This window comes from Dietzia sp. 111N12-1, assembly GCF_001658045.1.
Lineage (GTDB): Bacteria > Actinomycetota > Actinomycetes > Mycobacteriales > Mycobacteriaceae > Dietzia > Dietzia kunjamensis.
Genome location: NZ_LSSV01000027.1, coordinates 1 through 230,686 on the forward strand (window position 1 = coordinate 1; position 230,686 = coordinate 230,686).

Consider the following 230,686-nt stretch of genomic DNA (forward strand, 5'->3'; position numbering starts at 1 on the left):
GAACTAACGGAGATGCCCACTAGCCGGGACGGCCGTGAACGGGCGCGGCGACTCCAGCACCCTGCCCACCGCGCGCACCACGTCCGCCGGCTGCAGGAGGACCCCCGAGAACGACAGCGCCGCCTGCGGGTCCTCGAGTTTGTCGAAGAGCATCGGGGTCCAGATGCCGTCCGGGCAGATGCACGAGATGTCGATATCGTCCACCCCGGCCAGCCGCAGGTCGGCGGCCGTGCTGGAACTGAAGCCCATCACCGCGTGTTTGGACGCCGCGTAGACGGCCTCGCCCGGGACCGCGGAGATCCCCGCCAGCGAGACGATGTTGACGATGTGCCCGCCACTGCCGGTCGCGCCGGTGCCCGGGATACCAGCGCTGCGGCCGCGCATGGCCTCGATCGCGGCGACCGTGCCGTTGATCGTCCCCAGCGCGTTGACGTCCAGCATGAGCCGCCGCTGGTCGTCGGTCTGCTCCCACGCCGGGCCGGTGAGCAGGACGCCGGCGTTGTTGACCCACACGTCCACGCCCCCGGTCTCCGCGACCAGCCGGTCCCGGGCCTCGTCGACCTGCCCGCGATCGCGGACGTCGACAGCGGCCCAGAGCGCACCCCGCCCGATCTCCGCGGCCGCCGTCCGGGACGACTGCTCGTCCAGATCGGTGATCATGACGCGATACCCGCGGTCGGCCAGCAGGCCCGCGATATCTCGGCCCAAGCCGCGACCGGCCCCGGTCACGAGCGCGCTGCGGGTCCTCGTCGTCGTCGTCTTCACTTCCCGTCCTTCAGGCCGGAGCGGAGTTCGCCGTAGGAGATCCCACCGTGGCAGTACGTCGGCACCACCGGCCAGAAGCGCTTCCACGGCGCCAGCTCGGTGGAGGGCAGGATCTGCAGCCAGCGCGGGTCGGCCGGGCACGGGTCGGCGAGGGTCTTCTCCTTGATCATGGAGTCGTACTGGTCCAGCGCGTCCTCGAGGGTGTTGGCGTTGGGGCAGATCTCGCGGCCGTACTCGCGGTGGTAGCGCCGGACGCCGGGGATCTTCGACAGCTCCGGCTGCCAATTGTCCAGGGAGATGCCGTTCTCGGAGGACACCCATACGCCGTCCGGGGTGTTGATGACCAGCGAGTGGTTGCCGTCCGTGTGGCCGGGCGTCCACAGCAGGGCGATGCCGGGGCCGAGCTCGATGTCGCCGTCGAACACGGCGAACCTGTCCCGGTGGACGCCGTCGAGTCCGCCGGAGACGTACCAGGCCCATTGCATGGGGTGCAGGTCCTCCAGGGTGGCCAGTTCGCGGCGGTGCACGAGCAGCTGCGCGTCGCCGAACAGGGCGGTGCGCGGCGTCGGCTCGCCGGCGATCACCTCGCTCGAGCCGAGAATCATCCGGGGGTCCTGCACGTGCAGGTGGTCGAACGTGAGGAAGTCCACGTCCTCCGGCCGCAGCCCCACCTTGGCCAGGGCCTCGCCGGGCTCGTTGAAGTACTTGAGAATCGCCTTGCTGGCCAGGCGGCCGCCGGGGACGGCGTCGACCAGCCTCTCCAGATTGGCGTAGAACGGCGCCTTGGCGGAACCGGCGGGGACGGTCGGCTCGAACACCAGGGTGCGGGGCCGACCGTTCCAGTCGTCGTACTGGACCACCACCATGCGGTTGATCATGGTGACCAACGGCAGGCTGGGCACCGACACCGCGTTGTCGAAGGCGTACTTGACCGGGTACGGCGCCCCGGCCACGTCGACTGACCGCACCGCCCGCACCTGCCCCTGCTGCACGAACCGCTTCTTGTACTCGGCGGCCGCCGAGCGCACCGCCCTCAGCCGCTCGCCCCGCGGCCACACGTCGTGGACGCCGTCGAATTCGGGGATCGGCCGCGCGCCGATCTGCTCGAGCATGGGTCCGGACACCTGGTCCGAACGCGGTGGATCTTCGCGCAGCATCGTTCGCTCCTCCTCGCCGATGGGGTGGCCGCCCGGGGGGCGCCGGTCGTTCCCGCGGTCGACACCAGCATCCGGTGTCCAGCGGCGGGAAACTTGTGTCAGGGCGACAGGTTGGTGGTCCGCCTCAGCTCCCCGGGGGACATACCGAACCACCGGCGCGCCGCGTGGCTGAGCGTGGCCTGCTCGGCGAAACCGACCAGGTCGGCGATCTGGGTGAAGGACAGGTCGCTGGTCGTGATGAACCGGTGCGCGCGATCCCGACGCAGGTCGTCGACGACCCGGCCGTAGGTGGTGTCGACGGCGGCGAGGCGACGTTGCAGCGTCCGCGGGTGGAGCAGGAGCGCCCCGGCCACCTCGACGAGGGTGGGGACGCGGCCGGGAAGGCGCTCCCCCACGAGGCGGCGCACCTGGTGAGCCACCGAGTCCGACGGGTCGGAGTACGAGCCCGTCAGGTGATCGAGGGCCGCGCGACGGAGATCCTCATCCGCGGAGGCGAACGTGGCATCCAACATCCGACGGTCGACGCACAGCGCGGCCGCGGGCCGGTCGAACTTCACGTCGACGCCGAAGAAGCCCAGATACCGGCCGACCGGCGAGAGTGGTCCGTGCGGCACCTCCACCGACCGCAACCCGGTGGACTGCCCGACCAGATGCACGGCCACCCGGTAGAACACCCCCAGCCCCAGCTCGGCGGCCTGCGGCGAGTACGGCGACTCGGTCAGTTCCTTGCGGTACGTCAGGGCGATCACGCCGCGCCGGCCCCACGGGTCGTCGGCGACCTCGATCCTCAGCGCGGGGCTGTGCACGAACATGAACCGAGCCGCGCACTCCAGTGCCTCCGCGGGGGTCTGCGACGATCCGATCGCCCGCGCGATGGGGCCGAGAATCGTCACGTCCTGCCGTTCGGCCAGCCGCAGACCGAGGTCCGGGCAGCGCAGGTGGGCTGCCGCCACATCGAGCATCCGGTCGTGGTCGGTGATCGACAGCAGCCCGTCCTCGTCCGCCAACGTCTCTGGCTCGATGCCGAACCGCGCGAGCAGCCGATCCGGATCCCCGCCGAGTTCGGTGACGAGCTCAGCGAACCCGCGCAGGCTCGCGGCGCGGATCAACGGCTGCATCGACGTCGCCTGTCCTTTCGCGTGCGGAGTCCCCGAGGAGCCGCGGTCGAGGACGTCTCCGCGGAGCCACACGTGGTTCGACCATCCTCGCTCCACCTCGCCCCGACGTCCGGCCCTACCCGCCGCCCCTGACCTCGATCAACTCCCACTGCCTCACCGGGCCGGGGGCGTGGGCCCGGCACATCGTGAAGATCGGCTCCGAGTAGGTCTCGCGCAGCCACACCTCGACCGGACCGCGCGGGCCCTCGAGCGTCACCTCGACGTGCTCGTCCCGTTCCACGACGCGGACCGGGGCGAAGGCGTCGATGCGGTCGTCGGGCACCACCGCACGGGCATGGTGCTGGGCGCTCTGCACGGCCGCAGAGTGGCTACTCCGTCCACGCAGGTACCGCTCGTCGACCCGGCCCTCCGTGTAGCGTGCGACGATGTCTGCCGGATCCTCCGCCTGGTCGACGCGGCCGTAGAAGAGGCCGTGCGGCAGGACGAGCATCGTCGCGGCGAAGCGGTCGCCGCCCAGGTGAGAGCACTCCCAGGTCGCCTCCGGGTACCGCTCGGCGATCCGCGCCGCGGCCGCTCGCCCCCGAACCGCGCAGCACTGATCGTGCTTGCCGTGCGCGCACACCGCGACCAGCGGCTCCGCTGACGGGGTGCCGGCGGAACCGTCGAGGGGGATCTCGGCGTACCCGACCGGGCCGTCGACCTCGCCCCACCGCAGCGACTCGTGCCCGGGCCGGGCGTCGGCGAGCGCCCACCGCCAGCGTGGCTCCTCTGTATGACGACGACGACCCGGCCTGCGGATCGCGGCAACCCGGACATCGGCCTCCTGGGCACGCCCGGCGATCTCGCGACCCAGCTCGGGCGGAAGTAGACCCGGCGAGTCGAGCAGCGCCGAATACCCCCAAGGGCCGGCCAGCTCGACCATCAGCCATCGCAATCCCCGGGAGCCCGACCCGTCCAGGGGATCGCCGCGGCGCAACGACGAGTCACTGCACGGTTCCCAGTCCGCAGTCCTGCTCACAGCGCCACCACCACGCCCTCCCGCAACAACCGCCGGAGAACCACCAGGCCGTCGTCGGCATCGAGGCCGGGCAGCGTGCCGGCGCTGACGGGGTCGCCCTCAAGGACGGCGCGCAGGGCGGAAGCGCACACCGCCGGGAAGGTGACCGACTTGGTGGGCAGCCGCAATACGACCGTGTCGGCGGCGGCGGCGGAGTCGGTGCAGTCCACCCGTGCGTGGAGTCCCTCGCGCAACCGCAGCCGAGTGTCGGCGTCGAGGGCCGCAACGGCATCCAGGGTGGCCAGCGGGCGGATCGCAGCGGGTCGGGTGAGATCGAGGTACTTGCCAGCCAGCGCGTCGCCGGCGAGAGCGCTGAGCTGCTCCTGCTTCTCGCCGATCAACCGGGCCAGCACGTCGAGGACCTCGCGGGCGTGGGGCTCCGCGCGCGCGGCATCGACCGGGGCAAGCCCGAACGGCAACGACGCCCGCAGCTCCTCCTCCGAGGCCAGTGCCTCGATCATCGCCGTGGCGACGTCGTGCCCGGTGAGTGGCGCCACGCCCACCGTGAGGTGGATGGAGGTGTCACCCTGCGCCTCGGCGGAGTGGATCCAGCCGCGCGGCAGGTAGAGGCAGTCCCCCGGCTCGAGCACGGTGTCGATGACCGGCTCGTCCTTCGCCCGTTCGGCGATCGCCTCGCGGTGATCGGTCCACGGCTGATCCGCAAGCGGATGGTGGTGGACGGGCTCGTGCACCCGCCACCGCTTGGTGCCGGACACCTGGAGCACAAAGACGTCATGGACGTCGTAGTGCGGATCGAACCCGCGATTCGCGGGCGGGGTGATGTAGGCGTTGGTCTGCACCGGATGCCCGATGTCCGAGGTCATGCCCCGCACGAAGTCGATGATCGGCGGCCAGAACCGGTGCAGACCCTGCAGGACGAGCGTCGCCCCGGCGGCGTACTGCGTGAGCACGCCGTCGGGGTCGAGCTGATCGGCGATCTGCGCCCCGAAACCCGCGGAGCGGGTAAAGCACGCCCGGTCGACGAGCGTGCCCTCCCGCGCCATCCGGACGAACGGCGTGCGCACCCCGCGTTCGGCGATGATCTCGTCGACCATCCCGGGTGAGAGCAGGTCGGAGTAGTCGCGTGGCAGCTCGGCCGCCCGGGTCAGCAGGGGCCGCTGCCCCCACACCTGAGCCGCGAACTCATCCGAGCCGCACGCGACGCACCGATGAAGCGCCCGCAATTACTGGGTGCCGTCAGCGCCGCCGTCGGCACCATCCGGGTTGGAACCGCCGTCGGCCACCCCTTCGCCGGTGTTCGCGGAGCCATCGGCGGAACCGTCCGCGCCGCCGTCGTGGCCGTCCGGGTTCGAACCGCCGTCAGCCAGGCCCTCGCCCTCGCCCTTCATGTGGTGGGCGGATCCGTCGGCGCCGCCGTCGTGGCCGCCCGGGTTGGAACCGCCGTCGGCGATGCCCTCGCCCTGAGCGCCGGACGTGGTGATGTCGTCGTCGTTGATAGCCATCTGCGTTCCTCTCGTCGGTGCAGGCGTGAACCTGCAGGGAGTCGTGCGATCTGGCCACGTGTTCCAGCAGCAGGCCGGGACACGAGGGGCGTGCAGTTCCACTATGGCACTGGACCGGCCTCTATACGACCGAAGCCGCCGCCGGTTCGGCGTGACCGGGCGACTGCATAGTTTCCGAGCGGCGGCGGGCCTCGTCGTCGTCGATCTATCCCCGCGCTACCCCGAACTCGCGGTCGACCCGGGACGGGTGGGCATCAGAGGCTGACGCCGCCGGGGCCCCGGCCCAGCGCCTCGGTGACGGAGGCGAACATCGTGGTCTTGATGGCGCCGAGAGTGGTGCGGTCCTTGCCGAGGATCGGCTGGAGACGCCCGAGCGCCGCAGTGACGATCTCGGCCTCCGCAGCGGTGTCGTCGACGAGGCCCGCGGCCTTCGCCTCGGCACCGGGGTAGCGGTGGCCCGTGCTCATCGCGGTCATGGCCGTCTGCGGGGTCGTCTTGGCCTGGATCAGCGCCGCCATGCCCGGTGTGAACGGGATGTTGATGTCCACCTCGGGGAAGCAGAAGTAGCCGCGGTCGTCGCGCATCACCCGGTAGTCGTGGGCCATCGCGAGCATCGCGCCGCCGCCGAAGGCGTGCCCGTTGACCGCGGCGACCGTCGGCAGGGAGAACGTCAGGACACGGGAGAACAGCTCGTGGACCCGGCCGACGTACCAGTCGAGGCGGTCGGAGTTGGCCATGAGCCAGTCGAGGTCGAGACCGTTGGAATAGAACTTGCCCGACCCCACGGTGACGAGCCCCTTCGCGGACTGCTCGACCTCATCGAGGTGGGCGTTGATCGCGTCGAGCCGGTCCGGGGAGAAGCGGTTCTCGTCGTTGCCGAGCGTGAGGACGGCGATGTCCTCGTGGTGGGTCAGGGTCGGGGTCATGCGTGGTCCTCTCGGGTGGTGTGGTTGTGGGGTGTGGGTGGGTCGGTCGGCGGCGGGGCGGTCGACCGCTACTCGTGTAGGAAATCCTGGATCCACCGGCGAATGTCTGCCAGGGTCCCCGCATCCACCTGGCCGGCATGGCCGACAACACGCTGGCGCGAAAGTGTGCGTATCTGCTCGGTCATCGCCCAGGAGTCGCGATCGAACACGTCTCCACGGAGCAGGACGTGGTTCGACCATCCGCGATCCACCGACGTCACCGGAACCACCATCACGAGAGTATCGGCGAGGGAGATGTGCGCGCGCGACGAGACCACCACCGCGGGCCGGCGACCACTGTGCTCACGACCCGCCACGGGATCGAGGACAACCCATATGACCTCCCCGGGAGTCGGGTCAGGCATCCTGCGCCCGCTCCCACCACTCGGATTCCTCGCGGTAGGACGCCAGATCTTCTGGCGATGTCGCGTCTATCTCCGCACGCAGGCGCTCGAGCCGTCGTTGCTTCTCGGCGAGTGAGGCGAGATACGCAAGATGGTCGCCCAGCGTGCGGTGCTCTTCGGCGGCCTGCCTCTTCAGAAGATCCCGGAGGTCGCGACTCACCTTGATCGTCGTGTGGGACATACCGAAAGTATGCCTTTGGTCATACCGCAGAGATAGCGAACTCGTCGCCCCCCGACGCACGAGAGCCGCCGCCCGGTCTGCGTGACCGGGCGGCGGCTCTCGTCTGTGTGCGACTGCGGGGCCTCGTCGTCGTCGTACTCCCGACCGGCTCAGCGCGCGACCGGCCACCCGACCAGCAGGTGCGCTACTTGACCAGCAGCTCCGCGATCTGGATGGTGTTGAGCGCCGCGCCCTTGCGGAGGTTGTCGCCCGCCACCATGAGGTTGAGGCCCTTGTTGCCCTCGATCGACTGGTCCTGGCGGATCCGGCCCACCAGCGACTCGTCGATGCCCGCCGCGTCCAGCGGGGTCGGCACGTCGACGACCTTGACGCCCGGCGCCTTCGACAGCAACTCGCGCGCCTGCTCCGGCGTGATGTCCTTGTCGAACTCCGCATTGATGCTCAGCGTGTGACCGGTGAACACCGGCACGCGCACGCAGGTGCCGGCCACCCGCAGCTCCGGCAGGTCGAGGATCTTGCGCGACTCATTGCGCAGCTTCTGCTCCTCGTCCGTCTCCTCGGACCCGTCGTCGACGAGCCCACCCGCGAGCGGCAGCACGTTGAACGCGATCGGCGCGACGTACGGCCCGTGGTCGTCGACCTTCAGCGCCGAGCCGTCGTGCACCAGCTCGTGGCCCGCGCCGACGTTGCCGGTGATCTGGTCGTTCAGCGTGTCGACGCCGGCGAGCCCGGAACCGGAGACCGCCTGGTACGTCGACACGACCAGACGCTTGAGACCCGCCGCGCCGTGCAGCGCCTTGAGCACCGGCATCGCGGCCATCGTGGTGCAGTTGGGGTTGGCGATGATGCCCTTGGGCGGGTTCTTCGCCGCGTCCGGGTTCACCTCGGAGACGACGAGCGGGACGTCGGGGTCCTTGCGCCACGCGCTGGAATTGTCGACGACGACGGCGCCGGCCGCCGCGAACCGAGGGGCCTGCTCCTTCGACATCGTGCCTCCGGCGGAGAACAGGGCGATATCGATCCCCTCCAGCTCCTCGTCGGGCGTGCCCGCGGTGTCCTCGACGACGATGTCCTCACCGCGGAACGGCAGCGTGGTCCCGGCGGACCGGGCGGACGCGAAGAAACGGACCTTGTCAGCCGGGAAGTCCCGCTCCTCCAGCAGGGCACGCATGACGCGCCCCACCTGGCCCGTGGCTCCGACTACGGCGACAGTGGTCATCTCTGAGGTCAACTCCTGAAAGGTTGGTCCCGGCCCGCCGCGGACGGGTTCTCCGCCCTGCGCTCGACCGACCGGCAGTACCCCATCCTACCGGGGTCGCCCAGCTCGGACAGCGGCGTGCGTCACACCCGGCCGCGCTTCGGGCACAGACACCACGCAAGGCGAGGCCGGGGCGGAGCGCGGGCGGCGGGGCACGCCCCGCCATCCGGTCGCTCGCCCCCCCGGCCTCGCCGTCCGGCCTCGCCGTCCGGCCTCGCCGTCCGGAGGAATTCGCCTGTATCGGCCGAGTGGCGTTGCGCGAATTCCTCTTCTCGGCGAGGACCGCGGTGCTCGCCGAGGGGGTCGACGTGCTGGGCCAGAGGCCGTGGCATCGCTATCCACACCCCTCGGCCCCATCCACAGGTCGACGCGGATCCCTGCTCTGCGCCCCTGCCAGTCAACGTCCGCTTGGCAAGGTCACGGTCCGTGAGCGCAGAATCCCGCACCGCCCCCATCCGCACAGCCCCCATCCGCACCCGCGACCTGCGGCACCTGACCGGAAGCCGCGTCACGAACCGCGGTTACACCCGCCTGCACCACGGACTGTGGGTCCGGGACCACGTGCACGTCGACGCCTGGGCGCGGGCCGAAGCGCTCATGACGCTCTACCCGGACGCAACGTTGACCGGGTGGATCGCAGCCACGCTCTATGGGCACGACTTCCCGCCGCGCGAGTTCGCGGACGATGTGGTGGCGCCGGGCCGGCGGATCGAACGGCCCGGGCTGGCGGGCTGGCAGTACCGGATCCCGCCCGAGCACATCCACGTGCTGACGTCGGGACGCTCCCCCGACATCCGCATCGCCAGCCCCGAGTGGGTCTTGTTCGACATCGCTCGTCGCGAACCGCGCGTCGAGGCCATCTGCGCGCTCGACGCCTCCACCACCATGGGCGTCCTACCGATCAGCCGCCTACCGGCCCTGGTGGAGGACATGCACGGCGTCCGCGGTCGCCGGACTGTTCTCGAGAGGCTCGAGGAGGTCGACACAGATGCCGAGTCGCCCTGGGAAACCCGGACGCGGCTGTTCCTACTCGAGAACGGCCTGACCGGATTCGTTCTGCAGCACCGGGTGCCCGAGTTCAGGTATCGCCTGGACATCGCCTGGCCGGAGTTGAAGGTGGCGGTGGAATACGACGGAGGGGACCATCGCACGAAAGAGCAGCAGACAAAGGACGAGATCCGACGGAACCGGCTTCGGGCGGCCGGCTGGTACATCGAGGTGGTCACCGCGACCTCGCTCGTCCGCACCCCCGGCGAGATCCTGGCCCACGTGCGCGCAGCCCTCCACCGCCGCGGCTACGGGAGCTTTCGCGGCTGAACCGACCGATTCGGACGACGAGCCGCGGCGGGTGATCGCCGAGCAGAGGATTTCGCACTGAGCCACTCGGGCGATACAGGCGAATTCCTCTGCTCGGCGGGGCGCCGGGTGCGCAGGCGCCGGGTGCGCGGGGCGCGGGGCGCCGGGTGCGGGGGGCGCCGGGCGCCGGGCCGGCCTGGCTTGGGGCGGGCCGGCGGAGGGGTCAGGTCAGCGGCCGGTGCCGGCGTAGACCTGCGCCTCCTCGTCGCCGCCCAGCTCGAACGCCTTGTGCAGCGCGCGGACACTGTCGGGCAACTCGTCCTCCCGAACGAGCGCCGAGATGCGGATCTCGGAGGTGGAGATGAGCTCGATGTTGATGCCGGCCTCGGACAGCGACTCGCAGAACGTCGCGGTGACGCCCGGGTGCGACTTCATGCCCGCGCCGACGAGGGAGACCTTGCCGACGTTGTCGTCGTAGAGCACCTGGTCGATACCCAGATCGTCCTTGGCCTGCGAGAGGACCTCAACGGCCTTGGCACCCACCTCGCGGGGGCAGGTGAAGGTGATGTCGGTCTTGCCCTCCGCCTTGGAGACGTTCTGCAGGACCATGTCGATGTTGATCTCGGCGTCGGCCACCACGCGGAAGATCTTGGCCGCGTACCCCGGCTGGTCGGGGATGCCGACGACCGTGATCTTGGCCTCCGAGGCGTCGTGAGCGACTCCGGTCAGGACTGCGTCTTCCACGGGGATGTCCTCCACTTTTCCGGCCACGAGCGTGCCCGGGTTGGTCGAATACGAAGAGCGGACGCGCAGCGGCACGTGATAGCGGCGGGCGAACTCCACACTGCGCAGGTTGAGGATCTTGGACCCGACGGCCGCCATCTCCAGCATCTCCTCGTACGAGATGGTGTCGAGCTTGCGGGCATCGGGCACGATCCGCGGGTCGGCGGTGTAGATGCCGTCCACGTCCGAGTAGATCTCGCACACGTCCGCACCCAGGGCCGAGGCCATAGCGACCGCGGTGGTGTCGGACCCGCCGCGACCCAGGGTCGTGACGTCGCGGGTCTCTCGGGACACCCCCTGGAAGCCCGCGACGAGGGCGATCTTGCCCTCGTCCAGCGCCTCACGGACGCGCCCCGGGGTGATGTCGATGATGCGGCTGTTGCCGTGCCTGGTCGTGGTGATGATCCCGGCCTGGGATCCGGTGAAGGAATAGGCCTCCATCCCGAACGAACTGATGGCCATCGCGAGCAGCGCGTTGGAGATGCGCTCCCCCGAGGTCAACAGCATGTCCATCTCGCGCTGCGGAGGCGAGGGACAGACCTGATCGGCCAGATCGAGTAGCTCGTCGGTCGTGTCGCCCATCGCCGAGGCCACGACCACGACGTCGTTGCCCGCCTTCTTGGTCTCCACGATCCGTTCGGCCACCCGACGGATTCGTTCTGCGGACTCCACGGAGGAGCCGCCGTACTTCTGCACTACGAGTGCCACGCGGTCACACCCTTCCGGTGTTGATCGGCTTACCGCAGACCTACTTTACGGGAGGTGTTTACTCATCAGGGATGAGTGAAATCTGGGCGGCAGTGATTCTCGCCCTCGCGTCCGCCCTCAGCCAGGCCTTCGGAACCGTCATGCGGCACCGATCCCCCCAGCGTGCGAAGGGTCGACACGAGGGTCACTTCAACGTGCTCGCGAGCCGGTACTGGTGGACCGGCATGGTCATCAGCCTCGCCGGATTCGCGTTCCAGGGCCTCGCGCTCGCGTTCGGATCGCTCATCCTCGTCCAGACGATCACCGTTCTCTCACTGACGTTCGCCCTCCCCCTCGGCGCCTGGGTCACCGGTCGGCGGGTCACCAAGACCGAACTCTTCTGGGGGTACGTCCTGACGGGATGCGTGATGGTGCTCGTCATCTACGGACGGCCCACCGGAGGAGACGCCCACCCGCCCTGGTGGCAATGGGCACTCGCGTGCGCGGGCGGACTCCTCGTCGTCGTCGTCCTCCTCGGTGTCTCCCGCAACCGCCGCTCCAACGGCAACCGTGCCCTCCTGCTGGGCGTGGCCGGCGGCACCGCGTTCGCCTACGTCGCACTGCTGACGAAGGGCGTCACCGAGCGGTTCCACGACGGCGGACTGTTCACCGTGGCCACGACCGGCGAGGTGTACGGACTGGGGGTGGCCGCCGTCGCCGCGCTGACGCTGCAGCAGATGTCGTTCTCGGCCGGCGCGGTGCACCAGGCCGTGCCCGCCTCCACGGTCACCACCCCGGTCGTCTCGCTCGGCCTGGGCGTGGTGGTGCTGGGCGAGTGGTTCTCCGTCGACGGCGCCGCGCTGATGCTCCTGGGCGCCACCCTCACCGTGATGGTGCTCGCGACGGTGCGGCTCGCGCACAAGGAGGTCGACACGGCTCCGCCGATCCCCGACCACCGCGCGCCGAACCGCCGCGCCTCGGAGTGACGCGCCTCCGAGTAACGCCCCCGGTGCACGCCGCGACGTCCTCACCATGAGGACCCATGTCGAGCGGCCCGAGAACTCCCCACCATCGCCTAAGCTGAGCTTCATGCGCCTCACACGTCACAGTGGCCCCGTCCGTCCCGGCCGGTTGGCCGCAGCGGTGGCCGGCATCGTCGGGACGGTGGCCGCGTCGCTCGCGGTCGCGGCACCCACGGCCGGCGCGGTAGTGAACGGCGCCCCCTCCGGCCCCGCCCCGTGGGCCGTGCAGATCACCGTCTTCGACGGCGTCCTCGGCGCCCCGTGTACCGGCGTCGTCATCCACCCGCGCTGGGTGGCCACCGCCGCCCACTGCGGGCCGACGAACCCCGACGCGTACACCCTCGGATTCGGGAACCTCGCCACCGTGCCCGGGGGCTTCGGTTCGACCGCCCCACTGGCCAGCCCGAGAATCGTCGGCGCGTTCGGCTCCCTCGACACGGGCAGCCTCGGTCGTCACACCCCGGCCGCCGCCTACAAGGCCCCCGCCGGGGACTTCATGCTCCTCAAGCTCCGCCACCCCGCGCCGTCGCCGTCCGTGCGGCGCGCCGGCGTCGACCCCGGCCCCGGCGACGTCCTGCGCTTCCACGGTTTCGGCGAGACCGAACCCCTCGGGATGCGCTCACCCGTCCTGCGCACCGGCCTGACCCGCCTCGAGCGGATCGAGGCGCGACCCGGCTCCCGCGTCGGCCACTCCCACACCATCCAGGGCGGATACGGGTACGGCGACTCCGGCGGACCCGTCTTCCAGGGTGACCGACTGGTGGGCGTCCACAACGTCTCCGACCGCGCCCGCCGGCAGCCCGACGGCACCATCCCGGCCCGGTACGAATCGATCCCCGCCCAGAACGGCTGGATCGACTGGATGATCGCCAACCGATGACCCAGGTCACGTGGCAGTGCCGAACCCCCCGGGTTTTTGCCACACTGGACAAATGACCCCGCCGGAGCTCGTCATCCGCCGCGCCGCGCGTGCGGACGTGGACCTCGTGCTGTCCGCGGGTGACCTGCTCAGCACCCCGCCCACCGCGGAATGGACCACGGACTTCCTCGACCGAGGTTCCAACCTGCTCGTGCTGGCGCTGCAGGACGAGGTGCCGGTCGCGATGCTCGTCGCGGTGGAGACCGGGCACCTCGGCGCCAGCCCCGACCTGTTCGTCTACGGCATCCGGGTCCGCGAGGACCTGCGCGGCCGCGGCATCGCCCACCGACTCGTCGAGAAGGCGGTGGAGGTGGCCGAGGAGGCCGGCTGCAGCAAGGTGTGGGGATCCATGGTGGTACCCGACGACCTCACGCAGAACCCGCCGGCGGCACCGCCCGAAGGGACCACAGCCGAGTCCTCGACGTTCGTGATTCCGATTCCGTGACGTCCCGCGGGGATGTGTATGATGGCCCGCATGCAGCGCGTGCTCCTTCTTGGGTGCCGCGGCGGGGCCCGCTGAGACGGACCGGCTCCCCGTCGCGGGATCTCGTCGCGCCGGTCCGATCCCTGCCGATCGCCCCCCTAGGAAGTTGAGCCACTGCAATGAATCCCGCTGATGCCTTCGTCTCGTCGTCGTCGACCCTGACTCCCCCCTCCAAGCCCGGCCGCCCCGACCAGCCGTCGTGGAACAAGCAGCGCGGCTCCTCGATGCCGGCGCACCGGTACCGGCCGTTCGCCGAGGAGGTCGAGGACGTCTCCCTGCCCGACCGCACGTGGCCGGACAAGATCATCACCCACGCCCCCCAGTGGTGCGCCGTGGACCTGCGCGACGGCAACCAGGCCCTGATCGACCCCATGAGCCCCGCGCGCAAGCGCCGCATGTTCGACCTGCTCGTCCGCATGGGCTACAAGGAGATCGAGGTCGGCTTCCCGTCCGCCTCGCAGACGGATTACGACTTCGTCCGCGAGATCATCGAGGACGACGCGATTCCCGAGGACGTCACCATCCAGGTGCTGGTCCAGTGCCGCGAGGACCTCATCCGCCGCACGTTCGAGGCGTGCGAGGGCGCGTCCGACGTGATCGTGCACTTCTACAACTCGACGTCGATCCTGCAGCGCAAGGTGGTCTTCCGCAAGGACCGCGAGGCCATCAAGAAGATCGCCACCGACGCCGCCGAGCTGGTCACCACGATCGCCAAGGACTATCCCGACACCAACTGGCGCTGGGAGTACTCGCCCGAGTCCTTCACCGGCACCGAGCTGGCGTTCTCCAAGGAGGTGTGCGACGCCGTCACCGAGGTCGTCGGCGCCACCCCCGAGAACCCGATCATCCTCAACCTGCCGGCGACCGTCGAGATGGCCACGCCCAACGTGTACGCCGACCAGATCGAGTGGATGCACCGCAACCTGGCGAACCGCGAGTCGACCATCCTGTCGCTGCACCCGCACAACGACCGCGGCACCGGCGTCGCCGCCGCCGAGCTGGGCTACCAGGCCGGCGCCGACCGCATCGAGGGCTGCCTGTTCGGCAACGGCGAGCGCACCGGCAACGTCTGCCTGGTGACGCTGGGCATGAACATGCTCACCCGCGGCGTCGACCCGCAGATCAACTTCTCCGACATGGACGAGATCCGCCGCACCGTCGAGTACGCCAACCAGCTGCGCGTGCCCGAGCGCCACCCCTACGGCGGCGACCTGGTCTTCACCGCGTTCTCCGGCTCGCACCAGGACGCCATCAACAAGGGCTTCGACGCCCTGCAGGCCGAGGCCGACACCCGCGGCGAGGACATCACCGACATCACGTGGGAGGTCCCCTACCTGCCGGTCGACCCCAAGGACGAGGGCCGCACCTACGAGGCCGTCATCCGCGTGAACTCGCAGTCCGGCAAGGGCGGCGTCGCCTACATCATGAAGAGCGACTACGGCCTGCAGCTGCCGCGGCGCCTGCAGATGGAGTTCTCGCAGCTCGTCCAGTCGGTCACCGACTCCGAGGGCGGCGAGGTCACCCCCAAGGCGATGTGGGACATCTTCTCGCTGGAGTACCTGGACCGCGTCTCGCCCATGGAGCGCATGTCGCAGCACCTCGTCCCCGCCGAGACCGATGACGGCGAGGACGCCATCGAGGCCGTCATCAAGTGGAAGGGCGAGACCCGTGAGCTGGCGGGGTCCGGGAACGGACCCCTCGCCGCGTTCGTCGCCGCCCTGAACGAGATGTTCGACGACGAGGTACGCATCCTCGACTACTCGGAGCACGCGATGACCTCCGGGGATGACGCCACCGCGGCCGCGTACGTCGAGGTGCAGTTCGGCAACCGGGTCTTCTGGGGTGTCGGACGAGCCGGTTCCATCACCACCGCCTCCCTGCGTGCCGTGGTCTCCGCCGTCAACCGCGCCTACGCCGACGAGGCCGAGGGCGCCGAGGCCGTCGGTTCGGTCGAGGGCGCCCGCACCTGGGCCCCCTGACCGGCTGACGTCGGCTGGGCCGGCGCGCCGGGTGGGCCCGCCGCGCGGGTGGTGCCCGCCCCCGGGTGGGGTGGGCCCGCCGCGCGGGCGGTGCCCGCCGCCCGGCCATCGACAGGACCGTTCCGCACACATCGCCCGAGAGGCTGCGTGCGGAACGGTCTTCTCGTCGCGCGTCGGGGCGCGCCCGAATCGTGGGGCAGCACAAGGCGTTTGGCCTCATCGCCCGGGCGGACGCCGCCACATCAGTCACATCACCCTCAGATATCCCTCCGGTAACGAGGGTCTCGATTCGGTCACGTCAAACGCGTAATGTAGCGGCGGGCCGTGCCGATAGGTATGGGTCGGCCCTTCGCAAACCTCAGTCTGGAGCCCGTATGTCCGTGACACGCCGTGGATTTCTCACAGCCGCATCCGTCGGCGTGGGCGTCGCCGTCGCCTCCACCGTCCGAGGTCCCGTCGCCGGGGCCAATCCCTTCACCACCGGCTCGCTCGGCGTGGCCCAGGACCTCATGCAGTCGGTCTCGACCGGCAGCGGGATGATCCAGCCCAACGGCACTCTCGGCTACGTCGGCGTGACGTTCCCCAGTGCCGAGGAGATCGTCGGCCGGATCCGGTTCGCATTCCCCGACGGCTCGGTCGGCGACTGGCTCCCGCTCGAGGGGATGGACTCCGCCCCGGACGCCGGCAGCACGCCCGCCTCCGAACTCGTCGGCGCGCCCGATGGTGCCGTGGGGTACGAGGTCGACGCGCCCGCGGGCGCCGAGGCGACCGTGTTCGACGACGGCCGCGGCACCCCCCGCAACTACAGCCTCGGCAGCGTCGGCCTGGCGGGCCTACCGGTCATCCCGCGCGCGGCGTGGGGTGCGGGCGATGTCGCGGGCTTCCGCTGGGCGCCCTCCTACTTCCCCGCGCAGTCCATCACGATCCACCACACCGCCTCCCCGGTCGGGCCGGACCGTGCGGCCAGCGTGCGGGCGATCTACAACTACCACGCCAACACCGTGGGCTGGGGCGACGTCGGGTACCACCTGCTCATCGACCCCGAGGGCCGGATCTACCAGGGCCGCGGCGGAACGCCCGTCGGCAACCCCGTCTTCCAGTTCCCGCCGGTCGCCGGGATCGCACCGCCGGTCGTCACCGGTGGCCACGTGGGCGGATTCAACAACGGCAACATCGGTATCAGCCTGCTCGGTGACTTCACCGGTGCACCGCCGACCTCGCGCGCGGTGGGCGCGGCCATCGACTGCGTGCGGGCGCTGTGCAACGCCACCGGCATCAACCCGCGCGCTGGCATCACCTACCGCAACCCGCAGGGCGGGGCCACCCGGCCGATGATGGCCGTGTCGGGCCACCGCGACTGGGGCGGGACCGCCTGCCCGGGCAACTCGTTCTACCCGCAGATGCAGTTCATCCGCGACCAGGCAGCCCGGGGCTGGGCCCCGACCGCCGTCTCCTCGGCGGCGTTCGGCTCCTGACCTGAACCGGTCGGCGCCGCCCGCCCCCCCGCGGCGTAGCCGTCGCCGCCGAGCAGAGGATTTCTACTGCATCGCCCGAGTAGCGGGTGCGCGAATTCCTCTGCTCGGCGGGCGGGTGCCCGCCCGGGCGCCGCTCAGCCGCCGCCGCCGCTCGGTCGCGGGCGGGTGCCGGCCCGGCGGGTGCCCGCCCGGGCGGCCGGCGCTGGGCCGGGCCGGGCCGCCGCCGCTCAGTCGCGGGCGCGGCTGGGGACCAGCATGCCGAGAACCCAGTTGACCAGGCCGATCACGATCGCGCCGAAGAACGCCGCCCAGAACCCGCTGACCACGTACGCGGCCCCGAAGGGCTGGAGCGTGGTGGTGATCCAGCCGGTGAGCATGAGCATCAGCGCGTTGACCACCAGCAGGAACAGGCCCAGCGTGAGGATCGTCAGCGGCAGCGACAGCAACTGAACGATCGGTTTGATCACCGCGTTGACGAGGGTGAACACCACCGCGACGACGAGCAGCGCCGTGATGGTGGGGACGTTCACCTCGTTCTCGATGTCGCCGGCGCCAGAGGCTGCGGCCCCGGAGATCTCGTGCAGGGTGATGCCCGGCACGATCAGCGTCGCCACCCACAGGGCGACGGCGTTGACGATCAGCCGCAATATCAGCGCCATCGAATGGTCAGCTCCTCACGTACTCGTCGGCCACGTCGAGTGCGCGGTCGAAGATGTCGAGGCCCTCGTTGGCCTCGTCCGGGGTGATGATGCACGGCGGCACCACGTGGAATCGGTTGTAGTTCATGAACAGCAGCAGGCCGTCGGACTTTGCCTTACCGAACGTGCGGGCCATGGCCTCCGATGATCCACCGTAGGGCGCGAGGGGCTCGCGTGTCTCGCGGTCGGCCACCATCTCCACGGCCCAGAACACGCCGAGGCCGCGGACCTCGCCGATCGACGGGTGCTTTTCGGCGAGCTCGCGCAGGCGCGGGCCGATGACGTCCTCGCCGATCATCTTCGCGTTCTCGACGATCTTCTCGTCGCGCATGAGGTTGATCGTCGCGACCACGGAGGCGCAGGCCAGCGGGTGCCCGGCGTAGGTCAACCCGCCGGTGTAGGGCGTGGTCTCGAAGGAGGCGGCGATGCGGTCGTGCAGGATGACGCCGCCGAGCGGGACGTAACCCGAGTTCGAGCCCTTGGCGAAGGTGATGAGATCGGGCGCCCAGTCGTCGTCGCCGGAGCGGAAGTGGTCCAGGGCGAGCCACTCGCCGGTGCGGCCGAAGCCGGACATGACCTCGTCGCAGATCATGACGATCCCGTACTTGTCGCAGATCTCGCGCACACCGCGCAGGTAGTCGGCGGGCGGCACCATGATGCCGACCGTGCCGGGCACCGACTCGATGATGAGGGCGGCGAAGTGGTCGGGGCCCTCGAGGCCGATGAGCGAGTCGAGGTGCTCGAGCGCCCGGTCGCATTCCTGCTTGTCGTTCTCGGCGTAGAACTGCGAGCGGTACAGGAACGGGGCGTGGAAGTGCACGGCGCCGGTGTTGCCCATGTCGTTGGCCCAGCGGCGGGTGTCACCGGTGAGGTTCATCGAGGTGGTGGTGGCGCCGTGGTAGCTGCGGAACGCCGACAGGGTCTTGTGGCGGCCGGTGTGGCGGCGGGCCATGCGGACGGCGTGCTCGACGGCCTCGGTGCCGGCGTTGGTGAAGAACACGCGGTTCATCCCGGCCGGCGCGACCTCGGCGACGAGGCGGGCGGCCTCGGCGCGGGCGGCGTTGGCGTGTGCCGGATTGATGGTGCACAGCTCGGCGGCCTGGTCCTGGATGGCCTTGACGACCACCGGGTGCTGGTGGCCGATGTTGGTGTTGACCAGCTGCGAGGTGAAGTCGAGCAGCCGGTTGCCGTCCCCGTCGGTGAGGTGGCAGCCCTCGGCCGCGGTGACGACCATCGGGTCGCTCGAGCCCCAGGCCGACCACGGGGTCAGGACGTGGGCGCGTTCCTTCTCGTAGACCTCACGGGCGGCGGCGTTCTGGGGTGCGGGCACTTGCGGTACTCCTGTGGTCGACGACGGTGGCCGCCGCCCATCATGTCAGTTCCGCCGCGCCGCCTCGGACCAGCGCCCCACGATGCGGAACGCGGGGGTCTGGAGGCGCGGAACGCAGGCGCCGAGCAGCACGGAACGCGGGGGGCTAGAAGAGCGCCCCCTGCGCACTGTCCACGGCCTGGGCCCCGGCGACGGACCGCCCGGGCGCGACGGCGGCGAGCATCTCCTCGAACCGCGCGTACGGCACCAGCTCGAGCCCCTTCTTGCGGGCGAACGCGGTCCGACCCCGCACGGCACCCGGTGCGTCGCACACTGCGAGGGACGTGCGGGACGAGATGCGGTCGGCGACGTAGAGACCGGAGTCGACGACGAGGCCGGCGATCTCCTCCGGATCGCGGTCCACGTCCTGGGTGAAGACCACCTCCATGCCCTGCACCAGCCCGCCGCCGCGCTTGAGCCGCCCGGCCGGCCGCCACAGCCTGGGGGCGGCGAGGGCCTCCGCCCACACCGTGGACACCAGGTAGCCGGTCTCGGGATGCGCCACCATCGCGTCGAGTTCGCGCACCTTCGGCTGCACGTCCTTGCCCCCGGCCACCTCGAGCAGTCCGGCGAACACCCCGGCCAACACGAGGGCGTCATCGTGGGCGTCGTGCGCGGCCCGCTGCTCCACCCCGAAGTGCGCGGCGAGCGTCGACAGTTTGAGGTCGGCGGTGGACAGGTGCAGCCGACCGGCGAAGTCCAGGGTGCAGAGGAACCGCTCGAGCGGCGCCGGGAGACCTGCCCGGCGGGCCTCGGCCGCGAGGAACGACGCGTCGAAGGCGGCGTTGTGGGCGACGACCGTCCTCCCGTCGAGCACCCGGTCCAACTCGGCGGCCACGTCCGGGAAGCGTGGTTTGCCCGCGAGGAGTGCCGGGGTGAGGCCGTGCACGTGGACCGGCCCCGGGTCGACGCCCGGATTGAGCAGGGTCGTGAACTCCTCGACCACCTCGCCGTCGTCGTCGATCACCACCGCGGCCACCGACAACACACGGTCGACCGCCGGCGTCATCCCCGACGTCTCGACGTCCACCACCACCCAACCTGCCATGCCCATCATCGTCCCAGACCCCTCCGACATCCCGGCCGTCACCGTCGCAGGTCACGGCGTTCACACCGCGTTTTCCGCCCGGACGCCCACGGGCGTTACTGTCTACGCCGTTCGATCAGCCCCGGCCGCGAGGTCCGGTCCGACCCAGGAGGCCCCGTGCGGCGGTACCGGCCCGACACGCCCGCGGCGCGGCTGCGCGACGCCCACGCCCACGCCCGCGCGCGGCGCGCCACCCGTCTGCCGATCCGCGTGGCGCTGGGGTCGTCACTCACGGTGTGCCTCGCGGCGCTGGTCGGGGTGGCCGTCACCGCGCCCGGCGCCACCACCGCGCGCCACTCCGACCCGGGCGCGTCGGCCGTCGGCGCGGCCACGTCGCCCACCGCCTCCTCCCCTCCGGACGGCCGGGTCGCGGATCCGCTCCGGCTCGTCCGGCCGCTGCCGGCGGGGTGGGTCGAGGTCGGCCCTCTCGTGGCCACCGCGGTGGCTGACGCCGCGGACGCCGGCCACGAACTCGCGGCGTGCGTGATGGCGATCGACTCCCCCGACGAGCGCGTCGTGTGTGCCGGCGGCGACGAGCCCCGCTACGCCGCGTCGGTCATCAAGGTGGCCTACGCGGTGGGGGCGCTCGAGGCGTGGGAGGCCGACCCGTCGGCGCAGACCCCGTACGGACGGCTCGGCGACCTGCTCGAGGCGGCCATCACCGTCTCGGACAACGACGCCGCCAACGTGCTGTACGACCTGTCGGTGGACGGCCCCGCGGCCCCCGACACCACCGCCCCCGTCAGCGCGCTGGGCGACATCGCCGACCGCGTGGGCCTGGCCGAGCAGTTCCACACAGGCGGCGCGTTCCGCTACGAGTGGACCGGCGACTGGAGCCACGTCACCCCCCGCGGCAGTGTCCGCTACCTGGCCGAACTCGTCCGCGCCGCCGACGGGCGTGCTCCGCAGGGCGAGGCGCTGACCTCGCCCGCCGTCGCCCGGATCGTGCTGGACGCGATGCTCGCGCAGGAGCGGCGGTGGAAGCTCCCGGACCGCCTGCCCGCGGGGACGGTCGCCAACAAGACCGGCGAGACCGACACCGAATCGCACGACATCGCCGTGGTGAACACCGCGAGCGGCCGCTATGCGATCGCCGTGATCGCCTCCGCGGACGGGATGTCCAACGGCCCCGACGTGGTCACGGCCGACCTCGGACACGACGTGGTGACCGCGCTGGGCGGTGCGGTGCGGTTCTGAGGCGGCCGTGCTGCCCGGGCGCCGCGCTGCCTAGACTCTGCGGCATGAGTTCCCGCGCGATCACCGCACTCACCCCCCGCGGCCGGGTGGCCGTGGCCGTCTCCCGGCTGGCGACCTGGGCGTCCCGGGTGTCGGGGCGCGGGTCGGGCGGGATGATCGGCGGCCTGGTGGCGCTGAAGCTCGATCCGGGCCTCATGCGCCAGCTCGCGGCGGGCCGGCGGACCGTGCTGGTCACGGGGACCAACGGCAAGTCGACGACGACGAGGATGGTCGCCTCCGCCCTGTCGACCGTGGGCCGGGTCGCCTCGAACGCGAACGGCGACAACATGGACGCCGGGATCGTGTCCGCTCTCGGGGCCGACCGGGTGGCCGGGTTGGCCGCCATCGAGGTCGACGAGCTCCACACGCCCGCGGTCGCGGAGAACACGGCGCCCGAGGCGATCGTCCTGCTCAACCTCAGCCGCGATCAGCTGGACAGGGTCGGGGAGATCAACGCCATCGAGCGCCGGCTGCGGGCCGGGGTGGCCGCGCAGCCGCAGGCGACGGTGGTGGCGAACTGCGACGACGTGATGATCACCTCCGTGGCGTACGACAACCCGTCCGTGGTCTGGGTGGCCGCAGGGTCCGCGTGGGCGGGTGACTCGGTGAGCTGCCCGCGCACCGGCGAACCCATCTCGCGGACAGTGGACTCCACCGGGGCCGTGCGGTGGCGGTCCGAGGGCACGCTGCCCGACGGCCGGACGTTCGAGCGGCCCGAACCGGACTGGTGGGTCGACGACGAGGCCATCCACGGGCCCGACGGGTTCAGCGCCCCCATGAGTCTGGCCATCCCGGGGCGGGCCAACCGGGGCAACGCCGCGCAGGCCGTCGCCGCCGCCGTGGCTATGGGCGCCGACCCCGCCGCCGCCGTCCGGGCGGTGGAGCAGGTCGACGACGTGGCCGGACGCTACTCGACCGTCGACGTGGACGGGCGGGCCGCCCACCTGCTGCTGGCCAAGAACCCGGCTGGTTGGCAGGAGGCGCTCGGCATGATCGACCCCTCCGCCGACGGTCTGGTGATCGCGGTCAACGGGCAGGTCGCCGACGGCGTGGACCTGTCGTGGTTGTGGGACGTGCGCTTCGAGAGCTTCGAGGGCGTGACCGTGTACGCCTCGGGCGAGCGCGCCGCCGACCTGTCGGTGCGGCTAAGTTACGCCGGGGTCGAGCACCAGCTGGAGCCGGACCCGCTGACCGCGATCCGCCGCTGCCCACCCGGGCGCGTGGAGGTGCTGGCCAACTACACCGCGTTCCGCGATCTGGGGCGGGCGATCGCCGCTGTCGGGCCCCGCACCGGGGCCGGGGCCGACCGGAAGGAGCAGCAGCGATGAGCGAGCAGAACACTGGCGCGGAGATCCCCGGCGCGGGCTGTTCCGGGACGAATCCCGACCCGCGCAACGCCGGGGGTCGCGACGCCGGCGCCTCGGCCTCACCGCTGGACACCGTCGCCGCGGATTCGGCCCGGCCCTCCGAGTCGACCGTGCGGATCGGCCTGGTCCTGCCGGACGTCATGGGGACGTACGGCGACGACGGCAACTCGTTGGTCCTGCGCCAGCGCCTGAGGTGGCGCGGATACGACGCCGAGATCGTGCGGATCACCCTGGAGGACGAGGTCCCGGACTCGTGCGACCTCTACACCGTGGGCGGTGGCGAGGACGCGGCGCAGAAGCTCGCGTCCCGGCACCTGACCGCGTCGCCGGGGTTGCAGCGAGCGGTGGAGCGCGGCGCGCCGGTCCTGGCGATCTGTGCCGGGATGCAGGTGTTCGGCGAGTGGTTCGTGGTCTCTGACGGATCCCGTGCGCCCGGCCTCGGCCTGCTGGACGTCACCACGACGCCGCAGGCCTCCCGCTCGATCGGCGAGTTGGTGGTCGCGCCGCAGGTCGCGGGCCTGACGCAGCCGCTGACGGGCTTCGAGAACCACATGGGCGCCACCGTCCTGGGCCCGGACGCCGCCCCCCTGGGCCGCGTGACCTCCGGGGTCGGCAACGGCGTCCCGGCCGGCCAGCAGGTCCCCGCCGGCGGGCTGGTCGAGGGCGTGGTGCAGGGGTCGATCATCGCCACCTACATGCACGGGCCGGCGCTGGCCCGCAATCCCGAGCTGGCCGACCTCCTGCTGTGCCGCGCGCTGGGGGTGGACTCGCTGCCGCCGGTCGAGGTCCCCGCGGTCGAGCAGCTGCGCCGCGAACGGATCGCCGCCGCCCGGCGCTGAGCCGCCCGGCGGTCCGCTCGCCGGATCGCGATCTGCTCCCCGGGTCGCGATCCGCCCTCCGATCTGCCCCGAGCCGCCTCGATCCGCCCTCCGAATTTTGATACGCGCTGCGGCGCCCGCGGGCGGATCGCATACCGAGGGGCGGATTCGTGTCGTGACCGGGAGGTCGTCGGCGTCCGGGGGTGGCGATGCCCGCGGACGCCCGATCGCCCGGCGGGTCGGCGCCTCTGACATACCCTCGGTGACATGTGTGAACACCACGGCGCCGCCACCCTCACCGGGACCGTGTCCCCGCCCGATCCCGCCGTCGAGGCAGCGCAGGTCCGCGCGTTGTGGGAGCCGCTGGGGCTGCCGGGGGTCATCGACGTGCACACCCATTTCATGCCGACGCGGGTCATGGACAAGGTGTGGAACTACTTCGACGCCGCCGGCCCCAAGATCGGGCGTCCCTGGCCCATCACGTACCGGGAGGCCGAGGACGAGCGGGTCGAGCGGCTGCGCTCGTACGGGGTGCTGGCGTTCTCGTCCATGCTGTACCCGCACAAGCCCGAGATGGGGGCCTGGCTCAACGCGTGGGCCGCGGAGTTCGCCTCCCGGCACCCGGATTGTCTGCACACGGCGACCTTCTATCCCGAGCCGGCGGCGGCCGACTACGTCCGGGATGCCGTCGACGCCGGGGCACGGGTGTTCAAGTCGCACATCCAGGTGGGCGAGTACGACCCCCGTGACCCGCTGTTGGAACCGGTGTGGGGTGTGCTGTCCGAGGCGCAGGTGCCCACGGTCATCCACTGCGGGTCCGGGCCCGTGGCGGGCGAGTTCACCGGACCTGAGCCGGTGGCTGCGGTGCTCGAGCGGTTCCCCGAGCTGCCGCTGATCGTCGCCCACATGGGCATGGGCGAGTATCCGGAGTTCCTCGATCTGGCCGAGCGGTACCAGAACGTCTACCTCGACACCACGATGGCGTTCACGGACTTCGTCGAGGAGACCATGCCGTTTCCAGAGGACGAGCGCGGTCGCCTGGCCGATCTGGGCCACAAGGTTCTGTTGGGGACGGACTTCCCGAACATCCCGTACCCGTACGCGCACCAGCTCGAGGCCCTGGCCGGGCTCGGGATGGGCGACGACTGGCTACGGGCGGTGTGGCACGGAAACGCCGCGAGGCTGTTCGGGCTCTGACTCCGCGCCCGGGTAGCCGATCTCCGGGCTCGGTGCGGGGTCGGCCGGGGCCGGGGCCCACGCGTCCGGGGCAGGCGGGGTGTCCTGGGCGGGCGCCGAGTTCGGCGCGGGTACGGCGGGCTGCGCGGGGTCGATCTGCTCGGGGCGCAGCACGCCGCCCGACCGGGGGGCCTGGGCGGGCCCGCCCGAGAGGATGCGGCGCCCCGACAGTGCGCTGCCGAGGGTGAGCTCGTCGGCGAACTCCAGGTCGGCGCCCATCGGCAGGCCGGACGCCAGGCGGCTCACCACGAGATCGGGGAATGGCCGCAGCAGACGGGCCAGGTAAGTGCTGGTGGCCTCGCCCGTGGTGTTGGGATCGGTCGCGATGATGATCTCGGCGATCTCCTCGCCCTCGGCCTCCCCGCCGACCCGCCGCATCAGGCCGGCGATGCGCAGCTCGTTGGGTCCGATGCCGTTGATGGGGTCGAGCGCCCCGCCGAGCACGTGGTAGAGCCCGCGGAACTCCCGGGTGCGCTCGATGGCCTCGATGTCCTTGGGCTCCTCGACCACGCAGATGAGCGTGGGGTCGCGGCGCGGGTCCGAGCAGATACGGCAGCGCTCGGCCGCCGCGACGGTCCCGCAGTCCTCGCAGTAGGTGACGCCCTCGACCACGGCCTGCAGCGCGGAGCGGAGGCGTTCGACGGAGTCGGGCTCGGCCTGCAGCAGGTGGAAGGCCAGGCGTTGCGCAGACTTCGGACCGATGCCCGGCAGCTTGCCGAACTCGTCGATCAGGTTCTGGACCGGTCCCTCGTACATCGCGCTTTCCTGTGCTCTTGCTGTCCCGACGACGGCTGCGTCGCCGGGTGGCGGGTCCGATTACGAGTCGGAACCCGGTGGCGGGGCCCGGAACGTGCCGGGCTCCGCAGGCTCACATTCCCAGTCCGCCCATCATGTCGCCGAGGCCGCCACCGGAGGCCAGCGGGCCGAGGCGGGACTCGGCGAGCTCCTGCACCTTGGTGTGGGCATCGCCGAACGCGCCGACGAGGAGGTCCTGCAGCGTCTCGATGTCCTCGGGGTCGACGACCTTCGGGTCGATCGTGACGCCGGTGACCTCACCGGTGCCGCGCATGGAGACGGTGACGAGTCCGCCGCCTGCCTGACCGTCGACGGTGCTCGCGGCGATCTCCTGCTGCGCCTCGGCGAGCTGGGCCTGCATCTGCTGTGCCTGCTGGAGCAGGGCGTTCATGTCGGGTCCGGGCTGCATGGCGGGGTCCTTTCGGCGGTGTGCGGGGCAGTGCTGAGTTCATGGCTGGTGTTCAGGCCTGACCCTGCCGGGGCGGCCCCGGTCGGTCGGTTCCCAGCGTAACCGTCCGGTAGGACACCGTGCCCCGGCGCGCGGCGGGGCGGGTGGGTCAGCGCTCGAGCGGGCGGGCCCCGAGGTGCTCCTTGAGCAGGGCCAACGCGATGTCCTCGCCGGTCCGGTGGTCGAGGTTCTGGGGGCCGCTGCGGGCCTCGTCCACCATCTCCTCCTCGCTGACCGGCTGCGGGGGCGGGCTGTTGGGCTCGCCCGGTTCCGGCTCCGGCTCCTCGGGCGGGGGCGGGATGTCGTCGTACCCGCCGCCCGAGCGACCGCCGCCCTGGCCCTGCCCCGCGTCCGCCCCGCGCAGGCGACGCTCCCAGCCCCGCGGCTCGCCCTGCTGGGGCGCGCCGGGGGCGTCAGTAGGGCCCGCGGCGGATCCCCGTCCGGGTGCTGGAGGCGACGCGTCGGCGGGAGCCGCGGTGTCCCCGGCTGCCGCGGACGCGGAGCCCGACGTGCAGCGGATGGTCCAGTCGCCGCCCACGACCTCGGTGATCGAGTCGGTGATGGCGGTGGCGTTGTGCGGCTGCGAGAGGCGCTTGGCCAGCGGCGCGTAGTCGTGCACCAGGTGGATCACCCGGCCGTCCACCCCGGCGACCGTCGCGCCGGCGAGCATGACCTCCACGGTGCGGGTGCGGGTGCGGACGGCGTCGCGGATGGCGGGCCAGGCCCGGCGGATGTCCTCGGCCTCGATCCCGGGTGCGCCAGCCGCGAGCGCGGACGCCGCCTCGGGCTGCGGCTCCGGGTCCGGCCCGGACGACGCCTGCTCCGGAACCGATGCTGGCGGCACGGGTGCGGACTGCTCGGTCGCGGACTGCTCGGTCGCCGCCGCGGGCTGTTCGCGCCACGGGTCGTCGGTCTGCGCGGGCGCGGGCGCGGGCGCGGGCGGGGGCGGGGCCGATGCGACGGCAGGAGTCGCGTCTGCGCCGGCCGAGGCTTCCTGCGCAGGCTCCGGAGCGCCCGCTTCGGCGGCTGGCGCTGTGGTCGCCGTGCCGGGATGAGCGGCGGGTGCGGCGGGAGCGGACGGCGCGGCGGTCGGCGCGTCGGGACCTGCGGCGGGCTCGGATGCCGGCCCGGGCAGTACGTCACCTACGGGTTGCTGCTCGGAGGTCGGCGGCTGGGCCGACTGCGGGGGCTGTGCCGACTGCCGCGACTGAGCGTGCTGCGAGGACTCCGACTCGGGAATCTGGTTCGCCGCGATCTGCTCCGCGACGGACCCGGCGGGCACGGCCGGGGCGGCGGGGTCGTCTGCCACGGCGGGCTCGTTCGGCGCTTCGGTCCCAGTCGGCGCTGCGGGCGCAGTCGGCGCGGCGGGTCGGCTCGGCGCGGGTTCGGCGGCGGCGTGCGGCGGCTCTGGCGCGGACGCCTGAGGCGGAGTCGGAGTCGAAGCCGGCGTCGGAGTCGGAGGCGGAGTTGAAGGCGCAGCTGCCGCCGGAGCCGGGGCCGCAGCCGGGGTCGCACCCTGGCCCGCCGGCGCGGGAGTCTGCGGCGTCGGCTGCTCGGCAGCGGGCGCGGCCTGCTGCTGCGACCGGCGCACGAACTTGGGCCGCCCCTCGGCCTGGCCGGCAGCCTGCGGCCCCGGCCCGCCGGCGGAGTCGGGGCGGGACTCGTCGTCGTCGCCCCGAGGCGCCCCTCCCGGCGCGGATCCACCGCCACCGACGGCACCCGCCGCGGCGGCCGGCCGCACGGCGCCCGACTCGAGCGACTCGACACGCTGCAGCAGCGCGATCATGGAGTCGTCCGCCGAGGGCAGGAGCAGCTTGGCGCAGAGGATCTCCAACAACAGCCGGGGCGAGGTGGCCCCGCGCATCGACCCCATCCCCTCGTGCACCATGTCGGCGCAGCGTGCGAGGGTGGCGGGCCCGATGTTCTCGGCCTGACGCCGCATGGTCTCGGCCTGCTCGACCGGCGCGTCGACGAGCCCACGCTCGATCGCCTGCGGCACGGATTGCACCATGATGAGGTCGCGCAGCCGCTGCAGCAGATCGGCGGCGAACCGACGCGGGTCGTGCCCGGCCTCGACCACCTTGTCGACGGTCCGGAACAGCGTGGCCCCGTCGCCGACGGCCAGCGAATCCACCGTGTCGTCGATGAGCGCGACCTCGGTGGCCCCGAGCAGGCTCACCGCGCGCGGATAGGTGATGCCCTCGTCGCCGGCGCCGGCCATGAGCTGGTCCAGCACGCTGAGCGTGTCGCGCGGCGATCCCCCGCCGGACCGGATGACCAGGGGGAACACGGTCGGCTCGACCTGCACACCCTCCTGCTCGCAGATCCGCTCGAGCAACCCGCGCATCGACGTGGGCGTGAGCAGCCGGAAGGGGTAGTGGTGCGTGCGGGAGCGGATGGTGGGCAACACCTTCTCCGGCTCGGTGGTGGCGAAGATGAAGATGAGGTGCTCGGGCGGCTCCTCCACGATCTTCAGCAGCGCGTTGAAGCCCGCGTTGGTGACCATGTGGGCCTCGTCGATGATGAGCACCCGGTACCGCGACGACGCCGGGGCGAAGAACGCCCGCTCGCGCAGATCACGCGTGTCATCGACACCGCCGTGGCTGGCCGCGTCGAGCTCGGTGACGTCGAGGGTCCCGTGGCCGCCGGGCGCCAGCGCCACGCACGAGTCGCATTCGCCGCACGGGTCGGCGGTGGGCCCCTGCACGCAGTTGAGCGAGCGGGCGAGGATGCGGGCGGACGAGGTCTTGCCGCAGCCGCGTGGGCCGGAGAAGAGGTAGGCGTGGTTGATACGACCGGAGGACAAGGCCACCGAGAGCGGTTCGGTGACGTGCTCCTGGCCCACGACCTCGGCGAAGGAGGCGGGGCGGTACTTCCGATAGAGAGCCACGCCTAGAGGGTACCCAGGGGGTACGACGACGAGGACTTCCGCTTCCGACGGCGATCACGCGTGATCCGGGATGGGCCGAAATGACCGGAGGGGCCGCGTCATACGCAGCCCCTCCCGACGTCCCTCGCGCGCGGATCGGGCCCCCTCAGACCCCCGCGGCACGGTTCCCGAACCGATATCGGACACCGGCCCCTCACAGCCCCTCAGCTGTCTCCGGTGTCCGCATCCCTCTAGCTCGGACGACTCCGATACAACCAGACGGCCCCGGCCCGGACAAGACCGCACTTGCGTTGACCATCGCTCAACAACGCGGGTGAATTACATTCATGCAGGTGACAGGGTTACCTAAGCTACGGACTCCCGCATTCACACTATGGGAATGTGTCAGAGATCACGGACGGGCAGACGTGCTGGTCACCTGTCGATTCCCGGGGCGAGGAGGCGAGATCGGGAGCGCGGTCCGTTAATGGCCGTCGTTAACGCGGATCGTGCAGTTGTTACACACCGCCCGAGCCGAGCGATCGCTCAGTCGGCGAGCGCCGCGCGGCAGGCCGCGAGAAGAGCGCACAGGCCCACGACATCCATGGCGGTCTCGACCTCGGCCAGGGGCGGGAGCGTGGGCGCCAGACGGATATGGCGGTCGTCGGGATCCTTGCCGTACGGGTACGCGGACCCGGCCGGCGTGAGGGCCACCCCGGCCTCCTTGGCCAGGCGGACGGTCTCGGTGGCGGTGCCGTCGACCACCTCGAGGTCGATGAAGTACCCACCCTCGGGCCGGGTCCAGCCGGCCACGTCGTACTCGCCGAGCCGGTGGGCCAGGGCTGCGGCGGCGGCCTCGAACTTCGGCGCGATGACCTCGCGGTGGCGGAGCATGTGGTCGCGCACCCCGTCGGCGTCACCGAAGAATCGGGCGTGCGCGAGCTGGTTGACCTTGTTCGGCCCGATGGAGCGCACGGAGGTGTGGCCGAGGTACCAGTCGAGATTGGCCCGCGAGGCGGAGAAGAACGACACGCCCGCGCCGGCGAACGTGATCTTGGAGGTCGAGCACACCTGCCAGAAGCGGTTGGGGTGGCCCGCCTCGGCGGCCAGCGTGTCGACGTCCGGGACCTTGGGGAAATCCTCGGTGAGCGTGTGGACGACGTAGGCGTTGTCCCAGACGATCCGGAAGTCCGGGGCGGCGGTCGCCATGCGCGCGAGGCGGGACACGGTGTGGTCGTCGTACACCGCGCCGGTCGGGTTGGCGAAGATCGGGACGCACCACATGCCCTTGATGGACGGGTCGTTCGACACGAGACGCTCGACCTCGTCCATGTCCGGACCTGTCGGCCCCAGCGGCACCGGGATCATCTCGATCCCCAGCGCCTCGGTGATGTTGAAGTGGCGGTCGTAACCGGGCACCGGGCACAGCCAGCGCAGGACCGGCTCGTCCTTCCACGCACGCTGGGAGTCGGGCGTGCCGAAGAGCATGGAGAACGTCAGCAGGTCGTACATGATCGACAGGCTCGCGTTGTCCTGGGCGATCACGCGGTCGGCCTCGACCCCGAGCAGCTCGGCGATGATCGACCGCAGTTCCGGCAGTCCCGCCCCGCCGCCGTAATTGCGGACGTCGGTCTTACCCGCCGCGTGGTCGCCCTCCCCCGGCAGCGACAGCAGCCGCTCGGACAGGTCCAGCTGTTCGGGCGAGGGCTTTCCGCGAGTCAGGTCCAGGGCCAGGCCCTTGTCGGCCAGCGCGTCGTACTCGGCGGCCAGTTGCGACTCGAGTCGGGCGAGTTCGTCGGCGGGGAGATCGGACAGTGCCACTGTGGCCTCCGGCGGGATCGACAACTTCGGTGTTGGTGCCCTAAGACATGTCCCAAGACATAAGGGGACCCCGCGCACCCGCCAGAGCCCGCTGACCCTTGCTGCCTTCCGGCCCTGGGGGAGTTCACAGGATGGACGCCGCGCGGGGTCCACGGACGAGTCTAACCGCCCCGCCTCCCGCGCCGCACCCCACCCGCCTCCCGGGCAGCGATCCGAGCCCGCTCGGCCCCGCGGTTTGCCTCTGCTTGCGCGTCCTGGGTATTCTCCTCCACGGAGGATTCGCCTAGTGGCCTATGGCGCTCGCCTGGAACGCGGGTTGGGGTTTATAGCCCCTCAGGGGTTCAAATCCCCTATCCTCCGCCGCAGACGCGGCCCGGAGCTCTCGAGCCCGGGCCGCGTCGCTCATTTCGGCCACGCCCGGCCCGACCGGAGGCCCGCTCTCGCTCCCGCGACCACCCACGCTCGGTAGGCTCGCGATCGTGACCGAGACCACGGGCGGCCGGACCGTTGACGACGACGTCGCCCTGCGGGTGCTCGTCTACAGCCACGACGCCGCCACCCGCAGCCGCGTGATGTCCGCCCTCGGCACCCGCCCGCACCCGGACCTGCCCCGGCTGACGTACCTCGAGGTCGCCACGGCCCCGGTCGCCCTCGAACACCTCGACGCGGGCGGGGTCGACCTGGCGATCCTCGACGGCGAGGCGACGCCCACCGGCGGACTCGGCCTGGCCAAGCAGCTGCGGGACGAGCTCGACCGCTGCCCGCCGGTGCTCGTCCTCATCGGCCGGGCGGACGACCGCTGGCTCGCCGACTGGTCCCGCGCGGACGCGTCGGTCCCCCACCCGATCGACCCGCTGCGCCTGCGCGACGCGGTGAACGGGCTCCTCGCCCCCGCCTGACACCGGCCCCCGCGGCCGCGCGCACTCTTCCCCCCGCCCGCGGAGCACGACCGAGACGCCATCTGTCCGAACCCCCGACGCACGTCAACACAGTGTGAGTAGAGTCACAGTTGCGGGCCGCACAGTGAACGGCCCGCCGGGGAGACGGACGACCGGACCCCATCAGCGCCGGTCGCTCGAACCCCCCTGCGGTTGCAGTAGAGGCCCGCCTACAGGCGGCTTCTCATCACAAGCGCGAGGAGTGACGCCGACGTGAACGAATACGTGCCCATCCTGGTACTCGGGGCCCTGGCCGTCGCCTTCGCCGTCTTCTCCTCGGGCGTGTCCTCCTTCGCGGGGCCCAGCCGGTTCAACCGCGCCAAGCTCGAGGCCTACGAGTGCGGCATCCAGCCCACGCCGCAGCCGGCGGGCGGCGGCCGCTTCCCGGTGAAGTATTACCTCACCGCGATGCTGTTCATCATCTTCGGCATCGAGATCCTCTTCCTCTATCCGTGGGCCGTCCACTTCGACCAACTCGGCGTGTTCGGGCTGGCCGCGATGGCCCTGTTCGTGTTCAACGTCTCCGTCGCCTACGCCTACGAGTGGCGCCGCGGCGGACTGAGCTGGGACTGACCCGGCGAGTCGGAGAGGAGCGCCGAGATGGGACTCGAGGAGAAGGTGCCGGCCGGCTTCCTGCTGACCACGGTCGAGCAGCTGGCGGGCTACATGCGCAAGGGCTCGCTGTGGCCGGCGACGTTCGGTCTGGCGTGCTGCGCGATCGAGATGATGTCCACGAGCGGTGGACGCTACGACCTGGCCCGATTCGGCACGGAGGTCTTCCGCGCGTCCCCCCGGCAGGCCGATCTCATGATCGTCGCGGGGCGGGTCTCGCAGAAGATGGCCCCGGTCCTGCGCCAGGTGTACGACCAGATGGCCGAGCCCAAGTGGGTCCTGTCGATGGGCGTGTGCGCGTCATCGGGCGGGATGTTCAACAACTACGCGATCGTGCAGGGCGTCGACCACATCGTGCCCGTCGACATCTACCTGCCCGGATGTCCGCCGCGGCCGGAGATGCTCATGCACGCGATCATCACGCTGCACGACAAGATCCAGAACATGCCGCTGGGCGCGAACCGGGCCGAGGCGATCCGTGCCGCGGAGCAGGCCGCGCTCGACCAGCGTCCGCTCATCCCCGTCGAGGGGATGTTCCGATGACCGATCGTCGCCCGGACTCCGGCGCCGCGGACCGCGACCGGGCCCCCGACGCACCGAACCCACCCGACCGCACGGACAGCCCTGACGCGGACACCGTCGGCGTGCGCCACGGCATGTTCGGCGTCCGCGGCTCCGGGGACACCACCGGGTTCGGAGGCCTCGTGCGCCCCAAGGAGATGCCCGGCAGTACCCCACCGCCCTACGAGGACGACGACGACGAGGTCATCCGAGCGCTCACCGCGGCCCTGCACCAGCGGGGCGGGCCGAGTTTTCAGGAGGCCGTCGAGAGGGTCGTGGTCCACTGCGGACAACTCACCCTGCACGTGGAGCGGGAGCACCTACCGGCGGTGGCCCTGACCCTCAGGGACGCCCCGGACCTGCGGTTCGAGATGTCGTTGGGCGCGAGCGGGGTGCACTACCCCGACGCCACGGACCGGGAGCTGCACGTGGTGTATCCGCTGCAGTCGATCACCCACAACCGCCGCGTGATGCTCGAGACGTCGGCCCCGGACGCAGACCCGCACATCCCCACGCTCACCCGCGTGTATCCCACGGCGGACTGGCACGAGCGGGAGACGTACGACTTCTTCGGCGTCGTCTTCGACGGCCACCCGTCGCTGACGCGGATCGAGATGCCGGACGACTGGGAGGGCCATCCGCAGCGCAAGGACTACCCGCTGGGCGGGATCCCGGTCCAGTACAAGGGCGCGACCATCCCGCCGCCGGATCAGCGGAGGGCGTACTCATGACCGCCGATCGCACCCGCGCGAGGCGCTCGGCCCGTGCCGACCGCGCCGCGGACTCCGACACGATCCTCACCGCCTCCGGGCAGGACTGGGACGCGATCAGTGAGGCGGCGCGCAACGCCGACGACGACCGCATCGTGGTGAACATGGGCCCGCAGCACCCGTCCACGCACGGGGTGCTGCGGCTGATCCTGGAGATCGAGGGCGAGACCGTCACCCGGGCGAGCTGCGGCATCGGCTACCTGCACACGGGCATCGAGAAGAACCTGGAATACCGCTACTGGACCCAGGGCGTGACGTTCGTGACCCGGATGGACTACCTGTCGCCGTTCTTCAACGAGGTCGCCTTCTGCCTGGGCGTGGAGAAGCTGCTCGGGATCACCGAGCAGGTCCCGCCGCGGGCGTCGGTCATCCGGGTCATGCTCATGGAGCTCAACCGGATCTCCTCCCACATGGTCGCCCTGGCCACCGGTGCCCTGGAGCTGGGCGCGAGCACGCCGATGCTGTTCGGGTTCCGCGAGCGCGAGCTGGTCCTGGACGTCTTCGAGGTCATCACGGGTCTGCGGATGAACCACGCCTACGTCCGGCCCGGCGGGGTGGTCCAGGACCTGCCCGACGAGGCGGTCCCCCAGGTGCGCGAACTGCTCGAGGTGATGCCCGGGCGGATCCGCGAGATGGAACTGCTGCTGCGGGAGAACCCCATCTGGAAGATGCGGCTGCAGGACGTCGGCTACCTCGACCTCACCGGATGCATGGCCCTCGGCGTGACCGGCCCTGTCCTACGGGCGACGGGCCTGCCGCACGACGTGCGCCGGTCCGACCCGTACTGCGGGTACGAGGACTACGAGTTCGACGTCATCACCGGGTCGGCGAGTGACTGCTACGACCGGTTCGTCATCCGGGTAGACGAGATGAAGGAGTCGCTGAAGATCGTCGAGCAGTGCCTGGACCGGCTCGAACCGGGACCCGTGATGGTCGACGACCCCAAGATCGCCTGGCCCGCCCAGCTCAAGGTGGGCCCCGACGGGCTCGGCAACTCCGCCGAGCACGTCCGCACGATCATGGACAGCTCCATGGAGGCACTGATCCACCACTTCAAGCTGGTCACCGAGGGTTTCGCGGTCCCGCCGGGCCAGGTGTACGTGCCGGTGGAGTCCCCGCGCGGCGAACTGGGGGTGCACATGGTCTCCGACGGCGGGACCCGCCCGTACCGGGTGCACTACCGCGACCCGTCGTTCACCAACCTGCAGGCCGTGGCCGCGATGTGCGAGGGCGGGATGCTTTCCGACGTCATCGCCTCGGTCGCCAGCATCGACCCCGTGATGGGAGGGGTGGACCGATGAGCAGCATGGAGTCGACGAGTCGCGAACCGGTCTTCCTGCAGTTCGGGCAGCAGCCGGACGAGCCGGGGGCGATCGTCCGGCCCGACGCCCGCCGGCACTACCCCGACGACGTCCTGGCGAGACTGCGGGCCGACGCCGAGGTGATCATCGCCCGCTATCCGCAGGCCCGGTCGGCGTTGCTGCCACTCCTGCACCTCGTCCAGGCCGAGGACGGGCACCTCACGCCCGCCGGCATCGAGTTCTGTGCCCTCGCCGTCGGACTCACCTCCGCCGAGGTCATGGCCGTCGCCACGTTCTACTCGATGTACCGACGCACGCCCACGGGCGACTACCTGGTCGGGGTGTGCACAAACACACTGTGCGCGGTGATGGGCGGCGACGAGATCTACGCCGACCTGCATGACCACCTGGGGCTCGACGGGCCCGGTACCACCGACGACGGCCGGGTGACGCTCGAGCGCATCGAGTGCAACGCGGCCTGCGACTACGCCCCGGTGATGATGGTCAACTGGGAGTTCTTCGACGACCAGACCCCCGCCTCCGCCCGGCAGGTCGTGGACGACCTGCGGGCCGGCCGGACGGTGACCCCGACCCGGGGCGCGCCGTTGTGCACGTTCCGCGAGACCTCCCGCCTCCTCGCCGGTTTCCCCGACACCCGCCCCGGCGCGAACGACGGCGCCCCCGGCGACGCGACCCTGGTCGGGCTGCGGATCGCCCGCGAACACGACATGCGCGCCCCCGCGGGGCCGGACGAGTCCACTGAGCTGCCCTCAACCGAGCCGGCCACCACCGAGCCGACCACCACCACACCGGACGAGGAGGCCTGACATGCCGCTCGCGCCGTACCTCAGCCGCTACTGGGACGCCCCCGACAGCTGGACGCTCGAGACCTACCTGGACCACGACGGCTACACGGGCCTGCGCAACGCCCTGGCCACCGGACCGGACGAGGTCATCTCCACCGTCCTCGACGCCGGCCTGCGCGGCCGTGGCGGCGCCGGGTTCCCCACCGGCCGCAAGTGGGGCTTCATCCCGCAGGAGACCGGCGAGTCGGCCGACGGCTCCGACTCCGGCCCGGGCACGCAGGCCTCCGCGGCCGCCAAGCCCCACTACCTGGTGGTCAACGCGGACGAGTCCGAGCCCGGCACCTGCAAGGACATGCCGCTCATGATGGCCACCCCGCACGTGCTCGTCGAGGGCATCATCATCGCCGCGTACGCCATCCGCTCCTCGCACGCGTTCATCTATCTGCGCGGTGAGGTGGTGCCCGTCCTGCGCCGCCTGCAGGTGGCGGTCGCCGAGGCCTACGAGGCCGGGTACCTCGGCCGCGACATCCTCGGAAGCGGATTCGACCTCGAGCTGATCGTCCACGCCGGCGCCGGCGCCTACATCTGCGGCGAGGAGACCGCCCTGCTCGACTCGCTCGAGGGGCGCCGCGGCCAGCCCAGACTGCGGCCGCCGTTCCCCGCCGTCGCCGGCCTCTACGCCTGTCCGACGGTGGTGAACAACGTCGAGTCCATCGCCAGCGTCCCGTCGATCCTCCAGCACGGGCCCGAGTGGTTCCGCTCGATGGGCTCGGAGAAGTCCCCCGGCTTCACCCTGTACTCACTGTCCGGGCACGTCACCCGGCCCGGCCAGTACGAGGCCCCGCTGGGCATCACCCTGCGCGAGCTACTCGACCTGGCCGGCGGGATCCGCCAGGGCCACACCCTCAAGTTCTGGACCCCCGGTGGTTCTTCGACCCCGCTGCTCACCGACGCCCATCTCGACATGCCGCTCGACTACGAGGGCTGCGCCGCCGAGGGCACCATGCTCGGCACCAAGGCGCTGCAGATCTTCGACGACACCACCTGCGTCGTGCGAGCGGTGCTGCGGTGGACGGAGTTCTACGCCCACGAGTCGTGCGGCAAGTGCACCCCCTGCCGCGAGGGCACGTTCTGGCTGGAGCAGATCATGCACCGACTCGAGGACGGCACCGCCACCGCCGACGATCTGGACCGACTGCTCGACATCTCCGACAACGTCGCCGGCAAGTCGTTCTGCGCCCTCGGCGACGCCGCCGCGACCCCCATCATCTCGTCAATCGCGCTCTTCCGCGACGAGTACCTCGCGCACATCCCGGATGGCTGCCCGTTCGACCACAGCCGCTCCACCCTCTTCGACCGGACCGACCGTGCGGGCGCCGGCTCCCGGCGTCCGCCCGTGCGGCCGGCCACTCGACCGGACCCCACACGACCGGATCCCACACGACCCGAGGAGGTGGCCCGATGACCTCCGCCCGGTCAGGTGTCCCCCGCGACGCCCGCGGTCCCGACCAGGAGCCGGACCATGGCCGCGCCAAGTCAGAGCGCGCCAAGTCAGAGCGCACGGACGATCTCGTCACGCTCACCGTCGACGGCCGCGCGGTCTCTGTGCCGCCCGGCACGCTCATCATCCGCGCCGCCGAGCGGTTGGGCGTGCAGATCCCCCGCTTCTGCGATCACCCGCTGCTCGAGCCGGCCGGGGCGTGCCGCCAGTGCATCGTCGAGGTCGAGGGCGCGCCCAAGCCCGTCACCTCGTGCACCACCCCGGTCACCCAGGACATGCAGGTGCGCACGCAATTCACCTCCGAGATGGCCGACAAGGCCCAGCGCGGGGTGATGGAACTGCTGCTCATCAACCACCCGCTCGACTGCCCGGTCTGCGACAAGGGCGGCGAGTGCCCGCTGCAGAACCAGGCCCTGTCCAGCGGCCACGGGCGGTCGAGGTTCACCGAGGTCAAGCGCACGTTCCCCAAGCCGATCGCCATCTCGTCGCAGGTGCTGCTCGACCGCGAACGCTGCGTCATGTGCGCCCGGTGCACCCGCTTCTCCGAGCAGATCGCCGGGGACCCGTTCATCGACCTCTTCGAGCGCGGCGCCCGGCAGCAGGTCGGGGTGTACGGCGACGAGCCGTTCGAGTCCTACTTCTCGGGGAACACTGTCCAGATCTGCCCGGTGGGCGCCCTGACCGGCGCGCAGTACCGCTTCCGCGCCCGCCCCTTCGACCTGGTCTCCAGCCCGGCGGTCTGCGAGCACTGCGCCAGCGGTTGCGGGCAGCGCACCGACCACCGTCGCGGGAAGGTCCTGCGCCGCCTCGCCGGCGACGACCCCGAGGTCAACGAGGAGTGGAACTGCGACAAGGGCCGGTGGGCGTTCACCTACGCCACCCAGCGCGACCGCATCACCACCCCCATGGTCCGCGGCGAGGGCGGCGGGCTGGTCCCGGTCCCGTGGTCCACCGCCCTGGCGACCGCTGCCCAGGGGTTGGCCGCCGCCCGCGGACGGGCCGGGGTCCTCACCGGGGGGCGGCTCACCGCCGAGGACGCCTACGCCTACGCCAAGTTCGCCCGCACGGTGCTCGGTACGAACGACGTCGACTTCCGCGCCCGCCGCCATTCGGCCGAGGAAGCGGACTTCCTGGCCGACCGGGTCGCCAGGCGCGGCCCGGGCGGCGGGTCGGAGCAGGGATCCGGCGGCGGTCCGGGTCAGGACAGCGGGCCGGGCCAGGACGGCGGGCCGGGCCAGGACGGCGGGGCCGTGACCTACGCCGACCTCGAGACCGCACCCGCCGTGCTTCTCGTGGGCTTCGACCCGGAGGAGGAGTCGCCGATCGTGTTCCTCCGCCTGCGGCGGGCCGCGCGCGACCACGGGCTGAAGGTCTTCTCGATCGCGCCCTTCGCCACCCCTGCCATCCGCAAGACCCGCGGCGCTCTGCTGCCGACCGTCCCCGGGGCGGAGCCCGAGGTGCTCAGCGCCCTCGCCGTCGTCCCCTCCGAGCCCAGCGGAACCGGGCCCTCCGCGACCACCGACCCCACCCGCGGCGCCCTGCCCACTCTGCTGCGCGAGCCCGGCGCGGTCATCCTCGTCGGCGAGCGGCTCGGCGCGGTGCCCGGCGGGCTCACGGCCGCGGCCGCCCTCGCCGACACCACCGGCGCACGGCTGGCGTGGATTCCCCGGCGAGCGGGTGAGCGCGGGGCGCTCGAGACCGGGTGCCTGCCGGGACTGCTGCCCGGCGGCGCCTCCGTCACGGACGACGACGCCCGGCGGGCCCTCGCCGAGCTGTGGCGCTGCGACGATCTGCCCGCGACGCCCGGCCGGAGCACCGCCGAGCAGCTGGCCGCGGCCGGCTCCGGCGAGCTCGGGGCCCTGGTCGTCGGCGGGGTCGAGGCTGCCGACCTGCCCGACCCGCGCGCCGCGCTGGATGCGGTCGACGCCGCCGGCTTCGTCGTGAGCCTCGAGCTGCGCCGCAGTGAGATCACCGATCGCGCCGACGTCGTTCTGCCGGTCGCGGCAGTCGCCGAGAAGGCGGGCACGTTCGTGAACTGGGAGGGCCGGACCCGCCCCTTCGCCGCCGCCCTGACCGGTACCGATGCTCTGCCCGACCACCGGATCCTCAATGCCCTGGCCGAGGAGACCGGTGCCTGGTTCGGCCTGGCGGACGTGGAATCGGTGCGCCGCGAGATGCAGGCCGTCAGCCACGCGCTCCGCCCCGCATCCGCCTATTCGGATCCGCAGCCGCGCCCCGGCAGGGCGTCTCGCACCGACCGGAGCGCTGGCGAGACGCCATCCCCAGGAGCGGCTGCGGGGTCGGCGGCGTCGGCGGGAGCGGCTGCGGGGTCGGGGGCATCTGCGCGGGCGGCTGCGGGTCCGGAGCCCGGCGCCGGGCAGGCGGTCCTGGCCACGTGGCGGATGCTGCTCGACGACGGTCGCATGCAGGACGGGGAACCGCACCTCGCCGGCACCGCCCGCCGCCCCGTGGCCCGCCTGTCGCCGACGACCGCCCGCGAACTCGGAGCCGCCGACGGCGACCCGGTGACCGTCTCCACCGACCGCGGGGCGATCACCCTGCCGCTGGCCGTCACCGAGATGCCCGACCGCGTGGTCTGGGTACCGCAGAACTCGCCCGGGTCCGCCGTGAACGCGACTCTCGCCGCCGGCGCAGGCGACGTGGTGTCCATCGCGGCCGGGGAGGTGGCGTCATGACCGGGGTCGCGGTGAACGGGCCCGCCGTGCTCGCCGCCGCGGACCTGTCGACCACCGGCGCCGACCTCACGGCCTTCGGTACGGACCCGTGGTGGCTGGTGTTGGCCAAGGTCCTCGCGGTCTTCGTGTTCCTCGTGGTAACCGTGCTCGCGGCCATCTACCTGGAGCGCAAGATTCTGGCATGGATGCAGATGCGCATCGGCCCCAACCGCGTCGGCCCCGGTGGGATCCTGCAGAGCTTGGCCGACGGCGTGAAGATCGCCCTCAAGGAGGGATTCATCCCGGCCGGGGTCGACAAGCCGATCTTCCTGCTCGCACCGGTCATCGCGGTGATCCCGGCGTTCATGGCGTTCGCGGTGATCCCCTTCGGGCCCGTGGTCTCCGTCTTCGGCCACTCCACGCCGCTGCAGCTCACGGACCTGCACGTGGGAGTGCTCTACATCCTCGCCGTCACCTCGATCGGGGTGTACGGGATCGTGTTGGCGGGCTGGTCCTCCGGCTCGACCTACCCACTGCTCGGCGGCCTGCGCTCCACCGCCCAGGTGATCAGCTACGAGATCGCCATGGCGCTGTCGTTCGTCGGGGTGTTCCTCTTCGCCGGCACCATGTCGACGTCGGGGATCGTCGCCGCCCAGTCGCAGGTGTGGTTCGTGTTCCTGCTGCTGCCCTCGTTCGTCATCTACGTCATCTCGATGGTCGGCGAGACCAACCGCGCCCCCTTCGATCTGCCCGAGGCCGAGGGCGAACTCGTGGGCGGGTTCCACACCGAGTATTCCTCGCTGCGCTTCGCGATGTTCATGCTGGCCGAGTACGTCAACATGACCACAGTCTCCGCGCTGGCGGCCACCCTGTTCCTCGGCGGCTGGCAGGCCCCCCTGCCGTTCTCGCTGATCGACGGCGCGGATTCCGGGTGGTGGGCGCTGCTGTGGTTCGTGGCCAAGGTGTGGGCGTTCATGTTCCTGTTCATGTGGCTGCGAGCCACCCTCCCGCGACTGCGCTACGACCAGTTCATGGCCTTCGGCTGGAAGGTGCTCATCCCCGTCTCGCTGGCCTGGGTCATGTCGGTGGCGACCATCCGGGTGATCGTGGGCCCCGGGTCCGCTCTCCTCACGCCCGCCATGGTGATCGCGGGCCTGGTGGCGGTGGCGGTCATCGTCGTCGTCCATCGGTCCCGATCCCGGCGCGGCGGCCGGGCCACGCCCACCCGCGGCGACTCCCCACCCGCGTCCGTCACGCGGGGCGCGCGCTTCGACCCCACGGCCGGAGGGTTCCCCGTCCCGCCGCTCCCCCACCAGCGCGCCGCGCTGGGCCGCTTCACTTCTGCAGACTCGCCCCCCAGTCAGGAGGCCCGCCATGCCTAGGAAGTCACGGTCCCGGGTTCCCGGGTTCCTCGAACCGCTCGCCGGGTTCGGGGTGACGTTCTCCACGATGTTCCGCAAGGCGCACACCGAGCAGTACCCGGAGGAGAAGGTCCCCACCGCGCCCCGCTACCACGGGCGACACCAACTCAACCGCTACGCCGACGGGCTGGAGAAGTGCATCGGCTGCGAACTGTGCGCATGGGCGTGCCCGGCGGACGCGATCTACGTCGAGGGCGCCGACAACACCGCCGAGGAACGCTTCTCCCCCGGCGAACGCTACGGGCGGATCTACCAGATCAACTACCTGCGCTGCATCGGCTGCGGCCTGTGCGTGGAGGCGTGCCCGACCCGGGCGCTGACCATGACGAACGACTACGAGATGGTCGACGACAACCGCGCTGACCTCATCTACGAGAAGCACGACCTGCTCGGACCGATGCTCGCCGGGATGGTCCCCGCCCCGCACGACATGTACCCGGGCGCCGACCACTTCGACTACTACCGCGGAGAGATCACTGGCTCCGCGCCCGAGCAGGGTGAGCCGTACGAGCCCGGTGAGGCCGAGCCGCGCGGTGCGACCGCAGCCGGCTCGCGCGCGCGCCGCGGAAGGGGGGCCTCGTGACCACCGGGGAGTCCGTCCTGTTCTGGGTGCTGGCCATCATCGCCGTGGCCGGGGCGCTCGGGGTGGTCTCGGCGACCAAGGCGGTCTACTCGGCGCTGTGCTTGGCCGCAACGATGGTCTCGCTCGCCGTGCTGTACATCGCGCAGGGGGCGGTGTTCCTGGGCGTGGGCCAGATCGTCGTCTACACCGGCGCCGTGATGATGCTGTTCCTGTTCGTGGTGATGCTGATCGGGGTGGAGTCCTCGGACTCGCTGGTCGAGCGGATCCGGGGGCACCGGGTGGCGGCCATCGTCGCCGGCCTGGGGTTCGGCATCCTGCTGGCCACCGGGCTGGCGCGGGCGCAACTGCCGCCGTTCGCCGGGTTCGCCCCCGGATACTCGGACGTCCCCGCGCTGGCGGAGCTGCTGTTCTCCCGGCACGTGTGGGCGTTCGAGCTCACCGGGGTGCTGCTCATCATCGCCACCCTCGGCGCGATGGTCCTGGCGCACCGCGAGCGCTTCACCGGGCGCCTCACCCAGCGGGAGATGTCGCAGCAGCGTTTCCTCGACTGGCAGGCCGACGACTCCGCCCGCGTGACCCCGCTGCCCAGCTCCGGCGTGTACGCGCGCCGCAACTCCGCCGACATGCCCGCCCGACTGCCCGACGGGTCCGACGCCCCCGACTCGGTGAGCGAGGTGCTGCGGCGCCATGCGGCCGATCGCGCGGACGGTCCCGACGAACTCGGCAGCGGCGGACCCGGCGAAGGGGGCCGACGGTGAACCCCGAGTACTACCTCTACCTCTCGGCCGTGCTGTTCACCATCGGCGCGGCCGGGTTCCTGCTGCGGCGCAACGCCATCGTCCTGTTCATGTGCATCGAGCTCATGCTCAACGCCACCAACCTCGCCCTGGTGGCGTTCGCTCGGATGCACGGCGACGTCACCGGCCAACTCTTCGCGTTCTTCATCATGGTCGTGGCCGCCGCCGAGGTCGTGATCGGCCTCGCGATCATCATGGCCATCTACCGCTCCCGCCGATCGGCGTCCGTCGACGACGCCAACCTGCTCAGGTACTAGGGGGGGACGACGATGACGACGACCGTGATGACGACGACGACAACGACCGCAGCCGCCCTCGCCCCCGCCGTCGCCGGGTCCGCGCTCTGGCTCATCCCCGCACTGCCGCTGTTCGGTGCGGCGGTCCTGCTGCTGCTCGGTCGCCGCGCGGACGGGTGGGGCCACCTGCTCGGGTGCGCGACCGCGCTGGCCTCATTCGCGGTGGCGGTGTGGCACCTCGTGGCCATGACCGGCCGCGACGCCGCCGACCGCGCCGCGGGGCAGACCCTGTTCGAGTGGGTCTCGGTCGGCGAGTTCCAGCTGGACTTCGGCCTGCGCCTTGACGAGCTGTCCATGGTGTTCGTCCTGCTCGTCACCGGCGTCGGGCTGCTCATCCACGTGTACTCGATCGGCTACATGGCGGCCGACCCGGCGCGGCGCAAGTTCTTCGCCTACCTCAACCTGTTCCTCGCGGCGATGCTGCTGCTGGTGCTGGCCGACAACTTCCTCGGCCTCTACCTGGGTTGGGAGGGTGTCGGCCTGGTCTCCTACCTGCTCATCGGGTTCTGGCAGCACAAGCCGTCCGCCGCCACCGCGGCGAAGAAGGCGTTCGTCGTCAACCGCGTCGGTGACATCGGTCTGGGTGTGGCGCTGATGGTCATGGTCACCCAGCTGGGCACGCTGTCCTACGAGGGCGTGTTCTCCGCGATCGGTGGCGGGGCGGCGGGCAGCGAGGCGGCGGTAGCCGACGGCGGGGCGGTGAGCTCGGGGCTGGTCACCGCGCTCGGGCTGCTGTTGCTGCTGGGCGCGTGCGCCAAGTCCGCCCAGGTGCCGCTGCAGTCCTGGCTCGGCGACGCGATGGAGGGCCCCACCCCGGTGTCGGCCCTCATCCACGCCGCGACCATGGTCACCGCGGGCGTCTACCTCATCACCCGGTCCAACCCGATCTACGACGCGACCCCGACCGCGCGCGCCGCGGTGATTGCGGTCGGCGCCGTGACGCTGCTGTTCGGTGCGGTCATCGGCTGCGCCAAGGACGACATCAAGAAGGTCCTCGCCGCCTCCACCATGAGCCAGGTCGGGTACATGGTCATGGCCGCCGGCTTCGGGCCCGCCGGATACGCACTGGCGATCATGCACCTGCTCACCCACGGCTTCTTCAAGGCCGGCCTCTTCCTCGGCGCCGGTTCGGTGATGCACGGGATGAACGACGAGGTCGACATGCGACGCTACGGCGCCCTACGCGCGGTCATGCCGATCACCTTTGCCACCTTCGGACTCGGCTACCTGGCCATCATCGGCGTCCCACCGTTCGCCGGGTTCTACTCCAAGGAGGGCATCATCTCCGCGGCGTTCGACGTGGGCAGCGAATCAGCTGCGGGTGGGGGGCCGGGCGCGGGCTCACTGATCGGCTACCTCCTGGGGGCGGTGGCCCTGCTCGGCGCGGGCCTGACCGCCTTCTACATGACCCGCGTGATGATCCTGACCTTCTTCGGGCCGCAGCGCTGGGCCGACGACGCCCACCCCCACGAGTCGCCGGCGATCATGACGGCGCCGATGATCACGATCGCCGTGGGATCGGTGCTCTCGGGTCTGCTGTTGTCGCTCGGCGGGCGGCTGCAGGACTGGCTCGCCCCGGTCGTTGGCGAGCACCACCCGGAGCACGTCCTACCGGTGTGGCTGGTCACCGCCGCCTCCCTGGTCGTGGTGGCCGTTGGCATCGCCCTCGCCGTGCACCGCTACGCCCGTAGTGAGGTCCCGGCCACCGCCCCCGCCGGCTCCGCTCTCACGCGGGCCGCGCGCCGCGACCTGTACGCCGACGACCTCCACGAGGCGGTGTTCATGCGACCCGGCCAGGCCCTGGTCGCGGGCACGGAGGTGATCGACCGGCGGGTCGTGGCCGGGGCGGCGACGGGCGTCGGCGCCACCCTCGGGGAACTGTCCGCCCGGACGAGGCTCCTGCAGTCCGGACTCACCCGCTCCTACGCGCTGTACATGCTGATCGGCGCGGTTCTGGTGATCGCCGCGATGTTGGGGGGTGGCGTGCTGTGACCGGCCCCGGACTGCTCACCGCGCTGTGGCTCACGCCCCTGGTTGGCGCCCTCGTCGTCGTCGTCCTCCCTGCGAGCGCGCGCCGCGCGGCGAGGCCCCTCGCCCTGGTCACGTCCCTGGTCGTCCTGGGGGTGGCCGTCGCGCTGGCGGTCGGGTTCGAGCCGGGCGGCGAGACCCACCAGTTCGTCGAGTCGCGGCCGTGGATCCCCGCGTTCGGTGCGACGTACACGCTCGGGCTCGACGGCGTGGCGCTCGTGCTGGTGCTGCTCACCGCCGCGCTCATGCCGCTGCTCCTGCTCGCCGGATGGCGTGACACCGACGGGCCCGGCGGCGAACGCGCGGGCGGCACCGGCGAGAACCTGCGCGACGGCCGCAGCCCGGACGGTCGGCGCACGCAGGCGTACCCCGCGTTGATGCTCGTCACGCAGGGGCTCGCGCTGGTGGCGTTCACGAGCCTCGACGTGCTGCTGTTCTACGTGGCGTTCGAGGCCATGCTCATCCCGCTGTACTTTCTCATCGGGGGATTCGGAACAGGCGCGTTCGGAGACAGCGGCGCGGACCGGGCGCGGGCGGCCGTCCGGTTCCTCCTCTACAACCTGCTCGGCGGGCTCGTCATGCTGGCCGCGGTGCTCGGGCTCTACATGTACACAAACCGGGCCGGACTCGGGCCCGACGGCCGCGGCACCTTCGACTACCGCCTCATCACCGACGCCGTCGCCGACGGGCGACTGCAGATCCCGCCCGGCGCGATGCTCCTGCTGTTCGCCGGGTTCACGTTGGCGTTCGCGATCAAGGCCCCGCTGTGGCCGTTCCACACCTGGCTTCCCGGGGCCGCCGTCGCCGCGACGCCCGCCTCCGCGGTGCTCATGATGGCCGTGGTCGACAAGGTCGGCACCTTCGCGATGCTGCGGTACTCGCTGCCGCTGTTCCCCGAGGCAGCGGCGACCGCGACGCCCGTGATGGTGACGCTGGCGGTGATCAGCATCGTCTACGGCGGCATCATGGCCATCGCCCAGACCGACCTCCTACGCCTCATCGCGTACGCGTCGATCTCCCACTTCGGGTTCATCGTCCTGGGCGTGTTCGCCGCGACCGAGCAGTCGGCGGCCGGGTCCACGCTGTACATGGTCAACCACGGCATCGCCACGGCCGCGCTGTTCCTCGTGGCCGGGTTCCTCGTCCGGCGGCACCGGATCCGCGAGATCGGCTACTACGGCGGGGTGCAGCAGGCCGCGCCCGTGCTCGCCGGGGTGTTCCTCATCGCCGGGCTCGCGACGCTGTCACTGCCCGGGCTGGCCCCGTTCATCAGCGAGTTCCTGGTGTTCGTCGGCACGTTCGAGGTCTACCCCGTCGCCGCCGTACTGGCGACGGCGACGTTCGTCCTGGCGGCCGTCTACATCCTGTGGACCTACCAGCGGGTGATGGGCGGGCCCCTCGCGCCGGGGTTGCGGTCCACGCCCGACCTCACGACCCGCGAGCGCGTGGTGCTGGCCCCGCTGGTCGTGGCGCTGATCGTGCTGGGCTTCTACCCGCAGCCGGCGCTCGACGTGATCGACCCGGCGGTCGCCGAGACCGTCACCCACGTGGAAGGTGCCACCCGATGACCCCGGACATCGCCTACTCCTCGCTCCTGCCGCTGCTCGTGGTGCTCGGGACGGCGATCGTCTCGGTGCTCGTCGAGGCGTTCGCCCCCGCCCGACACCGCTACGCCGCGCAGCTGGTGCTGTACCTCGGCGGGCTCGTCGCGGCGCTGGTGACGGTGGTCCTGCTCGCCGGGACGCGGATAGTGACGGCCGGCGGCGCCGTGGCCGTGGACGGGCCCGCACTGTTCCTGCAGGGGGCGACGGTCCTCGTGGCGATCGGGGCGGGGGTGCTCATCGGGGAACGCTCCCGGGTGGGCGCGGCGGCCGGGGCCTCGTCGGGTTCGGTGGGCGCGGCGGCCACTGCCCGCCGCCCGGTGCTCGCGGGCTTCGCCCCGCAGGCCGCCCTGGCCCCGGGCGGCGACGCCGAACGCGAGGCCGAACGCGCGGGCGTCTCCCAGACCGAGGTCTTCCCGCTCGCACTGTTCGCCACGGGCGGGCTCATGCTGTTCCCCGCGGCGAACGACCTCATCACCCTGTTCATCGCGCTAGAGGTGCTGTCCCTGCCGCTGTATGTGATGTGTGGCATGGCCCGCCGGCGGCGGCTCCTCTCCCAGGAGGCCGCGGTCAAGTACTTCCTGCTGGGGTCCTTCTCCTCGGCGATCTTCGCCTACGGCGCCGCGCTGATCTACGGGTACGCCGGAACCGTCGAATTCGGCGGCATCGCAGCAGTGGTCGCCGCCGAGGGCGGCAGCTCGCTGGCGCTGATCGGCGTGGCGATGATGTCGGTGGGCCTGCTGTTCAAGGTCGGGGCCGTGCCGTTCCACACCTGGACCCCCGACGTCTACCAGGGCGCGCCCACCTCGATCACGGCGTTCATGGCCGCCGGGACCAAACTCGCCGCGTTCGGTGCGATCCTGCGGTTCTTCCACACCGCCGTCCCCCGCCTCGAGGACGACTGGGCGCCCGTGCTCTGGGTGATCGCGGCGTTGACGATGATTGTCGGCACGGTCGTCGGAGTCACGCAGAACGACGTCAAACGCCTGCTGGCCTACTCCTCCGTCGCGCACGCCGGATTCCTGCTCACCGGGGTGCTCGGCCCTCCGGCGGCCGGTACCTCCGCCGTGCTGTTCTACCTCGCGGCGTACGCGGTGAGCACCGTCGGCGTGTTCGCGGTGGCCGGGCTGGTCCGCGCGCCTGACGGCGCCGAGATCACCGACCTGCAGGCCTGGGCCGGGCTCGGCCGACGTCAGCCACTGGTGTCGGGCGCGTTCGCACTGCTGCTGCTCGCACTCGCGGGCATCCCGCTGACCAGCGGGTTCATCGCCAAGTTCGCGGTGTTCTCCGCAGCCGTTGCCGGCGGCGCGGTGAGCCTCGTGGTGATCGGCGTGCTCACGAGCGCGATCGCGGCCTCGTTCTACGTCCGCGTGATCGTGGTGATGTTCTTCCGCGATGCGGGCGAGGTGGACTCCGGAAACGAGCGTTACGGCTCTGCAGGCGCCGGCGAGGTGGCGTTCGCGCGCAGGCCCGTCACGTACGCGGTCGTCGGCATCGCGGTCGTGGTGACGATCCTGCTGGGGATCGTGCCGCAGCCACTGCTCGACCTGGCCACCGCGGCGGCCGCGTTCGCGGGGTAGGAGTTCGCGGAGAGGAGGCCGAGTTGGCGGAGTTCGCGGGGTAAACAGCCATCCGGCCGTCAGTAGCCGCGTCGACAAGAGTCTTTCACCCGTATCGGTCGAGTAGCAGTGCACGAAACACTCTTCTCGACGACTGCCGCCCGCTGCCTGCCGCCCGCCGCGCCCTCGGAGCCCGCCGCGCCCCCTACTCCCCCAGGCCCAGCGGGGTGGCGTCGAACTCCCCGGACAGCGCGGACACCGACCGAGCAAGCCGGAGGTCGCGCTGGGTGACGCCGTCGACGTCGTGGCTGCGGAGGTCGAGGGTGACCTCGTCGTAGCTCCACAGCAGGTCGGGGTGGTGGTCCTGCGAGTTCGCGGCCTGCCCGATCGCGGCGACGAGGTTGATCGCGGCCTGCGGGGTCTCGCACACGGCCGTGTAGGTCAGCGACCCCTCCGAGAAGGCCCAGCCGGGCAGATCGGCGAGGCCTTCGGCGATCTGCTCCTCGGTCAGGCGGGTGTTGTCGTCGGCGGCGGGGCGGGCGTTGTCGGCGTCTGCGCTCATGCCGTCCAGTCTGGCACCTCCCGCCGCACCCGGCACTCCCGCCGGGGCGCGGGAACTCATCGCCGCGCCCGCTGCTTCCCGCCGGGGCGCGGGAAATCTCCGCCGCGCCCGGCGCTTCCCGCCGCGTCGGCCCTTCCTGGTGGCGCGGCCTACCCTGTGGGAGTGAAATCCCCCGCCAGCTCTCTACCTCCCGGCGCCGGCCGGTACGCGCCCAGCCCGTCGGGCGACCTGCACCTGGGGAACTTGCGCACGGCGGTGGCGGCGTGGGTGCTGGCCCGCGATTCGGGCCGGGCGTTCCGGATGCGCGTCGACGATCTCGACGCCGCCCGCGCCCGGCCCGGGGTGGCCGAGCGTCAGCTGGCGGACCTGGCGGCGATCGGCCTCGACTGGGACGGCGAGATCATGTGGGAGTCCGAGCGGGCGCACGCCTACGCCGCGGCGGCGAACCAGCTGGCCGATCAGGACCTGGTCTATGAGTGCTACTGCTCGCGCCGCGAGATCGCCGAGGCCCCCCGCGCCCCGCACTCCCCGCCCGGGTCGTACCCCGGAACGTGCCGCGACCTGTCGGAGGCCGAACGGGAGCGTCGCCGGGAGGCACTCGGCCCGGGGAGGGTGCCGGCGCTGCGACTGCGCGCGACGGTCGCGGAGTTGACGATCACCGACCGGGTCCACGGGCCGTACACGGGCGTCGTCGACGACGTGGTCCTGCGCCGCGGTGACGGCGTGTGGGCGTACAACCTCGCCGTCGTCGTCGATGATGCCGAGCAGGGCGTCGACCAGGTCGTGCGCGGCGAGGACCTGCTCTCCTCCACTCCCCGCCAGGCCCACCTGGCCGACCTGCTGGGCCTGCCGCACCCGGAGTATGTGCACGTGCCGCTCGCGGTCAACGCCGCCGGTGAGCGTCTGGCCAAGCGGGACGGCGCGGTGACCCTCGCCGATCTGGCGCAGGAGGGGACGACGACGAGGGCCGCGGTCGCCCGGATCGTGGCCTCACTCGGTGGGCCGGAAGGCGCGGACTCGATCGAGGCGCTGCATGGGGTGGTCACCACCGAGTCCTTGCGGTCCGGCCCCTGGGTGGTGGCCTGATCGGCCGACGCGCGCCCAGCCCGGCCCGACCGCCCCATCGAAAAGAGCGTTCCGCCCGGACCCACTCGCACAACGCGTGCGGAAGCGACTTGTCGATCAACGGGGATGCGGCGCGACGCGGCCTATTCGGCGGGTAGGGATTCGGCATCGCTGCGGGCGGGCGCGGATAATCGTCGTTCGTGACCACTTCCTCGCAGAATTCCGACCAGCTGGGGACTGGGCGGCCGGACGGGAACACTCCCGAGCCGGCGCCCAGTACCCCTTCCACCGCGACCCCTTCCACCGCGTCCGCCGCCTCCGCCGGTCTCCCCGGCCGCGCCGTGTTCGCCACGGTCGCCAGCCCGTACTACGGCTATCTCATCGCCCTGTTCGTCGGCGTGATGCTCATCAGCAACGTCACCGGGACCAAGGGCGTCCTCCTCTTCCCCGACCTGAGCTTCGAATTCGGGTTCCTCTCGATGGACGGGCTCGTCACCGACGGTGCCTTCCTGCTCTTCCCGCTGGCCTACGTGCTCGGCGACGTGATCAGTGAGGTGTACGGCTTCAAGGCGATGCGCCGCGTCGTCCTCTCCGGTTTCGCCGTGCTGGCGTTGGCCGCGTTGAGCTTCAGCCTGACCGTGCAGTTGCCGCCGGCCGACTTCTACGAGAACCAGGACGCGTTCGAGGCCGTCGCGGGGGTCATCCCGCAGTTCTTCCTCGCCGGCCTGGCCGGGTACGTCGTCGGCGAGCTGCTCAACTCCTACGTCCTGGTGTGGATGAAGCGCCGCACCGGTGAGCGGAGCCTGTGGGCGCGGCTCCTGGGGTCGACCGTGGTCGGCCAGCTCGCCGACACGCTGGTGTTCTGCACGATCGCGGCTCCGGCGCTGGGCATGGTACTCGGCTCGGGCGACTACTGGAACTACGTCGTCATCGGCTTCGTCTGGAAGACCCTCGTCGAGGCGGTCCTGCTGCCGGTGACCTACGTGGTGATCGCGTGGATCAAGAAGCGCGAGCCCAGCTATCAGGCTGCACTGTCGGGTTCCGCCCTGTCACACTCGGCGGTATGACCTCCGCTGACCGGGACGCAGACGACGGGCGCGACGCCGCCCGACCAGCCGCGGTGACGGTGCTCGGCGCGACGGTCGACGACCAGACCAGGTGCATCCACTACCGCGGCCCGCTCGACATCGTCGCGATCCGATTCCACTGCTGCGGCGAGTTCTATCCCTGCTTCCGCTGCCACGCCGACGCCACCGACCATGCGCTGTCGGTGTGGCCGCGGGACGAGTTCGACACCGATGCCCTGCTCTGCGGCGCATGTTGGAGCACGCTGACCATCGCCGAGTACCAGGCCACCGACGCCTGCCCGGCCTGCGGCACGGCGTTCAACCCGGGCTGCTCGCTGCACTACCCGCTCTACTTCGAGTCATAGGTCGAGTTCAACGGCGCGCGAAACTCCTCGACCATGCGTGCTGCCAGGACCAGGTGAGCCCGGATCACGCCCGCGAGTTCGTTCTCGATGCGTTCTCGGGGCAGGTCCCGAGCTCTGGCCCCCTCCGGCAACCTGTCAGCCACCCGTTGTAACCCGTCGTTGTGGACCCCGCCGCGTCGCTGTCTCCACGGGTCGGAGAGCACGTCGAGGATCGATGCCCGGAGCGTCGCGAATGCCACTGGGTCCGCCCCGTACGCGGCTCTGTAGATCCCAGTCGCCACCGAGACCCGGGGCTCCTCCTCCTCTAGTTCGGCGATCAGTTCGTCGTCTTCGTCGAAGTACGCCGCCTCGTACAGATCCTTCTCCTCCTCGAACTCTTCTACACCTTGCTCGAGCACCCCGGAGAGAATCTGGTCGGCGGCCACCAGCTGTGGCCACCTAACCATGAGCTCGTCGAACTCCAGATCCGCCATTCTGCTGATCAGTCGCCGAACCGCGGCGTCATCCCCGGCCAGCGCCTTTCGTAGCGCCTTCTCCGCGAGGTTGAACGCGGCGGTCTGCCACGTCTCACTCTTTTCTGAGCTATCGCGTACCGGACTGTGCAGGAGGACGCCCAACGGCGAGCGCCTCTCGAGGTCGTCGTGGGGGTGATCGTTTCTGGTCTGGTTCGTCATGCGCGCAGCGTCGCACGCAGCACCGACACCTACGAGTCGCCTCGGTCGTGCGGAGCTCATCAGCTGGTCGACCAAGACCGACGTGTAGGCCCGCCTATGTCGGTTCCTGCGTCATAGTGACGTATGGCCTCACCCCGCGTACCCGCCGCACTCGCACTCCTCACCGCCGCACTGCTCCTGGCGGGTTGCTCGGGTCAGAGTGAGGATCCGCCGGTCATCAGCACGCAGGGAACCGGCATCGTCACCGGTTCTCCCGATACCGTCACCATCGTGCTCGGCGTCGAGACCCGGGCATCTGACGCCAGCACAGCGCTGACCGACAACGCGGAACGCGCCCGATCCCTTATCGAGACCATCAAGGCCCAGGGCGTCGAAGAGGAGGACATCGCCACCAAGAACCTGTCGGTGCAGCCCAATTTCCTGCCCAGCGGCAGCATCGACGGATACATCGTCACGAACCAGGTGACGGCGACCTTGCGCGACGTCGACAGGAGTGGCGATCTCATCGATGCAGCGGCGGGCGCCGCCGGCGACGCGATCCGGGTTCAGCAGTTGACGTTCTCCATTGACGACGACAGCGACCTCGGGGCCCAGGCCCGGGCGCAGGCGGTCACTCGAGCTGAAGAACAGGCCCAACAGATCGCCGAGGCGGCCGGGGCGGAGTTGGGGGCGGTGCAGTCGATCACCGAGGTACCGGAGACCGAAGCGACTCCGTTTCCGGTCTCGAGGTCGTTGGCAGACGGCGCAGCTTCGACGCCGATCGAGGCCGGTAGCCAGGACCTCACTGTGTCCGTCTCCGTGACCTACGAGATCAACTAGCTGATCCCGCCGACGGATACGGGCGGCCGGGCGCCCTGGCCGCGCGGCCAGGGCGGCCAGGGATCAGCGTCCCGAGTAGTACCGCCCCAGGAACTGCTCCTTGTAGGCCACGTACTCGTCGGGTCCGGCCGCCATCGCCGCGCGCACCTCGTCGACCAGCCGCACCACAAAGGCCAGGTTGTGCAGGGTGAGCAGGGTGGAGCCAAGGAACTCCTTGGCCTTGAACAGGTGATGCAGGTAGGCGCGGCTGTACTCGCGCGACACCTCGGACGGGCCCTCGGGGTCGAGCGGGGTGTGGTCGTGGCGGAACTGGGCGCGGGTGATGTTGACCCGCCCGTCCAGGGTGTAGATCCCGCCGTGGCGGGCCAGCCTGGTGGGCGCCACGCAGTCGAAGGTGTCGGCGCCGTTCTCCACGGCGGTGAAGATGTCGTCGGGCTCGCTGATGCCCAACAGGTGTCGCGGACGGTCGTCGGGCAGTTCCTCGGTGCACCAGCCGACGATCGTTCCGAGGTTCTCCTTCTCCAGCGCGCCGCCGATCCCGTAGCCGCCGAACCCGCGCCGCCCCTCGGCCTCGGCGCGCTCGCTCATCTCCACGAGCCCGCGCACGGCCTGCCGCCGCAAATCCTCGAACTGTGCACCCTGGATCACGCCCCACAGTGACTGCCCCGGCCGGTGCCCCCGCTCCAGCGACAGCCGCTCGTGCTCGTCGAGGCAGCGTTGCGCCCACCGTCGGGTCCGCTCCACCGAACTCTCCTGGTACTTCCGCGTGTTCATCAGCGTGGTGAGCTCGTCGAACGCGAACAGGATATCGGCGCCCAGCGAGTGCTGGATGCTCATGGACACCTCGGGCGAGAAGCGGTGCCGGGAGCCGTCGAGGTGCGAGGTGAAGGTGACGCCGTCCTCGTCGACCTTCGCGAGCCGGCCCTGCCCCTTGTTGGTGGCCGCGTCGTCCGGTGTGGCGCCGGCCGACATCTCGATGACCTTCTTGAACCCCACCCCGAGGCTCATCACCTGGAAGCCGCCGGAGTCGGTGTAGGTGGGCCCGGACCAGCGCATGAACTCCCCCAGCCCGCCGGCGGCGTCGACGACCTCGTGCCCGGGCTGCAGGTACAGGTGGTAGGCGTTCGCCAGGACGGCCTGGGCGCCGGTGGAGCGGACCTGCTCGGGGGTCAGCGTCTTGACGGTGGCCTTGGTGCCGACGGGGATGAACGCCGGGGTGGCGATGTCACCGTGCGGAGTGTGGATGACACCCGTCCGCCCGCCTGCCGTCCCGTCGAGGACCATCCGCTCGCCCACGTCGAAGGTGGTCGCGCGGGTGGTGGGCGTGGCGTTGTCCGGCATCACTCCATCGTGGCATGGCGGTCGCGGATTGCGGACGTGACCCTAAGATGGAGAGGTACGTCGGCATGGGGGGCGTAGTCGTCGGCGTCGGAGGGCGCGACGTGCGCGCCCGAGAGTACGACGACGAGGTGGGGCGATGACCACATCAGGTGGCCGTAGGCTCTCCAAGCACGAGCGCCGTTCCCAGCTGATCGTGTTGGGGATCCGTTTGCTGGAGACCGTGCCTTTCCATGCCCTGTCGCTGGACGACGTCGCCGAGCGGGCCGGGGTGTCCCGCAGCCTGCTCTTCCATTACTTCCCCACCAAGCTGGATTACCTCACGGCGGTCGTGCGTGCAGCGGCCGACCACGTGCTGTCGCTGACCGAGATCCCGGTGGGCGCGCACGCCGAGGACAGCACGCGCGCGATCATCACGGCGTTGGTGCGCTACATCCAGCGGCGGCGGGACAACTACGTGGCGGTCCTGCGGTCCGGCAGGGCTGTGGATCCGGCGTTGGAGAAGGTCGTCGACGGCATGCACCGCACGATCAGCCTGCGGATCCTCGACAGCCTCGGGGTACACGACCCGGACCCCCTGGCGCTCGCTCTCACGCGGGCGTGGTTGGCCGGCACCGAGGAGTTGGCGTTGCTGGGTGAGGAGTCGGGGCTGCCGCAGGACACGGTGATCGATGCGGCACTGTCGACCCTGAGCTCGGTCGTGACGCTGCCGGACTTCGCCGAGGAGTCCTCCGACCACGTCTGACAGCGCGTCTCGACTGCGCCCGCTCCTGCCCCACACACAGCCGCCCGCCAGCATGGCGTCTCGCACCTGCCCCACACACAGCCGCCCGTCGCCATGGCGTCTCGCACCTGCCCCACACACAGCCGCCCGTCGCCATGGCGTCTCGCACCCACCGCGGGGCAGGCGAGACGCCATCGTCAGGGGCGGCTGGCGCGGGGGCGGCTGCCGAGGGGGCGGCCAGGCGCGGGAACGGCTGCCACGGGCGAGGGGGCGGAATGACGAGAGCCCCGGACCTCTCTCGAGATCCGGGGCTCTCCCCGTGGCGGTGGCGGTGGGATTTGAACCCACGGTTGGGGGTTACCCAACACAGCATTTCGAGTGCTGCACCTTCGGCCGCTCGGACACGCCACCGCCGATTAGGCTACTTCACGCATGGCCCCAGACGAAAATCGCCAGGCCAGAGGCGAGGAGTCAGCTGCTGCAACTCACTTGTCGTTGCCGGTGAGCTTGCTCGCGGCCTCGTTGGCCTTGTCCTTGAGCTTCTCGGCACCCTGCTTGATGCCGGCCTCGCCCTGGTCGGCCTGGCCCTCGGCCTGCAGGTCACGGTCTCCCGTCGCGGCGCCGGCCGACTCCTTGGCGCGGCCGCCCAGCTCCTCGGCCTTGTTCGAGAACTTGTCTCCCACTCCCATGTGGTGCTCCTCTCGATCGCGGCGCCGGGGTCCGGCACCTCTCACGACCCACGGTACGGAGGTGCCGAGCCGGCCTCCACCGCGAGCGGGTCACGATCGGGTCACCGACGGGCGCCCCGCCGCGGACCCCGGCACAGCCGCCGTCATCGACGAGCGCGGAAGAAACCCTCCAGGACGGCCGCACACTCGTCCTCGAGCACACCACCCCGCACCTCTGGACGGTGCACCAGACGTCGGTCGCGGACGACGTCCCACAGCGACCCACACGCCCCGGTGCGCGGCTCCCAGGCTCCGAAGACGATGCGGCCGACCCGCGCCGCGACCGCCGCCCCCGCGCACATCGTGCAGGGCTCCAGGGTCACCACGAGAGTGCAGTCCTCCAGCCGCCAACCGTCGCCCAGGACCCGCGCGGCCTCGCGGAGCGCGATCACCTCGGCGTGCGCGAACGGGTCACCGTCGGCCTCCCGCCGATTGGTGGCGGCGGCCAACTCCCGACCGTCGGGGCCCAGCACCAGCGCGCCGACGGGCACGTCCTCGGCCGGGGCACCGCCCGCCACGGCCAGGGCGCGCCTCACCAGCATCTCGTCGGCCACCCGCGCGGAGCCCCGGTGTTCGGGGTGCGCTGACCCCGGGGGCACCGAACCGGCGGGGTTCACGGGCACACCGCGGTCACGGACACGGCGCCGTCACGACCCGTGGCTCACGAGTCGGGCTGGTGCCGCTCGAACTCGTCGCCGAAGCCCATCCGCTCGGCCACCGACTGCAGCTGCTCGTCGGCGTAGAGGTCGGTCTCGGAGACGATGATCTCCAACACCCCGGCGGGCAGGCCCATGTCGTCGAGGATCGCCATGTCGCCCTCGCCCCACGGGTCGGTCTGCTCGAGCTCCTCGTCGGTCATGTCGGGCACGTCCACGTTGAGCTCGTCGAGCACATCCGCGGCGAGGTCGTAGTCCAGCGACGCGGTCGCGTCCGAGAGCATGAGCCGCATCCCGGACGGGCCCGGGCGCAGGATCACGAAGAACTCGTGGTCCACGTCGACCAACCCGAACGACGGCCCCTCCGCGCGCAGCGACCGGACCTGCCGGGCAGCGTCGTCGAGACTGGTGAGGGCGGCGTCGTCCAGACGGGTGACCTGCCAGGAACCGCCGTCCTGGACCACCCCGAGTGCGATGCCGGTGACCGAGTCGTCGTCGGAGTCGCGGGAGGTTCGGTCGGAGCTGCTGGGCATGAGCTCAACCGTAGTCTGCTGTGAGAACCTTGTCAGGTGACGGTGACGGCGGACGTGTGCGTGCTCGGGGTCGGCCTGATCGGCGGCTCACTCCTGCGGGCCCTCGGCCCCGATCGGACCTTCGGCTGGAACCGCTCCCCCGCCGGCGCCGAGGCCGCCACCGCCGCCGGTTTCGACGTCACCACGGATTTGCCCACCACGCTCCGCCGGGCTGCGGAGTCGGATGCCCTCGTCGTCGTCGGCGTCCCCCTCCCCGCCCTCGAGTCGGTCCTGGGCGCGGTGGCCGAGCACGCACCCACGGTCGCCCTCACCGACGTGATCAGCGTCAAGGGCCCCGTCCTGGAGGCGGTACGACGGCACGGACTGGGGGCGCGGTTCGTCGGCGGGCACCCCATGGCCGGCACCGCCCACTCCGGCTGGGACGCAGGCGACCCCGACCTGTTCCGCGGTGCCACGTGGCTCATCGCGGCCGACGACGACGCCGACCCCGACACCTGGGGACGAGTTGCGCGGCTCGCGCTGGACAGCGGCGCACGGGTGGTCGCGGCGACCTCCGCCGACCACGACGCGGCCGTCGCCCGGATCTCCCACCTGGGGCACGTGCTGGCCGAGGCGCTCGCGCTGGCGGGCGGCCGGGGCGGGGACCTCGCGCTCTCGTTGGCGGCGGGGTCGTTCCGCGACGGCACCCGCGTCGCCGGGACCGCACCCGATCTGGTGCGCGCGATCTGCGAACCCAACCGGGACGCACTGCTGGACGTGCTGGACGAATGCCTTGCCGACCTCGCGGCCGCGCGGGCGGCGCTGGCCGAGCGGGGAACGCTGGGGCCGCTCGTCGACGACGGCCACCGCGCGCGGCGCTCCTACGAGGACGCGCAGGCAGATCGCACCGGCGGGGATCGCCGACCGGCGGAGGTCACGCCGGGGGCGGCCGGGTGGCTCGAGGCGCTCCGCGAGGCGGGCGCCGCGGGCAGGGAGGTCCGGCTCGCCGACAGGCTCTAGAGGCCCGGCGGCAGGCCGTTCAGGCCCTTCGGCTGGCCGTTCAGGCTCTTCGGCTGGCCGTTCAGGCCCTTCGGCTGGCCGTTCAGGCTCTTCGGCTGGCCGTTCAGGCCCTTCGGCTGAGCCCCGGCACGTCGATGATCACGCCGTCGGCGTCGACCGTCGCGCTGGTCGACGCGGTGGCGGTGATGCCGTGGACCTGCTCGTCGTCGCTGGAGAGCGTGACCGTGTCCTCGGTGACGTCGAGCGTCATGGAATCCACCGACAACACCCGCACATCCTCGGAACCCGGCTGCGCGTGCAAGCCCAGGCGACGGATCATGACGCTGGCGAAGAACACACTGTAGGTGATGTCCACGTCCACCACGCCGTCGCCGCCCACGCGGGAGCGGGTGCCGGAGGAATCCTCGAGCAGCCAGGCCCCCTCGTCGTCGCAGACCAGGTCGATCGTGCGCTCGTACTCCTCCGTGGTGAGGGTCAGCCACACCCGGCGCAGGGTCGTGTCGGCGCCGAGTCGAGCCTCGTACTCCACGGTGAAGGCGGGGTTGTCCGGGCCGGCGGCGGCGACGATCCGACCGCGGGCGCGGCTGGAATCACCCTTGGGGTCGACCCTGACCTGCTCGATCAGTCTGCCGTTCTCGGATATCCACGTGTACATACGGGTGACCGAGGCGCGGTGCGCTTCGGGCTGCGGCGAGGACGTCTCAGAAGCGTTCACAGCCTCCACGGTAGGAAAATCTCCACCAAAACGCACATCTGAGTCCCGTTAACCTCCTGCCCACCACCCGTCACACAGGCGGATCCGGCCCCCGGACGGCCCTGAGGAGGAACTGAGGGCCCGGGACGGCTGCAGGCGCCGCCGGCCCGCAGGCCCGCAGGCCGGGCTCAGCGTCGCCGCAGGTCCACCCGCGCACGGCGCCACGGGTACAGGGTGACGTTGCGGGACCGCGGCCACTCGCGACCGCTGCCCACCGACTCCAGGCGGTACCGCTCCAGCAACTGCCGCAGGATGACCTGGCCCTCCATCATCGCGAACGATGCCCCGATGCAGCGGCGCGCGCCGCCGCCGAACGGCAGCCACTCGGTGGGCGTGGGCACCTCGCCGAGGAACCTCCCCGGGTCGAAGTCACGGGGTCCGGCGTAGGTGGCCGCGGAGCGGTGGGCCAGGACGATCGACGGCGAGATCGTCACTCCCCGCGGGTAGGTCCGCCCGCCGACGGTGGCCGGCTCCTGCAGCTCCCGCATCACCATCGGCACCACCGGATGCAGCCGCAGGACCTCCTTGAGTACGGCGTCGAGGTACTCCGACCCGCCCTCGGCGATCTCGGCCACACACCTGTCCTGGATGCGCGGGTGGCGGGCCAGTTCCAGCATCGACCACGCCATCGCGGTGGCCGTGGTCTCGTGCCCGGCCGCCACGAGGGTCATGAGCTGGTCGCGCAGCTCCTGGTCGGACAGTCCCTGCGCGTCGGCCGCCGAGGCGCGGACGAGCAGCGCCAGGAGGTCCCGCCGCTCGGACAATCCCGGGTCGAGGCGGGCCGCGGAGATCTCCTCGCCGAGGAACTCGTGGATGGTCTCCAGGTCGCGCACCTCCCGGCTCCACGGCCACCGCCGGCGCAGCGCGGGGATCCCCAGGCCGATCATCACCACCGGGCCGGCATCGACCGCCCGGGCGACGATCGGCCGCATCCGGTCCAGGCGCGCCGAGTCCGTCACCCCGAAGACCACCCGCAGGATCACCTCGAGCGTCAGCTGGTTGAGCAGCACGTGGGCGCGGACGCGACCCGACCGCGGCCAGTGGTCCAGCTGTTCGCGGGTGACCTCCTCGACGAGCGTGCGGTAGCCGTCGATCTCGCGCCGCCCGAACGCCGGCGCCAGCAGCCGCCGGGCGCGCGCGTGCTCGTCACCGTCCTGGAGGAGCAGCGAGTGCTCGCCGAGGAGGGGGCGGAGCAGGTCGTTGCCCTTGCCGGCGTGGAAGACCGACGGCGAGCCGGCGAACACGTCCTTGATCTGCGCGGGCTCGGACACCGCGACGACCTTGCGCCCGGCGGGCATGAGATCGAGCGTGAACGGCACCCCGTAGCGCCGGGCCGCCGCCGGGAAGACGACGGCGGGAGCCGACAGGGCCAGCACCGCCTGCAGGATCCGCGGGAGCCGGGGGCCGGGTGGGAGCCCGTCCCGCCCGGCCCCAGCCTGCATGGTCGGGCCGGGGCCCGCGTGACCGTGTGCCGGGCCGGGGCCCGCGTGACCGTGTGCCGGGCCGGGGCCCGCGTGACCGTGTGCCGGGCCGGGGCCCGCGTGACCGTGTGTCGCCTCGCTGCGCATGCGCTCACCGTACGAGTCGGCACGCCCCCGCCGCAGCGGGATCGGTGATGCCCGGCGTCCGCCCGCGCACCCCTGCGTCACCCGCGGGCAGCCGGACGTTCACCGGTATCGCCACCTCGTCGTCGTCGATCAGGTCTAGCGTGGACCACATGGCCGTGCTCCCCGTGGACCTGGACTCGACGCCCGACGACATCGCCTCCCTCCTCGCCGTGGACGCCGCCGTCCGCGCGGCGGTGGGCCTCGACCACCACGCGCCCGCCACCGGCGCCCTGCACTGGTCGGTGGACGAGGGGATGTGGATGGCGTTGCTGCGACCGGGGCCCGGGCGCGCACTCCTCGCCGGCTGGCACCACGAGTTCTCGCTCACCGAGGGCAGCGGCACCGCCGGCGAGGCCGGCACCGACCTGGTGGGGGACGCCCCCGGGTGGTGGCGCCGCGGCGTCGAACACGCCCGCACCCACGACGCGTGCCTGGGCTTCCTGTACGGGTGGGACGGGTCACGGTGGTGGCGACTGGACCAACCCACCGACGACGGCTTCGACCCCGAACTGTTCCCGGTGACGCGGGCCGCCCTGCGCGACATCGTCGACGAACTGGCCGACGACACCCTGCTCGACGCCCCCGACCCCGATGCCGTGGAGGCACTGCTCACCGCCGGGTCCGCCCTCACCGCCGTCGAGCTCGGCGCGGTGCTCCACGCCCCCGACGGCTGGCCCGACGTCGACCTCGACGCCGGCGCCCGGGCCGCCCGGGAGTTCCGCTCCGCGGTCCCCGCCTGAGCCGGCGGCCCGTCCAGCGCTGTAGAAAAAACGCTGGTAAGGATAGCCTTTCGAGGCTTGTCGGCGACTCCGGGGAGTCCTACCGTAGGGGCATGAGCGTCCCCGGTCCGGCACCACACAGCACGGTGGAACCCCACGACTCATCGGTCGGCGGCAAACTCAACTGGCTGCGTGCCGCGGTCCTGGGTGCCAATGACGGACTGCTCTCGACCGCGGGCCTCGTCCTGGGCGTCGCCGCCGCCACCACGGATCGCCCGGCGATCCTCGTCGCCGGCATGGCGGGGCTGGTCGCGGGCGCGAGCTCGATGGCCATCGGCGAGTACGTGTCCGTGAGCACGCAACGCGACACCGAGAAGGCGCTCATCGAGAAGGAGACCCGCGAGCTCGAGGAGGCACCCGAAGCGGAGTTCGACGAGCTCGTGGGCCTGTACACGGCCAAGGGGCTCAGCGAGGAGACCGCCCGGCGGGTGGCGGAGGAGCTGCACGCCGACGATCCCCTGGCGGCCCACCTCGATGCGGAACTGGGCATCGACGCCGAGTCGTTGACCAACCCGGTCAGCGCCTCGATCTCGTCCGCGATCTCCTTCGCGCTCGGTGCCGTCATCCCCCTGCTCGCCGTCCTCGCCCCGGCCACGCTGAGGGTTCCGTTGATCGGCGTCCTCACGGTGGTGGGGTTGATCCTCGCCGGGTACGTCTCCGCCCGACTCGGCGACGCGGATCCCCGCCCGGCCGTGCGCCGGCTCGTGATCGGGGGCGTCGCGGCCATGACGGTGACCTACGGGATCGGCCTGCTGCTCGGGACCAGTGTGACCTGAGCCGTGGGGCGCCTCCGCTGTTCGGGCCCGGGACGCGGGGGGATCGCCTGCATCGGAGGCGCGGACTCTGTAACCATGGTCCGGTGAAGAGACTCGGCTACGTGGCGGTGAGACGCCTCGCGCTCGAGATCATCGGGTGGACGCTCATCGTTCTCGGCATCGCCGCACTGTTCCTCCCGGGTCCCGGGCTCCTCATGCTGTTCGCCGGGACGGTGGTGCTCTCACGGCAGTACGAGTGGTTCGACCGGCGACTGCTGTCGATCAAGCGCGTCGCCATGGAGGGCGCCTCCCGCGGGGTCCAGTCGTGGCCCAAGATCGCCGGGTCACTGCTCGGCGTGGCCTGGCTGATCGGCCTGGGGATCTTCTGGGGGATCGGCTCGGCGGTGCCGACCTGGTGGCCGCTGTCGGCCGACCTCTGGCTCATCGGCGGCTGGGGCACCGGCGGCACCCTCATCTTCTCGGGCCTCGTCGGGCTGGCGCTGCTCGTCTACGCACTGCGTCGGTTCCGCGGCAGCCCGTACGACCACGAGGCGGAGGTGGTGCACGACCACCAGCGCCGCGAGGAGCGGCGCCGGGCGCGGGCCGCGCGGCGGCTCGCCCACGCGGCGGCGCGCCGCGCCGATCCGGGCGTCACTCCAGGCTGAACCGCTCCTCGCCGCCCACCTCGACCATCCGCTGCTGCCCCCGCACGCACACGCACACCGGGGTCGCGTCGATCACGCCGTCGCGGTGACGGATCACCACCTCGTCCCGCATCACCGTCACCGTGAGCGGCGATCGCAGGTAGGTCATGTTGAACGAGACCCCGTCGATGCCGCCGGGCAGATTCGGGTCGAACTGCAGCATCCCGCTCTCGACCCGCATCCCGGCGTAGAAGCGCTGCACCAGGTCGACCGTGCCGGACATGACCCCCATGTGGATGCCCTCGCGGGTCGTCCCGCCCTGGATGTCGTGCACGTCGCTACCCAGGGCGACCTTGAACCGCTCCCAGGAACTGTCCGGGTCGAAGCGGGCGAGGACGCCGGCGTGGGTGATGTAGGACAGGGTCGACCCGTGGGAGGTGCGGCGGTCGTAGTAGTCGATCGTGCGCTGAGCGGCGTCGTCGGGGAACTCGTACCCGAGCCGCTTGAACACCCGGCGCAGCTCGTCGTCGCTGAACAGGAAGAACAGCATCACCGCGTCGGCCTGCTTGGCCAGTTTGTACCGGTCCGGGGTGTCACCCTCGGCCTTGAGGATCCGGTCGAGCCGCTGGATGTTGCCGTACGTGGCGCGGTATCCCTCCCAGTCCAGCTCCTCAAGCTCCTCGTAGCCCTCGAACTGACTGATGATCCCGTCGTGGAACGGGACGAACATCTTGTGACTCATGTCCTTCCACCGGGCGATCTCCTCGTCGCGCAGTTCGAGCCGGGCGCGGACGGCGCCGGCCTGGGGTGCCGGCAGCAGGTCGAGCAGGTGGGCGGCGATGTCGCAGATCCACGCCACGAAGACGTTGGTGTAGGCGTTGTTGCGCAGCCCGCCCTCGGACGCGCCCGGGTACTTCTCGTGGTATTCGTCCGGGCCCATCACGCCGTGGATCTCGTACCGCCCGCGTTCCGCGTTGAAGTGCGCGATGGATGACCAGAACCGCGCGATGCCGAGCATCATCTCCGCGCCCCGGAACTCGAGGAACATCGTGTCCTCGGTGAGGGTGACGTACTGCCACACGTTGTAGAAGATCGCCGCGCTGACGTGGCGCTGGTTGTGCGACAGGTCGATGTCCCACCGCCCCGACATCGGGTTGAGGTGGAGTTCCTGGGTCTGCTCCGTGCCCAGCGATCCGCTCTGCCACGGGAACATGAACCCCTCGTACCCGGCCGACGCCGCCGCCACCCGCGCCTCGGACTGCCTCCGGTAGCGGTACATGAGCAGGCTGCGGGTCACGGCCGGGAGCCGGAAGGTCAGGAACGGGAAGACGAACAGTTCGTCCCAGAACACGTGGCCCCGGTAGGCCTCGCCGTTGATCCCGCGGGCGGGCACGCCGGCGTCGAGGTCGGAGGTGTTGTGCGAGCACGTCTGCAGGATGTGGCTGATGTGCACCCGCAGCAGGTGCTGGGCCTCGTCGTCGCCGAACACGTGCAGGTCACACGCCTGCCACAGCCGCTCCCACGACTCGCGGTGGTGCGCGTACGCCGCGTCGAACGGTCGCGAGCGCGACGCCGACCGTGACGCGCGCAGGAGCGTGTCCCCCGTGGCCGGGTCACGGGAGGTGAACAGGGCGACCGATTTCTCGATCGTCGTGGGGACGTCGCGCTCCAGTTCCACGTGGAGGGTCTGCTGGATGTAGTCCGCCGTCCGGAAGTCGGAGCGGGGCACCTCGCGTTCCCGGCCGCCGGTCGAGACGAGGGTGCGTGCCGCGACGCCGACGTTCACCTCGGACTGCCGGGTGCGCACCTTGAGCGCCATCACCTCGGGCTGCGGGAACACCGTGCTGCCTGGCCGGAGGTGATCGCTCTCGAGTTGCCGGTAGCGGGGCACTCCGTCGTTGGTGACGCGCCCGTCGAGCGCGCTCACGATCTCCGCCTGGCCGGACCAGTTCAGCGGCGTGATCGTCCACTCGAGGTAGGCGTGGTGCATGCTGGCCATCGACGCGAACCGTCGGCTCACCAGCTCGGTTTCCCGTCCCTCCCGGTCACGGAAGCGGATCTGGCGGGTCATCAGCGCCGAGCGCAGGTCCACCCGGTGGCGGTACTCGAGGATCTGCACCTCCGAGAGCCGTAGTACCTCGGCGCCGCCGATGCGCAGCTTGAGCGGCAGCCAGTTGGGGAGGTTAACCAGGTCCTCGTTGTGCACCGGCACGCCGCCGAGCATGGTGGTCGCGCGGTTGTAGAGGCCGTGCACGTAGGTGCCCGGGTAGTGGACCCCGTCGTTCTCCTCCCATTCGGCGGCGCCGCGGGTGGACATGTACCCGTTGCCGGTCGAGGTGAGGGTCTCGCGCAGGCCCTCCTCACCGGGGTCGAACCCGTCGTAGGACAGCGAGAAGGCGTCGTCCTGCCCGCCCGGGGAGGCTGCACGTCCGGTCTGTGAGGTGGTCACACGCCCGACCCTAACCAGTCCGTCGGCTCCTCGGCGGCGGTCCGGCCGGACGGCTCGGCGAGATCGTCATCCCGCCGAGACCCGCCCCGCGCGGGTCTACGATATGATCTACGTCACAGTCGGGACGGTTCGGGGCCGCGCCGCGATCCCTCTTGTCGACCGTCTCCGTCCGACAGGGGTTCATCATGACCGTTCAGCTCATCGAGATCACCGAGGACGTCGCCGACCGGCTCCAGGTCCTCACCACACCGACGGCCTGTCAGGTCGGCGATGCGCGCATGATCATCATCGATCTGCTCGGTTCCGGGCCGTCGTGGCCGTTGTCCGTCCTGGTCGACCACGTCTGCACCTCCTACGAGGCCCCGGACGGCGAGCGTCTCATGGTCGACCTGCGCGACCGCGAGGGCCTGGCCGACCACCTCCTGCGTGACGAGCCCGCCCTGCGCCACGTGACGTGGGTCCGCGCCACGCGCCAGGCACTGCGCGAGTTGACCGACGCCGGCGAGGTGGTGTGGAGCCTGCCGTCGGACGATCCGGACGAGGTCGACCATCCGGAGGTCGAGGTACTGATGTCCGGCGCCCAGCCGCGCGCGTTCCGCGTCTACGTCGGCGATCCGCTGCCCGACGGCTCGGTCTCCCTGCGGTAGCGGACGGCCACCGCGAGCATCACCGCGCCGACGGCGATGAACGACAGCACACGGAACAGTCCCGGCAGGGTGGCCAGGTCGAGCAGGAGCAGCTTCGCCAGCGCGAGGGAGCCCAGGACGAACCCGAGTCGACGCGCATCGGCGATCCGCGGGTTCGCGGTGAGGACGAGCCAGGCCGCGCAGCAGATCCACAGCACCGTCACCACCAGGTGTGCGGCGAGGAACCCGTTCCGCGCCACCCCGGTGAGGTCACCGATCACGACGCCCGCCGCGACCACCATCACCGAGAAGGCCGCCAGGGCCACGACGGCGCCCACCATCATCACGCGCGTCGACTCGCGGGGCAGGCGGCGGCGCGCCCACCACGTCACGGCGACCGCCAGCGCCGTGATGGCGAACGCGGAGACCACGTCCCAGTAGGTGAACTCGCGGACCGCGAGCCGGTCGCTCAGTACGAGGTGCGGTCGGTTGACGGCCGCGTAGACGAGCACGGCGATCACGGAGGCGGCCGCGGCCACCAGGTCCACCCAGCGTCGTCCCCACAGGCCGGCGGACACGACGTACGCCAGGGCGCTCAGGGTCAGAGCGAATCCGGTGAGCTCGCGCCCTCCCAGTTCGACCCACGTCAGTAGCAGGAGCGCGCTCCCGACGAACCCCGTGACCGCGGCCAGCAGCACGTGCGCCCTGTCGCGGCCGGTACGGCCGGCGAGAACCGCGACGGCGAGGTAGGCGGCGGCGAGGGCCAGCCCGACGGGCCAGCCGGGCCGGAGGAGGTGGGTGGCCGGCAGGAGGGCGAGGGGCAGGGCGGTGGGGACGACGACGAGGGCGGCGTTGGCGAGTGCCGGGCGGCGGTGGGCGGTGTCGTACCAGGCCACCCCGACGCCCACGGCGGCAAAGACGAGCGAGGTCGCGATGAGCGCGATCTGTTCGCCGCGGCTGTGGAGTGCGGCCTGCGAGAGGTAGCCGGCCAGCAGGAACCCCGGTAGGACGGACCACACCACGCGGACGGCTGCCCCGAGTTCGGCGGCGAGTACCGCGGTGGCGATGCCGACGATCGCGACGAAGATCGGCAGCTCGACACCGGTGGAGATGAGGGGCGCCAGGAGCATCGTGCCGGCCGAGACCAGGCAGGCCAGCAGCCCGGAGGACCAGCGCCCCGCGAGTGCCATCCCTCCGAGGGCGAGCCCGCCCACGAACATGTACGCGGCCGGGACGGGGATCCACAGGTAGAGCGTGGTGCTGGCGATGACGTCGAGCATCGCCGCTGCCAGGCCCGTGCCGACCAGGGCCAGTGCGCCGGGGTTGACCGGGGTGCCGTCGGGGTCGGCGGCGGCCCGGGGGTCGGTGTGGGCCGCGGGGTCGGTGGTGGCGGATTCGTGGCGGGACTGCAGTCGCAGGCCGAGGCCGACGAGCACCACCGCCAGGACCGCGGCGGCGACGACCCGCGCGAGCGGCGGGAACAACCCCGCCTGGATGGCCACGACCAGTAGGAACGCGATGCCGGCGAGCATGACCGACCCGCCGATCGCGGCGATGACGGTGGCGGCCGTGATGCGCGGCCTCCGCCGCGGCGACTGGCGCGGCGCCGCATCCCACGGTTGCCGCCACGGCCGGTCGGCCTGTTGCCACGGCCGGTCGGGGTGCGCGGGCGGCGGCCCGTACCGCCCCGCGGGGTCGTCCTGTCCGGGTGGCCGCCAGGGCCCGCCCGGACGTGCCGGGGCGGGCACAGGCTGCGAGGGAGCGCCAGCCGGGGCCGGGGCGCCAGACGGGGCCGGCGTCACCGGGTGCGGCGTCCCCTGAGGCGGCGCGCCCGCACGCCACGGCGACTCCGCCGGCGACTCCCCCGGCGACTGTCCGCCCACCGCCGGACCGGACTGTCGGGCGAGTGCCGACAACCCGGCCCGGACCTCCCCGACCTCTGCGGTGATGCGTCCGAGACGGGCGTCGAGGTCGGCGAGGGCGCGCTGCAGGTCGGACTGCTGGGGGTTCACCCCTGAATCATCTACCGCTCCGTTGCGAGCGTCCATGCCCCTCTCCCCTGACACCTCGACACGGAGCGCCGTCCCGGACTAACGACTCCGCCCGCCGGGCCGATAGATCAGAATGAGCTACGGGCCCGGACGGAGCAGGCATGAGTGAGAACATCATCGGCGTCGAGGGCGGAACCCCGATGCACTTCATCTCCGAGGGCGGCACCCTCTCTTGGCACCACCAGTCGGCCGAGACCGAGGAGACCACAGCGTGGTGTGGCGAGGTCGTGGACGTCGATACCAGCGCGGTCACTGCGTGGGAGCCGATCTCCCTCAAGGGAACGCTGTCCTGCCCCCGGTGCGGTCTGGCCGGCGGGGTCCTCGAGGGCACGTTCATCCGCGTCTTCCGGCAGGAACCGGGCCAGACCCGGGCTGAGGCATTGGCGGCCTACCACAGGTACCGCCTGGGGCCTCGCAGGATCTGGTCCCCGAGCGACCCCCGATCCCCGGGGGCCACACGCTGGTCCGTCAGCGCGCGGGGCCGGGAGGGACGGGTTCATATCCAGGATCCGCCCGAGAACATGGATCCAGACCAGACCGAGGAGTTCGCGAAAGCGCTCCTGGCAGCGGCCGAGCAACTACGCGCGTGGAAGGCAGGCGTCGATCGATAGCCGCTCGAGTTCGCGTGACCCGATACCCGGGTAGCCGTGGCAGATGTCCCGCCACTGCGCCGGCACGGCCGACGCACCCCAGCGCGCGCCCAGCAGGCCCCCGGCGATGGCGGCGACCGTATCGGTGTCGCCTCCGATCCCGATCGCCGTGACCAGTGTGTCGGCGAGGTGCCGCCCGGGATAGGCGGCGGGGATCGGCGTGTGGCGGATCGCCGACCACGCGGCCTGCAGCGCGGCCACCACCCAGCCGTTGCGGCGGAACCGTTCGGGCGGCCCCTGTTCGGCCTCGTCGATGCAGGCCTCCCAGTACTCCCGGTCCGGCCCGTCGAGGTGCGCCAGTCCGCCGCGGAGGTCCAGAACCTGCTCCCGCACGGCGCGGTCGATGGCCAGCGACCACAGGACGCACGCCTGGGCGGTGCGCGGGTCGGAGTGGGTCAGGTCGCTCACGGCCGTGGCTGCCCGGACGATCGCCCCGGTGTCGCCGAGGTGGGCCAGGGCGACGGGTGCGGTCCGCATGAGGGAACCGTTGCCCGCGGAGTGGTGACTCCGCCTGAAGTGCTCCTCGGCCGCCTCCCGCGCGGCGGCGGCCGTCGGCGCGGGCCCCGCGGCCCGCAGGACCGCGGCGGTCTGGTTGCCGATGTCCGGCGGGCCGGAGTCGTACCACCGCCCGAAGTTGCGGGTGACCTCCGAGAGCGCCTCGTCCGTGAGCAGGCCCCCACCCCTGGCGGCCACGTCGAGCACGCACCACGCCATGGACGTGTCGTCGGTCCACTGTCCGGGCGCGAACCCGCCCAGTCCGCCGCCGATCATCTGCGGCCCCTCGGGACCGAGCGGCGCGGAGCCGTACTCGTATCCGGCGCCGAGGGCGTCCCCCACGGCGGTACCGAGCATCACCCCGGCGACCCGGTCGTCCCACCCCCGGTCTCCACTGCCCGTCATCACGCCACCTTCCCTCCGAGCCGGTACGCCAGCTCATCCCGGTTCTGTTCGAGGTCCTTCGCGAACGCGCGGAGCATGCCCTCGATGTTGTCCGCCGAGAGCGGGCGCGCGGGGACGGTGATCCGCTGGAACACGTCGCGCCCGCTGAGGTACCAGGTGCTCCACATCCCCTTGCTGCCCGAGCAGATCCACCTCGACCGCGGTGTTGCGACGGCTGTACACGCCGCGGACCACGAGGGCCCAGGCCTGGACCAGCCCGCCGTCGGGGCTGAAGATGACGAACACCGTGGTGCCGGCGACGGTGAAATACACGTCGCCGTCGTCGTCGACGCCCGGCTCCTGCCCGAACATCCTCCCCACGGCCTCCACCACCACCGGACGCAGCGCGTCCGGACCGCCGCGGACCCCACCGTCCGTACGGCCGTCCGGCCCACCCGGCGCGTCCGCGTCCGCGAGCCCCAGGGACTCCGCCAACTCGGCTGCTCCGCGTCCGCTCGCGCGGGCCGTGAACAGCTGGGGGTGCGGCAACCGCAGGTCCTCGCGCGCCACGCGGACGATCGCGTCCGCCAGTGCGAACGCCCCGTCGGCGCCGGCGCTGGCCACGACCTCCTCGGCCGCCGTGCTGCCGGCGATCCCGCGGGTGACCCACATGAATCCCCGACCACGGTCCGACCGGACGACGAGCTGTTGGCTCCATCCCTCCGGCCCGGGCGGGGCCACCAGCGCCAGCGCGTCACCGTCCCCGACAGCACCGATCCGCAGGATCAGCGTGTCCAGAAACACGCCCCAGGCGCACTCGGTGGCCTCGCCGCCGACCCCGTCCATGCCGTCGTCTCGTCGATTTCCCATGACCCCTCCACTCCTTTAGCACTCCAGGCGCGCTAAATATTAGCACGCCAATCGCGCTAAAGTGAAGGCCATGTCCGATCTCGATAAGTTCCCCCGGCCCGCCGTGGCCGTGGACCTGGCGATCCTCACCGTGACAGGGGTCGGCGGCACCGACCCCGAGCTGCGGATATTCACGCAGTCACGTACCGATCCGGACGGTCGCGCGCTCCCGGGCGCCTTCCTGCGTGAGCGGACGACCGTCGCCGAGACCGCGGACCACGTACTCCGCGAGAAGGTGGGGATCGCGCCGCACGAGACCATCCGTCCGCGCCTACTGCGGCTCTTCGACGACCCGGAGCGCGACGGGCGGACGTGGGCCGTCTCCGCCGCCCACGCGCTCCCCCTGCCCGAGTCCGCGCTGGCCGGAGCGAACGGCGAACTCACCCGCGTCACCGCGGACGGTCGGCTCGACGGCATCGAGTCGCTACTGTTCGACCACGACGCGATCGTCGACGCCGCGATCCGCGACGTCCGCGAGCGCTACGAGATCCGCCTGCGCTACGTCGACGTGGGCCCCGACCCCGACGGCTTCCTGGCCGAACCGTTCACGCTGCTCCAACTGCGTCGCGTGCACGAGGCCGTGATCGGCGAGGAGCTGCACAAGGACAACTTCGCGCGCCGGATGCGACCGCACCTGGAACCCGTCCTGGACGACGACGGCGAGGTGGCGCTGTCCACGGCCCTACGCGGTCGCCCGGCCGCGCTCTTCCGGCGCGCGCGCTGAGGCGTCCCGCGCCGCCCGCGACCGCAGCACCAGGGTCACGCCGACCGCACTGATCGCCATGCCGACCACGGCCGGGAGGGTGATCGGGACACCGAACATGAGCCACACCCAGACCATGGTCGTGGGCGGGGTGAGGTAGAGCAGCACGCTCGCGACGGTGGCGCCACGGGTGCGGGTGACAAAGACGAAGAGGACGTACCCACACAGGGTGGACAGGAACACCAGCCAGGCCACCGCCGCCCAGAAGTCGGGTTCGGCCACGGGCGCCGCCTGGCCGGTCACCAGAGCCGCGGACATCAGGGTGACCCCCGCGACGACGGACTGCATGGTGATCGACTGCAGCAGCGTCTCGGAGGGCCGCAGCCGCTGCGTGAGAACCGTGCCCGTGGCCAGACTGAGCATGCCCGCCGCCGGGAACAGGTACGCCCACCACGGGGCGGCGCCCGCGTCGAGACCGCCGGAGACCACCACCACGACGCCCGCCATCCCCAGCACCATGCCGACCCACATGCCGGCCGTCGTGCGCTCGCCGAGGACCCTGCCCGCCACCGTCGCCACCAGCAGTGGCTGGAGCGCGGCGATGAGCGCCGCGGTGCCGCCGTCGACGCCCCGGGAGACCCCCTCGAAGATCATGAACAGGAAGAACGCCTGACTGAACAGGCCCAACACCGCCTGCCGCGTCCACGCCGCGCGATCGTTCAACCGCACCCCCAGCACGAGGCAGACGGTCACCAACAGCACGCCGAGGATCGAGAACCGCCAGCCCAGCAGCTGCAGCGGGGTCCCGTCGGCCCGGATCCCGAGTTCCGCGCCGACATAGCCCGAGCTCCACATGAGCACCAGGGCCACCGACGCCAGATGGCCGGCGTTGCGGCGGAGCGCCTCTCGCGCGGGCTGAGCCATCGGCACAGCCTACGAAGCGGCCGACCTCGTCGTCGTCGTACTCTCGCGTCCCACCCCCGGCCCGTGGCCGTTCACCCCTCCGCGCTCACTCCTCCGCGCTCACCCCTCCGCGTCGACGATCACCGTCCCGGCCTCGAGCCGGGTGTTCGTGGGGCCGCCACCGCCTCCTCGAGCGACGACGGCGCGCGGTCAGAGGTCGGACTGTGGTTTCTGTCGCGGCTCCGGGACGGGCCCCACTCGTCGGGCGTGGGGGAGGCGGTCGGGTCCATGGGATTCGCACTCGCGGTCATCGGGGTGTGCATCCTTATCGGCGGGACGCGGCTGCGGTGGCTGTTCCGGCCGGTACGGGTGCTGGGCGCGATGCCCCTGACCGCGTACACCGCACATCTCCTCGTCTGGGCGGCGTGGATCGCCATCGCGCGCGCCGAGGGCCGACAGTTCGACCCGATGGACGACTTCCGCGCCCTGGACCCGTTCTGGCCGATGACTCTCGGGGGGACGGCCGGGTGCGCCCTCTGGGCGGTGTTCGTCGGGCGAGGCCCCCTCGAGACAGCCGTCTCGCGGCGCGCGGTCGCGGACCTTCCTCACCGTATGCGTCGGCACGAAGTATGAAGGACTTATTATCGACGGTGTTGGTCGGGCTCTCACCGACCATTACCCCCCGATCCACCGAACCCGAAGGTGACTCCATGACCAACACCCGCGTGCCCCTGCGGCTCTCCGACGCCCCTCGCTCCGACGACGGCTACTACGGCCCCGACAGCATCTCCTGGCGGGTGTTCTCGGACCCGGCCTCGGGGCTCGGCGCCAAGAACGCGCTCTTCCTCCAGATGCTCGAACCGGGCATGATGACCCACTTCGATCGGGTCTCGCTGACCAGCGAGGGCGCCGACGAGATGGCCGCCCGGTTCGACCGCACGGCCGCCTACCTGCGGGACTCGGTCTTCGCCGACACCGCCCACGCGGACGCGGCGGCCAAGCGCGTCGACCACCTCCACGAGATGGCGACCTGGACCAACCCGGAGAGCGGAGAGGTGGAGGAGGCCAAGCAGCCGGAATGGATGCGGTGGACGTGGTGGACGTACATCTGGTCGGCCGTCCGGGGCTACCAGGAGTTCGGCCCCGGCCTGAGCGCCGCGGACGCGGACCGCCTGGTGATGGAGTCGCACATCGGCGCGGACAAACTGCACGTCCCCGGCCCGCACCTCGAGACCTTCGCAGCGGTCGACCAGTACGTCACCGAGGGCCTCGACACCAAGGCGTTGACCATCTTCGCCGCGATGGCCGGCCACTCGCTCCGACACCCGGACGCGAAGGGCCCGGTGGCCAGGTGGGTCACCCGCCAGATCCTCAACGGCGTGCTGTCGCTGCTCCCCGATCAGGCCAAGCTGTTCTTCGCCGTGGAGGACCGCAGCGCCAAGGAGTTCGCCCGCGGGGCCCGGTTCACCAAGCTCGTCGCCACACTCGCGCGGAAGAACCGGACCGCCGAGGACCTCATCGCGCAGGCGATCGGCGAGTCCGTCGCGGCGCCCTACCAGCGGGTGCGGGTCAAGAAGACCAAGGCCTCGTCGGCTTCCTGACGCGTCGACCGCGAGATCCCCCACAGGCCCGACCCCGACAGTGCGCCGGGCCGCGGCCTCCCGACCTGCGGTGCCCTGCACACCGTCTTCAGGGCACCGCAGGTCAGAGCCGGTCGATGGCGGAGTGTCACGGTGCAACGGGCGACGCGAGGGGGCCCGCGCCGAGGTTGTGCCCCATTTACATAGTGTGTGTCACACACTATCGTGTGCCGCATGGGCGACGACGTGGACGCGGCACTGGGCACCCACCTGCAGGAACTCCGGCGCGGGTCGGTCGTCCTGGCGAGTCTGCTGGCCTGCCGGACGCCCAGGTACGGGTACGCCCTGCTCACCACGCTGGCCGAGGCGGGAATCGCCACCGAGGCCAACACCCTCTACCCGTTGCTGCGCCGCCTCGAGGGACAGGGCCTGCTCACCTCGACGTGGCGGACCGAGGAGCCCAGGCCCCGCAAGTACTACGAGACCACCGCGCTCGGCACCGAGACCGCCGAGCGCCTGCACGCCGAGTGGCTGGCATTGGGTGCCGGCTACACCGATCTGCGGAAGGCGGACGAGTGATGTCCACACTGACCGATCGCTACATCTGCGAGGTGGTCCGCCACCTCCCCGAGGACCAGCGCGGCGACATCTCCTCGGAGATCGCCGCGACCATCGCCGACATGGTCGCCGCCGAACCCGACGCCGGGAACGACGCCAGCGGGGCCGAGCCGGCCGGGACCGCCGACCGCGATTCCGCCGAGCGCGCCGTCCTGGCGCGACTGGGCGACCCTGCCGAACTCGCACGCCGCTATGCCGGCACCCGCCAGTACCTCGTGGGCCCGGACGTCTACCCGGTCTGGGCCCGGGTGCTGCGATGGCTCCTGCCCGTCGTGGGCGTCATCGCCGCCCTGGCCGGCGGCATCCTCTACGTCTCCACCGCCGCGGAGCCGGCGCTCGGCGGCCTCATCGGCCAACTCGTCAGCTCCGTCGCCGCCGCCCTGCTGTGGGCATTCGCGGCCTGGACGCTCGTTGTGGTGATCATCGAGCGGACGACCCCGGAGGGCGAACGCAGTCCGTTGACCCTGACCCCCACCTGGGACCCGGCGCACCTCGACGGGCCCCGGGGCGGGGCGGACACCCGCGTTGACGCAATCGTGTCGCTGGTGATGCTGGCCATCCTGGTCGCGGTGCCGTTCGTCCCGTCGACGTTCCTGTACATCGGTCATCTCAACGTCGGCGAACCGCTCGTGAACCCCGCCATCCCCACCGGGTGGCTCACGGGGTACGTGCTGCTGATCGGAGCGCTGGCGCTCGTCCAGGTGTGGCGCCTGGTGAGGCCGGGCAGGTCACCGGCGCGGCTCGGCATCGACGTGGTGGTCGACGTTGTCTTCGGCGTCTTCCTCACGGTCCTGGTGCTGAGCCACGACTCGGTGATCCACCCCGATCTCGTCCCGGCCGACGGCGGTACGGCGGCCACCGCGATCCGATGGAGCGTCATCGCCACTATCTGGGTGATCGTGGTCTGGGACCAGGTCGAGACCCTGCGCGCATACCGGCGGGGGGCCGCGAACGCCGCGTGAACACCGCAGGCCGGAAATGGCGAACGCCCCCGTCCGCGTGGACGGGGGCGTTCCCTCTGTGCGCCCGAAGGGACTCGAACCCCTAACCTCTTGATCCGTAGTCAAGTGCTCTATCCATTGAGCTACGGGCGCAATATTCTTCTGTCGTGCCAGCTATCCGGTCACCCGGATCCCCGGCATGGCGGAGGCGAGAGGATTTGAACCTCCGGTCCCCTTTGAGGAGGACAACTCATTAGCAGTGAGTCCCATTCGGCCGCTCTGGCACGCCTCCTGGAGGCTCTGCTGAGCCAACGAGGAATTACAGTACACACAGGCCGGGCCGGTGCGCAAAACGGCCGGACACCGGGCCCGCGGGGGGTGGTCCTACCCTGTAGTCATGTCCCCCGACGTGCGCAGCGACCTCGACGCCATCCCCGCCTACATTCCGGGCGCCTCCGTACCGGGCGCGGTCAAACTCGCGTCCAACGAGACCACCGCGGGCCCGCTCCCGAGCGTGGCGGCGGCCATCGCCGAGGCCGCGGCGGGAGCCAACCGCTACCCGGACATCACCGCCGGCGCGCTCGTCGACCGGCTCGCGGACTTCCTCGACGTGCCCACCGAGAACGTCACCGCCGGCTGCGGCTCGGTCGCCCTGTGCCAGCAACTGGTCCAGGCGGTGTGCGCACCGGGCGACGAGGTGATCTTCGGCTGGCGGTCCTTCGAGGCCTATCCGATCATCGCCCGCATCGCCCACGCGGTGCCGATCGCGATCCCGAACCGGGCCGACGGATCACTGGACCTCGACGCGATCGTCGCCACCGTGACCGCCCGGACCCGGCTGATCTTCGTCTGCACGCCCAACAACCCGACCGGCCCGGCGGTGACCCGCGCCGAACTCCTCGCGTTCCTCGACCGGGTCCCCGAACGCGTCACCGTGGCCCTGGACGAGGCCTACTACGAGTACATGCGGTCCGAGGACCCGGTCGACGGCGTCGCCGAGGCGATGTCGCGGCCCAACGTGGTCTCGCTGCGCACCTTCTCCAAGGCCTACGGCCTGGCAGGCCTGCGCGTCGGTTACCTCGTCGGCCCCGTCGGCCTGGTGGTGCCGGTGGCGAAGATGGTCGTCCCGTTCTCGGTGAGCTCCCTGGCGCAGGCCGCCGGCATCGCCTGCCTCGAGGCCGGGGACGAGCTGCGGGCCCGCACCGACGCGGTCGTCGCCGAGCGCTCCCGCGTACGGGATTCGCTGCTCGACATGGGGCACGCGGTCCCGGACACCCAGGCGAATTTCGTCTGGCTCCCCCTCGGGGACGCCTCGGCGGACTTCGACGCCCACTGCCGCGAGCACCTGGTCGTCACCCGCTGCTTCGCCGGGGACGGGGTTCGGGTGTCCATCGGGGATCCAGCGGAAAACGATCGATTCCTCACTGCCGCCCGGAATTTCGTGACCAGAACGTAATGCTCCCGGCGGGGTCCCGTGACCTCGCGAGGGCAGCATGGTCCGGGTTTGGGGGAGCAGGTCACGATCTCGCGCTCCCCGGATCGCGGGGTCTGCGAGTCCCCGCCCTTCTAGGAGACGATGTGCAGCAGAAGAGTTCAAGGCACGAGGTGAACTCCGCAGCTATCCACACGTCCAGAACGGACCGCGTCGGGCCGGTCGCTTTCGCACTGTTCGCGGCCGTGGTCCTCGTCGCAACCCTCGCCTCGCCGCCGCGTGCCGACGCGCAGACCAGCAGTCCCTGGAGCCCGGCGGCGGAGACCCGGTCGGTCCGCATCCTGGGGATCGGGGAGTTCTCCGGTGCGCTGTCCCGGCCCGTGGGGTTCCAGGGCGAGCTCCGTGACGGCTCGGGCAACGTCCGCCCCGCCGGTGGCGGGCCACACCTCGCCGCCACGGTCGGGAAGCTGCGCGACCAGGCCGAGGACTCACTGCTGCTCGCCACCGGCGACTCGATCGGCGGGACCGCCCCCGAGGCCGCGTTGCTGGGTGACCGAGCGACCATCGAGTACTTCAATCGGCTCGGTGTGGACGGGGCCGGCGTGGGACGACGCGAACTCGAGAAGGGCGCCGACCACGTCCGATCCCTGGTCACGCCGGGGTGCGTGACCGAGCGGGATTGCCGAGTCGATCCCCCGCTCCCGCCGTTCCGCGGGGCGGCGTTCCCGTTCCTGGCGTCCAACGTCATCCCGTCGCCCGATTCGGCCCCCACCTTCCCCTTCGCGATCCACCGTGTCGGTGACGTCCGGGTGGGGGTCGTGGCGGTGACCTCCCCGTCGACGTCCGTTCCGGAGACGACCACGCGGTTGGCCGACCCCCTCCGCGCGATCGACGAGACCGTGGAGTCACTGCGGTTCCTGGGCGTGGAGGCGATCGTCGCCATGGTCCAGTCCGACGCCGTCCACGACAATCTCGACCCGGCGGCCTGCCCCGACGAGCTCACCGACTTGGATCTGGTCAAGCAACTCAACCCAGCCGTGGACGCCCTGATCGTGGGAGCCTCCGGCGGCCCGGCCACCTGCCGCGTCTTCGACTCGGACAACGACGAACGCGTCGTCGTGGCCCCCGCGTCCCACGGCCGGTCCGTCACCGTCGTCGACCTGGCGGTCGACCCCTCCACGGGCGATGTGATCCGGCCCCAGACGTCGGTGTTCAACCAGACGGTCAACCTCGACATAGAACCCGATGCCGGGACCGAGGAGCTCGTACGCCAGGCCCGGGCCGCCGCGGCGCCGCAGGCCCGCGAGGTCATCGGCACCGCCGACGAGACCATCGAGCGGGACATGGACGCGAACGGCGAGTCACCACTGGCGGACCTCATCGCCGACGGCCAGCTCCACGCCGCCCGGGGCCGGGGCGCCGACCTGGCCCTGTCCAACCCGGACTCCCTGCGCACCGACCTCCCCGCCGGTCCCCTCGACTACGCCGACCTGCACACCGTGCAGCCCTACGGGGATCGCCTCTACCTGGTCACCGTGACCGGGGAGGAACTCCGCGCGGCCTTCGACCACTTCGCCGACGACATCGGCCGCAACGGCCCGGCGGTCTCGTCGAACGTGCGCTACACCGTCGACCTCCGCCGCCCGCCCGGAGCGCGGGTGTCGGAGATAATTATCGACGACGAGCCCGTCGACCCCCGGCGCGAGTACACCGTCGTGGTGAACGAGTTCCTCTCCTCCCCCGAGTGGGACGGCTCAGTCCTGGCCGAACGCGGGGACCGCCGCGAGGCCGGGGTGACCGATCTCGACGCACTGCGTCGCTATGTGGCCGAGGAGGGCCCGCTGAGCGCCCCCGAGACCGGCCGGATCAGCGTCGTCGGCTGACGAGGCCCGACAGTCGCACCGGCTCGCCGCGAGCCGGGCTCGGCACGGCACGCCGGGGGCCGACACGGGGGGCACCTCTCAGCGCCGCAGGCCTGTCAAAGAGTAAGATCGGCTTCACTCTCCGAGATTTCGGTCGCCCCCGTCCAGTGCGCCGTGCCCACCCAAGGAGAAAAAAGGTATCCCGCCTTATTGACTCCTGAGGAAGTGGTGGCCATGTCGTCGCGAAGACCCGTCGTGGGACCGAGGCACTTCCTCATGCGTGGTGCGGCCCTGGTGGGCGGCGCTCTCACCCTGGTCGGCTGCATGACGACGACCGCCATCCCGCAGGTCGACCCGACCTACGCGGGAACCGTCCGACTGGACGAGGTCACGGTCCAGCGTTTCGAGTACCCGACCCGGGGTTCCGACGCCGATCCCGAACAGAACTGGGCGGACTTGTACCTGCCGTCCGGGGCCCAGGGGGTCGACACCGTCCCCCTCGCGGTCCTCATCCACGGAGGGGCGTGGCAGAACCAGCTGGGTGCGGACATCTTCGATCCCCTGGCGCGCGAGTTGGCGAGCCGCGGGATGGCGGTCTACAACGTGGAATACCGCCGGGTCGGGTCCGGCGGCGGCTGGCCCGTCACCTTCCGGGACATCGCGGACGCGCTCGACCACGTGGTCGAGGTGGACCGGCGTTTCCCCCAGATCACGACCGACGACGAGGTCGTGGTGGGCCACAGTGCGGGCGCGCAGCTCGCTGTGTGGGGCGGCACCCGCCACCTGCTCGAGGACGACGAGGTGGGCGCCAAGCCCGCGTTTCGGCCCACGCGCGTGATCTCGATAGCCGGACCACTGGACATGGTGTACGCGGCGACCCACGGGGACGACAGGATCGTCACGGCGATCGGCGGGACGCCCTCCGAGTTCCCGTGGCGGTACGCGTCGGTGGACCCCATCCAGAACATCGACACCGGCACACCGGTCGTCGCGATCCACGGCAACCGCGACGCGACCGTCTCGGCGGAGAACTCCCGGCGCTACGTCGAGGAGGTCACCCGCCAGGGAGGGCGCGCCAAACTGGTCCTGCTCGAGGGTGAAGACCACGTCTCGATCGTGTCGGGCAAGTCCCGCTCGTACCCGCGGGTGCTGGAGATCATCCGCTACGTAGCGGCAGCGGACCTGCAGGAGGCGACCGCCTGAGCCGGCCCTGCCTCGAATCGGGCCCGCGCGGATCGGACCTGGGCGGAAGTGGAGGGATTTGAACCCCCGGTGCTGTTTAGGCACGCTCGCTTTCAAGGCGAGTGCATTCGGCCGCTCTGCCACACTTCCCCGCCGCCTGCCGCGACACGCACGACCGCGTGGTTCCACGTGGAACCCGCGTTGACGACGCCGTTCATCGTAGTGGACCGCGGGCGTGCGCACCCAGCCCGCCTGCCCTCGGGCCTCCATCCCGGCTACCGTCGGAGGACATGAAGGCAATCGCATATGACAACGGCCCCGACACCCTGCGCCTGACCGAGGTCGACGACCCTGTCGCCTCCGCCGGCGAGGTACTCATCGATATCGCGGCCTCCGCGGTGAACCGGGCCGACCTGCTGCAGTCCAGGGGCCACTACCCGCCGCCGCCCGGCGCCTCGGAGATCCTCGGCCTCGAGTGCTCGGGCCGCATCTCGGCGGTCGGCGAGGGCGTGGAGGGCCTGGCAGTGGGCGACGAGGTGTGCGCGCTGCTGGCCGGCGGCGGGTACGCCGAGAAGGTGGCCGTCCCGGCCGGGCAGGTCATGCCGGTCCCCGCCGGGGTCTCGCTCCACGAGGCCGCGTCGCTCCCGGAGGTGGCGTGCACCGTGTGGTCGAACCTGGCCATGACGGGCGGGCTCGGCCGCGGCGTCCTGGCCGCGCAGGCCCGCTGGGGCGACACCGACCTCGGCGCCCCGCGCGTGCTGATCCACGGCGGCGCCGGCGGCATCGGCTCGCACGCGATCCAGGTGTGCCGCGCCCTCGGGGCCCGCGTCGCCACCACCGCCGGCGGGCCGGAGAAAGTGCAGATGTGTCGCGAACTGGGCGCGGACCTGGTGATCGACTACCGGGACGAGGACTTTGTCGAACGGGTCAAGGACTGGACCGACGACGACGAGCGCGGCCGCGGCGTCGACCTGATCCTGGACGTGATGGGCGCGAAGTACCTGGAGGAGAACATCGCCTCCCTGGCGCCGGACGGTCGCGTCATCGTCATCGGCCTCCAGGGCGGAGTCAAGGGTGAGCTCAACCTGGGCAGGTTGCTACCCAAGAGAGCCGGCATCCTCGCGACCAACCTCCGGGCCCGCCCCGCGGACGGCCCCGGCGGCAAGACCGGAATCTGCCGGGAGGTCGTGGACCAGGTGTGGCCGATGGTCGCGGCCGGGGACGTCACCACCCGGGTCTCCCGCGAGATCCCGCTCGACCGGGCCGCAGACGCACTGGCCCTGCTGGAATCGGGCGAGAGCCACGGCAAGATCCTGCTCACGGTCGACTGAGGCGGTCCAACACCTCCAGGGTCTCGTCGCACCAGCCCACCCACGCCTGTTCCGCCTGGATGCCCAACTTGAGCACCTGGTGCTGGAGCGCACCCCGGACCTCGACGGGGTCGCGGTCCGCGAAGTCCTGCTCCTCGATCTCCCGGTACCGCCGCAGATTCTCCACCCGCTGGCGGCGGTGGTACCCGAGGGCTCGCCGAAGGTCATCCACCCTGCCAGTGGCCGCGGCCGCGCGGACACGGACCGCGAGGCTCGAGCGCATCGGTTCGGGCTCGTCGTCCTCCCCGATCCACTCCACCAGCAGGTCCCGGCCGGTGTCCGCGACGGCGAACCTCCTGGGTTGTCCCCGCCGCGGCGGTCCCTGCTGCGGCAGCTCGTGGATGAGGCCCGCGGATGCCAGCCGATCTAGCTCCCGGTAGATCTGCTGATGGGTCGCGGGCCAGAAGTACCCGATCGACTTGTCGAACCGGCGCGCGAGTTCGATGCCGCTGCCCTCCCGCTCGGTGAGGGAGGTGAGGATCGCGAACTTCAGCGACATCGGGTCAGCGGGTCGCGGGCAGACCCGCGGTGAGGGCCGCCACCGCGTCGTCGTACTCGGACCGCAGCCGCTCGACCAGTTCACGGACGGTGCCGACCGCGTCCACCGCGCCTACGCCCTGACCGGCGCCCCAGATGTCGCGCCACGCCTTGGAGTCGGCGGTCCCCCCGGAGCCGAAATCCATGGCCGAGGGATCGGACTCGGGCAGATCGTCGGGGTTCAGGCCGGCGGCCTCGATGCTGCCCCGCAGGTAGTTCCCGTGGATGCCGGTGAAGAGGTTGCTGTAGACGATGTCGCCGGCACCGCTGTCGACGATCATCTGCTTGTAGGCGTCGGTGGCGCGGGACTCCTCGGTCGCGAGGAACGCCGAACCCACGTAGGCGAGGTCGGCACCGGCCGCCCGCGCGGCGAGGATCGAGCGACCGTGGGCGATGGCCCCGGACAGCAGCAACGGGCCGTCGAACCACTCGCGGATCTCGCTGATCAGCGCGAACGGCGACTGGGTGCCGGCGTGTCCCCCGGCGCCCGCGGCGACCGCGACGAGCCCGTCCGCGCCCTTCTCGACGGCCTTGCGGGCGAACCGGTCGTTGATCACGTCATGCAGGACGATGCCGCCGTACGAGTGGACGGCCTCGTTGACCTCCTCGCGCGCACCGAGGGAGGTGATGACGATCGGCACCTCGTGCTCGACGACGGTGGCCAGGTCCTGCTCGAGCCGATCATTGGAGCGATGGACGATCTGGTTGACCGCGAACGGGGCGACGTACCGGTCGGGATTCGCGGCGGCGAACGCCTCGTTGCTCTCCCGCACCTGCTCGATCCACTCGGCCAGCGCCGACTGCGGCCGAGCGTTGAGCGCCGGGAACGACCCGATCACCCCCGCCTGACACTGCGCTGCCACCAGCTCGGGGCCGGAGTAGATGAACATCGGCGAGGCGACCACCGGGACGGTGAGCGGGCCGGCGAGCACTGAGGGAAGGGCCATGAGCAGTCCTGTCGTGAGCGGGGCGGAGCAGACTTCTCCCCCGACCGTACGGTCGCGCCGACTTTTGTGCAACTAGTTGCACAAAGCGGTTGTGTCGCCCTCAGCGGCCGGGCCGGTAGATCTCCCGGGCGAGGCGCTCCGCGCCCTCCACGAGTGCGGCGACGGCGGCCGGATCGATGCCGCCCGCCGCGGGCACCCCGGAGACGACGGAGCGCGGGTCCTCGTCCGCCGGCACCGAAGTCCACTGCGACCCGGCAGCGAGCAGCGAACCGTGCTTGACGTCGTAGTAGGCGGACCCCGACCGCAGTGCCACCCCGGAGGCCCCGCGGGCCGCTGCGAAGAGATGCGGATGGAAACGGGTGGTCAACCACACCTGTCCCGGCCGGGCGGGCAGACCCGTTGCCCACAGTTCCTGGAACGGCACGAAACGCGCGCGGGGCAACCGCAGGTCGGCCAGGGCGCGGCCCACCTCGTCGTCGTCGCCGTCTCCACCCTCCCCACCGCCGGCACCGGACGCGGCCGCCGCGCGCGCACACACCCTGTCCCACACCACCCGGTCCCCACCGGGGATCGACTCGACGACGGTGATCCGCTCGCCCGGCACCGCCCACGCCGCGAGGATCCGCGCGATGGTGTCCGCGAGGACCTCCGGCTCCACCAGGTCGGACTGGGCGCACAGCACCAGGTCGCGGCACGCGTACGGGTCGGGCGAGTAGACGGGGTGGTCACCGGCCTCGACGCCACCCGCCGCCGACAGGGCGAGCCAGCCGTCGTCGGCCACGTGGCGGACCGGCACCCCCGTGCCCGTGAGGAGCTCGAACGAGTCGGCGTCACGGACGGTGACCAGGTCGTAATCGCGCAACGCCCCCGCCAACCGTCCGGCGTCCCCGCACGGCACGAACCCCTGACCGGTGGCCACCACGCGCGCGCCCGCCGCCCGGCCGGCCTCCCCCGCCGCCGCGACCACGCCCAGGTGATGCGGCCACAGGTCGTTGACGTAACCACCGCCGATGAGGTGGACGACCGACGCGCTGCGCAGCAGGTCGATTCCCGTGGCCAGGGCCGGACGCAGCCCGGGGTCGCCCACCGCGGCGCGGCAGAACCCGATCGCCTCGTCGGCGCCGGCGTGCTCGGAAGCCAGGCGCCACAGGGTGTCGGTGAAGAGCACGTCCGGGTGCTCGGAATGGTGCAGGACCGCCGCCTGGCCGGGCGTGTGGCAGTCCACCACGACGGGCGTCCCCGGCAGTGCGTGCCGCAGGTAGCGCAGCCACCCCGCCAACAGCTGCTCGTCGCCGTGGTTGGGGTGACCGGCCGGAGCGACGAGGTACACGGGCCGCTGGCCCTCCCGCGGCCGGCCCCACCGGGCGTCCGCGGTGGCGCGCGCGGCGTCGAGCCGGCGACGGGCCCGTCGTCTCAGGCGGGCGGCGGGCGCGGCTCGGCGAGTCGGCGTCATGACGTCAACCCTGCCGCACCCCCGTGGCGCCCCGCCTCCCGGGTCAGACCGCCGCCGGCCGCCGGACCGGACTGGGGGTCAGATCGGTGGGATCAGATCCGCACGAGCATCTTGCCCACGTTCGCGCCCTTCATCAGATCGAGGAACGCGTCGACCGAGTTGTCGATGCCGTCGACGACGGTCTCGTCGAACACGATCTCGCCCGAGGCGACCCACGGGCCGACCTTCTCCGCGAACTCCTTGAACAGATGCATGTACTTGTTCACCGTGAAGCCCTGCAGGGTGAGGCCGCGGGTGATGGCGTGCCACATGTTGTCCGGCCCCGGCGCACGCTCGGTGGCGTTGTAGGAGCTGATCGCGCCGCACAGGGCCAGTCGGCCCCCGTCGTTCATCAGGTCGAGCGCGGCCTCGAGGTGGTCACCGCCCACGTTGTCGAAGTAGACGTCGATACCCTCACCGTCGCGGGCGCCGAAGTGCCCCCGCAGGAGCTCACGGACCGAGCCGTCCTTGTAATTGATCGCGGCGTCGAAGCCGTAGCGCTCCGTGCACGTGGCGACCTTCTCCGCGCTGCCGGCCGAGCCGATGATCTTGGACGCGCCCTCGAGCCTGGCGATCTGGCCCACCGCGGAGCCGACGGAACCCGCCGCACCCGAGACGAACACCGACTCGCCCGCCCGGAACCGTCCGATGTGCATGAGGCCCACGTACGCCGTGAGCCCGGTGGTGCCGAGGATGCCCAGGTACGCCGAGACCGGCACGCCGTCGATCTCCTCCACCACGCGGAACTGCCGACCGTCGGCCTGCGCGACGTCGCGCCACCCCAGGTCGTGCAGGACCACCGCACCGACGGGGTGGGCGTCGGACCGCGACTCGACGACGCGCCCCACCGCGGCACCGGTCATGGTCTCGTCGAGCTCGAACGGCGGGATGTAGGAGCGCCCCTCGTTCATGCGGCCGCGCATGTAGGGGTCCACGGAGACGTACTCGTTGGCCACCCGCACCTCGCCCTCGGCGAGCTCGGGCAGGTCGACGGTGACCGTGCGGAAGTTGTCGTGGGTCGGCCATCCACGTGGGCGGCTGGCGAGCTGGATCTGCGTACTGGTCGTCATCTCTACTGTCTACGCGCACTCGCTGCGGGGCTGCCACCGCCGGCCGCTCTAGTAGGCTTCCCGATCGTGCAGGACCAGCCCCTTCCCGATCCCACCCCGGCGACGCTCCCCGACGAGCGCGTGCGCGGCGAGATCGTCAACGACTCCCACACCTTCCGCCGGGCCATCGCCGACCTGCGGCAGGGGCTCAGCCAGCGCGAGCTGTGGTTGTCCCTGGGATGGCAGGACATCAAACAGCGCTACCGGCGGTCCACGCTCGGACCCCTGTGGATCACCATCGCCACCGGTGTCATGGCCGTCGCGCTCGGCCTGCTGTACTCGATCCTCTTCCAGATCCCGCTCGCCGAGTTCCTCCCGCACGTCACCGTGGGCCTCATCATGTGGGGCTTCATCTCCGGGTGCATCAAGGAGGGCTCCGAGGTCTTCATCGCCAACGAAGGCCTGATCAAGCAGTTGCCCAGCGCGTTGAGCGTCCACGTCTACCGCCTGGTCTGGCGGCAGTTCCTGTTCCTGTGTCACAACCTGGTGATCTGGGTGGTGCTCATGCTGGTCTTCCCGCGCCCCCTGGGCTGGGACCTGCTGCTGTCCGTCCTGGGACTGGCGGTGCTCATGATCAACGGCGTCTGGGTGGCCATGCTGTTCGGCATCCTCGCCACCCGGTTCCGCGACATCGCGCCGCTGCTGGACTCGATGGTGCAGCTGCTGTTCTACATGACCCCCATCGTCTGGACCACGCAGACGCTCTACGAGCAGGGCGGGGAGATCGCCGAGCGGGCCCGGATCGCCGAGCTCAACCCGCTCTACCACTACCTCGAGATCGTCCGCGCCCCCATGCTCGGGGAACCCACCGCCGCCTATCACTGGTGGATCGTCCTGGGCTGCACCGCCGTCGGTCTGGTCCTCGCGTTCGTGGCCCTGCGCCAGTTCCGCTCCCGAGTCCCGTACTGGGTGTAGGAGATATATCCCATGAGCTCCGCTGTCCCCACGCCCGGCGGCGTGTCCATCGACTGCGTGGACGCCTGCGTCGACTTCCCGATCTTCGACGCCAAGTCGCGATCGCTCAAGAAGGCCGTGCTGGGATCCGCCGGCGGCGCGATCGGCCGGAACGCGTCCAACGTCGTCGTCGTCGAGGCCCTCAAGGACATCACCCTCTCCCTCCGGGAGGGCGACCGCATCGGGCTGGTCGGCCACAACGGGGCCGGCAAGTCCACGCTGCTGCGCCTGCTCTCCGGCATCTACGAGCCCACCCGCGGGGCCGCCCGGATCCGCGGTCGCGTGGCGCCGGTCTTCGACCTGGGCGTCGGCATGGACCCGGAGATCTCGGGCTACGAGAACATCATCATCCGCGGGCTGTTCCTCGGGCAGACGCGCAAGCAGATGAAGGCGAAGGTCGAGGAGATCGCCGACTTCACCGAGCTCGGCGAGTACCTCGACATGCCACTGCGCACCTACTCCACCGGCATGCGCGTCCGCCTGGCGATGGGGGTGGTGACCTCCATCGACCCCGAGATCCTGCTGCTCGACGAGGGCATCGGTGCCGTGGACGCGGAGTTCATGAAGAAGGCGCGGGTCAAGCTCGCCGAGCTGGTCTCCCGCTCCGGCATCCTCGTGTTCGCCTCACACTCCAACGAATTCCTCGCGCAGCTGTGCGACTCGGCCATGTGGGTCGACCACGGCCGGATCCGCCAGCGCGGCAGCATCGAGGAGATCGTCACCGCCTATGAGGGCCCCGAGGCCGGGCGCTCGATCGGCGAGTACATCGGCAGGATGCACCATGAGGACTGAGCGGCAGGGCGCGGGCCGCCCGGGCGGTGCGGGCGACACGCCCGGGTCGGACGCCCCTGCGGTGATGGGCTCGGACCTGCGCGCCCAGAATGGTCCCGACACGCAGCACAACCCCGCCGGAAGCGAGCATTCCGCCAGCGCAACCCAGCGGGGCGGCGACGGGCGGCGCGTCGTGGCCGTGGTGGTCACGCACCGCCGGCTGGAGCAGCTGCGCGCCTCGCTCGAGGTGGTGTGCGGCCAGACCCGCCCGATCGACCACCTGGTGGTGATCGACAATGCCGACGAGCAGGCCGTGCGAGAACTGGTCGAAGCCCAGCCGGTCGAGGCCACGTACATCGGCTCCACGCACAACCTGGGTGGCGCGGGCGGGTTCGCACTGGGGATGCTCCACGCCCTGGCCACCGGGGCGGGCCTGGTGTGGTGCGCCGACGACGATGGCCGCCCCGAGGGGCCCGAGGTGCTGGCGACCCTGCTGGGCTGCATGGACCGCCACGGGCTGGCCGAGGTGTCGCCGGTGGTGTGCGACCTCGACGATCCCGACCGTCTGGCGTTCCCGCTGCGGCGCGGCCTGGTGTGGCGACGACACCGCTCCGAGCTGTTCACGGTCGGCGGGGCCGGTGGGACGGGCGGGGCCGGTGGGACGGGCGGGCCCGCAGCACCGGCCGAGGACCTGCTGCCCGGCATCGCGTCGCTGTTCAACGGCGCGCTGTTCACCGCCGACTGCCTGGACCGGGTGGGCGTTCCGGATCTACGGCTGTTCATCCGCGGCGACGAGGTGGAGATGCACCGCCGGCTCGTCCGCTCCGGCCAGCCCTTCGGCACCTGCCTGACCACCGCCTACCTGCACCCGCAGGGCTCGGACGAGTTCAAGCCGATCCTCGGCGGCCGGATGCACACCCAGTTCCCCGACGACCCGGTCAAACGCCACTTCACCTACCGCAACCGCGGGTACGTGCTCACCCAGCCCGGCAATCGGCGACTCATCCCCCAGGAGATCCTGCGCTTCGGCTGGTATTTCCTGGTGACGAGGCGCGACCCGGCGGGCCTGCGCGAGTGGCTGCGACTGCAGCGGATGGGCGCCGGCGAGCGGTTCGACAAGCCCGGCGGCTGACCCACGAAATCCGCTACCGCGAATCCGGATCCGCTATGCCGATTGGACTCGCGGATCCGGAGGTGGAGTAGCGGATTTTGGCAGGATGGGTCCATGACCGACTGGATCGCCCTGCAGTCCCGCGCCGCCGACCTCTACGACGAGGTCCTGCCCGCCATCACCGACTGGGACGCCGCCACCCCCTGCAGCGACTGGACGGCGCACGAGGTGCTGGCCCACGTGGTCGACGAGCAATTGTGGGTGCCGGGGTTGCTGGCCGGCGGCACCGTCGACGAGGTGGCCGACGATCTGGAGGACCGCCTGCGTCGGCTCCACGAGGCGACCGGGCCGGAGCTGGTCACCGACTGGCACGCGATCCGCCCGCCGGTGGCGGCGGCGTGGCGAGGGACCCCGGACGACGACGAGGTGCACCTGTCCTACGGGCTGGCGCCCGCGAAGCACTACCTGGCGCAACAGGTGTTCGACCTCGCCGTCCACGCGTGGGATCTCGCCGTCTCCCAGCGGATCGACCTGCGGTGGGGCGACGAGCTCGATCGGGCCGTGCTGGAGTTCGTCCGGGCAGATCTCGCCGACAACCCGGCCCCGGAACTCTTCGATCCCCCGGTGCCCGGCTACGAGGGGCCGGACGTCCCCGCCCGGGACACGGCGCTGGCGCTGACCGGACGCGATCCGGGGGCGTGGCCCGTCAGGCCTCTCTGAGAGCAGCCATCGGGCACTTCGCGACGGCCTTCCGTGCCCGCTTCTCGTGCTCCTCGGGGACCTCATCGACGATGACGCGCACCACCTCGTCGTCGTCCCCCAGCTCGAACACTGCGGGGGCGAGCCCGACGCACACCGCCTGGCCCTCGCACCGGTCCGGATCCACGATGATCCTCATGACGTGCCTCCTCGTCGTCGGCCACGATCGGTTCCGTGGTCGGACCCCTGAAGTTAGACAAATCGGTGCTTTTTGTCTAGGGAATTCGTGTTTTCGTCACCGGATCGCAGCCGCCCCGAACTGATCCGCCGGTAAGTTAAGCTCGCCCCGTGCCCAAGACGCTGCTGCACCGATACACCTCGAGCCCCCGGGCGTTCCCGGTCCTGGCCTCGCTCTATCCACCCCTGCTGGGCTCGGGGATCCGCATCCGCCACGTCGCGCCGGACTGGACCCGCGGGGAGCTCGACATGCACGTGGCCCCGTGGACGGCCAACACCAACGGCACCGCGTTCGGCGGCGCGCTGTTCGCCGCCACCGACGTGCTCTACGGGGCGCTGCTGTCCGGGCAGCTCGGCACCGGTTACCAGGTGTGGACCAAGTCCGCGACGATCGACTTCCGTACCCCCGGACGCGGTCGTCTGCGGTGCGTCGTGGAGGTCCCCCGCGTGGAGGCCGACTCCATCCGTGAGCAGCTGACCGCGCGGCCCCGGACGAGCATCGTCCACACGGCCCTGGTCACCGACGCCCGCGGCGGGACGGTCGTGGAGGCCCGGCACACGATGTCGATCCGCCGCAGGGATTGACGGGCAGCGGTCAAAACCTCCGCCGGGGGTCTCCCGCCGCCGGACACGGGTAGGATAATCCGGTCCCAGGCCCTCCCCGGAAAGGAACCCCCGTTGGGAGCCACCCCGCTCGCATGGTCGTTGTCAGTCGGCCTCATCATCGCCCTGTTGCTGTTCGACTACTTCTTTCACGTGCGCAAGGAGCACATCCCCACCCTCAAGGAGTCGGCCATCTGGTCCGCGCTCTACGTGGGGATCGCCCTGATCTTCGGCGGCGTGGTGTGGATCTTCGGCGGCACAGACATGGGCGTGGAGTACTTCGCCGGGTACATCACCGAGAAGGCGCTCTCGGTGGACAACCTGTTCGTGTTCCTGCTGCTGCTCACCAGTTTCAAGGTGCCGCGTGCGGGCCAGCAGAAGGCACTGCTGTTCGGCATCGTGTTCTCGATCATCGCGCGGACCGCGTTCATCTTCGTGGGCGCCGCGCTGCTCAACAAGTTCGCCGTCCTGTTCTACATCTTCGGCCTGTTCCTCATCGTCACCGCCGGACGTCTGCTGGCCGAGGACGACGAGGACGACGACGCCGACAACGTGGTGGTGCGCCTGGCCAAGCGATTCATCCCGGCCACCGACCACTACGACCACGACAAGCTGTTCACCATCGAGAACGGCAAGCGCGTCATGACGCCGATGATGATCGTCATGGTCGCCATCGGCGGCACCGACATCATGTTCGCGCTGGATTCGATCCCCGCGATCTTCGGTCTCACCCAGAACGTCTTCATCGTCTTCACCGCCACCACGTTCTCGCTGCTCGGCCTGCGCCAGCTGTACTTCCTGCTCGACGGCCTGCTCGACCGGCTCGTCTACCTCAAGTACGGGCTGGCCGCGATCCTCGGCTTCATCGGCGTCAAGCTCATCCTCCACGCCCTGCACGAGAACAACCTCCCGTTCATCAACGGTGGCGAGCACGTGGACGTGGTGGAGGTCCCCACGTTCCTCTCGCTGGGCATCATCGTTGGTGTGCTCGTGGTGACGGTCCTCGGCTCCCTGCTCAGCCCGGCCGGCAAGGCGCTCACGGTGCTCGGCAACCTCAAGCGACACTCGCTCGAATACCTCGACAAGGACTTCGTCGACGATCCGGTCGAGCGGGCGAAGCTGTGGGCGAAGATCGTCGAGAACGAGGACAAGCTCAAGGACATCGAGCGCAAGTACTTCGGCAGCGAGGGCGACGTGTGGGAGCTTGAGCAGCTCCTGCGGAGGGTCTGGGACGAGCAGGGCCGCTACGAGAAGGCGACCGACTACACCCGCTGACGCCGGCGGCGGGGCCGGGCCTTACCGGGGCTTCCTCACCGGGGTTCCTGACCCGGGCTCCTCACCAGGGGCTGCCTGACCACATGCCGTGCGGATCCACCGCGCCGTCCTCGCGCAACGGGGACCGGACCTCCGTCGATGGCCAGCGCGACCTCAGCACCGCCGCCGCGCGGTGCCCTTCCCCCCGACCTCCCGGAGGCGTGAGCGCGGCTGGCCCGGCAAACGGAGCGGGCACAGCGGACGGAGCGGGCGCCGCGGCCCCCTCCGGAGAGACGGGTCCTCGGACGACGATCACCGTCCATCCGGCCCGACGCAAGTGCTCCCGGTAGCGCTCGGCGGGTCTCCCGAACGACGGGGCCCGCCCGCCGGGCGTGAACACCACGCACCGGTCGAAGGGATCGGCGAGCGGCAACTCCACCGTGAAGTGCCCCAGCCGGACCGTGTGCCCGTGCCCGAACGTCCCGCACCCCGCCGCCGCCAACTCGAGCCGGGCCCGGGTCGACGCGACCGATCCCGAGAGCGGATCCGCCGCCCCGGCGACCTCACGGAAGGCCCTCGCACCACGCCCGGCGGGATGCCCGGCGGCGCCCGACAACTGGCCCGGCAGTTCGGGCAGCATCCCGCACAGCCGCTCCACCGCGACGACCGCGTCCTCGAACGACAGATCTCCGGCCAGGTCCCGGCAGGTCCGCAGCGGGGTGGTCACACGCAACCCGTCGATCTCCGTGACAGCGGACGGGGGCATCGAACCGTAGCGGTACACCCTGCCCGGACGCGACCTGCGCGTCGACGGCAGCCAGATCTCGGGTGGCGCGTCCGCGGGCGCGGAGTCGTCGCCCCACAGCAGGGCGGCGCTGCGCCCGCGCAGCACCCCTCCGGGCCAGGTCCGCGCCAGCGCGACGCTGCGCATGCGGAGATCGTCCCGTTGGTCCTCCCGCCGGTACATTCCGTGCCAGATCCGCCGATAGCGCGCGCGGTCAGCGGGATCCGGTACCGCGACGGCGAGTTCGGCCGTGGTCAGCGGGCCGGGTGGCAGAACGCCCCGTGCACCCCGTGTTCCCTGTGCGCCGCGGCGGATTCTGCCCGGTGGTGGCGGGTCGCCGGCCACCGTCTCCGCACCGCGTCCTCCCGCATCGAGGACTCGGGCACGGGACGCATCTGGGATCTCCATACCCGTCACTGTGGCGCACGGAGCCGTTGCTCTAGGGCCGGGAAGCCGCCTTCCGGGCGGCGTCTGTGGAGAACGCCACACCTGTGGAATCTCACGACCCACCGCTGTTACACGCAGCTAGCTAACTCGACTCATCGTCCGCCGAGGATCAACCTGTCACACCGACTCACAGACGGAGGAAAAGATTCAGAAGGAAATCGTCGTTCCCGAGGACATGGCCCACTTGGTGGAGCGGTTCAACTACTCACCGGCAGTGAAGGTCGGCAGCCTGATCTACTGCTCGGGCCAGGCCGGGCGGGACTCGGAGATGAACGTCATCGACAGCAGCCTCGAGGATCACTTCGTGGCGGCCTGGGAGAACCTGGGCACGGTACTCCGGGCCGGCGGGTCGGATTTCGAGCACATCGTGGAGATGACCACGTACCACGTCGGTCTCCAGGACCACCTGCCCCTGTTCCTCGACGTCCGCAGCCGCTACATCCCCCGGACGGACGTCCCCACGGCGTGGAGTGCGATCGGCGTCAGCGAGCTGACGTTCCCCGGCCAGCTCGTCGAGTTGAAGGCGGTGGCCCTGGTGCCGTGATCGACCGCCGGCCCCCTAGGGGTGGTGCTCGCGGAGATAGGCGGAGAACACCTGCTCCGGCAGACCACCGCGGTGCAGGAACTGCTGGTCCAGCGTCACCGCGAGCCGCTCCAGCGCCACTGCGAGCTGGCGGCGACCCAGCTCCACGGCGGCCGGCGACCCCGCCGGGCCGGGTTCGGACAGTCGCACCGCGCCGGCCAGCTGTCGTGGCAGCGACAGGTCCGCGAACTGCTCGCGGAAGTAGAAGCCCTCGGAGTGCTGGAAGAAGTCGATCCGGACCTCCTCGACCCTGTCGGCCACCGCCGTCAACTGCGCACACACCGGCTCCGTCGACAGGTCCGGGATCCGTCCCTGGAAGTCGACCTCGTCCAGACGCGACAGTTCCTGCGCCAACGCCCGCCGCCGCAACAAGGGCGGATACACCTGGTTGAACCAGGTCAGGGCCCCGGTGAGCAGGGCGAACCCCGTCAACGCCTGGAACGGTGTGATCCACCGGACCCACGAATCGGAGGGGACCATGTCACCGAACCCGAGGGTGGCCAGGGTGACGAACGAGAAGTACAGGGCCTCGACGAACGCCGGGAGACTGTCCGGATCGATCCCGTCGGAGTAGGTGAAGTCCGCGGGCACGTGCGGGTAATAGATCACTCCCCAGCCCAGTCCCTGGAGCAGCACCCACAGCAAGATGACCGTCACCAGGGCCGCCGGACCCACCGCGCTGCCCACCCGATGGCCCGTCGCCCGGGACACCCGCCAGATCCCCGCGAACACCCAGGGACTCAGGTACCCGGTGCCCCCGGGGTGCATCAGCGTGTGGAACACGTCCATCAACACCACCACGATGAGCGCCACGCCCACCACCGTCAGCACGATCTCGACCATCAACCCACCCTAGGCGGCGAGCGGACGGCGGGTCAGAGTCCGTACAGCCGCGCCCAGTTCTCCCGCGCGGTGAGCTCGGCCTGCGCGGCACGCCACCGCTCCTGGGCTGCCGGGGCCTCCCGGACGAACCTGGAGAGCAGTGCGACCAGCCGCTTCTGCAGCTCGGTGGCCCGCGCCGGGTCCACCTTGCGGTGGTGCACCCCCGTCTGCGAGGCGTCGGTCACGTACACCTCGTCGAACAGGGAGACGTGCCACCAGGCCGCGTCCTCGTAGGGGATCGCCACCACGCCGCGGCGCTGCCGGCCCAACTTCTGCACGAGCAGCCGCTTGGCGAGCACCTGGTCCTCGCGGTCCTCCCTCGGGATCCCCACCTTGCGCTGGACACCGACCCCGGCGGGCAGGGCCTCCACCCCGAGCTTGGCGGTCTCCGGGTACCGCGCGCGCTCGGCGCGGATCGCGGCCAGCGCGGCCTGACCGCCGTCACCGACGCCGTGGGTGCCGTCGGGCCCGTCGAGGAACGCCTCGATCCCGCGCAGGCGGGTGGCGGCGAGCCCGTACTGCATGGCCGCCACCGCGCGCAGGACGCTCCGGGCGAGGTTCTTGGCCATGTCCTTGGGGTCGATCCCCTGCCGGACCGCCGCTGTGGTCAGCGAGTTGCGCAGGGAGAAGAACTGGCCGAAGTCGTCGCCGTCCTTCCAGTAGAAGTCCGCGTGCCACACCGCCGCACCCTGCAGGGTGCACGTGGGCATCCCCGCCTGGCGGCAGCGCAGGCCGTACTCGATGTCGTCCCACTGGAAGAAGTACGGCATGGGGAGTCCGACCCGCTCCACGGCCTCGCCGGGGACGAGGCAGGACCACCACGCGTTGTACTCGGCGTCGATCCGCCGCTCCTGCCGGCCCGCGACCACCGACTCGTCACGCAGCGCGAACTCGTCGGCGTCCAACCCGCCCCGGAGCTCGTCGAGCTGCGTCCGTTCGGCCGAGACCAGCAGGTAGTCGGGGTTGAACAGGTAGAGCATCTGGGCACCCACGAGCATCGGCTCGCGGGTGACGGCGGCGAAGGCGAACAGCCGCAGTACCGTCTCGGGCTCCACCCGGACGTCGTCGTCCATGAGCAGCACGTCCACCGGCCCCGGGCCGTCCGGTGCGGTGGCCTCGTACAGTCCGCGGCTGAAGCCGCCGGCACCGCCGAGGTTGGGCTGGCGGAGGTAGTGCAGCCGGTCGCCGAACTCCTCCGCCGCGTGCCGGAACGGATCGCGGGTCTCCACCAGATCGGTGCCCTGGTCCGTGACATAGAGGTCGTCGATCAGGTCCGCGACGAGGGGATCCGAGGCCAGCGAGTCGACCGTGGCCGCACAGTCATCCGCCCGGTTGAACGTGCAGATGGCCACGGCGGCGCGGCGGGCGGGCCTCGTCGTCGTCGTACTCCACTCCACCTCCGACACCGTCGCGGGCGCGTCGACGGCGTGCACCTCCAGCCACATCGCGCCACCGTCGGTGAACGCGTCCACCGGCACGTGCAACACCGCCATGCCGTCGCCGTGGTGGTGGACCACCTCCACCGTCCGCACGTGGGAGCCGATGTCGGAGGCGCGCACCAGCACGTCGACCTGCCCGACGGTCTCCACCGACACCCGTACGGTCAGCTCCGTGACGACGGTCCAGCGCTGCCAGTAGGACGCCTCGAACCGGCCGAAGTAGGTGTTGGTGTCGACGATCGCGCCGGGCTCCAGGTGCAGCTCGGTGCGGGTGCGGCGCACCACGCCCCGCGTGATCCGCGAATACAGGTCGTCGTTGACCCACCGGCGCGGGCCGGAGAACAGGGTGCGCTGGAGCAGCAGGTCGCGCTCGGGCCGGTCGGTCCCGGTGTCGGCGTCTGTGGTTGTCACGGTGGGGGCGTCCATGGGGCGATGCGCTCCTGGGAGTCGGTTAGGCGGTGCCGTCCAGGCTAGCCCCCGGGCCGGGGGGCGCCGCCTCGACGACCGGTGAGTCGGTGTTCGGGGGTTGCCCCGGCGGTGTCACCGGGGGGATGCCGGGTGGCGGGGGCAGCGGCTGGTGGTCCGCGGGCACCGGCAGGACCTCGTACAGGCGGGCGCCGGGAGTGGCCTCCACCAGCCGCAGGTTCGGGTTGAGGTGCAGTCCGATGAACCCACCCGGCCGGCCGGGCCCGCCCACGGACTCCGTCCCGACGATCACCCAGCGCACGTCCCGGCGCTGCATCTCGCGGGTGACGGTCGGGTCGAAACCGTAGCGGTTGACCGAGGTGTACAGCGTCATGCGGTCGGCGCCGACCTGCGCGACCGGGTCGTCGGCGAGCGGCGCCCCGAACACCACCGGCACCCCGTGGAGCGCGTAGACCCAGGCGGTGCCGTCGAACGGGTCGTTCAGGGCCACCCCGCCGTCGTACCTCTCCCCCAGCGCGTCCAGCACGAGCCGCTCGTCGGCGGTGACCGCGGGCCCGTCGGCGTACCCCCAGGCGGTGAGGTCCCGCGCCATCACCGCGTGCCCGGAGGCGGTGAGCAGGGCCAGCGCAACTGCCACGGCCACGCCGACCCGGGCCGCCGGCCGGCGCAGCGACCCGCGCGGAACCAGCGCCCGCACGCCGGCCCCGGCCAGCACCGCCGAGGGCAGGACGAGCAGCGACGCGAACCGGTAGAAGTCGTCCCACCAGAAGCCGGTGAACGTCCGCACCCAGTCGCCCCGGACGGCCGCGGCCAGGACGTACAGGGTCCCGTAGACGAGGAGCGCGGCGACGGGGGCGGCGAGCGGGCGACGCCGCCGCGGGTCGGCGACCGCCGTCGCCAGTCCCACGATCACCGCCACGGCCATGCCCACCGAGGCCACCGCCGTGGGACCGAGGTCGAGCACCGCGGCGACCGCCCGCGCCACACCCACCTCCCGTGGCCACGAGAACCCGGCGAGCGACTGGGTGGTCCCGGACGACACCATGCTCACCGACCACCCGACGTACGCCCCCGCGGGCACGGCGGCCAGGACGAACGCGCCCAGCACCGCCAGCCGCGGGCGCAGGCCGGGAGCGGCGGCCAGCCCGGCGAGGGCCTGCGCGGCGAGCGGGATCGCCGCGGCCAGTGCCACCGACGGGTGCACCGACCACGCCCCGGCCATCCCGGCGCCCAGGAGCAGCGCGTGCGCGGGCATCCGGGACCGACGGGCGGCGAGGTGCTCACCCAGCAGGAGCAGTCCGGGGATCACCGCGACGCCCAGCGCGAACGGCAGTACGGGTCCGCGCACCAGGGCGAGGTACGGGAACGTCCACGCCGACGCGGCGACCGCGGCGGCCGCCACCGCCGCGAGTCGGGACCCCCCGCAGAGGCGGGCCGCCAGGACCGCGACCCCCAGCACGAACACCACCCCGGTCGCCGCGGAGACGGCGCCCAGGGCCTCCGGCAGGCCGCCTCCGGGCAGCCCGACCAGCAGCGACGCGAACGCGTGATAGGTGTCCGGGTAGAAGAAGTGCGGGTTGGCGGGCTGGCTCACCGGCGCGAGGTCGGTCAGGCCGGCCCGCCCGGTCTCGGCGATGAACCGGGTGGCGCCGCCGTGGAAGATGGCGTCCCAGCCCTGGGGAATGGCGGTGAGACCGCGGGTGGCGACGAGGATGTGGGCGACCGGGATCACCGCGAGGACGACGACGACGAGGTCCGCCACCCCCGGGCCCGGCCCGCCGCGGCGGGGGTCGTCGTCGTCCTCCCCCTCGCCACGCCGCCACGTCTCCCGGTCGGTGACCCGGGACGCGATACCCACGACGACGGCGCAGACCAGCGCGGCGAGCGCAGTCACCCCGGCCGAGACGACGCCCCAGCGCAGGTCCACCGCGGCGGTGACCGCGCTGCCGACCGCCACCACCGCGAGCGTCAGCGCCGGCCCGGCCGCCACCGCGTCCCGCCACCGGGTGCCGGCGGCCAGGCAGACCACCGCCCCCGGCAACACCACCAGCGCCACCGCGGCGAGCAGGACGAGCGCGACCGTCACGGTGCTCAGCGCACCCGGAAGATCACGGTCCGTTGGACGATGAAGTTGGTGACCGTGGCGACGCCCTGGGCGATGACGTAGGCCACGGTCGTGGCCCAGAACGGGCTCCAGTCCATACCGAGGAACCACGGTGTCAGCACCATGAACAGGCCCCACTGCACGCCGAACATCAGCGCGTAGAGGCCCATCGTGGCGATGAACCGGGCGCGCGACGGCTCGGCCTGGAACGTCCACCGGCGGTTGAAGGAGTAGGCGGTGAGCGTGCCGGCGACGAAGGACAGCGCCTTGGCCGTGCCGTAGTCCAGGCCGAGGACCCTGAGCAGCTGGAGGAGCCCGTAGTCGACGATCGCCGACAGCACGCCGGTCAGGAAGAACCGGACGGCCTGCGTCTTCAGGTCGGTCGGGCGGGCCGGGTCGGACTCGTGGCGGGCCTCGAGGGGGTCCACGGCGCCCCGCAGGGAGTCGAGGACGGAGTCCTCCGGCGGGTCCGCCGGGCTGCCGTGGATGGGTCCGCCGCTGGATGTCGTCACGCGACCAGGGTAGATCGCCGGCCGAGGGCACGGCGTCACGCACTGCCGAGGGGGACACTGGAGGCGTGAACTCCCCCGACCCCGCCGCCCGCCGCCGCGTCCTGGTGGTGGACGACGAACCCCACATCCGCCGTGTCCTGCGCGGGTATCTGGAGGCGGACGGTTTCGCCGTCGACGAGGCCGGTACCGCGGCCCAGGCCCGGGAGCTGGTGGGCGCCGCAGACCTCGTCCTGCTCGACATCGGACTGCCCGACGGGAACGGCCTCGACCTGCTGCGCGACCTGCGGGCGGTGTCACCGGTGTACGTGATCCTCGTGACCGCCCGCGCCGAGGAGGTCGACCGGCTGATCGGCCTCGAGGCCGGGGCCGACGACTACGTGGTCAAACCCTTCAGCCCCCGCGAGGTCACGGCCCGCGTCCGCGCCGTCCTGCGCCGGGCACGCGAGACGGGTCCGGTGGTGGTCGCCACGCCGCCGCTCACCGTCGGTGCGCTGACCGTGGACGTCGGGGCGCGCGAGGTCGCCGTCGACGGATCGGCGGTCCCGCTCACCCCGATCGAGTTCGATCTGCTGGCCACCATGACGGCCGCCCCGGGGCAGGTGTTCAGCCGCCGACAGCTCCTCGACGCGGTGTGGCAGGACGGGTACTTCGGGGACGAGCGGGTGGTCGACGTCCACGTGCGCGGGTTACGGCGGGCCCTCGGGGACGATCCGGCGGCACCCCGCTTCGTGGCCACCGTGCGGGGCGCGGGCTACAAGGTCCTCCGGCCGGCGGGTCACGGGGGTGCGCGATGATCCGGACCCTGCGCGGGCGATTGTTCCTCTCCCACCTCTCGGTGGCCGTGGTCGGTGTGATCGTGGTGCTGGTGGTGGTCCGGCTGACGGCTCCGATGCTCTTCGACGACTCGCTCCGGCCCGGCGGTCCCGGTGGGGTCGGTGGGGTCGGAAACCGCGGCGCCGGCCCGGGTCTGCGCTCGACCGTCGCCGACGCGGTCACCACGGCCACGGTGTGGGGGGCGGTCGCCGGCGTCGCGGTCGCGCTCCTCGCCGCCGGGATCGTGGGGAGCCGCATGCTCCGGTCGCTGGCGGAGGTGGGGGCCGCCACCACCGCGATAGCCGCCGGGGACTACACCCGCCGCATCACCCGTCCCCCCGAGCGGGAGATCGCGGCCCTGGCCGACGACGTGACGACGCTCGCCCGGACGATCGACCAGACCGAGGCGCGCCGGATGCGTCTCATCTCGGAAGTCGCACACGAGATGCGCACGCCGCTCACCGTGATCGACGGGTACGTGGAGGGCATCGCCGACGGCGTGTTCGGCGTGGAGGAGTTGCGTCACGTGCGTGCCGAGAGCGCCCGGCTCCGGCGCCTCTCCGAGGACCTGTCGACGCTGTCCAGGGGCACCGAGGGCCGCCTCGACCTCGCGCCGACGGTCACCGACCTGGCCGAACTGGTGCGCCTCACGGTCGAGCGGCTCCGGCCCCGGTTCGCCTCGACGGAGGTCGACCTGCGGGTGGAGTTGCCCGACGACGAGGTGCGCCTGACGGTCGACCCGGACCGCGTGGCGCAGGTCGTCGAGAACCTGGTGGTCAACGCACTGGCCGCCACCGAGCGCGGCCGGGTGACGGTCTCGGTGAGCGGCACCTCCGGCGGGGCGGAGATCACCGTCGCCGACACCGGCATCGGCCTGGACGACGACTCGGCCGAGCGCGTCTTCGAGCGGTTCCATCGCGGGCCCGGCGGACACGCCGGCGGATCCGGCCTCGGTCTGACCATCGGACGCCAACTGGCCCGGGCCCACGGGGGCGACCTCACAGTCGCCTCCCGGGGCCCGGGCCAGGGGTCCACCTTCGTGTTCAGCCTCGCTCGAACGCCGCCAGGTGCTTCTCCGATCCGTCCCTGAGGTGCTCGTACACCGCGTCCAGATCGGGTTGCTCGGTGGCCGCCATCGCGGCCTCGAGATCGGCGATGTCGCGTCGCTCGAGCTCGGCGCCCACCGCCAGCGCCTCGGACTTCGAGGTCAGGCCCCGCTCCAGCCAGTCGTCGTACAGCTCCTGGAGCTCCGGGTAGTCGTACACTCCCGGGGTGGAGCCGACCGACGGGTCGGGCAGGTCGTGGTTCGCGAGCAGGGTCGCCGTGGCCTCACCGTGCCGGGCTTCCGCAGCCGAGATGTTGTCGAACCGGCGGTCCGGCCACGCCTCGCCCAACGCCACGTACAGGTCGTGGGCGAGCCGCTCCTCCTCGCGCATCATCGACAGGGTCTCGGCCTCCTCGGCCGACAACGTACCGGCGGGCGCGGGGACCTCGAGCCCGTGGCCCTTCTCGCCACGCTGGCCCTTCTCGCCACGCTGGCCCTTCTCACCCTGCGGGGCCTGCTGGCCCGCTCCGCCCTGGCCCTGCCCGCCATGGCCCTGTCCGCCCTGGCCCTGCTGTCCGTGGTGCCCCTGGGGGCCTCCCGTCTGCTGCTGTGTCGCGACCGTCGCGACCCGGGTGTCCTCCGCGGGCCCGTCGGACCCGGCCAACGCGTAACCGCCGACCCCCGCCACCGCCAACGCGCCGACGGCCGCGACCGCGCCGATCGAACGACGGATCGTCCTGTTCGAGTTCGTCTTCATGATCCTCACCTCGTCCTGCCCCGCGGGGGGCCTCGTCTGCCGGTTCGTCCGACACCTCGATTCCACCGCCTCCGCATGAGGCACCCGAGAGGTCTCCGTGAGGATCCGGTGAAGATCGTCACCCACTTGCGTGCAGGTCTGCGACGTGCCATTCTTTGTCCACCGCGGGCACACCAGCCCGCTTCTGGTCGAACCGGAAACGGCACATCCGCCGACTGCGTTCGATTCCGCGGGAGCGATCCGTTCCGGCCACCCCATCTCACCCGGCGCCCTCACCACCAGGTCCGCGCCATTCCCGGGTAGCCGTCGTCGCCTCCACCCAACGCATCCGAGCACGGCTCGTCGTCTCGTCACCAGTGGACGTGGCGGCTGTGCAGCTCGCTTCCCGACCAGGAGGAATCCCCATGTCGCAGTACCGAAATCCCGCCATGAACAACGCGCCGACCGCGTTCTCGTACACGCCGACCGGCCGGGCCATCCCGCCGTCGTCGCCGCTGCGGACTCCGAACCGTCGCCCGGTCTCGCCGTCGTACACGCCCACCGGCCGCGTCGTCCTGTCGACGCCGGCCACCCGCGGCTCCGCCTGAGCGCGAGCCCACCGCACCGCTACTCGCGCGCGGCGCCCACCGTCCGGCCCACCGGCCGACAGTCGGGCGTCGTGCGCGAGGCGTCTCCCGGCTACAACCGGTCGGCGGCCACGAGACGGGTGGTCACCACCAGGGCTATCGCGCCACACGCGAGGATCCCGGTCGAGACGAACAGTTGCATCACCCCGGCCTCCCACGGACGGGCACCGCCGAGCACCATCCCGACGAACGCCCCGGGGATCGTGACCAACCCGATGGTGCGCGTCTGGTCCAGCGAGGGCTGCAGGGAAGTCGCCGCCGCCTCGCGGCACACCATCATCCGCGCGGGGATGTCCGTGAAGCCGAGCGACAGCGCGGCCTCCACCTCACCGTGACGGGTGGCGAGTTCGTCGTGCGCGCGGCGGCCGGACAGGCCCGCCACCGCCATGGCGTTGCCCAGGAAGATCCCCACCACCGGGATGACCGACAATCCGTTGGGGCGGACCACCCCGGCCGCGAGCAACCCCAGGACGATCACCGCCGCCGGCAGAGCCACCGCCACCGCGCACCACAGCGCATCACGCACGGTCACCCGCGCCGCACCAGCCTGAGGCGCGCTGCGCTGCGCCAGCCTCCGGGCCGCGGCCCACGAGGCGACGGACGCCATCACCACCGCGAATGCCGCCACCAGCCACGGCCGGTCGGCCACGTACCCGATGATCAGCGAGAGCGCCACGAGCTGGACGGCCGCGCGGATCGACGTCCACGGGATCTCCCACTCCTGCCCCGTGCCGCCCAGCCACGCCGCCGTCGCGCCGATAACCACGAACAGGACGACGGCCACCGCCAACGCCGGCCCGATCTCGATCATCGTCGACCCCACGTGGGAGAGCCTACGACCGACCCGCCCCGACCGGGAGGGTCCGGCGAGGTCGATGTGCCGACCGCCCGGTGGCCATGTCCGAGGCGCGCGATACCGTACGCGCATGAGGTCGCGGCGTCCCCTCCGTCCCGCCCGCGCAGTCGCCGCGGCAATCGTGTCCCTGGCCTGCGTGGTGGTCGGGGTCCCGTCCACCGCCGCGATGCCGGCGCCGGCGCCCGGGTCCTCGCCCGCGGCGCTGCCCGATCCGCTGGCGGCGTTCCGACCGGCGCCCCCGCACGAGCGCACGCCAGAGCGGTATCTGCCCAGCCCGTCACCGGATCCCTGGTACTCCGCACCGCCCGAGGTCGATCCCGCCACCGCCCCCGGGACGATCCTCGACACGAGGCCGGTGACGATCCCGCCGCACAACGTCCGCAACTTCGGCCGGGGCTGGCAGGTGCTGGTCCAGAGTCTCGACTCGCACGACCGACCGCAGCAGATCGTCTCCACCATCATCGAGCCGGCCACCCCCTGGGCCGGGCCGGGTCCGCGACCGCTCGTGTCGTTCAACGTCACCATCGATTCCCTCGGCCTGACGTGCATGCCGTCGCACACGCTGCCGCACGAGCTGAACCTCGAGATGCCACCGTTCCTGCAGATCCTCGCCGACCGCGGGTACGGGCTGGTCGTGACCGACTTCCAGGGACCCAAGGCCGCGTACGCGGCCGGACGGGCCAACGGCCGGGCGGTCCTCGACGGGATCCGAGCGGCCCGCGCCTTCGTCCCACCCGGAGACACCGGCCCGATGTTCGTCGACTCGCGGGTCGTCCAGGTCGGTTACTCCGGCGGCGGTATCGCCACCGGCTGGGCCGCCCAGCTGCAGCCCGTCTACGCGCCCGAGTTGACCGGTGTGCTCGTGGGGTCGTCCGTGGGCGGTGTCCCCGCCGACTACTCGGAACTGTTCGACACGATGGACGGCAACCTCGCCTCCGGGCTCTACCGAGCAGCGGTACTGGGGATCGCGCGCGAGTACCCCGAGCTGTACACACTGCTCAGCGACGCCGGGGACGTCGCCGCCCACGGGCTCCGCGACTCGTGTGCCGCCGCCAACACCGCGTCGGGGCTGTTCCCCGTCCCGCTGGCGACGCTGATTACCACCGACCCGCGGACTGACCCGACCGTGTCAGAGGTGCTCGCCCGCAACCGGCTGGGCACCGCCGACCCGGCCCACGGCGCGGACCCGCGCGAGGTGCCGACCGGCCCGGTGCAGGTGTGGCACGGGGACGCCGCCGCGCCGATCGGGCCCGGCCCGGGCTCGTCGCGGGGTCCCGGAGACCCGTTCGTCCCCGAATGGACGGCCCGGCAGCTGGCCGACGAGTGGTGCGCGGCCGGTGCCGACGTCGAGTACACGCCCGTTCCGGGCGAGCACATCCTGGCCGCCTACACCGCGGTGGGCCCGGCGCTCGACTGGGTCGACGACCGCGCCCGCGGGGTCCCGTTCACCACCGGCTGCCGATAGCGTCACCAGCGGTCGGGCGCGCCGGGGGCGTTGCGGACGTCACGCCGGGGCCGTCGCGGGGTGGGTCGGGAGCCGCTGAGCGGTACCCTCGACCCTGTGAGCACCGCCCAGAACTCCTCCCCGGCCCAGTCCGCCCTGGACACCGAACTCAAGCGCCTCACCGGCTGGGGGCGCACCTCTCCCGCGATGAGCCACGTGCTCACCCCACGGTCCGTGGAGGAGATATCGGCAGCCGTGGCGGCGGTCAACGACGCCAACGCGTCGAGCCCCGCCCACCTGCACCGCGGCGTGGTGGCCCGCGGGCTCGGTCGCTCCTACGGCGACAGCGCCCAGAACTCCGGCGGTCTCGTGCTGGACATGAGCCACTTCAACCGCATCCACGAGCTCAACGCCGAGAAGGCGCTGGCCGTGGTGGACGCGGGCGTGAACCTCGACCAGCTCATGCGCGCGGCCCTGCCGTTCGGCCTGTGGGTTCCGGTGCTCCCGGGCACCCGGCAGGTCACGGTCGGCGGCGCGATCGGTCATGACATCCACGGTAAGAACCACCATTCGGCCGGGTCCTTCGGCAACCACGTCACCCGCATGGAACTGCTCGTCGCCGACGGCCGGGTGCTGACCCTGGAGCCGAGCGGTACCGCCGACGACCCGGAGGGCACCCTGTTCTGGGCCACGGTCGGCGGCAACGGCCTGACCGGCGTGATCCTCAAGGTGTGGATCGCCATGACCCGCACCGAGACCGCCTTCTTCCTGGCCGATTCCGATCAGACCGGGTCGCTCGACGAGACGATCGCCCTGCACACCGACGGTTCCGAGTCGAAGTACACCTACTCCTCGGCCTGGTTCGACGCGATCAGCGCGCCGCCGAAGCTCGGCCGGGCAGCCGTGTCCCGCGGGTCGCTGGCCACCCTCGCCGAACTCGAGGAATACGCGCCCAAGCTGGCGAAGAACCCCCTGGCGATGGACGCCAAGCCGCTCATCACCTTCCCGGACATTTTCCCCAACGGGCTCGCGAACAAGTACACCTTCGGCCCCATCGGCGAGGTGTACTACCGGCTCGGGGTCACGTCCCGGAACCAGATCAAGACGCTGCCGGCGTTCTACCACATGCTCGACCTGTTCTCCGAGTGGAACCGGGCCTACGGGTCCAAGGGATTCCTGCAGTACCAGTTCATCGTCCCGCCCGGCGAGGTCGAGGGCTTCAAGGAGATCATCGGCGACATCCAGCGCTCGGGGCACTACTCGTTTCTCAACGTCTTCAAGCTCTTCGGCCCGGGAAACCAGGCGCCGCTGTCCTTCCCCATGGAGGGATGGAACGTCTGCGTGGACTTCCCGATCAACAGCCGGCTCAACACGTTCGTCAACGAACTCGACGCCAAGGTCATGTCGATGGGCGGCCGCCTGTACACGGCCAAGGACTCCCGCGTCCCGGCCGAGCGCTTCCACGCGATGTACCCTCGGATCGATTCGTGGATCGCCACCCGCCGGGGGATCGACCCGAACGGCGTGTTCGTCTCCGACATGGGGCGTCGCCTCGAGCTGATCTGACGGTCGACCGGGGCGGGGCCTCCCCGCCGCCGCCGCCCGGCTCCACGGCCGCGACGCGCCTCCGCCGGGGGACCGCCGGCGGGGGCTACACACGACCCCGGCCCGGCGTCACACTGGAGGATGTCCTCGGACCACGAGCGTCTACCGACGCGTCCGAAATGGAGCCCGCCATGATCCTCCGCGCCGCTGTCGCCGCAGTCGCCCTGATCGTGACCACCCCGCCCTCGGCGGTGTGGGAACGGTCCCCGAGCAGACCGGCCCCGTCACCCACCTCGGTACGCCCACGGCCACGCGCACCGCGCCGAGCCGGGCCCGGACGACCTCGATTCATCTGATCCGGGCGGCCGGGGGCCGGCCGGACCGGGCCACCGCGCAGCGGCCCACACCGCCTCGCGCCCGTCCCGATCCACCCGCCACCCGTGAGGGGCGCAGCAGCGTCGGACCCCCTCGGTAGACTCCTGCCCATGATCAATGCCGTCGGCGTCCCCCAGACCCTGCTCCTCCTCGGTGGTACCTCCGAGATCGGCCTGGCCATCTGCGCCGAGTACCTCCAGCAGGGCCCGATGCGCGTGATCCTCGCCTGCCTGCCCGGAGACCCGGGGGTCGACGACGCGCGCGCGGAGATGACCGCCGCCGGTGCGAGCGCGGTGGAGGTGGTCGACTTCGACGCCGCCGCGACCGAGTCCCACCCGGCCGCGTTCGAGCAGATCTTCGCCGGCGGGGACGTGGACGTGGCGATCGTCGCGTTCGGCCTGCTGGGTGAGAACGAGGAACTCTGGTCCGACCAGCGCAAGGCCGTCCAGATCGCCCAGATCAACTACACCGGCGCGGTCTCGGTGGGCGTGTTGCTCGCCGAACGGATGAAGTCGCAGGGTTACGGCCGGATCATCGCCATGAGTTCGGCCGCGGGTCTCCGTGCCCGCCGCTCCAACTTCGTCTACGGCTCCACCAAGGCGGGGCTGGACTCCTTCTACACCGGCCTCGGGTACGCGCTGGCCGAGCACGGGGTGGACGTCCTGGTCATCCGGCCCGGCCAGGTCCGCACGCGCATGTCGGCGCACGTCAAGGAGGCGCCGCTGACCATCAACAAGGACGAGGTCGCCCGCATCGCGGTGAAGAACGCCGGAGCCGGTAAGGGCGCGGTCTTCGCACCTGCCGCGTTCGGCGGGGTCATGGCCGTGCTCACGCACGTCCCCCGCCCCATCTTCCGCAAGCTCCCCTTCTAGGGATGCCGGTGGCGCTCCGGGGGCTCGGCCTGGCCGGCGCGGCGACGCTGCTGGCCGCCGTCGTCACCGCGGTCGTCCTCGCCGGGTTCTCCCTCGTCTCCTTCCCCGCCTACGGCAACTCCAACGTCCTGCGGGCGCTGACGGTCGTCGGTCAGGTCGCCGCCATCGCGCTGGTGGTGCTGGGGATACTGTCCGTACGCGCCGGCGAGCAGCCGGGCGGTCGGTCCGCGCTGGTCCGTCTGGGTAAGCTCGCGGCCCCCACCGGCTCCGCGTTGCTGGTCGCCGCCACACTGGGGATCCCGCTCGCCGCATCGCGGTTGTACCTGCACGGCGTGAGCGTGGACCAGGAGTTCCGCACCCAGTTCCTCGGTCGCTCGGCGACCTCGCTCGGACTGCCCGACATGGCGTACGCCGACCTGCCCTCGTTCTATCCGTCCGGCTGGTTCTGGCTGGGCGGGCGGTTCGCCGACCTCGCCGGCCTCGAGGGCTGGGCGGCGTACAAGCCGTGGTCCATCCTCTCGCTCGCGATCGCCGCCGCGCTGGTCACCGTGCTGTGGACCCGCCTGTTGCGCACCGACCTCGGGGCGGCGGTGGGACTGGCGTCGACCTCGATCATGCTCGCCTACGGCAGCCCCGAGCCCTACGGCGCGATCGTGGCGCTGTTCCTCCCGCCTGTGCTCATCCTCGCGTGGCACGCCGTCAACCCCACGGCGCGGCACGCCGGTCGCGGTGCGGCCCTGACCACCACCCTGTTCCTGGGCGTCTCGGCCAGCATGTACACGCTCTACACGGGTCTGGCGGCGGGCACCGTCGTACTCATGGCGCTGGTCGCGACCGTCACCGCCGTGTTCGCCGGCCGCCGCGCCGACCGTGCGGAGGACCGTGGGACCGACCGCGCCGACGGGGCACATCCCGCCCGTGAACCCCTCCCGCTCTGGCTGCCCTCGGTCCGGCTCGCGGCGATCGGGTTCGGCTCCATCGCGATCGCGCTCATCGTGTGGGCGCCCTATCTGCTCGCCGCCCTGCGCGGAACCCCGGCCGACTCCGGGACGGCGATGCACTACCTGCCCGACGCCGGCGCCCGCCTGCCGCTGCCCATGACCGCCGGCGGCCTCACGGGCTGGGTGTGTCTGGCCGGTCTGGTCTGGATCGTCGCCCGAGCGTGGACCTCGCGCCGCGCTCAGGCGCTGGGCCTGGGCGTGGTGGCCGTCTACCTGTGGTGCCTGGCCTCGATGGCGATCACCGTCCTGGGCACCACCATGCTCGGTTTCCGCCTCGAACCGGTGCTCATCGGTCTGCTCGTGGTGGCGGGCGTCTTCGCGATCACCGATGTCGCCGGCCTCGCCGTGCGCCTCGCCGGGCGCCAGAACGGCACCGACCGGCCCGCTGCGGAGGCGGCCGACCGGCGTCGCCGGGCCACCGCGGTGGTGGGGGTCCTGGCCTCACTGGCCGCACTCGCCCACGCTCAGGGCATCCCCGATCACCTGCACGAGGAGATCCGGCTGGCCTACACCGACACCGACGGTCACGGAGAGCGGGCGGACCGCTACCCGCCCGGGCCCGAGTCCCACTACGCCGAGGTCGACGAGACCATCCGGGAGGCGTTCCCCGGCCGGAGGCGGACCGACCTCGTCGTCGTCAGCACCGCCGATGCCTTCCTCGCCTACCACCCGTACCTGGCCTACCAGGCCGTCACCTCCCACTACGCCAACCCCCTGGGGCGGTACGCCGACCGCAACGAGGCCATGCTCCGGTGGGAGGACGCCACCAGCGGCGCCGAGCTGCACGCCATGATGGACCAGACCCCGTGGCGCGGCCCCGACGCGATCGTCACCCGCCGGTCGGGCGACGGATACGCACTGCGCCTGGCCGAGGACACCTACCCCAACGACCCCAACGTGCGACGGTTCGGCGTCACCATCCCCGCCGAGGCCGTCGAGGGCCCCCACTTCGAGGTCCACGACGTGGGCCCGTTCGCCGTGATCGTGGTGCGGTGATCACGTGGTGACGACGCGGGGAGCGGGTGACGGCCGCGGGTCCGGTGACGACCCGGGAGCAGGGACCGTGCCAGGGGGTGACGACGACGAGGTGCGCGACACCGACCGTGAGCGTCCCCTCGGACTGCACCCCTACCCCGGAATGGACCGCCACCGCCGGTGGGCGATCATCACCGGGTTCCTCGGTGCGTTCCTCGCCGTCCTCGCCGGGATACTGCCCGTCGACCAGGACACCACCCGTGTGCAGTGGACGGCCGGGCCCGACTACGCCCCGGTCACCGCGCCCCTGGTCTCCGGGCGGCCGCTCGACCTGACGATCACCGCCCCCTGCGCGCCGCTGGCACAGGTGCCGGAGAACACGATCGTGTTCTCCACCCTCCCGCAGGACGCCCCCGGGCGGATCTCCGACGGGCTGGTCGTCCAACGCGTCCGGGACGCCGCGGGCGATCCCGTCATCGAGGTCGCGGTCCGCAACATCACGCTGCTGTCCGTGCCGTTGTCGACCCTGCGCGACCCCGCGTGCGAGACGCTGCACGTGCGCGCCGAGACCGGGATCCTCACCGCAGAGTTCACCGGCCTCGAACGGGACCCCGATGACGCCGACGACGCCGTGCGCGCCGCCGTGCCCGGAAGCATGCGGCCGCAGGTCACCGGCGTCTTCACCGACCTCACGGCCGCGACCGCACCCGACGGGCTCGGTGAGTCGACGGTGGAGGTGACCGTCGACTCCCGCTACTCGTCCAGCCCCACGCTGCTCAAGCTGGTGCTGATGGTGATCGGCGTCCTTGCCACCCTCGCGTCCGTGGTGTTCCTGCACCGCCTCGACGGCATCGACGGCCGCTCGGGTCGACGGTTCGTGCCCCGGTCCTGGTCGCGACTGTCCGGGGTCGACGGCGTGGTGATCGGCGTCCTGGGTTTCTGGCACCTCGTGGGCGCCAACACCTCCGACGACGGCTACCTGCTGACCATGGCCCGCTCCGCCGGGCCCAGCGGATACATGGCCAACTACTACCGCTGGCTCGGCTCCCCCGAGTCCCCGGTGGGGTGGTACTACGAGATCCTGCGGGTGTTCGCCGAGGTGTCCACGGCCAGTCCCTGGATGCGCCTGCCCACCCTGGTGTGCGGCATCCTCGCGTGGCTCATCATCAGTCGGGAGGTCGTGCCCCGGTTGGGTCGACTCGCGCGCACCTGGCGCGGCCCGCGCTGGACGGGGGCCGCCCTGTTCCTCGCGTTCTGGATGGCGTTCAACAACGGGCTGCGGCCCGAGCCCGTGATCGCGCTGGGCGCCCTGCTCACCTGGTCGCTGGTGGAGCGGTCCATCGCCACCCGCCGCCTCGTGCCGGGCGTCGCGGCGATCGGTGTGGCCGCGTTCTCCCTCGGTGCCGGCCCGACCGGGCTGATGTGCGTGGCGGCGCTGGCCGCCGGCGCACGCGAGTTCGTCCGCATGGTGCGCCGCCGCGCGCAGGTGGTCGGATGGGCGGCGATCCTCGGACCCGTGCTGGCGGTGGGCCTCGCACTGCTCTACACCGTGTTCGCCGACCAGACCCTGGCCGCGGTCCTCGAGGCCACCCGCATCCGCACCGAGCTCGGTCCGAGTCTGCCCTGGTACGGGGAGAAGGAACGCTGGGAGGCACTGTTCGGGGTCTCCGCCGACGGCGGGGTCGCCCGGCGCTTCCCCGTCCTGCTCATGCTCATGTGCCTCGTGCTCGTCTCGGCCGTGATGCTGCGGCGTGGGCGGATCCCCGGCGCCGCCGCGGGGCCGTCCCGCCGGCTGATCGGCGTGATCGCGGGATCGTTGCTGTTCCTGGTGTTCACGCCCACCAAATGGACCCACCACTTCGGGGTGTTCGCCGGACTGGCCGGAGCCCTGGCGGTGCTGTCCGTGATCGCGCTGCGCTCCTCGACGGTGTCGCTGAGCCGGAACCGCTGGCTGGTGTGGGCGGCGCTGTGCCTCGTCGTCGGACTCTCCACCGCCACCGACAACACCTGGTGGTACGTCTCCGACTACGGCATCCCCTTCTCGGACTCCTTCCCCGCCATCGGCGGGGTGCAGATCCAGTACGTCGCGTTCGTCGGCGGATTCGTGTGTCTGCTCATCGCCGGGCTCATCCACTCCGGGATCCTGCCCGACGACCCCGGCGCCGCCCTCCGCGTCCGCATCAGACAGGCGGTGCCCTTCCTGCGCACGCACGCCGACACCCCCGCGTCGCGACGGCGGGACGGCGGCTCCGGGGACACGGCCCGCCCGCGCCGCCACGCCGGGATCGGCGGCGCCCCGCTGACGGTCGTCGCGTTCTCCGTGGTGATCTTCGAACTGTCCTCCGCGGTCATCGCCGTGTTCGCCCAGACCCCGGCCTACACGGTCGGGCGCGGCAACATGCGCGCCCTGGCCGGCGAACCCTGCGCGCTGGCCGACTCGGTGCTGGTCGAGGAGGACTCCAACGACGGACTGCTCGGCGCCATCGGGGCCGGGCCGGAGATCTCCCTCGGGGCCGGCGTGGTCAACGGCTTCGCCCCCAACGGTCTGCCGGACTCCATCACCGTCGACAGCACCGAGGCCTCCGGCTCCCTGGCGACGTCCGAGACCGGCGAGCGCGACCCCGGCGACGGCGTGGACGCCGGCACCACCGGTGGCCGCGGCGCCGTGACCGTCAACGGCTCCACCGTGGCCCTGCCCTTCGGCCTCGACCCGGACACCACTCCCGTCCTCGGTTCGTACCGGCGCGGGCCGCAGGTCGCCGCCGAACTCACCAGCGCCTGGTACCAACTCCCCGCCCGCAGCCCCAACCGGCCGCTACTCGTCATGGCCGCCGCCGGCCGGATCGGGAGCGGCGACCTACGGATCGAGTACGGACGCCCCGGCCGGGTCGGCCCCGCCGGACCCACCGATTTCGAGGTCATGGGGTCCATGTCCCCCATCGACATCGGGCCGGCCCCCGCCTGGCGCAACCTGCGCATCCCGCTCGAGTCGATCCCCGCCGAGGCCGAGGTCGTCCGCGTGGTCGCCACCGACGGCAACCTCGATCCCGACCAGTGGCTCGCTGTGACCCCACCACGGAACCCGCGCCTGCGCACCCTCGACGAGGTCGTCGGCCACACCGACCCGGTGCTCGTCGACTGGGTGGTGGCACTGGCGTTCCCGTGCCAGCGACCGTTCGTGCACAACGGTGGCGTGGCGGAGATCCCCCGATACCGCATCCTCGCCGACCGGGAATCCTCCTCCGCCGCGAACTGGTGGCAGAGCGCCGGCGGCGGCGGACCCCTGCTGTGGACCACCCAGACGGTCGAGGCGATCACGGTCCCCACCTACCTCGACCACGACTGGTCGAGGGACTGGGGTTCGCTCCAGCGGTTCGAACCTCTGGACCCGCAGGCGAGTCCGGCCGAACTGGTCCGCGGCAGCGAGTTGCGGTGGGGCTGGACCACGCCGGGTCCGATGAAGTGATCGTCGCCTAGAATCGGTCGTCGTGTCAGACTCCTCGCCGGCCCCGTCCCCGGAAACCGCCCCGGCCACCGGCCCGGTGGCCGGCTCGGTCGCCGCCGACTCCCGCGTCAAGCGACTCCGTCTCATCTCGATAGTCAGCGGGCTCCTGGGGACCCTGTGCTTCCTCTCCCTGCCGTTCCTGCCGGTCGAGCAGACGACCTCGACCGTGCAGTGGCCGCAGAACGGGTCCGTCGACTCGGTCACCGCCCCGCTCATGGCGCACTCGCCGCAGCGGTTCACCGCCACCGCACCGTGCACCCTGGTCGCGGATCTCCCGGAGGACGGGGGCATCCTGCTGGCCACCGCGCCCGCCGGCGGCGAGGAGGCCGGCGACCGCGCACTGTTCGTGCGCGCCTCCGCCGAGACGGTCGACGTGATCTCGCGCAACCGGGTGATCGTCTCCGCACCGCGAGACCGCGTGGAGGCCGGCGACTGCACCCGGCTCAGCGTGGTCGCGGCCCCCACCTACGTGGAGGCGGCGTTCGAGGGGATGGACGATCCCGCGGCCACCCGCAGGGTGGACGCCGAGGACCTGCGCCCGATGGTGGTGGGCGTCTACACCGACCTGCCCTCGGACACAGCCGTGCCCGACGGTCTCGGCGCCACCGTGGAGGTCGACTCCCGGTTCACCACCGACCCCACCGCCCTCAAGTGGGCCGCCATCGTGATCGGCCTGCTGGCCACCGCGGTCGCCCTGTGGGCCCTGCACGCACTCGACCAGACCGACGGCCGGCGCGCCCGCCGCTTCCTGCCGCGCGGCTGGTTCAAGATCCGGCCGCCCGACGTCGTCGTGATCGGCACACTCGGCATCTGGCACTTCATCGGCGGCAACACCTCCGACGACGGCTACATCCTCACGATGGCCCGCGCCGCCGACCCGGCCGGGTACATGGCCAACTACTACCGCTGGTACGGGGTCCCCGAGTCGCCCTTCGGCTCCCCCTACTACGACCTGCTCACGCTGTTCGCACAGGTCTCCACCGCCAGCCCGTGGATGCGCCTGCCCGCGCTCGTCGCGGCCATCCTCTGCTGGCTGGTCATCAGCCGCGAGGTCCTGCCACGCCTCGGCCGGGCCGCCCGCACCACCCCGGTGGTGCTCTGGAGCGCCGCCGCCGTGTTCCTCGCGTTCTGGATGGCGTTCAACAACGGCCTGCGGCCCGAGCCCGTCATCGCGCTGGGGGCCCTGCTCACCTGGGTCTCCGTCGAACGGGCGATAGCCACGCGCCGGATGCTCCCGTTCGCGATCGCGGTGATCATCGCCTCGTTCTCACTGGCCACCGGCCCCACCGGCCTCATGGCCGTCGCCGCCCTCATCATGGGGCTGCGGGCGGTCGTCCGCACCGTGGTCGTGCGCGGCCGCCGGATCGGCTCGTACCTCGCCCTGATCGCCCCGGTGCTGGCCTCCGGCACCATGGTGCTCATCGTCGTCTTCGGCGTCCAGAACCTCGCCGCCGTCCTCGAGGCCATCCGCGTCCGCGGCGAGATCGGCCCCAACCTCAACTGGTTCGAGGAATTCGTCCGCTACTACTACCTGATGATCCCCACGGTGGACGGGTCCCTCGCCCGCCGCCTGCCGGTCCTGCTCGTGCTGCTGTGCCTGGCGCTGGTGATCGGCACCATGCTGCGCCGCGGCAAGGTGCCCGGCGCAGCCTCGGGACCGGTCTGGCGCCTGGTCGGCGTGGTCGTGGGCACCGCCTTCTTCATGATGTTCTCGCCCACCAAGTGGACCCACCACTTCGGTGTGTACGCCGGCATCGGCGGGGCGATCGCCGCGTTGGGCGCCCTCGCGATCTCCGCGTCCGCCGTCCGGACGGCCCGCAACCGCACGTTGTTCCTGGGCGTCATCCTCGTGGTGGTCGCGCTCGCCTTTGCGGGCCCCAACGGTTGGTGGTACGTCTCCAGTTACGGCATCCCGTGGTGGGACAAGGCACCCAGCGTCCGCGGCATCGACGCCGCCACTGTGCTGCTCGCCCTGGCCGTGCTCACGTTCGCCTTCGCCGGCTGGCAGCACCTCCGTCGTGACTACATCGGTGAGCACGCGCCCCGCACCTCGGCGGGTCGTCGCCGGGTGCGGACCTTCGCCGCCGCCCCCATCGCGGTGGTCGCGGGACTGCTGGTGGTCTTCTCGTTCGCCTCGTTCGCCAAGGGGATCCACAAGCAGTACCCGGCCTACACCATCGCCGCCGGGAACGTGTCCGCGCTCGCAGGCAACCCTTGCATGCTCGCCGACCGCGTCCTGGTCGAGCCCGACGCGAACGCCGGCATGCTGGACCCGCTCGACGCCACCCCCCTGCCCGACGGGTCGATCGACCCGCGGGACCGGGCCGCCGCCCTCGAGGCCGGGGAGAACACCGCGTTCACCCCGGACGGTGTCGCCCCGGACCTGTCGGCCGACGCGGTGGTGGCCGACCCCGGCGCCGCCAACACCACCTCCGAGCCCGGCGGCGGCCCGTCGGTCAGCACCGGGGAGAGCGCCGGCACGGCCGGCGGCCGCGGGGCGGAGGGCGTGAACGAGTCCACGGTGGCCCTGCCGTTCGGGCTCGACCCCGCCACGACCCCGGTGCTCGGGTCGTTCTTCGTGGGCCCGCAGCGGGAGGCGAGCCTGGAGACCGGCTGGTACCGCCTGCCCGAGAACCGCGAGTCCCACCCGCTCCTGGTGATCTCGGCGGCCGGCCGGATCGGCCGCTACGACGCCGACGGGCTCTACGAGTACGGCCAGGAGGTCGTGGTCGAGTTCGGCCGGTCCGGCGACGCCGGGGTCGACACGGTGGGCGAGCCGGTGGTGCCGTTCGACATCGGTCCCGCGCCGACGTGGCGCAACCTGCGGGTGGACATGCAGGACGCCCCCGCCGACGCCGATGTCATGCGGGTCCGGGTCGACGACAACGACCTCACCCCCGAACAGTGGACCGCCATCACCCCGCCGCGCGCACCCGAGCTCGTGACGGTCCAGGAGATGGTCGGGTCGGAGTCGCCCGTCCTGCTCGACTGGGCGGTGAGCCTGCAGTTCCCGTGCCAGCGGCCGTTCGAGCACTACGCGGGTGTGGCGGAGTTGCCGGAGTTCCGGATCCTGCCCGACCGTCCGCTCGCCGTGAGCGCCACCAGTACGTGGATGTCCTACGAGGCCGGTGGGCCGCTCGGGTGGATCGAGACCGCCCAGCGTGCCCGGACGATCCCGTCGTACCTGCGCCACGACTGGAACCGTGACTGGGGTTCGATCGAGGCGTACACGCCGCTGGGCACCTATCAGGAGGACCCGCCGGCGCCCGCGGAGGTGACCACCGGGACCGAGACCCGTTGGGGCTGGTGGCAGCCCGAGGGGCCGATCCTGGTGACCGACCCGGAGTAGGCCGCACCGCGGTACCGGGAGAATGTGGTGTGCCGACACGCCCACCGTGGGTACCGTGTCGGCTATGAGCATCTCAATGACCCGGTACGCCGCTTCGGCCGCGATGGCCCTCGCCCTCGGGGTGTCGACCGCATGCTCGTCCGACGACCCGGAACCGGATTCGACCAACCGCGGCGGAGGAGAAACGGACGGTCAGACCTCGGTCGAGAACGTCTTCATCGCACCCGCCTACGCGATCGACTGTTCGCTGCAGGTGGACGCACCCGCTCAGCTGAGCTTCACCGCGGTCAACGACAGCTCCACCGAGGCGGAGACTCTCTCGGAGATCACCAGCCCCGCCGCGGAGCGGGTCGAGATCGACGCCCCCGCGGGTGCCCTCGAAATCGCCCCCGAGTCGTCGATCGCCGCCGGTCAACCGGTGGAGAACGTCGAGGACGCCGACGCACCCGACCGGCCGTTCAGGTCCTTCATGTTCGGTCTCGACGACAGCGCCGAGCCGGGGAAGTCGATCCCGGTCACCTTCACCTTCGAGCGGGCGGGGGACATCACCCTCCAGGTGGCCGTCGACGCCTGTCCGAACCAGTCCGAGTAGCCGCCCAGTCGACCCCGCCCGCGGCGGTCACATGGGCGCGATGGGGTGCTTACGCGGCGGCTCGTTGCTGATCTTGTCCCGCAGCTGGTTCAGCGCACCGCGCAGCACCAGGCGGGTCTGCGACGGCTCGATCACGGCGTCGATGTACCCGCGCTCGGCGGCGGTGTACGGGGTCGCGATGAACTCGTTGTACATGTCGACGAGCTGCTTGCGGAGCTTGGGACCCTCCTCGGGGCCCGCCTCCTCGATCTGCCGACGCTGCAGCAGGTCGACCGCGCCCTCGGCACCCATCACCGCGATGCGCGCGGTGGGCCAGGCGAAGTTGAGGTCGCCACCCAGGTTCTTGGACCCCATCACGGCGTACGCGCCGCCGTAGGCCTTGCGCACCACGAAGGTCACCTTGGGCACCGAGGTCGCGGCCACGGCGTATCCCATCTTGGCGCCGCGGTGGATGATGCCGAGTTTCTCCTGCTGGACGCCCGGGAGATAGCCGGGGGTGTCCACCACGTAGACCAGCGGGATCGAGTAGGCGTCACACAGCATCATGTGCCGCGTCGCCTTCTCCGAGGCGTCGATGTCCAGCGAACCGGACAGGTGAAGCGGCTGGTTGGCGATGACGCCGACGGACTCACCGTCGACACGGGCGAATCCCGTGATGATGTTGGACGCGAACTGGCCGGAGGTCTCCACGAACTCGCCGTCGTCGAACATCCGCAGCAGCACATCGTGCATGTCGTACGCGGCGTTGTCCGAGTCCGGGATGATCGTGTCGAGGTGCAGATCCGACTCGGTGCGCACCGGCTCGAGCCCCGGGTTGATCCGGGGAGCCTTCTCCGCCGCCGAGGACGGCAGAAAGCTCAGCAGGTTGCGCACGTACATGAACGCGTCGTTCTCGCTCACGGCCACGTGGTTGACGTTGCCGTTCTTGGCCTGCTGCAGGGCCGAACCGAGATCCTCCATGGAGATCTCCTCGCCCGTGACCTGCTTTATGACGTCCGGGCCGGTGACGAACATGTACGCCTGGTCCTGGACAGCCACGACGAAGTCGGTGGTGACGGGAGCGTAGACGGCGCCGCCGGCGCACTTGCCCAGCATGATCGAGATCTGGGGGACGTAGCCCGACGCCGGGTACTGGCGCTTGGAGATCTCGGAGTAGTAGGCCAGCGAGGTCACGGCGTCCTGGACACGGGCACCACCGGAGTCGTTGATGCCGATGATGGGGCACCCGATCTTGATCGCGAAGTCCATGATCGCGCAGACCTTCTTGCCGAAGCCCTCCCCTACCGACCCGCCGAACACCGTGTTGTCGTGCGCGTACACGGCCACCGGGCGACCGTCGATGGTGCCGCGGCCGGTGACCACGCCGTCACCGAACGGGTTGTCCGGGCTACCGGGAGCCTTGGCCAGCTGGCCCATCTCCACGAAACTGCCCGCGTCGAGCAGTAGTGCGATCCGCTCCCGCGGCGGGGTGTGCCCCGCGGCGTCGCGGCGGGCCTTCGCCCGCTCGCTGCCCGGGTCCTTGGCCTGCTCGGTCTTGACCCGCAGTTCCGCGAGCTTCTCCGCGGTGGTCTTCGCCGTCACGCGTCTGTCCCCTTCCGTACACCCGCGTCGAGCTCGGTGAGCCGGCGCGCCAGATGCTTACCGACGGTACCGACCACCGGTTCGTCGACCATCGCGAGGTGGTCCCCGTCGAGCTGGACGACCTCCAGGTCGCCGACGATGCGGGCCCAGCCGCCGTCCGGGTCGATGTGTGCGTAGCGGGGCTCGAGCTCGATCGCCCCGTCGTGCATCCGCTCCGCGCGGTACAGCACGAACGGCACCTCGGCGCCGACACCGGCCCAGGTGGACAGGTCCGCGCTCTGCAGGATCCGGTTGTCGACGAAGCTGGCCCGCTGGTGTTCGATGACACCGCCGCCCATGGCGTTGGCCTCGGCACCCAGCGCCCCGAGCAGCATATCCAACACGCCGTCCTCACCGTGCTCGGCCAGGAAGTCCCGCGGGACCTCCACGTCCAACCCGTAGGTGCGCTTGGCGAACTCCGAGTACCGACGCCACCGGGCCTCGGCCTCGTCGAGGGTGTCGGGGATCGGCTCCGACGGCTGCACGGTGTCCAGCAGGACCACCAGCGCGACCTCGTCGCCAGCGGCCCGCAGTTGCCGGGCCACCTCCACGGCCAGCGCGCCGCCGAAGGACCAGCCCCCCACGGCGAGCGGACGGCCGGCCGCGATCTCGCGGATGCGGTCCAGGTAGCTCGCGGCCCGCTCCTCCAGCGGCCCCTCGACGCGCTCGACGCCGTACACCGGGGTGTCCGCGCCGAGTCGGTCGACCAGCGGCTCGTACACGAACGACGACCCGCCGGCGGCGTGGAACAGGAACAGCGGGGTGCCCTCGGCCGACCCCTCGGCCAGCACGCGGATGTTGCCCTCCACCGCGACCTCGGTGAACGGACGGAGCAGATCCGCGACTTCGGCGATCGTCGTGGCACCGGCGACCTGTGCGGCGGTGATGTCGCCACCCGAGCGGGCGGAGAGCCGCTCGGCGAGAGCGACCCGGGTCGGCTCGTCGACCGGGGGCAGCGGCCCCGTCACGCCGGGTGCCGCGGCGCCGGTGACCACGGCCCAGGCGCCGAACGCCATGCGCTCGGTGTCGTCGCGGGGCGCGATGGCGACCGCGGCGTCATCGCCGCCGGAGCCCTCCTCGGACGCCGGCGCGTCGCCGCGCAGTGCGGCCACGTCGACGGCGCCCTCACCGCGGGCCTGCTGGGCCGCCAGGTCGCCGACCTGATCCGGGTTCTCGACGGCGAACCGCACCATGTCCGCGACATCGTCGAGCGACGCGTCGCGCATCGCCTGCAACTCGAGCGGCGGGATGGCGAACTCGTGCTCGACACGGTTCTTGATCCGCACCGCCATGAGCGAATCCAGGCCGAGATCGAGCAGCGGTAGCTCCCTCGGCAGGTCGTCGGGGCTGTATCCCATCGAGGAGCCGATGATCCGGGCCAGGCGGTCACCGATCGCTTCGCCGGAGTCGGGGTTCCAGCGGGTGTCGACCTCGTCGTCGTCGTCCTCGTCGTCGACCACCGGCGCGTCGGACTCACTCGACACGTAGTGCTGCTCGGGCGCGGAGTCCGGGGCGATGGGGGCGCCGCCGGTCACGGCGCACTCGGCGACCAACACGAACGCCGCGGTGGCGTCGCCGGCGCGGGCGTGGACCTGCACCGACGCGCCACCCGGGTGCGGGGTCATGGTGGTGGTCACGGAACCGGCGGCCGGCAGCACGCCGGGCCGGTTCACGGCGGTGAGGGTCGCACCCTCGAGCACCGACGCCGCGGCGGCGGTCATCAGCGCGTCGACGCTGGGCACCACCTCGGCACGGACCTGCCACGCGTGTCGACCGTCGGGCAGCGCGACGTGCGAGCCCGGCATCCGGCCCTCGCTCGACCCGCCCCCGGCGGTGACCTTGGGCCACAGGGTGCGGCGCTTCCACGCGGTCCCCGGCACCGGCGCGTACCGGCCGGGGCCCGTGACGTAGCCGTGGATCATCTCCACGACGCTGGGCACGTCGATGGTGTGACCGTGCACGTACAGCTGCGCGACGGCGTGCAGGAGCGTGTCGGCCTCGGACTCCTTGCGCTTGAGCGTGTGGAGGAGGTTCGGCTCCATGAGCCCCGCGTCGAAGCAGGTCGCGGCCACCGACATCGCCGCCACCGGGTTGGGCGCGAGCTCGAGGAACGTGACGTACCCGGCCTCGACGGCCTTGCGCACGGCGTGGGTGAACCACACGGAGTGCCGCATGCCCTTGACCCAGTACTCCTCCGCGTGGACCGGCTCGTGACCGGCGCGGTAGAAGGTCTCGCGATCGACCGAGGAGAACAGGCCGGAGGTGAGCTCGCGCGGCTCGAGACCCGCGATCTCCGCGGCCAGCTCGCCCAGGAGCATGTCGACGTCCGAGGTGTGCCCGGCGCCGCGGACCTGCAGCTGACGGGCGAACTTGCCCTGCTCCTCGACCCACGCGACGAAGTCGGCGACGGGCTTGGCACGGCCGCCGACCGTGGTGTGGGTGGGCGCGGCGTAGACGGCGGGCTCGATGGAGGCGAACTGCGGGTTGTCGGCGATGATCTGCGCGATCTCCTCGGCCGAGTACTCGACCAGCGCCATCGCGCCGGCCTCCTCCTCCGAGACCTGCCCCTCGGCGTCGCCCATGAGACGCGAGCGCACGCAGATCACGCGGACGGCGTCCTCGAGGCCGAGGCCTCCGGTCGCGTACGCGGCGGCCACCTCGCCCATCGAATGCCCGATCACGGCCTCGGGCTTGGCTCCGAGCGCGCGCAGGGTGTCGACCAGCGCCACCTGGATGGCGAAGATCCCGACCTGGGAGTTCTCCAGCTCGTACGTCTGGGAGTCATCGAGGATCAACTCCGCGATCCGGTAGCCGGCCTCGAAGTCGATGAGCTCGTCCACCGCGTCCAGGCACGAGGCGAACAGCGGGTTGGACAGGTACAGCTCCTTGGCCATCTTGCGGTGCTGGGACCCGAAGCCGGAGAACACCCACACGTCACCGGTGCCGGCGGGGGCGTCGGCGCTGAACACGCCCGGCCCGGGGTCGCCGGCCGCCAGCGCGCGCAGGCCCGCCACGAGCTCGTCGCGGGTGTGGCCCACGACGGCGCCGCGGGAGCGACCGTGGTTGCGGGTGGCGAGGGTGCGGGCGACGGCGCCCAGGTCGACCGAGTCGTCCTGCGCCTCGAGCCAGTCCGCGATCTGACCGGCCGTGGACTTGCGGCGCGACGGCAGGGAACCGGAGACGACGAGCACGGTCGCGGGGGCGCCGGGGACGGAGGTGCCGGTGGTGGCCAGCTCGTCGGCGTTGCGCTCCACGGCCTCGGCCACGCAGCGTGCGATGTCGTCCGCGGCGGCCGGGGTCGCGGCGGCCGGGGCCTCGGGGGCCTGGGCTTCGGCGGCAGGGGCGTCAGGGGTGGCGACCTCGGCGGCCCGGGCGTCGGAGACGGAGTCCTCGTCGACCGTGGTCCCCTCCGACGCGCGGACCGGCGCCGGCTGGTACTCGGCCACCACGACGTGCGCGTTGGTGCCACCGAACCCGAACCCGGAGATGCCGGCCAGGGCGCGCCCGCTGTAGCGCGGCCACCCGGTGGTCTCCGTGACCACGCTCAGTCGCGCGGCGTCGAAGTCGATGTACGGGTTGGGGCCCGCGAAGTTGATCGTCGGCGGCAGGGCGTCGTTGGTCATCCCGAGGATGATCTTGGCGAGGCCGGCGGCCCCGGCGGCGGACTCCATGTGGCCGAAGTTGGTCTTGGCCGAGCCGAGCAGCGTGGGGCGGTCGGCCTCGCGGCCGCGGCCGAGCACCTGGCCCAGTGCGGTGGCCTCGATGGGGTCCCCGAGGATGGTGCCGGTGCCGTGCGCCTCGATGTAGTCGACCTCGCGCGGGTCGACGCCCGCGTCGGCGTAGGCCTGGCGCAGGACGGCGACCTGGGCGTCGGGGTTGGGTGCGGTCATACCGTTGGAGCGACCGTCCGAGTTCACGGCGGACCCCTTGATGACGGCGAGGATGTCGTTGCCGTCCCGTTCGGCCTCCGACAGGCGCTTCAGGATGAACACTCCCCCGCCCTCCGACCGGCAGATGCCGTTGGCATCGGACGAGAACGCCTTGATCCGCCCGTCGGGGCTGAGCGCTGCACCGGTCTTGGCGAAGCCCATGGTCGCGGCGGGCGCGAGCATCATGTTGACACCGCCGGCGACGACCAGGTCCGATTCGTGCAGTCGCAGCGAGTTGACGGCCTCGTGGATCGCCACCAGGGACGTCGAGCAGGCGGTGTCCAGCGTCATGGACGGGCCGCGGAAGTCGAACGTGTACGAGACCCGGTTCGAGATGATCGAGTTGGAGGCGCCGGTGACCGCGTACGGGGAGGCCGCAGCGGAGTCCGAGGTGAGGAACACCTGGTAGTCGCTGGAGGACGATCCCATGAAGACGCCGACCTCGTGGCCCTTGAGGTCACTGGCCGGCAGGTGGGCGTTCTCCAGGGCCTCCCAGGTGAGCTCGAGTGCAAGCCGCTGCTGCGGGTCGACCATCTCGGCCTCGCGGGGGCTCATGCCGAAGAACTCGGCGTCGAAGTCGCGGACCTCGGCGTCGTCGAGCCAGCCGCCACGATCGGGCGCCTCGGACAGCACCTGCTGGACGTAGGCGTCGCCGGACCACTCGGACCAGCGGGTCGCCGGGCGGGGGGTGGTGGCGTCCCGACCGGAGGCGAGTAGCTCCCAGGTCGCCTCCGGGGTGTCGGCGCCGCCGGGGAAGCGGGTGGCGAACCCGATCACGGCCACGTCGAACTCCATGCCCGCGCCGCGGTCACGGAACGTGTGGAAATCGGTGGGCGCCTCGGATTCGACCGGTCCGTTGACGACGTACTCGGCCAGCGAGGCGATGGTGGGGTGCTGGTAGGCGACGGTCGCGTCGAGTGGTCGACCGACGAGGTCCTCGAGGTCCGCGGACAGAGACACCGCGTCGCGGGACGACAGGCCGTATTCCTCCAGCGAGCGGTCGTCGGTGACCTTGGAGATGTCGAGCCCGGTGGCCCGGCAGACCCAGCCCCGCATCCATTCGCGGAGCTCTACTACCGTCATCTCGCTCTGTGCCATCGTCCTGGCTCGCCTTTCCTCGGGTGTCGTCCGGTGTGTCCCGTCGCGGCGGGGCACCCGTGGTGCTTGAACCGGCCCGGCCGGGCGGACGCTACTGCGCCGGCAGGTCCGGGAAGGCGGTCTGCTGGTGACCCCCGCGCAGGGTGCCGTCCACGTAGGCCGCCTTGCACGCGCGCCGCGCGATCTTGCCGCTGGACGTGCGGGGGATGGATCCGGCGGGGACCAGCAGCACGTCCTGGGCGGTGACGCCGTGACGTGCCGAGATCGCCGTGCGGACCGCGTCCGCGATGGGGCCCGGGTCGGCCTTGCCGGCGCCGGGTGCGCGCTCGCCGACCACGACGAGCGTCTCCGAGGAGTCATCGGCGGCGATCTCCGCGCCGTTACGCGCCTCCATCGGCAGCTGGTTGGCCGGCACCGAGAACGCGGCGACGAATCCGGGGCGCAGCGCATCGGAGGCGCCCTGCGCCGTGTTCTCGAGATCCTGCGGGTAGTGGTTGCGGCCGGCGACGATCACCAGGTCCTTGACGCGGCCGGTGATGTACAGCTGACCGTCCACATAGGCGCCGTAGTCGCCGGTGCGCAGCCATCGAGCGTCGGAGGGCACGGTCCCGAACTCCCGGACCGTGCGGGACCCCTCCTCGAGGCACTCGACGAGCCGGTTGCCGAAGGTGGCGTCCGACTCCTCGGGGCGCCCCCAGTAGGCGCGACCGACGTTGGTCCCGTACAGCCAGATCTCGCCGACGCGCCCTTCGGGCAGCTCCCGCCCGGTGCCGTCGTGCTCACCCGTGGCCTCGTCGATGTTCGCCTCGACGATGGTGGCCCACTGGCTCGGTGCGACGTACCCGCAGGCGACCTGCGGGATCGCGTCCTCATTGCCTTCCACCTGCGCCGGGTCGAGGACGGTCATGACGCCCTTGTTGAGGTCCGACCGGTCCACATGGATGACGATCGCCTCGTCGTCGCGGCGCGGCGAGGAGACGAACAGGGTCGCCTCGGCCATCCCGTAGGACGGCTTGATGACGGTCGGTGCGAGCCCGTAGGGCGCGAAGGCCTCGTTGAAGGCACGCATCGAGGCCGGGGTGACCGGCTCCGAGCCGTTGATGATGCTGGTCACGCCCGACAGGTCGAGGGTCTCGCCGTCCCTCGGCAGCCCTCGGCGTGCGGCGTGCTCGAACGCGAAGTTGGGGGCGGCGGCGAACACCCCGTCGCCGTCCGACATCGCGCCCAGCTGCGAGACCCAGCGACCCGGGCGCTGCACGAACGCGCGGGGGCTCATCACCGTGATGGTGGCCCCGCCCATCGCGGGCAGGATCACCGTCAGCAGGCCCATGTCGTGGAACAGCGGCAGCCAGGTGACCCCGCGGGACGCGCGGGTCAGCCCGAGCCCGTCGAACAGCTGCATGACGTTGGTGACCACGTTGCGGTGGGTGATCTCCACACCGGCCGGCACGCGGGTCGAGCCGGAGGTGTACTGCAGGTAGGCGATGTCGTCGGCGCCGAGATCCGGTCTGGTCCACCCCGAGCCGAGCTCCGCGGGGATGGCGTCGACGGCGACGGTGCGCGGACGCTCGCGCGCCGGCAGGGAGCGGAACAACGTCCGGACTCCGGCCGCGGATTCGGTGGAGGTGAGGATGACCGCGGGCGCGCAGTCCGCCAGGACCGCGTGGAGGCGGTCGTGGTGACCGGGCTCGTCCGGGTCGAACAGGGGCACCGCGATGAGCCCGGCGTGGATGGCCGCGAAGAACGACACGATGTAGTCGAGTCCCTGCGGCGCGAGGATCGCGACCCGGTCCCCCGGCTTCGCGACCTGCTGGAGACGGGCGGCGATGGCGTAGAGCCGATCACCGAACTGCGACCACGAGAGCTCGTGCACCTCGCCGTCGCGGGAGGACGAGTAGTCGATGTAGCGGTAGATCAGCCCGTCCTCGGCAGGATCCTCGCGGGCGGCGGAGACATTGGCTTCGACGAAGTCGACAAGGGTCGTGCGATCAGGGATGACGATCGCCCCACCGGCGTCGTGGTACTGCTCGAACTCCACGTTGCTCCGTTCCGATCCGTCTTACGTTGGTCGACGTCGTCGACCACGGAAATGCCGGGTGCACTGACGACAAGCTTGGTCGATCCTACAGCGTGCCCCAGAGCGCATCCGAACTCCGAATCATCCGGCTCGTCAGGCGTGTCGCAGGCCGAGCCCTCCGGAGGACGTGGACGGGTCACCCGTGGGCGATCTCCGGGGCGGCGTCGACGAGCTCACGCACGTGCCCGATCGTCCACTCCGGGACCGTCGTCCCCTCGATCACGTCCGGATTGGTCGCGTACATGGCGTGGATCGCGTTGTTGGCGACGAACTCCTGGAACCGGGCGGCGCCGTCCACGACGTTGAGCGGGGCGTTGCAGATCAGGTCTCGGGAGTCGCAGATCTGGGCGGTCCTGTCGCCGAGTTCGCCGAAGCCACCCGGGCGGGGCCCGGTCATGGTGGCGCCGGCGATGAGCTGGGTGAGCCCGGTGGCCGGCTGTAGGGAAATCTCCATCCCCTGCCCGTTTCCGGGCGACAACCCCGGCGACTGACCCTGGCCCGGCACGCGGCGGCCGTCGGCGATGAGGACCGATCCCCGGACCAGGTCGGCGGGCACCGGCCCGTTGCCGGTACCGATCTCGCTGGTGAGGTCACCCGCGATCACCGCACCCTGGGAGAAGCCCAGGAGCACGAACGACGTGTACGGGCACCGCTCGTGCGTGGCGGCGAGCTCGGCGCGGGCCCTCTCGGTGCCCTCCGCCCGGCTCTGGTCGTAGGGGATCTCGTTGGGCGCCTGCGGGTTCCTGAACTGGGCCACGTAGGGAACGGTGAACACCTCGAGCCGGTCGTCCGGGTACTGCTCGCTCAGCGGGTCGGTAATCGTCCTCAGCAGGGCGTTGGGCAGGAAACCCGGGTTGTACGGGTCGTCGGTGGGGCTGCTCTCCCAGGTCCCCGGCACGGCGACCATCTCCACGTCCGGACAGTCCGCGGGCTGGGTCAGCTCCGGCTCCCCCGGGCCGGGCAGGGGCCCGTCGGGACCCGTGGGCAGCCCACGATTCCCGATCCACCATCCGATGCCCAGCACCAGCAGGACCACCAGCACGAGTGCCCCCAACGAGCACCCGAGACGACGGCCTCTCCCACGACGCATTCCGCGAGCCACGATACGAACTCCTTCCCGGCCTCCCCGCTCGACTGGGGCGGGTGGCCGACGACCGGTCAACGCCCCGGTGGCGCTGCGGGTTCCGGGAGCACCCGAAGGGTGTCCCGTCTCACCCGGGGGCGACGCGTGCCGGATCCTGACGGGCCCGGCGCCGCGGCGCAGTGTGCAGTGGTCGGACTACGGACAGAGCTGACCCGCCGAGGCGTCCACCACGACGCGGGAGAGCTCGTCGACCTCGCGATCCGAGTACCCACCCGCCGAGATCTGACCGGCGACCGCGTCGGCGATCGTCGTCGTCTCGTCGGCGGCGCCCCCGGTCGTCCGGATGCGGCAGATGGTGTTGCCGGCGGCGACGAGCGAGTCGGAGAGGTCCGCGGTGTCGATGCCCTCGCTCTCCAACGCCGCGAGATACCCGCGCTCCCGTGCGCCGACGGCCGGGGCGGTGTACCCGGAGGCGTCCGGATCGACGGGTGCGGGCGCCTCCGTGTAGCGGCCGGAATCCTCCGTCGCGGGAACGCGCGACACCCCGGGTGATCCGCTGCCGCCCGGGGGCGGGGCCAACGTCTCGGAGTCGGGCACGCCGGAGACCGTCGAGTCCCCTCCGCCGCAGGCGGTGAGCATCCCACCGCCGACGAGCAGCGCGGCGGTCAGCGTCGCCAACCGGGTTCTCACGACGAGATCTCCGCCCGGCCACCGCTCACGGTGATGCGGCCGCCCTCGAACTCCATCTCCTGACCGTCCCTCGTGGTGCGCAGCGGGCCGGTCGGGTAGCCGAGCCGCCCACGTTCGTAGTCGACCGTGCCCCAGGCGTCGAACACCGGCCCACGGGGGATCACGTGGGCCCCGGTGCGCGGGGACCAGTAGATGTACCCGCCCTGGAACCGGCTGAACGCGCCGTCCCGGGTGCTCAGGGCGATCTCGTCGGTGGTCGGGTAACCCAGCTCGGAGTTCTCGGCGCCGGCCTCGCGATAGGTCTCGAGAATCTTGCCCTCGACGACCTTCGGGCCCGTCTCCTCGGACCAGTAGACGGTCCCGCCCTGGAAGCCCTGGACGACACCCGGCTTGTTGGGGTTGGTGATCTCGTCGGTGGTCGGGTAGCCGAGCTCGCCGCGCTCGGCGCCGCGCTCCTGCCACATCGCCCGGATGCCACCGCGGACGGCGTGCGACCCGGTGGTGGGCGACCAGTAGATGACGCCGTTCTGGAAGGTGGAGAACCGGCCGCGGCCGTCCGGGGTGGTGGTCTCGCCCGAGGTCGGCAGCCCGAGCACCCCGTCGGGGCCGCCCTCGGCCTGGTAGGCCGCGCCGATCGCCCCGAGGACCGAGTGGGCCCCGGTCCCCTGCGACCAGAAGGCGCGCCCGAAGCGGAAGTCGGTGGCCTTGCCGCCGCGGACGTCGTACTCGCCGGTCAGACACGGCCCCAGGCCGGGCTGCCGCTCGGCGAGGCGTGCGATGTCGCCCTCCGCCGCGCACGGCTTCTCGACGTTCTCGATGCCCACCGCGGCGGCGAACTGCGGCCATGCCTGGGTCATCTCGAACTGCCAGTACGGCCAGGTGTGCGTGCCGGACGGGCGGAAATTGGCGGTGACCTCGACCCCGGCGGCGCGGGCCCGGTTGACGAAGGTCTGCGTGGTCATCCGGGAGAGCAGCTCGAGGCCGTAGCCGGGGAAGTTGGTCGGGATGTCCGGCAGGCCGGACGGCTGGTCCCAGGGCCCGGTGTTGCCGCTGCCGGCGGAGACGTAGACGCTCTGCCCGCGCATCTTCTCGGTGTGGAGCTTCGGGTCCTGTTCCTGCCAGCGCCGGGACCCGAGCGGGCCCCACATGTTCTCGGCCGGGTAGCCGCCGGCGTCCTGCATCGCCACCTTGACGGCCTCGGGCATCCCGAAGCTGGTGGTGTCGAGGAACCCCGAGTAGCTGGCGGCGAAGTCGAAGTGATCCGGGTAGCGCTGCGACAGCATCATCGCGGCCGTGCCGCCCATGGACAGTCCGGCGACGCCGTGCTTGTCACCCACCCGCCAGTCGCGGGCCAGCAGCGGCGGCAGTTCCTGCATGAGGAACGTCTCCCACTGGTAGGCCGAGCCCTTGGCGTCGGAGACCCAGTCCGTGTAGAAGCTCGACTCGCCACCGACGGGCAGCACGATGACCGCGTTCTTGGCGTCGAAGAACTGCGAGATCTTGGTCTCGAGCGTCCAGCCGCTGGCGTCGTCGCGGGCCCGCAGCCCGTCGAGCAGGAGCAGGGACGGGTAGGTGCGCTCGGGGTCGGCGTTCCACTGGGCCGGGAGCATGAGCTGCACCTGGATCGCCTGTTTCATGGCCGGCGACCGGACCCAGAGCGCCACCCGGTTGGCGGACTTCCACTCGACCTTGTCGAGCCGGACACCGGACGGCGGCGTCGACGGCACGCGCAGGGTAGGCGCCTCGGGCGCAGCGGCGGGACTCTCCGCGAGGGTCGACCGCGCCGGGCCCTCCGCCGGGCTCGTCTGCCCCGGGGTCGGCCGGGACGGCGTCTCCTGTGCCGCCGCGACGGGCGGGAGGACGAGACCGGAACCCACCACGGACGCCACGAGGGGAGCCGCGAGGAGGGACGCCCACCGGTGCCGGGGGCTCGCGTCTGAGCTGGGGGTCGCCATGTGTTGTTCTCTTCCTTGCCGCGTCGTCTCGCCGAATAGTTAGTGGGCGCGCGTCAGAACGACCCGCGCCACATGTATCCGGAGCCCGGGTCCGTGGTGCGCCCGCGGGTTCCCCTCCCGCGGCCGAACCCGGTGGTCAGATGCGACCGGGGCCCCGCACGAGAATCTACGCGCGGGGCCCCGGTGTGACGGGTGAGGACTCGCTGTAGCCAGCCGAATCCGTGCCTATTTCAGTCGATTCAGTACCCGGCCCATGCGAATGCGTTCATCTCGGGAAGGATCTGCGCCGAGCGGGCCGCGATGAGGTCGTCGTTCCAGTAACCCCAGCCGTGGATGCCGGTGGTGCGGTACTCGAACGTGGCCTTGTTCGGCGCGGCGTTCATGGTGTTCTGGAACGCCAGCGTCGAGCCGCGGGACAGGCCCTCGAGGATGATGCCGTTGAACGTGTTGAACACGGCCTGCAGGCTGGAGGGCTGGTCGTACCGGCCCGGGATCGCGGACCCGGCGGTCACGTACATCGGGATGTCGCGCAGCTTGGCGGCGTTGAGCAGCGGGTCGTGCTCGCCCCACTTGGGCGAGCCCGGCAGACCCCACATGGCGAACGGGTCGCACTTGCACTGGTCGAACATCGCCAGCGGGATCATGGTGTACATGCCCGGGGCCGTGGGGTTCATGTAGCCGGAGAACACCGAGACCTGCTTGAACTGATCGGGGTGCTTGGCGGCGAGCATCGCGGCCGCGGAGCCGCCCATCGACAGACCGGCCACGGCGTTGTTGTTCGGGGCCACCCCGAAGTGGGCCTGCAGGTAACCGGGGAGCTCCTCGGTCAGGAACGTCTCATACTTGTATTCGAGCAGGTTGCCGCCCAGGTTGATGGGCCGCTCCCAGTCGGAGTAGAAGGACACCTGGCCGCCGACGGGCATGACCAGGGTGATGTTGTCCTGCAGGAAGATGCGCTGGGCCTGGGCGTCGTGGGTCCACGCGTTCCAGTCGTCACGGGCGCGCAGTCCGTCGAGCAGGTACAGACCGGCGTTGCCGCCGAAGCGGGCCGGCTGGACCTGGACCTTGATGTCCCGCTTCATGGCCGGCGAGTAGACATTGCACAGCTGGACCCAGGAGGCGACCGGGTCCCACTGACAACCGGGACGCAGCCAGTTACGGAAACCCACCGGGTTCTCGTCACCACCGGCCGGCCGGAACGCGGGGGCGGCGGGCGGCGCGGCAGCCGAGCCCGCGGACCCGAGGCTGGCCGACGAGCCCTGCTCGGTCGCCTGGGCGCCGGCCAGGGCCGGGGCGCCGACGACGAGCCCTGCGGCCGTCGCCAGTGCGGTGAGCCCGGCGGCGAACCTGCGCCGGAGGGTGGAGTGGGACATTCGTGTGTTCCTTTGTTCGTTCCTGGTGCCCGGGAGGGCATCGGTGACGTTCATCGGACCGGCCCCACCAGGGGAGGACCGGAACTGCGACATCGAGTTCATCGATACTGTCGCGCACTTTGGGGCAGGTGTTACAGGTCGGGGACCGTTTCGACCCCCGACTGTTACCGTTTCGAGACAACAGCGTGCGCCACACTACCGAGTGCCCTGATACTTCTCCACTTCCTCCGGCATCGGCAGCCCGCACCTCTGGACCTCGTACGCAGGGATTCTGTTGATCCTGTACTCGGCGTATGAGAATGCGTTCACCACGTTGGACCAGCGCCTCTCCAGGGTCAACGGGGCCGTGTAGGACTCGATGAGCGCCTGCGTGGCGGGGCACTGGAGTGCGACCTCGGCCTGGTTCACCCAGTTGACGTCGATCCACCGCGGGAAGTTGACCGGGTCCTCCACGACGCCGGTGCGCGCGAGCACCCAGTCGTACGGCAGGAACTTGTCGTGCCCGATCCGGCCGTCCTCCATGCGGTCCGTGTGCGCGGCCAGCGGCGAGGCGAGCCCGACGGTGTCGTAGACGTCCACGTCGAGCGGCAGGTTCATGCTGGTCATGCCGAGGTTGAGGAACACCACCGTCTTGACGGGCTCCTCCGGCAGCTCGAACGGTGCCAACCCGGGCATTGGTCGGTCGTAGGACACCACGTCCCACCGGTCCTGGAACCCCGGCACCGGGAGGAACACCGCGCCGGTCCGGTTCCGGGTGACGTCGTTCACCAGGGCCCGCATCCGTGGGAAGTCCAGATAGTCCTCGGCGAGCAACGGGTGCCTGTGCCCGGTCCGCTGGATGTAGAACTGGCGCTCGTCGACGATCCCCGCCGACGTGATCGACTCCGGTTCCTCCCGGAACGGGTCCTCGGTGACCTGGACGGTCACCGCCCAGCCGACGACGACGAGCCACGCAGCCGCGATCGCCGGGACCGCCACCCGGCGCACCGAGGCCTCCGCGGACCCGCCGGCGGGACCGACGGGGAGGGGCACCACCGAGACCGGCAGGAGCAGCAGGAACAGGGACGGCAGCAGCACACGGCCGTGCATGAAGTCGCCGCCGACGCGGATGACGTAGAGCAGCATCACCAGTGCCACCACGAGGAACACGATCGTGACGACCGGGGTGGAGCGGGCCCGGCGGCGCAGCCGCGGCAGGCGACCGCCCTCGTCGTCGTCGTGGTCGTCGGCGTCGTGGTCGTCGGCGCCCCCGCCATCGCCGCCACCGTCGTCGCCCCGCGGATCCGCTACCGTCCCTCGGGATCCGCTACCCGAATCCGGGTAGCGGATGCGGAGCGGGAGTAGCGGATTTCCGGGGCGGGGGGCCAGGCGGGCCCAGAGGGCGACCAGCCCCGCGACGAGCACGGCGGCCAGCGGCACCAGCAGGACGTACGGCGACAGCAGGTTCCACAGGTACTCGGCGCCCTTGTCCCACTTCGACCCGCCGGCGTCCTTGGCCACGGCCGTGAGCGGGTACGGCAGCGCGTAGAACGACATCCGCCAGACCTGGTAGACCACCGGGACCGTGCCGGCGAGCACCACCAACCACCCGAGGTGACGCCACGACTGGTGGGCGACGGCCATCAGCGCCAGGAACGCCGCCGCGGCCAGCGCCATCTCGGGGCGCACCAGGGGGCCGAGCCCGGCGAGGAAGGCGATCGCGGCCGTGCCCGGGGCGGGCAGGCCCAACCGTCCCTCACGATGGGGCGCGCGGGCCCACAGCTGCAATCCCAGCCACATGGCGCCGATCCAGCAGATGACCAGGCCCGTCTCGAGACCCGAGGTGGCGAAGTCGCGGGCCGGGGGCAGCATCACGTAGACCAGCACGCCGAACGGCAGCAGCACCATCGGCCCGCCGGCGGGTGCACGGCGGGTGCCGCGGTACATCACACGGGTACCCAGCATCGCGCACACCACCGCGAGCATGCTCAGCGTGAGCGCCACGCCCAGGACGACCAGTTCGAGCCGGTACCCGACGAGCTCGTGGACGCCGTAGATGAGGTACGTCCACAGCGTGGAGGTGTTGGACTCGACCCGCTCCCCCGCGTTGAACACCGGGCCGTTGCCGGCGATGAGGTTGCGGACGGTGCGCAGGACGATGAGGCCGTCGTCGGCGATCCACCGGCGCTGCCAGGCGCCGGCGAAGAAGACCGCCACCACCACCACGACCCCGGTCCAGAAGACCGTCCCGGTGCGCCCGAACCGGCGCGCCGCCGTCACCTGCGACATCGTCCGTCCGCCGGACTCAGGCGATCGACGGGACGATATAGACGCCGATCACGACGGTGAGGACCCACAGCGCCGCGAGGACCTGCAGGACGCGGTCGCCGAGGGCGATGTCCTCGGGCTCGCCGGCCTGCGCGGCGTCGACGTCGACCGCGTAGCGCAGGACGGCGATGGTGAACGGCACGATCGAGATCTGCAGCCAGATCGCCGCCCCGTTCGGCTGCGTCGGGTCGGAGCCGCGGTCGTACGCCCACAGCGCGTAGCAGAGCACGAGCACCGTCGCCGAGAGCGTCCAGACGAACCGCAGGTAGGTGGGGGTGTAGCTCTCCAACGCCTTGCGGATCTTGGCGCCGGTCTTCAGGTGCAGGCTCAGCTCGGCGTAGCGCTTGCCGGCGGCCATGAACAGCGAACCGAACGCCATGACCAGCAGGAACCACTGCGAGATCTCGACCTCGGCGGCCGCGCCACCGGCGACCGCGCGCAGCAGGAAGCCGGAGGAGACGAACGCGATGTCGAGCACCGGCTGGTGCTTGAGCCCGAAGCAGTACATGAGCTGCAGGACGATGTACACGGCCACGACGATCGCCAGGGCCGGGTGCGCCAGCAGCACCGAGATGGCGATCGACGCGATGATGAGCACCACCGCCATGCCGTACGCCAACCCCACGGGCAGGACGCCCGCCGCGATGGGGCGGAATCGCTTGGTCGGGTGGGCGCGGTCGGCCTCGACGTCCAACGCGTCGTTGATGAGGTACACGCTCGAGGCGGCCATGCAGAACGCCACGAACGCGATGAACACCGAGAACAGGACGCTGCCGTCGGTGAGGGTCTGGGACCCGGCCGCCGCGGGCGCGGCGATGACGAGGACGTTCTTGACCCACTGACGCGGCCGGAGCGCCTTGACCATGCCGTCGAGGAGGTTCTTGGGCGGCGCGCCCTTGGCATCCTCCTCCGCCTCGGCGATGTCGTCGATCTCGTTGGCGGTGTGCGGTTCGGCGCCGAGGAGGTGGTGGTCTGCCCCGCCCCGGGTCACCGGCGCTCCGGACTGATCGGTCATCGCTTCTCCTCGCGGTTCTGGGTGACGCCTGGGCCCGCCGCGCCGTCGCGCAGTGTCTCGGGCAGCACGCTCTGGACGGCGGCCGAGGGCCACACAGCGCGGGTGAGCGCAGCGCAGCCCGCGCCGACCGCGGCGCCGGCGAACACATCCGAAGGGTAGTGGACTCCCAGCACCAACCTGGACGCCAGCATGACCGGCACGAGCGCCGGCGCCACCGGGACCCCTGCCACCGACCCCGCGAGCAGCGCGAACGCGGTGGTCGACGTGGCGTGGGACGACGGGAAACTGAGCTTGGAGGGGGTACCGACGCCGACGGTCACCGCGGGGTGGTCCGGTCGCCGCCGACGGATGACGCGCTTGACGACGACGGACGTGGCATGGGCGCCGAAGCTGCCGACGCCGACCATCGCCCACCGACCGCGGCGGGCCGGATCGACGGCCATCCCCGCGGCCGCGACCGCCATCCACCCCAGGGCGTGCTCCCCGACATGCGACAGTGTCACGGCCGCCTCCCGGGAACCGGGCACGGCCAACAGCTGACGCTGGATCGCCGCCAGCAACCGGACCTCGCCGGTCGGTACGGGGATCTCCACGGCGGGATCGGACACCACCGGATCAGGATTCGAAGACACGGCCCCAGGCCTCCTTGGTCACGAGATCGGCGTGGGCGTCGCGGTAGCGGCGGCGCATCTCCGGGAATCGGCGGAACAGCTCACGGTGCACGGCGGCCGACTCCTTGAACAGGGCGGCGGCGAGGTCGCGGTCGCGCTTGCGGTAGACGACCCCGCGACCGTCGGCGGTGGTGACGGTCGCGCCGTCGACCCTGCTGAGCGAGTACCAGCGGGCCTCGATCGGCGGGAAGTTGGCCTGCGGCACCTCGTGGTGCGTCTTGTCGTCCCTGCTCAGGGTGTGGGCAAGGCCCCGCGCCAGCGCCACCGCCTTGCGGACCGGGCCGCGGGGCTCGGAGTGGATGCCGGCCGGGCCACCCGACGGAGCGGGCAGGTCGACGGCCGACGGGATGACCACCGCGTCGGGGAACTCCGCCCGCATCGCGCGCACCTTGGGCAGCGCGGTGGGCAGCAGTTCGTACAGGGCCTCCGGCCCCTTGAGGAAGTCGCGGATGGCCTCGATCTGGATGGCGACCGTCGAGTACTCGAGGCACACCAGGTGCTTGACCAGCGCCTTGAGGCTGGACTGCATGATTCCCCTGTGGTCGCCGTCGTGGTACATCGATGCCACCACCAGGCGGTTGCGGAGGTGGAAATAGGCCTGCCAGTCGATCGCGTCGTCCTTGTCCGACCACGCCATGTGCCAGATCGCCACGCCGGGCATGGTGACGGTGGGGTGTCCGGCCTGCCGGGCGCGCAGCCCGTATTCGGCGTCGTCCCACTTGATGAACAGCGGGAGCGGCTGCCCGATCTTCTCGGCGACCACGCGCGGGATGAGGCACATCCACCAGCCGTTGTAATCCACGTCGATGCGGCGGTGCAGCGGCTTGGGGTTCTCGCGGTCCGTCAACTGGTAGCGCGAGAAGTCGTAGTCGTAGTCCGCGTGCGGGGCGGCGGTCCACATGAAGTCGTGCGCGCCCACCACCTCGCCCATGGTGTGCAGGTGGCTGCGTTCCTGCAGGTTGAGCATCTGCCCGCCGACCAGCATCGGGACGGTGGAGAAGCGTCCGAACGCCAGGGCCCGCAGGATCGAGTCGGGCTCGATCTCGATGTCGTCGTCCATGTACAGGATGTACGGGGAATCGGTCAGCCTGCGCGCCTCGTACATGATGCGGCTGTAGCCGCCCGAGCCGCCGAGGTTGGGCTGGTCGAAGATGTGGAGTCGGTCCCCGAGGAACTCCGCCGCCTCCGCGAACCCGGGCTCGTCGCGGACCTTGCGGTCGCCCTGGTCGGGCATGAGGACGGCGTCGATCACGGCGTCGACCTCGGGATCGGAGGTCAGTGCCCGCAGCGCGGCCACCGCGTCGCCGGGCCGGTTGAACGTGGGGATGCCGACGGTGACCCGCCGGTCGTTGGGCACCTGCACCGCCGGGTCGGGCGTGCCGTCCGGGCGGGCGTCGGGACGCGTGGACGGCGCGTCGACCGAGGAGTACCACCCGCCGGCGAGCAATTCCACGTCCGTGTCGGAGGTGAGGTCGAACCAGATCCAGCCGCCGTCCTCGAACGGGCCCAGGTCGCAGACGAATTCGACCGTCGTCACCTGGTCGGCGCGGCCCGGTTCACCGACGACGTCACCGGTGACAGCGATACGCGAGCCGTCGATCTTGGAGCGGTACAGGTCCACGCGACCGGAACCGCGCACCGTCAACCGGAGGACGACCTCGCCGAGGACGGACCAGCGCCGCCAGTACGCCGCGGCGAACGCGTTGAAGTAGGTGGCGAACGAGACCTCGGAATCGGCCCCGATCCGCAGCGAGGTCCGGGCGGAGGAGTGCGCGCGCCGGACGTTGGTGGGCGCCTCGGCGAGGTAGAGCGAGCGCACGTCGAGCGGCTCACCGGCCCGCGGCAGGATGACGCGTTGGAGGCATTCCCGGCCACGTGGAGCGGAGAGCGCGACGACCGACCGCTCGATCTCGTCGATCAGTTCGTGGTGGCCGTGGTGTTCCATGTGTGCCAGTCCCCGTCCCGACGGCCGGGGGCCGCCCTCATCAGCCTTGCTGCGCCTCGCCCTGCCCGCACGGCGGGCAGGAAAGCCGGGTCGATCGTACCCGTCGGGGCCGTGATGCCCAGTCCAGCACGCGCCGGGGCCCACCCGGGCCGGCGGAAGAAGTAGGTTCGTCCCATGCACCTCACCGGATCCGCCCGCCGCCGCCCGACCGTCCGCACCGCCCTGGGGGTGCTCGCCCTCGCCACGCCCCTCGCGCTCGCCGGGTGTGGCTCCGATGACGCCCCGTCCGACGGCGCGGCGACCACCGGGGCGACCGAGGCGTCGCAGTCCGAGGGCCGCGAGTCCGGCGGCTCCGCCGGGGGCGCGGTCGAGTGCCCGCCCGCCGAGGGCGCAGCGGAGCGCACCACCTCGTTCGACTCGGCCCCGCCGATGTGCCTGACCGGCGGCGTCGACTACTCCGCGGTCATCACCACCGACGCCGGCCCCGTCACCGTGGACCTGCTCGAGGAGAAGGCCCCGGAGACGGTGAACAACTTCGTGTTCCTGGCCCGCAACAAGTACTACGAGGGCATCACGTTCCACCGGGTCATCCCCGGCTTCATGATCCAGGGCGGCGACCCCCAGGGCACCGGCAGCGGCGGCCCGGGATACGAGTTCGCCGACGAGCTGCCCGAGTCCGGCGAGTACGAGATCGGGTCGTTGGCCATGGCCAACGCCGGACCGGACACCAACGGCTCCCAGTTCTTCATCGTCACCGGCGACTCCGGCGTCTCCCTGCCGCCGGACTACAGCCTCTTCGGCACCGTCACCGACGGGATGGACGCCGTCACCGCGATCGAGGACGACGGCAGCCCGCAGGGCCGGCCGCAGACGCTGCACACGATCGAGTCCGTGGAGATCGTCGAGGGCTGAGCCGACCCGGGCCGGGCGGGCGGTGCCGAGGCTCTAGTACCCGCTCGATCCGCCGCCGCCCGAGAACGACGCGTTGGAGTAGCCCGTGTTGGTCGAACTCGCGGATTGCGCCGCCTGCACGTCGTGCGCGTGCCAGCTGGAGACCACGTAGTACGGGACGAAGCCGTTGTAGCCGTAGCCGGCCCGCCAGTCGCGGTCGTACAGCCGGGGCGCGTGGCGGTCGCCCGCGTCCTTCGCCGCCTCGACGTCCGCCATCTCGCGGGCCCGGATCGCCTCCACGACGAGCCGGTAGTCCACGACGAGCCGGGCGTAGCGGCCCATGAAGTCGGGGTCCTGCGTATCCCGGGCCAGCTCGTCGGCGCGGGCGTCCAGGGCCCGGGCCTCGGCGGCCAGTCGCTCGTCCTTCGTCCCCAGCGCCGCGGCGAGCATGTCCTCGTGCAGCTCGCCCAGCTGGCGGCGGCGCACGTCGGCGTCGCCCTGCTCCATGCGGAAGAGCTGGTCGATGTTCTGTTCCGCCGTGATCATCTGGTCGACAGTGGTGTGGGCGGTGTCGATGTCGCCGGCCTTGCCCCGGAACTCGGCGTCCGTCGAGTCGGGCCGCAGGTCCCCGATCCGGCCCATGACCTCATCCAGCGCGAGGAACCGGCCGCGCACGTCCTCCCACTGGGAGCGCAGCTCGTCATCGGCCAACGGGGAGGTGAGCGAGTTGGCGCGGATGTCCAGCCCGCTGAGCTCCCCCGCGACCCGTCCGTATTCGCGGGAGACCCGGTCGTAGCGCTCCCTCGCCGTCGTCGCCTTCTTCTTGCGGCTCGCCGCGACCCCGGCCCCGACCGCGCCGGCGACGACCACCCCCGCCCCGGCGAACGCCCACGGCAGCCACGCCGGCGCGGGCTCGGGCTCCGGCGCCTGCACCGTGGGATCGGCCGCCGCCTGCGCACCCGCCAGCAGCCCGACCGCGTGGTTCTCACGCCGCATCGGGTCCTTCATCGCCTCGAGTGACCCGTCGAGGTGACCGCCCTCGAAGAGGTCGAGCGCGGCGCACACGTCGTCACCGCAGTAGATGCCGACGTCACGCGCCTCCGTGTCGTTGGCCACGATCAGGGTCCCCGGCGCCCACTTCTCCCTGTCCTCCGCCACGAGGTCCGGCCGCTCGGCCTGGGCGAAGCGCTCGGTGGTGTCGTTGAGGTTGTCGCCGTCGTCGTCGAAGACCAGGTACTCGACGCGCGCGACCTGCGGCGGGAACGCGATGCGTCCGGTCTCGGTGCGGAGCAGGTCCTGGTCCCCGGGTGAGAGCACGCCCGCACGGTCGGTGATGCCGACCTCGACCGTCTGCGCCGGGGCCTGCGTCTGCGCCGGGGCCGGCGCGGGGGCGGGGGCCGGCGCCTGCGCGCGGGCCGGCGCGAGCGGGAACAGCAGGAGCAGCAGGGCCGCGACGCCGGCGAGCACCACGAGCAGGCGCAGGGCCGGGGCGGTCGTCGTCCGTGTCATGACCCGAGCCTAGTGCCGCAGGTGGTCGGTGGCGCCCGCGATCGTCGGCGATAGTCTCGACCGGGTGTTCGTCCTGGAAACGCTCATCGCCCTCACCGTCGCCCTGACGACCGCGTTCGGCGGCCTCGTCGCGGAGGACCTCATTACCCGAGACGCCTCGTGCACGATCTCCTCCGTGCCGGACCTGTGGTCCGAGGCCTGCACGTCCCCGTCCCGGCTGGGCTGGTTCATCGGCACCCTCGTCGTGCTCGTCGTGGCGATGGCCCTGCGGGCATGGCTGCTCGCCCACAACGGCACTCTGTACTACCTGCGCCTGCTGCCGGCCGAGAGCGCGGACCGGATGCGCGCCGCGGTGGACGTGGCCAACGCCCGCAGCCTGGGCTTCCGTTCGGCCACCGGGTGGTTCGGGACCGCGAACGAGGTGGTGGACCTGCGCCGCGAGGTCGACCACGTCTCCGACGAGCTCGAGCGGGCGATGAACGACGACGACGACGCGACAGGCTTCGTCCTGGCCCCCAACCTCGCGTTCCCGGCGGCGCTGGCGGTCGGATACGACGTCCTCCTGCGCGAGCGCACCCATCTCGCCGAACTGCCGGTCGAGGCCCGCAGGCGTCGCCTGCCCGGCGGCGACACGGGCGTGCGGACGGTGTACTTCGACGACGGCGACGACATGTGGGCCGAGCGCCGGTGGCGGTCCCGCCGCAGCCAACCCGGAGCCGAACTGTCGATGGTCACCCTTCCCGCCGGGTCGGCGACCGCGGCGCGGGCCGATCGGACCTCCGTGCGGACGGTCTGGCTCTCCCTCCAGCTGGACGGGGGCGGTCCGGTGTCCGAGGTGGACGCGGGGCATCCACTGCGGGAGGCGGCGGACCTCGTCGTCGTCGTCGGCCCCACCGACGGCGGACCCGCCACCGGCACGAACGGTGACCGCACGGGCGACGCCGGCCCGGGAGCAGCCCAGACCCTGGTCCCATGGACGCTCCCCGCCGGACGGTGGTACCCGGGCGCGAGCGGGCGACAGATAGACCGGCGGGCCTTCGCTCGGCTCGTCGAGGAGTTGTCCGGCGCGGTCGAGCAGGTCCTCGACGACTACCCGGAGGCGCAGGTCCTGCTGTCCGGTCGGATGCCACGGAGTGTGGCGTTCGCGCTGGGCTACGTGATCTCCCAGCGCAAGGACGACCGGATCGAGGGCAAGCGCGCGGCCCTCCACCCGACCCGGGCCGACGACACCCGCGCCGAGCGCGCCCAGGCCCTGGCCGAGAACGAGGGGCTGAGCTCGCTGAGCCGCTTCTGGACCTCGGTCACCCCGGTGCTCGAGCACCTCGGCGAGGCCAAGCCCACGCTGGTGCACATCGCCCAGCGCGACGCGGTCGTGCGTGGGCTCGTCGCCCCGGCCGGCCGCACCACCGCCGAATCCGCTACCCCGACTGGGGATCCGCTATCCCGATAGGAGTAGCGGATCCCGATTCCGAGTAGCGGATCCTGGGGGTGAGGCACGCGGTGCGGGCCCGGCGCCGCGGCGAGCAGGCTCAGCCCTCGAGCGCGGCGCCGTCCCGCAGGTGCGGCGCCAGGGTGTTGTCGAACATCGTCAGCGCCGAGGCGATGGCCATGTGCATGTCGAGGTACTGGTAGGTGCCCAGGCGTCCGCCGAACAGCACCTTGTTGGCGGCGGTCTCGGCCTTGGCCCGCTCGCGGTAGGCGGCCAGCCGCTCGCGGTCGGTGGACTCGTTGATCGGGTAGTACGGCTCGTCGTCGCGCTCGGCGAAGCGGCTGTACTCGCGCATGATCACCGTTTTGTCGGTGGGGTAGTTCTTGCGCTCGGGGTGGAAGTGGCGGAACTCGTGGATGCGGGTGTAGTCGTATTCCGCGTCGTTGTAGTTCATCACCGGGGTGCCCTGGAAGTCGCCGGTGGGCAGGACCTCGGTCTCGAAGTCCAGGGTTCGCCAGCCCAGCTCGCCGTCGGCGTAGTCGAAGTACCGGTCCAGCGGGCCGGTGTAGACCACCGGCGCGTCGGGGCTGGCGGCGCGCACGGCCTCGCGGACGTCGAACCAGTCGGTGTCGAGCACCACGTCGATCTTGTCGTCCGCGGCCATGTTCTCCAGCCAGGCGGTGTAGCCGTCGACGGGCAGGCCCTCGTGGGTGTCGTTGAAGTAGCGGTTGTCGAACGTGTACCGCACGGGCAGGCGGGTGATGTTGCCGGCGGGCAGGTTCTTGGGGTCGGTCTGCCACTGCTTGGCCGTGTAATCCTTGATGAACGCCTCGTACAGCGGGCGGCCGATCAGGGAGATGGCCTTCTCCTCGAAGTTCGCCGCGTTCTCGGCGGAGAACTCGGCGGCCTGCTCGGCGATGAGCGCGCGAGCCTCGTCGGGCGAGTAGTAGCGGCCGAAGAACTGGTTGATCAGGCCCAGGCCCATGGGGAACTGGTACGCCGTGCCCTTGTGCATGGCGAACACGCGGTGCTGGTAGCCGGTGAAGTCGGTGAAGCGGTTGACGTACTCCCACACCCGCTCGTTGGAGGTGTGGAACAGGTGCGCGCCGTACTTGTGGATCTCGATGCCGGTCTCCGGCTCGGGCTCGGAGTAGGCGTTACCGCCGATGTGGTGGCGCCGATCGAGCACCAAGACGCGCTTGCCGAGTTCGGTCGCCGCCCGCTCGGCGACGGTCAGGCCGTAGAAGCCCGACCCCACCACGATGAGGTCGTAGGTGTCCCACTGCCGTTCGCCTGCCATAACCGTCGGGCCTTTCCGTAGTACGTCGCCGCGGTGTCAGCCGGGTAGTGCGTCCGCCGGCCGCTCGCCTGACCGCGCGCCGGTCGGCGCGGGTGCGGGTCCCAGGGTATCCGGCGGGTCGGGGGTGGGTTCAGGGCACGCCGACGACGACGAGGTGGACGATTTCTCGAGACGACCGCGGTGACCCACGGTGCAGGTGGGGCGTCGGTGCCGTCGTACGCCGGTTCGAAACTACATCCCTGTAGTCCCAATATTCACGTCTTTATCACTTGGTTTCACGAGTTTCTTGGATAACATTGACCCCGTTCGTCACATTCGTCCCAGTGGTCGCGCTCCGGTGCGGCCTCCGGGCAGTTGTGCCCCGCAGGTGAGCAGCTTCGGGACACAGACATCTGATCTGGAGAAGCCCTTGAGAACACGACGCCGCCCCCTGTACGTCAGTGGTCGACGCCGGACCCTCGCCCTGGCGGTGGCGGTCGCGGCGTCCGTCGTCACGCCCCTCGCCGTCTACGGGGCGGACCAGGTCGTCCAGTCCGGCGACGACATCGCCACCACCGCGGGCAGCGCCCTGCCCACCGCCGAGACCGAGGTCCCGCTGGCCGAGGCACCTCCGGCCGTCGGCGTGGAGACCGACATCGCCTCCGGAGGCACCACGGTCCGCCAGGTCACCTCCGACACACCGTTCTCGATGGCTGGCGTCACCTGGAAGGGTCACAACCCGGCCGCCGTCGCCACCCTGCGCGCCCAGAACCCCGACGGCACGTGGGGCCCCTGGTACGAGGCCGAGTCCACCGACGGCAAGGGCGAGAGCGTCACCGGCACCGGCGGCACCGAGCCCGTCTACCTGGGGACCGACACCACCGCCGTCCAGATCACACTCTCCGGGATCGACCTCGCCGACACCTCGCTGGCCGACGCGCCCGAGGTCACCGTCCCCGACGACGAGGCCGCCCCGGCTCCCGCGGAGCCCGCCGAGGACGTCGCGCCCGCCGCTGATCCCGGCGCCGCTGACGCGGACGTCGCGGCCACCCGCGCGGCCGGACCCGCCGCCCCCCGGACCTCTGCTCCCGCCGCGCCCGCCGGCCCGACGTCCGAGCCGGCCCGGCCGGCCGCCGACGGTACCCCGCCGGTTCCGACCCGGTACGCGGACATCAAGCCCGTCGCCGAGACCTCGGGCCTCCACGCCGGCTCGGGCAGCACCGATTCGATCGAACCCGCCTCGGTCAAGGCCGTCCTGCTCTCCCCCGACGACACCCCGACGCCCGATCCCGAGGCGTTCGCCGACATCACCGCCTCCGGCGGCAGCGGCACGCACGGGGACATCGCGGCCAGGCAGCCGTCGATCATCTCCCGCTCCGGCTGGGGCGCCGACGAGTCGATCCGCTGCCGCAGCGCGAGCTACGACCCCACCCTCGCCGCGGCGGTCGTGCACCACACGGCGGGCAGCAACAACTACTCCCGCGAGGGGTCGGCCAGCGTCATGCGCGGCATCTACACGTACCACGCACGCACGCTCGGCTGGTGCGACGTCGGATACAACGTGCTGGTCGACAAGTACGGCCAGGCCTTCGAGGGCCGCCACGGAGGACTCAGCCGCAACGTCCAGGGCGCCCACGCCGGCGGCTTCAACGGCAACACCTGGGGCATCTCGATGATGGGCGACTACTCGACCGTCTCCCCGTCCGACGCCACGATCCGCAAGGTCGGCGAGATCATCGGCTGGCGCCTGTCGGTCGCGGGCGTCGACCCCAAGGGCTCCGACACCCACTACTCCGAGGGCACCTCGTACACCAAGTACTCGTACGGCACCGCCGTGCGCCTGCCGAACATCTTCGCCCACCGCGACGTCGGCCTCACCACCTGCCCGGGCAACTCCGGGTACGCCAAGATGGGCCAGATCCGCGACATCGCGGCCTCCTACGCCAAGAGCGGCGGGGGCGGCGCCCCGGCCCCGACCCAGCCGAGCCCCAGCCCGGGCACGGGCGGTGGCACCGGTGGCGGCGGTGGCACGGGAGGTGGCACCGGTAGTGCGGATCTCCCGTCGGTCATCACCCAGAGAAGCGTCCAGGAGGCCGTGAACTCCGCATTGCGGACAGTCCTCACCGGCGGCAAGCTCGATCCCGCGACCCTGACCCGGATCCTCACCGGCGGCAAGTCGCTGTCGGACATCCCGCTCGACGCGGGGTCGGTGCAGGACGCCATCGGCCTCGACGCGGGCTCGGCGCAGAACCTACTCAGCCGCGACTTCTCCGGCCTCGCCCAGAAGCTGTCCGGCCCGCTCGGCAAGGCACTGTCCGGAGTCCAGCGCTTCGGCGACGTCTCCCTGGTCAAGCACGAGAACGGCGCGCTGTACTCCTCCCCCGAGACGGGCACGCACCCCGTGTGGGGCGTGATCGGTGACGCGTGGGCCGCCCAGGGCTTCGAGCACGGTCCGCTCGGACTGCCGGTCTCCGCGGAGGCCGAGCGCGCCGACGGAACGGTCGCCCAGCGGTTCGTCGGCGGCACGCTGGTCTACGACCCGGCGACGCGGGAGCTCACGGTCGAACCGAACCCCTGATCCTCGGCCGGCGCCGCCCGATCACCGGGCGCGCGCCGGCCGACCACATCGTGCGGACCGGGTCCCACCAGGTGTGCACCCCTCCTCCACCCGGGGCGGCGTGCACACCGGGGAAGTGGTGGGGACCGGTCCGCATCCCATTTCGACCCATTTCGACAGGGCCCCGGTCGGGTCAGGCGCTCAGCCCCACCAACGCCGTAGGACGTGCGCGATCCCGGCTTCGTCGTTGGTGAGCGTGACCTCGTCGGCGGCCGCGTGCACGGAGGGGATCGCGTTGCCCATCGCGACCCCGTGATCGGCCCAGCGCAGCATCTCCAGATCGTTGGGCATGTCGCCGAACGCGACGGTGACCGGAACCGCGTCGGACGGGACGGCCGCGCCGGCCGCCGTCCCCGCCGCGATCCGGGACAGCCCACTCGCCTTGGTCACACCGCGGGCCGCGAACTCGATCAGCCCGTCGGTGGTCGAGTAGGTGAGATCCGCCAGGTGGTCCACCTCCCCGCGCAGTGCCGCCACCATGTCGGCGCTCGGCATACCGGGGACCCGGGCGAGCAGTTTGAGCACCGGCTCGGAGAGGACCTCGTCGTGACCCACCTCGAGGTGCGCGGGATGGATCCAGGCGTGTTCGTAGTCCGGGCTGGCCACGAAATCGGCATCCGCGGCGTCGGCGCCCAGGCGCTCGGCCGCGATCCCGCTGCCGGGCAGCAGCCTGCGCAGCACCTCGTCGATCGCGGCGAGCGTTTCGGGATCGAGAAGACTGGTGGCCAGGAACTCGCCACTGTCGGTGTCCATGATGACGGCGCCGTTGGCGCAGACCGCCAGGGGCGCGACGGGCAACTGGTCGACCACCTGGGGCAGCCAGCGTGGCGGGCGTCCGGTGGCCAGGACGAACGTGGCCCCGTCCGAGACGAGGTCCGCCACGACGGCCCGGTTCGCGGCCGGGACGAGGTGATCGTTGTCGATCAGGGTCCCGTCGACGTCGGAGGCGACGAGCAGCGGTCGGGAACGGGTCACGGAGCGTCCGGGCCCGCCGGTCCCTCCGGCTCGTCACCGGCACCGGCATCCGGGTCGACCGCATTCCGGGCACGGCGACGCATGCGTTCCGCGTGCTCGGCCTCGTCCAGGGCGGTGGCCTCCTCCAGCGTGGGAGCGGAACCACCGAGGCGGGCGGGCACCCAGTTCGCGCCGGCCGGGTAGGCGCCGTAGCGCTCCGCGTACTCCTGTTGGAGGCGCTCCAGGGTGGCCTGGATGCGGGAGCGCAGCTCCTCGGTGCACTCTTCGACGGGCTCGTAGGCCCGCATCGGCTCGCCGACCTCCATCATGATCGGCACCTTGGGGCGCAGGAGCTTCTTGGGCAGGCCCTTGGTCCACACCCGCTGCGATCCCCACAGGGTCACGGTGATGATGGGGACGTCGGCCGCCAGTGCCATCCGCACCGCACCCGACTTGAAGCCCTTGACCTCGAAGCTGCGGCTGATGGTGGCCTCGGGGAACACACCGACCAGCTCGCCGGCCCGGAGACGGGCGACGGCCTCGTCGAAGGACGCCTTGCCCGCCGTCCGGTCGACGGGGATGTGCTTGAGCTCGCGCATGATCGGCCCGGACACCTTGTGGTCGAACACCTCGACCTTGGCCATGTAGCGGATGAACCGCTTGTGCACGCGCGCCGGGATGCCGCCGTAGACGAAGTCGAGGTATCCGGTGTGGTTCATCACCACCACCGCTCCACCGACCTCGGGGAAGTTGCGCTCCCCGCGAATCGTGAGGTCCAGGCCCTGGACCTTGAACATTGTGCGGGCGAACCCGATGATCCCCGTATAGAGCAGCTCCACGGCCACCAGCGTAGCCGCCCGCACCGACACGGGTGCCCGCCCCTGCCGGTAGGTTCGGCGGGGTGGATGACGCCCCCTTCGATTCGGTCGACCCGGTGGCACGCAGCCGCCACTACTCCTGGCCGGCCCTGCCAGATGCTGCCGCGCCCGGCGCGCACGCGGGTCTGGAGGCACTGCGCCTCATCATCGACGGCGAGCGACACCTCTCCCCCGGCGCACACACGCTCGGCGTCCGCTTGTCCGCGGCCGAGGTGGGCGCGGTGACCATGACGGCCGAGCCCGCGGAGTGGGCACTGAACAACGGCGGGACGGTCCACGGCGGGATCGTCTCCGGGTGGGTGGACACGGCGCTCGGCTACGCGACGGCGACGGTCGTGGAGGAGGGCGTCGGCTACAGCACCCTCGACCTCACCGTGCGGTACATCCGGGCGCTCCGGTTGGAGCGCACGCCCGCCACGATCCGCGCGGAGGTCGAGCACGCGGGCCGGTCGACGTGCGTGGTGCAGGTCCGGGTCACCGACACCGACGGCCGCACGTGCGCCAGCGCGAGCGGCGTGATGATGCTGTTCCGCCCGTGACCCGGGCGGCGGCCCGCGAGGCGCCCGGGGTCAGCGGATCGGCTCGAGCACGTCCTTGCCGACGAACGGCCGCAGCGCCTCCGGCACCACGACGGAGCCGTCGGCCTGCTGGTGGTTCTCGAGGATCGCCACCAGCCACCGCGTCGTGGCGAGGGTGCCGTTGAGGGTGGCGGCGGTCTGCGTCCGACCCTCGTCATCGCGGTACCGCACACCCAGGCGGCGGGCCTGGAACGTCGTGCAGTTGGAGGTCGAGGTGAGCTCGCGATAGGTGCCCTGGGTGGGGACCCACGCCTCGCAGTCGTACTTCCGGGCCGCCGAGGAACCGAGATCGCCACCCGCGATGTCGATGACGCGGTACGGCAGACCCATCGCCCCGAGCATCTCCTTCTCGAACCCCAGTAGACGCTTGTGCTCGGCGTGGGCCTCCTCGGGCTTGCACCACGAGAACATCTCCACCTTGTCGAACTGGTGGACGCGGATGATGCCGCGGGTGTCCTTGCCGTGGCTCCCGGCCTCGCGGCGGAAGCAGGAGGACCAACCGCAGTACCGCTTCGGCCCGTCCGACAGGTCGAGGATCTCGCCCTGGTGGTACCCCGCGAGCGCGACCTCGGACGTGCCGACCAGGTAGAGGTCGTCGGCGTCGAGCTTGTAGACCTCGTCGGCGTGCGCGCCGAGGAACCCGGTGCCCTGCATGATCTCCGGTCGCACCAGGACGGGCGGGATCATCATCGTGAAGCCGTTGGCGGTGGCCTTCTGCGCCGCCAGCTGCAGCATGCCCAGCTGCAGCAGTGCGCCGTAGCCGGTGAGGAAGTAGAAGCGCGCGCCGGAGACCTTGGCACCGCGCTCCATGTCGAGCAGCCCCAGGCTCTCGCCGAGCTCGAGGTGGTCCTTCGGTTCGAAGTCGAAGGTCGGGATCTCGCCGACGCGCTCGATCTCCACGAAGTCGTCCTCGCCGCCGGCGGGCGTGCCCTGCTCGACGACGTTGGACAGGAGCCGCTGGAGTCGCTCGACCTCCGCCGCGGCGGTCTTCTCGGCCTCCTCGGCGTCCTTGACCGCCTGCTTCAGCGCGCCGGCGGCCTCGAGCAGCGCGGGCCGCTCGTCGGGCGAGGCCTGGCCGACCTTCTTGCCGTGGGCCTTCTGCTCGGCGCGGGCACCGTCCGCGGCCGCGATCGAGGACCTGCGGGCCTCGTCGGCGGTGAGGAGCTGGTCGACCAGCGACGGGTCCTCACCACGGGTGCGCTGGGAGTCGCGGACGACGTCGGGGTTCTCGCGGAGCAGCTTGAAATCGATCACGCACCTCAGCCTAGCGGCCCCACCCGACCGGCCCGAGCCGCGACCGTGACCGCGGATGGATCAGACGCCGAACAACTCGAGGAAGGCGTCCTTCTCGAACATCCGCGCGGTGTCGACCGCGGTGGGCGTCCCGCCGTAGGGGTCCGCACCGGCCTCGAAGAGCGCGCGGACGACCTCGCCGTATCCCTTGAACACCGCTCCCGCCAGCGGCGTCTGGCCCCGGTCGTTGGCGCGGTCCACCTCGGCGCCGCGCTGGAGCAGGGCGCGGACGGTGTCCGGGTGCCCGTTGTAGGCGGCGAGCATCAGCAGGGCGTCGCCCCGCTCGTTGGTGAGGTCCGGGCTCACCCCGGCGTCGACATACGCCGCGAGCCGCTCGGTCTCGCCGTCGCGGGCCAGCTGGAACAGCATCTGCGCGAACTCGAGGACCTCCGGGTCCACCCCGTCCCGCGGCGAGCGCACGTCGCCGTCCGCACCGGCCGGCTCGTCGTGGTTCTGTCCGCTCATGCAGAGGATCCTATCGGGACCGCGCGATTGCGGCATCATGGAAGGCGATGACCACTTCCACCCGATCGTCGCGCCGTGGTCGATCGCTGCTCCGCACACGGGGCGCGGTCATGGCCTCCCTCCTCGCCATCCTGTCCGGCGGGGCGGTCACCGGTGCGCTCATGGCGTCGGCGATCAACGATCCCAACTCCTCCCGCGCCGAACGCATCGCGGCGGTCGTCCCGCAGGTCGACCCGCGCACCCTGTCCGGGCCCGCGTACGCCGAAGCCGCGCCGGGCACCTGCCTGACCTGGTCGCTGGACGCCGCGGACCGCGTCACCTCGTTCGACACGGTGGACTGCTCCGAACCGCACCGGTTCGAGGTGGCGGCCCGGATCGACCTGTCGGAGGTCCCCGGTTTCGGGGAGAGTGCGCCGCTGCCGGTCAGTGCCGAGCTGGCGCCGGTGGGGACCGAGCGCTGTCTCCCGCTGATCTCCCGGTACGCCGACGGGCGCGAGGTCGATCCCGGCGGCCGCTTCACCGGGCTCGTCGTGCCGCCCTCCGAAGAGGGCTGGGACAAGGGCGACCGGAGCGTGCTGTGCGGTGTCGCCGCCGCCGAACTCGACGGACGCTCCGCCCTGTCGACGGGCACGTTCGCCCAGGCAGACCAGCACCGCCGATGGGAGCCGGGTACCTGTCTGGGCTTCACCGACGAGGGCCTGCCCGGCGCGACCACGCCCTGTTCGGAGGACCACTCGATCGAGATCGTCGCCGACGTGGACGTCTCCGCCGTGTTCCCGGAGGGGCCGGTCCCGCCGGACCCCCGACAGCAGTCCGAGCTCACGGCCGACGCCTGCCGGGAGGCCGGTGTCGCCTACCTCGGTGACGCCGAGGCACTGCGGCGGACGACCCTCATCTCGACGCTGGTCAACCCGATCACGGAGGTCTCGTGGCAGACGGGTAGCCGGACCGTCAACTGCGGGTTGATGAAGGCCGCGGAGCCCGGCCCGTTCGCGGTACTCCGGGGATCGGCGCGCCAGGGCGTGCTGGTCGACGGAGCCACCCCGGTCGCTCCCACCACCACCCAGATCCCGCCGCCGGGTCAGCCGCCGGGGGGCGTCCCCGGAGCCCCGACCGACACGGGCCAGGGCACGGTGTCGGTACCGGTGCCCGGCGGGACGCCGTGAGCCTCCGCGTCACCGAGACGCGATTCGAGGAACTGGTGGACGACGCGTTGGACTCGGTGCCCGACGCGCTGTTCGAGGCGATGGACAACGTCGTCGTGCTCATCGCCGACCGCCACCCGGACGAGCCCGACCTGCTGGGCCTGTACGAGGGGGTGGCGCTGACCGAGCGTGACACCACCTACTCGGGGTTCCTCCCGGACACCATCACGATCTACCGGGGCGCACTGTGCGCGTTCTGCTCCACCGAGGAGGAGCTGGTCCACGAGGTGGCGGTGACGGTGATCCACGAGATCGCGCACCACTTCGGGATCGACGAGGAGACGCTCCACGCGCTCGGCTGGGGCTGAACTCGATCGGGGCTGAACTCGATCGGGGCTGAGCCCGCCGCCGTCAGTACCCCGGCCGCCCCAAGTGGTCGCCCCACCGATCGCACGCCCAGCCGCCGCCATCCGGCGCGAGCTCGATGACCCCGCAGTTGGGGATCCGGTTGTCCAGCGCCCACTGCGAGGGGACGGCGCCGGCGAACACGGCGAGCATCCGCATGAGCGTGCCGTGCACCACCAACACCACGTCCACGGCGTTGTCGAGATAGGACTCGCGCAGCTCGGTGATCAGCGGCATCGCCCGGTCCTGCACGTCCAGGGCACTCTCGCCGTCGGGGAGCCGGGCGTCGAGGTCGCCGAGTTCCAACCAGTCACGCACCACCCGGTTGTAGGCCAGGAGCGCCTCGGTACCGGTCTGCATCTCGTAGCGGCCGGCCTGCACCTCGTGGACGCCGGGCACGGCCTGGGTGGGCAGGGCCATCTCCCCGGCGATGAGCCCGGCGGTCTCGCGGGCGCGGGCGGCCTCGGAGCTGAGCACGACGGACGGCCTGATCCCCGACCCGGCCAGCTCCCCGCCCACCAGCCGTGCCTGATCGCGGCCGAGGTCGGTGAGCGGCGCGCCGGGCAGGGCGGTGTCGAGGGCGCCGGCGACGTTGGACGGGGTCTGCCCGTGGCGGACCAGGTGGAGGCGGGCGCTCACCCCGCGTCCTCCCCGCGTCGCAGGCGCGCGAGCCAGTCGATCTCCTCGGCGCGGTCCGGTGGGGGCGCACCGGCCTCACCGCCGCCGGCGACGGGCCACGACCCGAGGTAGCGCAGGTCGGCGGTCCGGTGGCGCAGTGCGACGAGCGCCTCCGCCACCGCGGGGTCGTCGATGTGCCCGACGAGGTCCACGTGGAACAGGTAGGTGAACCGCTCGACGCGGGTGGGCCGGGAACCGATGCGGGTGAGATCGATGTCGCGGATCGACAGTTCGGTGAGCGCCTGAACCAGCGAGTTGGGCTCGTGGGGCAGCCCGAAGATCACGCAGGTGCGGTCGCTGCCGGTGCGCGGCGGCGGCGCGGCGGGCCGTCCGACCAGCACGAACCGGGTGCGCGCCCCGCCGATGTCGGCGACGTTCTCGGCGAGCGGGACCAGTCCGTTGATCTCGCCGGCCCGGCCGGGCGCGGCGGTGGCGTCGGCGGTGCCGGCGGCGACCTCCTCGGCGCCGGCGGCGGTGGAGGAGGTCGTCTCGATGTGGGCCCGGGGCAGGTTCGTCCCCACCCAGCGGCGGACCTGCGCGGCGGCGACGGGGTGGGTCCGCAGGACGCGCACGTCGTCGGCGGCGGTGCCGGGCCGGACCAGGATGGAGAACACCACGTCGAGTTCGGTCTCGGCGAAGATCTGCAGCCGGTCCCCCACCGCGAGCGCGTCGCTGGTGGGGTTGACGGTGCCGTCGACGGAGTTCTCGAACGGGACGCACGCGTAGTCGGCGGTGCCGGCGCGGACCATGGCCAACGCCTCGTCGGGGGTGCCGGCGGGGACCGCCTCGGCATCGGCGAGCAGCGCCGAGGTGCGCGCGTCTGCGCGCAGTCGGTGCAGGGCGGCATCGGTGAAGGTGCCGGGCGGGCCCAGGTAGGCGACGGTGACCACGACGACAAGACTAGCCAGCGTCAGGGACCGTCGGCCGACGCGAGGTCCGCCGAGACGGCGTCGACCCGCCCGTCGGGCACGAGGGCGCACGTGACCACGTCGCGGATCGCCTCCCGGGCCGACCTCGACAGGCCCAGGATCCGGGCCGGGTCCGGTCCTGCGAGCGCCGCGCGGACGTCCGCCCCGGTCATGGCGGCCACGGCGCCGGCCAGAATGGCCCACACCTGGTCGGCGTCGGCGCAGCGGGGCACCAGGCCGGAACCGAACCCCACCCCGGAGTGGGCGGCCACGGCGAGCAGGTCCGCGAGGTGGTCGGCGGCGGGCCCGGGGCCGGCCAGCCCGGGGGCCACGTCGACGACCGCGGGGGTTCCCGCGGCGAGCACCCCGGCCACCGCGTCGAGCGCGGGCAGGCCGGTGGCGGCCGCGGGTTCCACCTCGACCGGGGCGGGCGCCGACCACCGCGCCAGGGCCGACACCATCGACGCCTCGTCCACCACGAGGTCGTCCAGCAGATCCGGCCCGGAGGGACCGCGACCGAGCAGTTCGAGCGACACCGTCATGGCCTCAGGTCTACACCCCGCGCGATGACCTCAGGACCACACCCCGCACGTTGCTACGCTCTCCCCGATGGGTACCGACGACTCCCCCGTGCCCGAGTACGCGGCCGACTACACCCCCGCACCGGACGACGCCCCGGACGCCTCCCACCTCACGCCCGAGGAGAAGCGCGGGCCGCGCACCGTCCACGTGGCACTGGGGTTGCTGGCCGCGTTGCTCGTCGCCGCCGTGGCCACGAACCCCGCATCGGTGCTGCCCCGCGACTCGACCCTGGCCGGCACCTACTACGTCGACGAGGGCTCCGGGCTCGAGTTGCAGGTGCCGGTCGGCTGGCGTGTGATCGACGACCCGGAGTTCGGCAGCGTGCAGCTGCGGCCGGTCGGCACCGGTCGGGCCCTGGACACCCGCATCCTCGCCGGGCCCCTGGAATCCGGGATCGCCGCCGCCGCGATCACCGATGACCAGGGGGCCGCCACCGCGCTCGCGGAGACCATCCAGTTGTACGTCCTGGGCGTGTCCGGGACCCGTGACGAACAACGGATGGCCCCCGTGGACAACGAGGCGGGGACGGGCGCCGCGATCTCCTACGTGGTGGTCCCGGACGGCATCCCCGACCAGGACTCCGGCGGCCTGGTCTACACCGCTGTCTTCGGTTCCGAGGACAGCCGGTGGTGGGTGGCGTACGTGACCACCGCGCAGCAGTCCGCTCCCGGCGTCCGGTGGATGGACCGGATCGTCGACCATGTCCGGCTCCCCGAGTGACCGCGTGGCGGTGAGCGGGTCGATGCCACCGGCTTCCGGCGCGGGACGGGTCCGCGCGGCTCTCTCGCCCCGCGAGGCGTTCGCCCGGTATGCGGCTCGGTTCGACCCGGTGACCGACCCCCGTGTCCGCCGGCTGCTGGTGGCCGAGCTCGTCGTCGTCCTGGCCGTCACCTTCGGCCTGTCCGGCGCCTACGCCGTCCTCGACCTGGTCTCCGCGCTTCTCGCACCGGCGGACCTCGGGGAGCAGACCGCCGCCCTCAACGTCTCACGCTCGGAACATCCGTGGCTCGACCTGGCCTACCAGGCGCTCGGGGTCCTGCGACTGCTGGCGTGGGCGCTGCTGCCGCTGGTGCTGCTCGCGCATTCCGGGCTCGGCGCACGGGCCGTCGGGCTGGTGCGCGACCGTCCGGGCCGTCAGATCGCGTGGGGGCTCGCGCTGACCGCCGTCATCGGCGTCCCCGGGCTGGCGTTGTACCTCGGCGCGGTCGCCGCCGGCGTTAATCTGCAGGTGTCGGCATCGGGCCTGGGCGAGACGTGGTGGCGACCCGTCGTGCTGGTGCTGTCCGCCGCCGGCAACGGCGCCGCCGAGGAGATCCTCGTGGTGGGGTACCTGCTCATCCGGCTGCGCCAGCTGGGGGTGCCGCCCGCACTGGCCCTGGCGGCCAGCGCCCTGCTGCGCGGGTCGTACCACCTCTACCAGGGGTTCGGCGGCGGGCTCGGGAACCTGGCGATGGGTGTGGTGTTCGCGTTGTGGTGGATGCGGACCCGCCGGCTGTGGCCGCTCGTGCTGGCGCACACGCTGCTCGACGTGGTCGCGTTCCTCGGCTACGCGCTGCTCGCCCCGCACCTGTCGTGGCTGTGACCGCCCGACTCGTCGCTGTGACCGCCCGGCCGCCGCTCCGCGCCCACCACCGCTTCAGGTGCGCTGCCCGAATGGTCCATTCGGGCAGCGCACCGGGCCGGATTGCGCACATAGGGGCAGCACACCCCGGCGCAGCGGGGCGGCCCCCGCGGTTGTGACGCGTGTCCCGCCGGGGCCGTGGGACCCGCCGACCGCGGCACCGGGCAAGTAGAGTCCGATCCCATGACCGACGACTCCAGGCGCCGGCACCTCACCCCGGAGGAGGCCGCCGAGCTCCGGCGACGCGCGCGCGAACGCCGTGGCTACGCCGACCCCGGCGCGCCGCGGGACCCGTCGGCCAGGCCCGACCGGGGCGATCGGGGCGCCCGGCGGGACCCTCGAGACGCGGGCCGTGAGCGTCCGGTGGGTCGCACCGGCTATCAGCCACGCCAGCAACCGGAGCCGCTGTCCCCGGAGGAGCGGGCCCGCTACGCCGCCCGGGACCGCCGCGACCCGCGCGCCGGACGCGACCCCCGCGACCCGCGCGCCGGGCGCGACCCCCGCGACCCGCGCGCCGGGCGCGACGCCCGCNCGACCCACGGCAGCCCGCCGGTGCCCGGGCCGGCTCGCGCGACCCCTACCGGGGGGCCGTCGACCGCCGCGGCCGGCGACCCGACCGTCGCCCCCCGCGCGGAGCGGCGGGGACGCCGCGCGGCCCCCGCAGCCGCCGCACCCCGCGGCGCCGGATCGGGCCCCTGCGGATCCTCGGACTGGTGCTGGTCGTCGTGCTCACGCTCGGGGTGGTCAGCGTGCTGTGGGCGGACTCGAAACTGCAGCGGATCGACGCGCTGACCGACTACCCGGGTCGAGGCGGCAACACGCCCGGCACCGTCACCCTGTTGGTGGGCACCGACTCCCGCGAGGGATTGACCGCCGAGCAGCAGGCCCAGTTGTCGACCGGGTCCGAGTCGGACGCCGGCGGCAAGCGCACCGACACGATGATGCTCGTCTACACCCCCCGCGGCGGGGACCGGACGATGCTCATCTCCCTACCCCGTGACCTGCTGGTCGACATCCCCGGTTACGGCGAGAACAAGCTCAACGCGGCCTACACCTTCGGCGGCCCACCCCTGTTGGCGCAGACCCTGGAGCAGCAGTCCGGGGTGCGGATCGACCACTACGCGGAGATCGGGTTCGGTGGCTTCGCCGGGATCGTCGACGCGGTCGGCGGCGTGGACATCTGCATCGACGAGCCGATCAGCGACCCGCTCGCCGGACTCGACCTCGCCGCCGGGTGCCAGACGCTCGCCGGCCCGCAGGCGCTGGGCTTCGTGCGCACCCGCTACGGCTTCGCCGAGCAGGACCTGCAGCGCGTCCGCAACCAGCGACAGTTCCTCGGCGCACTCATGCGCAAGACGCTCTCGCCCGGGAACCTGCTCAATCCGTTCACGGCCGTTCCCCTGGTGAACTCGGCGTCGGAGGCGGTCACCGTGGACACCGGCGACCACATCTGGAACCTCGCCATGGTGATGCGTCGACTCAGCGGTGACCCGCTCACCGTGACCGCACCCCACGACGGGATGGCCTCCGGCTCGGTGGGCTCCTACCTCGTGTGGGGTCCCACGACGACCGGGTTCTTCGACGCGGTGGCCTCCGGGCGGACCCCGGGACCGGAGTTCCTCGACACCGGGCCGTGAGCGGCGGAGCTCAGCCGGCCGGGGTGATGGAGACGATCCCCCACGTGCCGCCGGGGTTCTCGGCCACGCGGACGCGCTGCCGGATCAGCACCGGGTCGGCCCCCGGCGGGTACTCGGTGAGGTCCACCTCCAGCAGGGTCGGTGACAGTTCGCGTACGTCCACGCAGTGAGTGGTGCCCTCGGGGACCCGCTCGACCCCCTCGACGCGCAGCTGCTCCTCGGTCATCCGGCTGGAGGGGGCGACCGCCTCGAAGGCCTTCTCGGCCGAACGCTCCACGTAGTAGGCGTGATCGAAGGCCAGCACGGCCCCTGCCGGCGTCTCGAGCGAGCCCGGCCCGGACCCCACCACCCGGCCGGGTTCGGACACCTCCACGCACCCGGTGTCCCTCTCGTCCGCAGGGCTGACGGCCCCGCGGGTGACGACGAACCCGAGGACCGCGGACCCACCCAGCACCGCGACCCCGGCGGCCGCCAGCAGGGCGATCCGTGCCGGGCGGCGATCGAGCACCGCGGGGGCCGGCGGCGGTTCGTCATCGGGCCGGCCCCGGTCCGCGGGCGGGGCCCCGAGCGAGAGGGTGGACAGGTCGTCCGCCTCGCGCCGGGTGCTCCCGCTGCCAGCCGGTCCCGCAGGGGAGCGCGGCTCCCCCGCCGTCGGGGCGTGTGCATCGCCGCCGGCGGCGCCGAGGGTGATGCGGGTGGGGGGCGGGGCATCGGCGGACGGTTCGGGCTCACCTGACCCGGCCCGCCCGGTACCCGGGCCACCGGCCTCACCGGCCGACCGGCCCGCGGCGGGGACGCCGGGCATCGCGTGATCGGGGGTCGGCCCGGTCCGCAACCACGGCGGAACCGTCACCTCCGGGAGCCGGGGGGCCTCGTCGTCGTCGCCCGCCCTCGGCCGGTCGGCCACGCCGCCCCACCCCCTCACTCCACCCCGCGTCGACTCATCGCGTGACGGGTCATCGCGTCACGGGCGACCGCGGTCGCCATCGGAGTGGATCCTAGAGGTCGGCGCGCCCGGCCGGGGGTTCATACCGCGGGTGCCGGGCGCGTGGTGCTCGCGGGGAGCCGCCGTCTAGCGCAGGGTCACCTGACGTGCGCGCAGACCGTCGCGGGAGGACCGCTCGTCCGAGGTGAGGGGAGTGTCGTCGGCCAGGGCGTCACGCAGCGCGGCGTCGAGCGCCTGCAGACCCGGCGCCCATTCCTGGTGGTGCATCTCGCGGTCCAGGTCGAACACCGGCACCAGGACCCCGTGCGTGCGGAACGACCCGGCGAAGCGGGACCCCTCCCCCAGATGGAGCGCACCGGCGGCGTGCACGCGGGCGAGGGCCTCGAACAGGTCGTCCTCGTTCTCCGGCCGCACCCAGCGGATGTGTGCCTTCTCGCCGGCGTCGACCCACCAGGCGGCCTCGATGCCGTCCGCGGAGACGCGCGCCGAGGGCATCATGACCTCGTTGGCGTTGCGGATGGCCTGCTCGATCTCGGGCCCCACGTCCACGCCGTCGGCGACCCACCACGAGAAGTCGTCGTGGACGACGATCTCCAGCGGCGCATCGGCGACCACGACGTCGGCCAGTGCCGGGGTGGAGTCGGTCGGGTGCGACGAGGTGAGGGTCTCCCCGCCACCGGCGCGGGTCGCCCAGTCCACCGCGTAGGCCAGATCGACGGCGGGGTCCGGCCCGTGGACCTGCACCTGCAGGCCGACCATGGCCTGGCCGCCGAGCTCCTCGTCGCGGACCAGGCCCGCGATGGCGCCGGGCAGCACGGTCGCCAGCGTGACCTCCCGCCCACCGTCGACCGTGGTGAGGCGCGCGGTGGCCGACGGCACGAACTCGCGCATCGCCACCATGTCGCATTCCCCGGCGAACCCGGCGAACGGCCGCGGCTCGACGCTCAGTTCCTCACGCTCGGCCGCGCGCGCGGCGATCTTGGCCTGGCGGTTGCCGCCGGCCTTGGGCTCGTTGTTCCGATTGCGTCTACCCACGATCACCACGATACGGTGCGCCCCCGCCGACCGCCCGCGTAGGCGTCGGACTCGAACCCGGACTCGGGCCCGGGCCCGGCCGGCCCGCCCGCGCGTCAGGCTCCCGCGGGCCCCTCGGTCCGGGGCGCGCCGCCGTCGAGGACGGTCAGTGCGCGCGAGGGGACGTTGGTGCCGACCCAGTCCACGCCGAGGTCGCGGCACAGCAGCAGGTCGGCGGGGTCGTCGACGGTCCAGCAGTAGGTACCCACCCCCCGCGACCACCAGTACTCGACCAGCCACGGCCGCGCCCGCAGCGTCCCGATGCTCGGCCCCATCAGCTGGGCACCGAACCCCTCGGCCGGCCACGACTTGACGATGTTCCGACGCTCGCGCAGCTGCACCGTCGGCACGTCCGGGGCGAGCCGCCGGAAACGCCGCACGGCCGCGACCGAGAAGCTCATCATCACCGCGCGGGAGTCGGCGAACGACGTGGCCCGGTCGAGGCCGAAGTACGTCAGCTCGTCGCGCAACGCCGTCTCGACCCGGCCGCCGGACGGCACCGGGTGCTTGGTCTCGAGGAACAACCGGACGTCCGGGTACGCCTCGGCCATGACGAGGAAGCTGCGCAGCGTGAGCACCGTTTCGGGGGCGCGGTGCACGGGGTGCCACGACCCCACGTCGAGCGCGGAGATCTGATCGAGGGTGCTGGCGTGGACCCAGAGATCCCTGTCGGCGACGCGGGTGGTGCGGGGGTCGTGGAGCAGGACGGGCACGCCGTCGGAGGTGAGGCGGACGTCCACCTCGAGCGCTTCGGCGCCCTGCTCGAGGGCCTGCTGGTAGGCGACCCGGGTGAGTTCGGGGAATTCCGCGGAGGCGCCGCGGTGTGCGACGACCCCGCTGCGGGTGGAGACGGGCGAGGGCAGGTGGGTGGTCGTGGGGACCGTCACGTCTCAATCCTTCCGGGTTGCTGACGCTTCCAGGATCCCCGCCGCGATGAACCTGCGGGTGAACCGCGGGGAAGGGTCACTGAAACTCCTCATGACGCCCCGGGTCTCGCGGACCGCCCACGCCGCGGCGAGCGCGGCGAGGGCTGTGAGTAGCACGGTGTCCGCGGCGGCCTGTGGGCCCTCCCCGCTACCGCGCCACAGGGCGACCGTCACCGCCAGGACGTTGACGGCCCAGGCCGCCCACCACCGCCGGAGGTCCGAGCGGGACGGGGCGCGGGTCGACGCCCGGCGTAGTTCCTCGAGGTAGACGGGCAGGCGGAAGAAGTTGACGACGACGAGGAGGGCACCCACCCACAGGCCCGCCCGTGACCGGGGGTCCCGAACCGGTGCGTACGCCCGTCGCCGCATCTCCACCAGCCAGGCCGTCGCCGTGACGGCTGCGGCGATGCCCACGGCGATCGCGACGATCCCCGTCACCCAGACCAGGGCGGTGGTGAGGGCCTCGAGCCACCACGGCGCGAGCCGGTCGGCGTACCAGACCAGGGCGGCGTAGCGCAGCCCGTGGGCCACTGCGGTGGCGAGAAACCAGGCGCCGGCCGCCCGCATGATCCCGGGGGCGGCGGTGGCGAGCCGGGCGGGTGTCGGTCCTGCCGGCTGCTCGAGGCGGCGCGGGATCGCGACCGGCGGCAGTCCCCACCGCGGGGTGCCGGGGTAGGACGGGGTGCGGTCGCGCCACGCAGGCCCGGTGCGGTGCCGCGGGACGGGGGGCCGTGTCACGGGCGTCGGGGGTCGCCACGGCGGGTGCGCGACCCAGCGCCACTGCCCCTGCCGCCGCGGTGTGGTCATGGCGACCATGCTGGCACAGCCCGGGTGGCGTCGGACGGCGGTGTGCCGGAGCCTGGGCCCATGTCCGTGAACTGCGTGCGAGTGCACGACCTCGTCTCGGGAGAGGCCGACCCAGCGGGGGCCCACGTCGTCCTCGTGGACCGGCTGTGGCCGCGGGGCGTACGCAAGGACTCCCTCGGTCACGACGAATGGTGCCGGGACGTGGCTCCGTCCGCCGACCTGCGCCGCGGGTTCCACCGCGGTGAACTGGACTTCGAGCACTTCGCGGAGAAGTACCGGGAGGAGTTGTCACGCGAGCCCGCCGCCGGGGAAGTGGGCCGCCTGGCGACGCTGGCGGCCCGCGACGACCTGGTGTTGGCCTATGCGGCGAGGGACACCGAGCACAACCACGCTCACGTTCTGGCGGACGAGATCAGGCGGTCCATGTAGCCGTCGTCACATCAGGGGTGACGGATCGCGACGGCGTGTGTATGGTCTTCCTCAGTAGTTGAAATCGTTCGTTGTATTTCTGTAGATCCACCGTCCTTGAGAGAGGGCAGTGCGGCACCGCAGGGAAACACACAGCACGCTCTCTGCTGCAGCACCTGGTTCCCCGACAAGCGGGGCACCGACTCTCGAAAGGACGCCAATATGGCTACCGGCACCGTTAAGTGGTTCAACGCTGACAAGGGCTTCGGCTTCATCGCCCCCGACGACGGCTCGGCCGACGTCTTCGCCCACTTCTCCGCCATCCAGGGCTCGGGCTACCGCTCGCTCGAGGAGAACCAGCAGGTCTCCTTCGACGTCGCGCAGGGCGCCAAGGGCCTGCAGGCGGAGAACATCACCCCGATGTGATCTGACGTCAGAGCGATCTGACGTCCTTCGGAATTAACGAGAGGGCCCGGCAGGAGAGATCCTGCCGGGCCCTTTCGCATGTCCGATGCGCCTGGCCCCTCGGTCCGGCCATCCGCTCCCGCGCCCGGCCAGGCGCGGGAGCGCCCGACCAGACGCGGGAGCCCCCGGTCAGACGGGGCAGGCGACGCCGCTGCGGACGTGGCAGTCGTAGCCGCCCGGGTTCTTGACCAGATACTGCTGGTGGTAGTCCTCGGCGTAGTAGAAGGTGCCGGACCGGACCTCCCCCAGCTCGTCGATCTCGGTGGTCAGCGGGCCGTAACCGGCCGCGTCGAGCTCCTTCTGGTACCCCTCGGCGATGCGACGGGCCGCCTCCAGCTGCTCCGGCGTGGTGGTGAAGACGGCCGAGCGGTACTGCGTGCCCATGTCGTTGCCCTGACGCATCCCCTGCGTGGGGTCGTGCCACTCGAAGAACGTGGCCAGCAGCTTCTCCACCGGCAGTACCTCGGGGTCGAAGACCACCAGCACGGCCTCGGTGTGGCCGCTCGCCCCGGTGCAGGTCTCCTCGTAGGTGGGGTTCGGCGTCCACCCGCCGGCGTACCCGGCGGCGGTGGTCCAGACGCCGTCGAGCTGCCAGAGCACCTTCTCCGCACCCCAGAAACAACCCATGCCGAGCACGATCGTCTCGTGCCCCTCCGGGAACGGCGGGACCATCGGGTTTCCGGTGACGATGTTCGCCGGCGCCACCGGCACCGGGTCGGCGCGGCCCGGGAGCGCCGCCTCGGCGTCGACGACCGTGGTCGCGGTACGCATGGCGGAGTGTCTGATCGCGTCTTGTAGCCAGCCCATGCCGCCAGGGTAACCCTCCGGCCCGTTCGTGATCCGGACGTGATGTGACCAATGCCATAGTCGGCGCTAGGGTGGTGACCAGTTCGACCGAGGGGGAGCTCGACGTGACCGCTACACAGCCCGCCGCGCAGCGCCTGCGCGCCATCCTCGACGGCGAGCCGCCGCAGCCCTTCGAGGGGTCCGGCTGCAGCGATCACGTCCGTCGCCGCAACCTCCACGTGAGTGTCGCCGTCGCCCTGGCGCTCCTGCTCGTGCTCGTCGTCCTCCTGGTGATCTGACCAGGGACGGTCATCACGTCAGACAGTCTCGGGCGACGCGCACCAGCAGCGGGGCCCACGGCGCACAGGCGTCCTCCGGCAGCGTCGCGATGTGGGCCATTTCCGCGGCCGCCACCCAGCGCAACTCCGCTATCTCGGCCCGGTGCTGCTGCCCGCCGTCCACCTCGGCGGCGAAGACCTCGGAGACCAGGGAGAAGCCGGGCTCGTTGGCGGTCGCGGTGTCGAACCGCCCCAGGGGGGTGAGCCGATCGGGGGCGATGGCCACCCCCAGCTCCTCGTCGATCTCCCGGGCGGCGCACGCCCGGGGCGACTCCCCGGCCTCCCACTTCCCGCCGGGCAACATGAACCGGTCGGTGCCCGCCTTGCGGACGGTCGCCACCGCACCGTCGGGTCGGGTGAGCACGACGGCCGACACGGAGATGATGCCGCCGGCCGGGGCCGTATCAGAGTGATCCACGACCCCGATCATGGCAGGCCATCGGCTCGGCTGGCAGCCCGCGGTCGCGCAGCACGACGCACCGGTGGACGGATCACTATGGTGGAGGTGGACGTCGTGACGGGCGCCACGGGGACTCCCGTGCGCAGCCCGCCACCCAACTGAAAGGACACTCCACTATGGCCGAGTACGTTCTTCCCGATCTCGACTACGACTACGGCGCTCTCGAGCCGCACATCTCCGGCGAGATCATGGAGCTGCACCACTCCAAGCACCACGCGACCTACGTCAAGGGCGCGAACGACGCCATCGAGCAGCTCGCCGAGGCCCGCGAGGACGGCAGCATCGCCGCCAAGGCCCCGCTGCTGAGCAAGAACCTGGCCTTCCACCTCGGTGGCCACACCAACCACTCCGTGTTCTGGAAGAACATGTCGCCGAACGGTGGCGACAAGCCCGAGGGCGAGCTGGCCGCCGCGATCGACGCCGAGTTCGGATCGTTCGACAAGTTCCAGGCCCACTTCAACGCCGCCGCCACGACCCTGCAGGGGTCGGGCTGGTCCGTCCTGGGCTGGGACCACATCGGGCAGCGCCTGATCATCCAGCAGCTCACCGACCAGCAGGGCAACATCTCGATCAACATCACCCCGCTGCTCATGCTGGACATGTGGGAGCACGCCTTCTACCTGCAGTACAAGAACGTCAAGCCGGACTACGTCAAGGCCTGGTGGAACGTCATCAACTGGGCGGACGTGGCCGAGCGCTACGCCGCCGCCAAGGGCTGACCGACAGGTCACGCGCCACACGGCTCAGCAGAGCTCGCAGCGGCCCGGGCGGGGATCTCCCCGCCCGGGCCGCTGCCCGTCGGTCGGCGCAGATCGCCCGCCCGCCTCCACGAGACACCCCCCGGACGAGCGTCCACTTGGGTAGCGTCAGCCGCGATGCGATGATGCGAATCACCGCGGTACGCGCACCCGGGGAGAGTCGATGTCCGCCAACCGAACGTCCGCCAACCGAATGGCCGTCAACCGCCGCACCGTCCTGGGCGGGGCCGCCGCACTCGGCGGGGTCGCCGCGCTGCAGTCACTCCTGCCAGCCGTGGCACAGGGCCAGTCCACGGCCATGTACGTCGGCCGCGGCATCGGGGACATGACCGGAGAGCCGCTGGGCGCGGGCATGAACGGGTACGCGGACACCGAGCAGCAGTCCGTCGGGCTGCATCTGCGGCAGCGGGCCCGCGCCTTCGTCTTTGCCGACTCGCCGTCGTCACCCCGGTTCCTCCACGTCACCGCCGAGATCGGTCTCGTCTTCCAGTCGATCCAGCAGGAGGTGCTGCGCCGGTTGGCCGCCGAGTTCGGCGACACCTACCACGAGGGCAACGTGGTCATCACCGCCACGCACACCCACGTGGCACCCGGCGGGACATCCGGCCATCCGATGGTCGATCTGTCGATGCTGGGCTTCCGGCCGGTGACGTTCGAGGCCAACGTGGCGGGGATCGTCGACGCCGCACGGATGGCGCTCCAGGACCTCGCGCCGTCGAGCGTCGGGGTCACCACCGGCGCGCTGCACGACGCCGGCGTCCAGCGTTCCCTCGGGTCGTTCGACCGCGACACCCCCGAGGAGCGGGCGCAGTTCCCGGCGGGGATCGACCCGCGGTCGCAGTCGTTGCAGATCACCCGCGACGGCCGGCTCGTGGGCGTGCTCAACTGGTTCGGCGTCCACGCCACCTCGATGACCTCCCACAACACGATCGCGTCCTCCGACAACAAGGGCTTCGCCGCATGGCACTGGGAGCGGGAGGTGGCCGGGCAGGACTACCTCGACGGCCGCACGCCGGAGTTGGTCACCGCGTTCGCGCAGACCAACCCGGGCGACGTGAGCCCCAACCTCGACCTGGCCCCCGGCCGGGGACCGACGCCCGACGAGTGGCTCAACACCCGGATCATCGGCGAGCGACAGTTCGCGGCCGCGCGCGACCAGGTGGACAAGGGGGTCCGGCCGCTCGGCAACGGGATCGACGTCCGGCACCGCTGGGTGGACATGTCGGCCGTCGAGGTGCGGCCCGAGTTCACCGGCGACGGGCGCCCCCACCGGACGACGGTGGCGGCCCTCGGCGCGTCATTCGCGTCGGGCAGCCAGGAGGACGGCGGCGGCGGGGACGAGCTGCCGTTCGCCGAGGGCGACCGCGGCGGCAACCCCGTCGTCGCCGCGATCACCGACGTGGTGATCCCCGCCTGGCTCCGCGAGGCGCACGGCGCCAAGGACGTCCTGCTCCCGGTGGGCCTCGTACCGCAGGCCGTCCAGCGCGTGTACCCGTTCCACCTCGTACGCCTGGGCGGGCACTATCTGTTCACCCTCGGCTTCGAACCCACCGTGGTGGCTGGTCTACGGCTGCGGCGCACGCTCGCGGCCGAACTCGGCGTGGCCGAGGACCACGTCACCGTCCAGGGGTATTCAAACGCCTACGGGCACTACGTGACGACGCCCGAGGAGTACTCGGCCCAGAACTACGAGGGCGGCGCGACGATCTTCGGGCCGTGGACGCTCCCCGCGATCCAGCAGACGGCCGCGGAGCTCGCCCGCTCGATGCGCGCGGGCACCCCGCTCGACCCGGGCACCTCGGAACGGGACCTCACCGGACAGATCCCCGTATCCCCGCTGGGCAACCCGCTCGTCGACACCCCGGCACCGCTGCGGAACTTCGGCGACGTCCTGGACCCGCCGCTCACGGAGTACCGCATCGGACAGCGGGTCGTGGTGCGGTTCTGTGGCACCCACCCCAACTCCGACCTGCGCCGGGGAGACACCTACCTCGCTATCGAGCGCCGGGAGGGCGACCGGTGGGTACGGGTCCACGACGACGGCGACTGGTCCACGATGATCGTGTTCGAGGGCCTGCTCACCGTGACGAACGCGCTCATCACCTGGGACATCCCGCCCGGCACCCCGGCCGGCGCCTACCGCGTGGTGTACACGGCGTCGGGCCGCGGGATCGACGGGCGTCTGTTCCCCGTTAGGGGGGAGAGCCCGGCCTTCGACGTGCGCTGACGACCGGTCTGGGACACTGGAGGCGTTAATGCTTGCACTTCCTAGTGCTTGCGTCGTCAACAGAAAGGACATCGCCCGTGGACATCAAGGGTGCTTCCGTCATCGTCACCGGTGCCGCCTCCGGCCTGGGAAACGCCACCGCGCGTTCGTTCGCCGAGAAGGGCGCGGTCGTGTTCGGCCTCGACCTCCAGCAGTCCATCGACAAGGCCGTCGAGCAGGGCATCGATGAGGGCATCACCCTCCTCGCCGCTGACGTCACCAGCGAGGACGACGTCAAGGCCGCGATCGCCAAGGCCACCGAGGCCGCGCCACTGCGCGTCGTCGTCAACTGCGCCGGCATCGCCCCGGCCGCCCGCATCGTCTCCAAGAAGGGCGTCCACGCCCTCGACCTGTTCGAGACTGCCATCTCGGTGAACCTCGTGGGCACGTTCAACGTGCTGCGCCTGGCCGCCGAGGCCATGTCCACCCAGGACACCGTGGACGAGGACGGCCAGCGCGGCGTCATCATCAACACCGCGTCCGTCGCCGCCTACGAGGGCCAGGTCGGCCAGATCGCCTACGCCGCCTCGAAGGGTGGCGTGTACTCGATGGGCATCTGCGCTGCACGCGACCTCGCGCAGTTCGGTATCCGCGTCAACACCATCGCCCCGGGCACCATCGAGACCCCGATGCTCAAGGGCCTGACCGAGGAGTTCCAGAAGTCCCTCGAGGCCGCGATCCCGTTCCCGTCGCGCCTCGGCCGCCCGTCGGACTACGCGCAGCTGGCGAACGCGATCGTCGAGCAGGACTACCTCAACGGCGAGAGCTTCCGCATGGACGGCGCCCTGCGCATGGCGCCGCGCTAACTGCCCGCCCGGGACCGGACAAAGCGTCCGGTCCCGTGCGCCGGTACGACGACTGAGGCCCGCCCCCTGCGAAGGGGGCGGGCCTCGGTGCTGTGCCTGGGTCAGGCGGTGCGCACAGGGTCAGCCGCGACCGTTGTCGATCGCGGGGCCGGGGGCCGGCGCGGGGGCGGGCGCCGGAGCTGCGGGGGCCGGAGCGGCACCGGCCGGCGCCCACGGCAGCGGCGGCAGCGGCGGCAGGGCGATACCGGCGGCGGTGAGCGATGCGTGGATCTCCGGGAGGAAGTAGATGCCCGCACCGACGGCGGCGACCGAGCCGAGACCCAGGGTCGCGGGGACGAGCGAGCCCGTGCCGGGCAGGGACCCGGCATCGGAGCCGAGGACGACGGTCGCACCCTCGCCGATCCCCAGCGAGCCGGCGATGGGGGCGTAGAGCGGGACGAGCGAGCCGGTGGTCGGCTCACCTAGCAGCGCCGAGCCCGAGGTGTCGACCGAGCCGGTGCCCTCGGCCGGGGTGAGGATGTCGACCGAACCGGTGGCCTCGGAGACGGAACCGGCTAGCGGCGCGAGCGAACCGGTGGAGGGCTCACCGAGCAGCGCCGAACCCGAGGTGTCGAGGGATCCCTCGCCGGTGGCGTTGGCATCCAGGATGAGCGAACCCAGGTTCTCGGGGACGGAACCGCCGCCCGAGCTCAGCTCCGACGATCCGGCGGAGCCGATCACGTCCGAGGACAGAGTTCCGAGTTCCTCGGAGCCCTGCGCGTTGGCGACGCCGGTGGCGCCCGAGATGGCCAGGGCAGCGGCGGCCGCGACCGCAGCGGCTTTGCGGGTGGTGAACGTCATTGCGTCTCCTCGTGTGGAAAGGGGCTCCCAGGCGCAGAGGCTCGTGGCCGACCCACCCCGGGGTTGGGGTCTGTGAGACGTGAGAACAGCGTTACGAGACCGAGGTTCATCCGTCCGTTCCCCACCCTAGCCACGAATTCAGGCGATGAACGGTGAGAACTCAGTTAGATCTGAGTTAGTAAGGGGTTCTGAAAGGCGCTCGACCCCTTGCCGTGTGGCCACCCATGCCCCAGCGTCGCCCCGGGGCACCCGCGCGGGGAGCCCCGAGGCCCGCCCCCTTCGATCCAGGGTGCGGGCCTCGTGGCACGGGAAGCGGGCCCCGCTGGACCTCGCCGACTGCGATCAGATAACCGGCAATGGCGGGAGGACGATGCCGGCGTCCGCCAGCGCCTGCTCGATCTGCGGCGCGAAGTAGATGCCCGCCCCGATGACGGCGGCGGAACCGCCGATCAGCAGCACCGGCCCGAGCGAACCGGATACTCCGAGCGAATCCGTACCGCCATCGGAGCCGATGACGATCGCCGGACCCTCACCGGAGCCCAGTGCGCCGCCCACCGACGCCACGGCCGGCGTCAGCGACCCCGAGGTGGGCTCACCGAAGACGGAACCGGTGGTGTCCACCGACCCGGTACCCGGCGCGGGACTCACTGCGTCGGAACCCGTTGCCTCGTTGACCGAGCCCACGCCCTGCGACACGACCGGGGCGAGGCTGCCGAAAGTCGGCTCGTCGAGCAGCGCGGAGCCCGAGGTGTCGATCAGTCCGGGGTCGACGACCCCCGTCTCCTCCTCGGCCGAGCCGAGGGCGGAGGACTGAGCGTGCGCCAGCCCCACTCCACCGGACAGGGCGAGCGCGGAGACGCCAAGGGCCGCGGCGGCGCGGATGTGCCTCGTCATAAGTCAGTATTCCTTTCGGGAGAAACGCCGACACTTCGGCGATACTTAACAATTCTTATTATTTCGCCGTGAACACCCCGCGCGACCACCGGGAGAATGCCCGCGCATGAGGGGTCCAACGCCGAAGTAGACATACGTTCAGAGCTGGTGGCCGCCCCAGCTCGAGCGGGAGATCCACTCCCGCACAGCGCGAGTGGCCCGGACGTCGTCCTCGTTGTAGGTGAGGATGCGGTTCCGGCCGGCATCCCGCTCGACGCCCCTCGCCGCCTGCGCGTCGCGGTACCACCCGAGCGAGGCCTCGCCGCAGGCCTCGGGATCTCGCCACGCGAACCCGGCGGCCGGGGCGACCACCTTCAGCCCGAGGCCCGAGGTGGAGACGAACTGGGTGGTGACCGCCTCGTGGACGTCCACCCAGAGCGGGGAGGAGATGAAGCGCCGGACCTCGGCGACGGAGGGAACCCCCTTGACGACGGCGAGGGTGCCCTCCGGCCCGAACCTGCCGGCCGACGAGAGCATCCACCCGTTCTCCGCGGACCGTGAATAGCAGTAGGCCCGGAACGACCGGCCCTGACCTGCCGCCCTGTCGCGGATGCCGGTGAGCCAACGCCAGAACTCCGCGAACGAACGCCCCTCGTCCGGATCCGGCAACCGCGCCCAGGTGGCGAACGGCCTGTAGCCCTCGGCCTCCAGGGGCCGCCCGTCCCTCAGCGTGAGAAGGGTCCCCCACAGATAGGCGCCGTCGTCGAGGTGACTCTCCAGGTCGACGTCCACCTCGATATCCGCACGCGGAATGCTCGGCCGCGCCACCTTGGGAACCACCACCTCACCGTCGCGGTGTGCCCTCGCCCGCAGGACCGCGTCCGAGAACGGCTCGCCGTTCCAGTCCGTGGGCCGGTCCGGTCCGGCCTCCGCCAACTCCGCGACCGTCCGGATCCCCCGGGCCCTCAGCGACCCGACCTGTCCGCCGCCGACGACGAGACTGACGTCATCGGCCACGACGAGCCGGTCACGGCAGCCCTCGACGGGCCCGTCCCGATCGTCCCAGCCCTCCCACCAGGGGCAGGTGCGGCATTCGCCGATCCGGCTGGGTTCGGTGTCGAGCTCACCGCGCACCACCGCCAGCCGCGTGGCGTGGGTGCGGTCTGCGGCGTCGAGCACCGGCCCCAGGTCGTGCACCACCGCGCGCGCCGAGCCCAGCCCCAGCACCGCGCCCACCGGGGACTCCGCCGCGTGCCCCACGGCGGCGAGCAGCCGCCACGCGTGGACGAGCCGGTCCAGATCCGCGGGGTGACGCCGCACCCGGAGAGCGGGGTCGGGCGCAGGGGACCAGTCGAGCAAGCGGGTCACCGTCGCCGTCGACGCGGTCCTCCCCCGCCGCGGATCGACCACCTTGTGATTGACCACCAGCACCGGCGCGTACCCGCCGCCGGGCACGGCCGCCAGGGTGCACCGGAGGCCCGCCCGGCCCTCGTGCGGATCGGCGGGAAGAGCCGCGCCCCACACCAGCGTCGCCCCGTCGGCCAGGGCCCGGAGTGTCGCGCTCTCGTCGTCGTCGCCCGGTACGTCCCCCGGCAGATCGGTCCAGTGATCCCCCACCACGTCCACCACCACGGTGTCGGGGCGCGCGTCCCGCAACGCGCGCTCCCGCAGGCCCGCGCGTCGATCGGCCGCCGCCATCGCCCGCAGACGCACGCCCTCGTCGAGCGGCGCCGTCCGCCACCACCCCGGTCGCGCATCACGTTCCCGGGCCACGCGGTGCAGACATCTGGCCCCCGAGGCCGGCCCCACCACCGCCGCATCGGGGGCGCGGTACGTGGTGCTGCCGGCGTCCTCCATCGCCGTCCATCATGGCCCAGCCGCGGCCCACACGACGGTCCGGTCCTCAGTGCGGGCCGATTCGCCTAGGCTGGAGACCTGATGTCCGCGACGAGAGAAGGATCGACGCCCATGGGCAAGCTGACGACCTACCGCGACAAGCGTGCCGAACTCCGCGCCCATGCTTCGGCGCTCAAGTCCACGGCCATGAAGGAGGCCAAGCTCGCGGCCAAGGAGACGCGGAAGAAGGCCAAGGAGGCGCACCGCGTGGAACTGGCCGAGGCCAAGGAACGCGCCAAGCTCGAGCGCAAGAACGCCGAACGCAAGGCGAGGCGCGCCGAGAAGCGGGCCGAGAAGCGTGACAAGCTCGACCGCAGATCCGCCAAGCGGAACCGCAAGAACGAGAAGGTCCACGCCAAGCAGGAGCGCGCCACCATCAAGCGCGAGGCCAAGCTGCTGGCCAAGGACCGCAAGCTCGCCGAGAAGATCGACTCCGCCGGCCGCAAGCACGAGTACCAGCTCGCCGAGATGGAACTCAAGAAGCTCGAGGGCACCAAGCTCAACAAGGATGACCTGCAGCGGTGGCTGAGCATGGCCAAGGTCGCCACCCCGGTGCTGCTGCCGATGGTCTACAAGGCCGTCTCCAACGTGCAGGGATCGGCCGGCAAGCCCTCCGGCCCCGGAGGCGTGGACCTCGAGGCCGCCGGCATCAACGCCACCGGCCCCGGCGCCGCCCTCGGTGTACGCATCGTCCGCCTCGAGCAGACCCTCGACCAGCTCGACGTGAGCCGCGGGAGCGAGCGTGAGGTCAAGGACTTCATCTCCTCCACCCGGGCCAGGCTCACGGACCTGCGGACAGCGGTCGAGACCGCCGAGACCACGCCCACCGCGCAGCGGCGCGAGATCCACTCGTCGATCTCGGGCGAGCTCGACCGCATCAACAAGGACATCTTCGCCCGCCTGGGCGTCAAGGCGTGACGGCACTGCGGGGGTGCGTGGCGTCCGTGGCGGTCGCTGCCGCCCTGGTCGGCGGCGCGGCCGCGCCCGCGGTGGTGCTCGCCCCGGTCGCCGTCGCCCACTCCGTATTGGTCTCCATCGATCCGGAGGACGGGTCCGAGCTGGACACCCCGCCCGACGAGATCGTGTTGACCTTCAACGAGGAGATCAACCAGAGCTTCGCCTCCGTCGCCGTGACCGCCGGGGAGAACCGGGCCAACCGGGTCGTGGGCGACCCCTCGGTGGCGGGCGAGACCGTCACTGTCGACGTCGATGAACTCGAGCCCGGCCCCTACACCGTCGGCTACCGGGTGACCTCGTCCGACGGGCACGTGGTGAGCGGGTCGTCGGTCTTCACCGTGACGGGCGGGGCCGGCGGCGCGGAGGCCGGCGCAGAGTCCGGCTCGCAGCCCGCGGCCGGCGGGGAGCCCGGCTCGGAGTCCGGCTCGCAGCCCGCGGCCGGCGGAGACGCCTCCCCGGCGGGCGGGTCCGACACCGGGGCCGGCGACGAGGCGGACGTCGCCGATGAGACCTCGGGCGAGGACACCGGCGTCAGCCCCGCGATCTGGGTCGTCGGCGGACTGGCGATCCTGCTCATCGGTGGCGCGTTCGTGCTGCTGCGCCGCGGTAACTGACGGGCGGGCACGCCGAGCGGCGAGCGGTGCAGCCGCTCCCCTGCCCGGCGTCTCGCTCCCGCGCCTGTACACGTCAGCCACATCCGCGTCCGCGCGTGGCGTCTGGCCTGCCCCTCGGGGCGCGCGAGACGCCATGCCCGGACGCGGCTGTATCACGAGATCGAGCGGCCGTATCACGAGTCGGGCCGCGGCGGCAGCACGAGGCGGGCCGGGGCGGCCGCGGGCTCCCGCCACTCGCGCGGGCCCGGCCACCCGCGCGAGCTCCCGCCTACCGCCCCGGCAGGAAGCGCATGGCGTCGGTGGCGGGCGCGAGCAACTGCTGCCACCGCGTGCGGGGCAGGAACGACGGCCCGCCCATGTGCACGACGCGCTGAGTGGCGATCGTCTGCGCCTCGGTGTACTTGAGCAGTCCCTCGTCGCCGTGGCGTCGGCCCACACCGGAGGCGCCCATGCCGCCCATCGGGCCCGCGACGGAGCCCCAGCCCGCGACGTAGCCCTCGCCGACGTTGACGGTGCCGGTCCGCAGGCGCGCCGCGATCTGCTCGCCCTCGGAGTCGGACCCCGCGAACACCGACGAGTTGAGCCCGTACTCGGTGTCGTTGGCCTCGGCGATCGCCTCCTCGACCGAGTCGACCGGGTAGATCGACACGACCGGGCCGAAGGTCTCCTCGCCGTAGCAGGTCGCGCCGGAGGGCACGTCGGTGAGCAGGGTCGGCTCGTAGAACAGCGGGCCCAGGTCCGGCCGGGCGCGTCCGCCGGCCAGGACGCGCGCGCCCTTGGCCACCGCGTCGTCGACGTGTGCGGAGACGGTGTCCAGCTGGTCACGGGAGATGAGGCTGCCCATCTCGGCCTCGAAGTCGTAGCCGGGCCCCACGCTCATGGACTGCACACGCGCGGTGAGCTTCTCGATGAGCTGCGGCGCGACGGAGCGCTCCACGTAGACCCGCTCGACCGAGATGCACAGCTGACCCGAGTTGGAGAAGAACGCGCGCGTGGCGACCTCGGCCACCTCGTCGAGGTCGGCACCCTCGGTCACGATCATGGCGTTCTTCCCGCCGAGTTCGGCCGAGAACCCGATCAGGCGCTCGCCGCACTGGCGGCCCAGCGTGCGGCCGGTCGCGGTGGAGCCGGTGAACATGAGGTAGTCGACGTTCTCCACGATCGCGCCGCCGACGGTCCCGCCCGAACCGGGCACCACCTGGAACAGGTCGCGCGGCAGGCCCGCCCGGTAGAGCATGTCGGCGGCGGCGAGGGCACAGAACGGCGTGATGGAGGCGGGCTTGATCACCACGGCGTTGCCCGCGAGCAGGGCGGCGAGCGCGTCGGTGGCGGCGAGGTTGAGCGGGTAGTTCCACGGCGCGATCACGCCCACGACGCCCTTGGGCTGGCGGCGCACCACGGCCTTGGTCAGTCCCGGCAGCATGCCCTGGACGCGCTTGGGGGCGAGCAGCCCGGGCGCGGTCCGGGCGTAGTGACGCGCGGTGATGAGGCAGTCCAGCACCTCCTCCTGTGCGGAGGCGCGGCTCTTGCCTGTCTCTGCCTGCACGATGTCCATGAGTTCGCCGCGGTTGCGCATGATCTGCTTGGCGAAGCGGGTGATGACGGCGACCCGGTCGGCGACGTCTCGTTCGGCCCACGCGACCTGCGCGGCCCGGGCCCGCTCGACGGCGGCGGTGACATCGTCGGCGGTGCCGGCGGGGATCTCCGCGAGCGGGTCACCGGTGAAGACCTCGGTGATCATCGCCGACGGGCGGCTTGAGGGATCGGCCCGGAATTCGGGGATCGCGACGAGGTCGCGGAGACGGTCGTACACAATGGGGCGCGGGTCGGCTCATGGCACCGAGGCTACCGGCGGGTAAGGAAGAGCGGTACCGCCTGCCACCGTTCTTCGCCCGCCGGTCGCGGAAACCCGGGCTTGACCCTGACATCGCGTCAGGCCCCACGCTCGTGGATGTGAGAGATGCTGGAGACATGACGACGAGAGACGGGCTCACCGTGGGAGCGGTCGCCGCGCTGGTCGGGGTGAGCGTCCGGACCCTGCACCACTGGGACCGGATCGGGTTGGCGCCGGCGAGCGGCAGGACGTGGTCGGACTACCGGGTGTATGACTACGACGACGTCGCCCGCCTCCACCGGATCCTGGTCTACCGCGAGCTGGGCTTCCCACTCGCGGAGATCGGGGACCTGCTCGATGACCCGGAGGCCGACGCCCTGGCTCACCTGACCCGCCAGCGGGAGCTGCTGGTCGGACGCATCTCGCACCTGCAGGAGATGGTCTCCGCAGTCGACCGCATGAAGGAGGCGATCGATATGAACGCACCACTGACCCCTCAGGACAGGGCCGAGATCTTCGGCACGGACTGGAAGGAGGAGTACCAGGAGGAGGCCGAGCACCGCTGGGGCGACACCCCGCAGTGGGCGCAGTCGCAGGAACGCACGGCGCGCATGTCCAGGGAGGACTGGAAGCAGGTCAAGGCCGAGGGCGACGCGCTCAACGTCGACCTCGCCGCCGCCAAGCGTGCCGGCATGGACCCGGGGGCGCCGGAGGCCGCGGAGCTGGCCGAGCGCCACCGCGCATCGATCGGGCGGTTCTACGACTGCACGCATGCGATGCAGGTCTGCCTGGCGCGGATGTACGTCGAGGACCCACGCTTCGCCGAGACGTACGACGTGCACGAGCCGGGCCTGACTCAGTGGCTGGTCGCCGCCGTCGAGGCCAACGCCCGGGCGCACGGCGTCGACCCGGACACCGCCACCTGGGAGTGAACCGCCCCGCATGAGCCGGTGGGCGATGTCGGACGGCGGACGTACCCTGGCCCGCATGAGCCGATGGACCACCGCCGACATCCCTGACCAGACCGGCCGGACCTTCGTGGTCACCGGGGCGAACTCCGGGCTGGGCCTGCAGTCCACCCGCGCGCTGACCGACGCGGGCGCCCGCGTGATCATGGCCTGCCGTGACACGGGCCGCGCCGAGACGGCCCGCGCGGGGCTCGCGCACCCGGACCGCGCCGAGGTCGTCGAACTCGACCTGGCCGACCTCGAGTCCGTGCACGCGGCGGGTGAGCTGCTCGCGGGCCGCTCGCCCGACGTGCTCATCAACAACGCGGGGCTGATGAACATCCCACGGTCGCGCACCGCGCAGGGCCACGAGATGCAGTTCGGCGTCAACGTCCTCGGCCACTTCGCGCTCACCGAGCACGTCGCGCCGGCGCTCACCGACCGGGTGGTGTGGCTGGGCTCGATGATGCACCGCTTCGGCACGGTGGACCCCGACGACCTGGACTGGACCCGTCGCCGCTACGCCCCGATGCCGGTGTACGCCGCCTCCAAGCTGGCCTGCGTCATGCTCGCCTACGAGCAGCAGCGTCGCCTCGAGGCCGCGGGGTCGTCGCTGAGGGCGGTGGCCGCGCACCCCGGTTATTCGGCGACCAATCTGCAGTACCGCAGCGGCAGCCGCGTGCAGGACCTGCTGATGAAGGGCGTGGAGAAGATCCCGTTCCTCGTGCAACCGGCCGAGCGTGGGGCCCTGCCGCAGCTCTACGCCGCGACCGTGGAGTCCGTCGCGGGCGGCGCGTACATCGGCCCCGACGGCCCCGGCGAGCTCACCGGGTACCCGACGACCGTGAACTCCACCAAGGCCTCGCACGACCGCGAGGTCGCCGCCGCACTGTGGGACCGCTGCCGGGAGATGAGTTCGCAGGGGTGAGTGGTCAGGGGTGAGTCCGCAGGGGTGACCGCCCGCGGGTAACCGCTGGCGGCGCGGCCTACCGCCCGGCCTTCCGAGTGGCCCCGCAACGATTTGCCCGGGCCCGCGTGGAGGGGACGACGACGAGCCCGGGCCCCTACGCGCGCCGGCGGGCGAAGGCCAGCAGCAACCCGCCCAGCAGAATCGTCCCGGCGGCGACGCCGACCAGCGCGGTGGTCCCCACGCCGGTCACGGCCAGCTCCGCGGGGGCAGACAGCTCGGCGGGGGCCGACTGCTCGCCGGGTCCTGCGGCGGCATTCCCCGCGGTCGTGGCGATGGCGGCAGGCGCGGCCGCGGCGCCGAGGGTCGCGCCCACTCCGCCGGTTCCGCCCTGCGTGTCCCCGGCGGGACCGTTCGCGCCGACCGGGGAGATGTCTGCCTCGTCGTCGTCAACCTCGTCGTCGTCGACCTCGTCCGTCGCGTCCTGCCCACCGTCGGCGGCCGCCGCCTCGGCCTCGGCGCGACGGCGCTCGTTGTCCTCATACGGATCCTGCAGCGCGGCGATCTGGACCGCCTCGATACTCCCCGCCAGCGCGCCGGGCAGCTCGGTGCCGGCGGCGTCCGCGGCGTCGGTGAGCAGCGCGCCGCCCTCGGCCGAGCCCTCGACCAGCCCGTGCCAGAAGTCCAACTCGTGCGGATAGAGCTCGCCGGCCTGCTGCCGCTCCCCCAGCGCCGTGAAGAAACCGCCCGCGAACTGCACGCTCAGTACGGGGAAGATGTACTCGGGGATCGCGATCGATCCCAGCCCGATGGTGCCCGACCCGAGCGACCCGGTCGGGTTGGCGTAGACGGACCCCGGCAGGCTGCCCGAGGACGCCACGGACGCCGCCGCGGACCCTCCCGCCGACCCCAGCGCCTCGAGCGGCGCCACCGAACCGAGGGTCTGCCCCAGGGACAGTCCGGCGTCCGCCACCGGGGCGCTGCCCGTCTCGCGCAGACCCTCGGACCCGAGCGCCCCACCGCCGATGACAATCTCCTCGGGCAACTGGCCGACCAACTGGTCCACACTGCTGTTGCCCGTCTCCGCGGGCAGCGCCGAACCCGACCCCGAGTCCTCCTGCGCGTACGCCACGGCGGGGACCGCGACGACCGCCACCACGGCGGTCGTGACGGCGGCGCCGAGGCGCCTGGTCCGGACTCCGGAACCACGGGTCTGGGGCATCGGGCACAGCCTCTCGTCGCAGGGGCGGGCCTGTGCGACCCGCGCACGCTGAGCGTACTACTGCGGTGCCGCCCGCCCGTAGCGCCGGCTGTCCGGCCGGACCCGATCCGCCGCCGGACCCGGCCTACTGCAGCGCTGAGGTGAGACGTGCGACGTTGTCGACGTACCGCCCCGGCCACGGGCGGCTCATCCACGTCTCGATGCCCAACGTGGTGCAGTCCTCAAGGTAGGAGTCCACCACGTCGTTGAGCTCCGCGACCGCCTCGCCGCCCAGGGCCAGCAGACTGATCTCGAAGTTGAGGTTGAACGAGCGCTGGTCCATGTTGCTCGAGCCCACGATCCCGGCGTAGTCGTCGATCAGCACCGTCTTGGTGTGCAGGACCGCCGGGGAGCGGAAGCGGTGGATCACCACCCCGGCCTCGAGCAGCGCGCGGTAGTAGGACCGCTGGGCGTGGTGGACGAGGAACTGGTCGGCGTGTTCGGGGACGAACAACTCCACCCCCACCCCGCGGAACGACGCCGACGTGATGGCGTGCAGGAGAGCGTCGTCCGGCACGAAGTACGGGCTGACGATCCGCACCCGCTTCCGTGCCTGGCCGATGAGCTGGGTGAACATCCGCAGCCCGGGCTGCGTCCTGTACCCCGGGCCGGACGGGACCAGCTGGAACGCGCTCACCGGGTCGCCCGCCGTGGGATCCCCGCCCTTGCGTCCGGGCGCCAGTGGTGCGCCCTGCGCCACGTCCTCCAGCGTGCCGATCACCTCGCCGGACTCGGAATACCAGTCCACGGCGAACACGCTGTCCATCGCCTGGACGATCTCTCCGCGGACCTCCATCATCAGATCGACCCACTCGCGGCCGAGCCGGGCGTTGCGTGAACTGCCGTAGTGGCGCTCGATGAGGTTCTGCGACCCGATGAACCCGTGCACCCCGTCCACGATGAGCATCTTGCGGTGATTGCGTAGGTCCGGCCGCCTGAACCGGCCGCGGAACGGGTTCACCGGCAGCATCAGGTGGAACTCCACCGGGGTCCGCCGCAGCCGCTTCCGGAGCTTCGTGAACCCCCGGTAGCGCAGTGACCCGAGGTGGTCGACCAGCACCCGGACCACGACCCCCCGATCGGCGGCCTCGACCGCGGCGGTGAAGAACTCGTCGGTCTCGGAGTCCCACGACTGCGCGTAGAACTCGATGTGCACGTGGTCCCGGGCGGCACGGACCGCCTCGGTCATCGCCGCCAACGACCGCGTGTAGTCCGAATGCAGGCCGATGAAGTCCCCGGACATGGCGGGGATCGCGGTGAGGGTCCGGTTCATCTCCAGGATGGTCCGCACCCCGGGCCCCACGCGCACTCCGTCGGGAACGGTGGGCCGCTTCTCGAGCGCCCTGGCATAGAGATGGTTCGCCTCGGCCTGGATGAGGTGCCGTCGCCCGGTGATGTAGGGATTGCCCAGCAGGAGGAACAACGGCACCCCCACCACCGGGATGAAGAGGATGGCGAGCAGCCACGCCTGCGACGACGACGGCTGCCGGTTCTCGGGGACCATCCCCAGCGCGAGGATCTTGATGACGTACTCGGTGATGAGCAGGCCCGAGGTGACCCCTGCCGGGAAGGACAGGTCGAGACCTACCACTGTGGGGTTCACTTCGTCTGTCGGGTCAGGACAGTCCCGAGGGCGAGGGCACGGGGGTCGATCACCGTTCCGCCCCGCATCGTCCACCGCACCACGCCCGCCAGGGCACGCTGGGCGTACACCGAGTCCGCAGAGCCCAGCTCACGGGTCCCGGGCAGGACGACGAACGCGTCGTCGTCGGCGACCGCGGCGAGGTCCGCGCGCAGGCCGACCCGGATCTCACCGCGGTCCCGCAGGCCCACGACCCCGGCGGTGCGCGTGGCCATCCACCCGGCGACATCAGCGAGATCGAATCCCCGGCGACGGGCCTCGGTCCACACGACCGACAGCCCGAGGCGGGCCGAGGCCACGGCGTCGATCGTGCCGTCGCGCAACGCCTCCCACAGCAACTCGCGGTTGGCGGCGTCCCGGATCGGCGGGTCGAGCCGCGCGACCGCAGCGCCGCCGTGGGTGACCTCGGAGACCAGCGCCAGCATGTGCGGGCTGGTGGAGGCGGTCACGGCCAGCCCGTCCGCCCTGGCCTCGCGCAGCAGGGGCAGTTCCTCGTGGTCGGACACCGCCCGGACGTGCAACCGGCCACCCGTGCGCCGGCAGACCTCGAGAAGCCCGGGCAGATCGTCCACCCCGGCGTCCACCGCGAACAGCCCGCCGGCCTCCGCGACCTCCTCGGCGGCCGCCACCACCTGTACGGAGCCCAGGGTCGGCGCGCCGGCGACGCCCTTGCCGGCGGCCACCGCCGACACCCCGAACACGCCACGATCCAGCAACGTCCCGAGCCCGCCGAGATTCCCCGGAACCGCCGCGCCCCACAGGCCGACGTCCACCGTGGACTCGCCGGTCACGTCCTGTCTCCAGCGGTCCACGTCCTCGGGGGTGATCGCGACCGGGTCGCCGTCGGTTCCGTAGTCGATCACCGAGGTGATCCCGCCCTGAGCCGCCGAACGCGTGCCCACCGCGACGTCCTCGGTACTGACGTGCGGGTCGACGAGTCCCGGCATGAGGACCACGTCATCACCGAGCGCGATCGTGTGGTCGCCCGCCAGACCGATGTCCCGCGCCTCCGACCCCGTCCGCACCGACGAGATCACTCCCCCGTCCACCGTGACCGCCGCCTGTTGGATGCGATCGTCGATGACCGCGCGCCGGGCGTGGATCAGGAGTTCGTACTGGGCCACGGGTGGCTCCTTCCGGGTTCTCGGACGATGGCGGGGCACCCTTCACCCGACATTGTCCCCCACGGCGGGCTCCCCCGCGGGAGCGCGGCCGGATAGCGTTGCCATGACCAGACCACGCCCCAGGAGGCCCCGCATGACCGACACCCCCGCCGGATTCGTCCACACCGCAGACCTCGTCGACGAGATCGGCGAGGACGTCCGCAGCTGTGACACCCAGTTCCGCGACCTCGGTGGCCGGACGGAGTTCTTCGGCCCCGTCTCGACCGTCCGGTGCTTCCAGGACAACGCGCTGCTCAAGAGTGTGCTCGGCGAGCCCGGCGAGGGCCGGGTCCTGGTGATCGACGGCGGTGGCAGCCTCCACACCGCGCTGGTGGGAGACCTCATCGCCGAGCTCGGCCGTTCCAACGGCTGGGCCGGGGTCGTGGTCAACGGCGCCATCCGAGACTCGGCGGTCGTGGGCGGCATGGACTTCGGATGCAAGGCCCTGGGCACGAACCCGCGCAAGTCCAGCAAGACCGGCGACGGCGAACGCGACGTGACCGTGAGCTTCGGCGGGGTCGACTTCGTCCCCGGTGACACGCTCTACGCCGACTCCGACGGGATCGTGGTGCGCTGACCCGACCGGGTCGTTCGTCGCACCCGCCCGAGCGCCTGCGGGGTGTGCCCGCGGGCGGGGTCGCTCAGGAGGCTCCCCCGAGGCTCGCGACCGGGATGGTGAGCACGTCGCCGATCGAGGCCTCGGGACCGTAGCTGCCCAGGGACCCAGGCGCATAGGAGCCCGTCGCGTTGGGCAGCTCCACCGACAGGATGACCGAACCGGCGTTGATGAGCCCGGTGAGCAGGTCCATCAGCGAGCCGGTCCCGAGCGACCCGTAGCCGATGCTGCCGAGCGCCTCCCCCACGTTGGGAGCGAGGAGCACGCTGCGAATCGTTCCCATATCCGCGGACTCGTCCGGCTCGTCTGCCACCGCCGTTCCGGCTCCGGTCAGCAGGGCGGCGGCGGCGAGTGCCGAGACGGTCGCTGCGAGGGTGGTCGTGCGCATCGGGATCCTCCGGGTCGTCGCCCCGCCCCACGGCGGGGTCTCACCCAGGAGATGGTATCGGGGGTCACACCAATGTGGCGCGCGACGCGGCTTTCCGGCCCGCTCGGCCGATCAGGCCTCGCGGCGGATCCAGCGCAGCAGGGGCCCGAGTGAGACCCGGTCGGTGAGGTCCAGCCCACCCAACTCGAGCATGGACTCCTCCTCCGGGGTGCGCTCGGATTTGCGACGCAGCGCCGCGAGAGCGGTCTTCACGCCCAGCCGCTGCCGGAATCCCAGCTGGTCCGGGGTGACCACGCCCCGCAACTGGAAGAGCTTGAGATCGCGGAGCTGATCGCCCGAGAACTCACTCGACATGAGCTCGATCCGGGCGTCATCGGTGACCGGAGTCGGGCCCACCATGACGACGGCGACCCGGCGCCCGGCCTCGACGAGCGCCTCCCAGTTGTCGCGGATGAACGCCGAACCACCCAGCCCGCCGGCCGCCCGCATCCCGGTGACGAGGACGACCGTCCCGGCGACGACGAGTTCGGCCGGGTCCACGGCGTCGTGATGGGTGGCCCCGGTGTCGAATTCCTCGGCGAGCCAGGTGGCGTAGCGCCTGGCGCCGGGGTCATCGTCGTGCAGCACCACCGGAGCCTGGATCGTCCGCCGCGTCTCGTCCGCCATCAGGCCTCTCCCCGTCCGTCGCGCGCGACCACCCGGGCTGCGCGGCCCCCGATCTCCACCACGTCGCCGTCGACCAGGCCGCGACCGCGACGGGTGTCCACCTCGTCGTTGACGCTCACGGCGCCGGAGGCGACCGCGTCCTTGGCCTCGGCACCCGAATCGAGCAGTGATGCCAGCTTGAGGAACTGCCCGAGCGTCAGCTTGCTGCTCAGGTCGCATTCGACGTCGTCGACGGGTGGACCGGCCGGCGGGGGTGTCGCCCGGCCGGTCCGTCCTCGTCCTGCGATGTGGCGGCTCATACGCCCGAGCCTATCGGGCGCGCCGTCATGCGAGCGGACCCGTCCTCGCGGGCTGATCGCCGGGCAGGTCCCCGCGGCCGCGTCGCGTCACCAGGGCCAGCCCCGTCCCGCCGGCCACCAGTGCCGCAGCGGCCAACGCCAGCGCGATGATCTGCACGCCCGACATGCCCGAGGCGTCGTCGACCTCCTGCTCGTCCACGTCGGGGGACTCGCCCCTGGACGGCAGTGGTGGCAACTCGCTCAGCACGGGCAGGTCCGTCACCACGGCCCGGCCGCCCGGTCCCGGGAGCTGGGCGCCCGGTCCCGGCAGCTGGGCCGAGGCCACCGGCGCCCCGGCCAGGACGACCGCAGCGCAGAGCGCGGCGATCATGCTGGCGGGGCGACGGCGGACCATGGATGCCTTCCGAGACGGAGGCCGGGCGGCCTGCTATCAGAATAGACCTGATCTTAGGTTCCATTAAGGTCAGGCGCCACGGCGGATCTCAGCGCTGTGCCACGTCCGTCGGTCGGACCGGCTCCGGCAGCGCCGTCTCCCCCATGAGGAAGCGATCCACCGAGGCGGCGGCGGCGCGCCCCTCCGCGATGGCCCACACGATGAGCGACTGCCCGCGGCCCATATCGCCGGCCACGAACACGCCGTCGACATTGGTCGCGTAGGTGCCGTCACGGTCCACGTTTCCGCGGTCGGTGAAGTCCACCCCCAGGTCGGAACAGAGTCCGGCCTTCTGGGCACCCGTGAAGCCCATCGCCAGCAGCACCAGGTCCGCCGGGTACTCGAAGTCCGTACCGGGAACGGGCTCGAAGCGCCCGTCCACCATCCTCACCTCGGAACCCTTGAGGGCGGTGACGTGCCCGTTCTCCCCCACGAACTCGGCGGTGGACACGCCGTAGACGCGCTCACCGTTCTCCTCGTGGGCGGAGGCCGTGCGGAACATCAGCGGGTACATCGGCCACGGGGTCGAGGCCGCACGCGTCGCCGGCGGGCGGGGCATGATCTCGAAACTCTTGACCGACCTGGCCCCCTGACGGGTCGCCGTGCCGAGGCAGTCCGCGCCGGTGTCGCCGCCACCGATGATGATGACGTGCTTGTCCCGCGCGTGGATGGCGGGCAACCCGTCGGCATCCACCACCGGGTCGCCGACCGCGGCCTTGTTGGCCAGGGGCAGGTAGTCCATGGCCTGATGGATGCCCTCCAGCTCACGGCCGGGCACGGGCAGGTCCCGCCTCATGGTGGCGCCGCCGCTCAGCACCACCGCGTCGAACTGCTCCCGCAGCTGCGACGCCGTGATGTCCTCGCCGACGTTGACCCCGGAACGGAAGACCGTTCCCTCGGCCTCCATCTGCGCGAGACGCCGGTCGAGGACCGCCTTCTCCATCTTGAACTCGGGGATCCCGTAGCGCATGAGTCCACCGATGCGGTCATCACGCTCGAACACCGTGACGGAGTGTCCGGCGCGCGTGAGCTGCTGCGCGGCGGCCAGACCCGCCGGGCCCGAACCCACGACCGCGACGGTCTGCCCCGTACGGAACGACGGGATCACCGGTGCCATGCCGCCGTCGGCCCACGCGGCCTCGGCGATCTCCACCTCGATCTGCTTGATCGTCACGGGCGGCTGGTTGATCCCCAGGACGCAGGAGCCCTCACACGGCGCGGGGCAGAGCCGGCCGGTGAACTCAGGGAAGTTGTTGGTCGCGTGCAGACGGTCGACCGCCGCGTCCCACTTCCCGCGGTGCACCAGGTCATTCCACTCGGGAATGATGTTGCCCAGCGGACACCCCTGGTGGCAGAACGGCACACCGCAGCTCATGCAGCGGGAGGCCTGGGTCTTCAGGTGATCCTCCGGGAGGGTCGTCGACTCGTAGACCTCCTTCCAGTCCATGATGCGCAGGTCGACGGGGCGGCGTTCGGGCAGCTCCCGCTCTGTGTGCTTGAGAAAGCCCTTCGGGTCAGCCATTTGCGGCCTCCATGATCGCCTCGTCCACGTTGCGTCCGTCCTTCTCCGCCTGCTCGATGGCCAGCAGCACGCGCTTGTAGTCGCGCGGCATGACCTTGGCGAAATGATTCACGTTCTGGGCCCAACCACCGAGGATCTCCCGGCCCCGGGCCGAATCGGTCTCCTCCACGTGCCGCTCCACGATGCCGCGGAGGAATTCCACGTCCTCGCTGGTCAGCTCGTCGGTGTCGACGAGCTCCACGTTGAGGTTCTCGGGCAGGACGCCCTGCGGGTCGTAGAAGTAGGCGACGCCACCGGACATGCCGGCCGCGACGTTGCGTCCCGTCTCCCCCAGCACGACGACGCGTCCACCCGTCATGTACTCACAGGCGTGGTCGCCCACGCCCTCCACCACCGCGGTGACGCCCGAGTTGCGCACGCAGAAGCGCTCGCCCACGATGCCGCGGAGGAATACCTCGCCGGCGGTGGCGCCGTAGCAGATCACGTTGCCGGCGATGATGTTGTTCTCGGCCGCGAAATCGGGGGCGGCGTCCTCCGCCGGGCGGACGACGATGCGTCCCCCGGACAGTCCCTTGCCCACGTAGTCGTTGGCGTCACCGAACACCCGCACGGTCACGCCGGAGGCGAGGAACGCCCCGAGCGAGTTGCCGGCGGACCCCGTGAAGCTCAGGTCGATCGATCCCTCCGGGAGCCCGGCACCACCGTGCGCCTTGGAGATCTCGTGGCTGAGCATGGTGCCCACCGAGCGGTTCACGTTGCAGATCGGGTAGCTGCCCGCGAACGGCCCCGTCGCGGGATCAGCGATCACGGAGCGGCTGTCCTCGATGAGCCGGCGGTCGATGACGCCCTCGAGCTTGTGGTCCTGCGACTTGGTGTTCCGCAGGTCCTGGTGCATGAACGGGGACTCCGCCTGGGCGAAGATCGGCGCCAGGTCGAGCTTGGCGACCCGCTTGTTGTGGGCGAACGCCCGCGACTTGTCGAGGCATTCGGAGTGTCCGATCGCCTCGTCCAGCGAACGGAACCCGAGCTCGGCGAGGTACTCGCGCACCTCCTCGGCGATGAACTCCATGAAGTTCACCACGTACTCGGCCTTGCCGTTGAACCGCTCGCGCAGGATCGGGTTCTGGGTGGCGACACCGACGGGGCAGGTGTCGAGATGGCACACGCGCATCATCACGCAGCCGGCCACGACGAGCGGAGCCGTCGCGAATCCGAACTCCTCGCCGCCGAGCAGCGCCGCGACGATGACGTCGCGCCCGGTCTTGAGCTGCCCGTCGACCTGGACGACGATCCGATCCCGCAGGCCGTTGACCAGCAGGGTCTGCTGGGTCTCGGCGAGACCCAGCTCCCACGGGCCGCCCGCATGCTTGAGCGAGGTCAGCGGAGACGCGCCGGTGCCACCGTCGTGGCCGGAGATGAGCACCACGTCGGCGTGCGTCTTGGACACACCCGTCGCGACGGTGCCCACACCCTGCTCGGCCACGAGCTTGACGTGGATCCGGGCCTCGGGGTTGGCGTTCTTCAGATCGTAGATGAGCTGCGCCAGGTCCTCGATCGAGTAGATGTCGTGGTGCGGCGGCGGCGAGATCAGCCCGACGCCCGGGGTCGAGCCACGAACCTCGGCGACCCACGGGTAGACCTTCCCCGGCGGGAGCTGGCCGCCCTCGCCCGGCTTGGCGCCCTGGGCCATCTTGATCTGGATATCGGTGCAGTTGGCCAGGTAGTTGCTGGTCACACCGAACCGGCCTGAGGCCACCTGCTTGATGGCCGACCGGCGCCAGTCACCGTTGGGGTCGGGGCTGAAGCGGTCGATCGACTCGCCGCCCTCGCCCGAGTTGGACCGGGCGTGGAGACGGTTCATGGCGATCGCCAGCGTCTCGTGGGCCTCGGCCGAGATGGAGCCGTAGCTCATCGCGCCCGTGGAGAACCGCTTGACGATCTCCGAGACGGGCTCGACCTCCTCGATCGGCACCGGGGGACGGGTCCCCTTCAGCTCGAACAGGCCGCGGAGGGTGGCCAGACGTTCCGACTGGTCGTCGACGAGCTGGGTGTACTCCTTGAAGATCTCGTAGCGACCGGAGCGCGTGGAGTGCTGGAGCTTGAACACCGTGTCCGGGTTGAACAGGTGGTACTCGCCTTCCCGGCGCCACTGGTACTCCCCGCCGATCTCGAGCTCGCGGTGCGCGGCCTCCTCCGGCCGCGGCAGGAACGCGAAGCGGTGGCGACGGGCCACGTCCTCGGCGATCTCGTCGAGCCCGATGCCGTCGATGGGGCTGATCGAGCCGGTGAAGTACTCGTCGCACAACTCCTGCGAGAGCCCCGTGATGTCGAAGAGCTGCGCACCCGTGTACGAGGCCAGGGTCGAGATGCCCATCTTGGACATCACCTTGAGCACGCCCTTCGCGGCGGCCTTGCGGTAATTGGCGCAGGCCGCGGGGGTGTCCACCCCGGTGAGGTGACCGGTCTTGACGAGCTCGTCGATGGACTCGAACGCCATGTACGGGTTGATCGCCTCGGCGCCGTACCCAAAGAGGACCGCCATGTGGTGGACCTCGCGGGCGTCTCCGGATTCGACCACGAGGCTGACCCGGGTACGGGTCTTCTCGCGGACGAGGTGGTGGTGCACGGCCGAGGTGAGGAGCAGCGACGGAATCGGCGCGTTGCGCTCATCCGACTCACGATCCGACAGCACGATGATCGTGGCACCATCCTCGATGGCGTGGGAGATCTCGCGACGGATCCGTTCCAGGGCGATGCGCAGGCCGCGGCCGCCGTGAGCGACGTTGTACAGGCCGCGGACGACCACCGATCGCAGACCGGGACGGGTCTCGCCGGCCGCCATCAGCGTCGACAGCTCGTCGTTGCCGAGGATCGGGTTGTCCAGGCGGATCTGGCGGCACGACTCCGGGCCCGGGTGGATGAGATCGCCCTCGGGGCCGAGCGTCACACCGTAGCTGGTGACGAGCTCCTCGCGGATCGCGTCCAGCGGCGGGTTGGTGACCTGGGCGAAGCGCTGCGCGAAGTAGTCGAACAGCATCCGTGAGCGCTCCGACAGGACCGGCAGCGGCGTGTCGGTGCCCATCGATCCGATCGCCTCCGCACCCGCCCCGGCCATCGGCGAGACGAGGATCCGGAGCTCCTCCTCGGTGAATCCGAAGACCCGCTGCCTCAGCACGACACGCTCGTGCGGCATGTACGGGTGGTCGACCTGCGGGAGATCCCCGAGTCGGACCATGCCCTCGTCGAGCCACTGCTGGTACGGGTGCTCGGCGGCCAGCTCGGTCTTGATCTCCTCGTCGTCGATGATCCGCCCCTGGGCGGTATCGACCAGAAACATCCGGCCCGGGCGCAGGCGGGTCTTGGTGACGACCTTGTCCTGGGGGATGTCGAGGACGCCGACCTCGGAGGCCATGACGACGAGCCCGTCGTCGGTGACCCAGATCCGGGACGGGCGCAGACCGTTGCGGTCGAGCACGGCGCCGATCACGGTGCCGTCGGTGAACGTGATCGACGCCGGTCCGTCCCATGCCTCCATGAGGGAGGCGTGGTACTCGTAGAACGTCCGCTTGGCCGGGTCCATCGTCTCGTGGCGCTCCCACGCCTCGGGGACCATCATCAGCACGGCGTGGGGCAGGGTGCGCCCTGCCAGCGTCAACAGTTCCAGCGCCTCGTCGAAGCGCGCGGTGTCGGAGCCGCCCGGGGTGCAGATGGGCAGTGCCGCCGACAGGTCCTCGATGTGCTCGCTGGACATGAGTGACTCGCGGGCCCGCATCCAGTTCTCGTTACCGCGGGCGGTGTTGATCTCACCGTTGTGGGCGACGTAGCGGAAGGGGTGGGCCAGCGGCCATGCCGGGAACGTGTTGGTGGAGAAGCGGGAGTGGACGATGCCCAGGGCGGACTCCACACGCTCGTCCTGGAGATCCAGGTAGAACTCCGGGAGCTGCTTCTCGGTGAGCATGCCCTTGTAGACGAAGGTCCGAGGGCTCAGGGACGGGAAGTACACGGTCTCCGAGCCGAGGTCACCCTTGCCCGGCCCCTTGGAGCCCAGCTCGTGCTCGCAGCGCTTGCGCACGACGAAGCACTTGCGCTCGAGGTCCAGCTCGGTGAGCAGCGCCCCTCCGGGGCCGGCGGCCTTGACGAAGATCTGGTGGATGCTGGGCTGCGCGTCGCGTGAGATCGCGCCGACCGTGGAGTCGTCGACCGGTACCTCACGCCACCCGATCACGGACACGCCCTGTTCGGCGGCGATCCGCTCCACCATCCGCATGGCGTCCATCGCGAGCATGCGGGACTGGGGGAGAAAACAAAGGCCGGTGGCATATGCACCGGCCTCAGGCAGTTCTACGTTCTGCTCCTCACGCATCACTTCGCGGAGGAACAAGTCCGGTACCTGGATCAACAAGCCCGTGCCGTCACCGGTGTTGGCCTCGGCGCCAACGGCGCCGCGGTGCTCGAGGTTCACCAGTGCGGCGATCGCCTTCTCGACGATGTCCCGGGACTTGCGTCCGTACATATCCACAACGAACGCGACGCCACACGAGTCGTGTTCGTATTCAGGGCGGTACAGGCTCTTGGGGCCGGGAGTCGTCATCATGTATTCGCCTTCGCTTGTCGACGGGCGGACTCCGTGGTGTCTGGAGCACCCGTACTCAGAGGACCGAAGTGCTCTGGCTCGGAAATAATATGGGCAGAAGGGGCGCAGCACACAAATCGGGAAAGTCAAACTGTGGCCCCTGACATGGGAAGCTGAGTCCACCTTGTGAGATTTCTCTCAGGGTACGCGCCTCACGCCCTCCCGAGATGGCGGAAGGCCCGCCCCGGGCGAATGCTCCCGGGGCGGGCCTTCTCTCAGATAACTCACCGAATGAACGGCATTGGTGGCAACGTGACACCGTCCGGCAGCGCCACTTCGTAGTCACCCAGCGAGCCGGTCATCACGATGGCGGCATTGACGCCCACCGCGGCGCCTCCGACTCCGGCGACACCCGGCTCGCCCCCACGCCCGTTCGGCGTCGGGGGCCCGGGCGCAACCGGCGGCGCGGCGACCGCCGGCGCTGCCGCGACCGGAGCGGGGAGGCCCGGCAGCGGCGGAAGCGCGAGCCCCATGTTGGCGCCCACCTGCAGGATCATCGGTGCAGCAGCCACGGAACCGCCGATGAGCGCGACAGGCAGCAGCAGCGGCAGTGACCCCACAGCCGATCCTGCGGACCCGAGTGGGGCCAGCGACGCCGTGAGGGACCCGAGAGGAGCGAGGGAGCCGGTGGCCGATCCCGGTTCGAGAGATCCCATCGGCAGGGAGCCCTCAGACGAGCCTTCCTCCAGCGACCCTTCATCGGACCCGGCCGACAACGGTGCGAGGGAACCCCCGTCGAGGGAGCCCTCCAACGAGCCGTCGAGCGAACCCTCCCCCGTCCCGTTGCCCGAACCGGCATCAGAACCGGACGACAACGGCGCCAGGGACCCCTCCACCGACCCGTCCTCCGAACCCATGTCATCCGACCCGCCACCGGAACCCGCCGACAACGGCCCCAGCGATCCTCCCACCGATGCGAGAGGCAGGGAGCCCAGAGCAAGGGACCCGGGCGCGAGTGAACCGAGGTCGACCGACCCCTCCCCGGGCTCGTTGTCCGACCCGCCCTCAGAACCGGCCGACAACGGCGCGAGCGAACCCGCATCCAGCGACCCCTCCAACGACCCGTCATCCGATCCCAGATCCTCCGACCCGCCCTCAGAACCGGCTGACAGCGGCGCCAGCGAGCCATCACCCGCCTCGGAACCGGACGATCCGAGCGCCAGGAGCAGAGTCACGGCCACGAGCGATCCGCCCTCGGCGGAACCGGGGTCCAACGACCCGTCGTCCGAGCCGGCATCCGAGCCCGCCGACAACGGCGCCAGGGAACCCGCATCCAGGGACCCCTCCTCCAGCGACCCTTCGTCAGAGCCCACGTCATCCGACCCGGCATCGGACCCCGCGGACAACGGCTGCAGCGAGGCTGGGTCCAGGGAGCCGGGGTCCAGCGAACCGGGGTCGAGCGATCCCGGGTTGAGCGATCCGGTGTCCGGGGACGACCCCGACGGCACGGATCCGGGGTCCACCGAACCGGGCCCCGAGAGATCATCCGAGCCGGTATCGGAACCGGCGGACAGCGGCTCCAGCGAGCCGGGATCCAGCGAGCCGCTCGGTATGCCTCCGTCGAGCGATCCGCCCTCACCCGACCCGGCCGAACCGAGCAGCAGTTCGAGGTTCAGACCGAGCTCGCCGTTGAGCGACCCGGTCTGGGCACCTGCGATCGCCGGCGAACCGGCGGCAGCGAGCAGCGCTGCGCTGGTGAGCGCCGCCGCCCTCAGACGTCGTGCGCGTTTCGAAGACATAATCGATCCTTCTCTCGGTGTCCCTTGCTTCTGCCGGAGGATGCAGCGGATCGCCTGCACCGATCCCCTTACCTGACCTAAACATCGCGTAAACTCAGAATACTGTTACCTAGATCACATTACTACCGGTGAAACGACATATATTTGACCTCGTCAGCGGCCTGCGGCCACCTACGCTCGATGGGTGACCACTGCGCCCCACACCCTGTCGTCCCCGGTCCCGCCGCTTCGCCGCATGGCGGACGGCACGGTCAAGCAGACCAATCCGTTCACCGGCACCGAGGTGTGGACCGTGCCCGGTCGGGCGCACCGGCCCATCGACCACTCCCCCGGGCGGGTCACCGCGGTGGACCCGTCCGCCGCGGAGGCGCACTGCCCGTTCTGTGTGACCCGGCTGCGCGAGACCACCCCGGAGAAGGCGCGCGTAATCCGCGACGGCGACACCTGGCGGGTGCTCGAGGAGGTGTCCGCCGACGAGCTCGATGCCACGACCCCGGAGTTCCGGCTGTTCGGCAATCTCTTCGAGATCGTCTCACTGGACTACTGGAAGGCCGTGCACGGTTACCGCATCCCGGCCCGCGCGGCCGCCCACCAGTCCGCGTATCTCGCGACCCCGTCCGGCGCCGAGCACGTCCGCGCGCTGGTCCGCGCCCGCATCGCCGCAGCGCAGGGCGACCCGTCGGCCGTGGATGCCATGGGCCCGGCCGAACTGGCCACGCACTCGGAGAGCTTCTTCGGCGGCTGTCACGACGTGGTGGTGGCACGCCGTCATCTCACCGACGGCGCCACCGCCAGCGACCGCCACGCCGCGTCGGGCGACCTGACCCCCGCCGAGCACGAGCAGTTCACCGCCTTCACGGTCCGCGCGATGCGGGGCCTGTACCGCGACAACGCACACGCGCGGTACGTGTCGGTGTTCCAGAACTGGCTCGCGCCCGCGGGCGCCTCGTTCGCGCACCTGCACAAACAGCTGGTGGCGATCGACGAGATCCCCGCCAAGACCGCCCGCGAGGCGGCCGCGCTGGGCGGCGACACCGACCTCTACAACCGGCTCGGTGTGGACCACGCCGCGGCCGAGGGGTTGGTGCTGGCGGAAAACGAGCACGCGGTCGCGGTGGTGGGCGTGGGGCACCGCTACCCCGCGCTGGTGGTCTACTCGCGGTCGGCGGCGAGCGCGCCGTGGGAGCATTCGGCGGCCGAGCTGCGCGGCGTCTCGGATCTGCTGCACGCCTGCCACGCGGCGACAGGCCGGCTGGTGCCGTGCAACGAGGAGTGGCACACCCGTCCGCCCGGGCTGGGCGGTGTGGCGATGCCGTGGCGGGTCGTGCTCAAGTGGCGCATCTCGACACCCGCCGGTTTCGAGGGCGCGACCGGCGTCTACGTCAACACGATCGACCCGTGGGGCTTGCGTGACCGGGTGGTACCGCGCCTGGCAGAGCTCCGCGCGCAGGGCCGGATCGCCCACATGGCGGTGGGCACCGAGTGCGGGGACGTGCGGGGGGCACTTCGGTACGGGCGGTGAGGACGACGACGACGAGGTGGTGGCCACGCCCGGCCGGCGGGAGGGCGGGTCAGTGGCCGCGGACGCCGAGGCCGCGGACGCGGCCGGAGGCGCGTGAGACGACACGCGTGTGGATGACGCCCCGCGCGGGGGCGGCGGTGGCCTCACGGATGCCCGGGACGGAGGCCGGGATCACCACCGGCGCGGCGAGACCCGCGTCGAGCAGCATCGCGGTGGGCGTCTCCTCCGAGCCGCCGTTGATGCTGCAACACAGTTGATAGGCGTCCTCGTCCCGCCAGATATTGACCCAGTGGACGTCGAGTCCCTCACGGGCGGCCCGGCGACGCAGCGCCGACGAATAAGGGCACCCCGGCCTCCACAGCACCACCACGGCGCGACCCGCGTCGGCGACGGACCGCACGGTCTGGAGTGGCTCGTGACCGGAGGCGCGCAGCGGGGAGTTCCACAGGGCCAGCACCAGTGCCGCGACGAGCACCACGGCCGCCAACGGCGCGCCGTGTCCGAACCCGATGAGCGTCCACGCCGTGGCACACCCGAGCGCCAGAACGGCTGCGGGGCCGAGCCAGTGGCCGGGGACGAGCTCCCGCCCGGCCCGTGCGAAGGGATGGGTCACGTGGCCGGGGACGAGCTCCCGCCCGGCCCGTGCGAAGGGATGGGTCACGCCGATGACCATACGCCCCGCGGTTCGGGGCGTGGGGCCCGCTTCGCCAGAATTGTGACCTGACAACGAGTCTGGTGCCGCCCGACCGGTTGCGCGGTAGCGTCGGCCCCATGACGGATCCGCCGCCGCCCACTGCGTCCCGCACATCGGCCACCCGCAAGGTCCGGGACCTCACCGGACCCGGGATCACCACGGCCTTCGGGATGGAGGGGACGGATCTGGGAATCCTGACCCGAACCCCGTCCGGGCGCCTGCTCGCGGTGTTCGGCGACACCTTCGCCGGCGCCGGGATGGGTGCCCCCCATGTGGGGCGTCCGCACCCGGGCATCGAGCAGTGTGCCCCCACCACGGACGAGCGCCCCGGTCCCGGAAATCCGGATTGGCGCTCCCCGGTCGGGTTGTTCTCCGACACCGCCGACCCGTCCCGGGGTCTCGAGTGGGCGGACGCCGCCGGCCCGGGCCCGCGGGACTACGCCGCCCAACTGATCGACTATGTGCACGGCCGCGGCTGCTCGACCGTCCTCCCGAGCGACGTGCTCACCATCGGCGACACCATGTACCTGCACGTCATGGTCAACCACGGCCTGGGCACGGTCACCCGCACCCGGATCCACCGGTCGACCGACGACGGCCGGACCTGGGAGCCCACCGGGGCCGAGTTCTCGCCTCTCCTGGAGGGCGGCCATCGCCAATTGTGGACGTGGGAGCTCGGCGGGGACGGGTTCGTCTACGTCCTGTCCACCGGGTTCCAACGTGACAAGGGCGTCATCCTCATGCGGGTGCGTGAGGAGCACCTCGCGGATCCCGACCTCCGCAGGTGGCAGACCTGGGGCTTCCGGAAGGGCGCCTGGAACTGGGGCAATCCCACGACCATCGTGCTGCCCGGCCGGATCGGCGAGATGTACCTGCGTCGGTGCGAGGACTTCTGGACCCTGACCTACTTCGATGCCGGGCACTACCGCATCGACTGTCTGACGTTCCCGCACATCGGGGCCGACCTGCTCGACCGCTCGATCACCACGCACACCACGCTCCTGCGCGGCAGTGCGTGGGGCGACGAGTCGGACGGCTCCGACCCCGGGTCCGGGCCCGCGCGGGTCGCCCAGCTCTACTGCGGCTGCCCGGTGCCGGGATCCACGCCGGAGGAGTGGCACTTCGTGGTGAGCCAGTGGAACACCCACGACTCGGCCGCCGGGCCCGCCGGGTGGCCGTACCGGTCCATGCAGTTCGTCGGCTCGATCCCGCGCCCGCCGCGCGGCTGAGCCAGGATCGCGGCTCAACCAGGGGCCCGGCGGACCAGGGGCCCTGGCGGCTCACGCCCAGGGCAGTGGCCCCAGCTCGCGTTCGGCCCACCGGTGCACGGCGGCGTGGTCGCGCACGTCGAGCCCGGCGGTGTCCACCTCTATCGCATCCGGCCACGGCGGCGTCGCCACCAGCTGGGAGTCCAGGACCTCCACCGTGGCCTCGGACGGGTCGGCGCCCACGGCCGCCCGCGCGGTGATCCGCCGAACCAGCTCGTCGCGGGGCGCGGTGCACGCGATCTCCACCAGCTCGGCGTGCGCGTCCACGGCCACGGTCTCGGCCTCCGCGCGGCGCCGTGGCTCCAGCCAGGTGGCGTCCAGCACCACCGTTCGCCCCTGCGCGAGCAGCCCGGCGGCGCGGGCGAGCATCTCCGCGTAGACCGCGTCGATCGCCGCGTCCGAATACCGGTCGGCGGCGGCGCCCGCGATCTCCCCGCGGACCACGTCGGAACGCAGCAGGTCCGCCGACAGCGCCTCTGCCAGCGGCGCGGCCAGCGTGGACTTACCGGACCCGGACACCCCGCCCACCAGCACCAGACGGACACGGCACCGCAGCAGTGAGTCGACCGCCCGGTCCGCCAACACCAGCGCCCGGCGGGCCTCGCCGCCGGCGGCCCCGTCGTCGGCCTGCTCGGCGCGGATGGCGGTCACCTTGGAGCGGACCAGGGCACGGTAGGCGATGTAGTGGTGGACCAGCGAGGGCGGCGCGTCATCGCCGGAGAAGTCGCGGTAGGCCTCGAGGAGGACGACGGCGAGGTCCCGCGCCCCCGCGGCGTCGAGATCCATCGCCAGGAATGCGATGTCAAGCATCGCGTCGCCGAACCGGAGCCGGTCGTCGAACTCGAGGCAGTCGATCACCCGCGGTCCGTCGTCGGTGAGGTAGACGTCGGCGGCGAGGAGGTCCCCGTGGCCGTCGACGACCCGGCCGGCCGCCACGCGGGACCGCAGCAGCGGGGCCCGCCCCCGCAGGTAGCCCGACGCCAGGGCCGCGATGTCGTCGACGATCTCCGGGGCGTCCCTACCCACGTCGAGTCCGCGCAGGTGGTCGAGGGACTCCGCCCACAACCGCGCCACCGCGGCGGGGGAGCCCGCGGCGTCGATCTCCTCCGAGCGGGGGCTGGCGGCGTGGAGGTGGTCGATCTGCCGGGCCACCTCGCGGATGCCGGCCACGATGTCCGGATCGCCGTCCCCGGTCGAGCCCTCCTGCCGCGACCGCACCAGCGCGGCGAGGCTCCGGTGCGCGGGGAGGCGACGCATCCGCACGACGTGATCGATCACCTCGCCGTCGGGGCCCCTCACCTCCAGCACGCCGGTGTAGACGTCCGGGGCCAGTCGACTGTTGAGCTCGACCTCACGGCGGCTCTGCTCCGCCCGCGCCTCGACGGTGGTGTTGTCGAGGAAGCCGAGATCCAGTGGCTTGCGCACTTTGTGAGCCTGGTCACCCCAGAGGATGATGAGCGCACTGTGGGTCTCCACGAGGCCCGGAGGGCCCGGCGTCGCGGGATCGGATGCTCCGGACACGGTCATGGACCCAGCCTAGGCAGGCACGACGCCGCCCGTGGCGCCTCCGACGGACCCGCCCGACCCCCCGGGGACACGCGAGTGACCGGAGTGTTACATCAACGCGACCTCACGATTCGGACCCCTTGCGCTCTCGCAGGCCGCTTGTAGGGTCGCTGACGCACCTCGCTTCCGACCGGGGTGCCCGCGATGAGAGACATCGGGGTCGATGTAGATCGGAGACGTGCTCTATGACGAACACTCACCGGAAGACCACCAACCGCACCACCGCGAAGATCGCCGCCGTCGGCGCGTTCGGACTCGGTGCCGCCATCGCGTTCCCGGGCCTGGCCGCCGCGGAGGCCCCCACTGACCCCACCGCCAGCCTCGCCGACATCACGGGCGAGGACGGCAGCCTCGAGGGCGCCCTGGGCACCGACCTCGACCTCGACCTGGGCAGCCTGGCGTTCAACCTCAACCTCGATGCCGAGACCCCCAACCCGGGCTCCGTCGAGCTGGGTAGCCTCGGCGTCTCGCCGAACACCGGCAGCGCGCTGATCGACGGCAACTCCGGTTCCGCCGAGGACGAGACCGAGACCGCGACCGGGTCGGCCACCGGCTCCGCCGACGAGGATGCGACCGACGCCGACGCCGACAGCGGCTCGCTGGGCAGCAGCGACGAGACCACCGATGACACCGACGGCGTCACGACCGCCGCGGTGACCGAGGAGGCCCCGGCCACCAGCGGTTCGCTCGGCTCGGGTGACGAGACCACCGATGAGCCCCCCGTCGATGAGACCGCCGCCGAGACCGGGTCGCTGAGCGGGTCGCTCGCCGGCCTGAGCTCCGGCGCCGAGGACGACACCACCACCGGCGCCACCGTCGACGCCGACGCCGAGGTCGAGGCCGACGCCGGGCTGAACTTCGGCTCGCTGGGCTGATAACCCCCGCGTCCACGACGCGCCTTCCCGGCCCGGGATCGTGCCCCTCCCCCTCACGATCCCGGGCCGTCGTGTGTCCGCCGACACTCATGGGGGATGATGCAGGTGTGACGATCGTCGTGGCCTGCGGGGCCTTCAAGGGCTCCCTCACCGCTGTCGAGGCGTGCCACCACGCGGCCGAGGGCGCCCGTCGGGCGCACCCCGACACCGATGTCCTGGAACGCCCGGTCGCCGACGGCGGGGGCGGCAGTCTCGAGGTGATGGTCGCCGGCGGCGCCCGCACCGTGCCCGTCACGGCATCGGGGCCCACCGGTGAGCCGGTCGAGACCTCGTTCGCCGCCATCGACCCCGACACCGCGTTCGTGGAGATGGCGGACGCCTGCGGCCTGCTGCGACTGCCCGGCGGCGAGGCCCGCCCCCTGGAGGCGTCCAGCCGCGGGGTCGGCGAGGTGATGCTGGCCGCGCTGCGATCCGGCCGCGGCAACATCCACCTGGGCATCGGCGGCAGCGCGTCCACCGACGGCGGCGCCGGGATGCTCGCCGCTCTCGGTGCGCGTTTCCTGGACTCCTCCGGCACGGAGCTGCCCGACGGCGGCGGCGCGCTGGTCAACCTCGACCGGATCGACCTCGACGGCCTCGACCCGGCCGTCCGCGCCGCCCGCATCCTCGTCGCCTGCGACGTGGACAACCCGCTGCTCGGTCCGCTGGGCGCGGCCCGCGTCTACGGCCCGCAGAAGGGCGCGATCCCGGACCAACTCGACGAGCTCGAGGCCGGCCTGACCCGCCTGGTGCGGGTCCTGCGAGCGCAGGGACTCGACGTCGACCCGGATGCGCCCGGCTCCGGCGCGGCCGGCGGGGTCGGCTTCATCGCCCGTGAGCTGCTCGGCGCCTCCCTCGACCCGGGGTTCGAGGTGCTCGGCACCCTCACCGGTCTCGAGGACGTCCTGTCCGCCGCCGACCTGGTGATCACGGGCGAGGGCCGACTCGACGACCAGACCATGCACGGCAAGACCCCGATGGGAGTGGCGGCCCTGTGCCGGTCCCACGCCGTCCCGGTGGTCGCGGTGTGTGGCCGCCTGGATCTGGGGGCCGACCGGGTCGCCGAGGCCGGGTTCGCGGCGGCGACCGCACTCACCGAACGGGAACCCGACCTGGCCCGTTCCATCGCCAACGCGGGCCCGCTGCTCGAGGAGGTCGCCGCCGAGGTCGTCTCCCGCATCCTGCCCTGAGGCGGCGTTGTCACCAGCGGTGCGGTCAGCCGATACGCCGGCGCAGTTCGTCCACTCCCCCGCCGGACAGCTCGTCGAGGAACACCGGCCGGCCCGCCATGGCCATCACCAGCGCCAGCGTCGGCCCCTCTACCTCCGGACCTGCGCCGGCCTCGAACGGCCCGTCGGTCGCCCGTAGGCGCAGTCCCTTCACGAGCCTCGCACTGTTCACCGCGAAGTCCTGCGACGCATAGAACCGCGCGACCCCGGTCAGGGGATCGACGGGGTAGGCGCGGGTCAGGCCGAGGGGCCGGCGGATGTCCTCCGCGTGCACGATCGTCTCGCCGAGCCACGCCGCGGGGTCCCCGAAGGGTGACACGCGGAGCGACGACGAGTCGACGAAGTTCTCCAGCGTCCCGCCGGGGCTGTCGCGGAGCTGCTCCCGCATCCTCCGCCGGTTGTGCTTGTCGGTGTCGAACCCCGCACCCACGATGCTGCGGACCCACCGGACCCGGCCCGTCCGGGCGACCGCCGTCAGATGGGCGAGGACCTTCTCCACGCTCCACCGGGTGCACAGCGACCCGGTGCGCCACTCCGCGTCGCGCAATGCCCCCAGCTCGTCGGCCAGGGCCGCGCGTTCCACGTGGATCGCCGCCCACAGTCGGTCCCGGTCGGCACGGGTGCGGCCCATGAGAACTCCTCCGTCGCGGTTGGGGTGGTCTCATCGAACCACGCGGCCCCGCCCGGCGGTGTGGTCCATGATGGAACCGTCCCCGCCCCCGACTGGAGGTCGACATGCGCAAGTGGCTCCTCGGCGCGCCCCTGGCCGCCCTGGCCGCGGTCGCGGCCACGGACCTGCGGCAGACCAGGTTCCCGATCCTGCGGACGTTCCCCGTCCTCGGACACGCCCGCATGGCGCTGACCGCCATCGGACCCGAGCTGCGGCAGTACATCGTCGCCAGCAACGACGAGGAACGGCCGTTCACCCGGGATCAGCGCGACTGGATCTACGAGTCCGCCGAGTCCCGGGGGACCACGTTCGGGTTCGGTACGGACAACGATATCGAGTTCCTCGAGGGCTACCCGATCATCAAACAGCGCACCTTCAGTGACGTCACCCTGTCCGCGCTCCCCCATTCCGGACAGCAGCTCCCGCTCCCGCCCGCCAAGGTGCTCGGCGCCGCCCGCGGCCGGGCCCGCGCGTTCCGGCCGGACTCTTTGGTCAACATCTCGGCGATGAGCTACGGCTCGCTCTCCGCGCCCGCGGTCGAGGCTCTGGGTCGGGGTGCCGCCCTCTCGGGAGCCCTCCACAACACGGGTGAGGGCGGCCTGAGCCCCTACCACCAGAACGGCGCGGACCTCATCTTCCAGATCGGCACCGCCTACTTCGGGGTCCGCGACGACCGGGGACGGTTCGACATCGACAAGCTGGTCGCGCTCACCGAGAAGCACCCGATCCGGGCGATCGAGATCAAGCTCTCCCAGGGCGCCAAACCCGGCCTGGGCGGGCTCCTCCCCGCCGCCAAGATCAGCGAGGAGATCGCTGCGATCCGCGGGATCCCGATGGGTGAGGACTGCGCGAGCCCCTCCCGGCATACCGCGTTCAGCGACGTCGACTCGATGCTCGACCTCGTCGAGGACATCGCCGACCGCACCGGCCTGCCCGTCGGCATCAAGTCGGCCATCGGCGACATGACCTTCTGGGAGGAACTCGCCACGGCGATGGTCCCGCGCGACCGCGGCGTCGACTTCATCACGATCGACGGCGGGGAGGGCGGCACCGGCGCCGGTCCGCTCGTGTTCACCGACGCGGTGTCCTTGCCCTTCCGCCTCGGCTTCCCGCGCGTGTACTCGGTCTTCGCCGAGGCGGGACTCACCGACGACGTCGTGTTCATCGGCGCCGGCAAGCTCGGCATCCCGGAGAACGCCGTGGTAGCGCTCGCACTGGGCGTGGACATGATCAACGTCGCGCGGGAGGCCATGCTGTCAGTGGGGTGCATCCAGGCGCAGAAGTGCCACACCGGCGGCTGCCCCACCGGTGTCGCCACCCAGAACCCGTGGCTGGTGCGCGGGGTGGAGCCCACCGCGATGGCCGAACGCTGCTCCAACTACATCCGGTCGCTGCGTCGCGAACTCGTCAAGGTCGCCGGCGCCGTCGGCGTCCCCCACCCCGGCCTGATCGGCCCCACCGACGTCGAACTCGCCCGCGGCACCCGGGACTCGCACACGCTCGCCGAGATCTACGGCTACGGCGACGGCTGGGGGCTGCCCGGGCCGGACGACGCGCGGGCCGTCACCGAGATCATGGTCGCCGCCGGCGTCGCCGAGCACACCGCGGCGATCACCCCGCCGGGCGTCGAGCCGGACTAGTCGCTCCCGGCGGCCCCCGCGCGCAGCAGTCCCAGCTCGCGGTTGAGGTTGGCGTGGGCCTGCTTCTCCCACATGTCGCGACCCGCGCGGGTGAGGAACACGGATTTGCGCTCGAGCAGTCCCTCGAGCGCGGCGATCCGCCCGGCGACAAATCTCTCGCCCGGGACGTGGGCGAACTCGTGCCGCACGTCCGCGGCGTAGGTGTCGTAGGTCTCCGGGTCTGCGCCCAGGACGGCCAGGTCGGCGTCCGAGAGGACGGCCCCGTCGAGGTCCCCGGGCTCGACCCGGTGCCCGCCCATGAGACGGACGAGGCGCGCGACCTCCTCGACGGGCGCGGCGGGGTCGAGCAGTTCCTCGGCCAGCGCCGCCGACTTCTCGTTGTTCTCCGCGCCCGCGGGATCGAACACCGCGGCGTGCAGCCACGCGGCCAGTCGGACCGCCGTGGCGTCGAAGGTCTCCCCGTCCGCCTCGAGCGCGTCCACGGCCCGGAGCACCGCCCGCAGGTGCGTCTCGTTGTGGTACCGCCGCTGCGGCTCGTTCCAGCGTCTCAGCAGGTCAGCCCGCAGCTCGGGGGTGAGGAACCCGACGGGGGCGTCGAGCGGGTCAGCGGAGGCCGTGCGATCCGTGTCCATGGTCGGACTCTACCGCCGAACCTGCGCTGATCCGCGCCGGATCGGGTTACTCCTCCAGCTCCGAGCCCAGCCTCGGTGGGAACTCCTCGAGTGCGGCGAGCTCGGCGGTGTCGAACGTGCGGGCCCTGGACAGGAACCGCTTGCCGGTGGGGTTCTCGAGGCTGAACCCCGAGCCCCGTCCCGGGATCGCGTCCAGCACCAACTGCGTGTGTTTCCACGTCTCGAACTGGGAACCCGAGATCCACACGCGGACCCCGGGTGCCAGGTCCAGCTCCCCCACCAACACGTCGCGCTGCCCCACACGGAACTCACCGTCGGGATAGCACATGGGCGCCGAGCCGTCGCAGCACCCGCCGGACTGGTGGAACATCACCGGGCCGTGCCGGCCGACGAGCTCGCGGATGAGCTCGACGGCCGGCTCGGTCGCCACGAGGCGCGGCGGTAGGTCGGCGGGCGCGCCCTCCGGGGGGAGCGCCCGCGCGGCGATGCGCACGCTCCCGCCCGAGGGCAACCCGCACACGTCGTCCATCAGAAGAAGCCCTGCGGCTTGCCCGAGTAGCTCACGAGCAGGCACTTGGTCTGCTGGTAGTGGTCGAGCATCATGCGGTGGTTCTCGCGGCCGATGCCGGACTGCTTGTAGCCGCCGAACGCCGCGTGCGCCGGGTACTGGTGGTAGGTGTTGGTCCACACGCGGCCGGCCTGGATGGTGCGGCCGGCCCGGTAGGCGGTGGTGCCGTTGCGCGACCACACACCGGCACCGAGTCCGTAGAGGGTGTCGTTGGCGATGGTCATGGCGTCGTCGAAGTCGGTGAACGAGCTCAGGGACAGGACCGGCCCGAAGATCTCCTCCTGGAACAGCCGCATCTTGTTGTGACCGCGGAAGACGGTCGGCTGCACGTAGTAGCCACCCGCCAGGTCACCGTCGAGCTCCGCCCGGGCGCCGCCGGTGAGCACGTCCGCGCCCTCCTGCTTGCCGATGTCGATGTAGGACAGGATCTTCTCCAGCTGATCGCCCGAGGCCTGCGCGCCCAGCATGGTGTCGGTGTCGAGCGGGTTGCCCTGGGTGATTTTGTTGGTGCGCTCGATCGCGAGTTCGGTGAACTCGTCGAAGACCGACTTCTGCACCAGCGCGCGCGAGGGGCACGTGCACACCTCGCCCTGGTTGAGGCCGAACATCGCGAACCCCTCGAGTGCGGCCTGCCGGAAGTCGTCGTCGGCGTCCATGACGTCGGCGAAGAAGATGTTGGGGCTCTTGCCGCCCAGCTCGAGGGTCACCGGGATGAGGTTCTCGGAGGCGTACTGCATGATCAGCCGCCCGGTGGTGGTCTCGCCGGTGAAGGCGACCTTGCGGATCCTCGGGTTGGAGGCCAGGGGCTTGCCCGCCTCGGCGCCGAAGCCGTTGACCACGTTGAGCACGCCGGGCGGGATGAGGTCACCGATCACCGACAGCAGGAACAGGATCGACGCCGGGGTCTGCTCGGCCGGCTTGAGCACCACGCAGTTGCCCGCGGCCAGTGCCGGGGCGAGCTTCCACACCGCCATGAGGACCGGGAAGTTCCACGGGATGATCTGGCCGACCACGCCGAGCGGCTCGTGGAAGTGGTACGCCACCGTGTCCTCGTCGATCTGTGAGATCCCGCCCTCCTGCGCGCGGATACACCCGGCGAAGTAGCGGAAGTGATCGATCGCCAGCGGGATGTCGGCCGCCAGACACTCGCGGATCGGCTTGCCGTTGTCCCACGATTCGGCCAGGGCGATGGCCTCGAGGTTCTCCTCCATGCGGTCGGCGATCCGGAGCAGGACCAGCGAGCGCTCGGCGGCGGAGGTGGCGTTCCAGGCCGGGGCGGCGGCCCACGCGGCGTCCAGGGCCGCCTCGATGTCCTCGGAGGTGCCGCGGCCGACCTCGCAGAAGACCTGACCGGTGATCGGGGTGACGTTCTCGAAGTACTCGCCCTTGACGGGTGCCACCCACTCGCCGCCGATGTAGTGCTCGTAGCGGCTCTCGTAGGACATCACCGAACCATCGGCGCCGGGCTGTGCGAAAACGGGCATCGTGCCCCTCCTTCTCCTCCGCGCGACCCCCGTGGTCGTCGCTGTGATGTAGGACACTATCCGCGGCGGGGTTGCAGCAACGTTGCACGACGGACGATTCCGTCCGACTCCGTGCGGGCACTGCCCGACCGGACAGGCCCCCACCCGTTCGACCTGCCGGAATCCACCGCATCCCCTCGCCGCGGACGTCCCGACCGCCCTACCGTCAGCCCCCATGGAGACCACCGCGAGACCCGGGGCGACCCGAGAGATTTCCGCGATCCGGGGCGGACCGGGCCGACGCTTCGGGGCGTTCACCGTCGTGGCCGACGCCCATCGGGTACGGATCGGGCACGACCTCAGCCACGACGAGGTGAGCGAGGCGGTGATCCCGGCCATGTCCCGAGACCTGCTCGACACCGGGGTCCTCCACACCGTGGACGAGTTCCACCGGGCCGTGACCGCGCTCGTGACCTCCCGGGACGGGAGCTGGCAGGAGTGCTGGTCCGACTACTACCGGTCCTCGATCGCAGCACTGACAAACGGCCACTGCCCGTTCTCCCCGGTCCACGACCGGGCGGTGGCGGAGTTGGTCGGCGACTCGGCGCTGGAGATCGGGTGTTGCTTCGGGTTCCTGTCCCTGCGGCTCTCACGGGAGGGGGCCGGGACCATCGCGGCAGATCTGGACCCCACCGTCCTCAAGCTGCTCCGGACCTGCGCACCGGCCGGTGACACCCTGCCGACCCCCGTCTGTCTCGACGCGCGGACGACTCCCTTGGCGACGGACACCGCGGACACCGTCTACCTCGTCCACGTCCTCGAGCACCTCGACGAGGACGCCGGCTGGGACATGGTCCGCGAAGCCCTCCGTCTGGCGCGACGCCGTCTGGTGATCGCCGTCCCCTTCGAGGCGGTGGCGGTGGCACAGTACGGGCATGTCCGGACCTTCGACATCCCCACACTGACGAGCCTGGCCGCCCGGATCGCGACGGTCGGACATGGCCGGTCGGCCGGTATCCGGACGAGGGTCGACGAACACCACGGGGGATGGCTCGTGGTGGACACGTGAGTCCTCTCGCCACCCGCCCTACTCCAGCCCCGCTCGCCTCCCACCCCCGCCCGTCGCCGGTCAGAGCAACCCCTGCCGACTGGCCACGTACACCGCCTCGGCACGCCGGGAGACCTTGAGTTTGCGCAGGATGTTGCTGATGTGGAACTTGGCGGTGGTGGCCGAGATGAACAGGGCCTGACCGATCTCCTTGTTCGACATCCCCTCCGCCAGCAGCGTCAGGACCTCGATCTCCCGGGCCGACAGGGCCTCGGACGCCGAGCCCCCGCCCTTGAGAGCGTCGAGCACCATCGACGCGGTCCGGGTGTCGAAGGCGCTCTGCCCCGCCGACACCGACCGGACGGCGGTCACCAGCTCGGTGACATCCACGTTCTTGACCACGTACCCACGTGCTCCGGCCCGGACCGCACGCACGACTATCGCCTTGTCGAGGAAGGTGGTGAGCACCAGCGGGGCGACGTCGGGGAACAGGTCCCGGACCGCTGCACAGACCCGCAGTCCGTCGAGTTCGGAGCCGCTCCCTAGTTTGAGGTCGATCACCGCGACGTCCGGGCGGGTCGAGGTGATGACCTCCAGCGCCGAGTCCGCGGTCGACGCCTCCCCGACCACCTCGATATCGGGTTCCCGCTGCAGCATCAGCCGCAGCCCTTCTCGGAGGACCGCGTGATCGTCCACCAGGACGGTGCGGATCGTCGCCGGTGGGGTCATGGGGCCGGCCGCCGACGGGGTCATCGGACCGGCCGCCGGTCCGCACCGTCGACGCGGGGCGCCACCACCGTGATCGCCACCCCGCCCAGCTCGGACTCCGCGATGCTCATCACGCCCCCCACCAGTTCCGCCCTCTCCCTCATGTTGACCAGCCCGTGGCGCTCGTCGGGGGACCCGGTCCGGGCCGCTTCGAGCAGGTGGCGCAGGTCCTCCGGCCGGCCCTCGCCGTCGTCCTCCACGGTCAGACCCACGGCCTCGTCACTGAAGTCCACAGTCACCACCACTCCGTTCCCCCGCGAGTGTCTCGCGGCGTTCGCGAGCGCCTCACCGGCGATCCGGAGCAACTCGTGCTCGATCTCGTGGGTCGTGGGGAACTCGCTGCCGAGGAGCCTGACCTCGGTGGACATGCTCGACGGGACGTGGAGACGGCAGAGATCCTCGATCAGCCGACTCAGGCTCCCGTCACCGTCGTCGATCGTGCGGAGGGCGTAGATCACGGACCGCAACTGTTCGACGGCCTGGTCGGTCAGATGCACCGCCTTCTCGAGCAGCGGCCGCTGCTGCTCGGCCCGTCCCACCGCGTCGAGGCCGAGTTGGAGATGCATCCCCGCGCCGAGGACGAGCTGGGACACGCTGTCGTGGAGTTCCCGGGCCATCCGCGACCGTTCCACGTCGAGGATCCGCTGGCGATGCGCGGCGTCGAGCTCCCGGTGGGCGATCTCGAGTTCGGAGTTCCGCCGGGACAGCTCCACCACGTGCCCCCGGGCCTCCTCGTACGCCTCCTCCGCCCGCGCGAGCAGCGTCTCCTTGTCCCGGAACAGGACGGAGTTGTGCAGGGCCACGGCCGCCTGCGCGGCGAGGATCCGCAGGACCACGGTGTCGATGTCATCGGCCGGTCTCCCGGGGTGGCGCCACGACGCCAGCCCGCCGATCACCCCGCCGTGCAGGATCAGCGGCACGGTCACCGCGTCGGGGCCGCCGGCCTCGGCCACCTCGGCGGAGCGGCCGCCCCGGAGCACCGCGAGCAGGACGTTGACCACACCCTTGGGCAGACCGTCCGGCACCGGCGCGAGATCCCGCCCCTCGAACGCCACGAAGCGCCCCTCGGGGTCCACGAGGACGTGCCGTGGTTCGACGGACGGGAGCTGACCGTCCCGGAGGGCCACCAGCGCCCACTGGGCGTCGAGCTGGTCGTACGCGACCCTGAGGACGGACAGCATCAACTCCTCGGGCCCCTCGGCGGTCCGCACCAGCGCCCCGGAGACGCGATCGAGTGCGTGCATGGACCGTCGCAGCCGCGATTCGGCCGCACGGTACTGGTCGAAGAAACTTCTCTTGACCGACCGCAGGCCGAGGAGTGAGTCCAGGTCCGTGGGCCCCTCGGTCATGACGCCTCCCGATAGAGCCGTTCGACGTCCTCGAGGGTGACGGGACGCGGATTCGTGGCCATGCAGAGATCGTCGAGCGCGTGCGCGGCCAACGTGGGGATGTCCTCGCCCCGGACTCCCAGGAGCGAGAGTCCCGACGGGATCCCGACCGACGCGGAGAGGTCCCGGAAGCGGTCCGCGACCCGGTCCGTCACCTGGCCGCCCCGGGAACCGACGGTGACGCCGGCCGCGCGCGCCAGGCCGGCCATGCGGTCCGGAGGCATCACCACCCCGTTGTGTCGGACGACATGGGACAGCAGGACCCCGTTGATCTGGCCGTGGGACGAGTCGTACCGCCCGCCCACCGGGTGGCTCATCGCGTGGACCGCCCCCAGCACGGCGTTGCTGAACGCCATCCCCGCCTCGAGCGACGCCAGCGCCATGTCCTCCAGCTGCACGTGACTGAGCCTCTCGCCGGCCGCGAGCCTGTCGAGCGACCGCGCGCACAGCTCCACGGACCGCAGGGCGTGGGAGTCCGTCAGCGGGCCCGCCGCGCGCGAGAAGTACGCCTCCACCCCGTGCGAGAGCACGTCGATCGCGGTCGCCGCCCCCACGTCCTCGGGGACGGTCGCATGGGTACTCGGGTCGATGACCGTCACGTCCGGCACCAGCGCCCGACTCACGATGGTCACCTTGGTCCGGCGGTCCGAGTCGTTGACCACGCAGAACTGCGAGACGTCGGCCTCACTGCCCGCCGTCGTCGGCACGGCCACCACCGGGGGCAGCGGCAGCCGGACACGGTCGACCCCCTCGTACTCGAGGACGTGCCCGCCGTTGGAGACGACGAGCGCGACCCCCTTGGCGGCGTCGATCACCGAGCCGCCGCCCACCGCCACGATCACGTCGCACCCCGAGGAGTGATAGGTCTGCGCGCCCTCGAGGATCTGGGACGCGCGCGGGTTGGGGCGGACGTCGGACCACACGACCGGCTCGGCACCCTGTGCCCTCAGCCCCTCGACGACCGTGCCCGGCCACGGGGTGAGTTCGAGCCACGGATCGGTGACGACGAGGGGGCGACGTGCGCCCAGTCCCATGGCGGCGGTCGCGGCCTCGGGCAGGGCTCCGAAGCCGAAGAGGATCTCCGGCGCGTGGAACTTCGCCACCCGGCCTTCCGACGACATGACCTCACGATAGGCCCGGGGCATCTCAGGCGAGCGAGCTTCCCAGCAGACCTGCCCGTTCGGACAGTTCCGCGGGGTCACGCGCGGTCACCACCCCGTCCAGGTATCGCGCATACGCGCTCAGTCCGCACGTGGGCCGGTTCCAGTACCTCCGGGCCTCCGGGGTGATCCACGCCATCCGGTGGGCCCGCCTGCTGATGCGGCCCACCAGGTCCTCCCGCGGATCGAGCCCGTTGCTCCGCCCGTCACCCACGATGAGGACCGAGGTCCGGGCGTCGATCAGGTCGCCGTTGCGGTCGAGCAGCTCGGCGAACATCCGGCCGTAGTCGCTGCTCGCCTCGAGATCCAGTCCGGGTGCGGACAGGACGGTCGCCAGCGCGTTCTCGCCGGACGACGACAGGAGGTGGTCCGTCACGTCGACGGGTCGGTCGACAAAGGCGACGACCGAACACCGGTTGACCTTCTGGTGCAGGCTCTGGGCCAGCCGCAGGACGAAGCCGGTGACGGGCCGGACCGAGAGCGACACGTCGACCAGGATCAGCAGCTTGAGCGGACCGGGGACGCGGGTCCGGTTCATGATGGTGAACGCCTCGCCGTCCGTCGCCCACGCCCGACCCAACGTGGAGCGAGAATCGAGCAGTCCGCGGGCGAACGGTCGCGATCGTCGGCGGGGGGCGCCACGGATGCGGCGCATCACCTCGTGGGACGCGCGTTCGAGGTCGGCGCTGTCGGTCACCTCCCGGCCACCCCGGACCTCGTCGTCGTCGACACGTCCGTCGGTGGCGTCCTCCGGGAGGCTCTTCAGGAACGCGAGCACCGCGTCGACGAACATCCCCGCCTGCTCGCCTCTCAGATCCCCGCCGTCGTCACCGTGCGCCGCATACACCTGACGGGCGTCGTAGCCGTCGAGGGTCCGCAGGACGTCGAGCGCGTCCGCCCATTCCAACGACTCCTCACCGGACACCGAGATCGCGGAGGACCCCATCTCGCCGACATGGTCCGATGACGCGCGGTCCACCTCGATCTCGTAGGTGACCGAGGACTGCCACCGCTCCGCCCCCTCCTGGACCGCGAACTCCTCCTCCCCGGTCGCGGTCGAGAAGTCTGAGTCGTCGTAGTGCATGTCCTCGTTCCGCCGGCTCGTCTCGTCTCCCTCGACCAGATCCCCGATCTCGGCCGGGTCCAGGTCCGACGGGGTGGAGGGCGAGGACTCGTCCGTGTCCAGCTCCAGTTCGTCGGGCAGTCCGCCCACCTGCGGGGCGCCGCCGTGGGCCCCTCCGGCGTCCTCGGTACGGGTGGTCAGCACGCCCAGGAAGAAGCGGTCGAACACCGCGTCGAATCCCCGGTTCTCCCGCTGGTACTTGACCGTCACCGCACGGAGCGCCGCCCGCAGGGCCTCGGGCCGGGACGTCCCGACCATCGCGAGGACTGTCCGCAGCTCCACCACCTCGGCCGGGGAGACCGCCACCTCGCGCTCCCTGAGGAGTCGGCCGAACGCCACGGAGGCGATGTCAAGGACATCCGAGGGCGAGAGGCGGGACGCCGTCCCGGTCGTCATCGCCGTCCGGTCCCGCGCCCGGCCCCGCTGCGGGCCCGACCGGCCCCGAACGCGGCGGAGGTCGACGCCCCGGTCGCATCGGCGGCCGCCCTCATGTCCCGCCCGTTCCCTGCCGGCTCCTCTCCGGGGGCGCCCCCACCGCCGAGCACGCCGCGGGCGACATCGTCGTCGGACCGGTACTTCAGAAGGGCGGCGGACAGGACCCAGCCGAGCTCCGGACCGTCTCCTCCCCACACCGACGCGGCGCGGGCCGCGTCCACCACCTCGGAGATCGACGGAGGCTTGCGCAGCGGCATCTCGCGCAGTCGCCGCGCCTTCTCCACCACATCGGCCGCCACGGTCTCCGGAACCTCCGGTGCGCGGGATCGGACGATCTCCGTCTCCCGTGCGGCGTCTGGGAAGTCCACGTGGAAGTGCAGGCACCGGCGCTTGAGGGCACTCGACAGCTCCCGGGTGTCGTTCGAGGTGAGGATCACCCAGGGGGTGGTGCGTGCGCGGTAGGTGCCGAGCTCCGGGATCGTCACCTGTTTCTCCGCGAGCACCTCGAGCAGCATCGCCTCGAGCGACTCCTCCGTCCGGTCGATCTCGTCGATGAGCAGGACCACCGGGTCCTCGGACATGATCGCCTCGAGCAGCGGCCGAGTGACCAAGAAGTCCTCACCGTGGATCCCCACCTCCATCTCCGCCAGCGCGGCAGAGGCGGCGGCGAGATCCTCGTGCACCTGCAGTTCCACCGTGATCCGATCCCGGAGCATCTGGACGTGGAGCAACTGCTTGGCGTAGTCCCACTCGTACAGTGCCCGGGCGTCGTCGAGTCCCTCGTAGCACTGCAGCCGGACTAGCCGCCGACCGAACGCGGAGGCGAGCGACTTGGCCAGCTCGGTCTTGCCCACACCGGCCGGCCCCTCCAGCAGCAGCGGCCTGTCGAGGACCGTCGCCAGGTGCACGACCGTCGCGAGTTCCCGGTCGATGATGTAGCCCGTCCCGCGGAGCGCCTCCTGCAGGACCTCCACGTCGATCACCGCGTCCGCGGGACCCACCTCGTCGGGGCGATCGTCGATGACGTCCATGGTCGGGCCCTTCCCGTGTTCTGGATGGTGGTGTCCCCCCGGGGGGCGCGCGGGACGGATCCGCTCGCCCGCCCCCGGGGAGGACCTGGTGGGGTTAGTGCGACCTGCCGGCGCGAGACGGTCAGTACGAACCGGTCATCGCGTGTTCGACCATCGGGATCAGTGACTCGACCGTGGACTCACGCGGGTTACCCGGGGTGCACGCGTCCCCCATCATGTGTTCGGCGATCCTGCGGATGTTCTCCGCCGAGGTATCGATCCTGTCGCCCTTGCCCTTGTACTTGCCCGTGTCCATCTGGTTCTTCTCGTACAGCCCGGGCGTGATCTGACTGAAGTTGTCGGGGATACCGACGTCCTTGGACAACCGGATGGCGGCCTCCACCGCGGCGTCGGCGGCCTGGACGGTCGTCATGTTGCGGGTGTCCACGCCCATCTGCGGCGCGAGTTCCGCGTAGCGCTGGTAGCGGGACGGCAGGTTGTACTCCCACACCCGGGGCAGGGCGATCGCGTTGTTCAGACCGTGGTGCGTGTCGTAGTAGGCGCTGATCGCGTGGGACATCGAGTGGATCATGCCCAGGCCGCCCGAGTTGAACGCCTGCGTCGCGATGTACTGCGCGTTCATCATCCCGGTCCGCGCCTCGAGGTTGCGGGGGTCGTACACGGCCGTCGTGAGGTTGTCCGCCACGAGTTTGGTCGCGTACAACGCATTGCCCAGCGACGGGGCGAAGTCGAGCCGCGAGACGTACGGCTCCGAACAGTGCGCGAGGACGTCGAAGCCGCAGTAGGCGGTGAAGTGCTGGGGGCAGGAGTAGTAGAGGAGCGGGTCGTCCATCGCCAGCGAGACCAGGCTGGCGTCGTCGAACGCGACCCACTTGTGCGGGTGGTCCATGTCCGAGGTGTCGGTGATCACGTAGGCCCACGAGGTCTCCGCACCGGTCCCCGCAGTGGTGGACACCGCGATGTGCGGCGGGTTCTCGAAGTTGGTGGACTTGGAGAAGCCCTGGAACTCGTTGATGTCGCGGCCGTCGTGGGCGATCACCACGCGCGCGCCCTTGGCGGCGTCGTGGCTGGAGCCACCGCCCACCGAGATGATGCCGTCGCACTTCTCCGAGTTGTAGAGGGCCGCGGCGTCCATGACGTTGTAGTCCTTCGGGTTGGACTCGACCTTGTCGAAGACCACGACGTCGAGCCCCTGATACTCGATCTTGCCCTTGAGCTCCTCGATGATCCCCGACCCGCGTAGTCCGGTGGTCATGATGAGAACCCGGGTCATCCCCAGCTTCTTGGCCTCCACGCCGAGGATGTCGTGTGCTCCGACACCCAGCAGAGCCTTGGGGAGAGGGTGGAACTCCTTGATCGGCATGTCCCAGATCTGATTCAGTTCGATCGCCATCGTGCGCCTCCTGCTCGAGCGACCCCCACCTTCGGCGGGGCGGTGAATGTGACACCGATCACTCTTGCCCGGCGGCCGCCCTGTCCGGAACAGCTACTGCGGTGTTCTGTCCACCCGGCACACACGGACAACCCGGATGGCACCGCCGCACCTACCCGAACGGACGGGCCCGGGCCGATTCGTCCCCGACATTCAGGCCACCGTCGCCGTCGCGATCCCCGCGCCCCTCACGCCCCGAAGCGCTGATCGAGGACGCGACACCGCGCCTCGGCCGCCGCGACGGTGGAGGCGTCCGCGTACCGGGACCGGGCCAGGCTCCGCCACGCGGCGAGGTCCTCCCGCCCGGCGCCGGCGACCCAGGCCCTGAGGACGGGGAGCCGATCAGCGGACAGGACCGCGGCCCGCACCATCGAGTGGAGCTCGAGCCGCAGGTCGGCCACCCCGGGAGCGTCCGAGGCCGGCAGGATAGGTCCCGGATAGGAGGCCACCGCCTTCATCACGTCCCCGGAATCGAGTGCGTCCGTGACCTCTCGGACGTCGGTGACCAGAGCGCCCGGGGCCAGGCGGTAGGGCCTCGAGGCCACCACATCCGGCCCGAACACCCGCCGGAGGCGGGAGACCTCGGCGCGGACGCTGACCTCGTCGAGCCTGTCGTCGGCGAGCAGTTCCGCGAGCGCCCCTCCCGTCAACCCCTCCGGATTCGCGTCGAGCAGGACACAGATCTCGGCATGCCTGCCGGTCAGGGCACGCCCCGCGCCTCCCGGGCCGTCCCCGTCGAGGACGCCGGCCCCCGCACCGAGCACCCGCAGCCTCACACGCCCTCCGAGGGGGTGGTCGACCCCGCCTCGCCGGGGGACGACGAGGCCGGCGGCCGTGCGCAGCTCGCCCTCGGCGAGCATCACCGTCGCCCGTATCAGCGCGAGCATCTGGTCCGAGGTGGCGCTGCTCGGGCCGGTGACGTCGATGAGCCCGATCAGTTCACCCGTGGCGGGGTCGTGGACCGGTGCCGCCGCACAACTCCATTCGTGGGCCATCTCAAGATAGTGCTCGGATCCGCGGACCCGCACCTCGGTGTCGTGCCTCAGCGCGAGCCCCGGCGCGTTGGCCCCGACCGCCTCGTCCGTCCAGACCGCGCCGGGGATGAACGCCATGGACTCCGCGCGGGACCTGACCCCGCGGTCACCGATCACCCGCAGCAGTCGTCCCCGCTCGTCCGCGACAGCGACGATGTGCCCGCTGGAGACCACCCCCGGGACGAGGACGGACTCGACCACCGGGAGGACCGACGCCATCCGGTGCTGCGCCACGTGGCGGGAGAGGTCCGGACCCTCCAGTTCGACCGACGGCGCGACCACCGTGGGGTCGATCCCCCGGTGCCTGCTGCGCTCCCACGACTCGGCCACCAGCAGGCTCGCCGCGGGTCCCGTACCCCCGAACATGACGCTAGTGTAACCCATATCACAGTAACGAGGATCACGAACCTGACGCGCCCCTCATAAACGGATCTAAATAGACCGTGCTGAACACGGATGGCGAGCAACCCTCTACACTTGACAGTGGTACAGGCCACACATGACCTAAGGATCGCGATGACGACCGAGTTCGCCACCCCTCCCGCCTCGAAGCCCTTCCCCGTTCCGAACCTGGCCAGACTGGTGTTCAAGAACGCGGAGGAGGCCCCGAACGACGTCGCAGTGCTGCGCCGCGTCGGTAGCGACTGGAAAGAGGTCACCTGCGCCCAGTACCTGGAGGAGGTCAAGGGCGTGGCCAAGGGCCTCATCGCCCGCGGCGTCAAGCCGGGGGACCGCCTCGCGATCATGAGCCACACCCGCTACGAGTGGTCGCTGATCGCCTGGGCGGCCTGGTCCGTCGGCGCGGTGACGGTGCCGATCTACGAGACCTCGTCGTCGGCCCAGTGCAACTGGATCCTCACGGACTCCGGGGCGACCGTCGCGGTGGTCGAGGACCTCGACCTGCGTGGGGTGCTCGCCGCGGAGACCGAGTGGCAGGGCGACATCCTCGTCATCGAGAACGATCTCGTCGCCCAGCTCACCGAGGCCGGCGCGGCCGTCTCCGACGAGGAGCTCGAGCAGGCCTCGCTGGCGATGGGCCACGAGGACCCCTGCGCGATCGTCTACACCTCCGGCACGACCGGCAAACCCAAGGGCTGCGAAATCCTGCACGGCGGGTTCGGCGGCGTCGTGGTGGCCGTGGAGGAGCAGCTCCAGGACGCGTTCGTACCCAACAGCCGCACCCTGATCTTCCTGCCGCTGGCCCACGTCCTCGCCCGCATCCTGGAGGTGGCCTGCTTCTACAAGCGCGTGGCCGTGGCGCACGAGCCGGACACCACCAAGGTCATCGAGCGCCTCGGCGAGATCCACCCCACCTTCCTGGTGTCGGTGCCGCGCGTGCTGGAGAAGGTCTACAACTCCGCCGCGGCAAAGGCAGAGAACGCCGGTGGCGCGAAGGCCAAGATCTTCAAGGCCGCCGTCCAGACGGCCATCGACTACTCCAAGGCCCTCGAGAACGGCGGCCGGCCGTCGGCCGCGCTGAAGGTCAAGCAGAAGCTCTACTCGAAGCTCGTCTACTCGAAGCTGCACGACGCACTGGGCGGCGAATGCGACCGCATCATCTCGGGCGGTGGGCCGCTGGGCGCCCGCCTGGGCCATTTCTTCCGCGGCGCCGGGTTCGACCTGCTCGAGGGCTACGGCCTGACCGAGTCCTCGGGCGTCCTCACCGTCAACCCGACCAACCGGGCCAAGATCGGCACCGTCGGCACGCCGATCCCGGGCGTCACAATCCGCATCGCCGAGGACGGCGAGGTCCTGGCCAAGGCCAAGACACTGTTCAAGGGCTACTGGCGAAACCCGGAGGCGAGCGAGGCCGCGTGGACCGGCGAGTGGTACCACACCGGTGACATCGGCGAGCTCGACTCCGACGGCTACCTGTCCATCACGGGTCGCAAGAAGGACCTCATCGTCACCGCCGGCGGGAAGAACGTCTCGCCGTCACAGCTCGAGGACCTGCTCACCTCCGACCCGCTGATCAGCCAGGCCGTCGTGGTGGGCGACAACCGCAGCTACATCGCGGCGCTCGTCACGATCGACCCGGAGACGTTCCCGGCGTGGCGGGACAGACACGGCAAGACCGGCGAGGTCTCGGACCTGCTGCAGGACGGCGACCTGGTCGGCGCGGTCCAGGACGCGGTGGACCGGGCCAACAAGTCGGTCTCCCGCGCGGAATCCATCCGCAAGTTCAAGATCCTCGCGGCCGAGTTCTCCGTCGAGTCCGGCGAACTCACTCCCACCCTCAAGCTCAAGCGCAAGGTCGTGCACGACCGGTTCGACAGCGAGATCGAGTCGCTGTACACCGGCGCCTAATCCGCCGATCGTGGGAGCGCCCGGGCCCGGACGGGTTCCGGGCGCTCCCACATCCGCCCGATCAGACGTACATGCCCTCGATCTGCTCGGCGTAGTGCTGCTCGACCACGTGCCGCTTGACCTTGAGGGTCGCCGTCAACTCGCCCGAGTCCTCAGTGAAGTCGCGGGGCAGTACGACGAACTTCTTGACGCCCTCGGCGTGTGAGACCTGCCGATTGGCATCGTCCACGGCGGCCTGGATCTCGGCGCGCAGCGCGGGGTCGGTGACCAGGTCCTCGATCGGCCGGCCGCTGCGATCGTTCTCCGCCGCCCAGTTCTCGAGCTCGACCTCATCCACCGTGATCAGCGCGGAGACGAACTTACGGGCCTCACCGATGAGGACCGCGTGGCCGACGAGTCGATGCGCCCGGATCGCGTCCTCGATCTGCCCCGGCGAGACGTTCTTGCCGCCGGCGGTGACGATGATCTCCTTGGCGCGACCGGTGATCGTCAGGTATCCGTCCGCGTCGAGCGAACCGAGGTCACCGGTGGCGAACCAGCCGTCGCGGACGGCCTCGGCGGTGGCCTCCTCGTTGTTCCAGTAGCGGTCGAAGATCAGCTCGCCGGCCAGTTCCACCTCACCGCTGTCGGCGATCCGGACGCTCGTCCCGGCCACGGGTCGCCCGACGGTGCCGATGCGCTGGCAGCCGGGACCGTTCACGGTGGCGGCGGCGGTGCTCTCGGTGAGCCCGTAGCCCTCGTAGACGGGCACGCCGACTCCGCGGAAGAAGTGCGAGATGCGGTCGGGCAGGGCGCCGCCGCCGGAGATGGCGTACTCGCACCGGCCGCCGAGCGCCTCGCGGATGGCCTTGTAGACGAGCAGGTCGAGCGCCTTGTACCGGGCGGCGTGCAGGAGCGAGGGCCGGCGCGCGTCGTCCAGTCCGTCGTTGCCGCGCAGACGGCTGTCCTCGATGGCGACCGCTTCGGCGCGCTCGAAGATCCCCCTCTGAACCGCGCCCTTGGCGGCGGCCTTCGTGGCGATCCCGTCGCGCACCTTCTCGAAGACGCGGGGGACCCCGAGAATCATGTGCGGCCGGAAATCGGCGAAGCGCGGGAGGATGGTGGAGGTGTCGTCCCAGAAGCCGACGGTCGCGTCACCGAGGTAGACCGTGTAGGTCACGGCGCGGGCGAGCACGTGGGCCAGTGGCAGGAACATCAGGACCTTCTTGCCCTGCTGCGCCATCGACCCGATGGGGTGGTCGAGCAGCGCGTGACACTCCGACAGGAGGTTGCGGTGGGTGATCACGCAACCTTTGGGCCGTCCGGTGGTGCCGGAGGTGTAGATGATCGAGGCGGGGGTGTCGAGCTCGAGAGTGGCCACCGCGGCGTCCAGGGTCTCGGCCTCGACGGACTCGCCGTCGGCCTCGAGGGCCTCGAGGCCGCCGTCGTCGAGGTAGAGGATCCGGGTGCAGGTGTCGGGGACGGTCGTGTCTCCGACGACGACGACGTGTTCATCGTTCTCGGCCACGAGAACCTTCGCCGCGGAGTCGGCGAGAATCCATTCGAGTTGCCCCGCCGAGGATGACGGGTAGATCGGCACGGTGATGGCTCCGGCGGTCCAGACGGCGAGATCGACCAGCACCCATTCGAGGCGGGTTCCGGCCATGAGCGCCACCCTGTCCCCGGGCTCGACGCCGGCCGCGATGAGTCCGGCCGCGATCCTGTCCACGCGCTCGACGAGTTCGGCGTTGGAGACGGATCGCCACCGGCCGTCGACGTGATGGTCGAACGGGACCGCCCGCGGCGCCGTGGCGGCGCGCCCTCGCGCCACCACCGGGATCAGGTCGGAACGTATGAAGTTTCGCTGGGCGGGGACGGTGATCTCGCGCATGCCGGAGGCGGCCTTTCGGGCGACGATGAAAATGGAGCGCAGTCGATTATCGGCCCGACGGGCGCTCGTGGCAATCAGGGGACCATTCCCTGGCCACACCCTCGTGCCATCTCGACCCATCGCGTACACTCGCGAATAGACAGACCTGTTCATTCTTCAGAACGGAACACACCATGGCGCAGATCTACTCCGACATCTCTGAGACCATCGGCAAGACCCCGCTGGTCCGTCTCAACTCCCTGACCGAGGGACTGCAGGCCACCGTCCTGGCCAAGCTCGAGTCCGCCAACCCGGCCGCGAGCGTGAAGGACCGCATCGGCGCGGCGATCATCGACGACGCGGTGGCGTCGGGCGGCCTCAAGCCCGGTGGCACGATCGTCGAGGGCACGTCCGGCAACACCGGTATCGCGCTGTCCATGGTCGCGGCGGCCCGCGGTTTCAAGGCCGTCATCGTCATGCCCGACACCATGTCGGTCGAGCGCCGCGCCGTGATGCGCGCCTACGGTGCCGAGCTCATCCTCACGCCGGGCTCCGAGGGCATGAAGGGTGCGGTGGCCAAGGCCGAGGAGATCGCCGCGACGCGTGAGAACGCCGTCCTGGCGCGCCAGTTCGCCAATCCCGCCAACGTGGACGTCCACCGCCGCACCACCGGCCCCGAGATCTGGGAGGACACGGACGGCGACATCGACGTGTTCGTGGCCGGCATCGGCACCGGCGGCACCATCTCCGGCGCGGGCAACTACCTGCGCTCGCAGAAGTCGGACCTGCACATCGTCGCCGTCGAGCCCAAGGACTCGCCGCTGCTGACCGAGGGCAAGGCCGGACCGCACAAGATCCAGGGCCTGGGCGCCAACTTCGTGCCCGAGATCCTCGACCGCGAGATCTACGACGAGGTCATCGACGTGACCCTCGAGGACTCGCTGGAGATCGCCAAGCGGCTCGGCAAGGAGGAGGGCATCCTCGCGGGCATCTCCTCCGGCGCCAACGTGTGGGCCGCCCTCGAGATCGCCAAGCGCCCCGAGAACGCCGGCAAGACCATCGTCGTCATCGTGTGCGACTACGGTGAGCGCTACGTCTCCACGATGCTGTTCGAGGACTACCGCGACTGATGACGCCGACGTCCGATCGCCCGGTGGGGTTCTGGCGCACGCTGCGCGAGGACCTCGCCGCGGCGCGCGCCCATGACCCCGCCGCCCGGGGCGACGTCGAGAACGCCGTCGTCTACTCCGGCCTCCACGCCATCTGGTTCCACCGGCTCTCGCACCGGCTGTGGAACGCCGGCGGCGCCGGCCGCACCGCCGGACGCGTCCTGTCCCAGTTCTCCCGATTCCTCACGGGGATCGAGATCCACCCCGGCGCCACCATCGGCCGACGGTTCTTCATCGACCACGGGATGGGCGTCGTCATCGGTGAGACCGCGGAGATCGGCGACGACTGCATGCTCTACCACAGCGTCACCCTCGGCGGGGTCTCGCTCAAGCAGACCAAGCGCCATCCCACCCTGGGCGACCGCGTGACCGTGGGCGCCGGCGCGAAGATCCTGGGCCCCGTCGAGATCGGTGACGACTCCTCGGTCGGCGCCAACGCCGTCGTCGTCAAGAGCGCCCCCGCCGACTCGATCGTCGTGGGCATCCCGGGCGAGGCACGGCCTGCCAGGTCCACCAAGGAGGAACTGCGCGACGCGCAGTTCTACATCGATCCGGCCATCTACATCTGAGGCGGATCCCATCGAGAAGACCGTTCCGCACGCATCGCCCGAGTGACGGCGTGCGGAACGGTCTTCTCGTTGACGGACTAGGCTTTCCGGCTGTGCGGACGCTTCCGACTACCTACTGGCTGCGCGCCCCGCTGGCACTGCTGGCCCTCGCCTCGGTGGTCATGGTGCTGCGGGTGCCCGACGAGCGGACCCCGTGGTGGGGCATCACCGGGAACTTCCTCGACGTCAACGTCTACCGCTGGGGCGGCAGCGCCGTCCTGAACTCGATCCCGTTGTACGACGGACTGCTCTCGGGTGACGACTCCGGGCGCTTCTACCCGGAGATGCCGTTCACCTACCCGCCGTTCTCGGCGCTGCTGTTCGCCCCTCTGGACCTGGTGACCCTGCGGCTGATGGAGGCGGCGTGGCTCGCGCTGACCCTCGTCCTGCTCTATCTCGCGGTCCGGATGTGCCTCCGTGCGCTGGACTACCGCCCGGACCGGGTCACCGCCCAGGTCTCGCTGTGTCTCGCGCTCATCGCCCTGTCCACCGAGCCGGTGCGGACCACCGTGTGGTTGGGCCAGATCAACATCCTCCTCCTGGTCCTGGTCCTGGCCGACCACCTCGCCTGGAGGTCGGGCCGCCGGTGGGCGGGGATCGGTTCGGGCCTGGCCGCGGGCATCAAACTCACCCCGGCGTTCTTCTGGGCGCACTGGGTCCTCACCGGACGCTGGCGGATGGCCGTCGTCTCCGGGGCGGCGTTCGGCGGCACTGTCGCCCTCGGCTTCCTACTGATCCCCCGCGACGCCGTGCGGTACTGGTCGGGGACCCTGTTCGAGTCCCAGCGGATCGGGCACGACGCCATGTTGGCCAACCAGTCCCTGCGGGGTGCCATGGCCCGTCTCGCCGGCACGGAGATGGCGCCCACCTGGGCGTGGCTGCTCGGGGCCGCGGTGGTGGCAGCCGTCGGCCTGGGCGTCGCCGCGCTGGCCCATCGCGCCGGGCACCAGCTCCTCGCCCTGACGTTGGCCGGACTGACGATGACCATGGTCTCGCCGTTCTCCTGGGGCCACCACTGGGTGTGGTTCGTCCCGCTACTCGTGCTGACCGTGCACTACGCGATCGCCGCCCGGCGCTGGTATCTCTGGCTGCTGCCGGCGCTGCTCTGGGCGGCCACCGCGAACTGGGTGCAGAGCTTCCCCGACCCGAACTTCCCGGACGACCGCTGGGTGGCGATGGGCCTGTTCATGCTCGGCGGCGACATCCCGCCGGTCATCTACACCGTGATCACCAACGCCTACCCGCTGACCTGGTTGGCCGCGGTGGGGCTCGCCGCCCTCCTGCTCCTACGCCCCGGCCCGGACGGCGCTAGGCTGCGCGACTATGGGACGGCGGACGACTCGTCACCCGGCGCGCAGGATTCTCGCCGCGGGTGACGTCAGGCGAGAGGTGGCGACGCTCGCCGTCGAGGAACCACTCGAGATCAGGGTCGGCGGTCAGCCGTTCGTCGTGACCATGCGGACGCCGGGCGACGACATGGACCTGGCGGCGGGCCACCTGGTCTCCGAGGGCGCCGTCTGGAACCGCGAGCACCTGCCCGAGATCTGCTACTGCACCACCGTCAGTGGCCGGACGGAACAGGACTACAACACCCTCACCGTGACCCTGTCACCGGACATCCCGGAGCCCCGCTCCGCGCGGGCGTCCACCATGAGCAGCGCCTGCGGCGTGTGCGGCGTTGACTCGATCGACGAGATCCGGCGCTCGACCCACTTCCCGGCCGAGCCGGCGGAGCCGCTCATCGATCCCGCGGTCCTGCTGTCCCTGCCCGACCGGCTCCGCGAGCACCAGCGGGTCTTCGACAAGACGGGGGGCGTCCACGCGGCGGGGCTGTTCTCCCCCACCGGCGAACTGCTGTGCCTGCGTGAGGACGTGGGGCGACACAACGCGGTGGATAAGGTGGTCGGCTGGGCGTTGCGCGAGGGGCGATTGCCGCTGCGCGGGGCCATCCTGCAGGTCTCCGGCCGGGCCTCGTTCGAGCTCGTGCAGAAGGCGTCGATGGCGGGGATCCCGCTCCTGTCCGCGGTGAGCGCGCCGTCATCGCTGGCGGTGGACCTCGCCGCGGGAACCGGCGTGACCCTGGCCGCCTTCAGCCGGGTCGACCGCGCCACCATCTACACCCACCCCGAACGCATCCGCGATTGACTCACCCCAACCCTGGCGAACTAGATACCCCCAGGGTATCTTTCAGGCATGGTTTCCACGACTGACATTGACACCTTGGCCTCCCTCCACCAGCAGGGCGCCCCGCTCATCGATGTCCGCGAGCCCCACGAGTACATCGCGGGCCACGTCCCCGGCGCGCGCCTGATCCCCCTGGGCGACGTCGCTTCCGCCCCGGATGTCGCGCCCGAGGGGACCACCGTCTTCGTGATCTGCGCGTCCGGCAATCGCAGCAAGTCCGCCTGCCGGGCGCTGGAGGCCCGGGGCATTCCGGCCGTCAGCGTCGACGGAGGGACCAGGGCCTGGGCGGCGAGCGGACGGCCCGTGGTCACCGGGCCGGACGCGTCCTGACCTCCTGCGACCCGGCCACCGGGTAGCCACTCGTTCCACCGGCCGCGCCGACCGGGGCGGGATCGGCGCCGGGGTCGGGGTCGCCGGACGTGCCGGTGTCGGTGTCGGTGTCGGCGTCCCCGAGCGCGACGTACCCGCGACCGGGCGCGACGAACAGCAGCAGGACCGCCGCGCCCGCGGCCACCATCCCCAGGGCGAAGAGCGCCGACGAGATGCCGTCGGCGAAGATCCCGGCGGCCGCGTCGACGACGGCCTGCCCCGCCGGCCCGGCCGCGGCGCCGAATTCGCGGGCGCCGGCGAAGGAACTCTCGACCGCCTGCCGGCCGGCCTCGGGGACGCCGGGCAGGACGTCGACGATCCCCGCGGCGTAGCGCCCGGCCAGGATGCTGCCCGACAGCGCGATGCCGATCGCGGCGCCGACCTCACGCATCGCGTCGTTGACGGCGGCGGCCACGCCCTGCTCGTCGGACGGGACGTCCGAGACGATCGCCGACGTGGCAGGCGCGGTCGACAAGCCGAGCCCGATACTCGCGACGAGCATGGGCCAGAGGATGTCCCAGTACCCGGAGTCCACGGACAGCCGGGAGAGGAAGACCATCCCGGCCGCGATGGCCCCCACGCCCACCACGGACACCGCCCGCAGCCCCACGGCCGCGGTGATGCGCGGGGACAGCAGCGAGAAGACCATGACCGGCACGACCATCGGAGCCAGGGCCAGCGAGGCGGACAGGGCGTCGTAGTCCTTGACCAGCTGGAGGAACTGCACGATGAGCAGGAAGAACCCGAAGATGGTGAGGAACTGCAGCGCCACCGACACCGAGCCGGTGGTGAACCCGCGTCGGCGGAAGTAGCGCACGTCGAGCAGGGGGTCCGCGACGCGCAGCTCGACCAGGACGAAGGCCACGACGCTCAGCGCCGCCACGAGGAGCGCCACGATCACCAGCGGCTCGGAGTAGCTGGTGTGCGCGCCCTCGATGAGCCCGAAGACCATCCCGCCCACGGCGAGGGCGGAGAAGACCGCCCCGAAGACGTCCGGCCTGCCGACGCGGGAGGCCACGGACTCGCCGATGGTGAAGGCGGCGACCAGGACGACCAGGCCGATGACGGCGTACACGCCGAAGATCGCCTTCCAGGTCCACACCTTGAGCATGAGCCCGGATCCGAGCAGGCCGATGATGCCGCCGACCCCGGCGAAGCCGGCCCACATGCCCACGGCCGCACCCCGGCGATCCGGCGGGAAGCTTGCCGTGAGCAGGGACAACGTGGAGGGCATGACGAAGGCGGCGCCGACACCGGCCACCGCACGGAGCATGATCACCCACAGCGGCGAGTCCAACCACAGGGGCAGCGCCGAGGAGACGGTGAACAGCGCCAGGCCCACGATGAGCGTGGCCCGGCGGCCGAAGCGGTCCCCCAGCGCACCGGCGGTGAGGACGAGCGCCGCCAGTGCCAGCGTGTAGGAGTCGACGATCCACGTCAGCTCGGCCTGGGTGGCACCGATGTCCACGGCGATGTCCGGCAGGGACGTGTACAGGGCGGACATCGTGGCCACCACCAGGGACACGGCCACGAGGTTGACGACCAGCAGCCACCGCCGCCGACCCGCACTCATCTCCAACATATCTGCCTCCGCTCCACGGAAACGATACCGTCGGTATCGCATGGTGCGCCCACCCTAGCGCACCGGACAGGCCACAATGGAGGCCATGTCGACCCCGGATCCGCGGCGCGCCCGCTCGCAGGGCAAGTTGCTCGACGCGGCGGCGTCGCTGTTGCTGTCCGGCGGCGCGGCGGCCGTGACCGTCGACGCGGTGACCCGGCTGTCGGGGGTCGCCCGCACCACCCTGTACCGCAACTTCCCGTCGACGGACTCGCTCATCGCCGCGGCGTTCCGGCGACTGCTGCCCACCCCGACACGCCCCCCGGCCGACCTGCCCGTCCGGGAGCAGCTCGTGCACCTGGCCGCCTCGATGACGCAGCTCATCCAGGACGCGCCGCTCCAGCAGTCGATGTTGGGGTGGCTGGCGATGGGCCGCGACGCCGGTGACGACGACGAGGTGGGCAGGCTCCGCCGCAGCGTGGTCGAGTCCTATACCGAGCCTCTGCACGCCGTCCTCTCCGATGCGGAGGAATCCGGAGCCCTCATCCCCGGCGACCGCGATCTGGCCGTGGCGCAGCTGGCCGGCCCCGTCGTCCTGGCCCGGATGATCGGCCTGCGCCCGTACACCGATCAGGACGTGGAGCGACTCGTCGACGACTTCCTCCGCGGCCGCCTGGCCGAGGACGCCGGATGACGGACGGCGGCACCTCGGACAGTGCTACCGCGGTCGCCGTCGGCGCGATCGTCCTCACCGGGGGTCGCGCGAGTCGCCTCGGCGGGGTCGACAAGGCGCGACTGGCGGTGGCGGGTCGGCCGATGGTCGAGGCGGTGCTCGGCGCCGCCCGGGCGGTGGCGGGCCCCGTCCGCACCGTGGGCCCCGGGGGCGACACCCGCGAGGATCCGCCCCACTCGGGACCCGTCGCCGGGATCGCCGCGGGACTGCGGGCGCTCCCGCCGTCGGTCGACCTCGTCGTCGTCGTCGCCTGTGACCTGCCGGACCTCGACGCCGCCACCCTCCGCGCCCTCCTCGCCGCGCTCCGGCCCGCCGCCACCACCCACGCCCCCGGCGCGGCACTCGCCGTCGACGTCGCCGGGCACGACCAGTATCTCCTCGCCGTGTGGGACCGCCGCGCCCTCGCCGCGCGCCTGGCCGCCCTGGAGGCCTCCGGCGGCGTGAGCGGGCGACCGGTACGGGCCCTGTACGACGACGAGGAGGTCGTCCGCGTCCCCGTCGGCGACCCCGCACGCGACGTGGACACGTGGGCCGACCTGGCCGGACACGGACCGGTCGCGCTCCCACACGTGGGGGCCGTCCTGCGCGCCGGGCTGACCCCGCTGCCGGCGGACGTGCGCCCGCCCCTGGCAGCCGTCGGCGCGGTACTCACCTCACCGCTGGTCGCCGAGGACCCGATGCCGCGGGGGCCGGTGTCGGCGATGGACGGTTACGCGCTGGCCGGGCCCGGCCCGTGGCGACTGTCCGGTACCGCCCGCCGCGCCGGGGACGGTTCGTCGGCGAGGCTGACCCACGGCACCGCGGTGCCCATCGCGACCGGCGCCCTCGCCCCCGCCGACTGCGACCGCGTACTGCGGCACGAACTGGTGACGGTGACCCCGGCCCCCTCCGGCCCCCCGGTGGTCGCCGCCCTGCCGGGGGGCGACGGGGTGAACGACCTCCGCCCCGTCGGCGAGGACTGGCCGGTCGGTCACGAACTGGCCCCGGCGGGCGTCGAGCTCGACGCCGCACTGGCGTCCGCGGCCCTGTCCGCGGGGGTGACGGGGGTCCCGGTCCGGGGGCCGGTGCGCGCGACGCTGGTCACCACCGGTGACGAGGTCCTGCCCGCCGACACGCCGTCGCCGCTGCCGCCGGGTCGGATCCGCGACACGGTCGGCCCGCTGCTCGGCGGGGTCCTGGCGCGGGCGGGGTTCGTCGGCGTCGGCCCGCCCGGGCACTGCGCGGACACCCCGGACGCGCTCGACGCGCTGCTCGACGCCGGCTCCGGCTCCGTCGACGCGACGACCGGCGACGTGGTGGTGCTGGTGGGGGCCACCGGCCGCGGGGTGGCCGATCTCCTGCGCCCGGCCCTGGCGCGCACGGGCGCGCGGATCGTCCTCGACGGGGTCCGTGTCCGCCCGGGAGGGTCGCAACTCGTGGCCGTCCTCGCCGACGGGCGCATCCTGCTGGGGCTGCCCGGCAACCCGCTGGCGGCGGTGTCCGCGGCGGCGACCACGGGCCGGGCGCTGGTCGACGCCCTCACCGGCCGCCAGCGCACACCCGTTTCGAGGCGCGTCCACGGACTGGCCGACCTGGCCACCCCGGGCCGCTCGCGGATCCTGCCCGCCCGACCGGACGGCGCCGGCGGCTGGCACCTTGCCGACCGCGTGCGCACCGCGCACCTGGCGGATCTGGCGGGCGCGCCCGCCCTGGCCGTGGTGCCCGAGGGCGGGGGCCCCGACGCCGACGCCGGGGCCGACGACCTCGTCGAGATCATCGACTGGATCTGACCGGCCCGCGGTGAGGCGTTCCCGCAGGTCGGAGGGCGGCCCCAAATGACCAGTTCAGAAGGTATTTGAGATCACCGGCATCAAATGCGCCCGGCCAGCTCGCAATATGGCACGCTCGGCGTTGTGCAGCTGTCCCGGTCCTCCGATCTCGCGCTCCGCGCTCTCATGCGCCTCGCCGTCGCCGATGAGCGCGGTGACCGCATGACCGCCGCGGCGATCGCGGAGTCGGTGAACGCCTCGACCTCCCACGTGGCCAAGATCGTCTCCCGGCTCGTCGACCTGGGCCTCGCCGAGTCCCGGCGCGGCCGGGGCGGGGGGCTCGTCATCACCGAGGCGGGCCGACACGAGTCGGTCGGGTCATTGCTGCGCGAACTGGAGGGCCCCGGCGAGGTCGTCCAGTGCGAGGGTCCGACGCCCTGCCCGCTCGCGGGCAACTGCGGTCTGCGACGAGCCCTCGTCGACGCTCGCGAGGCGTTCTTCACCGCCCTCGACCCCCTCACCGTCGAGGGCATCGTCCGGGCACCCACCCGCCAGGTGTCCCTCAGCCTCGCCACCGCCCCACGGCCGGACCCCGGCCCGGGGTCCTGACCACCCGCATCACCCCCCACCCCGCATCACCCCCCACCCCACATCACCCCACCCCACAGTCCGGCCCCCACGGTGCCCGGGCCACCCCGTCACGCCCCGAGAAGGAGATCCCCCATGACCACGTCGCTCACCACCCTGGAGTCGATCCTCGCGCACCCCCGCGAGCTGTCCGAGGAACACGCCACCGTCATCCGCGCGACCCTGCCGGTCATCGGCGCCCACATCGACGAGATCACGCCCGTCTTCTACCGGACGATGTTCGCCGACAACCCCGAGCTCCTCCGCGACACCTTCAACCGCGGCAACCAGAAGCTGGGCGCCCAACAGCGCGCGCTCGCGGCGTCGATCGCGACCTTCGCCACCCTGCTGGTGGACGGCCGGAGCCCGGTCGACATGCTCTCCCGGATCGGGCACAAGCACGCGAGCCTCGGCATCACCCCCGACCAGTATCAGGTGGTCCACGACCACCTCTTCGGCGCGATCGTGGAGGTCCTGGGCGAGGCGATCACCCCGGAGGTCGCGGCGGCGTGGGACGAGGTCTACTGGATCATGGCCGCCGTCCTGGTGGACTTCGAGAAGGCCCTCTACGCCGAGGCGCAGGTGGAACCGGGGGACGTCTTCCGCATCGCCACCGTGATCGCCCGGGAGGACGTGACGGATTCGGTCACCGTGTTCACCCTCGGTGGTCCCGACGGCGAGCCGCTGCCCGACTTCCGCCCGGGCCAGTACACCTCCGTCGGCGTGGTCCTCCCCGACGGCGCGCGCCAGCTGCGTCAGTACTCCCTGTCGACGGCACCGGGCGAGGGCACGTGGCGCATCGGTGTCCGCCGGGTCGACGCCGAGGTCCGGGGCGGGCTCGGCTGCCCCGCCGGCGAGGTCTCGGGCTGGCTGCACGCCCACGCCGAGGTCGGCACCACGATCCAAGTCACCCTCCCGTTCGGCGACCTCGTCCTGGACGCCGCCGGGATCGGCCGCGACCAGGACGCCGCGCCCGTGGTCCTCTGCTCGGCCGGGATCGGCATCACCCCGATGCTCGGGATGGTCGCCCACCTGTCGGCGACGGAGGACACCCGTCGCGTGCTCGTCCTGCACGCCGACCGATCGCCGGCCGACCACGTCCTCGCCGAGGAGGTCGCGGGCGAGTCCTCGCTGCTCGCCGACGCCGAGGTGCACACCTGGTACGAGCAGGGGGCGGACACCGTCGCCGGCCCGGGCGCGGTCCACCCGGGATTCATGGACCTGGCGACGGTCGAACTCCCCGAGGGGGCGCACGTCTTCCTCTGCGGGTCGACCGGCTTCCTCCAGTCACTGCGCCCGCAGTTCCTCGAGGCCGGCGTGCCCGCCGAGCGGCTCCACGCGGAGTTGTTCGCCCCGAACGACTGGCTGGTGTAGTCCCGCCGGCGTGGGCCCGGATGGCCTCCGTCCGGGCCCACGCGCAGCCCCGAAAGGCGCGTGCCCGAGTGTATTTGACCTGTAACAACTCGTGGGCGTGTGGACGAACTCGCGGACACTCGCCGCGATCTGGCAGACACTCGGGGTCCGGGCGGTTCCCCCTCGAACTGGCCCGGCGCAGCGAGACAAAACACAGATCCGACGCAGCGAGAGCCGACGCGAAAGGACCCATGGTGTCCTCAGCACCAGATTCCGCGACCCGCGATGCGGGCCTCCCTGTCGTCCCCGACCCCGGGAAAGCGAACCTCGCACTGGCCCTGTGCTTCTCGGGATTCCTTCTCACCTTCTGGGCCTGGGCCCTGATGGGACCGCTGGGCGCGACATACAAGGACCAGTTGGGACTGACGTCGTTCCAACAATCGCTCGTCGTGGCGTTGCCGGTCGTGGTCGGGTCGCTCGGCCGGATCCCCGTCGGCGCGCTCACCGACCGCCTCGGCGGCCGCACGATGTTCCCGCTGATCGCCGCGCTGACGATCCTCCCCACCCTGTTCGTCGGTTTCGTCGACAACAGCCTGACCGTCCTGCTCATCGGCGGATTCTTCCTGGGCATCGGCGGCACCTCGTTCGCCGTCGGCGTCCCCGCCGTCAACTCCTGGTTCCCGCCGAACCGGCGCGGCACGGCGATCGGCATCTTCGGCGCCGGCATGGGCGGCACGGCCATCGCCGCGTTCACGACCCTGCGGCTCCGCGAGGCGTTCGGCGACCAGGCGCCGTTCGTCCTGGTCGCGATCCTGCTGGCCGTGTACGCGGTCGTCGCCCGGATGCTCCTGAAGAACTCGCCGACCTGGACGCCCGCCCAGGGAAACTGGGTGGTCAAGGCGGCCAGGACCCTCGCCCGTCCCGTCACCCTCAAACTGGCCTGGCTCTACGCGATGGGCTTCGGCGGGTTCGTGGCGTTCTCCGTCTATCTGCCCACGTACCTGCACAACTTCTACGAGTTGGAGACGGAGGACGCGGCCCTGCGGACCGCCGTGTTCGTGGTGATCGCGGTGGCCTGCCGACCCCTCGGCGGCGCGCTGGCCGACAGGTTCCCCTGCGCCTGGGTGCTCATCGTGAGCTACACCGTCACCGGGTTGATGGCCGCCGCCGCGACGGAGCGCATGCCGCTCGTCAGCGCGGATGCCGGCACCTTCTACCCCGTCGGGACGGCGGTCTTCCTGTTCATGGCCGCGTCGCTGGGCACCGCCTCCGGCGCCGTGTTCGCCCTGGTGGCCGAACTGGTCGAGCCCACCGCGGTCGGGTCGGTCACCGGCATCGTCGGTGCCGTCGGAGGCCTCGGCGGCTTCGTCCCCCCGCTGCTGCTCGGCTACTTCTGGACCGCCCACGGCAACTACCGCGTCGGGCTGCTCCTGCTCTTCGTCCTCTCGATCGCCACCGCCGCCCTCACCTGGCTGTGGTTCCTCCGTACCCGTCGCAGTGAGCCCGCCGCCACGGAAAGGACCCCGGCATGACCAGCATCGACTCCCCCCGCCCCGCCTCGCCGACGCCGGAGGGCCGCGGCACCGGGTCCGGTCGGATGGACGGCCCCGCCTCCGATGCCCTGCTGCGGGCCGGCCGGTTCTTCCGCCGGGGGGAGGCCTCCGACGACCTGCGGACCGTCACGCACTCCGGCGGGCGGGAGTCGGACGTGTTCTACCGCGACCGCTGGAGTCACGACAAGGTCGTCCGCTCCACGCACGGCGTCAACTGCACGGGCTCGTGCTCGTGGAAGGTGTACGTCAAGGAGGGGATCATCACCTGGGAGTCGCAGCAGACCGACTACCCGGACATCGGCGACGACATGCCCGGTTACGAGCCCCGCGGCTGCCCGCGCGGCGCCGCCTTCTCCTGGTACACCTACTCCCCCACCCGCGTGCGCTACCCCTACATCCGCGGTCGGTTGATGGAGCTGTGGCGCGCGGCCCGCGCGGAGCACTCCGACCCGGTGGACGCGTGGGCCTCGATCGTCGAGGACCACGAGAAGACCGCCTACTACAAGCGGGCCCGCGGCCACGGCGGACTGGTGCGCTGCCGGTGGGAGGACGCGATGGAGATCGCCGCCGCCGCCCACGTCTACACGGCCAAGACCTCCGGCCCGGACCGCGTCGCCGGGTTCTCGCCCATCCCGGCGATGTCCATGGCCTCGTTCGGCGCCGGCTCCCGCTTCATCGAGCTGTTCGGCGGCTCCATGCTGTCGTTCTACGACTGGTACGCGGACCTGCCCGTGGCCTCGCCCCAGGTGTTCGGCGACCAGACCGACGTCCCAGAGTCCGCGGACTGGTTCAACTCGTCCTACCTCATCATGTGGGGCTCCAACGTCCCCGTCACGCGCACCCCGGACGCCCACTTCATGACCGAGGCCCGCTACCGGGGCCAGAAGGTGGTGGTGGTCTCCCCCGACTACGCGGACAACACCAAGTTCGCCGACGAGTGGCTGCACCCGCACCCCGGCACCGACGGCGCCCTCGCCATGGCGATGGTGCACGTCGTCCTCACCGAGTTCTACGCCCGCCGGTCCACGCCGGAGTTCGAGTCGTACGCCAAGAAGTACACGGATCTGCCGTTCCTCATCACCCTGCGCACGCGCGGGGACGGGTCGGTGGTCCCGCACAAGTTCGTCACGGCGGACATGCTCGCCGACGGCGTGCTCGAGGCGGCCCCCGGGGAGAACGCCGCGAACAAGACCGTCCTCATGGACGCCGTGACCGGGCGCCCGGTGGTCCCGAACGGCACCCTGGGCGACCGGTTCGGCGAGCAGGGTGCCGGGAACTGGAACCTCGACCTGGGTGACATCGACCCCGCGTTGAGTCTGCTCGACACCCTGGAGGGCACCGCCGAGGTCGTCCTGCCCCGCTTCGACACCGTGCGTGGCGACGCCGGGACCATCACCCGCGGCGTGCCCTACCGGACGGTGAGGGGTGACGACGGCGAGGACCTGCGCGTCACCACCGTCCTGGACCTGATGATGGCGCAGTTCGGCGTGGCCCGCCAGGGCCTGCCGGGCAGCTGGCCGAGCGGTTACGACGACCTCGAGCCCTACACCCCGGCGTGGCAGGAGCAGCACACCGGCGTGCCGGCCGCCCAGGCCGAGCGGATCGGTCGCGAGTTCGCCCGCAACGCCCTCGAGTCCGGCGGCCGGTCCATGATCCTCATGGGCGCCGGCACCAATCACTGGTTCCACTCCGACGTCATCTACCGGGCCTTCCTGGCGCTGACCATCCTCACCGGGACGCAGGGTGTCAACGGTGGCGGCTGGGCCCACTACGTCGGGCAGGAGAAGGTCCGGCCGCTGACCGGGTTCCAGCAGGTGGGAATGGGCCTGGACTGGTCGCGCCCGCCCCGGCAGATGATCGCCACCGCCTTCTTCTACCTGCACACCGGACAGTGGAAGTACGACTCCTACGGGGCCGACGTCCTGACCGCCGCCACCGGCGAGAACCGCTTCGCCGGCCTGAGCACCCCGGACCTCGTCGCGATGTCGGCCCGGCTGGGCTGGATGCCGTCCTACCCGACCTTCGACGCCAACCCGCTGGACCTGGGCGCGGAGGCCGCCGACGCCGGGGTGCCGGCGGCCGATCACGTGGTGGGCCGGATCAAGGACGGGTCACTGCGGTTCGCCGCCGAGGACCCGGACGGCCCCGGCAACGCGCCCAAGGTGCTCACCGTGTGGCGCTCCAACCTGCTCGGGTCGTCGGCCAAGGGTGACGAGTACTTCCTCCAGCACCTGCTGGGCACCGACTCGTCACTGCGCGCCGACCAGGCGCCGGAGGGCCACCGCGGGCGGGACATGGTGTGGCGGGAGGACGCCGAGGACGGCAAGTTGGACCTGCTCACCACGCTCGACTTCCGGATGACGTCCACGACCCTGTTCTCCGACCTGGTGTTCCCCGCGGCCACCTGGTACGAGAAGCACGACCTGTCGTCGACGGACATGCACCCCTTCGTGCACTCGTTCAACGCCGCCATCAACCCGCCGTGGGAGACCAAGACGGACTTCGAGACGTTCCGCCTCCTAGCCGAGAAGGTCTCCGAGCTCAGCCACGGTCACCTCGACATCCGGACCGATGTGGTGGCGACGCCGCTGGGGCACGACACCCCGGACGCGCTCGCCAACCCGGGCGGCACGGTCTCGGACTGGAAGGACGGCTCGTGTGAGCCCGTCCCGGGGAAGAACTTCCCCAAGATCACCGCGGTCGAGCGCGACTACCGCCTGCTCGGGGAGAAGTTCGGGTCGCTCGGCCCGCTCGCGGAGGAGGTCGGCATGCCCGTCAAGGGACTCATGCTCAAACCCGACAAGGAGATCGGGGTCCTGCTCAAGTCAAACGGCGAGACCCGCAAGGGCGTCGGGAAGGGTCGACCGCGGCTCGACACCGACATCCGGATGTGCGAGGCGATCCTCACCCTGTCCGGGACGACCAACGGACGGCTGGCGACGCAGGGGTTCGAGCAGCTCGAGGCCCGGACCGGCCGCGAGCTGGCGGACCTGTCGCGGGGCGAGGAGGGCAAGCGCATCACCTTCGCGGACACCCAGTCCCGGCCCCAGCCGGTCATCACGTCCCCCGAGTGGTCGGGGTCCGAGCACGGCGGCCGGCGGTACAGCGCGTTCGTCATCAACGTCGAGCGGCTCAAGCCGTGGCACACGCTCACCGGGCGGATGCAGTTCTTCATGGACCACGACTGGATGGCCGAGATGGGCGAGCAACTGCCGGTGTACCGGCCGCCGCTCAACATGCACCAGCTCTACGGCGAGCCCGTCCTCGGCTCGGATGACGGGTCCGGCGGCGCGGCGCTGACCGTCCGCTACCTCACCCCGCACAACAAGTGGTCGATCCACTCGGAGTACCAGGACAACCTCCTCATGCTCAGCCTGTCCCGCGGCGGGCCGACCATCTGGATCAGCAAGGAGGACGCCGAGCTCATCGGCGTCGTGGACAACGACTGGATCGAGGCGGTCAACCGCAACGGCGTCGTCGTCGCCCGCGCCATCGTCTCCCACCGCATGCCGGCCGGAACGGTCTACATGCACCACGCGCAGGACCGCGTGGTCGACGTGCCGATCGCGGAGGCGTCGGGCAAGCGCGGCGGTATCCACAACTCGGCAACCCGCATCCTCATCAAACCGAGCCATCTCATCGGCGGGTACGCGCACTTCAGTTACGCGTTCAACTACATCGGCCCCACCGGAAACCAACGTGACGAGGTGACGGTCATCCGCCGTCGCTCCCAGGAGGTGCAGTACTGATGCGCGTCATGGCCCAGATGTCCATGGTGATGAACCTGGACAAGTGCATCGGCTGCCACACCTGCTCGGTGACCTGCAAGCAGGCGTGGACCAACCGGTCCGGCACCGAGTACATGTGGTGGAACAACGTCGAGACCCGACCCGGGCAGGGGTATCCCCGGACGTACGAGGACCAGGAGCGGTGGAAGGGCGGCTGGGAACTCGGCAAGAACGGCCAGCTCAGGCTCAAGGCCGGCGGGCGGATGAAGAAGCTGCTCCAGATCTTCTCCAGCCCCACGATGCCGTCGATCGACGACTACTACGAGCCGTGGACGTACGACTACGACACGCTCGTGTCCTCGCCCCTGCAGGAGCACACGCCGGTAGCCCGGCCGTACTCGCTCATCAGCGGCAAGCCGATGAAGATCTCGTGGTCCGCCAACTGGGACGACGACCTGGGCGGTTCCCCCACCCACCTGAAGGACGACCCGATCCTGGCCAAGGTGAGCGAGGAGATCAAGGCGGAGTTCTCCGAGACCTTCATGTTCTACCTGCCGCGCATCTGCGAGCACTGCCTCAACCCGTCGTGCGTGTCCTCGTGCCCGTCGGGCGCGATGTACAAGCGGGTCGAGGACGGCATCGTCCTGGTGGACCAGGACCGCTGCCGCGGCTGGCGCCAGTGCGTGACCGGCTGCCCGTACAAGAAGGTGTACTTCAACCACCGCACGGGCAAGGCCGAGAAATGTACGTTCTGCTTCCCCCGCGTCGAGGTGGGCATCCCCACCGTGTGCTCGGAGACGTGCGTGGGACGCCTGCGGTACATCGGACTCATCCTCTACGACGCCGACAGGGTGCTCGAGGCGGCCTCCGAGCCGGACGAGCACAAGCTGCTCGCCGCGCAGCGCTCGTGCTTCCTCGACCCGAACGATCCCGAGGTGGTCGCCGCGGCCCGCGAGGCCGGCATCCCGGACGACTGGATCGAGGGCGCCCAGCGGTCGCCGATCTGGCAGCTCATCTCCCGGTTCGAGGTGGCCCTGCCGCTGCATCCGGAGTACCGCACCATGCCGATGGTCTGGTACGTCCCGCCGCTGTCGCCCATCGTCGACCGGGTCGCCGCGGACGGCGGTGACGGCGAGGACGCCGACACCCTCTTCGGCGCCATCGACACCATGCGCATCCCCATGGAATACCTCGCGGAGCTGTTCACCGCGGGCGACGTGGACGCCATCCAGGTGGTGCTCAACCGACTGGCCGCGATGCGCACCTACATGCGTGACATCAACCTCGGCCGCGAACCCCGTGCGGAGATCTGCGACGCCGTCGGGATGACCGAGGAGGACGTCTACGACATGTACCGACTCCTGGCCCTGGCCCACTACGACGAGCGCTACGTGATCCCCACCGCCCACCAGGAACAGGCCCACTCGCTGGAGGAACTGGCCACCGAGTGCAGCCTGGACTACGAGGGCGGGCCCGGGATGATGGGCGAGTCCGGGCCGTTCGGCGAGGGCTCGGGTGACCAGGCCCTGCCGATCGCCGTCGAGAGCTTCCACGCCCTCAAACAGCGGCAGACCTCGGACACCATCGCGTCGCCGGGCGACAAGTCCAGAAGGGTCAACCTCCTCAACTGGGACGGTCTCGGCACGGGCGGCCTGTTCCCCGGAAGCAAGGACTAACGCGATGGGTGCACAATTCCTGGCCGGAACCGGCTTCGGGAGCGACCTGTTCGCGCGGGTGCGTCGGGCGGTGGGTCCCGGCAGCGGGCCGGCGGTGGGCCGCGGCGCGCCCGGCGACCCCGCGCTCTACCAGGCCGTCTCACTGCTGATCGACTACCCGACCGCCGAGCTGATCGACCGGCTCCCGCTCGTGCGCGAACTGGCCGGGGAGCGGGGCGCCGTCGCGCGGCCACTGCTGGGTCTGGTCGACCATCTGGAGTCGACTCCCCTCGACGACCTGCAGTCGGAGTACGTGGAGACGTTCGACATGCGGCGCCGCTGCTGCCTCTACCTGACCTACTACCGGTACGGGGACACTCGCAAGCGCGGCACCGCACTCGTCGACTTCATCGAGACGTACAAGGCGGCCGGTGCCGAACTCGGGGCCGGGGAGCTCCCCGACCACCTCGGCGTGATCCTCGAGTTCGGTGCGCAGTGCGATCTCGACGGCTGCCGTGCACTGCTCGTCCAGCACCGCGCCGGTCTCGAGTTGCTGCGGATCTCGTTGGCCGACCGCGGCTCGCCCTGGACCGGCGCGCTGGAGACCGTCTCGGCCACCCTCCCGGCTATCGGCGGGCACGACCGCGACGCCGTCAGCAGACTCGTCGCCCAGGGGCC

General features: G+C 71.4%; 200 protein-coding genes, 5 tRNA genes, 1 other RNA gene and 1 pseudogene (1 of these 207 cut by a window edge). 103 read left to right on the forward strand and 104 right to left on the reverse strand.

The annotated features are described in order from the left end of the window. Positions 1–3: 3 nt before the first annotated feature. The 10 genes from AYO52_RS05895 to AYO52_RS05940 all read right to left on the reverse strand — a co-directional run bounded on the left by AYO52_RS05895 (position 4) and on the right by AYO52_RS05940 (position 8,329). Complete coding sequence (locus AYO52_RS05895) at positions 4–765, reverse strand: SDR family oxidoreductase (protein WP_253701918.1); 762 nt, start codon at positions 763–765, stop codon at positions 4–6. Then, positions 762–1,922: a hypothetical protein gene (locus AYO52_RS05900; RefSeq protein ID WP_082923809.1), complete on the reverse strand. Its 1,161-nt coding sequence runs from the start codon at positions 1,920–1,922 to the stop codon at positions 762–764. Before AYO52_RS05900 ends, AYO52_RS05895 begins: the two co-directional genes overlap by 4 nt. Positions 1,923–2,020: 98 nt before the next feature. Beyond that, complete coding sequence (locus AYO52_RS05905) at positions 2,021–3,040, reverse strand: AraC family transcriptional regulator (RefSeq protein ID WP_067714565.1); 1,020 nt, start codon at positions 3,038–3,040, stop codon at positions 2,021–2,023. A 115-nt stretch (positions 3,041–3,155) separates the two neighbouring features. Next, positions 3,156–3,962 (reverse strand): sucrase ferredoxin, encoded by an 807-nt coding sequence (locus tag AYO52_RS05910; protein ID WP_253701954.1) that lies wholly within the window; start codon positions 3,960–3,962, stop codon positions 3,156–3,158. 92 nt (positions 3,963–4,054) lie between these two features. Further along, entirely contained in the window at positions 4,055–5,281 is a 1,227-nt protein-coding gene (locus AYO52_RS05915) for a cupin domain-containing protein (protein WP_067714571.1), read from the reverse strand. Beyond that, complete coding sequence (locus tag AYO52_RS05920) at positions 5,282–5,560, reverse strand: hypothetical protein (protein ID WP_061917080.1); 279 nt, start codon at positions 5,558–5,560, stop codon at positions 5,282–5,284. Positions 5,561–5,814: 254 nt separating this feature from the next. After that, positions 5,815–6,486: an enoyl-CoA hydratase/isomerase family protein gene (locus AYO52_RS05925; RefSeq protein ID WP_067714574.1), complete on the reverse strand. Its 672-nt coding sequence runs from the start codon at positions 6,484–6,486 to the stop codon at positions 5,815–5,817. Between the two features lie 68 nt (positions 6,487–6,554). Next, positions 6,555–6,890: a type II toxin-antitoxin system PemK/MazF family toxin gene (locus AYO52_RS05930; protein WP_067714577.1), complete on the reverse strand. Its 336-nt coding sequence runs from the start codon at positions 6,888–6,890 to the stop codon at positions 6,555–6,557. Further along, positions 6,883–7,110: a hypothetical protein gene (locus tag AYO52_RS05935; protein ID WP_067714579.1), complete on the reverse strand. Its 228-nt coding sequence runs from the start codon at positions 7,108–7,110 to the stop codon at positions 6,883–6,885. Before AYO52_RS05935 ends, AYO52_RS05930 begins: the two co-directional genes overlap by 8 nt. 184 nt (positions 7,111–7,294) lie before the next feature. After that, positions 7,295–8,329 carry an aspartate-semialdehyde dehydrogenase gene (locus AYO52_RS05940; protein ID WP_067714582.1) on the reverse strand — a complete coding sequence of 345 codons (1,035 nt, stop codon included), beginning with the start codon at positions 8,327–8,329 and terminating at the stop codon, positions 7,295–7,297. 465 nt (positions 8,330–8,794) lie between these two features. On the opposite strand from AYO52_RS05940, the gene AYO52_RS05945 reads away from it, so the two are divergent. Further along, entirely contained in the window at positions 8,795–9,685 is an 891-nt protein-coding gene (locus AYO52_RS05945; protein WP_253701923.1) for an endonuclease domain-containing protein, read from the forward strand. Between the two features lie 207 nt (positions 9,686–9,892). Here the strand turns inward: AYO52_RS05945 and AYO52_RS05950 are convergent, their stop codons facing one another. Then, the gene (locus tag AYO52_RS05950; protein ID WP_067714585.1) at positions 9,893–11,155 is read right to left on the reverse strand and encodes an aspartate kinase; all 1,263 of its coding nucleotides are present in this window, start codon (positions 11,153–11,155) and stop codon (positions 9,893–9,895) included. A gap of 71 nt (positions 11,156–11,226) precedes the next feature. On the opposite strand from AYO52_RS05950, the gene AYO52_RS05955 reads away from it, so the two are divergent. The 5 genes from AYO52_RS05955 (at position 11,227) to AYO52_RS05975 (ending at position 17,013) form a co-directional block, all read left to right on the forward strand. Continuing rightward, positions 11,227–12,120: a DMT family transporter gene (locus AYO52_RS05955; protein WP_067714587.1), complete on the forward strand. Its 894-nt coding sequence runs from the start codon at positions 11,227–11,229 to the stop codon at positions 12,118–12,120. A gap of 103 nt (positions 12,121–12,223) precedes the next feature. Continuing rightward, positions 12,224–13,036 (forward strand): trypsin-like serine protease, encoded by an 813-nt coding sequence (locus AYO52_RS05960; RefSeq protein ID WP_067714590.1) that lies wholly within the window; start codon positions 12,224–12,226, stop codon positions 13,034–13,036. A gap of 52 nt (positions 13,037–13,088) precedes the next feature. Next, positions 13,089–13,520, forward strand: a complete 432-nt coding sequence (locus tag AYO52_RS05965) for a GNAT family N-acetyltransferase (RefSeq protein WP_067714593.1) — start codon at positions 13,089–13,091, stop codon at positions 13,518–13,520. Between the two features lie 158 nt (positions 13,521–13,678). Further along, complete coding sequence (gene leuA / locus AYO52_RS05970) at positions 13,679–15,538, forward strand: 2-isopropylmalate synthase (RefSeq protein ID WP_067714596.1); 1,860 nt, start codon at positions 13,679–13,681, stop codon at positions 15,536–15,538. A gap of 374 nt (positions 15,539–15,912) precedes the next feature. Then, positions 15,913–17,013, forward strand: a complete 1,101-nt coding sequence (locus AYO52_RS05975) for a peptidoglycan recognition family protein (RefSeq protein ID WP_067714599.1) — start codon at positions 15,913–15,915, stop codon at positions 17,011–17,013. 227 nt (positions 17,014–17,240) lie between these two features. Here AYO52_RS05975 and AYO52_RS05980 read toward each other — a convergent pair whose 3' ends face one another. From AYO52_RS05980 to AYO52_RS05990, 3 genes are all read right to left on the reverse strand, one after another. Beyond that, a complete protein-coding gene (locus AYO52_RS05980) occupies positions 17,241–17,672 on the reverse strand; it encodes a phage holin family protein (protein WP_067714601.1) in 432 nt (143 codons plus the stop codon). 7 nt (positions 17,673–17,679) lie between these two features. Continuing rightward, positions 17,680–19,041, reverse strand: coding sequence for an aspartate aminotransferase family protein (locus tag AYO52_RS05985; protein ID WP_067714604.1), 1,362 nt, complete (start codon positions 19,039–19,041; stop codon positions 17,680–17,682). Between the two features lie 145 nt (positions 19,042–19,186). Continuing rightward, the gene (locus AYO52_RS05990; protein ID WP_067715058.1) at positions 19,187–20,128 is read right to left on the reverse strand and encodes an exonuclease domain-containing protein; all 942 of its coding nucleotides are present in this window, start codon (positions 20,126–20,128) and stop codon (positions 19,187–19,189) included. 156 nt (positions 20,129–20,284) lie between these two features. Between AYO52_RS05990 and AYO52_RS05995 the strand changes: the two genes are divergently transcribed. The 4 genes from AYO52_RS05995 to AYO52_RS06010 all read left to right on the forward strand — a co-directional run bounded on the left by AYO52_RS05995 (position 20,285) and on the right by AYO52_RS06010 (position 24,785). After that, complete coding sequence (locus tag AYO52_RS05995) at positions 20,285–21,364, forward strand: serine hydrolase (protein WP_067714607.1); 1,080 nt, start codon at positions 20,285–20,287, stop codon at positions 21,362–21,364. Between the two features lie 44 nt (positions 21,365–21,408). Further along, entirely contained in the window at positions 21,409–22,731 is a 1,323-nt protein-coding gene (locus tag AYO52_RS06000; protein WP_067714609.1) for a MurT ligase domain-containing protein, read from the forward strand. Next, positions 22,728–23,609: a glutamine amidotransferase gene (locus tag AYO52_RS06005; RefSeq protein ID WP_082923810.1), complete on the forward strand. Its 882-nt coding sequence runs from the start codon at positions 22,728–22,730 to the stop codon at positions 23,607–23,609. Before AYO52_RS06000 ends, AYO52_RS06005 begins: the two co-directional genes overlap by 4 nt. A 246-nt stretch (positions 23,610–23,855) precedes the next feature. After that, positions 23,856–24,785 carry an amidohydrolase family protein gene (locus tag AYO52_RS06010; protein ID WP_067714612.1) on the forward strand — a complete coding sequence of 310 codons (930 nt, stop codon included), beginning with the start codon at positions 23,856–23,858 and terminating at the stop codon, positions 24,783–24,785. 189 nt (positions 24,786–24,974) lie between these two features. On the opposite strand, the pseudogene recR reads toward AYO52_RS06010, so the two are convergent. From recR to ffs, 5 genes and pseudogenes are all read right to left on the reverse strand, one after another. Next, positions 24,975–25,580: pseudogene (recR, locus tag AYO52_RS06015) on the reverse strand (recombination mediator RecR); the annotation flags it as partial. A 112-nt stretch (positions 25,581–25,692) separates the two neighbouring features. Further along, a complete protein-coding gene (locus AYO52_RS06020) occupies positions 25,693–26,028 on the reverse strand; it encodes a YbaB/EbfC family nucleoid-associated protein (protein ID WP_067714618.1) in 336 nt (111 codons plus the stop codon). Between the two features lie 148 nt (positions 26,029–26,176). Then, on the reverse strand, positions 26,177–28,957 hold the full coding sequence (locus AYO52_RS06025; RefSeq protein ID WP_067714621.1) for a DNA polymerase III subunit gamma and tau: 2,781 nt from the start codon (positions 28,955–28,957) through the stop codon (positions 26,177–26,179). 525 nt (positions 28,958–29,482) lie between these two features. Further along, complete coding sequence (locus tag AYO52_RS06030) at positions 29,483–30,757, reverse strand: aminotransferase class I/II-fold pyridoxal phosphate-dependent enzyme (protein WP_067714624.1); 1,275 nt, start codon at positions 30,755–30,757, stop codon at positions 29,483–29,485. 59 nt (positions 30,758–30,816) lie between these two features. Next, positions 30,817–30,911, reverse strand: an RNA gene (gene ffs / locus AYO52_RS06035) — signal recognition particle sRNA small type. Positions 30,912–31,029: 118 nt separating this feature from the next. On the opposite strand from ffs, the gene AYO52_RS06040 reads away from it, so the two are divergent. From AYO52_RS06040 to nuoN, 16 genes are all read left to right on the forward strand, one after another. Continuing rightward, positions 31,030–31,117: transfer RNA gene (locus AYO52_RS06040), tRNA-Ser, on the forward strand. A gap of 212 nt (positions 31,118–31,329) precedes the next feature. Next, positions 31,330–31,656 carry a hypothetical protein gene (locus tag AYO52_RS06045; RefSeq protein ID WP_227022381.1) on the forward strand — a complete coding sequence of 109 codons (327 nt, stop codon included), beginning with the start codon at positions 31,330–31,332 and terminating at the stop codon, positions 31,654–31,656. Between the two features lie 252 nt (positions 31,657–31,908). Further along, positions 31,909–32,268 carry an NADH-quinone oxidoreductase subunit A gene (locus AYO52_RS06050; RefSeq protein WP_067714630.1) on the forward strand — a complete coding sequence of 120 codons (360 nt, stop codon included), beginning with the start codon at positions 31,909–31,911 and terminating at the stop codon, positions 32,266–32,268. A gap of 27 nt (positions 32,269–32,295) precedes the next feature. Next, on the forward strand, positions 32,296–32,850 hold the full coding sequence (locus AYO52_RS06055; protein WP_067714633.1) for an NADH-quinone oxidoreductase subunit B family protein: 555 nt from the start codon (positions 32,296–32,298) through the stop codon (positions 32,848–32,850). Further along, positions 32,847–33,599 carry an NADH-quinone oxidoreductase subunit C gene (locus AYO52_RS06060; protein WP_067714634.1) on the forward strand — a complete coding sequence of 251 codons (753 nt, stop codon included), beginning with the start codon at positions 32,847–32,849 and terminating at the stop codon, positions 33,597–33,599. Before AYO52_RS06055 ends, AYO52_RS06060 begins: the two co-directional genes overlap by 4 nt. Continuing rightward, positions 33,596–34,939: an NADH dehydrogenase (quinone) subunit D gene (gene nuoD / locus AYO52_RS06065; RefSeq protein ID WP_067714636.1), complete on the forward strand. Its 1,344-nt coding sequence runs from the start codon at positions 33,596–33,598 to the stop codon at positions 34,937–34,939. The genes AYO52_RS06060 and nuoD overlap by 4 nt, the downstream gene beginning before the upstream one ends. Further along, complete coding sequence (nuoE, locus tag AYO52_RS06070; protein WP_082923811.1) at positions 34,936–35,766, forward strand: NADH-quinone oxidoreductase subunit NuoE; 831 nt, start codon at positions 34,936–34,938, stop codon at positions 35,764–35,766. The genes nuoD and nuoE overlap by 4 nt, the downstream gene beginning before the upstream one ends. Position 35,767: 1 nt before the next feature. Next, positions 35,768–37,210, forward strand: coding sequence for an NADH-quinone oxidoreductase subunit NuoF (gene nuoF, locus AYO52_RS06075; RefSeq protein WP_067714642.1), 1,443 nt, complete (start codon positions 35,768–35,770; stop codon positions 37,208–37,210). Next, the gene (locus tag AYO52_RS06080) at positions 37,207–39,942 is read left to right on the forward strand and encodes an NADH-quinone oxidoreductase subunit G (RefSeq protein ID WP_067714645.1); all 2,736 of its coding nucleotides are present in this window, start codon (positions 37,207–37,209) and stop codon (positions 39,940–39,942) included. Before nuoF ends, AYO52_RS06080 begins: the two co-directional genes overlap by 4 nt. Then, a complete protein-coding gene (gene nuoH / locus AYO52_RS06085; RefSeq protein ID WP_082923812.1) occupies positions 39,939–41,303 on the forward strand; it encodes an NADH-quinone oxidoreductase subunit NuoH in 1,365 nt (454 codons plus the stop codon). Before AYO52_RS06080 ends, nuoH begins: the two co-directional genes overlap by 4 nt. Continuing rightward, positions 41,296–41,925 carry an NADH-quinone oxidoreductase subunit NuoI gene (gene nuoI, locus AYO52_RS06090; protein ID WP_067714648.1) on the forward strand — a complete coding sequence of 210 codons (630 nt, stop codon included), beginning with the start codon at positions 41,296–41,298 and terminating at the stop codon, positions 41,923–41,925. Before nuoH ends, nuoI begins: the two co-directional genes overlap by 8 nt. Next, a complete protein-coding gene (locus AYO52_RS06095) occupies positions 41,922–42,683 on the forward strand; it encodes an NADH-quinone oxidoreductase subunit J (protein ID WP_067714651.1) in 762 nt (253 codons plus the stop codon). The genes nuoI and AYO52_RS06095 overlap by 4 nt, the downstream gene beginning before the upstream one ends. After that, positions 42,680–42,979 carry an NADH-quinone oxidoreductase subunit NuoK gene (nuoK, locus tag AYO52_RS06100; protein WP_067714654.1) on the forward strand — a complete coding sequence of 100 codons (300 nt, stop codon included), beginning with the start codon at positions 42,680–42,682 and terminating at the stop codon, positions 42,977–42,979. The genes AYO52_RS06095 and nuoK overlap by 4 nt, the downstream gene beginning before the upstream one ends. 27 nt (positions 42,980–43,006) lie before the next feature. Then, positions 43,007–45,010 (forward strand): NADH-quinone oxidoreductase subunit L, encoded by a 2,004-nt coding sequence (gene nuoL, locus AYO52_RS06105; protein ID WP_067715065.1) that lies wholly within the window; start codon positions 43,007–43,009, stop codon positions 45,008–45,010. Continuing rightward, a complete protein-coding gene (locus tag AYO52_RS06110) occupies positions 45,007–46,614 on the forward strand; it encodes an NADH-quinone oxidoreductase subunit M (protein ID WP_067714656.1) in 1,608 nt (535 codons plus the stop codon). The genes nuoL and AYO52_RS06110 overlap by 4 nt, the downstream gene beginning before the upstream one ends. After that, complete coding sequence (nuoN, locus tag AYO52_RS06115; protein WP_067714659.1) at positions 46,611–48,227, forward strand: NADH-quinone oxidoreductase subunit NuoN; 1,617 nt, start codon at positions 46,611–46,613, stop codon at positions 48,225–48,227. The genes AYO52_RS06110 and nuoN overlap by 4 nt, the downstream gene beginning before the upstream one ends. 184 nt (positions 48,228–48,411) lie before the next feature. On the opposite strand, the gene AYO52_RS06120 is transcribed toward nuoN, so the two are convergent. Continuing rightward, positions 48,412–48,768 carry a 4a-hydroxytetrahydrobiopterin dehydratase gene (locus AYO52_RS06120; RefSeq protein WP_067714662.1) on the reverse strand — a complete coding sequence of 119 codons (357 nt, stop codon included), beginning with the start codon at positions 48,766–48,768 and terminating at the stop codon, positions 48,412–48,414. Positions 48,769–48,930: 162 nt separating this feature from the next. Here AYO52_RS06120 and gluQRS point away from each other — a divergent pair, with 162 nt between their 5' ends. From gluQRS to AYO52_RS06135, 3 genes are all read left to right on the forward strand, one after another. Continuing rightward, positions 48,931–49,854, forward strand: a complete 924-nt coding sequence (gluQRS, locus tag AYO52_RS06125) for a tRNA glutamyl-Q(34) synthetase GluQRS (protein WP_067714665.1) — start codon at positions 48,931–48,933, stop codon at positions 49,852–49,854. A 320-nt stretch (positions 49,855–50,174) separates the two neighbouring features. Continuing rightward, positions 50,175–50,900: a queuosine precursor transporter gene (locus AYO52_RS06130; protein ID WP_156523544.1), complete on the forward strand. Its 726-nt coding sequence runs from the start codon at positions 50,175–50,177 to the stop codon at positions 50,898–50,900. After that, a complete protein-coding gene (locus tag AYO52_RS06135; RefSeq protein ID WP_082923813.1) occupies positions 50,897–51,265 on the forward strand; it encodes a CHY zinc finger protein in 369 nt (122 codons plus the stop codon). The genes AYO52_RS06130 and AYO52_RS06135 overlap by 4 nt, the downstream gene beginning before the upstream one ends. On the opposite strand, the gene AYO52_RS06140 is transcribed toward AYO52_RS06135, so the two are convergent. Then, a complete protein-coding gene (locus AYO52_RS06140; protein WP_067714671.1) occupies positions 51,250–51,939 on the reverse strand; it encodes a hypothetical protein in 690 nt (229 codons plus the stop codon). The genes AYO52_RS06135 and AYO52_RS06140 overlap by 16 nt on opposite strands. A gap of 123 nt (positions 51,940–52,062) precedes the next feature. Here AYO52_RS06140 and AYO52_RS06145 point away from each other — a divergent pair, with 123 nt between their 5' ends. After that, positions 52,063–52,758, forward strand: a complete 696-nt coding sequence (locus AYO52_RS06145) for an SIMPL domain-containing protein (protein WP_067714673.1) — start codon at positions 52,063–52,065, stop codon at positions 52,756–52,758. Between the two features lie 63 nt (positions 52,759–52,821). Here AYO52_RS06145 and tgt read toward each other — a convergent pair whose 3' ends face one another. After that, positions 52,822–54,099, reverse strand: coding sequence for a tRNA guanosine(34) transglycosylase Tgt (gene tgt, locus AYO52_RS06150; protein WP_067714675.1), 1,278 nt, complete (start codon positions 54,097–54,099; stop codon positions 52,822–52,824). Between the two features lie 136 nt (positions 54,100–54,235). On the opposite strand from tgt, the gene AYO52_RS06155 reads away from it, so the two are divergent. Next, positions 54,236–54,841 carry a TetR/AcrR family transcriptional regulator gene (locus AYO52_RS06155; protein ID WP_067714678.1) on the forward strand — a complete coding sequence of 202 codons (606 nt, stop codon included), beginning with the start codon at positions 54,236–54,238 and terminating at the stop codon, positions 54,839–54,841. Positions 54,842–55,140: 299 nt separating this feature from the next. On the opposite strand, the gene AYO52_RS06160 is transcribed toward AYO52_RS06155, so the two are convergent. From AYO52_RS06160 to AYO52_RS06175, 4 genes are all read right to left on the reverse strand, one after another. Further along, positions 55,141–55,231: transfer RNA gene (locus tag AYO52_RS06160), tRNA-Ser, on the reverse strand. A 74-nt stretch (positions 55,232–55,305) separates the two neighbouring features. Next, positions 55,306–55,509 carry a CsbD family protein gene (locus tag AYO52_RS06165; RefSeq protein ID WP_067714680.1) on the reverse strand — a complete coding sequence of 68 codons (204 nt, stop codon included), beginning with the start codon at positions 55,507–55,509 and terminating at the stop codon, positions 55,306–55,308. 143 nt (positions 55,510–55,652) lie between these two features. After that, positions 55,653–56,090, reverse strand: a complete 438-nt coding sequence (locus AYO52_RS06170; RefSeq protein ID WP_067715071.1) for a nucleoside deaminase — start codon at positions 56,088–56,090, stop codon at positions 55,653–55,655. 119 nt (positions 56,091–56,209) lie between these two features. Then, complete coding sequence (locus AYO52_RS06175) at positions 56,210–56,737, reverse strand: tRNA adenosine deaminase-associated protein (RefSeq protein ID WP_067714683.1); 528 nt, start codon at positions 56,735–56,737, stop codon at positions 56,210–56,212. A gap of 36 nt (positions 56,738–56,773) precedes the next feature. Between AYO52_RS06175 and AYO52_RS06180 the strand changes: the two genes are divergently transcribed. Further along, the gene (locus AYO52_RS06180; protein WP_067714686.1) at positions 56,774–57,736 is read left to right on the forward strand and encodes a prephenate dehydrogenase; all 963 of its coding nucleotides are present in this window, start codon (positions 56,774–56,776) and stop codon (positions 57,734–57,736) included. Between the two features lie 103 nt (positions 57,737–57,839). Here the strand turns inward: AYO52_RS06180 and AYO52_RS06185 are convergent, their stop codons facing one another. The 3 genes from AYO52_RS06185 to AYO52_RS18185 form a co-directional block, all read right to left on the reverse strand. Beyond that, positions 57,840–58,451, reverse strand: a complete 612-nt coding sequence (locus tag AYO52_RS06185) for a putative glycolipid-binding domain-containing protein (RefSeq protein WP_253701929.1) — start codon at positions 58,449–58,451, stop codon at positions 57,840–57,842. A gap of 167 nt (positions 58,452–58,618) precedes the next feature. Then, on the reverse strand, positions 58,619–60,058 hold the full coding sequence (locus AYO52_RS06190) for a cytochrome P450 (protein WP_082923814.1): 1,440 nt from the start codon (positions 60,056–60,058) through the stop codon (positions 58,619–58,621). 4 nt (positions 60,059–60,062) lie between these two features. Further along, positions 60,063–60,209 (reverse strand): hypothetical protein, encoded by a 147-nt coding sequence (locus tag AYO52_RS18185; protein WP_156523539.1) that lies wholly within the window; start codon positions 60,207–60,209, stop codon positions 60,063–60,065. Between AYO52_RS18185 and AYO52_RS06195 the strand changes: the two genes are divergently transcribed. The 3 genes from AYO52_RS06195 to AYO52_RS06205 all read left to right on the forward strand — a co-directional run bounded on the left by AYO52_RS06195 (position 60,208) and on the right by AYO52_RS06205 (position 62,296). Then, the gene (locus AYO52_RS06195) at positions 60,208–60,837 is read left to right on the forward strand and encodes a hypothetical protein (RefSeq protein ID WP_067715074.1); all 630 of its coding nucleotides are present in this window, start codon (positions 60,208–60,210) and stop codon (positions 60,835–60,837) included. The two genes, AYO52_RS18185 and AYO52_RS06195, sit on opposite strands and share 2 nt — an antisense overlap. Positions 60,838–60,929: 92 nt before the next feature. Then, positions 60,930–61,652: a VIT family protein gene (locus tag AYO52_RS06200; protein WP_067714695.1), complete on the forward strand. Its 723-nt coding sequence runs from the start codon at positions 60,930–60,932 to the stop codon at positions 61,650–61,652. Between the two features lie 83 nt (positions 61,653–61,735). After that, on the forward strand, positions 61,736–62,296 hold the full coding sequence (locus AYO52_RS06205) for a PGPGW domain-containing protein (protein WP_067714697.1): 561 nt from the start codon (positions 61,736–61,738) through the stop codon (positions 62,294–62,296). On the opposite strand, the gene AYO52_RS06210 is transcribed toward AYO52_RS06205, so the two are convergent. Next, positions 62,283–64,724, reverse strand: a complete 2,442-nt coding sequence (locus AYO52_RS06210; protein WP_067714699.1) for a glycoside hydrolase family 65 protein — start codon at positions 64,722–64,724, stop codon at positions 62,283–62,285. The genes AYO52_RS06205 and AYO52_RS06210 overlap by 14 nt on opposite strands. 185 nt (positions 64,725–64,909) lie before the next feature. Here AYO52_RS06210 and AYO52_RS06215 point away from each other — a divergent pair, with 185 nt between their 5' ends. Beyond that, positions 64,910–65,371 (forward strand): hypothetical protein, encoded by a 462-nt coding sequence (locus tag AYO52_RS06215; protein ID WP_067715077.1) that lies wholly within the window; start codon positions 64,910–64,912, stop codon positions 65,369–65,371. Here AYO52_RS06215 and AYO52_RS06220 read toward each other — a convergent pair. Further along, positions 65,326–67,362, reverse strand: coding sequence for a DUF2339 domain-containing protein (locus AYO52_RS06220; RefSeq protein WP_067714701.1), 2,037 nt, complete (start codon positions 67,360–67,362; stop codon positions 65,326–65,328). The two genes, AYO52_RS06215 and AYO52_RS06220, sit on opposite strands and share 46 nt — an antisense overlap. Before the next feature lie 140 nt (positions 67,363–67,502). Between AYO52_RS06220 and AYO52_RS06225 the strand changes: the two genes are divergently transcribed. Next, entirely contained in the window at positions 67,503–68,012 is a 510-nt protein-coding gene (locus AYO52_RS06225) for a CopD family protein (protein ID WP_067714703.1), read from the forward strand. Here AYO52_RS06225 and AYO52_RS06230 read toward each other — a convergent pair. Beyond that, on the reverse strand, positions 67,980–68,951 hold the full coding sequence (locus AYO52_RS06230) for an ADP-ribosylglycohydrolase family protein (protein WP_067714706.1): 972 nt from the start codon (positions 68,949–68,951) through the stop codon (positions 67,980–67,982). The genes AYO52_RS06225 and AYO52_RS06230 overlap by 33 nt on opposite strands. 33 nt (positions 68,952–68,984) lie before the next feature. Further along, positions 68,985–69,800 (reverse strand): hypothetical protein, encoded by an 816-nt coding sequence (locus AYO52_RS06235; protein WP_156523540.1) that lies wholly within the window; start codon positions 69,798–69,800, stop codon positions 68,985–68,987. 70 nt (positions 69,801–69,870) lie between these two features. Here AYO52_RS06235 and AYO52_RS06240 point away from each other — a divergent pair, with 70 nt between their 5' ends. Continuing rightward, a complete protein-coding gene (locus AYO52_RS06240; RefSeq protein ID WP_067714712.1) occupies positions 69,871–70,563 on the forward strand; it encodes an NUDIX hydrolase in 693 nt (230 codons plus the stop codon). On the opposite strand, the gene AYO52_RS06245 is transcribed toward AYO52_RS06240, so the two are convergent. Continuing rightward, positions 70,522–71,466: a DMT family transporter gene (locus AYO52_RS06245; protein ID WP_067714715.1), complete on the reverse strand. Its 945-nt coding sequence runs from the start codon at positions 71,464–71,466 to the stop codon at positions 70,522–70,524. The two genes, AYO52_RS06240 and AYO52_RS06245, sit on opposite strands and share 42 nt — an antisense overlap. A gap of 267 nt (positions 71,467–71,733) precedes the next feature. On the opposite strand from AYO52_RS06245, the gene AYO52_RS18190 reads away from it, so the two are divergent. The 4 genes from AYO52_RS18190 (at position 71,734) to AYO52_RS06265 (ending at position 74,605) form a co-directional block, all read left to right on the forward strand. Continuing rightward, a complete protein-coding gene (locus AYO52_RS18190; RefSeq protein ID WP_156523541.1) occupies positions 71,734–72,078 on the forward strand; it encodes a hypothetical protein in 345 nt (114 codons plus the stop codon). A gap of 77 nt (positions 72,079–72,155) precedes the next feature. Beyond that, positions 72,156–73,046 carry an oxygenase MpaB family protein gene (locus tag AYO52_RS06255; protein WP_067714720.1) on the forward strand — a complete coding sequence of 297 codons (891 nt, stop codon included), beginning with the start codon at positions 72,156–72,158 and terminating at the stop codon, positions 73,044–73,046. Between the two features lie 213 nt (positions 73,047–73,259). Beyond that, positions 73,260–73,604 carry a PadR family transcriptional regulator gene (locus AYO52_RS06260; RefSeq protein WP_067714723.1) on the forward strand — a complete coding sequence of 115 codons (345 nt, stop codon included), beginning with the start codon at positions 73,260–73,262 and terminating at the stop codon, positions 73,602–73,604. Then, a complete protein-coding gene (locus tag AYO52_RS06265; protein WP_067714726.1) occupies positions 73,604–74,605 on the forward strand; it encodes a hypothetical protein in 1,002 nt (333 codons plus the stop codon). The genes AYO52_RS06260 and AYO52_RS06265 overlap by 1 nt, the downstream gene beginning before the upstream one ends. Before the next feature lie 59 nt (positions 74,606–74,664). On the opposite strand, the gene AYO52_RS06270 is transcribed toward AYO52_RS06265, so the two are convergent. Further along, a tRNA-Arg gene (locus AYO52_RS06270) sits at positions 74,665–74,737 on the reverse strand. Positions 74,738–74,784: 47 nt separating this feature from the next. After that, a tRNA-Ser gene (locus AYO52_RS06275) sits at positions 74,785–74,876 on the reverse strand. Between the two features lie 105 nt (positions 74,877–74,981). Between AYO52_RS06275 and AYO52_RS06280 the strand changes: the two genes are divergently transcribed. From AYO52_RS06280 to AYO52_RS06290, 3 genes are all read left to right on the forward strand, one after another. Next, positions 74,982–76,040: a pyridoxal phosphate-dependent aminotransferase gene (locus AYO52_RS06280; RefSeq protein ID WP_067714728.1), complete on the forward strand. Its 1,059-nt coding sequence runs from the start codon at positions 74,982–74,984 to the stop codon at positions 76,038–76,040. 122 nt (positions 76,041–76,162) lie between these two features. Beyond that, positions 76,163–77,899, forward strand: coding sequence for a bifunctional UDP-sugar hydrolase/5'-nucleotidase (locus AYO52_RS06285; protein ID WP_082923816.1), 1,737 nt, complete (start codon positions 76,163–76,165; stop codon positions 77,897–77,899). A 255-nt stretch (positions 77,900–78,154) separates the two neighbouring features. Next, positions 78,155–79,081, forward strand: coding sequence for an alpha/beta fold hydrolase (locus tag AYO52_RS06290; protein ID WP_082923817.1), 927 nt, complete (start codon positions 78,155–78,157; stop codon positions 79,079–79,081). Between the two features lie 43 nt (positions 79,082–79,124). Here AYO52_RS06290 and AYO52_RS06295 read toward each other — a convergent pair. Further along, positions 79,125–79,210, reverse strand: a tRNA-Ser gene (locus AYO52_RS06295). Positions 79,211–79,350: 140 nt separating this feature from the next. On the opposite strand from AYO52_RS06295, the gene AYO52_RS06300 reads away from it, so the two are divergent. Beyond that, a complete protein-coding gene (locus AYO52_RS06300) occupies positions 79,351–80,391 on the forward strand; it encodes an NAD(P)H-quinone oxidoreductase (RefSeq protein ID WP_067714731.1) in 1,041 nt (346 codons plus the stop codon). On the opposite strand, the gene AYO52_RS06305 is transcribed toward AYO52_RS06300, so the two are convergent. The 4 genes from AYO52_RS06305 to AYO52_RS06320 all read right to left on the reverse strand — a co-directional run bounded on the left by AYO52_RS06305 (position 80,378) and on the right by AYO52_RS06320 (position 84,476). Then, complete coding sequence (locus tag AYO52_RS06305; protein WP_067714734.1) at positions 80,378–80,929, reverse strand: PadR family transcriptional regulator; 552 nt, start codon at positions 80,927–80,929, stop codon at positions 80,378–80,380. The genes AYO52_RS06300 and AYO52_RS06305 overlap by 14 nt on opposite strands. Positions 80,930–80,933: 4 nt before the next feature. Continuing rightward, entirely contained in the window at positions 80,934–81,914 is a 981-nt protein-coding gene (locus tag AYO52_RS06310) for a nitronate monooxygenase family protein (protein WP_067714736.1), read from the reverse strand. Positions 81,915–82,014: 100 nt separating this feature from the next. Then, the gene (locus tag AYO52_RS06315; RefSeq protein ID WP_067714739.1) at positions 82,015–83,367 is read right to left on the reverse strand and encodes a polysaccharide pyruvyl transferase family protein; all 1,353 of its coding nucleotides are present in this window, start codon (positions 83,365–83,367) and stop codon (positions 82,015–82,017) included. A 92-nt stretch (positions 83,368–83,459) separates the two neighbouring features. After that, positions 83,460–84,476 (reverse strand): NADP-dependent oxidoreductase, encoded by a 1,017-nt coding sequence (locus AYO52_RS06320; protein ID WP_067714742.1) that lies wholly within the window; start codon positions 84,474–84,476, stop codon positions 83,460–83,462. A gap of 66 nt (positions 84,477–84,542) precedes the next feature. On the opposite strand from AYO52_RS06320, the gene AYO52_RS06325 reads away from it, so the two are divergent. The 4 genes from AYO52_RS06325 to AYO52_RS06340 all read left to right on the forward strand — a co-directional run bounded on the left by AYO52_RS06325 (position 84,543) and on the right by AYO52_RS06340 (position 88,071). After that, positions 84,543–85,430, forward strand: a complete 888-nt coding sequence (locus tag AYO52_RS06325; RefSeq protein WP_067714745.1) for an ABC transporter permease — start codon at positions 84,543–84,545, stop codon at positions 85,428–85,430. A 12-nt stretch (positions 85,431–85,442) separates the two neighbouring features. Continuing rightward, positions 85,443–86,261 carry an ABC transporter ATP-binding protein gene (locus AYO52_RS06330; protein WP_067714748.1) on the forward strand — a complete coding sequence of 273 codons (819 nt, stop codon included), beginning with the start codon at positions 85,443–85,445 and terminating at the stop codon, positions 86,259–86,261. Continuing rightward, a complete protein-coding gene (locus AYO52_RS06335) occupies positions 86,251–87,372 on the forward strand; it encodes a glycosyltransferase (protein ID WP_241504393.1) in 1,122 nt (373 codons plus the stop codon). The genes AYO52_RS06330 and AYO52_RS06335 overlap by 11 nt, the downstream gene beginning before the upstream one ends. 93 nt (positions 87,373–87,465) lie before the next feature. Further along, entirely contained in the window at positions 87,466–88,071 is a 606-nt protein-coding gene (locus AYO52_RS06340; protein WP_067714750.1) for a maleylpyruvate isomerase family mycothiol-dependent enzyme, read from the forward strand. Here the strand turns inward: AYO52_RS06340 and AYO52_RS06345 are convergent. Beyond that, on the reverse strand, positions 88,058–88,249 hold the full coding sequence (locus tag AYO52_RS06345; RefSeq protein ID WP_007633389.1) for a ferredoxin: 192 nt from the start codon (positions 88,247–88,249) through the stop codon (positions 88,058–88,060). The genes AYO52_RS06340 and AYO52_RS06345 overlap by 14 nt on opposite strands. A gap of 149 nt (positions 88,250–88,398) precedes the next feature. On the opposite strand from AYO52_RS06345, the gene AYO52_RS06350 reads away from it, so the two are divergent. Together AYO52_RS06350 and AYO52_RS06355 are read left to right on the forward strand one after the other, a co-directional pair. Next, a complete protein-coding gene (locus AYO52_RS06350; protein WP_067714753.1) occupies positions 88,399–88,872 on the forward strand; it encodes a DUF4442 domain-containing protein in 474 nt (157 codons plus the stop codon). A gap of 93 nt (positions 88,873–88,965) precedes the next feature. Beyond that, positions 88,966–90,165, forward strand: coding sequence for a TerC/Alx family metal homeostasis membrane protein (locus AYO52_RS06355; RefSeq protein ID WP_067714756.1), 1,200 nt, complete (start codon positions 88,966–88,968; stop codon positions 90,163–90,165). A 61-nt stretch (positions 90,166–90,226) separates the two neighbouring features. On the opposite strand, the gene AYO52_RS06360 is transcribed toward AYO52_RS06355, so the two are convergent. After that, positions 90,227–91,075, reverse strand: coding sequence for a hypothetical protein (locus tag AYO52_RS06360; RefSeq protein WP_227022101.1), 849 nt, complete (start codon positions 91,073–91,075; stop codon positions 90,227–90,229). A 475-nt stretch (positions 91,076–91,550) separates the two neighbouring features. On the opposite strand from AYO52_RS06360, the gene AYO52_RS06365 reads away from it, so the two are divergent. Beyond that, a complete protein-coding gene (locus tag AYO52_RS06365) occupies positions 91,551–91,919 on the forward strand; it encodes a RidA family protein (RefSeq protein WP_067714759.1) in 369 nt (122 codons plus the stop codon). 15 nt (positions 91,920–91,934) lie between these two features. On the opposite strand, the gene AYO52_RS06370 is transcribed toward AYO52_RS06365, so the two are convergent. Genes AYO52_RS06370 through AYO52_RS06385 form a run of 4 tightly spaced genes read right to left on the reverse strand, consistent with a single transcriptional unit; the run spans position 91,935 to position 97,321 of the window. Continuing rightward, positions 91,935–92,801 (reverse strand): potassium channel family protein, encoded by an 867-nt coding sequence (locus AYO52_RS06370; RefSeq protein ID WP_067714762.1) that lies wholly within the window; start codon positions 92,799–92,801, stop codon positions 91,935–91,937. Positions 92,802–92,833: 32 nt separating this feature from the next. Continuing rightward, a complete protein-coding gene (locus AYO52_RS06375; protein ID WP_067714765.1) occupies positions 92,834–94,705 on the reverse strand; it encodes a glycosyltransferase in 1,872 nt (623 codons plus the stop codon). A gap of 25 nt (positions 94,706–94,730) precedes the next feature. Further along, positions 94,731–96,791, reverse strand: a complete 2,061-nt coding sequence (locus tag AYO52_RS06380; protein ID WP_067714768.1) for a DUF6541 family protein — start codon at positions 96,789–96,791, stop codon at positions 94,731–94,733. A gap of 5 nt (positions 96,792–96,796) precedes the next feature. Next, entirely contained in the window at positions 96,797–97,321 is a 525-nt protein-coding gene (locus AYO52_RS06385) for a GtrA family protein (RefSeq protein ID WP_082923818.1), read from the reverse strand. A gap of 65 nt (positions 97,322–97,386) precedes the next feature. On the opposite strand from AYO52_RS06385, the gene AYO52_RS06390 reads away from it, so the two are divergent. After that, entirely contained in the window at positions 97,387–98,115 is a 729-nt protein-coding gene (locus AYO52_RS06390) for a response regulator transcription factor (RefSeq protein ID WP_067714771.1), read from the forward strand. Further along, positions 98,112–99,224, forward strand: a complete 1,113-nt coding sequence (locus AYO52_RS06395; protein WP_067714774.1) for a cell wall metabolism sensor histidine kinase WalK — start codon at positions 98,112–98,114, stop codon at positions 99,222–99,224. Before AYO52_RS06390 ends, AYO52_RS06395 begins: the two co-directional genes overlap by 4 nt. On the opposite strand, the gene AYO52_RS06400 is transcribed toward AYO52_RS06395, so the two are convergent. Then, positions 99,178–99,936: a DUF2202 domain-containing protein gene (locus AYO52_RS06400; protein ID WP_067714777.1), complete on the reverse strand. Its 759-nt coding sequence runs from the start codon at positions 99,934–99,936 to the stop codon at positions 99,178–99,180. The genes AYO52_RS06395 and AYO52_RS06400 overlap by 47 nt on opposite strands. Positions 99,937–100,340: 404 nt before the next feature. Here AYO52_RS06400 and AYO52_RS06405 point away from each other — a divergent pair, with 404 nt between their 5' ends. Continuing rightward, positions 100,341–100,523: a hypothetical protein gene (locus tag AYO52_RS06405; RefSeq protein WP_067714780.1), complete on the forward strand. Its 183-nt coding sequence runs from the start codon at positions 100,341–100,343 to the stop codon at positions 100,521–100,523. 91 nt (positions 100,524–100,614) lie between these two features. Here AYO52_RS06405 and AYO52_RS06410 read toward each other — a convergent pair whose 3' ends face one another. Further along, a complete protein-coding gene (locus AYO52_RS06410; RefSeq protein ID WP_227022103.1) occupies positions 100,615–101,385 on the reverse strand; it encodes an ABC transporter permease in 771 nt (256 codons plus the stop codon). A gap of 103 nt (positions 101,386–101,488) precedes the next feature. Here AYO52_RS06410 and AYO52_RS06415 point away from each other — a divergent pair, with 103 nt between their 5' ends. The 7 genes from AYO52_RS06415 (at position 101,489) to AYO52_RS06445 (ending at position 115,076) form a co-directional block, all read left to right on the forward strand. Continuing rightward, on the forward strand, positions 101,489–102,883 hold the full coding sequence (locus tag AYO52_RS06415; RefSeq protein ID WP_067714785.1) for a lipase family protein: 1,395 nt from the start codon (positions 101,489–101,491) through the stop codon (positions 102,881–102,883). Between the two features lie 96 nt (positions 102,884–102,979). Further along, positions 102,980–104,428 carry an FAD-binding oxidoreductase gene (locus AYO52_RS06420; RefSeq protein ID WP_067714788.1) on the forward strand — a complete coding sequence of 483 codons (1,449 nt, stop codon included), beginning with the start codon at positions 102,980–102,982 and terminating at the stop codon, positions 104,426–104,428. A gap of 464 nt (positions 104,429–104,892) precedes the next feature. Next, positions 104,893–105,654: a decaprenylphospho-beta-D-erythro-pentofuranosid-2-ulose 2-reductase gene (locus tag AYO52_RS06425; protein WP_067714791.1), complete on the forward strand. Its 762-nt coding sequence runs from the start codon at positions 104,893–104,895 to the stop codon at positions 105,652–105,654. A 2-nt stretch (positions 105,655–105,656) separates the two neighbouring features. Continuing rightward, positions 105,657–107,651 (forward strand): arabinofuranosyltransferase, encoded by a 1,995-nt coding sequence (locus AYO52_RS06430; RefSeq protein ID WP_067714794.1) that lies wholly within the window; start codon positions 105,657–105,659, stop codon positions 107,649–107,651. Between the two features lie 67 nt (positions 107,652–107,718). After that, positions 107,719–111,096, forward strand: a complete 3,378-nt coding sequence (locus tag AYO52_RS06435) for an arabinosyltransferase domain-containing protein (protein ID WP_082923833.1) — start codon at positions 107,719–107,721, stop codon at positions 111,094–111,096. A gap of 22 nt (positions 111,097–111,118) precedes the next feature. Then, the gene (locus AYO52_RS06440; protein WP_067714797.1) at positions 111,119–114,484 is read left to right on the forward strand and encodes an arabinosyltransferase domain-containing protein; all 3,366 of its coding nucleotides are present in this window, start codon (positions 111,119–111,121) and stop codon (positions 114,482–114,484) included. 64 nt (positions 114,485–114,548) lie between these two features. Further along, complete coding sequence (locus AYO52_RS06445) at positions 114,549–115,076, forward strand: hypothetical protein (protein ID WP_156523543.1); 528 nt, start codon at positions 114,549–114,551, stop codon at positions 115,074–115,076. A gap of 27 nt (positions 115,077–115,103) precedes the next feature. Here AYO52_RS06445 and AYO52_RS06450 read toward each other — a convergent pair whose 3' ends face one another. The 11 genes from AYO52_RS06450 to AYO52_RS06500 all read right to left on the reverse strand — a co-directional run bounded on the left by AYO52_RS06450 (position 115,104) and on the right by AYO52_RS06500 (position 134,840). Further along, on the reverse strand, positions 115,104–116,657 hold the full coding sequence (locus tag AYO52_RS06450) for an acyl-CoA carboxylase subunit beta (protein ID WP_067714802.1): 1,554 nt from the start codon (positions 116,655–116,657) through the stop codon (positions 115,104–115,106). After that, positions 116,654–121,723: a polyketide synthase Pks13 gene (gene pks13 / locus AYO52_RS06455; protein WP_067714805.1), complete on the reverse strand. Its 5,070-nt coding sequence runs from the start codon at positions 121,721–121,723 to the stop codon at positions 116,654–116,656. Before pks13 ends, AYO52_RS06450 begins: the two co-directional genes overlap by 4 nt. A 91-nt stretch (positions 121,724–121,814) precedes the next feature. Further along, positions 121,815–123,761 carry a long-chain-fatty-acid--AMP ligase FadD32 gene (fadD32, locus tag AYO52_RS06460; protein WP_067714808.1) on the reverse strand — a complete coding sequence of 649 codons (1,947 nt, stop codon included), beginning with the start codon at positions 123,759–123,761 and terminating at the stop codon, positions 121,815–121,817. Positions 123,762–123,936: 175 nt separating this feature from the next. Beyond that, the gene (locus tag AYO52_RS06465; protein WP_082923820.1) at positions 123,937–124,902 is read right to left on the reverse strand and encodes a cutinase family protein; all 966 of its coding nucleotides are present in this window, start codon (positions 124,900–124,902) and stop codon (positions 123,937–123,939) included. A 177-nt stretch (positions 124,903–125,079) separates the two neighbouring features. Next, positions 125,080–125,574 (reverse strand): DUF732 domain-containing protein, encoded by a 495-nt coding sequence (locus tag AYO52_RS06470; protein WP_067714813.1) that lies wholly within the window; start codon positions 125,572–125,574, stop codon positions 125,080–125,082. Beyond that, entirely contained in the window at positions 125,571–127,529 is a 1,959-nt protein-coding gene (locus AYO52_RS06475) for an alpha/beta hydrolase-fold protein (protein WP_067714816.1), read from the reverse strand. The genes AYO52_RS06470 and AYO52_RS06475 overlap by 4 nt, the downstream gene beginning before the upstream one ends. Positions 127,530–127,768: 239 nt before the next feature. Then, positions 127,769–128,902 (reverse strand): alpha/beta hydrolase family protein, encoded by a 1,134-nt coding sequence (locus tag AYO52_RS06480; protein ID WP_067714819.1) that lies wholly within the window; start codon positions 128,900–128,902, stop codon positions 127,769–127,771. A 195-nt stretch (positions 128,903–129,097) separates the two neighbouring features. Further along, positions 129,098–131,170: an arabinosyltransferase gene (locus tag AYO52_RS06485; protein ID WP_067714822.1), complete on the reverse strand. Its 2,073-nt coding sequence runs from the start codon at positions 131,168–131,170 to the stop codon at positions 129,098–129,100. Positions 131,171–131,186: 16 nt separating this feature from the next. After that, positions 131,187–132,224: a decaprenyl-phosphate phosphoribosyltransferase gene (locus AYO52_RS06490; protein ID WP_067714824.1), complete on the reverse strand. Its 1,038-nt coding sequence runs from the start codon at positions 132,222–132,224 to the stop codon at positions 131,187–131,189. Further along, positions 132,221–132,856 carry a phosphatase PAP2 family protein gene (locus tag AYO52_RS06495; protein WP_067714827.1) on the reverse strand — a complete coding sequence of 212 codons (636 nt, stop codon included), beginning with the start codon at positions 132,854–132,856 and terminating at the stop codon, positions 132,221–132,223. The genes AYO52_RS06490 and AYO52_RS06495 overlap by 4 nt, the downstream gene beginning before the upstream one ends. Then, positions 132,840–134,840: a glycosyltransferase gene (locus AYO52_RS06500; protein ID WP_067714830.1), complete on the reverse strand. Its 2,001-nt coding sequence runs from the start codon at positions 134,838–134,840 to the stop codon at positions 132,840–132,842. The genes AYO52_RS06495 and AYO52_RS06500 overlap by 17 nt, the downstream gene beginning before the upstream one ends. A gap of 174 nt (positions 134,841–135,014) precedes the next feature. On the opposite strand from AYO52_RS06500, the gene AYO52_RS06505 reads away from it, so the two are divergent. Then, positions 135,015–135,752 (forward strand): peptidylprolyl isomerase, encoded by a 738-nt coding sequence (locus AYO52_RS06505; RefSeq protein ID WP_067714833.1) that lies wholly within the window; start codon positions 135,015–135,017, stop codon positions 135,750–135,752. A gap of 33 nt (positions 135,753–135,785) precedes the next feature. Here AYO52_RS06505 and AYO52_RS06510 read toward each other — a convergent pair whose 3' ends face one another. Then, positions 135,786–137,240, reverse strand: coding sequence for a DUF5129 domain-containing protein (locus AYO52_RS06510; RefSeq protein WP_067714836.1), 1,455 nt, complete (start codon positions 137,238–137,240; stop codon positions 135,786–135,788). A 64-nt stretch (positions 137,241–137,304) separates the two neighbouring features. Between AYO52_RS06510 and AYO52_RS06515 the strand changes: the two genes are divergently transcribed. Next, entirely contained in the window at positions 137,305–138,690 is a 1,386-nt protein-coding gene (locus AYO52_RS06515; protein ID WP_067715097.1) for a hypothetical protein, read from the forward strand. Positions 138,691–138,769: 79 nt separating this feature from the next. On the opposite strand, the gene glf is transcribed toward AYO52_RS06515, so the two are convergent. Further along, complete coding sequence (glf, locus tag AYO52_RS06520) at positions 138,770–139,969, reverse strand: UDP-galactopyranose mutase (protein ID WP_067714839.1); 1,200 nt, start codon at positions 139,967–139,969, stop codon at positions 138,770–138,772. A 409-nt stretch (positions 139,970–140,378) separates the two neighbouring features. Between glf and AYO52_RS06525 the strand changes: the two genes are divergently transcribed. Next, positions 140,379–142,526 (forward strand): N-acetylmuramoyl-L-alanine amidase, encoded by a 2,148-nt coding sequence (locus tag AYO52_RS06525; protein ID WP_253701933.1) that lies wholly within the window; start codon positions 140,379–140,381, stop codon positions 142,524–142,526. A gap of 180 nt (positions 142,527–142,706) precedes the next feature. On the opposite strand, the gene AYO52_RS06530 is transcribed toward AYO52_RS06525, so the two are convergent. Beyond that, the gene (locus AYO52_RS06530; protein WP_067714844.1) at positions 142,707–143,540 is read right to left on the reverse strand and encodes an HAD family hydrolase; all 834 of its coding nucleotides are present in this window, start codon (positions 143,538–143,540) and stop codon (positions 142,707–142,709) included. Further along, positions 143,537–144,358 carry a 1-acyl-sn-glycerol-3-phosphate acyltransferase gene (locus tag AYO52_RS06535; RefSeq protein WP_067715100.1) on the reverse strand — a complete coding sequence of 274 codons (822 nt, stop codon included), beginning with the start codon at positions 144,356–144,358 and terminating at the stop codon, positions 143,537–143,539. Before AYO52_RS06535 ends, AYO52_RS06530 begins: the two co-directional genes overlap by 4 nt. 62 nt (positions 144,359–144,420) lie before the next feature. Between AYO52_RS06535 and AYO52_RS06540 the strand changes: the two genes are divergently transcribed. Beyond that, positions 144,421–144,936, forward strand: a complete 516-nt coding sequence (locus tag AYO52_RS06540) for a PaaI family thioesterase (protein ID WP_067714847.1) — start codon at positions 144,421–144,423, stop codon at positions 144,934–144,936. Between the two features lie 30 nt (positions 144,937–144,966). Here AYO52_RS06540 and serS read toward each other — a convergent pair whose 3' ends face one another. Beyond that, positions 144,967–146,229 (reverse strand): serine--tRNA ligase, encoded by a 1,263-nt coding sequence (gene serS / locus AYO52_RS06545; RefSeq protein WP_067714849.1) that lies wholly within the window; start codon positions 146,227–146,229, stop codon positions 144,967–144,969. 60 nt (positions 146,230–146,289) lie between these two features. Then, the gene (locus AYO52_RS06550; protein ID WP_067714851.1) at positions 146,290–146,733 is read right to left on the reverse strand and encodes an ankyrin repeat domain-containing protein; all 444 of its coding nucleotides are present in this window, start codon (positions 146,731–146,733) and stop codon (positions 146,290–146,292) included. Between the two features lie 47 nt (positions 146,734–146,780). Between AYO52_RS06550 and AYO52_RS06555 the strand changes: the two genes are divergently transcribed. Both AYO52_RS06555 and AYO52_RS06560 read left to right on the forward strand, forming a co-directional pair. Then, complete coding sequence (locus AYO52_RS06555; protein WP_240341214.1) at positions 146,781–147,899, forward strand: septum formation family protein; 1,119 nt, start codon at positions 146,781–146,783, stop codon at positions 147,897–147,899. Then, positions 147,896–148,246 carry a metallopeptidase family protein gene (locus tag AYO52_RS06560; protein ID WP_067714854.1) on the forward strand — a complete coding sequence of 117 codons (351 nt, stop codon included), beginning with the start codon at positions 147,896–147,898 and terminating at the stop codon, positions 148,244–148,246. Before AYO52_RS06555 ends, AYO52_RS06560 begins: the two co-directional genes overlap by 4 nt. 43 nt (positions 148,247–148,289) lie before the next feature. On the opposite strand, the gene AYO52_RS06565 is transcribed toward AYO52_RS06560, so the two are convergent. From AYO52_RS06565 to AYO52_RS06575, 3 genes are read right to left on the reverse strand one after another with little or no spacing between them, the layout of a single operon-like run. Beyond that, positions 148,290–148,922, reverse strand: a complete 633-nt coding sequence (locus AYO52_RS06565; protein ID WP_067714856.1) for a histidine phosphatase family protein — start codon at positions 148,920–148,922, stop codon at positions 148,290–148,292. Then, complete coding sequence (gene pheA, locus AYO52_RS06570; RefSeq protein WP_067714859.1) at positions 148,919–149,851, reverse strand: prephenate dehydratase; 933 nt, start codon at positions 149,849–149,851, stop codon at positions 148,919–148,921. Before pheA ends, AYO52_RS06565 begins: the two co-directional genes overlap by 4 nt. Positions 149,852–149,871: 20 nt before the next feature. After that, positions 149,872–150,411, reverse strand: a complete 540-nt coding sequence (locus tag AYO52_RS06575; RefSeq protein ID WP_067714862.1) for a hypothetical protein — start codon at positions 150,409–150,411, stop codon at positions 149,872–149,874. 67 nt (positions 150,412–150,478) lie between these two features. On the opposite strand from AYO52_RS06575, the gene AYO52_RS06580 reads away from it, so the two are divergent. The 3 genes from AYO52_RS06580 (at position 150,479) to AYO52_RS06590 (ending at position 153,709) form a co-directional block, all read left to right on the forward strand. Next, positions 150,479–151,171, forward strand: a complete 693-nt coding sequence (locus AYO52_RS06580; RefSeq protein ID WP_067714865.1) for a hypothetical protein — start codon at positions 150,479–150,481, stop codon at positions 151,169–151,171. Then, positions 151,152–152,033, forward strand: a complete 882-nt coding sequence (locus AYO52_RS06585; RefSeq protein ID WP_240341213.1) for a CPBP family intramembrane glutamic endopeptidase — start codon at positions 151,152–151,154, stop codon at positions 152,031–152,033. Before AYO52_RS06580 ends, AYO52_RS06585 begins: the two co-directional genes overlap by 20 nt. Before the next feature lie 752 nt (positions 152,034–152,785). Further along, complete coding sequence (locus tag AYO52_RS06590) at positions 152,786–153,709, forward strand: LCP family protein (RefSeq protein WP_253701936.1); 924 nt, start codon at positions 152,786–152,788, stop codon at positions 153,707–153,709. Positions 153,710–153,719: 10 nt separating this feature from the next. Here the strand turns inward: AYO52_RS06590 and AYO52_RS06595 are convergent, their stop codons facing one another. From AYO52_RS06595 to AYO52_RS06610, 4 genes are all read right to left on the reverse strand, one after another. Beyond that, entirely contained in the window at positions 153,720–154,616 is an 897-nt protein-coding gene (locus tag AYO52_RS06595; protein ID WP_067714871.1) for a hypothetical protein, read from the reverse strand. A 165-nt stretch (positions 154,617–154,781) separates the two neighbouring features. Further along, positions 154,782–155,693: a DUF5926 family protein gene (locus tag AYO52_RS06600; RefSeq protein WP_371517424.1), complete on the reverse strand. Its 912-nt coding sequence runs from the start codon at positions 155,691–155,693 to the stop codon at positions 154,782–154,784. 92 nt (positions 155,694–155,785) lie between these two features. Further along, positions 155,786–156,616, reverse strand: coding sequence for a glycerophosphodiester phosphodiesterase family protein (locus AYO52_RS06605; RefSeq protein WP_067714873.1), 831 nt, complete (start codon positions 156,614–156,616; stop codon positions 155,786–155,788). 3 nt (positions 156,617–156,619) lie between these two features. Next, complete coding sequence (locus AYO52_RS06610; RefSeq protein WP_253701939.1) at positions 156,620–157,462, reverse strand: DUF4328 domain-containing protein; 843 nt, start codon at positions 157,460–157,462, stop codon at positions 156,620–156,622. A 60-nt stretch (positions 157,463–157,522) separates the two neighbouring features. Here AYO52_RS06610 and AYO52_RS06615 point away from each other — a divergent pair, with 60 nt between their 5' ends. Both AYO52_RS06615 and AYO52_RS06620 read left to right on the forward strand, forming a co-directional pair. Further along, positions 157,523–157,891: a DUF488 domain-containing protein gene (locus tag AYO52_RS06615; RefSeq protein WP_067714876.1), complete on the forward strand. Its 369-nt coding sequence runs from the start codon at positions 157,523–157,525 to the stop codon at positions 157,889–157,891. Positions 157,892–158,092: 201 nt separating this feature from the next. Further along, positions 158,093–158,296, forward strand: coding sequence for a cold-shock protein (locus tag AYO52_RS06620; RefSeq protein ID WP_007629661.1), 204 nt, complete (start codon positions 158,093–158,095; stop codon positions 158,294–158,296). A gap of 168 nt (positions 158,297–158,464) precedes the next feature. Here the strand turns inward: AYO52_RS06620 and msrA are convergent, their stop codons facing one another. After that, positions 158,465–159,142: a peptide-methionine (S)-S-oxide reductase MsrA gene (gene msrA / locus AYO52_RS06625; protein ID WP_067714879.1), complete on the reverse strand. Its 678-nt coding sequence runs from the start codon at positions 159,140–159,142 to the stop codon at positions 158,465–158,467. A 74-nt stretch (positions 159,143–159,216) separates the two neighbouring features. On the opposite strand from msrA, the gene AYO52_RS06630 reads away from it, so the two are divergent. After that, positions 159,217–159,420, forward strand: a complete 204-nt coding sequence (locus AYO52_RS06630) for a hypothetical protein (RefSeq protein ID WP_067714882.1) — start codon at positions 159,217–159,219, stop codon at positions 159,418–159,420. Between the two features lie 13 nt (positions 159,421–159,433). Here the strand turns inward: AYO52_RS06630 and AYO52_RS06635 are convergent, their stop codons facing one another. After that, complete coding sequence (locus tag AYO52_RS06635; protein WP_227022110.1) at positions 159,434–159,877, reverse strand: NUDIX domain-containing protein; 444 nt, start codon at positions 159,875–159,877, stop codon at positions 159,434–159,436. A 158-nt stretch (positions 159,878–160,035) separates the two neighbouring features. Between AYO52_RS06635 and AYO52_RS06640 the strand changes: the two genes are divergently transcribed. From AYO52_RS06640 to AYO52_RS06650, 3 genes are all read left to right on the forward strand, one after another. Further along, positions 160,036–160,638, forward strand: a complete 603-nt coding sequence (locus AYO52_RS06640) for a superoxide dismutase (protein ID WP_067714888.1) — start codon at positions 160,036–160,038, stop codon at positions 160,636–160,638. A 202-nt stretch (positions 160,639–160,840) separates the two neighbouring features. Further along, complete coding sequence (locus AYO52_RS06645) at positions 160,841–162,904, forward strand: neutral/alkaline non-lysosomal ceramidase N-terminal domain-containing protein (RefSeq protein WP_067714890.1); 2,064 nt, start codon at positions 160,841–160,843, stop codon at positions 162,902–162,904. Positions 162,905–162,981: 77 nt separating this feature from the next. Further along, a complete protein-coding gene (locus AYO52_RS06650; RefSeq protein WP_067714893.1) occupies positions 162,982–163,749 on the forward strand; it encodes an SDR family NAD(P)-dependent oxidoreductase in 768 nt (255 codons plus the stop codon). 120 nt (positions 163,750–163,869) lie between these two features. Here the strand turns inward: AYO52_RS06650 and AYO52_RS19180 are convergent, their stop codons facing one another. The 3 genes from AYO52_RS19180 to AYO52_RS06665 form a co-directional block, all read right to left on the reverse strand. Next, positions 163,870–164,589 carry a hypothetical protein gene (locus AYO52_RS19180; RefSeq protein ID WP_067714896.1) on the reverse strand — a complete coding sequence of 240 codons (720 nt, stop codon included), beginning with the start codon at positions 164,587–164,589 and terminating at the stop codon, positions 163,870–163,872. 342 nt (positions 164,590–164,931) lie between these two features. After that, entirely contained in the window at positions 164,932–165,483 is a 552-nt protein-coding gene (locus AYO52_RS06660; protein WP_067714898.1) for a hypothetical protein, read from the reverse strand. Between the two features lie 138 nt (positions 165,484–165,621). Then, positions 165,622–167,319, reverse strand: a complete 1,698-nt coding sequence (locus AYO52_RS06665; RefSeq protein ID WP_067714901.1) for a TM0106 family RecB-like putative nuclease — start codon at positions 167,317–167,319, stop codon at positions 165,622–165,624. Positions 167,320–167,430: 111 nt separating this feature from the next. Between AYO52_RS06665 and AYO52_RS06670 the strand changes: the two genes are divergently transcribed. Both AYO52_RS06670 and AYO52_RS06675 read left to right on the forward strand, forming a co-directional pair. Further along, on the forward strand, positions 167,431–168,276 hold the full coding sequence (locus tag AYO52_RS06670; RefSeq protein ID WP_067714904.1) for a DUF6474 family protein: 846 nt from the start codon (positions 167,431–167,433) through the stop codon (positions 168,274–168,276). After that, positions 168,273–168,929, forward strand: coding sequence for a copper resistance CopC family protein (locus AYO52_RS06675; protein WP_067714907.1), 657 nt, complete (start codon positions 168,273–168,275; stop codon positions 168,927–168,929). Before AYO52_RS06670 ends, AYO52_RS06675 begins: the two co-directional genes overlap by 4 nt. 268 nt (positions 168,930–169,197) lie before the next feature. On the opposite strand, the gene AYO52_RS06680 is transcribed toward AYO52_RS06675, so the two are convergent. Further along, a complete protein-coding gene (locus AYO52_RS06680) occupies positions 169,198–170,742 on the reverse strand; it encodes a succinic semialdehyde dehydrogenase (protein ID WP_067714909.1) in 1,545 nt (514 codons plus the stop codon). Between the two features lie 158 nt (positions 170,743–170,900). On the opposite strand from AYO52_RS06680, the gene AYO52_RS06685 reads away from it, so the two are divergent. Next, positions 170,901–171,695, forward strand: coding sequence for a MerR family transcriptional regulator (locus AYO52_RS06685; protein ID WP_067714912.1), 795 nt, complete (start codon positions 170,901–170,903; stop codon positions 171,693–171,695). A 55-nt stretch (positions 171,696–171,750) separates the two neighbouring features. Next, the gene (locus AYO52_RS06690) at positions 171,751–172,638 is read left to right on the forward strand and encodes an oxidoreductase (protein ID WP_067715114.1); all 888 of its coding nucleotides are present in this window, start codon (positions 171,751–171,753) and stop codon (positions 172,636–172,638) included. A gap of 136 nt (positions 172,639–172,774) precedes the next feature. On the opposite strand, the gene AYO52_RS06695 is transcribed toward AYO52_RS06690, so the two are convergent. The 3 genes from AYO52_RS06695 to AYO52_RS06705 all read right to left on the reverse strand — a co-directional run bounded on the left by AYO52_RS06695 (position 172,775) and on the right by AYO52_RS06705 (position 176,644). Then, complete coding sequence (locus AYO52_RS06695; RefSeq protein ID WP_067714914.1) at positions 172,775–173,839, reverse strand: hypothetical protein; 1,065 nt, start codon at positions 173,837–173,839, stop codon at positions 172,775–172,777. Between the two features lie 124 nt (positions 173,840–173,963). After that, a complete protein-coding gene (locus tag AYO52_RS06700; RefSeq protein WP_082923825.1) occupies positions 173,964–175,481 on the reverse strand; it encodes a phospholipase D-like domain-containing protein in 1,518 nt (505 codons plus the stop codon). Continuing rightward, entirely contained in the window at positions 175,478–176,644 is a 1,167-nt protein-coding gene (locus tag AYO52_RS06705; RefSeq protein ID WP_067714917.1) for an amidohydrolase family protein, read from the reverse strand. Before AYO52_RS06705 ends, AYO52_RS06700 begins: the two co-directional genes overlap by 4 nt. A gap of 133 nt (positions 176,645–176,777) precedes the next feature. On the opposite strand from AYO52_RS06705, the gene rraA reads away from it, so the two are divergent. Then, the gene (rraA, locus tag AYO52_RS06710; RefSeq protein ID WP_067714919.1) at positions 176,778–177,260 is read left to right on the forward strand and encodes a ribonuclease E activity regulator RraA; all 483 of its coding nucleotides are present in this window, start codon (positions 176,778–176,780) and stop codon (positions 177,258–177,260) included. 64 nt (positions 177,261–177,324) lie between these two features. Here rraA and AYO52_RS06715 read toward each other — a convergent pair whose 3' ends face one another. From AYO52_RS06715 to AYO52_RS06745, 7 genes are all read right to left on the reverse strand, one after another. After that, a complete protein-coding gene (locus tag AYO52_RS06715) occupies positions 177,325–177,687 on the reverse strand; it encodes a hypothetical protein (RefSeq protein ID WP_067714922.1) in 363 nt (120 codons plus the stop codon). A gap of 111 nt (positions 177,688–177,798) precedes the next feature. Then, positions 177,799–178,353 carry a hypothetical protein gene (locus AYO52_RS06720; RefSeq protein ID WP_067714925.1) on the reverse strand — a complete coding sequence of 185 codons (555 nt, stop codon included), beginning with the start codon at positions 178,351–178,353 and terminating at the stop codon, positions 177,799–177,801. Further along, the gene (locus AYO52_RS06725; protein ID WP_235027950.1) at positions 178,353–178,652 is read right to left on the reverse strand and encodes an RNA-binding S4 domain-containing protein; all 300 of its coding nucleotides are present in this window, start codon (positions 178,650–178,652) and stop codon (positions 178,353–178,355) included. The genes AYO52_RS06720 and AYO52_RS06725 overlap by 1 nt, the downstream gene beginning before the upstream one ends. A gap of 25 nt (positions 178,653–178,677) precedes the next feature. Beyond that, a complete protein-coding gene (locus tag AYO52_RS06730; RefSeq protein WP_067714927.1) occupies positions 178,678–179,046 on the reverse strand; it encodes a hypothetical protein in 369 nt (122 codons plus the stop codon). A gap of 88 nt (positions 179,047–179,134) precedes the next feature. Then, a complete protein-coding gene (locus tag AYO52_RS06735; protein WP_067714930.1) occupies positions 179,135–180,607 on the reverse strand; it encodes a glutamate synthase subunit beta in 1,473 nt (490 codons plus the stop codon). Then, on the reverse strand, positions 180,600–185,201 hold the full coding sequence (gene gltB / locus AYO52_RS06740; protein ID WP_067714933.1) for a glutamate synthase large subunit: 4,602 nt from the start codon (positions 185,199–185,201) through the stop codon (positions 180,600–180,602). The genes AYO52_RS06735 and gltB overlap by 8 nt, the downstream gene beginning before the upstream one ends. Positions 185,202–185,464: 263 nt before the next feature. Then, positions 185,465–186,979 carry a hypothetical protein gene (locus AYO52_RS06745; protein ID WP_067714936.1) on the reverse strand — a complete coding sequence of 505 codons (1,515 nt, stop codon included), beginning with the start codon at positions 186,977–186,979 and terminating at the stop codon, positions 185,465–185,467. Between the two features lie 235 nt (positions 186,980–187,214). Here AYO52_RS06745 and AYO52_RS06750 point away from each other — a divergent pair, with 235 nt between their 5' ends. Then, the gene (locus AYO52_RS06750) at positions 187,215–188,501 is read left to right on the forward strand and encodes a DUF4921 family protein (RefSeq protein ID WP_067714938.1); all 1,287 of its coding nucleotides are present in this window, start codon (positions 187,215–187,217) and stop codon (positions 188,499–188,501) included. 49 nt (positions 188,502–188,550) lie between these two features. Here the strand turns inward: AYO52_RS06750 and AYO52_RS06755 are convergent, their stop codons facing one another. Then, positions 188,551–189,162, reverse strand: a complete 612-nt coding sequence (locus AYO52_RS06755; RefSeq protein WP_253701945.1) for a hypothetical protein — start codon at positions 189,160–189,162, stop codon at positions 188,551–188,553. A gap of 110 nt (positions 189,163–189,272) precedes the next feature. Here AYO52_RS06755 and AYO52_RS06760 point away from each other — a divergent pair, with 110 nt between their 5' ends. Then, a complete protein-coding gene (locus AYO52_RS06760; protein ID WP_067715122.1) occupies positions 189,273–190,424 on the forward strand; it encodes a DUF4185 domain-containing protein in 1,152 nt (383 codons plus the stop codon). Positions 190,425–190,475: 51 nt separating this feature from the next. On the opposite strand, the gene AYO52_RS06765 is transcribed toward AYO52_RS06760, so the two are convergent. After that, positions 190,476–191,990, reverse strand: coding sequence for an AAA family ATPase (locus AYO52_RS06765; protein WP_067714942.1), 1,515 nt, complete (start codon positions 191,988–191,990; stop codon positions 190,476–190,478). A 224-nt stretch (positions 191,991–192,214) separates the two neighbouring features. Here AYO52_RS06765 and AYO52_RS06770 point away from each other — a divergent pair, with 224 nt between their 5' ends. Next, positions 192,215–192,904, forward strand: a complete 690-nt coding sequence (locus AYO52_RS06770; protein WP_067714943.1) for a hypothetical protein — start codon at positions 192,215–192,217, stop codon at positions 192,902–192,904. A gap of 107 nt (positions 192,905–193,011) precedes the next feature. Continuing rightward, entirely contained in the window at positions 193,012–194,133 is a 1,122-nt protein-coding gene (locus AYO52_RS06775; RefSeq protein ID WP_067714946.1) for a glycerate kinase, read from the forward strand. 25 nt (positions 194,134–194,158) lie between these two features. Here AYO52_RS06775 and AYO52_RS06780 read toward each other — a convergent pair whose 3' ends face one another. Then, a complete protein-coding gene (locus tag AYO52_RS06780; protein WP_067714949.1) occupies positions 194,159–194,803 on the reverse strand; it encodes a maleylpyruvate isomerase family mycothiol-dependent enzyme in 645 nt (214 codons plus the stop codon). Between the two features lie 104 nt (positions 194,804–194,907). Here AYO52_RS06780 and AYO52_RS06785 point away from each other — a divergent pair, with 104 nt between their 5' ends. Next, positions 194,908–196,482 (forward strand): FMN-binding glutamate synthase family protein, encoded by a 1,575-nt coding sequence (locus AYO52_RS06785; RefSeq protein ID WP_067714951.1) that lies wholly within the window; start codon positions 194,908–194,910, stop codon positions 196,480–196,482. Here AYO52_RS06785 and AYO52_RS06790 read toward each other — a convergent pair. Genes AYO52_RS06790 through AYO52_RS06800 form a run of 3 tightly spaced genes read right to left on the reverse strand, consistent with a single transcriptional unit; the run spans position 196,479 to position 199,166 of the window. Continuing rightward, the gene (locus tag AYO52_RS06790; protein ID WP_067714954.1) at positions 196,479–197,114 is read right to left on the reverse strand and encodes a hypothetical protein; all 636 of its coding nucleotides are present in this window, start codon (positions 197,112–197,114) and stop codon (positions 196,479–196,481) included. The two genes, AYO52_RS06785 and AYO52_RS06790, sit on opposite strands and share 4 nt — an antisense overlap. A gap of 46 nt (positions 197,115–197,160) precedes the next feature. Then, on the reverse strand, positions 197,161–197,643 hold the full coding sequence (locus AYO52_RS06795) for a DUF779 domain-containing protein (protein WP_194307384.1): 483 nt from the start codon (positions 197,641–197,643) through the stop codon (positions 197,161–197,163). Beyond that, the gene (locus tag AYO52_RS06800; RefSeq protein ID WP_067714957.1) at positions 197,643–199,166 is read right to left on the reverse strand and encodes an aldehyde dehydrogenase family protein; all 1,524 of its coding nucleotides are present in this window, start codon (positions 199,164–199,166) and stop codon (positions 197,643–197,645) included. The genes AYO52_RS06795 and AYO52_RS06800 overlap by 1 nt, the downstream gene beginning before the upstream one ends. Positions 199,167–199,380: 214 nt before the next feature. Between AYO52_RS06800 and mftM the strand changes: the two genes are divergently transcribed. Continuing rightward, positions 199,381–200,214 carry a mycofactocin oligosaccharide methyltransferase MftM gene (gene mftM / locus AYO52_RS06805; protein ID WP_082923826.1) on the forward strand — a complete coding sequence of 278 codons (834 nt, stop codon included), beginning with the start codon at positions 199,381–199,383 and terminating at the stop codon, positions 200,212–200,214. 60 nt (positions 200,215–200,274) lie between these two features. Here mftM and AYO52_RS06810 read toward each other — a convergent pair whose 3' ends face one another. The 7 genes from AYO52_RS06810 to AYO52_RS06840 all read right to left on the reverse strand — a co-directional run bounded on the left by AYO52_RS06810 (position 200,275) and on the right by AYO52_RS06840 (position 208,930). Beyond that, positions 200,275–200,922 carry a LuxR C-terminal-related transcriptional regulator gene (locus tag AYO52_RS06810; RefSeq protein WP_067715131.1) on the reverse strand — a complete coding sequence of 216 codons (648 nt, stop codon included), beginning with the start codon at positions 200,920–200,922 and terminating at the stop codon, positions 200,275–200,277. Positions 200,923–200,942: 20 nt separating this feature from the next. After that, positions 200,943–202,310 carry an ATP-binding protein gene (locus AYO52_RS06815; RefSeq protein ID WP_067714959.1) on the reverse strand — a complete coding sequence of 456 codons (1,368 nt, stop codon included), beginning with the start codon at positions 202,308–202,310 and terminating at the stop codon, positions 200,943–200,945. Further along, the gene (locus tag AYO52_RS06820; RefSeq protein ID WP_067715134.1) at positions 202,307–203,470 is read right to left on the reverse strand and encodes an iron-containing alcohol dehydrogenase; all 1,164 of its coding nucleotides are present in this window, start codon (positions 203,468–203,470) and stop codon (positions 202,307–202,309) included. The genes AYO52_RS06815 and AYO52_RS06820 overlap by 4 nt, the downstream gene beginning before the upstream one ends. 25 nt (positions 203,471–203,495) lie before the next feature. Beyond that, entirely contained in the window at positions 203,496–205,028 is a 1,533-nt protein-coding gene (locus tag AYO52_RS06825) for a VWA domain-containing protein (protein ID WP_067714962.1), read from the reverse strand. Next, positions 205,025–206,098, reverse strand: coding sequence for a MoxR family ATPase (locus AYO52_RS06830; protein ID WP_067714965.1), 1,074 nt, complete (start codon positions 206,096–206,098; stop codon positions 205,025–205,027). Before AYO52_RS06830 ends, AYO52_RS06825 begins: the two co-directional genes overlap by 4 nt. A 121-nt stretch (positions 206,099–206,219) precedes the next feature. Next, positions 206,220–207,491 carry an NDMA-dependent methanol dehydrogenase gene (mdo, locus tag AYO52_RS06835; protein WP_067714967.1) on the reverse strand — a complete coding sequence of 424 codons (1,272 nt, stop codon included), beginning with the start codon at positions 207,489–207,491 and terminating at the stop codon, positions 206,220–206,222. A gap of 227 nt (positions 207,492–207,718) precedes the next feature. Next, positions 207,719–208,930 (reverse strand): GAF domain-containing protein, encoded by a 1,212-nt coding sequence (locus tag AYO52_RS06840; protein WP_082923828.1) that lies wholly within the window; start codon positions 208,928–208,930, stop codon positions 207,719–207,721. A 150-nt stretch (positions 208,931–209,080) separates the two neighbouring features. On the opposite strand from AYO52_RS06840, the gene AYO52_RS06845 reads away from it, so the two are divergent. Further along, positions 209,081–210,871: a long-chain fatty acid--CoA ligase gene (locus AYO52_RS06845; protein WP_067714973.1), complete on the forward strand. Its 1,791-nt coding sequence runs from the start codon at positions 209,081–209,083 to the stop codon at positions 210,869–210,871. 61 nt (positions 210,872–210,932) lie between these two features. Here AYO52_RS06845 and AYO52_RS06850 read toward each other — a convergent pair whose 3' ends face one another. Beyond that, a complete protein-coding gene (locus AYO52_RS06850) occupies positions 210,933–212,741 on the reverse strand; it encodes a long-chain fatty acid--CoA ligase (protein WP_067714976.1) in 1,809 nt (602 codons plus the stop codon). A 173-nt stretch (positions 212,742–212,914) separates the two neighbouring features. On the opposite strand from AYO52_RS06850, the gene cysK reads away from it, so the two are divergent. The 5 genes from cysK (at position 212,915) to AYO52_RS06875 (ending at position 217,011) form a co-directional block, all read left to right on the forward strand. After that, on the forward strand, positions 212,915–213,850 hold the full coding sequence (gene cysK, locus AYO52_RS06855; protein ID WP_007629536.1) for a cysteine synthase A: 936 nt from the start codon (positions 212,915–212,917) through the stop codon (positions 213,848–213,850). Further along, positions 213,850–214,458 (forward strand): serine O-acetyltransferase EpsC, encoded by a 609-nt coding sequence (epsC, locus tag AYO52_RS06860; protein WP_067714980.1) that lies wholly within the window; start codon positions 213,850–213,852, stop codon positions 214,456–214,458. Before cysK ends, epsC begins: the two co-directional genes overlap by 1 nt. Positions 214,459–214,550: 92 nt before the next feature. Then, positions 214,551–215,873: a glycosyltransferase 87 family protein gene (locus AYO52_RS06865; RefSeq protein ID WP_067714983.1), complete on the forward strand. Its 1,323-nt coding sequence runs from the start codon at positions 214,551–214,553 to the stop codon at positions 215,871–215,873. Continuing rightward, positions 215,821–216,642, forward strand: a complete 822-nt coding sequence (gene fdhD / locus AYO52_RS06870; protein WP_082923829.1) for a formate dehydrogenase accessory sulfurtransferase FdhD — start codon at positions 215,821–215,823, stop codon at positions 216,640–216,642. Before AYO52_RS06865 ends, fdhD begins: the two co-directional genes overlap by 53 nt. Before the next feature lie 48 nt (positions 216,643–216,690). Further along, positions 216,691–217,011, forward strand: a complete 321-nt coding sequence (locus tag AYO52_RS06875) for a rhodanese-like domain-containing protein (protein WP_067714990.1) — start codon at positions 216,691–216,693, stop codon at positions 217,009–217,011. Here the strand turns inward: AYO52_RS06875 and AYO52_RS06880 are convergent. Continuing rightward, positions 216,989–218,632, reverse strand: coding sequence for an MFS transporter (locus tag AYO52_RS06880; protein ID WP_082923830.1), 1,644 nt, complete (start codon positions 218,630–218,632; stop codon positions 216,989–216,991). The two genes, AYO52_RS06875 and AYO52_RS06880, sit on opposite strands and share 23 nt — an antisense overlap. 85 nt (positions 218,633–218,717) lie before the next feature. On the opposite strand from AYO52_RS06880, the gene AYO52_RS06885 reads away from it, so the two are divergent. The 8 genes from AYO52_RS06885 to narJ form a co-directional block, all read left to right on the forward strand. After that, the gene (locus AYO52_RS06885; protein ID WP_172812124.1) at positions 218,718–219,305 is read left to right on the forward strand and encodes a TetR/AcrR family transcriptional regulator; all 588 of its coding nucleotides are present in this window, start codon (positions 218,718–218,720) and stop codon (positions 219,303–219,305) included. Next, the gene (locus AYO52_RS06890) at positions 219,302–221,113 is read left to right on the forward strand and encodes an NTP transferase domain-containing protein (RefSeq protein WP_067714994.1); all 1,812 of its coding nucleotides are present in this window, start codon (positions 219,302–219,304) and stop codon (positions 221,111–221,113) included. Before AYO52_RS06885 ends, AYO52_RS06890 begins: the two co-directional genes overlap by 4 nt. 123 nt (positions 221,114–221,236) lie before the next feature. Then, positions 221,237–221,701: an Rrf2 family transcriptional regulator gene (locus AYO52_RS06895; protein WP_067715137.1), complete on the forward strand. Its 465-nt coding sequence runs from the start codon at positions 221,237–221,239 to the stop codon at positions 221,699–221,701. Between the two features lie 114 nt (positions 221,702–221,815). Then, positions 221,816–223,093, forward strand: a complete 1,278-nt coding sequence (locus AYO52_RS06900) for a globin domain-containing protein (protein ID WP_067714997.1) — start codon at positions 221,816–221,818, stop codon at positions 223,091–223,093. 230 nt (positions 223,094–223,323) lie between these two features. Further along, positions 223,324–224,604, forward strand: a complete 1,281-nt coding sequence (locus tag AYO52_RS06905; protein WP_082923831.1) for a nitrate/nitrite transporter — start codon at positions 223,324–223,326, stop codon at positions 224,602–224,604. After that, positions 224,601–228,374, forward strand: a complete 3,774-nt coding sequence (locus AYO52_RS06910; protein WP_067715001.1) for a nitrate reductase subunit alpha — start codon at positions 224,601–224,603, stop codon at positions 228,372–228,374. Before AYO52_RS06905 ends, AYO52_RS06910 begins: the two co-directional genes overlap by 4 nt. After that, positions 228,374–230,029, forward strand: a complete 1,656-nt coding sequence (gene narH, locus AYO52_RS06915; protein WP_067715004.1) for a nitrate reductase subunit beta — start codon at positions 228,374–228,376, stop codon at positions 230,027–230,029. Before AYO52_RS06910 ends, narH begins: the two co-directional genes overlap by 1 nt. A gap of 4 nt (positions 230,030–230,033) precedes the next feature. Beyond that, positions 230,034–230,686: the 5' portion of a nitrate reductase molybdenum cofactor assembly chaperone gene (gene narJ, locus AYO52_RS06920; protein ID WP_067715006.1), read on the forward strand. The gene runs 70 nt beyond the window's last position; the window shows 653 of its 723 coding nt (coding positions 1–653); its start codon is at positions 230,034–230,036; its stop codon lies beyond the right edge, outside the window.

What these genes read in the sequence shown, in the direction of transcription:
- AYO52_RS06195 (WP_067715074.1), top strand. Translation starts at nt 60,208, where the DNA reads ATGGCCGTGCTCCCCGTGGACCTGGACTCGACGCCCGACGACATCGCC.
- AYO52_RS06375 (WP_067714765.1), bottom strand. Translation starts at nt 94,705, where the DNA reads ATGGACGCCCCCACCGTGACAACCACAGACGCCGACACCGGGACCGAC.
- AYO52_RS06640 (WP_067714888.1), top strand. Translation starts at nt 160,036, where the DNA reads ATGGCCGAGTACGTTCTTCCCGATCTCGACTACGACTACGGCGCTCTC.
- AYO52_RS05930 (WP_067714577.1), bottom strand. Translation starts at nt 6,890, where the DNA reads ATGCCTGACCCGACTCCCGGGGAGGTCATATGGGTTGTCCTCGATCCC.
- AYO52_RS06580 (WP_067714865.1), top strand. Translation starts at nt 150,479, where the DNA reads ATGGGTACCGACGACTCCCCCGTGCCCGAGTACGCGGCCGACTACACC.
- AYO52_RS05955 (WP_067714587.1), top strand. Translation starts at nt 11,227, where the DNA reads ATGAGTGAAATCTGGGCGGCAGTGATTCTCGCCCTCGCGTCCGCCCTC.
- AYO52_RS06235 (WP_156523540.1), bottom strand. Translation starts at nt 69,800, where the DNA reads ATGGGAAATCGACGAGACGACGGCATGGACGGGGTCGGCGGCGAGGCC.
- AYO52_RS06820 (WP_067715134.1), bottom strand. Translation starts at nt 203,470, where the DNA reads ATGTCGTCGGAAGGCCGGGTGGCGAAGTTCCACGCGCCGGAGATCCTC.
- mdo (WP_067714967.1), bottom strand. Translation starts at nt 207,491, where the DNA reads ATGGCGATCGAACTGAATCAGATCTGGGACATGCCGATCAAGGAGTTC.
- cysK (WP_007629536.1), top strand. Translation starts at nt 212,915, where the DNA reads ATGGCGCAGATCTACTCCGACATCTCTGAGACCATCGGCAAGACCCCG.
- AYO52_RS06795 (WP_194307384.1), bottom strand. Translation starts at nt 197,643, where the DNA reads ATGGACGACGTGTGCGGGTTGCCCTCGGGCGGGAGCGTGCGCATCGCC.
- AYO52_RS06225 (WP_067714703.1), top strand. Translation starts at nt 67,503, where the DNA reads ATGAGTGAGAACATCATCGGCGTCGAGGGCGGAACCCCGATGCACTTC.
- AYO52_RS06340 (WP_067714750.1), top strand. Translation starts at nt 87,466, where the DNA reads ATGACCGACTGGATCGCCCTGCAGTCCCGCGCCGCCGACCTCTACGAC.
- AYO52_RS05965 (WP_067714593.1), top strand. Translation starts at nt 13,089, where the DNA reads ATGACCCCGCCGGAGCTCGTCATCCGCCGCGCCGCGCGTGCGGACGTG.
- nuoF (WP_067714642.1), top strand. Translation starts at nt 35,768, where the DNA reads ATGCCGCTCGCGCCGTACCTCAGCCGCTACTGGGACGCCCCCGACAGC.
- AYO52_RS06360 (WP_227022101.1), bottom strand. Translation starts at nt 91,075, where the DNA reads ATGCGCAGCGTCGCGCTGGCGCGGACCTGGCCCGGAGGGGTGCTGCGC.
- AYO52_RS06730 (WP_067714927.1), bottom strand. Translation starts at nt 179,046, where the DNA reads ATGGTCCGCCGTCGCCCCGCCAGCATGATCGCCGCGCTCTGCGCTGCG.
- tgt (WP_067714675.1), bottom strand. Translation starts at nt 54,099, where the DNA reads ATGCCGGACAACGCCACGCCCACCACCCGCGCGACCACCTTCGACGTG.
- AYO52_RS06490 (WP_067714824.1), bottom strand. Translation starts at nt 132,224, where the DNA reads ATGACCGATCAGTCCGGAGCGCCGGTGACCCGGGGCGGGGCAGACCAC.
- AYO52_RS06305 (WP_067714734.1), bottom strand. Translation starts at nt 80,929, where the DNA reads ATGTCGCTGAAGTTCGCGATCCTCACCTCCCTCACCGAGCGGGAGGGC.
- AYO52_RS06845 (WP_067714973.1), top strand. Translation starts at nt 209,081, where the DNA reads ATGACGACCGAGTTCGCCACCCCTCCCGCCTCGAAGCCCTTCCCCGTT.
- AYO52_RS06365 (WP_067714759.1), top strand. Translation starts at nt 91,551, where the DNA reads ATGGCCCACTTGGTGGAGCGGTTCAACTACTCACCGGCAGTGAAGGTC.
- AYO52_RS06425 (WP_067714791.1), top strand. Translation starts at nt 104,893, where the DNA reads ATGATCAATGCCGTCGGCGTCCCCCAGACCCTGCTCCTCCTCGGTGGT.
- AYO52_RS06240 (WP_067714712.1), top strand. Translation starts at nt 69,871, where the DNA reads ATGTCCGATCTCGATAAGTTCCCCCGGCCCGCCGTGGCCGTGGACCTG.
- AYO52_RS06760 (WP_067715122.1), top strand. Translation starts at nt 189,273, where the DNA reads ATGACGGATCCGCCGCCGCCCACTGCGTCCCGCACATCGGCCACCCGC.
- AYO52_RS06400 (WP_067714777.1), bottom strand. Translation starts at nt 99,936, where the DNA reads ATGAAGACGAACTCGAACAGGACGATCCGTCGTTCGATCGGCGCGGTC.
- AYO52_RS06850 (WP_067714976.1), bottom strand. Translation starts at nt 212,741, where the DNA reads ATGCGCGAGATCACCGTCCCCGCCCAGCGAAACTTCATACGTTCCGAC.
- AYO52_RS06300 (WP_067714731.1), top strand. Translation starts at nt 79,351, where the DNA reads ATGAAGGCAATCGCATATGACAACGGCCCCGACACCCTGCGCCTGACC.
- AYO52_RS06405 (WP_067714780.1), top strand. Translation starts at nt 100,341, where the DNA reads ATGTCGCAGTACCGAAATCCCGCCATGAACAACGCGCCGACCGCGTTC.
- AYO52_RS06585 (WP_240341213.1), top strand. Translation starts at nt 151,152, where the DNA reads ATGTCCGGCTCCCCGAGTGACCGCGTGGCGGTGAGCGGGTCGATGCCA.
- AYO52_RS06255 (WP_067714720.1), top strand. Translation starts at nt 72,156, where the DNA reads ATGACCAACACCCGCGTGCCCCTGCGGCTCTCCGACGCCCCTCGCTCC.
- AYO52_RS05960 (WP_067714590.1), top strand. Translation starts at nt 12,224, where the DNA reads ATGCGCCTCACACGTCACAGTGGCCCCGTCCGTCCCGGCCGGTTGGCC.
- AYO52_RS06550 (WP_067714851.1), bottom strand. Translation starts at nt 146,733, where the DNA reads ATGAGCGGACAGAACCACGACGAGCCGGCCGGTGCGGACGGCGACGTG.
- AYO52_RS18185 (WP_156523539.1), bottom strand. Translation starts at nt 60,209, where the DNA reads ATGTGGTCCACGCTAGACCTGATCGACGACGACGAGGTGGCGATACCG.
- AYO52_RS06720 (WP_067714925.1), bottom strand. Translation starts at nt 178,353, where the DNA reads ATGGCGGACGAGACGCGGCGGACGATCCAGGCTCCGGTGGTGCTGCAC.
- AYO52_RS06790 (WP_067714954.1), bottom strand. Translation starts at nt 197,114, where the DNA reads ATGGACACGGATCGCACGGCCTCCGCTGACCCGCTCGACGCCCCCGTC.
- glf (WP_067714839.1), bottom strand. Translation starts at nt 139,969, where the DNA reads ATGGCAGGCGAACGGCAGTGGGACACCTACGACCTCATCGTGGTGGGG.
- AYO52_RS06880 (WP_082923830.1), bottom strand. Translation starts at nt 218,632, where the DNA reads ATGTTGGAGATGAGTGCGGGTCGGCGGCGGTGGCTGCTGGTCGTCAAC.
- AYO52_RS06750 (WP_067714938.1), top strand. Translation starts at nt 187,215, where the DNA reads ATGGCGGACGGCACGGTCAAGCAGACCAATCCGTTCACCGGCACCGAG.
- AYO52_RS18190 (WP_156523541.1), top strand. Translation starts at nt 71,734, where the DNA reads ATGGGATTCGCACTCGCGGTCATCGGGGTGTGCATCCTTATCGGCGGG.
- AYO52_RS06660 (WP_067714898.1), bottom strand. Translation starts at nt 165,483, where the DNA reads ATGACGAGGCACATCCGCGCCGCCGCGGCCCTTGGCGTCTCCGCGCTC.
- AYO52_RS05975 (WP_067714599.1), top strand. Translation starts at nt 15,913, where the DNA reads ATGTCCGTGACACGCCGTGGATTTCTCACAGCCGCATCCGTCGGCGTG.
- AYO52_RS06005 (WP_082923810.1), top strand. Translation starts at nt 22,728, where the DNA reads ATGAGCGAGCAGAACACTGGCGCGGAGATCCCCGGCGCGGGCTGTTCC.
- AYO52_RS06080 (WP_067714645.1), top strand. Translation starts at nt 37,207, where the DNA reads ATGACCTCCGCCCGGTCAGGTGTCCCCCGCGACGCCCGCGGTCCCGAC.
- AYO52_RS06175 (WP_067714683.1), bottom strand. Translation starts at nt 56,737, where the DNA reads ATGCCCAGCAGCTCCGACCGAACCTCCCGCGACTCCGACGACGACTCG.
- AYO52_RS05920 (WP_061917080.1), bottom strand. Translation starts at nt 5,560, where the DNA reads ATGGCTATCAACGACGACGACATCACCACGTCCGGCGCTCAGGGCGAG.
- AYO52_RS06415 (WP_067714785.1), top strand. Translation starts at nt 101,489, where the DNA reads ATGAGGTCGCGGCGTCCCCTCCGTCCCGCCCGCGCAGTCGCCGCGGCA.
- AYO52_RS06000 (WP_067714609.1), top strand. Translation starts at nt 21,409, where the DNA reads ATGAGTTCCCGCGCGATCACCGCACTCACCCCCCGCGGCCGGGTGGCC.
- rraA (WP_067714919.1), top strand. Translation starts at nt 176,778, where the DNA reads ATGACCGACACCCCCGCCGGATTCGTCCACACCGCAGACCTCGTCGAC.
- AYO52_RS06670 (WP_067714904.1), top strand. Translation starts at nt 167,431, where the DNA reads ATGGGCAAGCTGACGACCTACCGCGACAAGCGTGCCGAACTCCGCGCC.
- AYO52_RS05935 (WP_067714579.1), bottom strand. Translation starts at nt 7,110, where the DNA reads ATGTCCCACACGACGATCAAGGTGAGTCGCGACCTCCGGGATCTTCTG.
- AYO52_RS06165 (WP_067714680.1), bottom strand. Translation starts at nt 55,509, where the DNA reads ATGGGAGTGGGAGACAAGTTCTCGAACAAGGCCGAGGAGCTGGGCGGC.
- AYO52_RS06610 (WP_253701939.1), bottom strand. Translation starts at nt 157,462, where the DNA reads ATGACCACACCGCGGCGGCAGGGGCAGTGGCGCTGGGTCGCGCACCCG.
- AYO52_RS06900 (WP_067714997.1), top strand. Translation starts at nt 221,816, where the DNA reads ATGACCACGTCGCTCACCACCCTGGAGTCGATCCTCGCGCACCCCCGC.
- AYO52_RS06785 (WP_067714951.1), top strand. Translation starts at nt 194,908, where the DNA reads ATGCGCAAGTGGCTCCTCGGCGCGCCCCTGGCCGCCCTGGCCGCGGTC.
- AYO52_RS06485 (WP_067714822.1), bottom strand. Translation starts at nt 131,170, where the DNA reads ATGTCGCAGGTGACGGCGGCGCGCCGGTTCGGGCGCACCGGGACGGTC.
- AYO52_RS06230 (WP_067714706.1), bottom strand. Translation starts at nt 68,951, where the DNA reads ATGACGGGCAGTGGAGACCGGGGGTGGGACGACCGGGTCGCCGGGGTG.
- AYO52_RS06245 (WP_067714715.1), bottom strand. Translation starts at nt 71,466, where the DNA reads ATGGCTCAGCCCGCGCGAGAGGCGCTCCGCCGCAACGCCGGCCATCTG.
- AYO52_RS06815 (WP_067714959.1), bottom strand. Translation starts at nt 202,310, where the DNA reads ATGACCGAGGGGCCCACGGACCTGGACTCACTCCTCGGCCTGCGGTCG.
- AYO52_RS06840 (WP_082923828.1), bottom strand. Translation starts at nt 208,930, where the DNA reads ATGTTCGGGGGTACGGGACCCGCGGCGAGCCTGCTGGTGGCCGAGTCG.
- AYO52_RS06825 (WP_067714962.1), bottom strand. Translation starts at nt 205,028, where the DNA reads ATGACGACCGGGACGGCGTCCCGCCTCTCGCCCTCGGATGTCCTTGAC.
- epsC (WP_067714980.1), top strand. Translation starts at nt 213,850, where the DNA reads ATGACGCCGACGTCCGATCGCCCGGTGGGGTTCTGGCGCACGCTGCGC.
- AYO52_RS05905 (WP_067714565.1), bottom strand. Translation starts at nt 3,040, where the DNA reads ATGCAGCCGTTGATCCGCGCCGCGAGCCTGCGCGGGTTCGCTGAGCTC.
- leuA (WP_067714596.1), top strand. Translation starts at nt 13,679, where the DNA reads ATGAATCCCGCTGATGCCTTCGTCTCGTCGTCGTCGACCCTGACTCCC.
- AYO52_RS06735 (WP_067714930.1), bottom strand. Translation starts at nt 180,607, where the DNA reads ATGGCTGACCCGAAGGGCTTTCTCAAGCACACAGAGCGGGAGCTGCCC.
- AYO52_RS06190 (WP_082923814.1), bottom strand. Translation starts at nt 60,058, where the DNA reads ATGCGCAGCGAGGCGACACACGGTCACGCGGGCCCCGGCCCGGCACAC.
- AYO52_RS06395 (WP_067714774.1), top strand. Translation starts at nt 98,112, where the DNA reads ATGATCCGGACCCTGCGCGGGCGATTGTTCCTCTCCCACCTCTCGGTG.
- AYO52_RS06615 (WP_067714876.1), top strand. Translation starts at nt 157,523, where the DNA reads ATGTCCGTGAACTGCGTGCGAGTGCACGACCTCGTCTCGGGAGAGGCC.
- AYO52_RS06060 (WP_067714634.1), top strand. Translation starts at nt 32,847, where the DNA reads ATGACCGATCGTCGCCCGGACTCCGGCGCCGCGGACCGCGACCGGGCC.
- AYO52_RS06875 (WP_067714990.1), top strand. Translation starts at nt 216,691, where the DNA reads ATGGTTTCCACGACTGACATTGACACCTTGGCCTCCCTCCACCAGCAG.
- AYO52_RS06480 (WP_067714819.1), bottom strand. Translation starts at nt 128,902, where the DNA reads ATGTCCCACTCCACCCTCCGGCGCAGGTTCGCCGCCGGGCTCACCGCA.
- AYO52_RS06140 (WP_067714671.1), bottom strand. Translation starts at nt 51,939, where the DNA reads ATGACGAACCAGACCAGAAACGATCACCCCCACGACGACCTCGAGAGG.
- nuoH (WP_082923812.1), top strand. Translation starts at nt 39,939, where the DNA reads ATGACCGGGGTCGCGGTGAACGGGCCCGCCGTGCTCGCCGCCGCGGAC.
- gltB (WP_067714933.1), bottom strand. Translation starts at nt 185,201, where the DNA reads ATGATGACGACTCCCGGCCCCAAGAGCCTGTACCGCCCTGAATACGAA.
- AYO52_RS05910 (WP_253701954.1), bottom strand. Translation starts at nt 3,962, where the DNA reads ATGGTCGAGCTGGCCGGCCCTTGGGGGTATTCGGCGCTGCTCGACTCG.
- AYO52_RS06370 (WP_067714762.1), bottom strand. Translation starts at nt 92,801, where the DNA reads ATGGTCGAGATCGTGCTGACGGTGGTGGGCGTGGCGCTCATCGTGGTG.
- AYO52_RS05990 (WP_067715058.1), bottom strand. Translation starts at nt 20,128, where the DNA reads ATGGCAGGTTGGGTGGTGGTGGACGTCGAGACGTCGGGGATGACGCCG.
- AYO52_RS06620 (WP_007629661.1), top strand. Translation starts at nt 158,093, where the DNA reads ATGGCTACCGGCACCGTTAAGTGGTTCAACGCTGACAAGGGCTTCGGC.
- AYO52_RS06310 (WP_067714736.1), bottom strand. Translation starts at nt 81,914, where the DNA reads ATGGCCCTTCCCTCAGTGCTCGCCGGCCCGCTCACCGTCCCGGTGGTC.
- AYO52_RS06510 (WP_067714836.1), bottom strand. Translation starts at nt 137,240, where the DNA reads ATGACACGGACGACGACCGCCCCGGCCCTGCGCCTGCTCGTGGTGCTC.
- AYO52_RS06885 (WP_172812124.1), top strand. Translation starts at nt 218,718, where the DNA reads ATGTCGACCCCGGATCCGCGGCGCGCCCGCTCGCAGGGCAAGTTGCTC.
- AYO52_RS06555 (WP_240341214.1), top strand. Translation starts at nt 146,781, where the DNA reads ATGACCACTTCCACCCGATCGTCGCGCCGTGGTCGATCGCTGCTCCGC.
- AYO52_RS06280 (WP_067714728.1), top strand. Translation starts at nt 74,982, where the DNA reads ATGTCCCCCGACGTGCGCAGCGACCTCGACGCCATCCCCGCCTACATT.
- AYO52_RS06155 (WP_067714678.1), top strand. Translation starts at nt 54,236, where the DNA reads ATGACCACATCAGGTGGCCGTAGGCTCTCCAAGCACGAGCGCCGTTCC.
- AYO52_RS06315 (WP_067714739.1), bottom strand. Translation starts at nt 83,367, where the DNA reads ATGACGCCGACTCGCCGAGCCGCGCCCGCCGCCCGCCTGAGACGACGG.
- AYO52_RS06725 (WP_235027950.1), bottom strand. Translation starts at nt 178,652, where the DNA reads ATGAGCCGCCACATCGCAGGACGAGGACGGACCGGCCGGGCGACACCC.
- AYO52_RS06260 (WP_067714723.1), top strand. Translation starts at nt 73,260, where the DNA reads ATGGGCGACGACGTGGACGCGGCACTGGGCACCCACCTGCAGGAACTC.
- msrA (WP_067714879.1), bottom strand. Translation starts at nt 159,142, where the DNA reads ATGGGCTGGCTACAAGACGCGATCAGACACTCCGCCATGCGTACCGCG.
- AYO52_RS05925 (WP_067714574.1), bottom strand. Translation starts at nt 6,486, where the DNA reads ATGACCCCGACCCTGACCCACCACGAGGACATCGCCGTCCTCACGCTC.
- AYO52_RS05940 (WP_067714582.1), bottom strand. Translation starts at nt 8,329, where the DNA reads ATGACCACTGTCGCCGTAGTCGGAGCCACGGGCCAGGTGGGGCGCGTC.
- AYO52_RS06695 (WP_067714914.1), bottom strand. Translation starts at nt 173,839, where the DNA reads ATGCCCCAGACCCGTGGTTCCGGAGTCCGGACCAGGCGCCTCGGCGCC.
- nuoL (WP_067715065.1), top strand. Translation starts at nt 43,007, where the DNA reads ATGACGACGACGACAACGACCGCAGCCGCCCTCGCCCCCGCCGTCGCC.
- AYO52_RS06055 (WP_067714633.1), top strand. Translation starts at nt 32,296, where the DNA reads ATGGGACTCGAGGAGAAGGTGCCGGCCGGCTTCCTGCTGACCACGGTC.
- nuoE (WP_082923811.1), top strand. Translation starts at nt 34,936, where the DNA reads ATGAGCAGCATGGAGTCGACGAGTCGCGAACCGGTCTTCCTGCAGTTC.
- AYO52_RS06290 (WP_082923817.1), top strand. Translation starts at nt 78,155, where the DNA reads ATGCGTGGTGCGGCCCTGGTGGGCGGCGCTCTCACCCTGGTCGGCTGC.
- AYO52_RS06780 (WP_067714949.1), bottom strand. Translation starts at nt 194,803, where the DNA reads ATGGGCCGCACCCGTGCCGACCGGGACCGACTGTGGGCGGCGATCCAC.
- AYO52_RS06770 (WP_067714943.1), top strand. Translation starts at nt 192,215, where the DNA reads ATGACGAACACTCACCGGAAGACCACCAACCGCACCACCGCGAAGATC.
- AYO52_RS06200 (WP_067714695.1), top strand. Translation starts at nt 60,930, where the DNA reads ATGAGCGTCCCCGGTCCGGCACCACACAGCACGGTGGAACCCCACGAC.
- AYO52_RS06890 (WP_067714994.1), top strand. Translation starts at nt 219,302, where the DNA reads ATGACGGACGGCGGCACCTCGGACAGTGCTACCGCGGTCGCCGTCGGC.
- AYO52_RS06120 (WP_067714662.1), bottom strand. Translation starts at nt 48,768, where the DNA reads ATGAGCGCAGACGCCGACAACGCCCGCCCCGCCGCCGACGACAACACC.
- AYO52_RS06715 (WP_067714922.1), bottom strand. Translation starts at nt 177,687, where the DNA reads ATGCGCACGACCACCCTCGCAGCGACCGTCTCGGCACTCGCCGCCGCC.
- AYO52_RS06500 (WP_067714830.1), bottom strand. Translation starts at nt 134,840, where the DNA reads ATGGAACACCACGGCCACCACGAACTGATCGACGAGATCGAGCGGTCG.
- AYO52_RS06690 (WP_067715114.1), top strand. Translation starts at nt 171,751, where the DNA reads ATGAGCCGATGGACCACCGCCGACATCCCTGACCAGACCGGCCGGACC.
- AYO52_RS19180 (WP_067714896.1), bottom strand. Translation starts at nt 164,589, where the DNA reads ATGACGTTCACCACCCGCAAAGCCGCTGCGGTCGCGGCCGCCGCTGCC.
- AYO52_RS06765 (WP_067714942.1), bottom strand. Translation starts at nt 191,990, where the DNA reads ATGACCGTGTCCGGAGCATCCGATCCCGCGACGCCGGGCCCTCCGGGC.
- AYO52_RS06335 (WP_241504393.1), top strand. Translation starts at nt 86,251, where the DNA reads ATGAGGACTGAGCGGCAGGGCGCGGGCCGCCCGGGCGGTGCGGGCGAC.
- nuoD (WP_067714636.1), top strand. Translation starts at nt 33,596, where the DNA reads ATGACCGCCGATCGCACCCGCGCGAGGCGCTCGGCCCGTGCCGACCGC.
- AYO52_RS06330 (WP_067714748.1), top strand. Translation starts at nt 85,443, where the DNA reads ATGAGCTCCGCTGTCCCCACGCCCGGCGGCGTGTCCATCGACTGCGTG.
- AYO52_RS06430 (WP_067714794.1), top strand. Translation starts at nt 105,657, where the DNA reads ATGCCGGTGGCGCTCCGGGGGCTCGGCCTGGCCGGCGCGGCGACGCTG.
- AYO52_RS06475 (WP_067714816.1), bottom strand. Translation starts at nt 127,529, where the DNA reads ATGGCGACCCCCAGCTCAGACGCGAGCCCCCGGCACCGGTGGGCGTCC.
- AYO52_RS06910 (WP_067715001.1), top strand. Translation starts at nt 224,601, where the DNA reads ATGACCAGCATCGACTCCCCCCGCCCCGCCTCGCCGACGCCGGAGGGC.
- AYO52_RS06800 (WP_067714957.1), bottom strand. Translation starts at nt 199,166, where the DNA reads ATGCCCGTTTTCGCACAGCCCGGCGCCGATGGTTCGGTGATGTCCTAC.
- AYO52_RS06745 (WP_067714936.1), bottom strand. Translation starts at nt 186,979, where the DNA reads ATGTCTTCGAAACGCGCACGACGTCTGAGGGCGGCGGCGCTCACCAGC.
- AYO52_RS06145 (WP_067714673.1), top strand. Translation starts at nt 52,063, where the DNA reads ATGGCCTCACCCCGCGTACCCGCCGCACTCGCACTCCTCACCGCCGCA.
- AYO52_RS06045 (WP_227022381.1), top strand. Translation starts at nt 31,330, where the DNA reads ATGTCCGCCCTCGGCACCCGCCCGCACCCGGACCTGCCCCGGCTGACG.
- AYO52_RS06010 (WP_067714612.1), top strand. Translation starts at nt 23,856, where the DNA reads ATGTGTGAACACCACGGCGCCGCCACCCTCACCGGGACCGTGTCCCCG.
- AYO52_RS06685 (WP_067714912.1), top strand. Translation starts at nt 170,901, where the DNA reads ATGACGACGAGAGACGGGCTCACCGTGGGAGCGGTCGCCGCGCTGGTC.
- narH (WP_067715004.1), top strand. Translation starts at nt 228,374, where the DNA reads ATGCGCGTCATGGCCCAGATGTCCATGGTGATGAACCTGGACAAGTGC.
- AYO52_RS06505 (WP_067714833.1), top strand. Translation starts at nt 135,015, where the DNA reads ATGCACCTCACCGGATCCGCCCGCCGCCGCCCGACCGTCCGCACCGCC.
- mftM (WP_082923826.1), top strand. Translation starts at nt 199,381, where the DNA reads ATGGAGACCACCGCGAGACCCGGGGCGACCCGAGAGATTTCCGCGATC.
- AYO52_RS06810 (WP_067715131.1), bottom strand. Translation starts at nt 200,922, where the DNA reads ATGACCCCACCGGCGACGATCCGCACCGTCCTGGTGGACGATCACGCG.
- AYO52_RS06170 (WP_067715071.1), bottom strand. Translation starts at nt 56,090, where the DNA reads ATGCTGGTGAGGCGCGCCCTGGCCGTGGCGGGCGGTGCCCCGGCCGAG.
- AYO52_RS05980 (WP_067714601.1), bottom strand. Translation starts at nt 17,672, where the DNA reads ATGGCGCTGATATTGCGGCTGATCGTCAACGCCGTCGCCCTGTGGGTG.
- AYO52_RS06575 (WP_067714862.1), bottom strand. Translation starts at nt 150,411, where the DNA reads ATGACGGTGTCGCTCGAACTGCTCGGTCGCGGTCCCTCCGGGCCGGAT.
- AYO52_RS06905 (WP_082923831.1), top strand. Translation starts at nt 223,324, where the DNA reads ATGGTGTCCTCAGCACCAGATTCCGCGACCCGCGATGCGGGCCTCCCT.
- AYO52_RS06265 (WP_067714726.1), top strand. Translation starts at nt 73,604, where the DNA reads ATGTCCACACTGACCGATCGCTACATCTGCGAGGTGGTCCGCCACCTC.
- AYO52_RS05900 (WP_082923809.1), bottom strand. Translation starts at nt 1,922, where the DNA reads ATGCTGCGCGAAGATCCACCGCGTTCGGACCAGGTGTCCGGACCCATG.
- AYO52_RS06645 (WP_067714890.1), top strand. Translation starts at nt 160,841, where the DNA reads ATGTCCGCCAACCGAACGTCCGCCAACCGAATGGCCGTCAACCGCCGC.
- nuoN (WP_067714659.1), top strand. Translation starts at nt 46,611, where the DNA reads ATGACCCCGGACATCGCCTACTCCTCGCTCCTGCCGCTGCTCGTGGTG.
- AYO52_RS06830 (WP_067714965.1), bottom strand. Translation starts at nt 206,098, where the DNA reads ATGGACGTCATCGACGATCGCCCCGACGAGGTGGGTCCCGCGGACGCG.
- AYO52_RS06020 (WP_067714618.1), bottom strand. Translation starts at nt 26,028, where the DNA reads ATGCAGCCCGGACCCGACATGAACGCCCTGCTCCAGCAGGCACAGCAG.
- AYO52_RS06445 (WP_156523543.1), top strand. Translation starts at nt 114,549, where the DNA reads ATGAGCATCTCAATGACCCGGTACGCCGCTTCGGCCGCGATGGCCCTC.
- AYO52_RS06665 (WP_067714901.1), bottom strand. Translation starts at nt 167,319, where the DNA reads ATGGAGGACGCCGGCAGCACCACGTACCGCGCCCCCGATGCGGCGGTG.
- AYO52_RS06345 (WP_007633389.1), bottom strand. Translation starts at nt 88,249, where the DNA reads ATGAGGATCATCGTGGATCCGGACCGGTGCGAGGGCCAGGCGGTGTGC.
- pks13 (WP_067714805.1), bottom strand. Translation starts at nt 121,723, where the DNA reads ATGGCACAGAGCGAGATGACGGTAGTAGAGCTCCGCGAATGGATGCGG.
- AYO52_RS06320 (WP_067714742.1), bottom strand. Translation starts at nt 84,476, where the DNA reads ATGACGACCAGTACGCAGATCCAGCTCGCCAGCCGCCCACGTGGATGG.
- AYO52_RS06215 (WP_067715077.1), top strand. Translation starts at nt 64,910, where the DNA reads ATGACCGTTCAGCTCATCGAGATCACCGAGGACGTCGCCGACCGGCTC.
- fdhD (WP_082923829.1), top strand. Translation starts at nt 215,821, where the DNA reads ATGGGACGGCGGACGACTCGTCACCCGGCGCGCAGGATTCTCGCCGCG.
- nuoI (WP_067714648.1), top strand. Translation starts at nt 41,296, where the DNA reads ATGCCTAGGAAGTCACGGTCCCGGGTTCCCGGGTTCCTCGAACCGCTC.
- AYO52_RS06135 (WP_082923813.1), top strand. Translation starts at nt 50,897, where the DNA reads ATGACCTCCGCTGACCGGGACGCAGACGACGGGCGCGACGCCGCCCGA.